The organism is Halonotius sp. F2-221B, from assembly GCF_046719765.1.
Lineage (GTDB): Archaea > Halobacteriota > Halobacteria > Halobacteriales > Haloferacaceae > Halonotius.
Genome location: NZ_JABEBY010000001.1, coordinates 1 through 219,288, shown reverse-complemented (window position 1 = coordinate 219,288; position 219,288 = coordinate 1). Strand labels below are relative to the sequence as shown.

233 protein-coding genes, 3 tRNA genes and 3 pseudogenes are annotated in these 219,288 nt (G+C 63.4%); 111 read left to right on the top strand and 128 right to left on the bottom strand.

Annotated elements, in window-relative coordinates; all coding sequences use genetic code 11:
* Positions 1-154 precede the first annotated feature (154 nt).
* Entirely contained in the window at positions 155-1,738 is a 1,584-nt protein-coding gene (gene purH / locus HKK80_RS01195; protein WP_411797780.1) for a bifunctional phosphoribosylaminoimidazolecarboxamide formyltransferase/IMP cyclohydrolase, read from the top strand.
* A 147-nt stretch (positions 1,739-1,885) separates the two neighbouring features.
* Here purH and HKK80_RS01190 read toward each other — a convergent pair whose 3' ends face one another.
* The 3 genes from HKK80_RS01190 to HKK80_RS01180 are packed head-to-tail and all read right to left on the bottom strand — an operon-like array spanning position 1,886 to position 4,207.
* Entirely contained in the window at positions 1,886-2,512 is a 627-nt protein-coding gene (locus HKK80_RS01190) for an RNA 2'-phosphotransferase (RefSeq protein WP_411797779.1), read from the bottom strand.
* Between the two features lie 23 nt (positions 2,513-2,535).
* A complete protein-coding gene (locus HKK80_RS01185) occupies positions 2,536-3,147 on the bottom strand; it encodes a hypothetical protein (protein WP_411797778.1) in 612 nt (203 codons plus the stop codon).
* Positions 3,140-4,207, bottom strand: coding sequence for a DUF3179 domain-containing protein (locus tag HKK80_RS01180; protein WP_411797777.1), 1,068 nt, complete (start codon positions 4,205-4,207; stop codon positions 3,140-3,142). Before HKK80_RS01180 ends, HKK80_RS01185 begins: the two co-directional genes overlap by 8 nt.
* Positions 4,208-4,348: 141 nt before the next feature.
* Between HKK80_RS01180 and HKK80_RS01175 the strand changes: the two genes are divergently transcribed.
* The 20 genes from HKK80_RS01175 to HKK80_RS01080 all read left to right on the top strand — a co-directional run bounded on the left by HKK80_RS01175 (position 4,349) and on the right by HKK80_RS01080 (position 20,819).
* Positions 4,349-4,564, top strand: coding sequence for a PLDc N-terminal domain-containing protein (locus HKK80_RS01175; protein WP_411797776.1), 216 nt, complete (start codon positions 4,349-4,351; stop codon positions 4,562-4,564).
* A 43-nt stretch (positions 4,565-4,607) separates the two neighbouring features.
* Entirely contained in the window at positions 4,608-5,285 is a 678-nt protein-coding gene (locus HKK80_RS01170; protein WP_411797775.1) for a thermonuclease family protein, read from the top strand.
* A 22-nt stretch (positions 5,286-5,307) separates the two neighbouring features.
* Positions 5,308-5,835, top strand: coding sequence for a TlpA family protein disulfide reductase (locus HKK80_RS01165; RefSeq protein WP_411797774.1), 528 nt, complete (start codon positions 5,308-5,310; stop codon positions 5,833-5,835).
* Positions 5,832-6,491 (top strand): cytochrome c biogenesis CcdA family protein, encoded by a 660-nt coding sequence (locus HKK80_RS01160; protein WP_411797773.1) that lies wholly within the window; start codon positions 5,832-5,834, stop codon positions 6,489-6,491. Before HKK80_RS01165 ends, HKK80_RS01160 begins: the two co-directional genes overlap by 4 nt.
* A gap of 80 nt (positions 6,492-6,571) precedes the next feature.
* Positions 6,572-7,978, top strand: a complete 1,407-nt coding sequence (locus HKK80_RS01155) for a carotenoid oxygenase family protein (RefSeq protein ID WP_411797772.1) — start codon at positions 6,572-6,574, stop codon at positions 7,976-7,978.
* A 72-nt stretch (positions 7,979-8,050) separates the two neighbouring features.
* Positions 8,051-8,788, top strand: a complete 738-nt coding sequence (locus HKK80_RS01150) for a class I SAM-dependent methyltransferase (protein WP_411797771.1) — start codon at positions 8,051-8,053, stop codon at positions 8,786-8,788.
* A 55-nt stretch (positions 8,789-8,843) separates the two neighbouring features.
* Positions 8,844-9,878: an NAD(P)/FAD-dependent oxidoreductase gene (locus HKK80_RS01145; RefSeq protein ID WP_411797770.1), complete on the top strand. Its 1,035-nt coding sequence runs from the start codon at positions 8,844-8,846 to the stop codon at positions 9,876-9,878.
* A gap of 50 nt (positions 9,879-9,928) precedes the next feature.
* Positions 9,929-9,999, top strand: a tRNA-Gly gene (locus tag HKK80_RS01140).
* Positions 10,000-11,018: 1,019 nt separating this feature from the next.
* Positions 11,019-11,303, top strand: coding sequence for a 50S ribosomal protein L44e (locus HKK80_RS01135; protein WP_411797788.1), 285 nt, complete (start codon positions 11,019-11,021; stop codon positions 11,301-11,303).
* A 2-nt stretch (positions 11,304-11,305) separates the two neighbouring features.
* Positions 11,306-11,479, top strand: a complete 174-nt coding sequence (locus HKK80_RS01130; protein ID WP_120082595.1) for a 30S ribosomal protein S27e — start codon at positions 11,306-11,308, stop codon at positions 11,477-11,479.
* A gap of 12 nt (positions 11,480-11,491) precedes the next feature.
* The gene (locus tag HKK80_RS01125; protein ID WP_411797769.1) at positions 11,492-12,292 is read left to right on the top strand and encodes a translation initiation factor IF-2 subunit alpha; all 801 of its coding nucleotides are present in this window, start codon (positions 11,492-11,494) and stop codon (positions 12,290-12,292) included.
* Positions 12,293-12,311: 19 nt separating this feature from the next.
* Entirely contained in the window at positions 12,312-12,494 is a 183-nt protein-coding gene (locus HKK80_RS01120; protein ID WP_411797768.1) for an RNA-protein complex protein Nop10, read from the top strand.
* A 4-nt stretch (positions 12,495-12,498) separates the two neighbouring features.
* Positions 12,499-13,260, top strand: a complete 762-nt coding sequence (locus HKK80_RS01115; RefSeq protein WP_411797767.1) for a proteasome assembly chaperone family protein — start codon at positions 12,499-12,501, stop codon at positions 13,258-13,260.
* A gap of 85 nt (positions 13,261-13,345) precedes the next feature.
* Entirely contained in the window at positions 13,346-14,512 is a 1,167-nt protein-coding gene (locus HKK80_RS01110) for a thiolase C-terminal domain-containing protein (RefSeq protein WP_411797766.1), read from the top strand.
* A complete protein-coding gene (locus HKK80_RS01105) occupies positions 14,509-14,934 on the top strand; it encodes a Zn-ribbon domain-containing OB-fold protein (RefSeq protein ID WP_411797765.1) in 426 nt (141 codons plus the stop codon). Before HKK80_RS01110 ends, HKK80_RS01105 begins: the two co-directional genes overlap by 4 nt.
* Positions 14,935-14,998: 64 nt before the next feature.
* Positions 14,999-15,739 (top strand): NAD(P)H-hydrate epimerase, encoded by a 741-nt coding sequence (locus HKK80_RS01100; protein WP_411797764.1) that lies wholly within the window; start codon positions 14,999-15,001, stop codon positions 15,737-15,739.
* Positions 15,740-15,809: 70 nt separating this feature from the next.
* Complete coding sequence (locus tag HKK80_RS01095; RefSeq protein WP_411797763.1) at positions 15,810-17,999, top strand: AAA family ATPase; 2,190 nt, start codon at positions 15,810-15,812, stop codon at positions 17,997-17,999.
* 94 nt (positions 18,000-18,093) lie between these two features.
* Positions 18,094-18,495 (top strand): hypothetical protein, encoded by a 402-nt coding sequence (locus HKK80_RS01090; protein WP_411797762.1) that lies wholly within the window; start codon positions 18,094-18,096, stop codon positions 18,493-18,495.
* Positions 18,496-18,498: 3 nt separating this feature from the next.
* Positions 18,499-19,383, top strand: coding sequence for a hypothetical protein (locus HKK80_RS01085; protein ID WP_411797761.1), 885 nt, complete (start codon positions 18,499-18,501; stop codon positions 19,381-19,383).
* A 155-nt stretch (positions 19,384-19,538) separates the two neighbouring features.
* Complete coding sequence (locus tag HKK80_RS01080) at positions 19,539-20,819, top strand: putative manganese transporter (protein ID WP_411797760.1); 1,281 nt, start codon at positions 19,539-19,541, stop codon at positions 20,817-20,819.
* A gap of 9 nt (positions 20,820-20,828) precedes the next feature.
* On the opposite strand, the gene HKK80_RS01075 is transcribed toward HKK80_RS01080, so the two are convergent.
* The 3 genes from HKK80_RS01075 to HKK80_RS01065 form a co-directional block, all read right to left on the bottom strand.
* Entirely contained in the window at positions 20,829-22,112 is a 1,284-nt protein-coding gene (locus HKK80_RS01075; protein WP_411797759.1) for an amidohydrolase, read from the bottom strand.
* Positions 22,113-22,163: 51 nt separating this feature from the next.
* Positions 22,164-22,460: a hypothetical protein gene (locus HKK80_RS01070; protein WP_411797758.1), complete on the bottom strand. Its 297-nt coding sequence runs from the start codon at positions 22,458-22,460 to the stop codon at positions 22,164-22,166.
* 75 nt (positions 22,461-22,535) lie between these two features.
* Positions 22,536-22,862, bottom strand: coding sequence for a 30S ribosomal protein S10 (locus HKK80_RS01065; RefSeq protein ID WP_411797757.1), 327 nt, complete (start codon positions 22,860-22,862; stop codon positions 22,536-22,538).
* Between the two features lie 166 nt (positions 22,863-23,028).
* Here HKK80_RS01065 and HKK80_RS01060 point away from each other — a divergent pair, with 166 nt between their 5' ends.
* Complete coding sequence (locus tag HKK80_RS01060) at positions 23,029-23,472, top strand: NUDIX domain-containing protein (protein WP_142442032.1); 444 nt, start codon at positions 23,029-23,031, stop codon at positions 23,470-23,472.
* An 8-nt stretch (positions 23,473-23,480) separates the two neighbouring features.
* Positions 23,481-24,461, top strand: a complete 981-nt coding sequence (locus tag HKK80_RS01055; RefSeq protein WP_411797756.1) for a DUF5787 family protein — start codon at positions 23,481-23,483, stop codon at positions 24,459-24,461.
* A gap of 1 nt (position 24,462) precedes the next feature.
* On the opposite strand, the gene HKK80_RS01050 is transcribed toward HKK80_RS01055, so the two are convergent.
* Positions 24,463-24,978: a DUF5797 family protein gene (locus HKK80_RS01050; RefSeq protein ID WP_411797755.1), complete on the bottom strand. Its 516-nt coding sequence runs from the start codon at positions 24,976-24,978 to the stop codon at positions 24,463-24,465.
* A gap of 108 nt (positions 24,979-25,086) precedes the next feature.
* Between HKK80_RS01050 and HKK80_RS01045 the strand changes: the two genes are divergently transcribed.
* The 3 genes from HKK80_RS01045 to HKK80_RS01035 all read left to right on the top strand — a co-directional run bounded on the left by HKK80_RS01045 (position 25,087) and on the right by HKK80_RS01035 (position 26,455).
* Complete coding sequence (locus HKK80_RS01045; RefSeq protein ID WP_411797754.1) at positions 25,087-25,341, top strand: hypothetical protein; 255 nt, start codon at positions 25,087-25,089, stop codon at positions 25,339-25,341.
* 61 nt (positions 25,342-25,402) lie between these two features.
* The gene (locus HKK80_RS01040) at positions 25,403-25,723 is read left to right on the top strand and encodes a transcription factor S (protein WP_411797753.1); all 321 of its coding nucleotides are present in this window, start codon (positions 25,403-25,405) and stop codon (positions 25,721-25,723) included.
* Positions 25,724-26,455, top strand: coding sequence for a hypothetical protein (locus HKK80_RS01035; protein WP_411797752.1), 732 nt, complete (start codon positions 25,724-25,726; stop codon positions 26,453-26,455). It begins immediately after the preceding gene.
* Between the two features lies 1 nt (position 26,456).
* Here the strand turns inward: HKK80_RS01035 and HKK80_RS01030 are convergent, their stop codons facing one another.
* Positions 26,457-26,759, bottom strand: a complete 303-nt coding sequence (locus HKK80_RS01030; RefSeq protein ID WP_411797751.1) for a hypothetical protein — start codon at positions 26,757-26,759, stop codon at positions 26,457-26,459.
* A 119-nt stretch (positions 26,760-26,878) separates the two neighbouring features.
* Here HKK80_RS01030 and HKK80_RS01025 point away from each other — a divergent pair, with 119 nt between their 5' ends.
* The 4 genes from HKK80_RS01025 (at position 26,879) to HKK80_RS01010 (ending at position 32,974) form a co-directional block, all read left to right on the top strand.
* Complete coding sequence (locus HKK80_RS01025) at positions 26,879-27,364, top strand: hypothetical protein (RefSeq protein ID WP_411797750.1); 486 nt, start codon at positions 26,879-26,881, stop codon at positions 27,362-27,364.
* A gap of 69 nt (positions 27,365-27,433) precedes the next feature.
* Positions 27,434-29,545, top strand: coding sequence for a thioredoxin domain-containing protein (locus HKK80_RS01020; protein WP_411797749.1), 2,112 nt, complete (start codon positions 27,434-27,436; stop codon positions 29,543-29,545).
* A gap of 180 nt (positions 29,546-29,725) precedes the next feature.
* Positions 29,726-31,612, top strand: a complete 1,887-nt coding sequence (locus HKK80_RS01015) for a cation:proton antiporter (protein WP_411797748.1) — start codon at positions 29,726-29,728, stop codon at positions 31,610-31,612.
* 147 nt (positions 31,613-31,759) lie between these two features.
* Complete coding sequence (locus HKK80_RS01010) at positions 31,760-32,974, top strand: ABC transporter substrate-binding protein (RefSeq protein ID WP_411797747.1); 1,215 nt, start codon at positions 31,760-31,762, stop codon at positions 32,972-32,974.
* A 23-nt stretch (positions 32,975-32,997) separates the two neighbouring features.
* On the opposite strand, the gene HKK80_RS01005 is transcribed toward HKK80_RS01010, so the two are convergent.
* The 4 genes from HKK80_RS01005 to HKK80_RS00990 are packed head-to-tail and all read right to left on the bottom strand — an operon-like array spanning position 32,998 to position 37,028.
* Positions 32,998-33,744 carry an ABC transporter ATP-binding protein gene (locus HKK80_RS01005; protein WP_411797746.1) on the bottom strand — a complete coding sequence of 249 codons (747 nt, stop codon included), beginning with the start codon at positions 33,742-33,744 and terminating at the stop codon, positions 32,998-33,000.
* Positions 33,741-34,565, bottom strand: coding sequence for an ABC transporter ATP-binding protein (locus HKK80_RS01000; RefSeq protein WP_411797745.1), 825 nt, complete (start codon positions 34,563-34,565; stop codon positions 33,741-33,743). Before HKK80_RS01000 ends, HKK80_RS01005 begins: the two co-directional genes overlap by 4 nt.
* Positions 34,558-35,931 carry a branched-chain amino acid ABC transporter permease gene (locus tag HKK80_RS00995; protein WP_411797744.1) on the bottom strand — a complete coding sequence of 458 codons (1,374 nt, stop codon included), beginning with the start codon at positions 35,929-35,931 and terminating at the stop codon, positions 34,558-34,560. Before HKK80_RS00995 ends, HKK80_RS01000 begins: the two co-directional genes overlap by 8 nt.
* Positions 35,928-37,028, bottom strand: coding sequence for a branched-chain amino acid ABC transporter permease (locus HKK80_RS00990; RefSeq protein ID WP_411797743.1), 1,101 nt, complete (start codon positions 37,026-37,028; stop codon positions 35,928-35,930). The genes HKK80_RS00995 and HKK80_RS00990 overlap by 4 nt, the downstream gene beginning before the upstream one ends.
* Positions 37,029-37,161: 133 nt before the next feature.
* On the opposite strand from HKK80_RS00990, the gene HKK80_RS00985 reads away from it, so the two are divergent.
* The 3 genes from HKK80_RS00985 to idsA3 all read left to right on the top strand — a co-directional run bounded on the left by HKK80_RS00985 (position 37,162) and on the right by idsA3 (position 39,735).
* Positions 37,162-38,241, top strand: a complete 1,080-nt coding sequence (locus HKK80_RS00985) for a phytoene/squalene synthase family protein (RefSeq protein WP_411797742.1) — start codon at positions 37,162-37,164, stop codon at positions 38,239-38,241.
* 40 nt (positions 38,242-38,281) lie between these two features.
* Complete coding sequence (locus tag HKK80_RS00980) at positions 38,282-38,464, top strand: DUF1918 domain-containing protein (protein ID WP_411797741.1); 183 nt, start codon at positions 38,282-38,284, stop codon at positions 38,462-38,464.
* A 224-nt stretch (positions 38,465-38,688) separates the two neighbouring features.
* On the top strand, positions 38,689-39,735 hold the full coding sequence (gene idsA3 / locus HKK80_RS00975) for a geranylfarnesyl diphosphate synthase (RefSeq protein ID WP_411797740.1): 1,047 nt from the start codon (positions 38,689-38,691) through the stop codon (positions 39,733-39,735).
* A 168-nt stretch (positions 39,736-39,903) separates the two neighbouring features.
* Here idsA3 and HKK80_RS00970 read toward each other — a convergent pair whose 3' ends face one another.
* Both HKK80_RS00970 and priS read right to left on the bottom strand, forming a co-directional pair.
* Complete coding sequence (locus tag HKK80_RS00970; RefSeq protein ID WP_411797739.1) at positions 39,904-41,259, bottom strand: hypothetical protein; 1,356 nt, start codon at positions 41,257-41,259, stop codon at positions 39,904-39,906.
* Positions 41,256-42,416 carry a DNA primase small subunit PriS gene (priS, locus tag HKK80_RS00965; RefSeq protein ID WP_411797738.1) on the bottom strand — a complete coding sequence of 387 codons (1,161 nt, stop codon included), beginning with the start codon at positions 42,414-42,416 and terminating at the stop codon, positions 41,256-41,258. The genes HKK80_RS00970 and priS overlap by 4 nt, the downstream gene beginning before the upstream one ends.
* 152 nt (positions 42,417-42,568) lie before the next feature.
* Here priS and HKK80_RS00960 point away from each other — a divergent pair, with 152 nt between their 5' ends.
* The 4 genes from HKK80_RS00960 (at position 42,569) to HKK80_RS00945 (ending at position 46,199) form a co-directional block, all read left to right on the top strand.
* Entirely contained in the window at positions 42,569-45,061 is a 2,493-nt protein-coding gene (locus tag HKK80_RS00960; RefSeq protein WP_411797737.1) for an efflux RND transporter permease subunit, read from the top strand.
* A 51-nt stretch (positions 45,062-45,112) separates the two neighbouring features.
* Positions 45,113-45,427 carry a DUF5785 family protein gene (locus HKK80_RS00955; RefSeq protein WP_411797736.1) on the top strand — a complete coding sequence of 105 codons (315 nt, stop codon included), beginning with the start codon at positions 45,113-45,115 and terminating at the stop codon, positions 45,425-45,427.
* A 189-nt stretch (positions 45,428-45,616) separates the two neighbouring features.
* Positions 45,617-46,114, top strand: coding sequence for a GNAT family N-acetyltransferase (locus tag HKK80_RS00950; protein ID WP_411797735.1), 498 nt, complete (start codon positions 45,617-45,619; stop codon positions 46,112-46,114).
* A gap of 11 nt (positions 46,115-46,125) precedes the next feature.
* Positions 46,126-46,199 (top strand) — tRNA-Thr (locus HKK80_RS00945).
* Positions 46,200-46,285: 86 nt separating this feature from the next.
* Here the strand turns inward: HKK80_RS00945 and HKK80_RS00940 are convergent.
* A complete protein-coding gene (locus HKK80_RS00940; protein WP_411797734.1) occupies positions 46,286-46,642 on the bottom strand; it encodes a hypothetical protein in 357 nt (118 codons plus the stop codon).
* A 223-nt stretch (positions 46,643-46,865) separates the two neighbouring features.
* On the opposite strand from HKK80_RS00940, the gene HKK80_RS00935 reads away from it, so the two are divergent.
* Both HKK80_RS00935 and HKK80_RS00930 read left to right on the top strand, forming a co-directional pair.
* A complete protein-coding gene (locus tag HKK80_RS00935; protein WP_411797733.1) occupies positions 46,866-47,264 on the top strand; it encodes a hypothetical protein in 399 nt (132 codons plus the stop codon).
* Between the two features lie 64 nt (positions 47,265-47,328).
* On the top strand, positions 47,329-48,312 hold the full coding sequence (locus HKK80_RS00930) for a hypothetical protein (protein ID WP_411797732.1): 984 nt from the start codon (positions 47,329-47,331) through the stop codon (positions 48,310-48,312).
* A 61-nt stretch (positions 48,313-48,373) separates the two neighbouring features.
* On the opposite strand, the gene HKK80_RS00925 is transcribed toward HKK80_RS00930, so the two are convergent.
* The 5 genes from HKK80_RS00925 to HKK80_RS00905 form a co-directional block, all read right to left on the bottom strand.
* Positions 48,374-49,468: a hypothetical protein gene (locus tag HKK80_RS00925; RefSeq protein WP_411797731.1), complete on the bottom strand. Its 1,095-nt coding sequence runs from the start codon at positions 49,466-49,468 to the stop codon at positions 48,374-48,376.
* A gap of 251 nt (positions 49,469-49,719) precedes the next feature.
* Complete coding sequence (locus HKK80_RS00920) at positions 49,720-50,349, bottom strand: ArsR/SmtB family transcription factor (RefSeq protein WP_411797730.1); 630 nt, start codon at positions 50,347-50,349, stop codon at positions 49,720-49,722.
* An 82-nt stretch (positions 50,350-50,431) separates the two neighbouring features.
* A complete protein-coding gene (locus HKK80_RS00915) occupies positions 50,432-50,719 on the bottom strand; it encodes an amphi-Trp domain-containing protein (RefSeq protein WP_411797729.1) in 288 nt (95 codons plus the stop codon).
* Between the two features lie 40 nt (positions 50,720-50,759).
* Positions 50,760-51,623, bottom strand: coding sequence for a CheF family chemotaxis protein (locus HKK80_RS00910; RefSeq protein ID WP_411797728.1), 864 nt, complete (start codon positions 51,621-51,623; stop codon positions 50,760-50,762).
* A gap of 166 nt (positions 51,624-51,789) precedes the next feature.
* Positions 51,790-51,954, bottom strand: a complete 165-nt coding sequence (locus HKK80_RS00905) for a hypothetical protein (RefSeq protein WP_411797727.1) — start codon at positions 51,952-51,954, stop codon at positions 51,790-51,792.
* A gap of 148 nt (positions 51,955-52,102) precedes the next feature.
* Here HKK80_RS00905 and HKK80_RS00900 point away from each other — a divergent pair, with 148 nt between their 5' ends.
* Entirely contained in the window at positions 52,103-53,149 is a 1,047-nt protein-coding gene (locus tag HKK80_RS00900; protein ID WP_411797726.1) for a glycosyltransferase family 4 protein, read from the top strand.
* 56 nt (positions 53,150-53,205) lie between these two features.
* Here the strand turns inward: HKK80_RS00900 and HKK80_RS00895 are convergent, their stop codons facing one another.
* On the bottom strand, positions 53,206-53,601 hold the full coding sequence (locus tag HKK80_RS00895; RefSeq protein WP_411797725.1) for a hypothetical protein: 396 nt from the start codon (positions 53,599-53,601) through the stop codon (positions 53,206-53,208).
* A gap of 110 nt (positions 53,602-53,711) precedes the next feature.
* Here HKK80_RS00895 and HKK80_RS00890 point away from each other — a divergent pair, with 110 nt between their 5' ends.
* The 5 genes from HKK80_RS00890 (at position 53,712) to HKK80_RS00870 (ending at position 62,423) form a co-directional block, all read left to right on the top strand.
* A complete protein-coding gene (locus tag HKK80_RS00890) occupies positions 53,712-54,989 on the top strand; it encodes a Single-stranded DNA binding protein (protein ID WP_411797724.1) in 1,278 nt (425 codons plus the stop codon).
* The gene (locus tag HKK80_RS00885) at positions 54,986-56,785 is read left to right on the top strand and encodes a hypothetical protein (protein WP_411797723.1); all 1,800 of its coding nucleotides are present in this window, start codon (positions 54,986-54,988) and stop codon (positions 56,783-56,785) included. Before HKK80_RS00890 ends, HKK80_RS00885 begins: the two co-directional genes overlap by 4 nt.
* Entirely contained in the window at positions 56,785-57,570 is a 786-nt protein-coding gene (locus tag HKK80_RS00880; protein WP_411797722.1) for a metallophosphoesterase, read from the top strand. Before HKK80_RS00885 ends, HKK80_RS00880 begins: the two co-directional genes overlap by 1 nt.
* A gap of 66 nt (positions 57,571-57,636) precedes the next feature.
* Positions 57,637-60,588, top strand: coding sequence for a DEAD/DEAH box helicase (locus HKK80_RS00875; RefSeq protein ID WP_411797721.1), 2,952 nt, complete (start codon positions 57,637-57,639; stop codon positions 60,586-60,588).
* 263 nt (positions 60,589-60,851) lie between these two features.
* Positions 60,852-62,423 carry a TrkH family potassium uptake protein gene (locus tag HKK80_RS00870; protein ID WP_411797720.1) on the top strand — a complete coding sequence of 524 codons (1,572 nt, stop codon included), beginning with the start codon at positions 60,852-60,854 and terminating at the stop codon, positions 62,421-62,423.
* Positions 62,424-62,429: 6 nt separating this feature from the next.
* Here the strand turns inward: HKK80_RS00870 and HKK80_RS00865 are convergent, their stop codons facing one another.
* A complete protein-coding gene (locus HKK80_RS00865) occupies positions 62,430-64,664 on the bottom strand; it encodes an amino acid permease (RefSeq protein ID WP_411797719.1) in 2,235 nt (744 codons plus the stop codon).
* Positions 64,665-64,856: 192 nt separating this feature from the next.
* Between HKK80_RS00865 and HKK80_RS00860 the strand changes: the two genes are divergently transcribed.
* Positions 64,857-65,291 carry a universal stress protein gene (locus tag HKK80_RS00860; RefSeq protein WP_411797718.1) on the top strand — a complete coding sequence of 145 codons (435 nt, stop codon included), beginning with the start codon at positions 64,857-64,859 and terminating at the stop codon, positions 65,289-65,291.
* Between the two features lie 7 nt (positions 65,292-65,298).
* Here the strand turns inward: HKK80_RS00860 and HKK80_RS00855 are convergent, their stop codons facing one another.
* Both HKK80_RS00855 and deoC read right to left on the bottom strand, forming a co-directional pair.
* Complete coding sequence (locus HKK80_RS00855) at positions 65,299-67,194, bottom strand: formate/nitrite transporter family protein (RefSeq protein ID WP_411797717.1); 1,896 nt, start codon at positions 67,192-67,194, stop codon at positions 65,299-65,301.
* A 56-nt stretch (positions 67,195-67,250) separates the two neighbouring features.
* Positions 67,251-67,898, bottom strand: a complete 648-nt coding sequence (gene deoC, locus HKK80_RS00850; protein ID WP_411797716.1) for a deoxyribose-phosphate aldolase — start codon at positions 67,896-67,898, stop codon at positions 67,251-67,253.
* A gap of 101 nt (positions 67,899-67,999) precedes the next feature.
* Between deoC and HKK80_RS00845 the strand changes: the two genes are divergently transcribed.
* The gene (locus tag HKK80_RS00845) at positions 68,000-68,818 is read left to right on the top strand and encodes a DUF63 family protein (RefSeq protein WP_411797715.1); all 819 of its coding nucleotides are present in this window, start codon (positions 68,000-68,002) and stop codon (positions 68,816-68,818) included.
* Positions 68,819-69,060: 242 nt separating this feature from the next.
* A complete protein-coding gene (locus tag HKK80_RS00840; protein ID WP_411797714.1) occupies positions 69,061-69,573 on the top strand; it encodes a hypothetical protein in 513 nt (170 codons plus the stop codon).
* Positions 69,574-69,579: 6 nt separating this feature from the next.
* Here the strand turns inward: HKK80_RS00840 and HKK80_RS00835 are convergent, their stop codons facing one another.
* Positions 69,580-70,530 carry a D-2-hydroxyacid dehydrogenase gene (locus tag HKK80_RS00835; protein ID WP_411797713.1) on the bottom strand — a complete coding sequence of 317 codons (951 nt, stop codon included), beginning with the start codon at positions 70,528-70,530 and terminating at the stop codon, positions 69,580-69,582.
* 100 nt (positions 70,531-70,630) lie between these two features.
* Between HKK80_RS00835 and HKK80_RS00830 the strand changes: the two genes are divergently transcribed.
* On the top strand, positions 70,631-70,957 hold the full coding sequence (locus HKK80_RS00830) for a hypothetical protein (protein WP_411797712.1): 327 nt from the start codon (positions 70,631-70,633) through the stop codon (positions 70,955-70,957).
* A gap of 26 nt (positions 70,958-70,983) precedes the next feature.
* On the opposite strand, the gene HKK80_RS00825 is transcribed toward HKK80_RS00830, so the two are convergent.
* Positions 70,984-71,505, bottom strand: coding sequence for a PAS domain-containing protein (locus HKK80_RS00825; protein WP_411797711.1), 522 nt, complete (start codon positions 71,503-71,505; stop codon positions 70,984-70,986).
* A gap of 87 nt (positions 71,506-71,592) precedes the next feature.
* On the opposite strand from HKK80_RS00825, the gene HKK80_RS00820 reads away from it, so the two are divergent.
* Positions 71,593-72,978: an NAD(P)/FAD-dependent oxidoreductase gene (locus tag HKK80_RS00820; RefSeq protein ID WP_411797710.1), complete on the top strand. Its 1,386-nt coding sequence runs from the start codon at positions 71,593-71,595 to the stop codon at positions 72,976-72,978.
* 34 nt (positions 72,979-73,012) lie between these two features.
* Here the strand turns inward: HKK80_RS00820 and HKK80_RS00815 are convergent, their stop codons facing one another.
* The 5 genes from HKK80_RS00815 to cofD are packed head-to-tail and all read right to left on the bottom strand — an operon-like array spanning position 73,013 to position 76,485.
* Positions 73,013-73,198 carry a 30S ribosomal protein S17e gene (locus tag HKK80_RS00815; RefSeq protein ID WP_411797709.1) on the bottom strand — a complete coding sequence of 62 codons (186 nt, stop codon included), beginning with the start codon at positions 73,196-73,198 and terminating at the stop codon, positions 73,013-73,015.
* Between the two features lie 51 nt (positions 73,199-73,249).
* Complete coding sequence (locus HKK80_RS00810) at positions 73,250-73,858, bottom strand: DUF447 domain-containing protein (protein ID WP_411797708.1); 609 nt, start codon at positions 73,856-73,858, stop codon at positions 73,250-73,252.
* Positions 73,855-74,751: a triphosphoribosyl-dephospho-CoA synthase gene (locus tag HKK80_RS00805; RefSeq protein WP_411797707.1), complete on the bottom strand. Its 897-nt coding sequence runs from the start codon at positions 74,749-74,751 to the stop codon at positions 73,855-73,857. Before HKK80_RS00805 ends, HKK80_RS00810 begins: the two co-directional genes overlap by 4 nt.
* Positions 74,748-75,503 (bottom strand): tRNA-dihydrouridine synthase, encoded by a 756-nt coding sequence (locus HKK80_RS00800; RefSeq protein ID WP_411797706.1) that lies wholly within the window; start codon positions 75,501-75,503, stop codon positions 74,748-74,750. The genes HKK80_RS00805 and HKK80_RS00800 overlap by 4 nt, the downstream gene beginning before the upstream one ends.
* Positions 75,496-76,485, bottom strand: a complete 990-nt coding sequence (cofD, locus tag HKK80_RS00795; RefSeq protein ID WP_411797705.1) for a 2-phospho-L-lactate transferase — start codon at positions 76,483-76,485, stop codon at positions 75,496-75,498. The genes HKK80_RS00800 and cofD overlap by 8 nt, the downstream gene beginning before the upstream one ends.
* Before the next feature lie 67 nt (positions 76,486-76,552).
* On the opposite strand from cofD, the gene HKK80_RS00790 reads away from it, so the two are divergent.
* Positions 76,553-77,536: a biotin--[acetyl-CoA-carboxylase] ligase gene (locus HKK80_RS00790; RefSeq protein ID WP_411797704.1), complete on the top strand. Its 984-nt coding sequence runs from the start codon at positions 76,553-76,555 to the stop codon at positions 77,534-77,536.
* Here HKK80_RS00790 and HKK80_RS00785 read toward each other — a convergent pair whose 3' ends face one another.
* The 5 genes and pseudogenes from HKK80_RS00785 to HKK80_RS00765 all read right to left on the bottom strand — a co-directional run bounded on the left by HKK80_RS00785 (position 77,537) and on the right by HKK80_RS00765 (position 81,550).
* Positions 77,537-77,737, bottom strand: a complete 201-nt coding sequence (locus tag HKK80_RS00785) for a hypothetical protein (protein WP_411797703.1) — start codon at positions 77,735-77,737, stop codon at positions 77,537-77,539.
* A 139-nt stretch (positions 77,738-77,876) separates the two neighbouring features.
* On the bottom strand, positions 77,877-78,455 hold the full coding sequence (locus tag HKK80_RS00780) for an NADPH-dependent FMN reductase (protein WP_411797702.1): 579 nt from the start codon (positions 78,453-78,455) through the stop codon (positions 77,877-77,879).
* An 11-nt stretch (positions 78,456-78,466) separates the two neighbouring features.
* Positions 78,467-78,877 (bottom strand): transcriptional regulator, encoded by a 411-nt coding sequence (locus HKK80_RS00775; protein WP_411797701.1) that lies wholly within the window; start codon positions 78,875-78,877, stop codon positions 78,467-78,469.
* 86 nt (positions 78,878-78,963) lie between these two features.
* Positions 78,964-80,328: pseudogene (locus tag HKK80_RS00770) on the bottom strand (YihY/virulence factor BrkB family protein).
* A gap of 91 nt (positions 80,329-80,419) precedes the next feature.
* Positions 80,420-81,550 (bottom strand): tRNA (guanine(26)-N(2))-dimethyltransferase, encoded by a 1,131-nt coding sequence (locus HKK80_RS00765; protein WP_411797700.1) that lies wholly within the window; start codon positions 81,548-81,550, stop codon positions 80,420-80,422.
* 71 nt (positions 81,551-81,621) lie between these two features.
* On the opposite strand from HKK80_RS00765, the gene HKK80_RS00760 reads away from it, so the two are divergent.
* A complete protein-coding gene (locus tag HKK80_RS00760; protein ID WP_411797699.1) occupies positions 81,622-81,960 on the top strand; it encodes an SWIM zinc finger family protein in 339 nt (112 codons plus the stop codon).
* Between the two features lie 15 nt (positions 81,961-81,975).
* On the opposite strand, the gene HKK80_RS00755 is transcribed toward HKK80_RS00760, so the two are convergent.
* Complete coding sequence (locus HKK80_RS00755) at positions 81,976-82,647, bottom strand: hypothetical protein (protein ID WP_411797698.1); 672 nt, start codon at positions 82,645-82,647, stop codon at positions 81,976-81,978.
* Between the two features lie 90 nt (positions 82,648-82,737).
* On the opposite strand from HKK80_RS00755, the gene HKK80_RS00750 reads away from it, so the two are divergent.
* Positions 82,738-83,259 carry a TRAM domain-containing protein gene (locus tag HKK80_RS00750; protein WP_411797697.1) on the top strand — a complete coding sequence of 174 codons (522 nt, stop codon included), beginning with the start codon at positions 82,738-82,740 and terminating at the stop codon, positions 83,257-83,259.
* 75 nt (positions 83,260-83,334) lie between these two features.
* A complete protein-coding gene (locus HKK80_RS00745; RefSeq protein ID WP_411797696.1) occupies positions 83,335-83,847 on the top strand; it encodes a Tfx family DNA-binding protein in 513 nt (170 codons plus the stop codon).
* Between the two features lie 21 nt (positions 83,848-83,868).
* Here the strand turns inward: HKK80_RS00745 and HKK80_RS00740 are convergent, their stop codons facing one another.
* Positions 83,869-84,153, bottom strand: coding sequence for a hypothetical protein (locus tag HKK80_RS00740; RefSeq protein ID WP_411797695.1), 285 nt, complete (start codon positions 84,151-84,153; stop codon positions 83,869-83,871).
* A 275-nt stretch (positions 84,154-84,428) separates the two neighbouring features.
* Here HKK80_RS00740 and HKK80_RS00735 point away from each other — a divergent pair, with 275 nt between their 5' ends.
* The 3 genes from HKK80_RS00735 to HKK80_RS00725 all read left to right on the top strand — a co-directional run bounded on the left by HKK80_RS00735 (position 84,429) and on the right by HKK80_RS00725 (position 86,581).
* Entirely contained in the window at positions 84,429-85,358 is a 930-nt protein-coding gene (locus HKK80_RS00735) for a replication factor A (protein ID WP_411797787.1), read from the top strand.
* Between the two features lies 1 nt (position 85,359).
* Positions 85,360-86,028, top strand: coding sequence for an RPA family protein (locus HKK80_RS00730; RefSeq protein WP_411797694.1), 669 nt, complete (start codon positions 85,360-85,362; stop codon positions 86,026-86,028).
* Positions 86,029-86,155: 127 nt separating this feature from the next.
* The gene (locus HKK80_RS00725) at positions 86,156-86,581 is read left to right on the top strand and encodes a ribbon-helix-helix protein, CopG family (RefSeq protein ID WP_411797693.1); all 426 of its coding nucleotides are present in this window, start codon (positions 86,156-86,158) and stop codon (positions 86,579-86,581) included.
* Positions 86,582-86,595: 14 nt separating this feature from the next.
* On the opposite strand, the gene HKK80_RS00720 is transcribed toward HKK80_RS00725, so the two are convergent.
* Positions 86,596-87,048: a DUF5814 domain-containing protein gene (locus tag HKK80_RS00720; RefSeq protein ID WP_411797692.1), complete on the bottom strand. Its 453-nt coding sequence runs from the start codon at positions 87,046-87,048 to the stop codon at positions 86,596-86,598.
* Positions 87,049-87,180: 132 nt separating this feature from the next.
* On the opposite strand from HKK80_RS00720, the gene HKK80_RS00715 reads away from it, so the two are divergent.
* From HKK80_RS00715 to HKK80_RS00695, 5 genes are all read left to right on the top strand, one after another.
* Positions 87,181-87,253, top strand: a tRNA-His gene (locus tag HKK80_RS00715).
* A 426-nt stretch (positions 87,254-87,679) separates the two neighbouring features.
* Positions 87,680-88,516, top strand: coding sequence for a type IV toxin-antitoxin system AbiEi family antitoxin domain-containing protein (locus HKK80_RS00710; protein ID WP_411797691.1), 837 nt, complete (start codon positions 87,680-87,682; stop codon positions 88,514-88,516).
* Entirely contained in the window at positions 88,513-89,295 is a 783-nt protein-coding gene (locus HKK80_RS00705) for a nucleotidyl transferase AbiEii/AbiGii toxin family protein (protein WP_411797690.1), read from the top strand. The genes HKK80_RS00710 and HKK80_RS00705 overlap by 4 nt, the downstream gene beginning before the upstream one ends.
* Positions 89,296-89,426: 131 nt before the next feature.
* On the top strand, positions 89,427-89,897 hold the full coding sequence (locus HKK80_RS00700) for a hypothetical protein (RefSeq protein WP_411797689.1): 471 nt from the start codon (positions 89,427-89,429) through the stop codon (positions 89,895-89,897).
* Between the two features lie 91 nt (positions 89,898-89,988).
* Positions 89,989-90,363 carry a response regulator transcription factor gene (locus tag HKK80_RS00695; RefSeq protein ID WP_411797688.1) on the top strand — a complete coding sequence of 125 codons (375 nt, stop codon included), beginning with the start codon at positions 89,989-89,991 and terminating at the stop codon, positions 90,361-90,363.
* Positions 90,364-90,374: 11 nt separating this feature from the next.
* Here HKK80_RS00695 and HKK80_RS00690 read toward each other — a convergent pair whose 3' ends face one another.
* From HKK80_RS00690 to HKK80_RS00675, 4 genes are read right to left on the bottom strand one after another with little or no spacing between them, the layout of a single operon-like run.
* A complete protein-coding gene (locus HKK80_RS00690) occupies positions 90,375-91,184 on the bottom strand; it encodes a CehA/McbA family metallohydrolase (protein WP_411797786.1) in 810 nt (269 codons plus the stop codon).
* A 36-nt stretch (positions 91,185-91,220) separates the two neighbouring features.
* Entirely contained in the window at positions 91,221-92,276 is a 1,056-nt protein-coding gene (locus HKK80_RS00685) for an NAD(P)/FAD-dependent oxidoreductase (protein WP_411797687.1), read from the bottom strand.
* A 47-nt stretch (positions 92,277-92,323) separates the two neighbouring features.
* Positions 92,324-93,031, bottom strand: a complete 708-nt coding sequence (locus tag HKK80_RS00680; RefSeq protein ID WP_411797686.1) for a DUF1405 domain-containing protein — start codon at positions 93,029-93,031, stop codon at positions 92,324-92,326.
* A gap of 44 nt (positions 93,032-93,075) precedes the next feature.
* Positions 93,076-94,350 (bottom strand): glycosyltransferase, encoded by a 1,275-nt coding sequence (locus HKK80_RS00675; protein WP_411797685.1) that lies wholly within the window; start codon positions 94,348-94,350, stop codon positions 93,076-93,078.
* Positions 94,351-94,610: 260 nt separating this feature from the next.
* Here HKK80_RS00675 and HKK80_RS00670 point away from each other — a divergent pair, with 260 nt between their 5' ends.
* A complete protein-coding gene (locus HKK80_RS00670) occupies positions 94,611-95,585 on the top strand; it encodes an alpha/beta hydrolase (protein WP_411797684.1) in 975 nt (324 codons plus the stop codon).
* A 75-nt stretch (positions 95,586-95,660) separates the two neighbouring features.
* Positions 95,661-96,884 (top strand): hydroxymethylglutaryl-CoA reductase (NADPH), encoded by a 1,224-nt coding sequence (gene hmgA, locus HKK80_RS00665; RefSeq protein ID WP_411797683.1) that lies wholly within the window; start codon positions 95,661-95,663, stop codon positions 96,882-96,884.
* A 30-nt stretch (positions 96,885-96,914) separates the two neighbouring features.
* Here hmgA and HKK80_RS00660 read toward each other — a convergent pair whose 3' ends face one another.
* The 7 genes from HKK80_RS00660 to HKK80_RS00630 all read right to left on the bottom strand — a co-directional run bounded on the left by HKK80_RS00660 (position 96,915) and on the right by HKK80_RS00630 (position 104,895).
* Positions 96,915-97,445: a DUF5817 domain-containing protein gene (locus tag HKK80_RS00660; RefSeq protein WP_411797682.1), complete on the bottom strand. Its 531-nt coding sequence runs from the start codon at positions 97,443-97,445 to the stop codon at positions 96,915-96,917.
* Positions 97,446-97,504: 59 nt separating this feature from the next.
* Positions 97,505-97,780, bottom strand: coding sequence for a ubiquitin-like small modifier protein 1 (locus HKK80_RS00655; RefSeq protein ID WP_411797681.1), 276 nt, complete (start codon positions 97,778-97,780; stop codon positions 97,505-97,507).
* A gap of 74 nt (positions 97,781-97,854) precedes the next feature.
* Positions 97,855-99,384, bottom strand: a complete 1,530-nt coding sequence (gene glpK / locus HKK80_RS00650) for a glycerol kinase GlpK (RefSeq protein WP_411797680.1) — start codon at positions 99,382-99,384, stop codon at positions 97,855-97,857.
* 289 nt (positions 99,385-99,673) lie between these two features.
* A complete protein-coding gene (locus HKK80_RS00645) occupies positions 99,674-101,251 on the bottom strand; it encodes a cryptochrome/photolyase family protein (protein ID WP_411797679.1) in 1,578 nt (525 codons plus the stop codon).
* Positions 101,252-101,335: 84 nt separating this feature from the next.
* Positions 101,336-103,726 (bottom strand): GAF domain-containing protein, encoded by a 2,391-nt coding sequence (locus HKK80_RS00640; protein ID WP_411797678.1) that lies wholly within the window; start codon positions 103,724-103,726, stop codon positions 101,336-101,338.
* 7 nt (positions 103,727-103,733) lie between these two features.
* Positions 103,734-104,639 carry a response regulator gene (locus tag HKK80_RS00635; protein WP_411797677.1) on the bottom strand — a complete coding sequence of 302 codons (906 nt, stop codon included), beginning with the start codon at positions 104,637-104,639 and terminating at the stop codon, positions 103,734-103,736.
* 58 nt (positions 104,640-104,697) lie between these two features.
* On the bottom strand, positions 104,698-104,895 hold the full coding sequence (locus tag HKK80_RS00630) for a dodecin (RefSeq protein WP_021039911.1): 198 nt from the start codon (positions 104,893-104,895) through the stop codon (positions 104,698-104,700).
* A gap of 308 nt (positions 104,896-105,203) precedes the next feature.
* Between HKK80_RS00630 and HKK80_RS00625 the strand changes: the two genes are divergently transcribed.
* From HKK80_RS00625 to HKK80_RS00615, 3 genes are all read left to right on the top strand, one after another.
* Positions 105,204-106,337: a DUF5305 domain-containing protein gene (locus HKK80_RS00625; protein ID WP_411797676.1), complete on the top strand. Its 1,134-nt coding sequence runs from the start codon at positions 105,204-105,206 to the stop codon at positions 106,335-106,337.
* Between the two features lie 18 nt (positions 106,338-106,355).
* A complete protein-coding gene (locus tag HKK80_RS00620; protein WP_411797675.1) occupies positions 106,356-108,488 on the top strand; it encodes a signal peptidase I in 2,133 nt (710 codons plus the stop codon).
* An 86-nt stretch (positions 108,489-108,574) separates the two neighbouring features.
* A complete protein-coding gene (locus HKK80_RS00615) occupies positions 108,575-109,141 on the top strand; it encodes a hypothetical protein (RefSeq protein WP_411797674.1) in 567 nt (188 codons plus the stop codon).
* A gap of 118 nt (positions 109,142-109,259) precedes the next feature.
* On the opposite strand, the gene trmB is transcribed toward HKK80_RS00615, so the two are convergent.
* On the bottom strand, positions 109,260-110,309 hold the full coding sequence (gene trmB, locus HKK80_RS00610; RefSeq protein ID WP_411797673.1) for an HTH-type sugar sensing transcriptional regulator TrmB: 1,050 nt from the start codon (positions 110,307-110,309) through the stop codon (positions 109,260-109,262).
* Between the two features lie 148 nt (positions 110,310-110,457).
* Between trmB and HKK80_RS00605 the strand changes: the two genes are divergently transcribed.
* Positions 110,458-111,492, top strand: a complete 1,035-nt coding sequence (locus HKK80_RS00605) for a mechanosensitive ion channel family protein (protein ID WP_411797672.1) — start codon at positions 110,458-110,460, stop codon at positions 111,490-111,492.
* Positions 111,493-111,500: 8 nt separating this feature from the next.
* On the opposite strand, the gene HKK80_RS00600 is transcribed toward HKK80_RS00605, so the two are convergent.
* Together HKK80_RS00600 and tbsP are read right to left on the bottom strand one after the other, a co-directional pair.
* On the bottom strand, positions 111,501-113,219 hold the full coding sequence (locus HKK80_RS00600; protein ID WP_411797671.1) for a YcaO-like family protein: 1,719 nt from the start codon (positions 113,217-113,219) through the stop codon (positions 111,501-111,503).
* A gap of 51 nt (positions 113,220-113,270) precedes the next feature.
* On the bottom strand, positions 113,271-114,083 hold the full coding sequence (gene tbsP, locus HKK80_RS00595) for a transcriptional regulator TbsP (RefSeq protein WP_411797670.1): 813 nt from the start codon (positions 114,081-114,083) through the stop codon (positions 113,271-113,273).
* Between the two features lie 194 nt (positions 114,084-114,277).
* Here tbsP and glyA point away from each other — a divergent pair, with 194 nt between their 5' ends.
* From glyA to HKK80_RS00580, 3 genes are all read left to right on the top strand, one after another.
* Positions 114,278-115,525 (top strand): serine hydroxymethyltransferase, encoded by a 1,248-nt coding sequence (glyA, locus tag HKK80_RS00590; protein ID WP_411797669.1) that lies wholly within the window; start codon positions 114,278-114,280, stop codon positions 115,523-115,525.
* Positions 115,526-115,633: 108 nt separating this feature from the next.
* Complete coding sequence (dinB, locus tag HKK80_RS00585; protein ID WP_411797668.1) at positions 115,634-117,007, top strand: DNA polymerase IV; 1,374 nt, start codon at positions 115,634-115,636, stop codon at positions 117,005-117,007.
* Positions 117,008-117,082: 75 nt separating this feature from the next.
* Positions 117,083-119,005 carry a helicase HerA domain-containing protein gene (locus tag HKK80_RS00580; protein WP_411797667.1) on the top strand — a complete coding sequence of 641 codons (1,923 nt, stop codon included), beginning with the start codon at positions 117,083-117,085 and terminating at the stop codon, positions 119,003-119,005.
* Positions 119,006-119,017: 12 nt separating this feature from the next.
* Here the strand turns inward: HKK80_RS00580 and tpiA are convergent, their stop codons facing one another.
* Complete coding sequence (gene tpiA / locus HKK80_RS00575; RefSeq protein WP_411797666.1) at positions 119,018-119,662, bottom strand: triose-phosphate isomerase; 645 nt, start codon at positions 119,660-119,662, stop codon at positions 119,018-119,020.
* Positions 119,663-119,784: 122 nt separating this feature from the next.
* Between tpiA and HKK80_RS00570 the strand changes: the two genes are divergently transcribed.
* Positions 119,785-120,546, top strand: coding sequence for a DICT sensory domain-containing protein (locus HKK80_RS00570; protein WP_411797665.1), 762 nt, complete (start codon positions 119,785-119,787; stop codon positions 120,544-120,546).
* A 3-nt stretch (positions 120,547-120,549) separates the two neighbouring features.
* On the opposite strand, the gene HKK80_RS00565 is transcribed toward HKK80_RS00570, so the two are convergent.
* The 6 genes from HKK80_RS00565 to HKK80_RS00540 form a co-directional block, all read right to left on the bottom strand.
* Complete coding sequence (locus tag HKK80_RS00565) at positions 120,550-121,092, bottom strand: multiprotein bridging factor aMBF1 (protein WP_411797664.1); 543 nt, start codon at positions 121,090-121,092, stop codon at positions 120,550-120,552.
* 48 nt (positions 121,093-121,140) lie between these two features.
* Entirely contained in the window at positions 121,141-121,743 is a 603-nt protein-coding gene (locus tag HKK80_RS00560) for a CDP-alcohol phosphatidyltransferase family protein (protein ID WP_411797663.1), read from the bottom strand.
* Positions 121,740-122,327 (bottom strand): adenylate kinase family protein, encoded by a 588-nt coding sequence (locus HKK80_RS00555; protein WP_411797785.1) that lies wholly within the window; start codon positions 122,325-122,327, stop codon positions 121,740-121,742. The genes HKK80_RS00560 and HKK80_RS00555 overlap by 4 nt, the downstream gene beginning before the upstream one ends.
* 29 nt (positions 122,328-122,356) lie before the next feature.
* Positions 122,357-123,445 (bottom strand): histidinol-phosphate transaminase, encoded by a 1,089-nt coding sequence (hisC, locus tag HKK80_RS00550; protein WP_411797662.1) that lies wholly within the window; start codon positions 123,443-123,445, stop codon positions 122,357-122,359.
* Positions 123,446-123,535: 90 nt separating this feature from the next.
* Positions 123,536-123,799 carry a type II toxin-antitoxin system HicB family antitoxin gene (locus tag HKK80_RS00545; RefSeq protein ID WP_411797661.1) on the bottom strand — a complete coding sequence of 88 codons (264 nt, stop codon included), beginning with the start codon at positions 123,797-123,799 and terminating at the stop codon, positions 123,536-123,538.
* A 43-nt stretch (positions 123,800-123,842) separates the two neighbouring features.
* Positions 123,843-124,583, bottom strand: a complete 741-nt coding sequence (locus HKK80_RS00540; protein ID WP_411797660.1) for a fumarylacetoacetate hydrolase family protein — start codon at positions 124,581-124,583, stop codon at positions 123,843-123,845.
* Positions 124,584-124,669: 86 nt separating this feature from the next.
* Between HKK80_RS00540 and HKK80_RS00535 the strand changes: the two genes are divergently transcribed.
* Complete coding sequence (locus HKK80_RS00535; RefSeq protein WP_411797659.1) at positions 124,670-125,401, top strand: metal-dependent hydrolase; 732 nt, start codon at positions 124,670-124,672, stop codon at positions 125,399-125,401.
* A gap of 39 nt (positions 125,402-125,440) precedes the next feature.
* On the opposite strand, the gene HKK80_RS00530 is transcribed toward HKK80_RS00535, so the two are convergent.
* Both HKK80_RS00530 and HKK80_RS00525 read right to left on the bottom strand, forming a co-directional pair.
* Positions 125,441-125,581 (bottom strand): hypothetical protein, encoded by a 141-nt coding sequence (locus HKK80_RS00530; protein WP_411797658.1) that lies wholly within the window; start codon positions 125,579-125,581, stop codon positions 125,441-125,443.
* Positions 125,582-125,639: 58 nt separating this feature from the next.
* Entirely contained in the window at positions 125,640-126,443 is an 804-nt protein-coding gene (locus tag HKK80_RS00525) for an HAD-IIA family hydrolase (protein ID WP_411797657.1), read from the bottom strand.
* Between the two features lie 92 nt (positions 126,444-126,535).
* Here HKK80_RS00525 and HKK80_RS00520 point away from each other — a divergent pair, with 92 nt between their 5' ends.
* Together HKK80_RS00520 and HKK80_RS00515 are read left to right on the top strand one after the other, a co-directional pair.
* Positions 126,536-127,312 carry a GTP cyclohydrolase III gene (locus tag HKK80_RS00520; protein ID WP_411797656.1) on the top strand — a complete coding sequence of 259 codons (777 nt, stop codon included), beginning with the start codon at positions 126,536-126,538 and terminating at the stop codon, positions 127,310-127,312.
* A gap of 33 nt (positions 127,313-127,345) precedes the next feature.
* Positions 127,346-128,332 carry a zinc-dependent alcohol dehydrogenase gene (locus tag HKK80_RS00515; RefSeq protein WP_411797655.1) on the top strand — a complete coding sequence of 329 codons (987 nt, stop codon included), beginning with the start codon at positions 127,346-127,348 and terminating at the stop codon, positions 128,330-128,332.
* A gap of 6 nt (positions 128,333-128,338) precedes the next feature.
* Here the strand turns inward: HKK80_RS00515 and HKK80_RS00510 are convergent, their stop codons facing one another.
* The 5 genes from HKK80_RS00510 to HKK80_RS00490 are packed head-to-tail and all read right to left on the bottom strand — an operon-like array spanning position 128,339 to position 132,718.
* Positions 128,339-128,896 carry a phosphatase PAP2 family protein gene (locus HKK80_RS00510; protein WP_411797654.1) on the bottom strand — a complete coding sequence of 186 codons (558 nt, stop codon included), beginning with the start codon at positions 128,894-128,896 and terminating at the stop codon, positions 128,339-128,341.
* Positions 128,897-128,946: 50 nt separating this feature from the next.
* A complete protein-coding gene (locus tag HKK80_RS00505) occupies positions 128,947-129,480 on the bottom strand; it encodes a metal-dependent hydrolase (RefSeq protein WP_411797653.1) in 534 nt (177 codons plus the stop codon).
* A gap of 24 nt (positions 129,481-129,504) precedes the next feature.
* Positions 129,505-130,329, bottom strand: coding sequence for a CDP-alcohol phosphatidyltransferase family protein (locus tag HKK80_RS00500; protein ID WP_411797652.1), 825 nt, complete (start codon positions 130,327-130,329; stop codon positions 129,505-129,507).
* Entirely contained in the window at positions 130,322-130,705 is a 384-nt protein-coding gene (locus tag HKK80_RS00495) for a hypothetical protein (RefSeq protein WP_411797651.1), read from the bottom strand. Before HKK80_RS00495 ends, HKK80_RS00500 begins: the two co-directional genes overlap by 8 nt.
* A gap of 48 nt (positions 130,706-130,753) precedes the next feature.
* Entirely contained in the window at positions 130,754-132,718 is a 1,965-nt protein-coding gene (locus HKK80_RS00490) for an aldo/keto reductase (RefSeq protein WP_411797650.1), read from the bottom strand.
* Positions 132,719-132,829: 111 nt separating this feature from the next.
* Between HKK80_RS00490 and HKK80_RS00485 the strand changes: the two genes are divergently transcribed.
* Complete coding sequence (locus HKK80_RS00485) at positions 132,830-133,702, top strand: hypothetical protein (RefSeq protein ID WP_411797784.1); 873 nt, start codon at positions 132,830-132,832, stop codon at positions 133,700-133,702.
* Positions 133,699-134,760, top strand: a complete 1,062-nt coding sequence (locus HKK80_RS00480) for a glycosyltransferase family 4 protein (RefSeq protein ID WP_411797649.1) — start codon at positions 133,699-133,701, stop codon at positions 134,758-134,760. Before HKK80_RS00485 ends, HKK80_RS00480 begins: the two co-directional genes overlap by 4 nt.
* Before the next feature lie 139 nt (positions 134,761-134,899).
* On the opposite strand, the gene HKK80_RS00475 is transcribed toward HKK80_RS00480, so the two are convergent.
* The 5 genes from HKK80_RS00475 to HKK80_RS00455 all read right to left on the bottom strand — a co-directional run bounded on the left by HKK80_RS00475 (position 134,900) and on the right by HKK80_RS00455 (position 137,210).
* Complete coding sequence (locus tag HKK80_RS00475) at positions 134,900-135,205, bottom strand: DUF5615 family PIN-like protein (RefSeq protein ID WP_411797648.1); 306 nt, start codon at positions 135,203-135,205, stop codon at positions 134,900-134,902.
* A gap of 26 nt (positions 135,206-135,231) precedes the next feature.
* Positions 135,232-135,516, bottom strand: a complete 285-nt coding sequence (locus tag HKK80_RS00470; protein WP_411797647.1) for a DUF433 domain-containing protein — start codon at positions 135,514-135,516, stop codon at positions 135,232-135,234.
* A 177-nt stretch (positions 135,517-135,693) separates the two neighbouring features.
* Positions 135,694-136,482, bottom strand: coding sequence for a hypothetical protein (locus HKK80_RS00465; RefSeq protein ID WP_411797646.1), 789 nt, complete (start codon positions 136,480-136,482; stop codon positions 135,694-135,696).
* A 206-nt stretch (positions 136,483-136,688) separates the two neighbouring features.
* A complete protein-coding gene (locus HKK80_RS00460) occupies positions 136,689-136,814 on the bottom strand; it encodes a hypothetical protein (protein WP_411797645.1) in 126 nt (41 codons plus the stop codon).
* Positions 136,815-136,862: 48 nt separating this feature from the next.
* A complete protein-coding gene (locus HKK80_RS00455) occupies positions 136,863-137,210 on the bottom strand; it encodes a MarR family transcriptional regulator (RefSeq protein WP_411797644.1) in 348 nt (115 codons plus the stop codon).
* A gap of 111 nt (positions 137,211-137,321) precedes the next feature.
* On the opposite strand from HKK80_RS00455, the gene HKK80_RS00450 reads away from it, so the two are divergent.
* The 3 genes from HKK80_RS00450 to HKK80_RS00440 all read left to right on the top strand — a co-directional run bounded on the left by HKK80_RS00450 (position 137,322) and on the right by HKK80_RS00440 (position 138,337).
* Positions 137,322-137,624, top strand: coding sequence for a hypothetical protein (locus tag HKK80_RS00450; protein WP_411797643.1), 303 nt, complete (start codon positions 137,322-137,324; stop codon positions 137,622-137,624).
* A gap of 136 nt (positions 137,625-137,760) precedes the next feature.
* On the top strand, positions 137,761-138,033 hold the full coding sequence (locus HKK80_RS00445; protein ID WP_411797642.1) for a type II toxin-antitoxin system HicB family antitoxin: 273 nt from the start codon (positions 137,761-137,763) through the stop codon (positions 138,031-138,033).
* 55 nt (positions 138,034-138,088) lie between these two features.
* A complete protein-coding gene (locus HKK80_RS00440) occupies positions 138,089-138,337 on the top strand; it encodes a hypothetical protein (RefSeq protein WP_411797641.1) in 249 nt (82 codons plus the stop codon).
* A gap of 102 nt (positions 138,338-138,439) precedes the next feature.
* On the opposite strand, the gene HKK80_RS00435 is transcribed toward HKK80_RS00440, so the two are convergent.
* Both HKK80_RS00435 and HKK80_RS00430 read right to left on the bottom strand, forming a co-directional pair.
* Complete coding sequence (locus tag HKK80_RS00435) at positions 138,440-139,681, bottom strand: Fic family protein (RefSeq protein WP_411797640.1); 1,242 nt, start codon at positions 139,679-139,681, stop codon at positions 138,440-138,442.
* Between the two features lie 226 nt (positions 139,682-139,907).
* Positions 139,908-140,264, bottom strand: a pseudogene (locus HKK80_RS00430) (restriction endonuclease); the annotation flags it as partial.
* Positions 140,265-140,688: 424 nt separating this feature from the next.
* Between HKK80_RS00430 and HKK80_RS00425 the strand changes: the two are divergent.
* Entirely contained in the window at positions 140,689-142,266 is a 1,578-nt protein-coding gene (locus HKK80_RS00425; RefSeq protein ID WP_411797639.1) for an AAA family ATPase, read from the top strand.
* Complete coding sequence (locus tag HKK80_RS00420) at positions 142,259-143,602, top strand: hypothetical protein (RefSeq protein WP_411797638.1); 1,344 nt, start codon at positions 142,259-142,261, stop codon at positions 143,600-143,602. Before HKK80_RS00425 ends, HKK80_RS00420 begins: the two co-directional genes overlap by 8 nt.
* A gap of 149 nt (positions 143,603-143,751) precedes the next feature.
* Here the strand turns inward: HKK80_RS00420 and HKK80_RS00415 are convergent, their stop codons facing one another.
* From HKK80_RS00415 to HKK80_RS00405, 3 genes are all read right to left on the bottom strand, one after another.
* Positions 143,752-144,195 carry a hypothetical protein gene (locus HKK80_RS00415; RefSeq protein WP_411797637.1) on the bottom strand — a complete coding sequence of 148 codons (444 nt, stop codon included), beginning with the start codon at positions 144,193-144,195 and terminating at the stop codon, positions 143,752-143,754.
* Positions 144,196-144,548: 353 nt separating this feature from the next.
* A complete protein-coding gene (menD, locus tag HKK80_RS00410) occupies positions 144,549-146,306 on the bottom strand; it encodes a 2-succinyl-5-enolpyruvyl-6-hydroxy-3-cyclohexene-1-carboxylic-acid synthase (protein WP_411797636.1) in 1,758 nt (585 codons plus the stop codon).
* Between the two features lie 48 nt (positions 146,307-146,354).
* The gene (locus HKK80_RS00405) at positions 146,355-148,040 is read right to left on the bottom strand and encodes a histidine kinase N-terminal 7TM domain-containing protein (RefSeq protein ID WP_411797635.1); all 1,686 of its coding nucleotides are present in this window, start codon (positions 148,038-148,040) and stop codon (positions 146,355-146,357) included.
* Between the two features lie 265 nt (positions 148,041-148,305).
* Between HKK80_RS00405 and HKK80_RS00400 the strand changes: the two genes are divergently transcribed.
* Together HKK80_RS00400 and HKK80_RS00395 are read left to right on the top strand one after the other, a co-directional pair.
* Complete coding sequence (locus tag HKK80_RS00400; protein ID WP_411797634.1) at positions 148,306-149,946, top strand: helix-turn-helix domain-containing protein; 1,641 nt, start codon at positions 148,306-148,308, stop codon at positions 149,944-149,946.
* On the top strand, positions 149,943-150,242 hold the full coding sequence (locus HKK80_RS00395; RefSeq protein ID WP_411797633.1) for a helix-turn-helix transcriptional regulator: 300 nt from the start codon (positions 149,943-149,945) through the stop codon (positions 150,240-150,242). Before HKK80_RS00400 ends, HKK80_RS00395 begins: the two co-directional genes overlap by 4 nt.
* Before the next feature lie 67 nt (positions 150,243-150,309).
* Here HKK80_RS00395 and HKK80_RS00390 read toward each other — a convergent pair whose 3' ends face one another.
* Together HKK80_RS00390 and HKK80_RS00385 are read right to left on the bottom strand one after the other, a co-directional pair.
* A complete protein-coding gene (locus HKK80_RS00390; RefSeq protein WP_411797632.1) occupies positions 150,310-150,591 on the bottom strand; it encodes a hypothetical protein in 282 nt (93 codons plus the stop codon).
* Positions 150,592-150,813: 222 nt separating this feature from the next.
* Positions 150,814-152,214, bottom strand: coding sequence for an isochorismate synthase MenF (locus HKK80_RS00385; protein ID WP_411797631.1), 1,401 nt, complete (start codon positions 152,212-152,214; stop codon positions 150,814-150,816).
* 147 nt (positions 152,215-152,361) lie between these two features.
* On the opposite strand from HKK80_RS00385, the gene HKK80_RS00380 reads away from it, so the two are divergent.
* The 3 genes from HKK80_RS00380 (at position 152,362) to HKK80_RS00370 (ending at position 154,699) form a co-directional block, all read left to right on the top strand.
* Positions 152,362-152,589, top strand: a complete 228-nt coding sequence (locus HKK80_RS00380; RefSeq protein ID WP_021039956.1) for a hypothetical protein — start codon at positions 152,362-152,364, stop codon at positions 152,587-152,589.
* A 94-nt stretch (positions 152,590-152,683) separates the two neighbouring features.
* Positions 152,684-152,962 carry a UPF0058 family protein gene (locus HKK80_RS00375; protein ID WP_411797630.1) on the top strand — a complete coding sequence of 93 codons (279 nt, stop codon included), beginning with the start codon at positions 152,684-152,686 and terminating at the stop codon, positions 152,960-152,962.
* Positions 152,963-153,013: 51 nt separating this feature from the next.
* A complete protein-coding gene (locus HKK80_RS00370) occupies positions 153,014-154,699 on the top strand; it encodes a rhomboid family intramembrane serine protease (protein WP_411797629.1) in 1,686 nt (561 codons plus the stop codon).
* 53 nt (positions 154,700-154,752) lie between these two features.
* On the opposite strand, the gene HKK80_RS00365 is transcribed toward HKK80_RS00370, so the two are convergent.
* The 3 genes from HKK80_RS00365 to HKK80_RS00355 all read right to left on the bottom strand — a co-directional run bounded on the left by HKK80_RS00365 (position 154,753) and on the right by HKK80_RS00355 (position 156,846).
* A complete protein-coding gene (locus HKK80_RS00365; RefSeq protein WP_411797783.1) occupies positions 154,753-155,379 on the bottom strand; it encodes an METTL5 family protein in 627 nt (208 codons plus the stop codon).
* Positions 155,380-155,517: 138 nt separating this feature from the next.
* Positions 155,518-155,688: a hypothetical protein gene (locus HKK80_RS00360; protein ID WP_411797628.1), complete on the bottom strand. Its 171-nt coding sequence runs from the start codon at positions 155,686-155,688 to the stop codon at positions 155,518-155,520.
* A gap of 144 nt (positions 155,689-155,832) precedes the next feature.
* A complete protein-coding gene (locus HKK80_RS00355; protein ID WP_411797627.1) occupies positions 155,833-156,846 on the bottom strand; it encodes a glutathione S-transferase family protein in 1,014 nt (337 codons plus the stop codon).
* A gap of 150 nt (positions 156,847-156,996) precedes the next feature.
* Between HKK80_RS00355 and HKK80_RS00350 the strand changes: the two genes are divergently transcribed.
* Entirely contained in the window at positions 156,997-157,932 is a 936-nt protein-coding gene (locus HKK80_RS00350) for a sulfide-dependent adenosine diphosphate thiazole synthase (RefSeq protein ID WP_142444529.1), read from the top strand.
* 60 nt (positions 157,933-157,992) lie between these two features.
* On the opposite strand, the gene HKK80_RS00345 is transcribed toward HKK80_RS00350, so the two are convergent.
* The 3 genes and pseudogenes from HKK80_RS00345 to dcd all read right to left on the bottom strand — a co-directional run.
* Complete coding sequence (locus HKK80_RS00345) at positions 157,993-158,901, bottom strand: thiamine-phosphate synthase family protein (protein ID WP_411797626.1); 909 nt, start codon at positions 158,899-158,901, stop codon at positions 157,993-157,995.
* Positions 158,902-158,959: 58 nt separating this feature from the next.
* The gene (locus HKK80_RS00340; protein WP_411797782.1) at positions 158,960-160,639 is read right to left on the bottom strand and encodes a dCTP deaminase domain-containing protein; all 1,680 of its coding nucleotides are present in this window, start codon (positions 160,637-160,639) and stop codon (positions 158,960-158,962) included.
* Positions 160,628-160,981 (bottom strand): annotated as a pseudogene (gene dcd / locus HKK80_RS00335) (dCTP deaminase); the annotation flags it as partial. The pseudogene dcd and the gene HKK80_RS00340, both read right to left, overlap by 12 nt.
* A gap of 106 nt (positions 160,982-161,087) precedes the next feature.
* On the opposite strand from dcd, the gene pth2 reads away from it, so the two are divergent.
* Positions 161,088-161,426 carry a peptidyl-tRNA hydrolase Pth2 gene (gene pth2, locus HKK80_RS00330; RefSeq protein WP_142444526.1) on the top strand — a complete coding sequence of 113 codons (339 nt, stop codon included), beginning with the start codon at positions 161,088-161,090 and terminating at the stop codon, positions 161,424-161,426.
* A 187-nt stretch (positions 161,427-161,613) separates the two neighbouring features.
* Positions 161,614-163,503, top strand: a complete 1,890-nt coding sequence (locus tag HKK80_RS00325; protein WP_411797625.1) for a carbon starvation protein A — start codon at positions 161,614-161,616, stop codon at positions 163,501-163,503.
* A gap of 75 nt (positions 163,504-163,578) precedes the next feature.
* Here HKK80_RS00325 and HKK80_RS00320 read toward each other — a convergent pair whose 3' ends face one another.
* Positions 163,579-164,181, bottom strand: a complete 603-nt coding sequence (locus HKK80_RS00320; RefSeq protein WP_411797624.1) for a hypothetical protein — start codon at positions 164,179-164,181, stop codon at positions 163,579-163,581.
* Between the two features lie 75 nt (positions 164,182-164,256).
* Here HKK80_RS00320 and HKK80_RS00315 point away from each other — a divergent pair, with 75 nt between their 5' ends.
* Positions 164,257-164,475: a hypothetical protein gene (locus HKK80_RS00315; protein WP_411797623.1), complete on the top strand. Its 219-nt coding sequence runs from the start codon at positions 164,257-164,259 to the stop codon at positions 164,473-164,475.
* Positions 164,476-164,485: 10 nt separating this feature from the next.
* Here HKK80_RS00315 and HKK80_RS00310 read toward each other — a convergent pair whose 3' ends face one another.
* Positions 164,486-164,701 (bottom strand): hypothetical protein, encoded by a 216-nt coding sequence (locus tag HKK80_RS00310; protein WP_411797622.1) that lies wholly within the window; start codon positions 164,699-164,701, stop codon positions 164,486-164,488.
* A gap of 57 nt (positions 164,702-164,758) precedes the next feature.
* Here HKK80_RS00310 and HKK80_RS00305 point away from each other — a divergent pair, with 57 nt between their 5' ends.
* Together HKK80_RS00305 and HKK80_RS00300 are read left to right on the top strand one after the other, a co-directional pair.
* Positions 164,759-165,076 carry a hypothetical protein gene (locus HKK80_RS00305; protein WP_411797621.1) on the top strand — a complete coding sequence of 106 codons (318 nt, stop codon included), beginning with the start codon at positions 164,759-164,761 and terminating at the stop codon, positions 165,074-165,076.
* 87 nt (positions 165,077-165,163) lie between these two features.
* Positions 165,164-165,367 (top strand): hypothetical protein, encoded by a 204-nt coding sequence (locus HKK80_RS00300; protein WP_411797620.1) that lies wholly within the window; start codon positions 165,164-165,166, stop codon positions 165,365-165,367.
* Here HKK80_RS00300 and HKK80_RS00295 read toward each other — a convergent pair whose 3' ends face one another.
* Positions 165,368-166,573, bottom strand: coding sequence for a CobW family GTP-binding protein (locus HKK80_RS00295; protein WP_411797619.1), 1,206 nt, complete (start codon positions 166,571-166,573; stop codon positions 165,368-165,370).
* Between the two features lie 124 nt (positions 166,574-166,697).
* On the opposite strand from HKK80_RS00295, the gene HKK80_RS00290 reads away from it, so the two are divergent.
* The 5 genes from HKK80_RS00290 (at position 166,698) to HKK80_RS00270 (ending at position 170,175) form a co-directional block, all read left to right on the top strand.
* A complete protein-coding gene (locus HKK80_RS00290; RefSeq protein WP_411797618.1) occupies positions 166,698-166,994 on the top strand; it encodes a hypothetical protein in 297 nt (98 codons plus the stop codon).
* Positions 166,994-167,977 (top strand): ArsA family ATPase, encoded by a 984-nt coding sequence (locus tag HKK80_RS00285; RefSeq protein WP_411797617.1) that lies wholly within the window; start codon positions 166,994-166,996, stop codon positions 167,975-167,977. The genes HKK80_RS00290 and HKK80_RS00285 overlap by 1 nt, the downstream gene beginning before the upstream one ends.
* Before the next feature lie 73 nt (positions 167,978-168,050).
* Complete coding sequence (locus HKK80_RS00280) at positions 168,051-168,374, top strand: hypothetical protein (protein WP_411797616.1); 324 nt, start codon at positions 168,051-168,053, stop codon at positions 168,372-168,374.
* Between the two features lie 56 nt (positions 168,375-168,430).
* Positions 168,431-169,183: a response regulator gene (locus HKK80_RS00275; RefSeq protein WP_411797615.1), complete on the top strand. Its 753-nt coding sequence runs from the start codon at positions 168,431-168,433 to the stop codon at positions 169,181-169,183.
* 80 nt (positions 169,184-169,263) lie between these two features.
* Positions 169,264-170,175: a 1,4-dihydroxy-2-naphthoyl-CoA synthase gene (locus HKK80_RS00270; RefSeq protein WP_411797614.1), complete on the top strand. Its 912-nt coding sequence runs from the start codon at positions 169,264-169,266 to the stop codon at positions 170,173-170,175.
* Positions 170,176-170,259: 84 nt separating this feature from the next.
* On the opposite strand, the gene HKK80_RS00265 is transcribed toward HKK80_RS00270, so the two are convergent.
* The 5 genes from HKK80_RS00265 to HKK80_RS00245 form a co-directional block, all read right to left on the bottom strand.
* Positions 170,260-170,658 (bottom strand): PIN domain-containing protein, encoded by a 399-nt coding sequence (locus HKK80_RS00265; protein ID WP_411797613.1) that lies wholly within the window; start codon positions 170,656-170,658, stop codon positions 170,260-170,262.
* Between the two features lie 3 nt (positions 170,659-170,661).
* On the bottom strand, positions 170,662-170,928 hold the full coding sequence (locus HKK80_RS00260) for an AbrB/MazE/SpoVT family DNA-binding domain-containing protein (protein WP_411797612.1): 267 nt from the start codon (positions 170,926-170,928) through the stop codon (positions 170,662-170,664).
* A 127-nt stretch (positions 170,929-171,055) separates the two neighbouring features.
* Positions 171,056-171,832 carry an alpha/beta fold hydrolase gene (locus tag HKK80_RS00255; protein WP_411797611.1) on the bottom strand — a complete coding sequence of 259 codons (777 nt, stop codon included), beginning with the start codon at positions 171,830-171,832 and terminating at the stop codon, positions 171,056-171,058.
* Positions 171,833-171,895: 63 nt separating this feature from the next.
* Positions 171,896-173,920 carry a MutS-related protein gene (locus HKK80_RS00250; protein ID WP_411797610.1) on the bottom strand — a complete coding sequence of 675 codons (2,025 nt, stop codon included), beginning with the start codon at positions 173,918-173,920 and terminating at the stop codon, positions 171,896-171,898.
* An 86-nt stretch (positions 173,921-174,006) separates the two neighbouring features.
* The gene (locus HKK80_RS00245; RefSeq protein WP_411797609.1) at positions 174,007-174,831 is read right to left on the bottom strand and encodes a DUF5794 domain-containing protein; all 825 of its coding nucleotides are present in this window, start codon (positions 174,829-174,831) and stop codon (positions 174,007-174,009) included.
* Between the two features lie 352 nt (positions 174,832-175,183).
* Between HKK80_RS00245 and guaB the strand changes: the two genes are divergently transcribed.
* Positions 175,184-176,668 carry an IMP dehydrogenase gene (gene guaB / locus HKK80_RS00240; RefSeq protein ID WP_411797608.1) on the top strand — a complete coding sequence of 495 codons (1,485 nt, stop codon included), beginning with the start codon at positions 175,184-175,186 and terminating at the stop codon, positions 176,666-176,668.
* Positions 176,669-176,692: 24 nt separating this feature from the next.
* Here the strand turns inward: guaB and HKK80_RS00235 are convergent, their stop codons facing one another.
* Genes HKK80_RS00235 through HKK80_RS00225 form a run of 3 tightly spaced genes read right to left on the bottom strand, consistent with a single transcriptional unit; the run spans position 176,693 to position 178,097 of the window.
* A complete protein-coding gene (locus HKK80_RS00235) occupies positions 176,693-177,247 on the bottom strand; it encodes a hypothetical protein (RefSeq protein WP_411797607.1) in 555 nt (184 codons plus the stop codon).
* A 41-nt stretch (positions 177,248-177,288) separates the two neighbouring features.
* Positions 177,289-177,828, bottom strand: a complete 540-nt coding sequence (locus HKK80_RS00230; RefSeq protein WP_411797606.1) for a redoxin domain-containing protein — start codon at positions 177,826-177,828, stop codon at positions 177,289-177,291.
* The gene (locus tag HKK80_RS00225) at positions 177,828-178,097 is read right to left on the bottom strand and encodes a glutathione S-transferase N-terminal domain-containing protein (protein ID WP_411797605.1); all 270 of its coding nucleotides are present in this window, start codon (positions 178,095-178,097) and stop codon (positions 177,828-177,830) included. The genes HKK80_RS00230 and HKK80_RS00225 overlap by 1 nt, the downstream gene beginning before the upstream one ends.
* A 218-nt stretch (positions 178,098-178,315) precedes the next feature.
* Between HKK80_RS00225 and HKK80_RS00220 the strand changes: the two genes are divergently transcribed.
* Positions 178,316-178,744, top strand: coding sequence for a CopG family ribbon-helix-helix protein (locus tag HKK80_RS00220; RefSeq protein ID WP_411797604.1), 429 nt, complete (start codon positions 178,316-178,318; stop codon positions 178,742-178,744).
* A gap of 28 nt (positions 178,745-178,772) precedes the next feature.
* Here the strand turns inward: HKK80_RS00220 and HKK80_RS00215 are convergent, their stop codons facing one another.
* The 15 genes from HKK80_RS00215 to HKK80_RS00145 form a co-directional block, all read right to left on the bottom strand.
* On the bottom strand, positions 178,773-179,675 hold the full coding sequence (locus HKK80_RS00215) for a ZIP family metal transporter (RefSeq protein WP_411797603.1): 903 nt from the start codon (positions 179,673-179,675) through the stop codon (positions 178,773-178,775).
* Positions 179,676-179,752: 77 nt separating this feature from the next.
* Positions 179,753-179,965, bottom strand: coding sequence for a hypothetical protein (locus HKK80_RS00210; RefSeq protein ID WP_411797602.1), 213 nt, complete (start codon positions 179,963-179,965; stop codon positions 179,753-179,755).
* Positions 179,966-180,041: 76 nt separating this feature from the next.
* Complete coding sequence (locus HKK80_RS00205; RefSeq protein WP_411797601.1) at positions 180,042-180,809, bottom strand: SagB/ThcOx family dehydrogenase; 768 nt, start codon at positions 180,807-180,809, stop codon at positions 180,042-180,044.
* A gap of 2 nt (positions 180,810-180,811) precedes the next feature.
* Positions 180,812-182,158 carry a YcaO-like family protein gene (locus HKK80_RS00200; protein WP_411797600.1) on the bottom strand — a complete coding sequence of 449 codons (1,347 nt, stop codon included), beginning with the start codon at positions 182,156-182,158 and terminating at the stop codon, positions 180,812-180,814.
* Positions 182,151-183,008 (bottom strand): hypothetical protein, encoded by an 858-nt coding sequence (locus HKK80_RS00195; protein ID WP_411797599.1) that lies wholly within the window; start codon positions 183,006-183,008, stop codon positions 182,151-182,153. The genes HKK80_RS00200 and HKK80_RS00195 overlap by 8 nt, the downstream gene beginning before the upstream one ends.
* A gap of 232 nt (positions 183,009-183,240) precedes the next feature.
* Complete coding sequence (locus HKK80_RS00190; protein WP_411797598.1) at positions 183,241-184,299, bottom strand: tyrosine-type recombinase/integrase; 1,059 nt, start codon at positions 184,297-184,299, stop codon at positions 183,241-183,243.
* Positions 184,296-184,688, bottom strand: coding sequence for a DUF5805 domain-containing protein (locus HKK80_RS00185; RefSeq protein ID WP_411797597.1), 393 nt, complete (start codon positions 184,686-184,688; stop codon positions 184,296-184,298). Before HKK80_RS00185 ends, HKK80_RS00190 begins: the two co-directional genes overlap by 4 nt.
* 1,043 nt (positions 184,689-185,731) lie before the next feature.
* Positions 185,732-186,160 (bottom strand): HTH-type transcriptional regulator LrpA1, encoded by a 429-nt coding sequence (gene lrpA1 / locus HKK80_RS00180; protein ID WP_411797596.1) that lies wholly within the window; start codon positions 186,158-186,160, stop codon positions 185,732-185,734.
* An 80-nt stretch (positions 186,161-186,240) separates the two neighbouring features.
* On the bottom strand, positions 186,241-187,179 hold the full coding sequence (locus tag HKK80_RS00175; RefSeq protein WP_411797595.1) for a thiamine pyrophosphate-dependent enzyme: 939 nt from the start codon (positions 187,177-187,179) through the stop codon (positions 186,241-186,243).
* 2 nt (positions 187,180-187,181) lie between these two features.
* Positions 187,182-189,080 (bottom strand): 2-oxoacid:acceptor oxidoreductase subunit alpha, encoded by a 1,899-nt coding sequence (locus tag HKK80_RS00170; protein WP_411797594.1) that lies wholly within the window; start codon positions 189,078-189,080, stop codon positions 187,182-187,184.
* Positions 189,081-189,455: 375 nt separating this feature from the next.
* The gene (gene aroC / locus HKK80_RS00165; RefSeq protein WP_411797593.1) at positions 189,456-190,643 is read right to left on the bottom strand and encodes a chorismate synthase; all 1,188 of its coding nucleotides are present in this window, start codon (positions 190,641-190,643) and stop codon (positions 189,456-189,458) included.
* A gap of 54 nt (positions 190,644-190,697) precedes the next feature.
* Positions 190,698-191,312, bottom strand: a complete 615-nt coding sequence (locus HKK80_RS00160; RefSeq protein WP_411797592.1) for a hypothetical protein — start codon at positions 191,310-191,312, stop codon at positions 190,698-190,700.
* Positions 191,313-191,354: 42 nt separating this feature from the next.
* Positions 191,355-192,692 (bottom strand): 3-phosphoshikimate 1-carboxyvinyltransferase, encoded by a 1,338-nt coding sequence (aroA, locus tag HKK80_RS00155; protein WP_411797591.1) that lies wholly within the window; start codon positions 192,690-192,692, stop codon positions 191,355-191,357.
* 131 nt (positions 192,693-192,823) lie between these two features.
* A complete protein-coding gene (locus HKK80_RS00150) occupies positions 192,824-194,446 on the bottom strand; it encodes a cell division protein FtsZ (protein WP_411797590.1) in 1,623 nt (540 codons plus the stop codon).
* 36 nt (positions 194,447-194,482) lie between these two features.
* Positions 194,483-195,655 carry a tubulin/FtsZ family protein gene (locus HKK80_RS00145; protein ID WP_411797589.1) on the bottom strand — a complete coding sequence of 391 codons (1,173 nt, stop codon included), beginning with the start codon at positions 195,653-195,655 and terminating at the stop codon, positions 194,483-194,485.
* Between the two features lie 227 nt (positions 195,656-195,882).
* Here HKK80_RS00145 and HKK80_RS00140 point away from each other — a divergent pair, with 227 nt between their 5' ends.
* Positions 195,883-196,128: a YhbY family RNA-binding protein gene (locus HKK80_RS00140; protein ID WP_411797588.1), complete on the top strand. Its 246-nt coding sequence runs from the start codon at positions 195,883-195,885 to the stop codon at positions 196,126-196,128.
* Between the two features lie 11 nt (positions 196,129-196,139).
* On the opposite strand, the gene HKK80_RS00135 is transcribed toward HKK80_RS00140, so the two are convergent.
* Entirely contained in the window at positions 196,140-196,319 is a 180-nt protein-coding gene (locus HKK80_RS00135) for a hypothetical protein (protein WP_411797587.1), read from the bottom strand.
* 225 nt (positions 196,320-196,544) lie between these two features.
* Here HKK80_RS00135 and HKK80_RS00130 point away from each other — a divergent pair, with 225 nt between their 5' ends.
* The 3 genes from HKK80_RS00130 to HKK80_RS00120 are packed head-to-tail and all read left to right on the top strand — an operon-like array spanning position 196,545 to position 199,189.
* Entirely contained in the window at positions 196,545-197,981 is a 1,437-nt protein-coding gene (locus HKK80_RS00130) for a cytochrome ubiquinol oxidase subunit I (protein ID WP_411797781.1), read from the top strand.
* On the top strand, positions 197,974-198,975 hold the full coding sequence (locus HKK80_RS00125) for a cytochrome d ubiquinol oxidase subunit II (protein ID WP_411797586.1): 1,002 nt from the start codon (positions 197,974-197,976) through the stop codon (positions 198,973-198,975). Before HKK80_RS00130 ends, HKK80_RS00125 begins: the two co-directional genes overlap by 8 nt.
* Position 198,976: 1 nt before the next feature.
* On the top strand, positions 198,977-199,189 hold the full coding sequence (locus tag HKK80_RS00120; RefSeq protein WP_411797585.1) for a hypothetical protein: 213 nt from the start codon (positions 198,977-198,979) through the stop codon (positions 199,187-199,189).
* Between the two features lie 18 nt (positions 199,190-199,207).
* Here HKK80_RS00120 and HKK80_RS00115 read toward each other — a convergent pair whose 3' ends face one another.
* The 5 genes from HKK80_RS00115 to HKK80_RS00095 form a co-directional block, all read right to left on the bottom strand.
* On the bottom strand, positions 199,208-199,468 hold the full coding sequence (locus HKK80_RS00115; RefSeq protein ID WP_411797584.1) for an MTH865 family protein: 261 nt from the start codon (positions 199,466-199,468) through the stop codon (positions 199,208-199,210).
* Positions 199,469-199,490: 22 nt separating this feature from the next.
* Entirely contained in the window at positions 199,491-199,727 is a 237-nt protein-coding gene (locus HKK80_RS00110) for a hypothetical protein (protein WP_411797583.1), read from the bottom strand.
* A gap of 83 nt (positions 199,728-199,810) precedes the next feature.
* Positions 199,811-200,908 (bottom strand): ABC transporter permease, encoded by a 1,098-nt coding sequence (locus tag HKK80_RS00105; RefSeq protein ID WP_411797582.1) that lies wholly within the window; start codon positions 200,906-200,908, stop codon positions 199,811-199,813.
* The gene (locus HKK80_RS00100; RefSeq protein WP_411797581.1) at positions 200,901-202,868 is read right to left on the bottom strand and encodes a PrsW family intramembrane metalloprotease; all 1,968 of its coding nucleotides are present in this window, start codon (positions 202,866-202,868) and stop codon (positions 200,901-200,903) included. Before HKK80_RS00100 ends, HKK80_RS00105 begins: the two co-directional genes overlap by 8 nt.
* Positions 202,865-203,815 carry an ATP-binding cassette domain-containing protein gene (locus HKK80_RS00095; protein ID WP_411797580.1) on the bottom strand — a complete coding sequence of 317 codons (951 nt, stop codon included), beginning with the start codon at positions 203,813-203,815 and terminating at the stop codon, positions 202,865-202,867. Before HKK80_RS00095 ends, HKK80_RS00100 begins: the two co-directional genes overlap by 4 nt.
* A 261-nt stretch (positions 203,816-204,076) precedes the next feature.
* On the opposite strand from HKK80_RS00095, the gene HKK80_RS00090 reads away from it, so the two are divergent.
* Positions 204,077-204,208, top strand: coding sequence for a hypothetical protein (locus tag HKK80_RS00090; protein WP_411797579.1), 132 nt, complete (start codon positions 204,077-204,079; stop codon positions 204,206-204,208).
* 117 nt (positions 204,209-204,325) lie between these two features.
* Here the strand turns inward: HKK80_RS00090 and tnpC are convergent, their stop codons facing one another.
* The gene (gene tnpC, locus HKK80_RS00085; RefSeq protein ID WP_411797578.1) at positions 204,326-205,786 is read right to left on the bottom strand and encodes an IS66 family transposase; all 1,461 of its coding nucleotides are present in this window, start codon (positions 205,784-205,786) and stop codon (positions 204,326-204,328) included.
* A 14-nt stretch (positions 205,787-205,800) separates the two neighbouring features.
* Here tnpC and HKK80_RS00080 point away from each other — a divergent pair, with 14 nt between their 5' ends.
* The gene (locus HKK80_RS00080; RefSeq protein ID WP_411797577.1) at positions 205,801-206,265 is read left to right on the top strand and encodes a hypothetical protein; all 465 of its coding nucleotides are present in this window, start codon (positions 205,801-205,803) and stop codon (positions 206,263-206,265) included.
* A gap of 36 nt (positions 206,266-206,301) precedes the next feature.
* Here HKK80_RS00080 and HKK80_RS00075 read toward each other — a convergent pair whose 3' ends face one another.
* A complete protein-coding gene (locus HKK80_RS00075) occupies positions 206,302-206,892 on the bottom strand; it encodes a flavin reductase family protein (RefSeq protein WP_411797576.1) in 591 nt (196 codons plus the stop codon).
* Complete coding sequence (locus tag HKK80_RS00070) at positions 206,893-207,213, bottom strand: cupin domain-containing protein (RefSeq protein WP_411797575.1); 321 nt, start codon at positions 207,211-207,213, stop codon at positions 206,893-206,895.
* 101 nt (positions 207,214-207,314) lie between these two features.
* Here HKK80_RS00070 and HKK80_RS00065 point away from each other — a divergent pair, with 101 nt between their 5' ends.
* Together HKK80_RS00065 and HKK80_RS00060 are read left to right on the top strand one after the other, a co-directional pair.
* Positions 207,315-208,082: a DUF429 domain-containing protein gene (locus tag HKK80_RS00065; protein ID WP_411797574.1), complete on the top strand. Its 768-nt coding sequence runs from the start codon at positions 207,315-207,317 to the stop codon at positions 208,080-208,082.
* A 44-nt stretch (positions 208,083-208,126) separates the two neighbouring features.
* Positions 208,127-208,576: a hypothetical protein gene (locus tag HKK80_RS00060; RefSeq protein WP_411797573.1), complete on the top strand. Its 450-nt coding sequence runs from the start codon at positions 208,127-208,129 to the stop codon at positions 208,574-208,576.
* 71 nt (positions 208,577-208,647) lie between these two features.
* On the opposite strand, the gene HKK80_RS00055 is transcribed toward HKK80_RS00060, so the two are convergent.
* Positions 208,648-209,451, bottom strand: a complete 804-nt coding sequence (locus HKK80_RS00055; protein ID WP_411797572.1) for an RIO1 family regulatory kinase/ATPase — start codon at positions 209,449-209,451, stop codon at positions 208,648-208,650.
* Positions 209,452-209,724: 273 nt separating this feature from the next.
* Here HKK80_RS00055 and HKK80_RS00050 point away from each other — a divergent pair, with 273 nt between their 5' ends.
* Positions 209,725-211,275, top strand: a complete 1,551-nt coding sequence (locus tag HKK80_RS00050) for an ATP-binding protein (protein WP_411797571.1) — start codon at positions 209,725-209,727, stop codon at positions 211,273-211,275.
* Between the two features lie 40 nt (positions 211,276-211,315).
* Here the strand turns inward: HKK80_RS00050 and HKK80_RS00045 are convergent, their stop codons facing one another.
* From HKK80_RS00045 to HKK80_RS00020, 6 genes are all read right to left on the bottom strand, one after another.
* Complete coding sequence (locus HKK80_RS00045) at positions 211,316-211,861, bottom strand: dihydrofolate reductase (RefSeq protein ID WP_411797570.1); 546 nt, start codon at positions 211,859-211,861, stop codon at positions 211,316-211,318.
* Positions 211,862-211,863: 2 nt separating this feature from the next.
* On the bottom strand, positions 211,864-212,862 hold the full coding sequence (gene thyA, locus HKK80_RS00040) for a thymidylate synthase (protein WP_411797569.1): 999 nt from the start codon (positions 212,860-212,862) through the stop codon (positions 211,864-211,866).
* Positions 212,863-212,906: 44 nt separating this feature from the next.
* The gene (locus HKK80_RS00035; RefSeq protein WP_411797568.1) at positions 212,907-213,758 is read right to left on the bottom strand and encodes an ATPase; all 852 of its coding nucleotides are present in this window, start codon (positions 213,756-213,758) and stop codon (positions 212,907-212,909) included.
* A 3-nt stretch (positions 213,759-213,761) separates the two neighbouring features.
* Positions 213,762-214,070: a DUF5827 family protein gene (locus HKK80_RS00030; protein ID WP_411797567.1), complete on the bottom strand. Its 309-nt coding sequence runs from the start codon at positions 214,068-214,070 to the stop codon at positions 213,762-213,764.
* Between the two features lie 130 nt (positions 214,071-214,200).
* Positions 214,201-214,800: a superoxide dismutase gene (sod, locus tag HKK80_RS00025; RefSeq protein ID WP_411797566.1), complete on the bottom strand. Its 600-nt coding sequence runs from the start codon at positions 214,798-214,800 to the stop codon at positions 214,201-214,203.
* Positions 214,801-215,005: 205 nt separating this feature from the next.
* Positions 215,006-215,203 carry a heavy-metal-associated domain-containing protein gene (locus HKK80_RS00020; RefSeq protein WP_411797565.1) on the bottom strand — a complete coding sequence of 66 codons (198 nt, stop codon included), beginning with the start codon at positions 215,201-215,203 and terminating at the stop codon, positions 215,006-215,008.
* Positions 215,204-215,335: 132 nt separating this feature from the next.
* Between HKK80_RS00020 and HKK80_RS00015 the strand changes: the two genes are divergently transcribed.
* Positions 215,336-215,926, top strand: coding sequence for an AsnC family transcriptional regulator (locus tag HKK80_RS00015; RefSeq protein WP_411797564.1), 591 nt, complete (start codon positions 215,336-215,338; stop codon positions 215,924-215,926).
* A gap of 90 nt (positions 215,927-216,016) precedes the next feature.
* Positions 216,017-218,596: a heavy metal translocating P-type ATPase gene (locus tag HKK80_RS00010; RefSeq protein ID WP_411797563.1), complete on the top strand. Its 2,580-nt coding sequence runs from the start codon at positions 216,017-216,019 to the stop codon at positions 218,594-218,596.
* A 23-nt stretch (positions 218,597-218,619) separates the two neighbouring features.
* Here the strand turns inward: HKK80_RS00010 and HKK80_RS00005 are convergent, their stop codons facing one another.
* Positions 218,620-219,162: a hypothetical protein gene (locus tag HKK80_RS00005; protein WP_411797562.1), complete on the bottom strand. Its 543-nt coding sequence runs from the start codon at positions 219,160-219,162 to the stop codon at positions 218,620-218,622.
* Between the last annotated feature and the right edge of the window lie 126 nt (positions 219,163-219,288).

The window sequence follows — 219,288 nt, the reverse complement described above, 5'->3', positions numbered from 1 at the left end:
TGAACTTCCTCAGCCTCACACTCAACACTGATCGCTGGTTCGAGAAAATCTTGAGTACCGACTTCTACAGATGAGCGTACCGTGTGAATCCCTTGCAGAGTCAGCGACTACGACCGACCGCAACTGTTTTTCGGTCGCCCGGGCACCCACCGGTATGGTGAAAATCGCCGGTGTAGCGAGCAATCGCGGCCGAAATCTGCTGCATATCGCCGACCGCGCGCCGGGCGGCGCGGAGCTGGCTATCGTCCTGACGAACGAAGACGGCGCGCCAGTCGTCGAGGGAGCCGCCGAACGCGGGGTTCCGACCGAGGTCGTCACCCGCGAGGACGACGAATCCCGTGAATCACACGAGCAACGCATCCTTGAGACACTGGAGGGGTACGACTTTGATCTCGTCTGTCTCGACGGCTACATGCGGGTGCTCACCGACGAGTTCATCGACAACGCGCCGACGACGCTCAACGTCCACCCCTCGTTGCTGCCGGCGTTCCCCGGCATGGACGCTCACGAGCAGGTGCTTGACGCCGGCGTGCGAATGACCGGCTGTACCGTTCACGTCGTCACCAAGGAAGTCGACGCCGGGCCAATCGTCACCCAGGAGGCTGTCCCAGTCTACGAGGGCGACGATGTCGATGATCTCAAAGACCGCGTCCTCTACGACGGCGAGTTCACGGCCTATCCGCGAGCTATCCGGTGGTTCGCGGAGGATCGCGTCACCGTCGACCACGCCGCCGAGACGGTCGAAATCGAGGGCGACACCGGCGGCGACTTCCCACAGCGCCGACTCGTCGCCGACGACCTCGCCGACACCTTGCGGTACGGCGAAAACCCACATCAGGACGGCGCGGTCTACGCAGACGGCACCTGCGAGGAGGCCAACGTCGTCTCCGCCCCACAGCTCAACGAGGGCGCGAAGGAGCTCTCGTACAACAACTACAACGACGCCGACGGCGCGCTCAACCTCATCAAGGAGTTCGACGAGCCCGCCGCCGCCGTGATCAAACACACCAACCCCGCCGGCTGTGCCGTTGCGGACTCGCTGGCCGACGCCTACGACAAAGCCCTGCGAACCGATCCCAAGAGCGCGTTCGGCGGCGTCGTCGCGCTCAACCGCGAGTGTGACGCCGAAACCGCCGAGCAGGTCGTCGACTCCTTCAAAGAGGTCGTCATCGCGCCCGGCTACACCGAGGCCGCCCTCGACGTGCTGACCGAGAAAGACAACCTCCGAATCCTCGACGTGGGCGAACTCGGCGAGATCACGGAGACGATGACCGAGAAGCCGATCGTCGGTGGGCGGCTCGTCCAAGAGCGCGACCTTGCGTCGCCCGACCCCGAGGAGTTCGAGGTCGTCACCGAACGCGAACCGACTGACGACGAACTCGAAACGATGTCGTTCGCGTGGCAAACGCTCAAACACGTCAAATCAAACGGGATCGCCTTCGCCACCGGCACCGAAACAGTTGGCCTCGGTGTCGGCCAGGTCTCCCGCGTTGACGCTGTCGAACTCGCCGCGAAGAAGGCCGAGCGCGACGCGGAAGGGAAAACGGCTGAGGGGGCTGTCATGGCCTCCGACGCGTTCTTCCCGTTCCCGGACGGGATCGACGCCGCCGCCGAGGCCGGGATCGAGGCGGTGATCCAGCCCGGTGGCTCCGTCAACGACGAGGATGTGATCGACGCCGCCGACGACCACGGGATGGCGATGGTCTTCACCGGGATGCGGTGCTTCCGCCACGACTGAGCGAAGCGAAGGCGTTGCGGAAGTCAGTGAACGAGTGAAACGAGTTCACGCTATTTTAGACACGACTGAGTGGAACGAAGGAATATCTAAAGTCAGCGAACGAACGGCGTGAGTTCGCGCGAGTTCCGACGCGGCTGAACGGAAAGATCAGCCGGCTTCGGTCAGATACGCCGGCGGCACGCGATCGGTCGTATACACGCTTTTGCCGCGCTTCGTAATCGTGTGGCCGTCGTCGCCCATTGCCGCCGCATCGACCCGCAGAATCACCGGCTCGGCCGCGTGACGGCTGCCGACCTGCTTCGCGTCGTCGACCGACTCGCTGAGGTGGACGGACTGCCGGCTCATCGGTTTGAGGCCCTCCTCACGGATCGACGGCAACGCGTCCGGCGAGGTGCCGTGATACAGCGTGTCGGGCACCGGCGTCCCACCTGAGTCGAGATCGACCGCGACCGAGTGGCCGTAGGCGGCCCGTACCCGGTCGTCGTCGACCTCGAAGCGGCCTTTCGGATCGGTTCGGATGATCCCGATGACCGCCTCGCGGTCGATGCCGTACTTCTCGCTTGTGCGATCGACGACACTATCGAGGGTAGTCCAGCCGCCGTCGTCGAGGTCGAGCCCGGCATCCTCGGGGAAGTGCCGCAACGCGCCGCTGAGGAATTTTGACACCTGTCGCCGGGTCGAGCCATCGAGGATGTGGGTTCCGGCCGCGCCGCAGGTGGGGCACGTCGCGGTATCAAAATAGCCGTGATCATCGCAGTAGGAGATGTCGCTCATTGTCGCTTCGGGTGTTGGTACGGCTACTCCCCACCGGCTGATGGATGTTTCGCCGACCCAACAGTGATCCGTCGGCCGACCAGTAGCAGACTTCCGAAAAGCATGAGCACGGCCGCCGGAAGCAGGAACTGAAACGCGGTCAACAGCGCACTGGATGCCTGTATCCCGACGGCGATCAACACGACCGGGCCACAGCAGGCCGTCCCCGAGAGCAACGCCGGAATCCCGGCAACCAACCCGGAGGAGGACTGGCCGATCCCGCAGGTGGCGGGCTGTCGCCATGCCAAATAACTGAGTGCGAGATTTAGTCCGACAAGTGCGGCGACCGCGCCACCAAGCAGCGTGTTCAGCGAGGCCAGATAGGTGACCGGGCCGAGTACGACGCTGGCGACCGGCCGAAAGGAGACCGTGCCGTCGGACTGCAGCAGTGTCGACAGCGGGTCGTCGACGATGGTGACGCCGAACCCGCCCAACCCGGCGGCGAGATGGCCGATGGCCCACAGATACACGAGGAGATACGCGGCACTCACGGCGGCGAAGACGAGTTGTCCATCCCGGCGGCGAAGCACCATCGCCGTGGCTGTGCGCGTCCGGGCGAGCGCGTCGCCGACCGCGGCGAGCTGTAGGTTAGTCATAGACGTTCGTCTCGGGATAGTAACCGACCCACGCGAGCCACATCGCGTCGAAGGTGTGAATCCGTGACAGCGGAAGGTCGTCGGGCGCATACGTCGAGCCGTCGATGGCGATCTCGCCGTCATCGTCTTTGACCGCCTGCTCGTCGGGGTTCCAATAAAGGTAGCCGGTGTCGTAGCGGTCGTCGTAGACCGCCACAACCGGCGTTTCGCCGAGGTCGCCCGTCATCACGCGGTTCTCGCGGAGCGCGTCCTTCAGGAAGGCGACCGCGCCGTCGGCCGTTCGGGCTCCCATCACGACGCGTTTGGGATGGTAGCGGTCGTCGTCGACACGACCGGGAAACAGCAGGTGCTCGCTGTCGTAGTAGCCGCCGCGAGGGTTGTAGGAGCCGTATGGATCGCGGCCGTAGTTCTGCGCGTAGCCGGTGTCCGTCGAGAGGACGTGGGTCTCCGGGTGTTGCTCGCGCCACTGTTCCCACGTCGTCCAGATGAGGCGGAACTCCCGCAGCGAGCGGATTTCCGGATTTTCGTTCCACGGCCCGGGGATCGCCGTCGCAAGGAGCTGTGGCCACCACGCCTCTGTCGTCCGGTCGTACATCACGAGATTGGCGTTGATGAGCCGGCCCGAAACGCCGAACTCGGTGTTGCCACGGTAGAACCCCTGGACGGTGCCGGTCAGCGGGCAGTAGGTGACGCTAACCGGCGTGCCGTCGAGGTCGTCGTTGACGATCTCGTGGGAGACGAGGATCTTCTGCGGATAGGCTTTCGTCACCCCGTCACGGGCGACGCCAAAGACCGGGTCACCCGGATCAAGGAAGTCGACCGCGTCGGCATCGATGAAGGCGGGGTCGTCGATGGAGGGGATCCCGTCTTTCGCGGGCCCGCCGGAGCGGGCTTCCTCCCGGAGTGCGGCCGGCTCGGCCGGCAGCGGCAACCGCCCGTCGGCAGTTGGGAGGTCGAGCGGGCCGGAGAGCGTCGTGCCGCCGTCGTCGCCGCTGCTACAGCCGGCGAGGGCGGCGATCCCGGTTGTCGCGAGGAGGTGGCGTCTGGTAAGGCGGGTCACAGGGAACCTCCGTCGGAACGCCACATAACCGTTGAGCGGGTGTGCAGCGGCCGCACAAACCCCCACTGGTTGAATCTACCGCTGTGGCTGCACGGGAGTCAAATCACAACCGATTTGAGACTCCCGCCGACAGGTGTGCGTATGTTGCCCGCCATCGTCCTGGCTGTCCCCGGGCCAGCAACCTTCTTTATCATGGTGTTTGCAGTCCTGACGCTGGTCGTCCAGTTCGCCTTGATCGTCTGGACGTACGCCGATGCCACCGACAACAGCGAGCAGCCGGCGTTCCTGTGGGCGATCGTCGTCTTCCTCGCCCCGCTGCTTGGGATCGTGCTGTACTTTCTGCTTGGTCGGGAGTAACGCAACCCAACCGTTTCTTGACGCCCCTGTCCAAGAGATCGGCATGCAGCGTCGTGGACAAACTGCAGTGCTCGCCGTTCTTGCTGTCGTCGCCGTCGCCGGCTGTAGCGGGGTCGCCCCGCTGCCGACGCCGGATGCCGAGCCGACGACCGAGCCTGTTGTGACCGCCGAGGGGCCGTCGTGGAACGTTACGGTCACCCGCGTCATCGACGGCGACACCGTTGAGATCCGGTACGCAAACGGCACCGCTGAAACCGTTCGACTCCTCGGTGTCGACACGCCGGAGACGCCACCAAACACGGTCTCGCCGGGGGAGTTCGAGGGGATTCCTGATACTGAGGCTGGGCGAGACCATCTCATGTCGTGGGGGACGAACGCAACCGAGTTCGCCGAGCGAAAACTCGCAGGCAAGCAGGTTCGACTCGTTGTCGACCCCGAGTCGGATCGGCGTGGCGGCTACGGCCGGCTGTTGGCCTACATCTACGTTGACGGCGAAAATTTCAACTCGCTGTTGCTGTCAGACGGCTACGCGCGGCTCTATGCGAGTGAGTTTCGGCTTCGAGACGCCTTTGCGACGACCGAAGCCACCGCACAGCAAGAGCGGGTCGGGCTCTGGAACTTCGAGTACGTTGCCGGCGACCCCTTCGAGAACTCTACCAGATCGCTCTTTGCGTCGCTGTTCATACGAAACAGTGGTACGGTAAGGCGTCCCCGTCGCTGACTCGTCTCTGACAACAGGACACATGAATCGACGACAGGTGTTGACCGGGCTTGCTGGCATCGGACTCACCGGCGGGAGCCTCTGGGTTGTTCGCGGCACCGACACCGGTCGTGAAGACGCGTTTCCGATCACCGTCGAGACAATCGACGCCACGGGGTCGACAGCCGGCGAAACCACACTGCCGGTCGCCGACGCGCCGACCCTGATCGACTGTTTTGCGACCTGGTGTGATCCCTGCAAGGAGCAGTTCCCAAAGCTGTCAGAGCTCCACGCCGAGTTTGGCGAGTCTGTCGCGTTTGCCTCCGTCACAAACGAACTCATCGGGCGCGGCACTACACAGGACGAACTGCGACGCTGGTGGAACACCCACGGCGGGGCGTGGCCGGTCGGGATCGATCGCGATGGCGCGGTGCTTGAGGCGATCGGTGCCAGCAGCATCCCATCGCTCGCTATCGTTGATGCGACGGGAGCGATCCAGTGGACGGACAGCGGGCAGTTCGATGTGGCATCGGTGCGGACACAGCTCGCTGCGGTTGCGGAGTCGCCATGACACAGTCGGCGTTTCTCGGCACGCTGGCCTTCGCCGGCGGGGCTGGTGTGACGACCTTCTTTTCGCCGTGTGCGTTTCCGCTGTTGCCGGGCTATGTGGGCTACTACGTCCACAACAGCGACGAGTCGACACCGGCGGTCGTGTCGGCGACCGCGGCCGCTGTCGGCGCGCTGCTTGCGGTCGGCGTGATCGGTGGCCTCGCCTTGCGTGTCGGCCAACAGTTGACGACCATTTTGCCGTTGTTTGAACCGCTGGCCGGGGTCGCGTTGGTCGTTTTTGGTGTTGCGATCCTGTTTGGTGTCACACCGAGCCAGCCGATCGAGTTGCCGGCTCGCCCCGACTCGCTGCTCGGGTTCGCGGGGTTTGGGGCGGTCTATGCGGTTGCGGCCGCCGGCTGTGTCGTGCCGGTGTTTTTCGGCGTCATCTCTCAGGCACTCACGCTGCCAGACCTCCAGGCAGGGGTCGTCCTCGGTGGGTATGCTGTCGGGCTTGCTGCCCCGCTTGTCGGGGTGACACTGCTCACCAGCGCGGGCATCGAGTCGTGGCGGGCGGCCGGCCGGTACACCGGCTGGCTCAAACGCGGGGCGGCTGTGGTGATGATCGCTGCCGGGATCGGGCAACTGTATCTGTCGATCGTTGTGCTTGAGGTGGTGTAAGGCGGCGGTGGGCCCGTTGTCGCCGCGTGGCGCAACGGCCTCGCCAAGGGTTGATATCGCTGGCCCGCCGAGCTATCTGTGTGGCCGAATCGACTCCACTCGGCTTTCAGTCAGCCACGACCGAGTACGACGACTACCGCCCGCCCGTTGAGGGGACGATCCCGGCGTGGCTCTCAGGGACGCTCATCCGCAACGGCCCCGGGCGGTTTACCGTCGGCGATCGGCGCGTCAACCACTGGTTTGACGGGTTGGCGATGCTGCGCCGCTATGCCTTCGACGATGGCGCGGTGCGATACGCGAATCGGTTCCTCCGCAGCGACGCGTACGCCGACGCCGAGGCCGGCCAACTAACCGGGCAGTTCGGCACCGACACCCGCGGCTGGCGGCGCGTGCTCGATACCCTCCGCTCGTTCGGCCTGCCGGAGCCGACCGACAACGCCAACGTCCATGTCGCCCGGATCGACGGCGAGTATGTCGCGCTCACCGAGGCCCCGCGCCGGGTTGCCTTCGATCCGGAGACACTCGCTACCCGCGGCGAGTTCACCTTCGACGACGACCTGACCGAGCACATCACCGCGGCTCATCTTGTCGACGACCCTCACCACGAGGAACTGATCGGTTTTGCGACCCAGTTTGGCATCCAACCGCAGTACCACGTCTACCGGGTTCCACGCGACAGCCGCCGCCGGGAGTTGATCACCTCAATCGACGCCCGCGGGCCGGCGTACATCCACGACTGCAGTGTGACCGATCGCCACGTTCTGCTGGTTGAGTCGCCGCTGACGCTGTCGGTGTGGCGCGCCCTCAATCCCTTTTCCGAGGGGGCGATCGATATGCTGGGGTGGGAGCCCGAACAACCAACCCGGCTGCTCGTCGTTGACCGCGAAAGTGGGGAGCTGGTCGCCGAGCCGACCTTCGCGGCGACATTCTGTTTCCACCACGTCAACGCCTTTCGGGACGGGGGTGAGATCGTCCTTGATCTCATTGAGTTCCCCGACAGCGACATCGTCGGCGCGCTCTCGATGGCCGAACTTGACAGCGAGGGGTTCCCCGACGTGCCGGATGGCCGGCTTATGCGATATCGGATCGATCCGGCGACCGCCGCCCTCGACCGCACACGGCTGTACGCCGGCGGGATGGAACTGCCGCGTGTCCCGCGATCAGCAGTTGGTCGTCGCCACCGCTACGCCTACGGGCAGGCCACCGACCGCGATGGGGCCACCGGGCTGGTGAAAGTCGACTGCCAAGCGGGGACGGCACAGGAGTGGTGGGAGGAGTCGGTGTATCTTGAGGAGCCGATCCCGATCCAGCGACCTGACGGCGACGCCCCCGACGACGGTGTCGTGGTGGCGACCGCACTCGATGCGACACAGGAGCAGACCAGCCTGCTTGTGTTTGATGCCGAGACGCTGACGCTGCAGGCGCGAGTTGCCCTGCCGCACGTCGAACCATTCGGGTTTCACGGCCGCTTTTTCCCGGACGAATAGCCGTCTGTTCCCGACAGCCGATATCGCTCGCGGATGCAGGACGGTTTTATTTGCGCTCGTCGAACCCACCATATGAGCGAGGAGCCGGAGTCGTCGTCGACGCCGACCGCCGACCCCGAACATCGCGCGGCCGGGGACGTTCAGGCCGTCTACGACCGCATCGCCGACCACTTCGCGTCGACGCGGGCCTACGCCTGGCCCGAGGTCGAGTCGTTCGTGACAGCGATCGCCGACCACGAGGGGCTTGGTCGCGCACTCGACCTCGGCTGTGGCAACGGTCGGCACACCGAACTGCTGGCCGAGCACGGGGCCGACGCCATCGGCGTCGACGTGAGCCGCGGGCTGCTGTCGGCGGCGGCGAGCCGCCAACGCGATCACGGGTTTGCTGCCGATCTTGTGCAGGGTGATGCAGCCACGCTCCCGTTTGCCGACGACACCTTCGGGCAGATCGTCTACGTTGCCACGCTGCATCATCTCCGGCCGGAGGCGACCCGCCGACGGAGCCTCGCCGAACTCGGCCGCCTGTTGGAGCCGGGTGGCCTCGCGCTTGTCTCAGCATGGAGCACCGCCCACGACCGGTTTGACGCCGAGGCGAGCGTTGACACGACAGTTGAGTGGACGCTGCCCGGCGGTGAGACGGTCGATCGCTACTACCATATCTACGATCCCGACGCCTTTTGGGCGGCCCTGAACGCCGTCGAGGGGATCGATCCCCTCACAGTGACCGTCTCCAGTGGGAACTGTTATGCGGTCGTGACGACCGCCGACAGCGACACGGCGACAGCGTGGGCCGTCGAATCGGTATTGTAGTTGTCGCGCACAACTGGTGCGGAGTTATATGACTGGGGCCGTTATGTGGGTACACATGAGTACAACGGATGGCGCCGATCCTGATGTCGAGGCCGACGAGTATGAGGTTGCGGTGATCGGGGGTGGGCCGGCTGGGCTGTCGGCCGCACTGTATACGACGCGACTGAGCCACGATACAGTCCTTATCGACCGCGGCGGTGGCCGCGCGGCGATGATGTTAGATACGCACAACGTCATCGGTGTCCCCGAAGAGATTTCCGGCAACGAGTTTCTCCAGACGGCGACCGAACAGGTGCAAAACTACGGCGGCGATGTGGTTCGGGACCTGGTCACGGAGATCGAACGCGACGGTGACGGCCGGTTCCACCTCAGCGGCAACAACACCGAGGTCATTGCCGACCGTGTCGTGCTTGGGATGGGCTTTTCGGATGAGCGACCTGAGCCGCCGCTGCCGCGCACCGGGAAGGGGCTGCACTACTGTCTGCACTGTGACGCCTACATGTTCATCGACGAATCGGTGTACGTGATGGGTACCGGTGAGGCGACCGCCCACGTCGCCATGATCATGCTCAACTTCACCGACGAGGTTGATATCCTGACGCGCGGCGACGAGATCGAGTGGAGCGAGGAGACCCAGCAGCTCGTTGAGGGGCACCCGATTGATCTGATCCATGAGGATATCGAGAGCCTGACCCGTGGTGACGACGGCTGGCTCGAAAGCTTCACCTTCGAGGATGGCACCACCCGGGAGTACCGCGGCGGCTTTGCGATGTATGGCTCGGATTACAACACCGGGCTGGCGACCGATCTTGGCTGTGAGCTTAACGACGACGGGACAGTCATCACTGACGACCACGGGGCGACGACCGTCGACGGCGTCTACGCGGTCGGTGACATCACGCAGGGCCACAACCAGGTGCCGGTTGCGATGGGCAAGGGTGCTCGCGCCGGATTGGCGATCCACAAGGAGCTGCGAACGTTCCCCAAGTCGCTGGACGAACTCGAGGCCGAGGGGCCGGTTGGCGAGACCGAGGTACCGGGGGTGTCCCCGGAGATTCGGGACGCCGCCGAGGCGTTTGGCGACGACTGACGACGCTGAATCGGTAAGGTATTAATGGCCCATCGGAAAGTGGGTGGTGCGTGCCGGTGGTCTAGTGGTAGGACCTGAGCCTTCCAAGCTCATGGCCCGGGTTCAAATCCCGGCCGGCACATACTGCCGAAGACAACACTGCGAGCGACCGGCGTGTCGCTCGCACCCCGTCTGAGGCTGTTTGTACTACGCCGGATTTGAAGCCTCCCAGTCGCGCACAGCGAACGAAGTGAGCGAGCACGTCTGAGTTCGGTTCAAATCCCGGCCGGCACAGTACGAGCGCGGCGCACTCTCGCACCGCGCGGTTCTTGGCTCGTCGATTTGAACCAGCGAGCGATGCGAACGAAGTGAGCAAACGAGTGAGGTTCAGATTCCGGTCGGCCGATTCCGATTCGCAATCGGATAGCACAATCCTGATAGCGATCGATTTTGTTGAGAATTTCATTGAATATATCAAATACCTACTGAAGAACGGCAGAAACGTTTGTTATAGTTTCGATTTGTCCGTCTTTACTCGGTCGGTGCGGCGTTTCGCCTAGAATATTTACTCTAAACCGAGTTGTTCATTATTTTGTTTGCGGAAATTTTGGTGATAGCTCAGAGTTTGCCGCTTTAGACAAACAAATGTATGTATATACCGTGGCTACAACTGCGATGATGGCAAGAAAAGCAGAAGAAACAAAACGATCACGTATCGAAACCGGTCGGTACAAGCGATTCCGGGAAACCACCGACAGCGGCTCGCGGTACAGCCGCCTGCGGGCGACGAGCGGCAGCATTTACCGGCGTCGCTCTCAGCGGCGTCGCCGCTGACGCGGTCGACTGTCCTGTCGTCCCACTGTGCCACCGTTCGGTGGCCACCCACTCCACCTGGTGTCGACCCACGCGCTACTCATCCCGTGGGTTTTCATACCACGATTGTATGATGCAAGTAGCCACGGTGTCACCGCTACGTTGACAGCCATGAGTGCGACCGGGCAGATCCGTGTGTCGTCGGCAGCGAAGGCGGCACTCGAAGCACAAAAAGAGCCGGGCGAAAGCTACACCGAGACGGGAGAGCGAATTGGTCGAGAATCTACCGTCCACGAACCAAACGCGTTTTATATACTCACGGCAAAGCGACGCCAAGGAGAGTACACCATGGAAATGCCACGCCGGATGAATACATACTGTCCGCATTGTGACGCTCACCACGAACACGAGGTCGAGAAGGTTCGCTCCGGTCGCTCCACCGGAATGAAGAAGGTTCAAGACCGCCAGCGCGACCGCCAGACCTCCACCATCGGCAACGCCGGGAAGTTCTCGAAGGTGCCCGGTGGCGACAAGCCAACGAAGAAAACCAACCTCACCTACCGCTGCAGCGACTGTGGCACCGCCCACGTCCGCGAGGGATGGCGCGCCGGTCGACTCACCTTCCAGGAGTAAGCATGGCAGGCAACTTCGTCACCGTCGAATGCAGCGACTGCGGCAACGAACAGATCGTCTTCGAAAAGACCGCCACGGTCGTCAACTGTGCGGTCTGCGGCACCACGCTGGCAACGCCGACAGGCGGCAAGGCCGACATCGACCACGAGGTCGGCGAGACCGTCGAGGCACGGTAGGCCCCCCGATCAATGAAGTACAGTGGCTACCCCGAGGTCGGCGACCTCGTCGTCGGTGAGGTCGATGAGATCGCCGACTTCGGCGTGTTCGTCGATCTGGATGAGTACGAGGACAAACGCGGGCTGGCCCACATCAGCGAGGTCGCCAGCGGCTGGATCAAAAACGTCCGCGATCACGTCCAGGAAGGCCAGACCGTCGTCGCCAAGGTGCTGGATGTCGATGAAGGCTCCCAACAAATCGATCTCTCGATCAAGGATGTCAACGAACACCAGCGCAAGGACACCATCCAGGCCTGGAAAAACCAACAGAAGGCCGACAACTGGATGGAGCTCGCCCTCGGCGAGGATGTCGACGACGACACCTACACCACAGTCGTCAACGGCCTGCTGGCCGAGTACGACACGCTGTATGCGGCCTTCGAGCAGGCGGCGATCCACGGCACCGAGGCCCTCGACGACACCGATCTCGGCGAGGAACACGTCCAAGCGATCGTCCAGACCGCCCGCAACAACGTCTCGGTGCCGTACGTCACCGTCACGGGCTACGTCGACCTGCGCTGTCCAAGCCCCGACGGCGTTGACGATGTGAAAGAGGCCCTCCAAGCCGCAGAGGGTAACGGTGAGGTACCGCCGGAGGTCGAACTCGAAGTCACCTACGTCGGCGCGCCGGAGTACCGGATCAAGGTGCAGGCACCGGATTACAAAACCGCTGAATCCGAGCTTGAGGCGAGTGCCGACCGCGCCACCGAGGCCATCGAGGCTGTTGGCGGCGAGGGCGAGTACCACCGCGAACGACGCGAAGACGACGAATAATCCGCACTCTCTTCGTTTCATGAAATCCGACATCCGCGTTTGCAGCGCGTGGGAGACCGAACACGACCGGCCGGTCTACAGCCTCAGCGACACCTGTCCCGAGTGTGGCAGCCCCACCGCAAACAGCGCGCCCGCGCCGTTCAGTCCCGAGGATCCCTACGGCGAGTACCGACGGGCTCTTAAGCGACGCGACCGCGAGTAGGGCCATGGACGAAATCGAGATCAACTCGCTTGCGGAGCCGGAGCTCCGCGATCCGGTGTTGATCGAAGGACTGCCGGGCGTCGGTCATGTCGGCAAGCTCGCGGCCGAACACCTCGTCGAGGAGCTCGACAGCGAGCTGGTGCGACAGGTGTACGCCGACGAGTTCCCACCGCAGGTCACCGTCGACGACGAGGGGGTCGCCGATCTCACCTGCGCCGAATTCCACGCCGTCACAACCGAGGGCGACGGCCCTGATCTCGTTGTGTTGACCGGCGACCACCAGGCGGCCACCAACGACGGCCACTACTCGCTGACGACGGCGTTTCTCGATGCGGCCGAATCGCTCGGTGTCGAGACCGCCTACGCGCTTGGCGGCGTGCCGACCGGCGAACTCATCGAGGAGTACACCGTGCTTGGGGCTGTCAGCACCAGCGACCAGAAGGGCGTGCTCGAAGACGCCGGCGTCGAGTTCCGCGCCGACGAGCCGGAAGGTGGGATCGTCGGCGTCAGCGGCTTGATCCTCGGGCTGGGAAAGCGACGCGGCCTCGATGCGGCCTGTCTGATGGGCGAAACGAGCGGCTACCTTGTCGACCCCAAAAGTGCCCAGGCGGTGCTCGAAGTGCTGGAGATGGTGCTCGACTTCGAGGTTGATTTCAGTTCCCTGGAGGATCGCGCCGAGGAGATGGAGGAGGTCGTCGGCAAGATCCAGGAGATGCAGTCTCAACAGCAGGCGATCCCCGACGAAGAACTCCGGTATATCGGCTGACAATCCGACCGCCTGCGGCCCGCGATGTCGCGGTTCGGTCGCTGACTGAGTCACCATTTTACCGACGGCCATCGAACCCACAGCTATGTCTACTGTTCGCGTCGCCGGCGTCGGCCTGACGCCGTTCGGCGACCACGGGGATCGCGCCGGCCGTGATCTCTTTGCCGAAGCTGCCGCCGCGGCCATCGACGACGCCGGGATCGATCGCGGGGCGGTCGACCGCCTCACTTACGGCAACTTCATGGGGAGTCTTGCCGAGCAACAGGGCCACCAGGCCCCGTTGATGGCCGAGGCCGCCGGCCTCGACTGCCCGGCGACGCGCTACGAGGAGGCCTGCGCCTCCGCTGGCGTCGCGGTCAAAGCCGCCGTTGAGGCGATCCGCGCCGGCACCGCCGACCTCGTCGTCGCCGGCGGGATGGAACGGATGACCTGCCTCGATACCGGCGAAGTGACCGAGGCTCTCGCCATCGCGGCCGACGAACTCTACGAGGTACGGGCGGGCATAACGTTCCCCAGCGCGTACGCGCTGATGGCACAGGCCTACTTCGACCGATTCGGCGGCGGCCGCAAGGAGCTCGCCCATATCGCGGTCAAAAACCACGCAAACGCCGTTCCCAACGAGTACGCTCAGTACCAACGCGAGATCACCGTTGAGGACGCCCTCGACGCGCCGCCGGTCGCCGAGCCGCTCCATCTCTACGACGCCTGCCCGATTACTGACGGCGCGAGCGCGGTCGTCTTGGCCTCGGACTCATTCGCCGAAGTCAACGACCTCGACGCGCCGATCGAAATCACGGGTGTCGGACAGGGCGGCGATCGCCTTGCCTTGCAGGATCGAGACGCGATCGCTCAGACACCGGCCGCGACGGCAGCCGCCGAGACCGCCTACGCCGACAGCGGGATCACCGCCAGCGACATTGACGTGGCTGAGGTACACGACTGTTTCACGATCGCCGAAGCGATGGCACTCGAATCGCTTGGCATCGCCGACACAGGCAAGGGGATTGTCGCTGCCCGCGACGGCATAACAACCCCAGAGGGCGACTGCCCGGTCAATCTCTCGGGCGGGCTGAAAGCCAAGGGCCATCCGGTCGGCGCGACCGGCGGGAGCCAGATCGCCGAACTCACCCGGTTGCTGCGCGGCGATCACCCAAACAGCGAGTACGTTGACGACGCGACAACGGGCGTCGCCCACAACGCGGGTGGCACCGTCGCCAGCGCGGTTGTTCATGTCTTGGAGGTGGCCGAATGACTGCCGACGACAGCGACGACTCGGCGACGGTGGACGGCGATCCAGCCAGCTACGATGAGTGGCTCGACGCCATCGCCGCCGGTGAGGGGTTTTATTTTGAATCGCCGGCCGGCGTCGGATCGTTGCCGCCGCGGCGGGTCTGTCCCGAAACCGGATCGACCGACCTCACACGTGAGCCGCTACCCGAAATCGGCACCATCGAGACCTACAGCGTCGTCCACGTTGCCACGCCGGGCTTCACCGACGACACGCCGTATATCAGTGCGATCGCGGACTTCGGCCCGGTTCGGATCACGGGCGTCGTTCGCGGCGTCGATCCCGAAACCGTCGATGGTCTCGTTGGCGACCCCGTTACTGTGAGCGTCGGAACGCGGTCAACGACCGATGACCGCGTCGTCGTCCTGTCTCCCACCGAGTTGTAACGCCAGCGTCGCCACTGGTGCCCCTCGGCGACGAGGATTTGTGGCTGTCTCCCAAAGTGGTTGCATGGATCAGGATCTGTTTCGGACAGCCGCTGGCGACCCGGTGACGGCGGTCACCGCCGCGGAGATGACCGAGGTCGATCGCGTTGCCGTCGAGGAGTTTGGGCTCGGCATTGTCCAGATGATGGAACACGCCGGGCGGACGCTGAGCCGGATTGCCAGCGAGAGCGACCCCGACAGAATCACCGTTGTCGCCGGTGGCGGTGGCAACGGCGGTGGCGGGCTGGCGTGTGCCCGCCATCTTGCCGCCCGCGACCGCCTGCACAGGGTCGTTCTCGACCGCTCGCCCGCGACATACCAGGGCGCGCCGGCAACGCAGCTCCGGCTGCTTGAGCGAATGGATATCGAGCTTGTTGACGCGGCAGCAACACCAGATGGTTCGGAAACAGACGCGATCACCGACGCCGACCGTATCATCGACGCGCTCATCGGCTATGGGCTGACTGGCGCGCCGGGTGGGATCGCCGCCGAGCTGATCGCGGCGATGGAGTCGGCGTCGGCCCCGGTCACCGCGTTAGATATACCGTCCGGCGTCGATGCGACCACCGGTGAAGCTGCCGGGGCGGTCGTCACACCCGAGACGACGGTCACGCTCGCGGTACCGAAAACCGGGTTACTCCCGCTCGATCACCGACTCGTCTGTGCCGATCTGGGAATCCCCGCCAGCGTCTACGAGGCCGTCGGCATCGAGTACACACACCCGTTCGGTGATCAGTTCAGCGTCGATCTCAGCCGAGCCGAATGATCCGGGTGGGTGCCACGACCCGACCGTTTGTGTCGAGATGCCTAAACCACAGGCAGCCCAAAGCGGAGTCATGACCGACGACGAGGGCTTGGGGCTCACCGTCAAGAGCGCGGAAAAACGCGACGCCGGCCGGGGGATCGCCCGGCTGCCGGAGGCTGCGATCCGCAAACTCGGCGTGCTGAGCGGCGATACGGTCGTCATCGAGGGCGAACAGGCAACAGTCGCCAAGGTCTGGCCCGGCGGGCACGATGTTGACGCTGATACAGTGCTCATCGATGCCGACACCCGCGCCAACGCCGACGTGAAGATCGGCGAGCAAGTACGAGTGAAAAAAGAATCCGTCGCCGAGGCGGAGTCGGTGACGCTGCAAGCCCCCGACGAGTTGGGCAGCGTCGATATCGCCCACGACACCATCGAAACGGCGGTCAAACGCGGGCTTCGTGATCGCCCGATCAGAGTCGGTGAGGGTGTCCGAATCGAACGCCTCGCTGGCAGCCGGTTCGTCATCACCGACACCGATCCAGCGGGCACCGTCCGTGTCGCGGGGTCGACAGACGTGACCGTCTCACCAGTCACCGGCAGCGATGCGAAATCGGCGGACTCAGCGGGCGACAAACTCCGAAAAACCGTTGACCGCGCAACGGGTGGCGACGCTGGCGACGCCCCACAGCGACCCGCGACGGGGGTCACCTACGAGGACATCGGCGGCCTCGACGACGAGCTCGAACTCGTTCGGGAGATGATCGAACTCCCGCTGTCGGAGCCGGAGGTCTTTACGCGTCTTGGCGTCGACCCACCAAAAGGCGTCCTCCTGCATGGCCCGCCGGGCACCGGCAAGACGCTCATCGCCAAAGCGGTCGCCAACGAGGTTGATGCGACCTTTCTGACCGTCTCCGGCCCGGAGATCATGTCGAAGTATAAGGGCGAATCGGAGGAAAAACTCCGCGAGAAGTTCGAAGAGGCCGCCGACAACACGCCGGCGATCATCTTCTTCGATGAGATCGACTCCATCGCGGGCAAACGCGACGACGGCGGCGACGTGGAGAGCCGCGTTGTCGGCCAACTCCTCTCGCTGATGGACGGCCTCGACGCCCGCGGCGACGTGATCGTCATCGGCGCGACCAACCGCGTCGACTCGCTGGATCCCGCCCTGCGGCGCGGCGGCCGCTTCGATCGGGAGATCGAGATCGGTGTCCCCGGCGTCGCCGGCCGCCACGAGATCCTGGAGGTACACACCCGCCGGATGCCGCTGGCCGACGACGTTGACATCGAGGGGCTCGCCGACCGCACCCACGGCTTTGTCGGCGCGGATCTCGAATCGCTGGCCACGGAGGCCGCGATGACCGCCCTCCGGCGGACGCGACAGGCCGGCGAGGATCTCCGGACGGTCGAGGTCACCCGCGAGGATTTCGAATCGGCGATGACCGCGGTCGAACCCTCCGCGATGCGGGAGTACGTCGCCGAGCAGCCGACGACGACATTCGACGATGTTGGCGGGCTCACCGAGGCGAAACAGCAGCTAACCCAGGCGGTGACCTGGCCGCTGCAGTACGGGCCGTTGTTCGATGCCGCCAACACGACCCCACCGACCGGGGTGTTGCTGCATGGGCCACCCGGCACCGGGAAAACCCTGCTTGCGCGGGCGATCGCCGGCGAAAGCGAGGTCAACTTTATTCAGGTGCGCGGCCCGGAGCTGCTGGATCGGTACGTCGGCGAGAGCGAGAAGGCGGTTCGAGAGGTCTTCGAGCGCGCCCGCCAATCCGCGCCGGCGATCATCTTCTTCGATGAGATCGACGCCATCGCCGGCGACCGCGACGGGGTGGGCGGCGATTCCGGCGTCGGCGACCGCGTTGTGAGCCAACTGCTGACCGAACTCGATCGGCTCAGCGATGTGCCGAATCTGGTTGTGTTGGCCGCGACAAACCGCCGAGAGAGCCTTGATGGGGCACTGCTCCGCTCGGGCCGACTCGAACGATCGATCGAGGTGCCGACCCCGGATGCCGACACCCGCCGGGCGATCCTTGACGTTCATACCCGCGGCATGCAGCTGACCGACGATGTCGATCTCGATTCGATCGCTGCGGCGACCGAGGGAGCCTCCGGGGCCGATCTCACATCGATCTGTCGGGAGGCGTCGCTGTTGGCGATCACGGAGCTGACCGAGCAGTACGAGGGGCTCACAGCCAACGATCATGCCGACGAGCTGGCGGTGACCGCAGCCCACTTCGAGGCGGCCAAAGCCTCGGTACTTGCATCGTAATCTCGATCCCGGTGTTGACTCCCACCGTCCGGGGGTGGCGGCGACATCTCGGATCGACCCGTGGTTTGAAGCCGACGCCGCTCAAACGGCGGGTATGAGCGACGAAGAACCGCTGTCCGAGCAGCCACTCACCGAGGGCCGCGCTGACAAACTCACAACCGTCTGCCGGAGCGCGGTCGGCGACAGCTGTCGGTCGGTCACCTACTTCGATGCGACCAACTACATGCAGGTGTATCTCCGCGATGATCTCGAACAGGATGCCGATCTGATGTCGTTTATCGGCCACGAGTGGCACGACTACAAAACGACGACCGATGCGTATGCGGGCTCGGAGCTCGGCAAATACCGCTACTCGATCCGGGTGTTCGAAAACGGGTTTCTGGTTCGGGTTGGCCGCGGCGACCGCGGGGTGTTCGTGACAACCGACGGCCTGAAGCTCAAGGACTTTGACTCCCTTGTCGCGGCCATCTCCGAACTGTTCGAAAGCTGGGAGTAAGCCGTGGCAGCCGGCCGCCTTCGAACGCTGCTCGGCGTCCCGGTGACGGCGCTCCGCTGGTGGCGACGAACCACGACCGCCCCGCTCGCCGAGCAGTATCTTGTGTTGCTCGCGTTGCCGGCAACGCTGAGTCTGAGTTGGCTGCTTGGGATCGGTGATGGCTTGGGGTTCAGTCTCGCCGCCGACTCGGTGACCGCTGACGGGCGAACCCTGCTTACCGCCTTTACCGCGAACTATATCCACGTCAGCGGGCGACATCTGTTCGATAACCTGCTCAACTTCTGGTTGACGCTGTTTGGGCTGTACCCGCTGGTGGCGATCGCCGGCTGGGAGCGACGGTTCCGACGCCTGACGGTCAGCTACCTCCTTGTCGTGCCGTTTGTCGTCGCGTGGGTGACGCTGGCGACGCTGGGGCAGGTGACCGATCAGCCGTCGGTCGGTTTCTCGGGGATCGTCGCCGCCTTTCTCGGGCTGTTGCCGGTCGTCCTCGCCGCCGCCGGGGGCGAGCTCACCGACGGCAGGTTCGATCCAGCCTGGAGTGTGGTGCCGTTTTTCGCGTCGCTGGCTGTCGTGTTCGCGGTGCCGTCGGTGTGGTATTTTCCGGTACAGCCGCTGGTCGCGGTCGGCTGTGGCGGGGCGGGGCTGCTCGCGGCCGGGCTGCTCTGGTGGGTTGAGCCACCACGGGAGATCAGTGCCGCCGCACAACCGCTATCGGCCGACCACCGGCTGGCGTTGCTGATCGGTACCACTGTCTTCGTTTTCGGCGTTGTCGGCGCGCTGGTGATCGTTCCACCTGGCACCAACGTCTGGGGGCATCTGACGGGGTATGTTGTCGGCTTCCTGCTGCCGTATCTCGGCTACGTCATCGCCCCAGCCGTGCGCCGATAGCGTCACCAGCCGTCGATACCGGCCTCGGTGTCGACGATTTCACGACCGTGCAGTTCCGAGCCGCCGTCGAAACGGTTAGGTTACTCAAATCGAAACCAAAATTTAGATGAATCTAATTCAAGTTGCGGTCATCGACGCACCCTGGAGGTGGATCGATGGCGGGTGAGCTGTCGGCGCTCGTGCTGACAGCCGATGGGCTGCTGTCGGGCGCGCTGGTCGAGATCTTTGTCGCCTCGGTGCGGGACGGCTACGTCCAGGTCAGCGCGTTCGTCGCCGTTACCGTCCTCGCGTTCAGCTACGTCCAGTACAAGACGAGGGGCGCGCTCGTTGAGCGACTGGAGGCCAACCGGCGGTACCAGCCCCTCGTCGGCGCGCTGATGGGGTTGACGCCGGGCTGTGGCGGTGCGATCGTGATGATGCCGCTGTACATCCGCGGGACGGTGAGCTTTGGCACCGTTGTGGCAACGCTGATCGCAACCGCCGGCGACTCGGCGTTTGTCATCCTCGCACTCGCTCCCGAGGCCGCCCTCTACGCCTACGCGATGGCCTTCGGCGCGGCGATCCTGTCGGGGTACGCCATCGACCGCTTCGGGATGGGTGTCGGCCGTGTTGACCGCGCGGTGAGCCGCATCCAGCCGGCGGCGACCGACGGCGGCACCGCCGCCAGCGTCGTCGGCCGAAGCTCGAACCCGGCCCACGAGTACGACGGCGAGACGCCGGCCCACACCCACGAGTCCGGCCCCGACCGCGAATCAGCGATCCTCACGCCGCTGAGCCACGCTGTCCACGTCGCGTGGTGGTTTGCCGCGGTGATGGCACTCGGGTTGGGGATCACCTATCTCGCCCGCGGCGCGCCGGAGGTGCCGCTGACGATCGGCGTCGACTTCGCCGGGCTGTTCACGATCGTCGGTATCACGGGTACGACGCTGTCGTTTTACCTCTATCTCGTCGGGCGACACTACATAGGCGAGGGACAGGTCGGCCGCGCGCGGGAGTCGTTTGCGAGCCTCTACGGCACGTTCCAGCATGCCGCAATGGAGACCAGTTTCGTCACCGTCTGGGTGCTTGTCGCCTATCTCGCCTACGAGTACCCGGTCGCGCTGTTTGAACTCGATATCGCCGCCATCGCGGCCGCCGCGGGCGTTCTCGCGCCGGTCGGGGGCGCGCTGCTGGGGTTGATTCCGGGCTGTGGCCCCCAGATCGTGTTGGCGGGGGCCTACGCACAGGGCGGGATCCCGTTTTCGGCGCTGGTCGCCAACGCCATCAGCCAGGACGGCGACGCGCTGTTCCCGCTGATCGCCATCGACAAGAAGGCCGCCATCATCGCCAGCATCTACACGACGATCCCCGCGCTCATCATCGGCGTCGCGCTCCACTTCCTGTGGGGGCCGGTGTTCGGGCTGGAATCGTTCGGCTTCGGCGTCCTCGGCGGGTAGCGGGCGTAGCTATTCGGTCTCGTCAGCGGCGAGATCGACGACAACGCCGGCCAGCAGGTCGATCCCGACGGCGATATCACGCTCGTCGACATCGAACGTTGGCGTGTGGTGGCCGCCCGGATGATCGGTGCCGACGCCGACGTAGGCCGCCAGTCCGCCCTGTTGTTGGACACGCTGCATCAGGTAGGTTGCGTCCTCGCTGCCGCCGAGGCTGTCGTGGTCGACGACGTGGTCGACGCCGGCGGTGCGCCGGGCAACGCGGTCGACGACATCGACGAGCGCGGCGTCGCTGTGGGCACTCGGTGCGTCGCCCAGTCGCTCGATGTCGACCGCGCAGTTGTGCATCGTTGCCGCGCCGCTGAAGACGTTCTCGGCGCGATCCCACATGTACTCCATCAGGGCGGTCGTCTCGCCGCGAACCTCGCCGTCGATAAACGCCTCCTCGGGGACGATGTTGCTCGCGGTGCCGCCACCGACGCGGCCGGCGTTGACGCGGGTGCCGCCCGCCGAGTTGCGCGGAATCCCGTAGAGATTTTGCACCGCGGCGGCCATCGCCTGCACCGCGTTGTCGCCGTCCTCGGGTCGCGCGCCGGCGTGGGCCGAGTCGCCCTCGAAGGTCGCCTCAAACTGCCGGACAGCGAGAAACTCGTCGATGCCGGCGACGACCTCGCCGGAGGGGTGATCGAGGCCGATGTGGAGCGCGAGGAAGGAGTCAACATCGTCGAGAACGCCCGATTCGGCGATGGATTGCCCGCCCGCGATCGTCTCCTCTGCGGGCTGGAAGATGAGCTTGAACGCCCCCGCGAAATCGCTGTCGAGCACCCGATCAAGGACGCCGAGGCCGATAGTTGCGTGGGCGTCGTGGCCGCAGGCGTGCATGTAGCCCTCGTTTGTCGAGCGAAAGCCCGCGGCCGCGGGGTGGTGGTCGTCGCTCTCGGCTTCGGTGATCGGCAACGCGTCGATGTCGACGCGGAGCGCGACGGTTGGGCCGTCGCCGCGGTCGACGATGGCGACCGCGCCGGTGTAGCCCTCGCCGATATGGTCGAGGACGGCGTCGGGTGTGCCCGCCTCGCGGGCCCGCTCGCGCCACTCGGTCAGCGTCGCGTCGTCGGGAACATTGCGTCGGGCGTCGCCGTGGATCTCGGCTCCGTAGTGGAGCTCGTCGATCGCTCGCTGTTCGAGTTCGTCGATCAGGCGGGCTGTCGTGTAGAACTCACACCACGCCGGCTCGGGATGGCGGTGGAGCTCGCGGCGAAGATCGCGGTCGGTGTCGGCGAGATCGGGTTCGGGCATACCGACGAGATGGTGACGGGAGGGATAAAATGCCGCGACCGTGGTGTAGCGTTACTGTGAGTACGGGATCCGCGACGGTCGACCCATATTCCGGGTTTCGGCGGCCTCTATCCGGCCGGCGATCATCGCGGCCACCTGGATCGCCGCGGCCAACACCGGCTCCGGAACATCCATCTGGAGGTTCTCCGGCGATTGCTGTGCCAACAGCTCAAGATACTCCTGTTCCAGGCTATCCAGCAGTGCCGGATCGACCTCTTCGAGGATGAACGCCTCGGCTAGCTCATCGGCCACGTCGACGACCTCAGGATCGAACTCGAAGGGGCCTTCATCGGACGGCGGCTCCATCATACAACGCTCTACCAGGCTCCGCAAAGTGAATCTTTTTGCAGTCAATCAACACCTCCGTGTCCGCTCCGAGCCGAGCTAGTTGCCGCCGAGAGGCTGTTGCTGTTCGACCTCGATCTCGACGTGGATCGAGTCAGGAAACTCCATGTGGCCGATCTCGTTGGCGATGTGTTCCGCGCCGTGGATGTCGAGCCGGCGTTCGTAGACGCTGTAGCTCCAGGGATCGAAGCTGTCGCCGGGCTGGAGCGTCTGATACTGTGGGACGCTGAGCCGATTTTCCGGCGAGGTATGCGGCCCCTTACACTGCCCGCCTTTGCGTTCAACGAGTGCCTTCAGCTCATCAACCGTCTCGGTCAGGACGGCCCGATCCCCGGATTGGAAGGTGAGCTTGGTGACGAAGGTCATACCCCTCGCTGGGGCGGCAAGCACCAAAAGCCCGTCTACCGGCTCCCGGCGTGGGATCACCTCTCACCGGGTGTCACAGCGGTCGCCGTCGACCCCCTGCGGTGGATCGATCGCGGCACCACGGCCTCCGATACCCTCTTACGGTGGGCCATCATTAGAGTCGCCAATGACGGTTGAGGCAACCAGTGCTGGGGCGATCCTCTTCCGCGACACCCGTGGCTGCCGGGAGTATTTGCTCCTCAAAAGCCGACCGGGGGACTGGGAGTTCCCCAAAGGCGGGGTCGAAGGAGACGAGGAGCTTCAGCAAACCGCGATCCGAGAGGTAGAGGAGGAGGCCGGCATCGAGGAGTTTCGACTCATCAACGGCTTCCGCGAGGATTACGACTACGTGTTTCAGGCCAGCGGCGACACGATCCACAAGACGGTGCATCTGTTTATCGCTCACTCATTCGAGGCGAGCGCGGAGATCTCGACGGAGCACCGCGACCTCCAGTGGCGCGATTACGAGCAGGCGCTCAACACGATCACCCAGGATGGGCCACGAGAGATCCTTGAACAGGCCGACGCCTTCCTCGATGAACGCCTCGAAGAGGAGGGCGACTACATCTAAGCCGGGCCGTGTCCCATCCCGCCGCCGACTCGGAGTTTCGCTACGAGCTGTGTGTCTGTCGGTGGGCGGAACTCGCCTGGCCGCCCGGCGGCGACACCGACCAAACAGCCCATATCGTCGCCCGCCAACTCGGCACCCAGCAGCGACGCTGGGATACCGTCGTCGTCGAGTGCGACCCGGCGGGGCTTCGCGCCCGCGCTGCCTTCGGTGACGACGAACTCGATTCCGACCTCTTGCATGTCGTCCGCAACGCGCCTGCCGAATGGGCGTGGTACCGCGACGCGCTGCCCGAACCCGACTACCCGTGGCGATACGTCCGCGAGGCCGTCCACCGCGCCGCCGACCGCGGAATCGTTGAGACGCGCCGTGAGGGTAACCACATCGAGATCAAGCGGATCGCCGCCTATCCCGACTGGGTGCAGCGGCTGATCGCCATCGAGAACAAGCCGGATCTCGACGCCTCGGCGGCCGATCGGCTCGCTGACCAGCTCAGCCACGATGTCGATGTCGGCCTCGCCGACGAGGTGTGGGTTGCCACCGCCGAAACCGGTGAGACAGTCGAGCCAGCCTTGCTCGAAACGCTCCCGGTGGAGGCAGGTATACTCACAACGGATTTCACCGGCGGTGTCGACGGCGACGGGGCGAGTGTCGCGTGGCATCCAACCGGGCTGACACCGACACACAGCAGCGAGTACCGGGCGTCACGCCAACTCGAACTCGCTGAGCGGGCCTACGGCCGCGGCTGGCGGAACTATCAGGCAACGATGCGACCCGACTGTCGACACTTTCAGCTTCGACGCGATGGGCGACTCATGGGGCCGTGGTGTGCCGCCAAGGACTGTCGGCAGTCGACTGCGGAGTGCAGCGCGTCATGTTCGGCGTTCGAGCCTGAGCCACCGGCCTGGCGCACGAAGGGATGGCCGATTGAGGGCGGCCCCGGTGCCGGGATCCGACAGCTGTTGGCGCGCCGCGCCGACCGCAATCGGTAGCTCACGCCTCGGTTATCGTGACGCGAACCTCGTCGCGGTCGACACAGGCGCGAAACGTCGGCACCGCCCGGTAGCGAACCTCGACGACGCCGATCCGTTTCAGTCGCTGGAGGGCCGCCCGCACGTCGTCGACATCCGGGTCGATATCGAACGCCTCCCGTAGCCCGTTGAGCACGCTGACAACGCTTTCGGATCGCTCCTCGGGGCCGGCAACGGTCTCGAAGACCTTCGCCTCCAGCGGCGAGAGCCGGATCGATCCCGGCGTCGCGTCGGCATCTGCATCTTCGCCCGGCGGTTCGACCCCCGGCTCGACGCCGGTGAGCTCGACGGCCTCCGGCGTCGATCGGATCAGGCTGTCGTCGTCACGGTAGTAGTAGTCCTTGAGGTGGCCTTCGAGATACTGGTGTACCTCGCTGCCGCTGTCGACCCCCCAGCGTTCCTGGAGTTCGCTGTTTTTCGTCGGCTGGAGCTCGACGACATCCTCCAGTCGGGCCAGTTCCTCATCGGTGAGGCTCATACTCCCACTTTCGAGTCGGCCCCTTTCTGGGTTCCGGGTTTCGGCTGTCGTGTTCCGAACGCAGAACGGAGGGGAGCGACTAAGCCTACTGAGACCGAACCACATGCTATGGCAGATGTAAAAATCGCCCGCGTCACGTCCGTCCTCAGCGAGATCGAATACCCGGTCGACCGGGAGGCAGCCGCCGCGGCGTTCGACGATACCACGCTCATACTGGCCGACGGCGAGGCGGATCTCGGCGAGCTTATCGGCGAGACCGGCCCTGACAGCTTCGCCTCAGCGGACGACCTCACGACCGAGTTGCACAACGTCGTTCCCATCGAAGCGGTCGGCGAACCCGGCCAGTCCGACGGCGACGCCTGAACTCCTTCCCAACCCAGCTGAACCCAGTTATTTAAATACGACAACGGACTTCGACCCGCTAATGGAGTTCTGTGACGACTGCGGTTCGATGATGAAAACGGAGGGCGACGAATGGGTCTGTGATGCCTGCGGCTTCACGAAACTGCGCGATGAGGCCGCGGAGGCCGCGATGACGACCACACAGGGCCAAGAGGAAACCGAGATCGTCGACGTCAGCGACGCCGAGGACAAGGGGCTGCCGACGACGACGGCGGCCTGCCCGGAGTGTGACAACGACCGCGCCTACTGGTATATGCAGCAGATCCGGGCGGCCGACGAGAGCGAGACCCGGTTTTTCGTCTGTACCGAGTGTGAACACAAGTGGCGCGAGGACGACCACTAGATGGACGTTCCCCGGCCGGCCGTTCCGAGCGAGCGACTGGCCGGCTGGCGGGAGACCGACGCAACCATCGAGAAAGCGTTTTCGACCCCGATTGTCACCGTCTACACCCATACCGTCGTCTTCGAGGAGACCGAGGCCAGAGCGCGGATTCGTGCCGAAACCGGCTGCGATCACCCCTGGCAGTTCTTTTTTGTGAGTCGCATCCGGCTGGAGCCGCGGCGTGAGCCGAACGCGATGTTGACACAGCTGGTGCGACGGAAGGCCGCTGACGGCTTCACCGATCGGCTCGCCGATCGCGGCATCGAGCAGGTCGCCGAACGTGATCGACGCGAGCGAGCGATCGGCGAGGCGACGGGACAGATCGTCACCTACGGCGGGTTGGTTCGGCGGTCGATACAGGTTGCCGATGACGGCGATACCCCGGCTGCTGCCGACGCCGACAGCGATGCGATCACTGACAACGCCGACAGCGATGCAACCACTGCCGACGCCGACAGCGACGCTGCCACTGACGACGACCGATCGACCGCACTGCTTGCGGTGCCGATCACCGCGATGGTCGGTATCTGGGCGGCTGCCGGCGACTACCACGTTGCCGGCGGCGGTGTCCCCGCGGGGCCACCCGACAGCGGGCCACCCGCCGTTGTCGACGCCGTTGCCGAGACGATCGACCCGACAGCGGCTCGTGAGACGCTTCTCGATCTGCTCGACGCCTGCGGTCAGGCCGACTAACTCACCCGGGCGACCCGTCAAGAACCACCTGACAGCAGGATCGAGCACTGGCGATATGCTCGTCTGCGGTCTCGTCGCCGGTCGATTCGGCCTCGGCCAACAGCGCGGCGACCTGCTGGACTCGCTGTCGTCTGGTCGCCGGATCGATGTCGTCGCTGGCGGCATCCCGCGCGACCGCTTCGGCCTCCCCGAGCCAGCGGTTGGTTGCCGGCGGGATCGGCCGCTCGGCGGTGGCGGTGAGGTGGGCGGCCAACGCGTCGCTGGCGGCGGCCGGATCCTCGGGCGGTGGTTCGGCTGGTTCCATACCGTGCCCTCAGGCGGGCGCAGTAATCAAAGGGGGTGCTGTGGGATGCTCTCATCCCGATTCGGCGTGCGCAGTCGATCAGTGTGGTTTTATGTATGGTGTTGGTAGCCGACAGGTGTATGACTGAAACCCCCTCGGTTAGCAGACGACGACTGCTTGCGGCCGGCGGTGTCGGCCTCGGGTTGGCCGCCGCCGGCTGTATGGCCCCCGGCTCGGAGCGACGCGCCACCGCCTTTCTCCAGCTCTCGGAGGACGCACAGGCCGAACTACAGGCGGAAAACCAACAGCTCAGCCAGGAGCTCCAGAACGGCAGCATCTCCCGACAGGCGGCGAGCCAACAGATCTCCGAGCTCCAAACCGAGCTCAACGACGAGCTGGTCGAGAGTGCGACCACGGAGGCCGAATCACTCGGGCTGACCGTTGAGGATTCGATCACACCGCCAGGCGGCTCGCCGCTGCTGCTCGTCTCGGGGTCGGAAAGCGCGCTCCTGGATTACATGAACGTCGATATGGTCGCTGGCATCACCAGTCCCGACCAGTTCGAAGAGCTGCAAGAACAGCAGGCCCAGGCAGCAAACCAGACGACTACCCAACCCACCGGCTAACCGAGGACGGTTTCACGTTGCTGGCGATGACACCGATCTTTTTTGCGTCCGCCGCGCCGACGGAGAGCCATGACCGATCCACTGCGTCGTAACCGACTGGCCGCGGAGGGTAGCCCCTATCTCAGCCAACACGAGGACAACCCCGTCAACTGGCAGCCGTGGGACGAGACTGCCTTGGCGGCAGCCACGGAACAAAACAAGCCGATCTTTCTGTCGATCGGCTACTCCGCCTGCCATTGGTGTCACGTCATGGAGGAGGAGAGCTTCGAGGACGAGGCTGTCGCCCAGCGGCTCAACGAGAACTTTGTGCCGATCAAAGTTGACCGCGAGGAACGCCCCGACATCGACAGCATCTATATGACGATCTGTCAGCGGGTCACCGGCCGCGGTGGCTGGCCGCTGTCGGCGTGGCTCACCCCCGACGGCAAACCGTTCTACATTGGCACCTACTTCCCGAAGGAACCGCAGGGGGGGATGCCAGGGTTTCTGGATTTGCTCGACAAGATCAGCGACTCCTGGAGTGATCCCGACGACCGCGCGGAGATGCAACAGCGCGCCGAGCAGTGGACCGACACCGCACGCGACAAGTACGAGACCCCGACCCACGACGGTGACGGCGACGTGCCCGGCGACGACGCCCTCGATAGTGCGGTGCGCACCGCGCTGCGCTCGGTCGACGACGAGTACGGCGGTTTCGGATCGGATGGCCCAAAATTCCCCCAGCCGGGCCGGATCGACCTCCTGTTGCGCGCGGCGAGCCGCAGCGGCAGCAGCGACGCCCTCACCGCGGCGACGACGACCCTTGATGCGATGGCGGCGGGCGGGCTGTACGACCACCTCGGTGGCGGCTTCCACCGGTATGCAACCGATCGGGAGTGGACGGTACCCCACTTCGAAAAGATGCTGTACGACAACGCCGGGTTACCGCCGCTGTATCTGGCCGGCGAGCAGGTGACCGACAACGCGCGGTATGCTGAGGTCGTCGACGAGACGCTCGCCTTTGTCGACCGCGAACTCACCCACCCCGACGGCGGCTTCTTCAGCACGCTCGATGCCCGCAGCGGCGACGAGGAAGGAACGTTCTACGTCTGGACGCCCGAGGAGGTTCACGACCTGCTTGACGACCCGGCGGCGACGCTGTTTTGCGAGCGGTACGGTGTCACCGACTCGGGCAACTTCGAGCGCGGAACGACCGTGTTGAACGTCTCGGCGACCGTCGACGAACTGGCCGACGAGCACGACCTCGAAGCCGCGGAGGTCGAAGCCGAACTCGACGCTGCCCGCGAGACGCTGTTTGCGGCCCGCGAGGAGCGAACCCGGCCACCCCGCGACGAGAAGGTGTTGGCCGGCTGGAACGGGATGATGATCTCGGCGTACGCACAGGCTGCGCGGGTTCTCGACCCCGACTACGCCGAACCGGCACGCGAGGCACTCGATTTCGTCACCGACCATCTGTTCGACGCCGACGCCGGCCGCCTCCAGCGGCGGTTTATCGACGGCGAGGCCGCCGGCGAGGGGTATCTGGCGGATTACGCCTTCCTCGCCCGTGGGGCGTTTGACCTCTATCAGGCGACCGGTGATCCCGACCCGCTCGGCATCGCCCTCGAACTCGCCGACACCATCGTTGCGGAGTTCTACGACGCCGACGACGGTACGATCTACTTCACGCCCGAAAGCGGCGAGGAACTCGTCACCCGCCCACAGGAACTCACCGATAGCTCGACGCCGTCGAGTCTCGGGGCGACCGTCGATCTGCTGTGTGTGCTCGATGGCTTCGTCGCCGACGCCGACTATCGGGAGATCGCCGGCGACGTACTGGCGACACACGCCGACCGGATCACCGGCAACCCCCTCCAACACGTCTCGCTGACGCTGGCGGCCGACCGCTACACCAACGGTGGCGCGGAACTTACCATCGCCGCTGACGCACTGCCCGACGACTGGCGGGCGACGCTGGCGGATCGGTATCTGCCGGGCGTCGTGCTCGCCCGCCGGCCACCAACCGAAGATGGTCTGCAAGGCTGGCTCGACGAACTCGGACTGGAGGGCGCGCCGCCGGTTTGGGCTGACCGCGACGCCGCCGACGGCGAGCCGACGGTGTATGCCTGCGAGTCGTTCACCTGCTCGCCGCCGCAGACGGAGCTTGCGCCTGCCCTGGAGTGGCTCGAAGAGAATCGGTAGTCCCCCGTCGCAGCCGACGCCGAGGCGACGGTCGTCACCCGCAACACGACCGATTTCGAGCTACGGGGTGTCGATACCGCGAGCGACTGACGGCGGGCAACGAAGCGATTTATACGGGTTGATACAGGCAACATAGATGTAGATGGCTACTTGTTTGCATCGACAGACAGGAGGAAACCGATGATTCCGCTGCTCGGCGAGGGTGACACAAACCTGCTGTTGATCGTCGCGGTTATCCTCGGCTTGGGGGTCACATCACAGGTACTTGCAGACCGGTTTCGTGTCCCCAGCGTCCTCTTTTTGATTCTCTCCGGGGTTGCTGTCGGCCCAAAGGGGCTCTCGATTGTCACCCAGGAGGTGTTCGGGAGCGCCCTTACAACGATCGTCGGGCTGAGCGTTGCGATCATCGTCTTCGAGGGCTCGTTTCACCTTAAGATCGAGAAACTACGAGAATCACCCTCCGCAGCGCTCCGGCTGATCACGATCGGGGCCGCGATCTCATTTCTCGGGACGACGCTTGCTGTCCGGTTCTTTCTCGACACCACCTGGGGGATCGCCGCCCTTGTCGGTGCGCTGCTCATTGCCACCGGGCCGACCGTGATCACCCCGATCTTGGCGGTTGTGCCGGTTCGAGACCGCGTTGCCGCGGCGCTGGAAACTGAGGGGATCGTCAACGACGTGACCGCGGCGATTCTGGCGGTTGTCATCTTCAAACTCCTCGCCGCCCAGGGGGCGACGCCGGCAGCGTATCTCACCGATTTCGTTGAGCGGCTGAGCGTGGGTGTGTTCATCGGCCTCGTCATCTCTGCTGTGCTGTGGTTCCTGCTGACGCGTGTGCAGACGCCGACCGGCTGGACACCACAGAACGCCCGCCTGTTGACGCTTGTCGGTGCGATTGTGGCTTACAGTACGGCTGACACGCTGGTCACCGAATCCGGCGTTGCTGCGGTGGCGACCGCCGGCATCGTGCTCGGCAACGTTGGCCTGCCGTATGAGGCCGAGATCGAGGAGTTCAAAGGCGATATCACGATCATCGTGCTTTCGTTCGTCTTTATTGCCCTCGCCGCGCTGATCGAGTTTGAGACGCTGCTTGATCTCGGCCTCGCTGGGCTGGCTGTTGTCGCGGCTGTCGCCCTCGTTCTTCGACCGCTGTTGGTGTTTTTATCGACGACCGGCGATCGGTTCACCCGCGGTGAGAAACTGTTCATGAGCTTTGTCGGCCCGCGGGGGATCATCCCCGCCAGCGTCGCCACGCTGTTTGCGATCCAGCTTGGGACGCCGGAAGCACCCTCGAACCCGGAGGGTGCGAGCATCCTTGCGGGCACGGTCTTTCTGGTAATCTTGCTCACGGTCGTCTTCGAAGGCGGCTTTGCGCGGCAGCTTGCGGAATGGTTCAAGGTGATTCCAATGCGTGTACTCATCATCGGCGGCGGACGTGTCGGCACAGAACTGGCTGAACGACTCGAAGAACGCGGCGAGAACGTCGTGCTCATCGAGGAACGAAAGTCGGCGGCCGAAGACCTCCGCAATCAAGGGTTCGCTGTCCGGGAGGGTGACGGCACAAACGTTGAACAGCTTCGCAAAGCAGGCGGTGAACGGTCGAAAACGATTGTCGCGGCCACCGGCGACGATGACACCAACCTCCTCGTGGCACAGCTTGCGGAATCAACGTTTGACACCGAGACGATCATCACCCGTGTCAACGAGCCCGAGAACGTCGATGCCTTCGAGGAACTCGGCGTGAAGACGATCTCGTCGTCGGCCTCGACGGCGTGGGGGATCGACAACCTCATCGAGCGGCCGGCGATGTCACGGTGGATGACAGAACTCGGCCGCAGCGGCGATGTCCAGGAGGTCGAGGTCACCGACGAGTCGTTGGTCGGCAAGACCATCGGCGAACTCAACGAGACACTCCCGGAAAGCTGTATGATCGCCCTAGTCAGCCGCGATGAGGAAAACACCGTTCCCGACGCCAGTCTCGCCGTCGAGTACGGCGATCACCTGACGGTTCTCGGCCAGACCGAGGCCGTCCACGATGCGATCGACCGCTTGCACCCACACGACTAACGAGCCGCTTTGGACTGGGCGTCGACCGCAAACCGATCTGATCGCTGTGACTGTGGACGCCGTATCATACACCCTCCTGCTTATACCGGTTATCCCCACAGCTATCCCTGGGATTTATTATGAGCTGTTAGGTATGTGTGGGTAAATATGTCATACAACATAGACAGACGGGATGTGCTGAAAGGAATCGGCGTCAGCGGAACGGTCGCTCTCGCCGGCTGTGCCGGTGGGGGCGGCGGTGCTCGCACGCTCAGCCAGGGGATCTTGATGCCGCTGTCGGGCGGCCTTGGCAATCTCGGCCAACCGATCCGTGACGGCGCGGTGCTCCCGATCCGACTTCTTGAAGGCGAGACGGAGTTTACGATCGACAGCCAGGTTGAGGACACCCAAACCGACCCCAACGCCGGCCAGACCGCGGCGAGTTCGCTCGTCGACGCCGGCTATCCGGCGGTGACGGGCGCGGCGGGCTCGGAGGTCACGATCCAGGTCGCCGAAAACGTCTTTATCCCGAACAACGTGGTCGCCTGCTCGCCGGCGTCGACATCGCCGGCAATCACCGATCTCGACGACAACAACCTCATCTGGCGAACGCCGCCGTCGGACGCCTTACAGGGACAGGTGCTGGCACAGGTCGCCACCGACAACGAGGGTGCCGAGACGGCCGCGACGATGTACGTCAACAACTCCTACGGCCAAGCGCTCTCCGACAGCTTCGTGTCGGCGTTCGACGGCACCGTCCAAAACGAGGTGTCGTTCCCGAAGGGTGCAAGCTCCTACAGCTCACAGCTGAGCCAAGCCCTGAGCGATGATCCGGATATCGTCGTCGTCGTCGGCTACCCCGAAAGCGGTGTCCAGCTGTTCCGGGACTACTACTCGGAGTACGACGGCGAGACACCGTTCCTCGTCACCGACGGGCTGCAGGACAGCGATCTGCCGAGCGATGTCGGCAACGCGATGACGAACGTGCAAGGCAGCGCGCCGAGTGCGGCCGGCCCCGGTCGGGACTTCTTCACGACCGAGTATCAAAACGAGTTCGACGCCGAACCCGGCGTCTTCACCTCACAGGCCTTCGATGCGACCGCGGTCTGTCTGCTCGCCAACGCCGCGGCGGGTGAAAGCAGCGGCCCGGCGATCGCCGAGCAGATGCAGGCCGTCGCCAACCCCGGCGGCGAAGAGGTAACGCCATCGACGCTGGCTGACGGGCTGGCGATGGCCGCCGAAGGCACCGAGATCCAGTATCAGGGTGCCTCCAGCCCGGTCGACTTCGACGAGAACGGCGACCTGCGGGCGGCCACCTACGAGGTCTTCCAGTTCAACGAGGACGGCTACGAGGCCACCGACACCATCGAGTTCTCGGCCTAACGGCCGCCGGAGTTCGGCTCGAATCAGCCGCCGAGGAACTGTTTTCTGACCTCGGGATCGTTCAGCAACGCGTCGCCGTCTTCCTCGTAGCGGTTCTGTCCCTGGACGAGGACGTAGCTCCGATCACACCGCCTGAGCGCCTGTTTTGCGTTCTGTTCGACCATGAGAACCGCCGTCCCGTCGTCGTTGATGCGGTCGATCCGGTCGAACATGTCCTCGACGAGGTCGGGTGCGAGGCCGGCACTCGGCTCGTCCAGCAGCAGGAGGTCGGGATCGAGCATCAACGCCCGCCCCATCGCCAGCATCTGCTGTTGGCCGCCGGACAGCGTCCCCGCCTTCTGGCCGCGTCGCTCTTCGAGGATCGGGAAGCGGTCAAAGACTGCTTGCAGCGCGTCGTCAGGGAACGCATCGAGGATATACGCGCCCATTTCGAGGTTCTCCTCGACCGACAGCGACGGGAAGACGTTGTCCGACTGCGGGACGTAGCCGATCCCGTGGTGGATGATCTCCTCGGGGCGGCGCCCTTCGATCGCCGCGCCGTCGAACTCGATGTCCCCGCCCATGTAGGTCGTCAGCCCGAAGACGGATTTCATCACCGTCGATTTTCCGGCTCCATTGGGTCCGACAATCGTCACGTACTCGCCGTCAGCAACGTCGAGATCGACGTTTTCGAGGATCTGGAGATCGCCGTAGCCGGCGTCCAGCGACCGGACGCACAGCAGGCTGTCCTCGTAGGTCGTGACCTCGGTGGTCGCAGTCACGTCCGTCATTGTTGCTCACCGAAGTAGGCATCGACAACGCGCTCGTCGTTTCGGATCGCCTCGGGTGCTCCCTCGGCCAACACGCGGCCCTGATGCATCACGATAACCGGATCACAGTGCTCCATGATGATGTCCATGTCGTGTTCGACCAGCAGGAACGTCAACCCCTCCTCGGCTCGCAGTTGATTGATGCGATCGAGCAGCTTCGTTTCCAGCGTCGGGTTGACGCCGGCGAACGGTTCGTCCAACAGCAACACGTCGGGGTCGGTCATCAGCGCGCGGGCCAACTCCAGCAGCTTCCGCTGGCCGCCCGAGAGGTTGCCCGCCTGCTCCTCGGCGAGGTGGTCGATCTCAAAGAATTCGAGGGACTCCCAGACCGCCTCGCGCAGCTCGGTTTCCTCCGCGATCACGCCATCCCTGAATTTCGGCAACACCGACCGATAGAGAGATTCGCCCTGCTGTCGCTTCGGCGCGAGCATCAGGTTTTCGAGGACGGTCATCTCGGCGAGCTCGCGGGCGATCTGGAACGTCCGGACGAGCCCGCGGTCGGCGACAACGTTGGGCGCGAGGCCGGCGATATCCTCGCCGTTGAAATACACCCCGCCGGCGGTCGGCTCGTGAATCCCGGTGATGCAGTTGAACGTCGTCGATTTCCCCGCGCCGTTCGGCCCGATCAACCCCGTTAGCGACTCGTCGGCAACTTCGAACGACGCGCCGTCAACGGCGGTGATGCCGCCGAACTCCTTGCGGAGGTTCTCGACGCGGAGCGGCGGTTCGTCACCATCCGCGTCAGTTGTGTCACTACCGGCAGTTGTCGTCTCGCTACTCATCGTCAGAACCTCCCGGCTCGTCAGGGGCGGTCGGATCCGGCTGCGTTGCGGCACCCGGCGTGTGGCCCTCGCTTAGGTCGACAGCTGCCGCCGTCTCGGTGCGGTGGCCGAGCAGTCCTTCGGGGCGGTTCTGCATCAGATAGACCAGCAGCACCCCGACGAAAACAAACCGGAGAGCCGGCAGCCGTTGGTTCAGTATGTACCCCAACAGCGGCGCGATCTCGCCGGCGGCGATCGGCGCGATGGCGGCGATGAAGTTGTTCGGGCTCGCTTGGATCGCAAACGTCTGCTCGATGATGTTTGGGAGGTACTGCGGCAGGAGAAACAGCAGGTTGGCGAACACCGCACCGCCGAGGACGCTGCCGGTGTTGGAGCCCGCTCCGCCGATGATGACCGCTATGAAGATGTAGAAGGTCAACTCGGGGCGGAACGCCTGCGGGTAGACCGCGCCGGTACCGAACCCCTGCCAGACGACGCCGGCCAGCCCCATCAGCGCACACCCCAGCATGAACGTCTTGATCTTGAATCGATTCGTGTCCTTCCCGAGTGATTTGGCGACGATCTCATCCTCCCGGATCGCCTTGAGGACGCGGCCAAACGGCGAGTTGCCGACCCGGGACAACAGGATGTAGACGAGGAAGACGACCACAACGAGCACCAGCCCGTAGGTGAGATCGACGATGACAGCACTCCGGAAGACGCCGACCGCCTCGAAGACCCCGAAGACGGCCGCCCCGATCGGCGTTGTCCCCGAGGCCGCGCTGCTCGGATCGGCGTAGTAGATCGCCCGGACAGGGTTGCTCGGGAAGTTGCCGATGCCGCTTGCGCCGCCGGTTCCGAGATCGATCCCACCCGGCAGCGTGAATGTGCTGAACGCCGGGGAGTTGTAGGTCAGCCGGATGATCTCCGAGATGGCGACCGTCACGATAGCGAGGTAGTCCGCGCGCAGCCGGAGAGCGGGCAGGGCAGTGACAAAGCCGATGAGCGCCGCGGCGACCATGCCGCCGACAACCCCAACCGCGAGCGGGAGCCCAAGCCCGGGCGGCGACCCGGTCGGCGGCGCGGTCAACATCGCCATCGTGTAGACGCCGACGGCCATGAAGCCCGCGATGCCGATGTTGAACAGCCCGGCGTACCCCCACTGGAGGTTCAACGCGAGGACGACCAGGGCGTACACCGCGGTGAAAAACGTGACCTGGCCGAGAATCGAGATGAGGCCCGCAAGGTTGTAGTTCAGGATCGCGCCGATCCCGAGAAAGAACAGATAGAACCCGGCCATCGCTGTGAGGACGAGCGCGGCATCGGAGCGTTCGAGCAGGTCGCGGAGTTGCTTGAGACGACCGGTCTGGAACTGATCGGTGCTCATGCGGTACTCACCCCCCCGAAGATGCCCTCTGGGCGGAACAACAGCACAAAGATCATCAGCCCGAAGGCGACCGGTTCGGCGAAACTAGAGAGATCGCCGGTCAGCCAGATCAGCGAGAGCCGACTGGCAAGTCCGATAACGAGGCCGCCGACGATCGCCCCATAGACCGAGCCGATCCCGCCCATGATGACCGCGGCGAAGATCAACAAGAGGAGCAGCCAGCCGAGGTCGTAGGAAATCGTCCCCTGTGTGAGGACGACGAGATAGCCGGCCGCGCCGGCCAGCCCGCCGCCGAGGATCCATGTCGTTCGGATGACGCCCTCGACCGGGATGCCCGTGACCTGTGCGAGATCGCGGTTGTCGGCCATCGCCCGCATCGCCTTGCCGAGTTTGGTTCGCTGCAACAGGAGATGGACGCCGATCATCAACAGGAGGCCGACGACGACGATGGTGAGCTCGTGGGCGTCGATCACGACGCCGCCGAGACTGTAGGAGGGCACCCGGCTGAGATCGGTGACGCCCTCCCGGCTGCTGTAGAAGAAGAAGACGATGAGATACCGGAGCGCGAAGGCAACACCGATACTCGCAATGAGCAGCGTGATCCCATCGGCCTCCCGGATCGGCCGATAGACCAGGCGATCGACGAGCAGCGAGACGGCGATCGTAAAACCGACGGCGACGACGAGGCCGGCGACGATGCTGAGCGGGGTGTTCGTGATACTGACGCCGACATCGCCAGGTGCGGGGCCATCGCCGGCCCCGATGAGCAGCAGGCCGCCGGCCGCATAGCGGTCAATGCCAGCCAGAAGGTAGGCGACCGCCCAGCCGGAGAACGCGCCCCACGAGATGTAATCGCCATGAGCGAAGTTGGCGAAACCAAGGATGCTGTAGGTCAGCGAGAGGCCGATGCCGGCCAGCCCGATCACCAGCCCGATCACCAGCCCGTCCCAGACGAAGCCGCCGAACCGCGCCGGCGTCAGCCCGCCGCCGAGAAGTTTGGCGAGGAGATCGCCACCCAGCAGGGAGGCGACGACTGCGACCACGACGAGCCCGGGTTGTTCGCGCAGTAATCGTCGGCCGCGTGCGTATGGCTCCATTCGTTCGCCCGGAGAACAGGAGTGCTGATAAAAGAATCTTCCCACGACCTGTGTGTCGACAATCAGCTCTCGGTGGTGGCCGGTCGACCCCAAGAGACTTTTTATGCCCCGCGCCCTACGGACTGGTAGTTGAATGACGGATCACGAATCCCGTCCCCCTGGCGTCGATCCCGAAGCCGACCTCGCGTGGTGCCACGACGCGGTGCAGGGCGTCTCTCGAACGTTCGCGCTGACGATCGACGTGTTGGACGAGCCGATGTCGACACATATCTGTCTGGGCTATCTCCTCTGTCGGGTCGCCGATACGATCGAGGATGCCAACCATATCCCGCCGGAGCCACAGGCAGCACTGCTTCGCACCTACGATGCGGCGATCGATCCCGACGCCGACACCGATATCGACGCGTTTCGGACGGCCGTCGACGACTGGCTGCCGGCCGACGAGGCCGACACCGACGACTGGATCGTCGTTGCGGAGGCCCCACGGATCGTCGCCGCCTTCGAGGAGCTGCCGGCGGACGTACAGGAGGCGATCATCCCACCCGTTCGGGAGCTGATCGACGGGATGGCGATGTTCGTCGAGCGACACGCCGACAGCGGTGGGCTCCGGATCGACGACGCCGAGGAGCTAGAGGAGTACTGCTACTACGCCGCCGGCACCGTTGGGACGCTGATCACGAACCTGTTGACCCGCGGCGACATCGCCGCCGACCGCCGCCAGCGGCTCTACGATACGGCCGTCGAGTTTGGCCTCCTGCTGCAGTTGGTCAACATCTCGAAGGATGTCTACGACGATTACACCGAGGAGAACAACGTCTACCTCCCGGCGGAGTGGCTCGACGAGGAGGGTGTCGACCAGGAGGCCGTTGTCGACCCGGAGAACCGCGACGGGGCGGCGTCGGTCGTCAGCCGGACGGTGGGTCACGCCCGGTCGTTCCTTGATGACGCCGAACGCTATCTGCAGGCGATGCCGCTGCGACACGGCAACACGATGGCGGCGTGGGGGGTGCCGTTCCTGCTTGCGGTCGGTACCCTCCGCGAACTCCGGAACCGCCCGGAGGACGCGCTCACCGACCGCGGCGTCAAGATCTCCCGTCAGGAGGTCGGCGCGGTGATGTCCGCGATGCACGGGGAGGGCGGCGACTCCCTGCGTGAGCTCCGCGAGCTGATCGCCGCCCAACCCTACCATACAGCCGTCTCGAACGCCGACTAAATCCACGCGCTTTTGTCGGTGCTCGCGGTACATCTCGGATATGAGCTTCGAGAAAGACGACGAGGCCGTGTTGCACGACAAACACAGCGACTACGACGGTGAGACCGGCACGATCACGCAGGTCGTCGACAACATGTTCGGCGATGCGACCTACACGATCAGCTTCGAGGACGGCCAGGAGACGGGCGTCCCCGAGGACTCCCTGGAAGCGGTCGACGAGTAATCGGCACCGGCGGCCGCGCCGAAACCGCCCAACCCATGTGGTTTTTATCACCACACGCACAACGCTCGGATACCAACGACCCGCGGCCGCTGTGGCCGGCCGGCGGTGCGATCGGCGGCTGCGGAATCGACAACGAAGGTTGCTACCTATGGAACGTGTTATCGTACCCATCGGCGGATATGTGGGGGTCGACGGATGAGCCGTCGGCTCAGGGTGATGAGCGCATGACGGCCGATACGACCGAATCGCGGGTGTTGGCAGCCATCGACGAGCGGCGCAGCCGGATCAACGACGCCATCGACGAGGAGCTCCCGCTGAAAAAGCCCGAACGCCTGTATGAGGCCTCCCGGTACCTTCTGAATGCCGGCGGCAAGCGGCTCCGGCCGACGGTGACACTGCTGGCCGGCGAGGCGCTCGCGGATGTCGACCCCACCAGTCCGGACTACCGAGCGTTTCCGACGCTGTCGGGTGCTGAGATCGATCTGCTGCGGGCGGCGGTCTCCCTGGAGGTCATCCAGTCGTTTACTCTTATTCACGACGACATCATGGACGACGACGACCTCCGGCGGGGTGTTCCCGCGGTTCACAACGAGTACGACACCTCGACGGCAATCCTTGCCGGCGACACGCTCTACTCGTCGGCCTTCGAGATCATGGCCGAAACCGGTGGTGAGCCGGCCAACGCGCTGGCGGCGATGCGGCGGCTCTCCTCGACCTGTACGAAGATCTGTGAGGGCCAAGCGCTCGATATCGCCTTCGAAAGCCGCGACGATCTGCTCCCCGACGAGTATCTGGAGATGGTTGAGCTCAAAACGGCCGTCCTCTACGGCGCGTCGGCGGCTATCCCCGCCGAACTGCTTGGAGCCGACGAGGAAGTCGTCGAGGCGATGTATCAGTACGGCATCGAGACCGGACAGGCCTTCCAGATCCAAGACGACGTGTTGGATCTCACCGTCCCAAGCGAGGAGCTTGGCAAACAGCGCGGCTCCGATCTCGTCGAGAACAAGGAAACGCTTATCACGCTCCACGCCCGCCAGCAGGGCGTCGATGTCGACGGGCTGCTCGATACCGACAGCGTCGAGGCGGTCACGGAAGCTGAGATCGACGACGCTGTCGCCGAACTCGAAGCCGCCGGCAGCATCGAACACGCTCGCGAGACGGCCGAGCAACTGACCGAACGCGGGAAGGAACGCCTGTCGGTACTGCCCGACAATGAGGCCCGCAGGCTGTTAGAAGATATCGCCGACTACCTGATCGACCGCGGCTACTGAGTTTTTTGCGACCGATCGGTAAGATCGGTGACGCCGACAGCGATCGACGCACCGCCCGTAGCGACCGGTAGATCGTCGTCGGCAGCGCGTCGTCACTCTCCGGGAGCCCGACGTGATCGTAGACCCCGGGAGCCCGACGTGATCGTAGACCCCGGGAGCCGCGAGCCGTTATTCGATCTCTGTCGCAGCGTCCTGCTGGAGGAGCACCTCGGCGTTGGTGGTGGGCAGCGTCACGATATCCTCAGGTTGAAGGGTGTACTCGCGTTCGTCGACGGCGAAGATTGTGCCGACATCGTCGGTGATCCGAACCATCGTCCGGGGTGTCGAATCGGCAGCCGACTCCCGCGTCGGGTCGGAACCCTGTTGGGTCGACGGCTGCGTTGCGGCTTCGGTGGCTGTTGGCTCGGTGGCCGGCGTTCGCTCGTCTGTTTCTGCCGGGGCTGCTGTCTCGGATGTCGGCTGGTGGGCCGATTCCGACTCTGTGCCAGTCGGTTCGGGGGACGATACCGTCCCGGCCGCCTGCGACCCGGTCTGCGGTGGCGACTCGGGGGTGCGGGCCGGTTCCGCGTCCGGCGTAGTGGTGGCCGCTTTCGAGTCGGGCGTCGTTGCGGAGTCGGTCGCCGCGGTTGTCGGCTCCGCCCCTGCTCGGTTCGAGTGCGACGCATCCGACCCGGCACCCGAGTTCGGGGTCGACTGTGTGTCGGTCGACTGTGGCGGATGCGTCGTGCTCCCGCCGTCCGGCGTCGGCACGCCGTCCTCATCGGTGGTGTTCGTGCCGGTACCGTCGAGGGCTCGATCGGTGCTGGTGTCGGTTCCGTTGGCGTTGGAGCCGCTGTCGGGGGTCTCAGCCGGCGGGAGCTCGTCGGCACTCGACTCGGCGTCGGCCGCGCCGCCCATCGCGGTGGCCAGCACATCGTCTGTTTCGGTCTCCGCTTCCGGTGGTGTCGGGTGGGCGTCTTCTGTGGTCGCGTTCCCGATGGTTGGTGGTTCCGCCGCGGTCGACGACGCCTCGGTCGGGTTGGGTTGGCCGGTCGATTCCGTTCTTTCGGTTGGGGTCGATTCCGTTCTTTCGGTTGCGGTCGATCCCGTCGTCTTCGGAGTCGATCCCGCAGTATCAGTCGGCGACGACACGTCTGATTCCCCGGCCAGCACGTCGAGCACGGAGGCCTTGTTCTGTTTGATTCGGTCGACAAGATCATCAAACAGTGCCTGTTCCTCGACGGTCATCCCCTCCTCGCTGGCGGACATATCCGCGGCGGCAAAGGAGGCGAGCTTGACGACCTTGCCGACGCGTCGCTCATAGAGGGCTTCAGCGACCTCCTCGGCGGTATCAAGCTCATCCGAGAGCCGCTGTACCTCGTCATCACTGAAGGGGTTGTCGACACGTTCGGCCCGGCGGTCGCGCTCGGCGCGCAGATCCGTGATGTAGCTCGCAACATCCTGATAAAACGATTCGCGCAGCTGCTGGAGGCTATCCTTCTGGCGTTCTTTGGACTGTACGGAGCGGAGCTCGTCGAGATTCATGCTGGGGCTTTGGCTGCGTCGCCGCGCGTCATCAGGAAGACGCCGACGTGTTCCGGTACCGAATGCACACCGGCATCTAACTTAATCGTGTCGCCGCCGAGGGCCACCGTTTGGGCTGTCTCGATCTCGATGGGGATCTCTTGGTTGGTGAATCGCTCGGGTACCGCATCGACCAGCGGCTCAAAGCTGTCGAGTGCCGCGCGGTCGATCGGCGTGACGACCAGCCCGCTGCCGCCGTGTAATGAGCCCGGCAGCCGGATCAGGCGGTGGGTGTCGGTCGTCACCGGCTCGTCGATCGGCGCGGCATGTTCCTCGACAACGCGGTCGGCTAAGGCGTCGGCCAACAGCCGGATCCCCGGGCCGCCGGCCTCCATGTTCCCGCGTTCGATCGCTTGTGGGTTGGCCTCTAGCGCGCCGAGGATCGTTTCCGCCCGCCCCTCGCCGATCCCCTCAAAGCTGGTGAGTCGGTCGAGCGCGTCGGCCGCCGGCAGCTCTCGCAGCTCGTCGGCCATCGACCGAAGCGCGTCGTGGACGCGCCGCCCCCAGCCACCCTCGGTGCGAAGCAGCCGCTGGGTCGCACCGCCCTCAGCGGCGACACGAATGAGCCCATCGGTGTCGAGCCCCCGGCCGCGCACGTAGTCGACGATCTCGCCGCGGGCGTCGCTGTCCAGCGACTGGATCGAGTCGGCACGGGCGTGGACGTGGTAGCCGCGACCACCCGAGAAGACGATTTCCAGGTCGGTGAACCCGAAGTCAGCTTCGAGAAACGACAGCAGCCGACGAAGGGCGTCCTTACAGGCCGCCAACATTTCTTTGTAGCTCGTTTCAGCCGGGTCGACGCCGGGGAGATGGTCGGCGTCGAGATCAAAGATGAGATCCGCGCCACGCCACCCTTTTGCGCCCATCGTGCTCGCCCCCGGATCGTCGTAGCGGGCCGCCGAGAAGTAGACGTGGCGGGGCGCGGTGCGGGTCAGAAACCCACCGATGTCGCCGAGATCAAGCTGTGATTGGTGGCGCACCATCGTCGTCCCCGACCCCGGTGTCCACGGGATATGCCCCCACTCGCGTTCGTTGGCCGCCGGTGGGGGTGAGATCTCCACAGCCCGGTAGTAGTCGGCGAACCGACCGCGGAGATATTCCCGTGTGCGCTCGTCCATGCTGTCCAGCGGTAGTCAGGGCCGCCCCATAGACGTTGTCGTTTCCGGGGCTGAAACACGGCCAGCGGGCTTATGTGGTTTCAGGCGAGACCGAGGCCCCAAGAAGACATGCTTATCCGGTCGCCGCCGGAAGAAACAGTAAACAGATTTAGATGGAGTACCAGTGGCTGATCGATCGGGTTGATTCGGTCATCGTCAACCGATCAAAGACGGTTATTCTCGCCTTTCTGCTGGTGACGGTGGTGATGATCGGCGGTCTCGGCTCGATCACGACCGAGAGCGGCCAAGAGCAGTTCATCGAGGATCTGCCCTCCTTCCAGGCCGTCGAGGATATCAACGAGGATTTCAGCCCGACGTTCAGCGAGGTGACGACGAGTACGACACTCGTCCAGGAGTCCGGAAACGTCCTCTCGAAGCCCGCCTTAACCGATATGTTGGCGACCCGCGAGCGGATTATCACTACGAACGCCTTGCGTGTCGACTCTGTGTCGACACCGGCGGTAACCGTCGCCACGACGCTGAACCCGGATGCGACGACGGCGGAACAACAGCTGCGAGCCGTCGAGCGCGCAACGCCGACACAGATCGATGCCGCAGTTCGGGAGGCTGCCGCCGAGGAAGCCGGCTTTACCGGCAGTTTGAGCGACGATTTCAATCGTCAGTCGGCATCGGCAACGTCGAGTCGCGGCAGCGTCACCCACCTCGCCGGCCCCGGTGAGGGCTCCGGTGGCGGGCCCGGTGGCGGCTCGTCGTACCCACCGAACAAGGTCGATCGGATCAAAAGCATCGTCACCGACGACGCCTCGAATATCTGGGTGCAGGGAACGGCACCGAACACGACCGGCACAACCACGAGCGTCGTGTTGCCGGCCGCGCTGTTGCTCATCATTATCTTCCTCGCGGTCGCCTACCGCGATCCGGTCGACATCGGCATCGGGCTGTTGGCGATCATCATGACGCTGCTGTGGACGTTCGGCTTTATCGGCTATGTCGGCATCCCCTTTGCCGTCCTGTTGATCGCCGTCCCGCCGATCCTCATCGCCATCGGGATCGACTTCGGCATTCACTCGATCAACCGCTACCGCGAGGAGCGGGTAACCGGGTTGGGGATCTCGGAGTCGATGATGCGGACAACCGATCAGATGTCGGTCGCCTTCGCCATCGTCGTCGGCACCTCCGCGATCGGCTTTCTCTCAAACGTCGTCAGCGCGTTCCCGCCGACCCAGGATTTCGGCCTTGTCGCTGCGATCGGGATCATCTTCACCTTCCTGATCTTCGGGGTGTTCGTCCCCGCGCTGAAGGTGACCGTCGACCGCGCCCGCCAGCGGTATCCGATCCCGACGTTTGCGGATACACCGCTTGGCTCCGAGCGGTCGCTGCTGGGCCGGCTGCTGTCGGTTGGTGTCACCGTCTCAAAGCGCGCGCCGCTGGTCTTTTTGCTGCTGATTCTCGTGTCGACAGCCGGCGCGGGCGTCTACGCGACCGGCGTCGACACCGGGTTCAGCCCCGATGACTTCCAGCCTGCCGAGGAAACACCCGACTATCTCCAATACCTCCCAGAATCGATCCGGCCGCCCGAGGCGTTCGAGTACGTCCGGATCAACAACTATCTCGACCGGAACTACCAGCAGGACGGTCAGGTGTTGATGTACGTCGAGGGGTCGATGACCGATGATTCGGCCTTAGAGGAGTTACACCGCGCCGCCGAATCCCCGCCCGAGACGTTCCGCTCGGAGCGGCGACAGGCCGACACCCAAAGCATCGTCACGCTGATCGAATCCCGCGCCGAGCGCGACCCCGAGTTCCGCGAACTCGTCAACCGCAACGACCGCAACGACAACGGGATCCCTGACGACAACCTCCCACAGATCTACGACGCACTGGAAGAGCCCGCCGATAGCGATCTCAGCGGCTTCCTCGGCGAGGATCGACGGAGCGCGCAGGTGATCTTCACCGTCGACGGCGAGGCCGAAGACGACGTGGTGACCGCCGACGCCTACGACGTGGCCGACCGCTTCCGGAGCAGTGCCCAGCCGACGGGGAGTGTTGTCATCTTCGACGAGGCGCTCTCCTTGGTTCTCGAATCGGTGATCCAGAGCCTGATCCTCACGCTGATCGGCGCGTCGGCGTTTCTCCTGTTTGCCTACTGGGTGATCGAGGGGCGGCCCTCGCTGGGGCTGGTGAACATCGTTCCGATCGTCGTCACCGTCGTCGCACTCGTCGCCTCGATGCGGGCGGTCGGGCTGGCGTTCAACGCGATCAACGGGACGATCCTCGCGATCGCCGTCGGGATCGGGATCGACTACGCGGTACACGTCGTCCACCGCTTTGCCGACGAGTACCACGAGCGACGGCTGTATCCCGCCCTCCAGCGTACCGTCGTCGGCACCGGCGGCGCGCTGACCGGCAGCATGCTGACGACCGTCTTTGGGATCGGCGTGCTCGTCCTCGCGCTCAACCCCGCGTTGGGTGCGTTCGGTATCCTGATCTCGCTGAGCGTGCTGTACGCATTTCTCGCGTCGATCCTCGTGTTGCCGTCAACGATCGTCGTCTGGGCGCGGCTCACCGATGAGGAAGGGGTCGACCTGCCGGTGGTCGGCGCGGTCAAAACGGCTCTCAGCGGCGAGTCGGCACCGGTGGAGTAAGCGCGTCCAGCGGAGCGTAAGACTAACTTTCCCCGCTTGCTATCTCAGTGTATGGACTGGCCGCACGATCCCGACGGTGAGCAGGGTAGCGAGGGCCGCCGCGTTTACGGGCATGCTGTGATCGCCAAGAAGGTCGACGAAGAGGCAGATTTCCCGCTGGACGTGTCGGCGTTCGTCGATGAGTTTGGCGACGACCCGATCCGGATCGACCACGAGACGGTCGTCCCGCTGCGGGAGATCTTCGAGCACGTCGAGGCAAGCGAGTTTGAAGACATCGTAACGATGCACAAGAAGGTCGGCACCGCGATGCGCGAAAACGGGCTCTGGTTTTACGAAGGAGCCGACCAGTTCACCCGGACGCGGTAGACCACCGGGGTTCCGACACACCCGCCGCCGAGCCACGCTTCGTTGCGATCGGTCATTCCACTGCCCACCGCACAGTGTTGAGCAGCCGAATGACCGCGCTCGCAGTTGCGCGCCGATAGCCGCACCGATCACCCCACCGGCGTGGCCAACACTCTTGCTGCCGGTCTCCCTACCGGCAGAGAACCACCCATGCGCACCGACGACCGGATCACCATCGAGCCGGCGACGATCGATGACGTGGCGGCTGTCGCCGACTGTTGGGTTTCCTTAGCGGCTGAGCAACGTCAGCATGGCTCGCGGCTGGCGGCCGACGCCAACCGAACCGCGGCCACCGAAACGATCGCCCACCATGTGGTTACCGATGGCCTTCTGGTGGCACGGGCTGAACCAATCCAGGGGTTTGTGATGTTTCATCCCGATGACGGGGCTTACACCCAAACGGAGTCGACAGGGACGATCACCCATCTTTACGTGCGACCGGCCGCCAGAGGTGAGGGGATCGGCAGCCGCCTACTGGCGGCGGCTGAGTCCGAACTGGCGGCAGCCGGCGTTTCGACGGTCGCAATCGAGGTGTTAGCCGACAACGATGCTGCCAAGCGGTTGTACGATCGCCGCGGCTACGACCCCCATCGGATCGAGCTCCGGAAACGACTCGAAAACGATAGACACTCAAAGGATGACGGCTAACTATCGGCTGCGCTAGGAGAGCATGGGCGGTTCATGCACTCGACTTGTAATCGAGACTTCCGGGGTTCAAATCCCCGTCCTAGCTGTGTTCTCGTTGTTTTCGAACCGAGACGCGGGATTGCGCGACTTCAACACAAAAAATTCCGCAGGTAGACCGATCTTATCGAGGGCTTAGCTGTCGTCGGTCGTTTCGTTGGTCGCCGTCTCGTTTGTGTTGGTCTCGTTGGTTGTCGTTTCGTTGGTCGCCGTCTCGTTGGTCGCCGTCTCGTTGGTCGCCGTCTCGTTGGTCGCCGTCTCGTTTGTGTTGGTCTCGTTTGTCGCCGTCTCGTTGGTCATCGAGTCGTCGGTACTCGACTCGTTTTCGGCTGCTCCGTTGTCGGCCGTCTCATTTTCGGAGGCATCATCGGTAGACTCCTCTTCTGACCCATCGTCACCGCTGTCTTCGGTTCCTGTACAGCCAGCTAAGGCAGCAACGCTTGTGATTCCTGCCGCTTTCAGCACGCGCCGTCGTGTCTGCTTCGTTGGCATACATAGTCATAACAAAACTACGGATATATAACCTGTTTGAATTCCACTATAGTCTGAATTTCATCACATTACCAAAGATTGCGCTGCCTGCAGTTACCCGATAAGCAGAGCTACCGTCGGAGTATCTGCATCTTGATTAGTCGTGTCAACTGACACCGCGAAGAGAGCAACGACGGAAAACCGATATCTTTGAGCCCGTTGTCACCCAGCAGTACGCATGGTGATGGCCGACACAACGCCACCCTGCCCCGATGGCTGGGTCGTCAGCACTCACCTGGCGACACATCTCAGCCTCCGCTACCGCGGTGACGGTCGCTCACTCCTTGTGCGGCCGACCGAGCCAGCGACTACTGCCGACGACCCCGATGCCGTCGACGCCTGGACGGTCAAGGGGTTGGCCGGCTACGGCCCGGTGTATCCGATCTTTGCCGAGGGCGTCTCCCGCACGGAAGCGATCACTATCGCCGAGACGGTGATGGAAACGATCACGCGCGGCGACACCCCGTCGCCGGTTCGGCACAGCAACCAGCCGACACCTGCCGAGGCGTCGACATCTGCCCCCGTCGACAACCCGGATCAGGCCTCTCTGGCGGCGTTCGGTGTCGACGACGCCGACGAGTGAACGGCGAGTTTCACGGCTGGAAACACGGCCGTACACCTATACCGACGGCGACGCCTTCGACGGTATGCCCTCGCTCTCCAGACGCAAGCTCCTCGCCGGCTGTGCGGTCGGGCTGACCGCCGGACTGGCCGGCTGTGCCGATCCCGACGCCGCGATGTTTGTCGAACCGGTATCCGCCGCGACCGATATCGCAACCAAGGCGACGACCACACCGGACAGCCGCGACACCGAGACGACCGAACTGGTCGCCGAAACCGTCGCCGGCGGGACAAACCGCACGAGTCCGGACGGCCGTGGGAACCCGCCGTATCAGCCCGATCGACCCGTCCGGTACAACGGCTCGGTCTACGATATCGAGTGGCAGGAGACCGACCGGCAGCGCGACCGCACCGAGTATCTCATCTCGCTGACGGTCTATGGGGACGACGCCGACCGAACCCCCGAGATCAGCTTCGACGAGCTGCCGGCGGTCGACCGGGAGCGGCTTCACTTTCTCCCGCGACTGATCGGTCAGATCCAGGAGGCAAACGAGTCCGAGGGGGTCGATGCCGCGTTTCCGGCGTCGCCCGAGCGACAGGCGTGGTATCCGCCGGCCGACCGCGAGGCGTCGGTGCTCGTCCCTGAACCCGACTACGAGACGATCGGTGTCGACGGCCATCCGGTGACGGTGGCGGTCGAACCAACGACTGTCTCACTCGATGTGTTTGCCTATACGGCAACCGAGCGCGCGGCTTCCCTGGCGGCGTTCGGACGGGATATCCGCGCAACCCATCGGTTCGAACTGACCGGCCTCAGCGACGCCGAACGCGACTTTTTTGCGATGGTGATCGATGACGGCTCCTTCTACAAGGGTAGCTTCGACGACGTGGAAGACGGGGTCTTCGAGGGTGTCGCCGACCGGTTTGTCAGCCAGCCGGCGTTGTTCATGCCGTATGCGTCGGAGGGCGAATGGCTCACCCGCTACGATGGCACCGACTACTGGGTGCGGATCGATTTCGTCCGGATGTCGGAGTACGCCGATCAGCTCCGTTCCGTCGAGGAGCTGTAGGTCGAGCCGATCTATCGGTGCGTCGCCGATTTATCCGTGCGTCGATCTTGGCTCTCTGAAGCTACTCGTTGCTGGGTGTGTCATCCGCATCGATGCCGGCGTCATCACTGGAATCACGTTCAGTGGCGGCGTCAGCACCGTGGTCTGATTTCTCACTCGTCTTGTCCGTCTCGGTGCCATCGCTGTCGGTTCCAGCGGGCGTGTCGGTGCCAGCCCCATCGTCGCCATCGCTCCCGCCGGTGAGTTCGTCGGTGATCATCGCCAACGCGGGCTCGGCGTCACCAAGCAACAACAGCGCGTAGTATCGTAGATAGCTCCGGACGGGGGCTCGGAGCACAGCAACAGCGTACCGGTAGCCAAGATAGGCGGCGACGAGCACTGCCGCCACGAGCGGTTCGAGCGCGGGGGCGTTTTCGACGACGAGGACGCCACCGCCAACGAGCAGCAAGCCGCCAACAAACCAGATAACGAAGCTGAGGATGAACAGCCCGATCCCGACCACCGTGCTGATCACGACGGCGATAAGCAGGAAGACGGCGACGGCGGCCCACTGGCCGGTGATCGCACGAGTGAACCGCCGCCAGGCCGACAGCGGGCCGCGATGCTCGTACTGCATGATCGGCACCACGAAAGCGTTGGTCAGCGTCCCAACGGTGAGCCAGCCGATGGCCGCAACGGCCGCGGCCAGCCCGATGAGAAGGCTCTCACCGTGGCTCGGATCGGTTGTCGGAGACGGCGGGAGCCCGATCGTTGCAGCGACCACCCCGGCGACGATGGCTATCGCGCCAAGGGCGATGGCCGCCCGAAACGCCAGCAGCCATCCGGCGCGCCGAAGGTTCGCTTTGGCGTACGACCGCACCGGGAGCCGCCCGGAGCGCAGCGAGGCGACAAAGACAAAGTCGGCGACGGCGGCGATATAGCCGAGGACGGCGACGACCGCCAGCGCGAGGGCTGTCGCCCCGGCGACCCCCTGCCAGTTGATCGTTCCGGCCGACGGGTTCGAGCCGAACACACCGAGAAGGTTCATCCCGCTGCCGGCACCGATCGAAAACAGCAGGACAACCGCACCGAGCTTCAGCCAGCCGCCGGCGCCGAGGGCGGCGAGATACCGCTTTGTGGTACCGCCGGCCGCCCGAAGCCGCTCAGTCGTCGCCATCGCTGGCCCCCAGCCGTTCGCTGCTGCGGTCAGTCGTCCACTGTCGTCTTCGTCGGCTGATCACGGTCAGTCGATCTGTTATCGTGTCGGTGCTGCTGGCGACTCGCGTGTCATATCCAACGTATCGTGGAGGGCAACGTCGTTGCACAGATACCCCTGTGTCCACAACCCCGATAAACCGCGGCGGGGGATTTCACAGCGCGAAGCCGCCTGTACCTCACAGCGCGAAGCCGCCTGTAACCGGCGCTCGCTCACGGGCGACGCAGCCACATGACGAAGGCGGCGACGACAAGGGCCCCAACAAAAAACACCAGCCCGGGTTCGAGCACCTCGATGATGAGCCACTCGATGCTCGGTTCGGCGGCCGCCTCGCCTGTCTCCATCGCAACATCCTCGGTGGCCGTCATCGTCGTGGCGTCGCGGGGCTGGGGGCGGACAGCGAACTCGCGGGCAACAACCCATTGGACAAGCAAACTCGCCACGCCCAACACAGCCAACCCGCCGACAACGTTGCGCAACGACTCTCGGATCGCCGGCAGCCGATCGCTGTCGCCGACGAGGATCAGCGGATCGCTGGCGGGCGCGAACACGGTCATCTCGTTGCCTTTCCCGGAGTAGACGGTGTCGATGGGTTCGACGAGCCCGGCGTCTTCGAGCGTTTCAAGATGGTATTGGACGTTTTGGATCGAGCTGTCGACCGTCTCGGCAAGCTCGGAGGTTGTCTGGGGCTCCACGAACAGCGCGCGGTAGAGCTGCCGGCGTGTGGCCGGCGACAGCGCTGACAATGTCTCCTCGGCAGCGTCGTCGTCCATCTTGATGATCCGCGGCTGTGGGGTCGCCTCACCCGATCGCTGTTGGAGTCGCTCGATGAGATCCGCCATCCTCTCGTCGTTTGCGGTGGAACTATTTGCGTGCGTCCTTGGCTCAAAACGCGATTTGAGTGACCGCCTTCCGTCGATCGAGCTACTCGATGGTCAGCTCGCCGCCGCCGTTCTCGCTGCCGCTGTCGGCTTCATCCCACTCAAGTTCAAACTCGATGCTCAACTCCTTTGGGCCGCCGGTCGGCCCCTCTCGTTCGGCTTTGACCTCAAACGTCGGTCGCGCCGGCGGTTCCATGGTCACCGTCTCCGAGCCGGAACGAAGGGTAACCGCTTCCCCGGCCTCAAGCTTGTCGGCGACGTTGCGGAGGTATGTGGCGATCTCGTCGCGGGTGTGTCGCTGTTCGGTGTTGAATAACACATCTTCAGGCATATTACACGATAGGCTGGCAGCCAGCATAAACACACCGCCGTTACTGGTCGTCGATCGCGTCGCTGGCGATCGCCCGGCCACGGGAGTTGAGCGTGACCTCCCGTCGCTGTCGCACCTCATCGACGATATCTAGCTCGATGAACTTCTCGAAGGTTTCCTCAACGGCCGCAACCTCGTGGTCGATGAACTCCGGGATGCTGAACGGCGAGACCCCCGAGTAGAGAGCCATCAGCACCTCCTCCTCGGAGGGATCAAGCTCGAGATCCGTCTGGCTGCGTCGTTCACCCTCTCGCAGAAACGCCTGGATGAAGAGACAGGTCTGTGAGCGTCCCGTCAGATGTGTTTCCACATTTGTTGTCCCCTCGGCGTGAGATACCTCGATGACGGTTCGCTTGTCGTCGGTGACGGTTCGTTCTTCGGTGTCGATCCCGCTGATCTCATCGAGCTCCAACTCGACGAGCCCCCCGCTTTTCAGCGTCACGACCAGCGATTCGGGCTCGACAGCCAGCCTGGCTGTTTCCCAGGTTGTATCCTGCACCACCCCGCCCTCGACAGCCGGATGTTTGGCCTTGACCACCGTCTCGCCGAGTATCGCCTCAAAAAAGTCGGTTTTGAACGCCTCGTGGTCGTTGGGTGCGACGACGATCACGTCCTCACCGATATTGATGCTTAGGTAGTTCGACAGCGCGCCGATCGACTGGGTGGCGTCATCCCGGCCGGACAGCCCTGTGACCTCCGACAGCCGGATCGTTCGCTTCCCGTCGTTGCCGACAAGGATGAGCCGTTTGTTCGACAGCAGGAGACGCCCCGACTCCCAGGAGATGTCGTTGAGCTTGCGGCCGTCCTTGACCGCGATCGTAAACCGCCCTGTTGTATCGGCTATCTGATACTCACCGTCAGCCATGGCCCGCGCTCACTCCCGGTTTGCGTGACGCCCTGCCCATGTCGACCTGTATGAACGGAAGCATCTTAGCCGTATCGCCGCCGCGGGCTGTGAGGCTGTGCGCGCCCGCGGGGCCGGTGAGACAAACTGATCGGGAAGTCGCCGGTGACACGAGCTGATCGGGAAGTCAGGCCGGCAGCGTCGTGATATCGCCGATCTTGGCGAACGCGTAGTCGCACTCGGCACACGCCCATTTTGTTTTCTCGCCGAGATGCAGGGTGGTGCTTGCGGTGCGGTAAAACGTCTGCTCGGTTCCGCAGTGCGGACACTGATATGTGGCTTCGAGACTCATACGTCCGTGTTTGTGCGCGTCTCGGTTAAGATATCGCTTCCGCGAGCGTTCGGCGGTCGCTGTCTCGTAACGGATCGCCGATCTCGCTGCGTCGGCACAGAACGTCGGAGGGCCAACCCCTAAGTGGTGGTGGGTGGACTGCACTGATATGGCTCCGAGCGTACTTACCTTAGGGTGGGGGTTCCCACCGAACGTGACCGGCGGGCTCGACACCTATGTCGCCGAGGTGTTCCACGCCTTCGAACGGAAGGACATCGAGCAGAAACTGTTGCTCCCCGCGGAGTACGCCCCTGACGACTACGACAACATCTACAGCGTCGACACGGGCGACGGCGATATCATCTCCCGGGTCGGCCGCATGGGCGACACATTTGTCGAACTCGCCGAAACGGTCGATATCGCCCACACCAACGACTGGTTCGGCTACGGACCAGGGCTGCGGGCGAAACGCGAAACCGACGCGACATGGGTGTCGTCGTTTCACTCGCTGTCGACAGATCGCAACATCAACCCGCCGGAGCGGGAGGTCGAAACCGAACAGCGCGTCGCCGACCAAGCCGATGTGTTGATCTCGGTCAGCGATATCGTCCGCCAGGACGTGCTGGAGCTCTACGGCGCGGACTCAACTGTCGTCCACAACGGCTTTACCTCCGTCGAGGCCGGCGGCGTCGACATCAAAAGCGAACTCGGGATCGACGGCCCGATGCTATTCTTCGTCGGCCGTCACACCGACCAGAAGGGGATCACCCATCTGCTGTATGCGATGCGGAAGCTCGGTGAGACGGATGCGACGCTCGTACTCGGCGGCTCGGGCCACCAGACCGACCACCTCAAGATGTTCGCCGAGCTGCTCGGGATCGACGACCGCGTGCAGTTTGCGGGCTACATCCCCGAGGAGGAGCTCGGCGACTACTACGAGGCCGCCGACGTGTTCATCTCTCCCTCGCGGGCCGAGCCATTCGGGCTGACGATCACCGAGGCGCTGGCCGCCGGTTGTCAGGTTGTCGCCACACCCAGCGGTGTCCGGGAGACGCTGCCGGATGACTGTCTGATCGAGGTGACTACCCACTCGGATTCGATCGCCGAGGGAATCAAAGAGGCACTGGCACGCGAGGGGCCACCGGAGTACGAGCCCCGAACGTGGGACGAGGTCGCCGACGATCTGCTTGCGGTCTACAACGACGGCCTCGCCTAACCGATCACAGTACCGATTCTGCTGACCCTTTTGCGGAAAACGTCGAGGGTGAGGAGCTAGGCTTCAGCTTCAGCCCGACGGACGACGGTGATCTCGGCGGCCGGTTCGGGATGGGTGATCTTGAACCCGGTTCGGGTTTCGGTCACGCCGCGCGTACTCACATCCTCCTCGTCTTCGCTCGGCTGATACGGGCTGTCGGCGTCGGCCGGCTGGTAGGGACTGTCGGCTTCGTAGGGGCTATCGTAGGGGTCATCGCTTCCCTGATAGGGGCTGTCGGGGTCGGCGGCCGGTTTTTCGTCCATCTCCTCCGGTGGGAAGTAGATGCGTTCGCCGCCTGCCGACTGGATGATAAACGCGACCTCGCTCTCTCCGGTCACGTCGATGATCGTTTGTCCGTCCTCGATGCGGGTCTCATACTCCACGGTCGGCAGCTCGGCTGCGGCTTCGCTCATATCTTCCTGTGGTGCGGGAAGCCACTTAGCAGTTCCCCGGGGTGGAAAGTCAGACCAATGCGTGTCGGCGCGGCAATAGTTTTTATCCCGGGCCGTCGAAGCTCCGTGTGATGGACGTAGACACCCATGCCGAGGAGCTCGCCTCCGCTCTCGGCGTTGACAAACAGGAGGTCAAAGCGGATCTGGAATCGCTGCTGCAGTACAGTGTTCCACTGGATGAGGCCAAACAGAGCATTCGCCGGAAACACGGCGACGGCGATGGTGGTGGCGACGCCGCCAAGCCGGAGTCGGTCGCGCTCTCGGAGATCACGACCGGTCTGAACAACGTGACCGTCACCGTCCGCGTGCTGACCGTCGGCACCCGGACGATCCAGTACCAAGGTGAAGAACAGACGATCCGGGAGGGTCGCTTTGGCGACGAAACCGGTACCATCTCCTACACCGCCTGGCAGGATTTCGGCTTCGAGGCCGGCGACTCACTGGTCGTCGGCAACGCCGGTGTCCGCGAATGGGAGGGCAACCCCGAGCTCAATCTCGGCTCCTCAACGTCGGTGGCGATGGCCGACGAGCCCGTTGAGACGGACGCCCAGATCGGCGGCGACAGCGACCTGATCGATCTCTCACCCGGTGATCGCGGCCGGAATATCGAGGTACAGATCCAGGAGGTCGACAGCCGAACAATCGACGGCCGCAACGGTGAAACCGAGATCCTCTCGGGCGTCGTCGCCGACGAAACCGCCCGACTCCCGTTTACCGACTGGAATCCCCACCCGGATGTTGAACCGGGCGCGAGCGTCCGGATCGAAGACGTGTACGTCCGGGAGTATCGTGGCTCGCCGTCGATCAACCTCTCGGAGTTTTCCACTGTTACGCCGCTTGCGGAGCCGGTCGCGGTCACAGACTCCGCGCCACGGCTCACGCTCGGCGAGGCCGTCGACAGCGGTGGGCTGTTCGATGTTGAGGTCGTCGGCAACGTGCTCGAAGTCCGCGACGGCTCCGGACTGATCGAACGCTGTCCGGAGTGCGGACGGGCGATCCAAAACGACCAGTGCCGCGTTCACGGCGCGGTCGACGGCGAGGACGACCTCCGGATCAAAGCGATCCTCGATGACGGCACCGCGACCGTCACAGCGATCATCGGCGCGGAGCTGACCGAGGCGATCTACGGCGGCGACGTGGCCGACGCCAAGGAGGCCGCCCGCGACGCGATGGATAAGGAGGTCGTCGCCGACACGATCCGCGAAGAACTCGTCGGCGGGAGCTACCGCGTTCGGGGGAGCCTTTCGATCGACGAGTACGGCGCGAACCTCACCGTCGAAGCCTTCGAGCCGGCCGACGATGATCCGGCCGAGCGTGCGGCGGCCGTGCTCCGGGAGGTGCGCGGATGAGCGCCAACGAGGAGACCGACAGCGAGACGACCGAATCTACGAGCGACGCTACCGACGACGCAGGCCCCGGCACGCGGGAGGTCGCCTACCGGCTGTTTGCGACCGAGTTCGAGGACAGCGAGCTCTCCTACTCCGAGAGCGACGAGGAGCGCGCGCCGAACTACGTCGTCACGCCGACCGGCCTGCGGCTCAACCGCCTGTTTGCGGTCGGCGTGCTCACCGAGGTCGAACGGATCAACACCGACACCTTGCGCGGCCGGATCGTCGATCCGACGGGCGCGTTTGTCACCTACGCCGGCCAGTACCAACCCGAGGCTCAGGCGTTCCTTGACGGCGCGGACTCACCGTCGTTCGTGGCGATCACGGGCAAAGCGCGAACCTTCGAGCCTGAGGACTCCGACCGGATCTTCACCTCGGTGCGCCCGGAGAGTCTGAGCGAAGTCGACGCCGACACCCGGGATCGGTGGACGGTCTCGGCGGCCGAAGCGACCCTGGAGCGGATCGCTGTTGTCGCTGCGGCCATCGAGTCCGACCTGCGGGGCGACGAGCTACGGGCTGCCCTCGAAACCACCGGCGTCGACGCGCCGCTGGCGGCCGGGATCCCGCGCGCGCTCGACTACTACGGGACGACGACGGCCTACCTCGAAGCGATCCAGCAGTGTGCGGTCGACGCCCTCGAAGTCGTTGCCGGCGAGCGCGAGGAGGTACGTCCGGTTGATGTCGCACCCGACGACGGCGGAACCGCGACGCTTGGCCCGCTGCCGGATGTTGATATCGAGCTTTCAGCGGACGCCAGCGATTCGGTAGCGACACCTGAGGAGACGGGAGCAGCGTCGACGACACCTGAGGAGACAGGATCAGCGTCGACGACACCTGATGAGCCGGAATCGTCGTCGACGACGCCTGACACGTCGACAGCGGTCGATGAGACGGCGGGCGATGAGACAGCCGACGAGCCAGCGGAACCGGCCGAAACAACGACGAGTGCGACGACTGAATCGACCGACGCACCGGCGACCCCGGATGCTGACGCCGACACAACCACGTCACCGGAGTCAACAACCGAGTCGCCAGCGACCGAGACCGCTGACGACCCGCAACCAACCGCCGGGAGCGACGAGTCGTCGACAACCGATCCAGCCACCGAGGCGACGCCGGAATCGACGGAGACAGAGACGACCGAGGGTAGTGAGCCAGCCGCGACCGACGATGTCGACGACGCGGAGATGTACCAGCTCGACGACGAGGAACGCGAGGAGATCGAATCGGAGTTCGGCGCGGACTTTTCGAGCGGCAACGAGGTCGATCCGGCAGGCGAGGCCGACATCGATGTGCCCGACGCCGACGAACTCGCGGCTGAAGTCGAGGACGACAACGCGCCGGCCAACAGGGGTGGGGTCGAATCGACAAGCGACGCAGCTGAACCGGCAACGAGCGAACCGACCGAGACAACCGAATCGGACGACAGCACCGAATCGCTCGGTTCCTTCGAAGATACCATCGACGACACCGACGAGTCGGCGACCGAAGCCGACGCTGAGCCAGCCGGGACGACAAGCGAGTCAACCGCGAGCACCGACGCCGCAAGCGACGCCGACGCTGTCGACCTCGAAGACGCGGCCGTCGAGCTGATGGCCGACCTCGACGACGGAGACGGAGCCGACCGCGAGGCGGTTGTCGACGCCGTGGTCGACGCGCACGGAGCCGAGCGCGCGGCCGTCGAGGACGCCATCGACGACGCGCTGATGGGCGGTCGGTGTTACGAACCCGACGACGGCACGCTGAAACCGATCTGATGGCGCGGCCCGCGCCGACCATCGAACCGGTTCCCGGCGACCCCGCGGCGACGGTCGATCTCGGCACCGAACGCGCCCTCCTCGTCGCCGACTACCACGCCGGCATCGAGGCGGGGCTCCGCTATGAGCGCGGGGTCGAACTCCCGAACAACGCCGCCGAGCGTCGCCGGCGACTGCTCTCGCTGCTCGACTCGACGAACGCCGACCGGCTGGTCGTCCTCGGCGATCTCGGCCACGAGATCGGCGAACCCGAAGGTGTCGAGCGCGAGGAACTCGCCGCGTTGGCCGAGGCGGTCGTCGACGACCGCGGGATCGAGATCACGGTCGCGCCCGGTAACCACGACGGCGACCTTGACGCGCTGTTCGGCGACCGCGAGGGCGTGAGGATCCTGTCCCCGTCGGGGGGTCTGCTCGGCGAGTCAGGAGCCGTTGGCGTCGTTCACGGGCATACCTGGCCCGATCCGGAACTGCTGTCGGCGTCGACGATCTGCGTGGGCCACGAACACCCGCAGGTCAAACTCGAAGATAGCGTCGGTGGCTACCGCGTCGAACAGGCGTGGATGCGGGGCCGTGTCGATCCAGCAACGCTCATCGACGGCGACCCACCAGCAACTGTCGAGCCCCCGGAACTGGTCGTGTTTCCGGCGTTCAACGATCGCTCGGGCGGGACGTGGGTCAACGTTGCGGGCCAGGAATTCCTCGCGCCGTTCCTCCCTGACGCGTTCGTCGACGCCGACTGTTACCTGCTTGATGGGACGCGACTGGGCCCCTATCGCGGGGTCTGAGTCGCTGCCAGCGCGGCCACAGCCACAAGCAGTGGGCTTAATCCCGTTGCGGCACTGAACCCGTCAATGAGTTCCGGGTCGCAGGCAGGGGCCGATGCCTTCACCCACCTCGGCGAGACCGTTCGGGCAGCCCTCTCCGAGCGCGGTTTTTCGACGCCTACCGAGCCACAGCGGCGGGCGATCCCACCGCTGGCCGCCGGCGACAACGCCCTTGTCCTCGCGCCGACCGGCACCGGCAAAACCGAGACCGCGATGCTCCCGGTCTTCGATTCGCTCGTCGCTCACCGCGAGCAACACGGGCCAACCGCGGGGTTCGCAACGCTCTACATCACGCCGCTGCGCGCGCTGAACCGCGATATGCGGGAGCGACTCGACTGGTGGGGCGACACCCTCGATCTGGAGATCGACGTGCGACACGGCGATACGACCGACTACCAGCGACAGCAGCAGGCCGACGACCCGCCAGACGTGTTGGTGACAACCCCCGAAACCCTGCAGGCGATGCTGACAGGCTCAAAGCTTCGGGACGCACTGACCGACGTGCGGCACGTCATCATCGACGAGGTACACGAACTCGCCGCGTCGAAACGTGGCGCGCAGTTGACTGTCGGTCTCGAACGCCTGCAGTTGCTCTCGGGGGAGTTCCAGCGGATCGGCCTCTCGGCGACCGTCGGCGATCCAGAGGCTGTTGGTCGGTTTTTGACCGGCAAGCGCGACGGGAGCGATAGCGACGACAGCAACAGCGGCGGCGACACCGACGCCCCGCCGGCCGTCAAAACAAGTCTCGACAGCCAGTCGCCAGCCAGCGTCGACCGGGATTTCGAGATCGTCTCGGTCGATGTCGGTAGCCGCGTCGCGTTCACCGTGACGCGGCCCGAGATCACGCCGGAAGACGAGCGACTGGCCGGCGAGTTGGCGACGACCGAGGAGATGGCGAGTCACGTCCGAGTGATCCGCGATGCTGTCGCCGCCAACGAGTCGACGCTCGTCTTTGTCAACACACGTCAGACCGCCGAAGCCCTCGGCTCGCGGCTCAAGAAGCTGGACGTGTCGCTCGAAGTTCACCACGGCTCGCTGGCTCGTGACGTGCGAATCGATGTCGAGGATCAGTTCAAAAGCGGCGAGCTCTCGGGACTGGTCTGTACGTCATCGATGGAACTCGGCATCGACGTTGGCCGGGTCGATCACGTCGTCCAGTACGGCAGCCCACGGGAGGTCGCCCGGCTGCTCCAGCGGGTCGGCCGCGCCGGCCACCGCCACGATCAGGTCTCGCGGGGGACGATCATCGCCACCGACGCCGACGACACGGTCGAATCGCTCGCTATCGCCCGCCGCGCAAGCGAGGGGTTGGTCGAGGCGACCGACATCCACGACGGCAGTCTCGACGTGCTCGCCAACCAACTGGTGGGGCTGTTGATGGATGTCGGCGAGGTGAGTGCGCGCGAGGCCTACGAGGTGTGTCGTCGCGCCGCGCCGTTTCACGACCTTTCGGAGTCGCGGTTCCGCGCGGTCGTCCGCGAGCTTGACACCACCCGACTCTGCTGGCTCGATGAGGAGCGCGACACCATCGACACCGCCGGCGGGACGTGGCAGTATTTTTACCAAAATCTCTCGATGATCCCCGACGAGGAGCATTACGAAGTCCACGACATGTCCTCTCGAACCCAGATCGGGACGCTCGACGAGCGGTTCGTCGTCAACTTCGCCGCGCCCGGCGAGACGTTCATCCAGCGCGGCGAGATGTGGCGGATCAACGACATCGACGAGGAGGAAACCCGCGTCAACGTCTCGCCGATCGCCGATCCCGGCGGCGAAGTACCATCGTGGGTCGGCAACGAGATCCCGGTGCCGCGGGCGGTCGCCGCCGAGGCCGGCGAGATACGTGGTGTTGCCGGCGAGCAGTTCGCGCGCGGAGCCGACGCGGCCGGCGTCGCCCGCGATCTGGCCGCGCGGTATCCCGCCGAGCGCGCGACGATCGAACCCGCGCTCGATCCGATCGAGCAACACGTCGACAGCGACCACCCACTTCCGACAGCCGACCGTCTTGTACTCGAACAACAGGCCAATACGGTACGGCTCAACAGCACCTTCGGCCACGAGATCAACGAGACGCTGGGGCGGCTGCTGGCGGCGTTGGTCGGCCAGCGCACCGGATCGTCGGTCGGCATGAGCGTCGACCCCTACAGGGTCGAGTTCGAAGTTCCATCGGGCGTTGGGCTCGCGGCGTTCCGGGAGGTGTTGCTGTCGACCGATCCAGACCATCTGGAAAGCTATCTGGAACTCGCGCTGAAGGGGTCGGAAACGCTCAAATTCATGTTGGCGCAGGTCGCCGCGAAGTTCGGCGCGCTCAAGCGGTACCAGGGCCGCAGTCGCTTCGGCGGTGATCGCCTGTTAGACGCGCTCGAAGACACGCCCATCTACGAGGAAGCCCTGCGGGAGGTGTTTCATCGTGATCTCGCGGTCGACGCCGCGAGCGACGTGCTCCGGCAGTTGCAGCAGGGTGAGATCGATCTCGCACTCGTCGGCGAGGCGACGCCGCTCGGGAGCGCGGGCACAACGCACGGCCAGGAGCTCCTGGTGCCGGAAAACGCCGACGCCAGCGTCATCGAGACGCTGAAAAAGCGACTGCGAAACGATCGGATCCTGCTGTGTTGTTGTCATTGCAAGGACTGGGATCACACCACCAAGGTGCGGCGCGTCCGCGAACAGCCCGAATGTCCGGACTGTGGCTCGACGCGGATCGCCGCGCTGAATCCGTGGGCCGAGGCGGTCGTCACTGCGGTGCGAGCCGACGAAAAGGACAGCGAACAGGAGCGACAGACAAAGCGCGCCTACCGAGCGGCCAACCTCGTCCAAAGTCACGGCAAACAGGCCGTCATCGCCTTGGCCGCCCGCGGCGTCGGCCCGGATACGGCGGCTCGAATTATCAACAACTTCCGTGAGGACGAGGCGGACTTTTATCGGGATATTCTGGCCGAGGAGCGGCAGTATGCCCGTACACAGTCGTTTTGGGACTAACGCTGGTGGCGCGAGCTCGGTGATGGCGACCACGGCGGCGGCCCGTACACAGCGTCGAGAGCCGGCGATCAGCGGTGTCTCCGGCGGGTTAGCTATTCGAAGCGCGGTCGGACGCAAACCACTTCGTGTCAGCTGCCAGCTGTTGCAGTGTGGGGTAGCTGAAAGCGAGGATGCAGTCGGTGAGTGCCGGACAGCGCGGAGCGAGCCCAGAAGTCTTATTGAGTCACCGCTCAGTCCATCGACAACGTGATGGTGGCCACCCGATGACGTTTTATCTCGACTGGCGGGCGAGCGTGAGTTTGCTCGGCACGGTCGTGAAATATCTCGCGTTGACGATGGTGGTGCCGCTGGTTGTTGCGGTCAGCTACGGCGAAGACATCTGGGTGTTTGCGGCCTCGCTGGTGATCGCGCTCGTGGTCGGCGTCGCGCTTGAACAGCTTGCGGCCGATCCCGACCTTGGCCCGACTGAGGCACTACTGTTGGTATCGCTCTCATGGCTTGCGGTCGCCGTTGTCGGTGCGGTGCCGTATCTGCTTGCCGGCTACGGGACGGGATCAACGATCGGCCTCGATCCCTCATCGACCGGCGCGCTCATCGGATCGATCATCAACGCGCTCTTTGAGTCGATGAGTGGGTTTACGACGACCGGGGCAACCGTTCTCGGCAGTATCAGCGTCGACAACCACTCACATGCGATCATGCTGTGGCGACAGCTCACCCAGTGGCTCGGCGGGATGGGGATCATCGTGCTGATGATCGCCATTCTCCCGGAGCTCGCGGTCAACGGCGCGGAGCTGATGAAATCCGAGGCACCGGGGCCGGATCTCCAGAAGCTCACGCCGCGGATCGCCGAAACCGCTCGCGCGCTGTGGCTGCTCTACTTCGGGTTCACGCTGCTGTTGATGGTCGTCCTCTACGGGCTCCACCTCGGCGGGCTGGCCCCCGAGATGAACCTGTATAACGCCGTCGCCCACGGCTTTTCGACGCTGCCGACCGGCGGCTTCTCGACGAAAGCCGACAGCATCGCGGCGTTCAGCGCGGTCGTCCAGTGGGTGATCATCCCGTTCATGGTCGTCGCCGGCGTCAACTTCGCGCTGTTTTGGCAGGTGCTCCACGGCGAGTGGCGCGCGCTCACAGACAACGTTGAGTTCCGCGTCTACGCCGGTGCCATCGCCGCCCTGATCGCCGTGCTGGCGGTCGTCCTTGTCGGCGGCGCGGTCCCGCCGCTCGACCGCGGCGGTGTGACGGGCGGCCTCACGGAAAACACGATCCGGCAGGCAGCCTTCCAGATCGGCTCGCTGCTGAACTCGACGGGCTACGCCACCAGCAACTTCGCGCAGTGGGCTCCCCACGCCCAGATCGTCCTCCTGTTTGCGATGTTTATCGGCGGCTCGGCCGGCTCGACCGGCGGCGGGATCAAGGTGGTGCGCTGGCTGGTCGTCATCAAATCGCTCCGGCGGGAGCTGTACACGACGTTGCATCCGAGCGCGGTCGAACCGGTGCGCCTCGGTGGCCGCGTCGTCGACGAGGACGCCATCCGCGGGATCGTCGTCTTCACCGTGCTCTACATCCTGTTGTTCTTTCTCGCAGCCGTCTTCCTGAGCCTGGATTCCGCCCGGATCGGCTACGAACTCTCGGTGCTTGAAGCCCTGAGCGCGTCGCTGGCGACCCTCGGCAACATCGGGCCAGGCTTCGGCTCGTTGGGCCCGTTCGGCAGCTATCTGGAGTTCTCGCCGGTCTCGAAGCTAGTGATGATCTGCCTGATGTGGATCGGCCGCCTGGAGATCGTTCCTGTCCTCGCACTGTTTGTCGGCGGGCTGGAAGACCGGGGCTGAGGCGGCTTACCGGCCGAAGAGCCGCTCGGTCAGCGACCGTTTCTGTGGCCGCTCGGCCAGCAGCACCGAACAGTCCACATCGTTGAGCACCTCGAAGGCCAGCGAGCCACGCACGAGCCGTGAGAGCAGCCCCTCGCGTGTCGCGCCGATGATGACCATCGAGCGATCCTCGGCGTGGCGCGCGATGGAATCCTCGACATCGCCGGAGGTGTCGACGATCCGCTCGGCGTCGTCAAGCCCACGTTCCTCGGCCCACTCGCTGAGGAACTCTTCGCCGTCAGCCTGCTCGGACTCGTCGTCGACGACGTACAGCAGCGACACGTCGTTGCCGTTTGCCAGCAGCACCTCGGCGACCTCCGCGCTGAGATCGGAGCTGTAACCACCGGCGGTCGGCACCAACACGTCGGAGGGATCGAAGCCGCGATCCTTCATCACGAGGAAGTCACACGGCAGATTGCTCGTCAACTCGTCCAGCGGGCTCTCGACGCGGCCGGCGGTCATCGGCGAGTCGCCGCCCCAGCCCATCACAACCAGATCCGCGTTGTCGGTTCGAGCAGCATCAAAGACCTCCTCGAAGGAGCGATGGGAGACGATCGTTTTTGTTTCCACATCAGCGCCAAAGGTTTCGGCGTCGTCGCGGGCCGCCCGGAGCAGCTTCTCGGATTCGGCATCGATCCGGTTGAGCTGCTCGCTGTCGGCGTACAGCGGCGTCTGGTCGGGCACCTGCACGATGTGGGTGGCGACGACGGTGCCGCCGTTGGCCTTCGCCAACAGGCTCGCCAGCTCGATCAGATCGCGTTCGGTGCGGGGGTTCGACAGCGGCACCATCACCCGATACTCGCCGCCGTCGGGGGCGACCGATTCGGCCGCCGACACCGCGGCGTCAGGCATCTCTTCGGGCCGCGAGAGGACGTACTCCGAGAGGACGCCCTCCTGTGTGGTTCGGGAGCGCGCATAGAGCAGATACCACGCCACAGCGAGGGCGACGAACAGCCCACAGAGCGCGATGACGAACGGCTCGATGAAGACGATCAGCGCGAACGACAACACCGCCCCGAGGATCGGCGTGAACGGGTAGAATGGAACCGTGAACTCGGGGTCGTACTCGGCTGGGTCGCCCTCCCGGAAGACGATCAACGCGATGTTGAGCAGCCCGTAGACGACCAGATGGAGGACGCTGCCCGCGGTCGCCAGCAGTTCGAGGTTGCCGACAACGATGAACAGCAAGATTAGCGCGCCGGTGAGGGCGATCGATTTGTACGGCGTGCCGAACCGCTCGTGAACCTCGTTGAGCGACGGCGAGACGATCTTATCGCGGCCCATCGCGAAGTTGATCCGCGAGGACGCCAGAATCGACGCGTTCGCAGAGGAGGCGGTCGCCAGCAACCCCCCAAAGAGTAGGGCGGCCGCGCCGATCGGGCCGATCAGTATCCGGGCAACCTCGACGACAGCGGTGTCGTTGCCGGCGACGACCTCGTTGGGCACGGCCGCAAGCACCGCCAACAGGACGAGCGCGTAGATCGCGGTGACGATGACGACGCTGCCGATGATCGCAATCGGGAGATTCCGGCCCGGATCTTGGATCTCCTCGGCGACGGAGGTGATCTGAACGAAGCCGAGATAGGAGACGAAGATGATCCCTGTCAGCGGCAGCAACGGATCCACGCCCTCGGGTGCGAACGGCCGGAGCGTCTGGATGTCGGCGTTCAGCAGGCCAAACAGCGTAAAGACGGTCAGAATCCCGAGCAGAATGAAAACGATCGCGTTCTGCAGTTTGCCGGTCTCCTTCGCGCCGACGTAGTTGACCGAGACGAAAAACGCGCCGCCGAGCAGCGCAACGATCTTCGCGCCCGACAGCGACAGCGGGCCGAGTGCGAGCCCCGGCACGGTGACGAAGGCGTTGACGTACTCGCCGAGGCCGAACATGTAGAACGCCGAGGCGAAGGTGAGCCCGATCCAGTTGCCCCAGCCGGCGATCGAGCCGAACAGCGGCCCCAGCCCGCGGTTGACGTAGAAGTACGCGCCGCCGGATTTCGGCATCGCCGTTCCGAGTTCGCTGGCCGAGAGTGCGGTGAAGATGGCGATAGTGCCGCCGAGGATGAACGCGCCGGCCGACAGCGGTCCTGCCATCTCGACGGCGGTGCCCGGTAGGACGAAGATGCCCGCGCCGATCATCGTCCCGATACCGATGGTCAACGCCGAGGTGAGCGTCAGATCCTTAGCAAGTTCTTCCTCGCTCATCCGTGATCCTCCGGTACGGAGGAGTTATTTCGGCATACGGTATGGTGCTGCCGACAGCCCGGTGGCGAAACGGTTGTGATGAGACAGCAGCGACCGAACATACCGGGTGGTTGCGGTCGTCGCTCTTAATGGGTTCGGCTGCGAGCCATCGCTCGACACAACCCTTATGCGACCGCTCTCGGTGAACCCAGTATGGACGATTCGGTCGATCACGACGCAGACGACATGCTTGCCCACGTCCTCCTCCCGGTCGCCACCGAGACCGACGCTCGCAAGACGGCGCGCGCGCTCGCACCCTATGATCCGAGGCGGGTGACCGTCCTCCACGTCATCGAGAAAGGCGGCGGCTCGCCCGACAAAACGCCGGTCGAACAGTCCGAAGAAATCGCCAAAAACGCCGCCGAGGCCGTCAGAGCGGAGTTCCCCGATGCAGAGCTACAGAAAGCCTACAGCCGGAACGTCGTCGACGCGATCTTCGACGTTGCCAGCGCGATCGACGCCAGCGCGATCGCCTACCGCTCCCGGGGCGGCAACCGACTCGTGCAGTTTCTCTCCGGTGATCTCTCGGTCAAACTCGTCACCCACGCTGACCGACCCGTCATCGCCCTGCCCCGAGGCGACGACTGACGGTCGCTCACTCCTCTGGATCTGCCACCGTGTCGTCGCCACCGGTTTTGGCGTTGTGGCTGCCCGGGGTGATATCTGACCGATCTTTATCGCGCTGCCCGCTGCCGAACAGCCGCTTCAGGAGCGACCGCGAGGAGGGGCGTTCGGCCAACAGCACCGAGCACTCAACCTCGTTGACAACGTCGAGATGGAGGGAGTCGCTTGCGAGCCGGGAGATCAGGCCGCGCTCGGTCGCGCCGATGGCGACGAGTGTCGCGTTGTCGGCCGCCCGCTTGATCGCCGCCTCGATATCGCCGCCGGTGTCGACGATCTGCTCGGCATCCGCAAGATCGTGTTCGGCGGCCCAGCTGTCGAGGAACGCCTCGCCAGCAGCCGTTTCGCTTGGATCGTCGACAACGTGGAGCAGCGTCACCGATGCCCCGACCGCCGACTGCAGCGCGGCGGCGATCTCCGCACTCAGCCCCGAGTCGGGGCCGCCGGCTGTCGGGATCAGGATATCTGAGGGGTCAAGGCCGCGATCCTTGAAGATCGCAAAGTCACAGGGGAGCTGATTGGTGATCTCATCCAACGGGCGTTCAGCACGGGCCGCATGCCACAGCTGATGGTCGCCCCACTCCATGGCGACCAGTTCCGGTTGGGTTCGGCGCGCCATATCGAAGATCTCCTCGAAGGCGTGATGACTCGCCAGCGAGGTGACGGTGATGTCGACATCGCATTTCTCGCCGAGCGCGTAGATGTCCTGCATCCGCTTGCTGGATTCGGCCTCGATCCGTTCGATGTTGCCACCGCTGACCAAGGAGAGCTGTTCGGGGGCCTGAATGATGTGGACAACGTGGACGGTGGCGTTCTCCTGCTGGCCGGCGATCCGGGCGGCAAGTTCGACGAGCTCCGTATCGGTTCGCGGGTTCGTGATCGGTACCATCACCCGGTAGCGATCCTCGCCGACCAGCGTCGCCTCAACCGAATCAAGAATCGGCACGTACGACCGGCCGGCGAACCGACCGAACACCCACTCAGGAAGTGTGAGCCGTCGACTCAGCCCCTCGAACCGGGCGTTTTCCAGCCGCCGTTCGCTCGTCTGGAAGTAGTTGACGACGGTGACTAACACGACGCCGCCAAGCGTGTTCCCGAGTAAGACTGGGAGCACGAAGCCGGTGAGTCCCGGCAGGAGGGCCAGTCGGTCGAGCAAGACGAGATAGATGACCTCGGTAAAGGAGACGACGACGTGGAACAGATTCCCCAGTGGGATCGCCAGAAAGGCGATGTAGACGACGAGCAGCCGGGAGACCGTATCGGTTGCCGAAAAGACAACCCAGACGACGCCGGCGACGATCAGCCCGGCGAACACCGCTTTGAAAAACAGCGACCACCAGCCGGTTTCGAACGCACCCTTTTCGGCCAGCTCGATGGCTTTGGTCGACGTTTTCGCATCGAAGACACCGCCGTAGGCCAAGGCGACCGCACCGATCGCGCCGCCGGTGAAATTTCCTGTCAGGACGATTAGCCAGTGGCGCAGCAGCGTCGGAAGACTGGCCAGTCGCTCGATGGTCAGCGCGACCGGTGGCAGCGTGTTTTCGGTGTACAGCTGGTAGCCACCGATGATAATGTAGATGAAACCAAGCGGGTACAGCATGACGCCGATAACGGGGTTGTCGCTGGCCGCCGACAGCGAGGCATACAGCAGAAACGTGATCGTGATCGCAAAGCCGGCGGCGACCGCACTGAAAAACAGCTCCCGAACACCGGAGGTGATCTCCTCGTCGGCGGCGGCCACCACCCGCTGAAACACTTCGTCGGCGGAAAACCGATCGCGGAGGACTTCGCCGACCGCCGGCGCGCCGCTGCGGGATCGCTCAACCGCCTCCCGGACGGAGTCCTCGGGATCGGAGGGGGAGTCGCTCATTGCCGAAGGCAATTCGGGCGGCACCCTAAGAGGTTGCTGTTTCGACCCCCTCGCCGCTATTCGGGCGCGCCATCGAGGATCGCAGGCCCGCTGGAGGCCCCGATCCGCGCGGCTCCCGCCTCGATCATTGCCATCGCCGTCTCGTAGTCAGCGATCCCACCGCTGGCCTTGACCGGCAGGTAGTCGGCCATCAGTTCGACATCGGCCACGGTCGTCCCGCTCGGCTCGCTGTCGGCAAAGCCGGTTGAGGTTTTCACCATATCGGCGTCGGCGTCGACGGCGGCCTCGCAGGCACGATGTTTCTCCTCGTCGGTAAGCAGCCCGGCTTCGATGATGACCTTCACCGGGATCGGCACCGAGGCGACGACCGCGCCGAGTTCGTCGGCGACGGCGTCATCCGCGCCGGCTTTCAGGCGACCGACATTGAGCACCACGTCGAGTTCGTCCGCGCCGGCTTTCCAGGCGACCGAGCCAGCCTCGCGTTTGATCTCGGGATCGGCTTGGCCCTGTGGGAAGCCGATGACGGTGGCGACGGTGAGAGCATCCGGGGCGTCGCTGGCGACACTATCGACGTAGCAGGGTGGGATGCAGACGTTCATGCCAGCCGCGGTGGCCTCGCTCACTACACCCGAAACGTCGTCAGCCGTCGTCGTTGGCCCCAGAACGGTGTGGTCGATCATCGCCGCAAGGTCGGCGCGCTTCATACGCTCCGGAGACCACCTAGCGGCAAAAAGCTCCCCACCAGTGAGCAACACACGACGCCGGCGACCACAACCCTTTCTACCGACTCACCAAAACCGAGGGTATGGTGTTGCTTCCGGCTGGCTTTAGCCTCCCGCCGCTGCCCTACGCGTTCGTGTTGCTTGCTGGTGTTGCCGTCGTCGGCGTCGGCTTCGCCCGGCGACGGCCGCCGGTTGCGGCCCGCCACATCCTCTCGCTGACGCCGTGGATGGCCCTCGGCTCGACGCTGCACGTTCTCTACGGGATCGATGGCCTGCCGGCGACCGTCGCCCCGTTCGGCGGGACGGCGGCGGTGTATCTCACAACCGCGATCCTGGCGGGGGCGGGCTGGCTCGTCGTCGACGCCGTTCGCCCGACACGGGTTCCCTCGCTGCTTGCTGGCGGGGGGGTCGTCGCGGTTCTTCTGACGGTCGTCGTCGCGCTACGCGTCGGAGCGGCTCGGGGGACGCTCGCGCCGGCGTGGCCGGCCGCCGGGCTGCTGGTGACGGTCGCGCTGACCGCCGTCGGCTGGCTAGGGCTCCGGCGGCTCCGACCGGCGGCGACGGCGACAACCGGCGCGGTCGGGCTGCTTGCCCTCTTCGGCCACACGCTGGATGGCGTCTCGACGGCGATCGGCGTCGATGTGTTGGGGTTCGGCGAGCGCACGCCGCTCTCCCAACTGATCCTTGACGCGGCAGCAGCCCTGCCGACCGCTGAGACCATCGGTGTCGGCTGGCTGTTCGTTCTCGTCAAGATCGGCGTTGCCGCCGGGGTCGTCGTGCTCTTTCGGGAGTATGTCGACGCCGAGCCAACTGAGGGGTACGCGCTGTTGGGGTTTGTTGCCGCCGTCGGGCTCGGCCCAGGCGCCCACAATCTGCTGTTGTTTACGGTTGTTGGCGGTTGAGCGGATCGTATTTGTCGACGCAGCCGCGAACAGATGAGAGAACCCCCGCTCCCGCCGCGAACGACTCGCTGTGCATACGCCGAGTGCTGGTGGTGTCGTCAGCACAACCCGATCCGATCTGACCTCCTGCGAGGAACTATCGGTCGGTATTCTCCAGTCGGACAGCTACTCGCCCGGAACGCTATCGCGTCGCACGCCGCGTCTGACGAGCTTATTTACGGATCGCCCCGGTGACCTCGGGTATGGGATCGCTGATGGGTGGACTACTGCCGGGAGCGGTACCGGAGCCGCTGTTTCTCGCTGTGGGTGTTGTCGCCGGCGTGGTCGCCGCCCTCGTGATGGATTGGCCGATGAGCCGCCAGCCCGAGGGGTTCACGCCGGCCTACATCGCTGCCGGGGTTCTGACGCGCTCGCCGCCGGCGGACGTTCGGTTTCGGACGGCGATGATCGCCCACCATCTCGCCGGCGGGCTGGCCGGGCTGTTGTACGGGCTTGTCGCCATCGGCGTCGACCGGGCGATGCCGACCCTGGGGGCGGCGTTCGGTGTCTCACTCCCGGCGCATCTGCTCGGCGTTGGCGTCGTCGTGGGGTTCATCTACGCCTTTTTCGCGCATCTGGTACTTCCGCGGGCCGGCGGTCGCCCCTACGAGGAGCAGGCGACAGCGGTTCGCGGCCAGTGGCTTCGCTCGGCGCTCGTCTATGGGGCGACGGTGTTGGTGGTCGCGCCGGCGATCGTGGTGTCGGTGGCCGGCTGAGCCGGGTTACACCACCCGATTCTCGAAGTCGGTCTCGCCGTTGCGGTATCGCTCGACGTTGTCGGCGAGGATCTCGGCGGTGCGCTCGTAGTACCGCGGCGTGTGGCCGGCGTTGTGTGGCGTGATCGAAACAGTGTCGAATCCCCACAGCGGGTGGTCGGCCGGCAGCGGCTCGGGATCGGTCACATCAAGGGCCGCGCCGGCGATCCGGTTGGCCTGCAGCGCGCTCACGAGATCGTCGGTGTCGACGACGCCGCCGCGGGCGATGTTGACGAGAAACGCCTCGGTCGGCAGCGTCAACAGCGCGTCGCTGTCGATCAGCCCGCGGGTCGCATCCGTCAGCGGACAGGCCAACACAAGATAGTCTGTGCGGGCGAGGGCTGTATGTATCTCATCGAAGCCAAACACCTCGTCGGTCGGGCCACCCTTCTCGGGGGTGTAGCGAACGCCAAGCGTCTCGACGCCGAAGGGGTCGAGCCGGTCGATGACCGCCGAGCCGATCGCCCCAAGGCCGACGACGGTCACCGTGCTTCCCTGGAGTTCGCGGGCGGGATACGACTGCCAGACGCGGTTGTCCTGCTGGCGGCGTGCCCGCGGAAAGCCCCGGACGTGGCTCAGGATTGCACCGATCACGTACTCCGCGATGTTTGGCCCGTGGACGCCGGAGGCGTTGGTCACCGCCACGTCGTTTTCCTCGAAGGTCTCCAACGGAAGATGGTCGACGCCCGCGTAGACGCCGGCGAAGAGATCAAGATCGTCGGCGGTTTCGATCAGCTCCGCATCCAGATCGTAGCCGGTGACGATCGGTGCCGATCCCACAAGCTCGCGTTCCTCGCGTGGGGTCGCCGCGACGGCGATCTCGGCGTCAGGAAGTGCGTCTCGCAACGCCGCCGCGTAGTCATCGGCTGAAAGCCCGTGGATCTTCTGTCGCAGGACAGCGATCTGTGGCGTGGACATATTCCTCCTGTTTGCTGCCAGCGGCTTGAGTCTACGGGCATCGATGTCGAACCCTCTCGTTGACCGAACCGATTTGTTACTGTATCTGAACAGCTCTGATATGGCCTCCGCCCGTGGGCTCTCCTCGCTCGCCAAAGGGATGGTAACGGTGCTTGCTGCCCTCCTGCTGCTCGCGCCGGTGATCGCCGCGCCGGCGTCGCTGTTGCCGCCGCCCGCGGCCGGGCTTGTCGTGGGTGGGCTCTCGATTCTCCTCTACATTCGTGTCGCCGGCAGCGACGACGAGCGCGACGGATCGGTGTGGAACGCGATCCCCCGCCGGCAGTACGACGGCCGGCATGTCGAATCCGGCGGGCTGGCCCGCGGTGAACAGGAAGCCGCCATCGAGGAGATCCAACAGGATGCCGACAACCGTGATCGAAACGGGTAGTCAAGGCTCCGTGACGACAGCCAACCCTACGCGTTGTCGACGGCTTCCTGCAGCCCGACCCAGTTGCTGATCGTCCCCGTTTCGTCAGGGATCGGCGCGATCGCAACCCGGTTCCGAAACCGGCTCCCGTCGGCCCGATAGTTATCAAGTTCGACGACCGCCGCTTCCCAGATGTCGACCGCCTCTCGAAGATCAGCGACCGCGTCGGCGTCTGTTGTCTCGCCCTGCAATAGCCGCAGATTCTCGCCAAGTACGTCGCGCTCGTCGTAGCCGGTCAGCGTCTCGAAGGCGTCATTGACATACCAGATCGGGTTGTCGGCGTAGGCTGGCCCGGAGATCACCATGCTGACCGGTGTCTCATCCATCGCTTCGGTTGCCCAGTCGATGGCTGGCTCGTCGCCACCGCCGTGGGTGGCTGGTGGTGCGGCCGCCCGAATCTCGCCAACGTGAGCCGCAACCGACTCGGCGACCGCCGGCGAGGGGATCGTCGGCTCGGCGGCCGCATGCCGAGCGTCGAGCAGTTCGGCCAACTCCGTGCTCGCGGTCATACCGGCGTTCGGCACCGAAACCAGTTATCGGTTGAGTTTCCGTTCGCGTTCCGTGGGTTTAATACTCGAACCGGCCGGGTGAACGGTATGGAACGCGTAGACGTTGCCATCGTCGGCGGCGGCCCCGCCGGGATGGCTGCCGCCCACGCCGCCGCCAGCGACGGTGCCGAGGCCCTCGTGTTGGAGAAGGGCGTCCCGCGGGCCGACCGCGAGACACTCGGTCCCGACTCCACGGACGCGGCGGGCATCCTCGACTACTGGGTGGAGATCATGGATATCCACCCCGACGAGTTTCCCGACGGCGTTCTCGTCCAGCATCTCGACCGCGCCGAATTCATCGGCCCGACTGAATCCTGCACGCTGACAAGCACCGGCATCGACTCCGACTACGAGCATTTCGGCTACACGTTCAATCGCGCACGCTTCGACGACTGGCTGCGGGAGCGCGCCGAAGCCGCCGGAGCCGAGTACCGCGTCGGCGTCCGCGTCCGCGGCGTCGACAGCGACCCGGCCGCCAGCGACGAGCCACGACATACGATCCACACCGCCGACGGCGACGACATCGGTGCCGACTTCCTCGTGCTCGCCGACGGCCCCCAGCGAACGGTCACGAACGCCGTCCTCGACGACTATCTACCTGACGAGACGGCGGCCTCCGAGCGACTCGCCGCACCAACAGCCAACCATATCGCCTATCAGGAGTACCGCCGCTTCCCCGAAGAGGTCTTCGCGGAGCTCAACACGGCGATCAAATTCTGGTGGGGCCATATGCCCGGCCACACCGCCTATCCGTGGGTATTCCCAAACGACAACAATGTCTGCCGGGTCGGCCTCACGATGCCGATCGGCCTCGATCTCGACGCCATCGACGACCGCGAGGAGTACCCGCTGATCCATCCTGACGACGAGTCGATCCCCGACGGCGCGACCTACATCCGCCGACTGCTCGAACGCGTCTGGGGAGACGAGTACGACATCGAGACCGACTTCCCGCTCGTCGAGGATCGCGGCAAGCGCGGCGGCACCGAAACCTACAGCATCTCCTCGACGCGGCCGATCGAATCGCCTGTCGATGCCGGCATTGCTGTCGCCGGCGGCGCGATGGGGACGACCTCGGCGTTCCACGAGGGCGGCGATCACGTCGCCGTCCGCACGGGCGCGATCGCCGGCGAGTTGGCAGCCGCGGGCGACCTTTCGGCGTACAACGACCGCTGGCAGGACGCCATCGGCGACGAGCTACTGCGAAACGTCACCTTTGCCGACCTCTGTCGGGAGTACGGCCCCGACGATTGGGATCGGACGTTTGCAACCGTCCGGGAGATGCTGACCGCGAAGGGGCCGACGCTGTTCACGCCGAGCGCGCTGAAATCCGGGTTCGCTGGCGCAAAGGTGTACTACCGTTACAAAAAGCGGAAACGACAGTTCAAGCGAGATGGCTACGTCCAACTGACCGCCGACGAATACGTCTACTGACTCGGCGGGCTGCTGAGAGGAGTAAAAACAGCGATCAGACTTTGGCGGCCTTTTTCCGGGTGATGTAGCCGGCGACGCGGTTGCGGACGCCCTTCGATTCGACGGTGGTGAGCTTGGCGACATGATCCTTGTTGGTCTCGAAATCCGTGTTGAACGCTTCCGGATAATCCTCAAGCAGCGTCCGACCGAGCTGCTTGACGTACTTCGGTTTGATTGCCATACCCGCGATTGTCCGGAGCGACACTAAAACGATTCGTTCCGCGATGGCTCCTCAGCCGTCGTCAGCGACGCGTGACCGCCACTCGGTCGCCTCGCTGAGCGTCTCGAAGGCCGCCCGCTCCCGCGGCCCGCCGCATTTCTCGACCGTTTCCGCGAAGTACGACAACCGATCAAGCAACGTTGCTGTCTCGTAGGCCGGCACGTCCAACCGTGAGGCGGCGACCGTGGCGTCGATCACGGCCCCGAACCCGCGGTTGATCGTCAGCGGCCGCTCGTCGGCGACGGTGCCGGGTTCAGTCGGCCGAAGCTCCCATCGCTCCCACTCGGTGTCGCCCTCGGTTCCCGTTTCGACTGACTCGGCGGCAACCTCGACCCAGGCGTCGGCGTTCGGCAGCACGGGATGATCCGCCTCACGGATCGTCACCGCGGCGTCGACGAACTCGCGGGGATCGGCGGTGAACTGGACGACGCCGCCGCCCTGCCGGTGGAAGTTGCGCTTGGTGCGGGTGTTGCCCCACGTTGTCGCTTCGACCGGCTCGCCGGGTTCGTCGGGCGCGTGTAGGCCGAGGGCGGCCATGTTCCAGCGGTCGTTCGGGCCGAGCGTGGCGACGATCGACTCGGTAACACCCCGGAGCGCGACCGGCCAGTCGTCGCTGGTCATACCGACAGCCCACGCTCAAGCGCAATAAACAGCGCGGCGGCGGTCAGATCGGCCGTCGTCCCGGGGTTGTAGCCGACGTCGACGAACTCCTCGGCCAGCTCCTCGGCGGCCGAAAGATCGTCGCTGCCAGCGATGTCAGCGGCGACTGCGGCGGCGCGATCGGAGACGTTGCGGGCTGTCGCCTCGTCGTGGGTGATCGCCACGAGCGTGTCCGGCTCCTCAGCCAACAGGGTAAGAAAGACGCGGGCCGTGCGATCGCCGATCGGCCCCTCGGCGGCCAGCAGCCGGTCGGCGGCATCGAAGGCGCGCTTGAAGCCGGTCACCCACTCGCGGGCGTTGCCGTCGGGAATCCCCTTGTCGGGATCGGCCGAGAGTGCCATGATGTCGTAGAGCGTCAGCTCCCGCTCGCGGAGCGTTTCGGCGGCGTCGCTTCCGCGGCGCACGTCGAGTTCGTCGGCGTCCTCGGGTGGATCGTCGACGGCGACATCGACGTGTTCGAACGCGCGGTAGAAATTGATCGCATCCTCGACGGTCGTCGCCTCGACGAGTTCGGTGACGCCGTCGGGTGTGAGTGCGTCGTTTGCGGCGGCCCGAACAAGCGGCACGAGCAACAGCAGACAGCCGAACTGCGTGTTCTCGCCGGCCAGCTCGGCCATGCCGGCGACCGCGCGCTCGAAGGCGGGGCCGATCTCGTCGCCGTCGGCCACCCGCCGCAACCCCGCGCCCGCGCCGACCGCACCGGCCATGAACTGCTCAAACCGGAGCTCGTTGAGATCACGGTGGCGGTCGACGTTGCCTGGTTTCGGCGTTGCGCTCACCTCAAGCAGGAGGGCAAGCTGGGCGTTGTCGGCGGCTGTGCGGTTCGGTGCGGAGCCGTTGAGGTAGTCGCTCACGGCGGCACCTCCGGCTCGCACTCGGCGACGGCGGCCGCAACGCGGCCGAAGACCGCTCCATCGGGATCGCGGCTCGGTCGCCCGATGCTGACAGCGTCGGCCCCGTAGCCGAGATACTCGCGGACGCTTGCGGCGTCCCTGACCTCGTTGTTGGCGATGACAAACAGATCGGTCGCGGCGGCAATGTCGCCGACGACCGATTCGGAATCCATCGCATCGATGTGAATCGCATCGGCTCCGGCCGCCTCGATCTGCTCGGCGACCCCGACAAGGTCGACGCCGTCGACTTCGGCTCTGACCTTGACGCTGACGGCCGCACCGGTCTCGGCGGCGACAGCGACGTACTCGGCCAGTCGATCGCTGTCGGCCAGCAGTGACTCGCCGCAGCCAACCGCACAAAGCTCGTCCTGTCGACAGTGAGCGTTGATTTCTATGATTGCGTCGTACTCGGCACAGATCGACGCCGCCTCGCGGATCGGCGCGGCCGTGGTGCTTCGCACGTTCATTCCGGGTCGGATCGTCGCGTCGGCGTTGGCAACCGCCGCAAGCTGTGCGTCGATAAACGCCAGCGGATCGGGAGGCAGAAACTCCTCGCGGTCGCGGGCAACGAGTTTGCGAGCGGCCTCACGGGCGGGCTCGTCGAGAGCGATCCCGCCGAGAAACGCCGCGCCGGCGTAGTCAGCCGCGGCCAGTGCCCACGCGGCGTCGGCCTCGCCGCTCAGGCTGGCGAGTGCGAGCCGCGGCTCAAACACGGTTCAACGCCTCCATGACGGCCCCGAAGACGCGTTCGCTGTCGGCGGCGGTATTGATCTCTGTATCGGTGCGGACGACCGGGCGATCGAGGTCGGTGCTGTCGTCCCTGTCGAGGACGAAGGCGTCGACAAAGGGGTAGGCATCGGCGACGCCCTGCGTGCTTGGTTCCCGGCCGGTTGCAGCCATCAGGTCGGCCGCGGGCCCCGAGAAGACCTGGTATTCTACGAACGGCGAGACGGCGACAACGTCTGTCGCATCGAGTGCGGCTTCGACGCCGTCGAGTGCGAGCATCGGCCCGATACTCGTTACGGGGTTTGAGGGGCCGATCACGACCGGATCGTCGAATGCGTCCAGCACTTCGTCGCTCGGTTCGGCGTCGTCGGCACCGCGAAATTCCACATCGTCGACGGCAACGTCGCCACGGTGGCCGACCCAGTACTCCTGAAAGTGCATGATCCCGTCGGGCGTGTGGATCAACGACGCGACGGGATCGTCGCTCATCGGGAGCAACGTCAGGTCGACATCGAAGGCGTCGGCGAGGATCGCGGTCGTCTCGGTAAGTGAGCGACCCTCGTCGATGAGGCTCGTTCGGGTGATGTGAACGGCTCGGTCGCGGTCGCCGATGGTCAGAAACTCCGCAACCGCCGAGAAACGTCGCCAGCGAGCGAGCTCGCGGCCGGCCGTCTGCTGATCGTCGGGAAGGTATCGCGGGCCACCGTCGAGACCGGCGGCGTCGGCCAGCCGGTGGAGTTCGCTGTTTGTTTCGTGGGTGTCGCCGTCGATCCCCCACCAGCGGTCGGTGTCGAGAACGCCACCCTCGTGGAACAACACGGTATCGAGATCCGGACAGACAAGCAGGCCGCCAATCTCGATGTCGTCGCCGGTGTTGCCGACGACGGTCAGCGTGGCGGAACCAACCCGCGCTTTCGCGCCGGCCAGCAGCTTCGGCGTCCCCGTCCCGCCGGCGAGCAGCGTGAGCATACCTCCGGTTCGGCCCGGCCCTGCTTGTATCCGACGGCTCTTTGTCGTCGGCGTCGAAGCCGGTCGTATGAACGAGACGCGCCGGGAACTGCTCGCGGCCTTCGCAGAGGGGCCGATATCGGGGCCGGCACTCGCCGAGAGACTGGGTGTCTCGCGGGCCGCCGTCTGGAAACAGGTCGAAGCCCTGCGGGACGACGGCTTTGCGATCGAAAGCACCGACGACGGCTACGCGATCACAGCGGTACCCGACTACGGCGCGGCCGCGATCGAATACGAGTTGGACGCCCCCTACACTGTCGAGTACCACGACTCGATCGGGAGCACGAACGATCGCGCCCGCGAGCGGGCGGCCGACAGCGACCGCGATGTCGTCGTCGTTGCCGACGAACAGACCGGCGGACGGGGGCGACTTGAGCGATCGTGGGACTCCCCACCCGGCGGGATCTGGGCCTCAACAGTGCTCGATCCGTCGCTGCCGGCAGCCCATGTCCCGCTGGTGACGCTGGCTGCCGGTGTCGCCGTTGTCGACGCCTGTCGCGCTGTCGGCGTCGACGCGACGCTCAAATGGCCCAACGACGTGCTCGTCGGCGACGACGACAGCGAGCACGGCGACGCGGACGCAACTGCCGATAGCGACGCCGCCGACCGCGGCGGCCGAAAGCTCTCGGGAATTCTCACCGAGATGGAAGGCGAGGCCGATCGGGTCTCGTGGCTGCTCGTCGGCATCGGGCTCAACGCCAACATCGCTGGCGACGCGCTGCCGGACGGTGCAACCAGTCTACAGGAACAAGTCGGCCCGGTCGATCGCCGGGCGGTGCTTCAGACGATCCTCGAATCGCTGTCGACGCTGGTGGCTGACCCCGACACAGTCCTCGATCGGTGGCGGGCCTACAGCAGCACGCTTGGTCGAACAGTCTGTGTTGACACGGGCCGAGAACAGATCAAGGGCGAGGCCGTCGACGTACAATTCCCTGGCGCGCTCGTCGTCGACACCGACAGCGGCGAACAGATCGTCCACGCCGGCGACTGTGAGCACCTCCGGCCGGCGTAACTACAGGTAGCCGAGATCGCTGAGCCGGTCTTCGAGCTCGGGATGATCCGCGACGGCTTCCTTCAGCGTCGAGACCTCCTCCTTGCTGGCTTCCAGGATCTGGAGTGCCGAGCGCAGCTTGTAGTGTACCTCGGCGTCGTCGGTTTCCTCGATCACCGATTCAAGCAGCGTCTGTACCGTCTCCAGTGGATCTTCGCTCATGGTTGCTCCCAACGGCTGGATAACTATAATCGGTCTGCTTCAGGTTATTTGGGGAACACAGCGGGTCGACCGGGGCTGTCGAATGCTCGACAACATGTCGACCGGGGCTGTCGAACGCTGAGTGAGGTGTGCGACCCTGTCAATCGTCGGCTCCCTGATTCTGATCGCTTTCGAATGTCGGCGGTTCACGCTCGATATCCGCATACCGAACGACACGCTCGCCGAGTGTCGCCACCCGATCGGCGGTGTCGCTGTCGACGAACTCGCCGTTTTCGAACGCGCTGTGGGCCTTTGGAACAGCGGCCTGATGCGGGAGCACCCACGCGTTGAGCGCGCGACAGACCGACCGGAGATGCTCCAGCGTCGTCACCGGGAACGCGCCGCCGGAAACGGCCAGCAGGCCAACAGTTTTTCCTTCGAACTCGTCGAACCCGCAGTAGTCGAGTGCGTTTTTCAGCACGCCGGAGTACGAACCGTGATACATCGGACTGCCGAGGATCACGGCATCGGCATTGTCGACACGATTGATGACGGTCGCGCTGTCGCCCTGTTCGTCCGCGTCGGGGTTCAACGGCGGCAGGTCATACTCGCGGAGATCGAGCAGTTCGGTCGTCGCGCCGGCGGCCTCCGCGCCGCGAAGCGCGTGGGCGGTCGCCAGTCGGGTGTAGCTGTGCTCGCGGAGACTCCCGACAAGCGCGAGGACGTGTGGATCACTCATTGGCCGGTCGATCACTCGGTGACAACGCGGTTTCCGACCGATTCGCCGGTGCGGTAGGTTTCGATGATGTCGTCGAGCACCATCGCTCGCGGGTCGGTCGCGGGGTACTGCGTGTCGATCAGCTCGCGGGCTGTGTCGATCTCCCCGCGGAGGGCGAACTGTCGGACGCGGGCGGCGACCTGATAGAACTCGCCGTCGCCTTCGCCGTCGGGGTCTTCGCGGCCCAGCGCACGTTCCGGAAACACCTCATCGCGGACATCATCGAAATCAAGCATCTCTGGCTCGTAATCGTCGATTTCAGACAGGACGTACTCGACAGCAAACCGCTGGAACTCCGATTTGCTGGAGAACTGATCGCCGGAGACGAGCTCCTCGACACGATCCATCACCGTCTCGGAGAACCGAACCGTGGATTTGACCATTTGATCGTTGTATCGGGCGGCAGCCACCTAAGCCTATCCCAGCGTCTGACGCCTGTCAGCCGCCGCTGTCGGCAAGAACGCCGAGATCAGTCTCGTCGATCGCGGACGAGATCGAGTGCTTTGCCGGGCGCGCCAAGGACGTTGAATCCGACGCCGACGATAACGAACAGCGTGTAGAGGCCGAGCGTCGACAGAAAGATGATCAGCATGGCGAGGATCGCCAGCCAGTCGTTGCTGAGCCAGTAGAACGCGCCGAGGGTCATCACGGTGCCGTACAGCAAGACGAGATACGGCCCCCAGCCGCGGGCGTGGCCGCGGCGCAGCTTCCGGCGGACGTACCGTTTGAGGTCGGATTCGACGGCCGATTTGTCGACGGTTCGCTCCTCGATATCATCCTCGAAGTCGTCGAACTCAGCACGGAGTTCCGCAAGCCGGTCTTCAAGCTCGCCGATATCCGCGGCTCCGCGCGGCTCGACGCGGTCGCCGTCGTCGGGCGCTGTCGCATCCGCGCCGGCATCGCCGCCGCTCGACCCATCGTCAGCACTCGATCCCTCGCCGGTTCGCTCAGGCGACATGTATCCGACACCTCGGCTGCCGGGGTGTTGTAACTGCCGATCCGAAATCGAGACTGGCGTCGATGATCTCCCTCATTGTGGTGACTCCACGTTGTTGACGCCAGCCAACACTGCGTTGATGATCGCACCCAGGATCACGATGTTCGCCGCGAGATACAGCCACGTCACCAACAGCAGGACACCGCCGACGACGCCGTAGGCGGCGTACTGGGATGCGCTTGCGGCATAGATCTGAAAGCCGGCCTGTAGCAGTGTCCAACCGACTGCCGCGAACACCGTGCCCGGCAGCGCCTGCCGGACGGAGATCGGTGGGTTCGGAAACTGCCGGTAGACGGGCAGTAAGGCAAGCGCCAACACGCCCGGCAGCCCAAGAACCCCGACAAGCCAGCCGAGCGGCCCAAGCGGCAGCGCGGCCAACACGACCCCGAGGACAACCATGATGAGGATTCCGACACCGATTCCGACGAGGACGAGCACCGCGTCCCGAAGCTGATCACCGAAGCCCACGGTGTCGGTCTGCCCGTAGACGGTGAGAAAGGCGGTATCAAGCGCGCGAAAGACCTTCAGCGTACTCCACGTAAGCAGGACGATCCCGATAACGGTCGCGCCGCCGGCTCCGGGGGCGTCGGCGATCGCACCCGTGATGGCCTCCTGGCCGGCCGGCGTCAGAAACCCGCTGGTCTGGGTGACGAGTCGCTCGGCAAAGCTCGCGCCGCCGACCGTTGTCGCCACGACGAGCAACAACAGCAACGCCGGCAGCAACGAGGCGAAGGCATAGTAGGCGACGGCGGCGGCCAGAAAGGTGATCTCCTTGTCTCTGGCCGTCGCCACGACCGCCTTCGTCGTCGAGACGGCCGCCCGGATTCGAGCGTTCACGACTCTCTGTTGTGGGGAGTCGCCGAAAAGTAGTCGGTGGAGGTCGGGCCTCGCTGTCGGTAATCAACGCTTACTGATTCGCCCTATTAACTCAGCTGTCGGCGGCTGGAGCGGCCGCCTCACGGATCTCGGTCACATCCGCGTCGGTTTTGAACGCCGTCCCGCTGTACTGGGAGGGGGTCGCCTCGTAGCCCGCGGCTCGCAGATCGTCGAGAAAGTCGTCCATCGCGTTGGCCGGGACGCCCCACTGCTTGCAGAGACGATGTTGGTCGTAGTGTGTCGGCGTGTCGAGTTCAGCGGCGACCGTCGCCAGCAGCTTGTCAGCCTGTTTTCGTTCGCCCAACTCGGGGCTGAGTTGTTGGCGAACCAGTTCGGTAAACTCGCTGTCGGCGACCGTGCCGAGCCAGATCGGCCCCGCGGTCACAACGCGGTTGCTTCCGCAGTTTGGACAGGTCTCCGGCGACGATGCGGGATACCACCCAAACTCATGCTCGCGGGCGAGGCAGTCCTCGCAGTGGTGGACAAACCCCAGCGAGTCAAGCAGGTCGTCGGCGCGGCTCGCGCTGTGGTCGCATTCGAGATACGTTCGGGCGTAGTGGCGGCTGACGTGCGAGCAGATCGGGACGGCGGCGACATCGTAGCGTGCGGCCGTCCGAACCAGCGCGGAGATGAGCGTTCGCAACCCCATCTCGGGATGGTAGTCGGTGTTGCGCGGTACGGCGCTGTACTTTCGCTTGCCGCTGTTGAGATGTGCCCCACAGAGCGGTGCGGTGTCGGTGGCGGTCACACAGACCATATTGCGAGTTTGGGCGAAGGCAGCGTCGGCGAAGGGGATCGGCGTGCCGAAGGGGTCGAGATCCACGATATCGAACATCTCCTCGTGCAGCAGGGCGTTGACGTTGCGTTCGACGGTCTCTCCGTCGAGATCGTTGCGCGCGAGGTTCTCGCTGGCGAGGTCGACAGCCTCGCTGTCGGTGTCACAGCAGGTCACGTCGTACCCCTCGTTGGCCGCGCGAACGCCGCGAATCCCCGACGCTGCCATCGCGTCGAGATAGGTTGCGACGCGGGGTTCCCGCTCCTGATAGGCGCGCAACACGGCGACCGTGATATCCCGATTCAGCTCCATCGTCGGGTTGAAGAAGACGCCGTCGCCGCTGCCCTCCCGTGTTCCGTCCCGAGGCTGGTCGACGGCGATCTCGACGCCGCCCTCGCTGAGTTCCATAGCGACGGTCGGCGGCGGGACGACAAAAAGAACACCGAACCTGATTAGGGTGGCGTCCGCATACCCCGGCTGTGACCGAGGTCGACGACTGGCGGGCGGCACTCGCGGAGGCCGGTGAGCTCCGGCCGGCGATCGTGACAGCGATCCTGTCGGCCCACGGCGACCGCGGAGGCCGGGCGATCGATGCGGTCGCCGAACAACGGGTCAAGCGGTACCGCGATTTCACCGTCGTCGTCGGTTACGAATCCGAGTATGTGATCGAAGACGGCGGCTGCACCTGCAAGGACAGCCAGTACAACCTCGATGCGGACGAACAGTGTTGGCACGCGTTGGCCGTTGAGATCGCCGAGCGAATCGATGCGGTCGACCACCACGACATGTGGTACTCCGACGTACACGACTTCATGTGAGCACTCAGCGACCGCTCAGTGACGGTCGGTTGTCAACACGTAGCCGAACAGCGGGCCGAAGGCGGCGACCAGTGCCGCCGCGACAAGCGGTTCCGATGGCCCCGCGGTGAGGCCAGCCACGACAACCAACCCGGCGGCCAGCCCCATCCCACCGAGGAGTGTGTGTCGGCGTCGTTGCTGTGTCGGGTTGCCGTAGGCAGCATAGAACAGCCAGCCGGCCAGATAGACTAACAGCGCGCTGACGGCCGCAGCCCCGGTCGCGGCGAGACCACCGACAGCGAGTAATCCAGCCGCGACGAGGGTTGTTGCGACAAAGATGGCTCCCGACCGCTGGCGTGCTGGTGGGGTTCCGTAGCGACAGGCGTAGCCGGCCACCGGAAGAAAGACACAGAGCCCCAACAGCAACCCACCCACACCCGCCTCGATCGTTGCCGACCGCTGTGTCACGATCCCACCCCAGACGATGAGCGCCGCAGCGCCGGCAACGACCGTGACGAGCCGCGGGGGTAACACCGCTGTCGGCGACTCGCTTGTGGCCACCGCATAGGCGGCGAACGGATACCAGCAGACGGCTGTTGCGACGATCGCTGAGGCCGGCTCACCGAGCGAAAACAGGACGAACCCCCCAGCCGCGACCCCGAGGATCGCGCCGGCGATCAGCGCCAACTCCGGGGCATACCGGTTCATACAGGCGACTCACACCGGATGCCAAAGAGTCACCCGTTTGCTGATAGCGGCAGCGGAAGCGTTTAGACGGGGGCTTTGCTACGACGGTGTATGGCGAACTGTCCACTGGCGGATGACTGCCCCAGCTTCTCCGAGCGGGTGCAGGGCATGGGATGTCAACACTACGAGGAGAACCGCGGCGGCGCGGAGTGGTGTCAGCACTACGGGATGCCGATCAGCGAGCTCAAACAGCAGCCGGTCACCCCCGGCGAGGAGGTCATCGTCGATATCGACGACATCCACGAAAGCGGGGCCGGCGTCGGCAGCACCCAGGATGGATTTATCGTGTTCGTCGATGGGCTGCTGCCGCCGGCCCGCGCGAAGGTTCGGATCGATCGTGTCAAGGGAAGCCACGCTCGTGCGAAAAAGATCGTCGAACGCCTGCCGCTCGAAGACGACGAGGGCGATGACGCGGAGGAGTCGGACGGCGACGAGGCTGGTGTCGACGACGAGTCCGACGACGACGCCGAGGAATCAGCCGAAGAGGACGGTGGTGACTCCGATGAGGGCGATGGGCAGGATCGCCCCGACCGCGATCGCCTCGGCAGCCGTGAGAACTTCTGGGGCGGCTGACCCTCGATGTTGGTTGCGCCTGCCATGGACAGTCAAATCTGTAGCTTTTTGCGACGCGCTGACAATCTCTGAGTAATGACCGACAGTGATCGCACGCCACCCGCGACGATCCCCGAGGCGGACGGTGAGACGCTCGATGTCGCCGCGCTCCTCGACCGGATCGGCTTTGATTCCGAGACAAACGTGCTCACGCGTCGGCAAGCCGAGGTGCTCGCGCTTCGGGAACACGGCCTCCGCCAGCGGGATATCGCCGACCGGCTCGGCACCTCACGGGCCAACGTCTCGAATATCGAGAGCAGTGCCCGCGAAAACGTCGCCAAGGCGACCGAGACAGTCGGGTTTGCCGAGGCGCTTTCGGCCCCTGTTCGCGTCGAGATCCCGCCGGAGACCGATCTCTACGACGTGCCAAATCTGATCTTCGATGCCGCCGACGAGGCGGGGATCAAGGTCTCCTACACCGCCCCGGATCTGATGAAACGAATCAGTGACGGGGCCTCCACGGCGGTCGAGGGGCGGAACGTCAAACGGCGGCTCCTCGTCAGCCTGACAACCGAGGGTGCGATCCGTGTCCGACAGGCAACGCAGTAGTCAACCGCGGCTGTTTGCGGCCTACCAGGTTTCGATCCGCCCGGCCTCGATGTCCTCGATACAGCCGACGCAGTCGGTGTGGTCGGCGTCGAAACAGACGGGCCGGCCCTCCGCGTCGAGTGCGACCGCCCGCTTCGTTGCGTGGCGACGACAGACAAGCTTTGCACGACCCTCCGCGTCGGTTGGCAACGCCTCGCTGTCGTTGACGGCGGCTTGGCCCTCCTGGATGGCGGCGCGTGTGCGCTCGTAGGTTCGGCCGGCTGCCCGGAGTCGCTCCCGCAGGAAGCCTTCAACGCTCTCGTCCATAGCCTCCTTTCGGCGAGCGGTGGCTTAGGTTCGTTGCCAGTGAGTCAGTTTGGGTTCGTTGCCGAGAGCCGTCCATCCGGGTGAGCAGCTTGGTGTGACCGATCGAGCGACGCTACCCATCGTCGAGATCACCCCATTATCGATCCCGACCCGCTACCGATCCACCCGATCGCTTGCTGTCGAATTTCACATTCACTCCCCTCCCAATACCTTTTATACGATCCGGAACCAACCACCGTATGTCTCCCATTGAAAACACCGCGGAGGCAACCACCATGACCGAACTGCGAACACACGCAGCCGAGATTGCAGCACAGTTCTCAGACCACGTCGATGTCACCGAAGACGAGGTCGAAACGAAGCTCCAACAGCTTGTCGAGGAGTACCAAGTTCCCCTTGATGAGGCCACACGGAGCGTCAGAAACAGCTACCTCGAAGAAGCCGGCCTCGAACGCGATGAGATCAGCCAGGGCGGCAGCGATCAGGTGCTGGTCAACGATATCGACCAAGACGAGCAGTGGGTCGACCTGCGCGTGAAGCTGGTCGATCTCTGGGATCCCCGCAGCGACTCCATCTCTCAGGTCGGCCTGCTTGGCGATGAGTCGGGAACGATCAAGTTCGTCGCCTTCGAGACGAGCGAGCTCGAAAAAATCGAGGAAGGCCAGTGCTACGAGCTCTCAAACGTCGTCACCGACGAGTACCAGGGCACCTACTCCGTCAAACTCAACCGCACCACGACGATCACCGAGATCGACGAGGAGATCGAGGTCGGCGACAACAGCGAGACGGTCGAGGGCGCGCTGGTCGACGTCCAGTCGGGCAGCGGGCTGATCAAACGCTGTCCGGCGGACGGCTGTACGCGCGTCCTCCAGAACGGCCGGTGTGCCGAACACGGCGAGGTCGACGGCGAGTTCGACCTCCGGATCAAGGCCGTGCTCGACGACGGCCACGCGGTACAGGACGTGATCTTCAACCGCGAGGCGACCGAGAAACTGACCGGTATTGAGCTGGAGGAGGCCAAACAGCTCGCCAAGGATGCCCTCGACACCACAGTCGTTGCCGACGAGATGCGTGCCGATATCCTCGGCCGGTATTACACCGTCACCGGGCCGACACTCGGTCGCTACGTGCTCGCAAACGAGTTCGAACAACACGACGGGCCAGCAGATGCCGAGAGCGTGCTGATCAAAGCGAGGTCGATCTAAGATGAGCGAATCCGAATCCGACTCTGAGTCTGTCAGCCGCGAGGTCGCACAGCGTGTGTTCGCCGGTGAGTTCAACGACGCCAGCTACACATTCAAGGAGAGCGACGACGACCGCGCGCCGGTCTACCTGCTGTTGCCGACCGGTGAGCGCGCCAACCGCGTGTTCATCGTCGGCACGCTCACCGAAACCGAGGATGTCGGCGAGGACAACGAGTACTGGCGCGGCCGGATCGTCGATCCGACGGGGACGTTTTTCGTCTACGCCGGTCAGTACCAGCCTGACGCCGCCAGCGCGCTGCGTGAGGCCGAACCGCCGGCCTACGTCGCGGTTGTTGGCAAACCACGCACCTACGAAACCGACGACGGCGAGATCAACGTCTCCGTCCGTCCCGAATCGATCACCGAGGTCGACGCCGCCACCCGCGACCGATGGGTCGTCGAAACGGCCGACCGGACGCTCGACCGGATCGATGCCTTCGATGAGGCGGGCAACGAGTACGCCCGGATGGCCAGCGAGGAGTACGGCGACGACGTGTCGGGATACACCGACACCGTCATCGATGGGCTCGAAAGTCTCGAAACCACCGATGAACTCGACGACGCGGACACTGGCACCGATGCCGACGGCACCGAAACAGCCGACGCCGCCGATCCGAGCCCACAGGCGTAATCGGGGTCGGGAGCGATATACCCACTCGCCTTTCGGTTTTCGACGTACGCACTGTAAGCGGCCTCGTCGCGTCTGACGAATCATTAAGTATTCACACCGCTCACTAGAAACTAACTGAGGAATCACCATGGGAAACAAAAACAAGACGATCTCGTTTCGCGTCAACGAGGATTCCTTCGAGAAACTGCGGGAGATCGCCGAACAGCGCGACATCTCGCTGTCGGCGGTGTTTCGTGAGTACGTCGAAACCCTCGTTGCCCACGACGGACAGGTCGAGGTCGTCCCCGAGTCACGCATCGACGAGGCCGACGACACCGACGCCTTCCCGCCGAAGGTTGAGGTGCCGAAAAGCTTCGTCCGCGAGCACGAACGGCTCGAACTCGAAGCCGACCACCTCCGCGAACAGTTGGAGGAGCACAAGCAGTACGTGACGTATCTCCACGACCGGCTTGACGAGCAGACCGAAGATGAAGAGGATATCGTCCGGCTTGAGGATCTCGATTCGGAGGTCGGGGCCGACGAGGAAGAGGAACCGACCTTCCGACTCGGCTGAATCGGCCGGCTCGCTTAGCCCGTGAGGTCTCGTTTTGCGGTGCGGATCTCTTTGCTCCGACCCGTGTCTTCGATATCAGCCAGTGCTTCGGCGGCCTCCAGCGTTCGGACTGACTGATCGAGAAATGAGAGGATATCGCCGGAGTAGGCATACAGCATGTAGTCGTCGCCCATCACGTCGACGATGGCGTCGGGGCCGAACCCCTCTGCGCGGAGCTCCAGCAGGTAGTTGATAAATTTCCGTTCGGCACAGCCACAGTAGGGATGGGACTCACAGCTACAGTCGAGGAAATCCTCCGAGAAATCGAGGACGCGATCACGGGTCGTGCTATCGAGTTTGGCGAGGCTATCGCCGGTAAACAATAGATCAAGCGTTGCTCCCGCGAACGCGCTTTTCGGGAAGCTCGTATCCAACTGCGAGGCGAGTTGGCGATGGTTTTTGACGTAGATCTTGTCCGTGATGGCCACAGCTACCCCACGATAGCGGCGGCGATGACAAAAACGTCGCGCTCGGCGGTCGATCGTCGGATGCCAGCGGTTCCCGCGGAGTCCCCGAGTCGTAACGTATATCTTCCCGAGTGGAATACGATGGGATGCGTGTCCGGGGTAGGGTAGTGGACTATCCTTCAGCCTTGTGGAGGCTGAGACGCGGGTTCGATTCTCGCCCCTGGACCTTCTCCGAACTTCTCTCCTTGTGAGCGTGTGCTCCGCAGGGAGCACCGCGAATAGACTTCTGTGAGGAGAAGGTCAAGCAAAAGAGAATCGAAGCAGGGAGTGAAGCGAACGCAGTGAGCGAAACGACTGAGGTTCGATTCTCGCCCCTGGACCTTTTTGCTCCGAGCACTTACGCGAGGAGCTACAAGTCCATCTGAAGAGATCGAACCCTGCCAGTCGCGCGCAGCGTCAGCGAGCACGTCTGGCTTCGGTTCGATTCTCGCCCCTGAACCTTCTCCGAACTTCTCTCCTTGTGAGCGTGTGCTCCGTTAGAGCACCGCGAATAGAACACTGTGAGGAGAAGTTCAAACAAAAGAGAATCAGGAATTCGGAGATAGGTTTTTAAACAGCCAATATTATATTCTATGTTGTTGAAGTACTTGATATGAGTACTAATAGTGAAGAAAGTATAAAGAGTGGTTTGTCGAAGCGAGAGGCGTTGGCGTTGACTCGGTTAGCTGCGAAGAATAAGACCGTTATCACGATAGCAGATATTGAGGAGGTGTTGGATGTATCCAGTGAGAAGGCTAAGAAGATCGCCTACAATTTGGCGAACAAGAAGTGGCTGGACAGATTGAAACGCGGTGTCTACCTCATTGTTCCTTTAGAAGCCGGTGAGAAAGCTAAGTACACCGAGCATGAGTATATTATTTCTTCTCACCTTGCTGACGAGATGTATATCGGTTACTGGACGGCACTCAACCACCACAATCTAACAGAACAGGTTCCGTTGACAGTGTATGCAGCCACGACGAGTCGGGTTCCAACTCAGGAAATCCACAATGTTGAATACAAGTTCGTTACTCTGCCGGAAGACAAGTTCTTCGGGTATGGAACAAAATTGATCAACACCCAGAAACCGGTAAACGTGGCTACAGTAGAGAAGACGTTGGTTGACTGTGCTGACCATCCTGAATACTGCGGTGGGATTACTGAGCTTGCTAAGGCGGTGTCCAGAGCCGAACAGAGAAGTATCGACTGGGAAGTGGTATCTGCCCACTTGCTTGAAATAGGGAATGGAGCGGCGATCAAACGCCTCGTTTACCTCACAGACCGCTTCGATATTAATCTACCTCGTAGAGATGAGCTGGAGGAAGGGTTTACCAAGGGTTACTCTAAGCTTGATTCTACAAGAGGGGACGAAGGAAGTTATTCCAGCAAGTACCGACTTCTCCTGAATATCCCTGAGGACGAAGTGCTGGAGGCGGGTGAACGACGATGATTTCAGATGCACGGGTTCGAACCTTGGCACGTCAAGACAGTGTTACCGCAGGCCTTGCGGAGAAAAACTACGTCAACTCATGGATTCTCTACGCAATCTACCAATCAAGTCTCAGTGAAGAACTGGTGTTCAAAGGCGGTACTGCACTCAGCAAACTGTATTTTCCCGAGGTCTGGCGGTTTTCCGAAGACTTAGATTTCACTGCCACACAACCAGTTTCAAGTGTAAAGCCAACGCTTAGGGAAGCACTGGACAAGGCTGAGTCCGAATCCGGGATCGAGTTTGAGATCACGAACTTCTACACTGCTGGCGACCCACCCGAGTACATCCAAGTGGACATCCAGTACGAAGCGGTTCTCGGGCACAAAAACACGACACAGTTAGATCTCACCTTGGACGAATCCATGTTTTTCACTTCGACTACTCATACGCATGACTTCGAAGATGTTCCCGAGTTCAAGCTTCAAGCATACTCGGTTGAGGAAATACTGGTAGAGAAGCTTCGAAGCTTATACCAACGTGCCCGTGCACGAGACTACTACGATATCTACCGGTTGCTGAATCAGCGAGAATTCGCTGAAGAAGAGATAGCAGCTGCCCTCAAAACCAAAGCCGAGCAACAAAACGTTCAACTCGACCTTGGAAACGGAGTACCGCCTGAAGACATCGAAGACGTACGACAGTACTGGAACAAAGCACTCGACAGGCTTGTCACTGACAAACCAGACTTTGACACAGTTATCAACCAGATCACCGACTACCTTCAGAAGCTCCGATGAAGAACTCGGGCGTCATTTGGTTACAGGTGTTTTCGTACTTGTTCTCGGAAGGTTCGATTCTCGCCTCTGACTCTCTCTGTGCCATCCCGTGATCCCAATAGCTTTCAGCCTACTATCGACATACTGATCCAATGACGCCCCGCGGCCGCCGACTGCTCGCTGTTGCACTCCTTGTTGGGCTGTTGGCCGGCCTCTCAGTGTGGCATGGCACACTCGCGCCAAATGCGGCAGACGGGCGATATCCCGGCCCTGAAGCCATCGCCATCGACGGTGATGTAGCCGCCGGCGACGCCGTAACGGTGTGGGGAACCGTGGTTGCAACCGACCCGGTCATCATCGAAACCGAACCCCGTGGCGAGCCGGTTCGGTTCACGCTCACCGGCAAACAGGTTGCTGACGCAACCATCGGAACCGCGGTTGGTGCCCACGGGACGTTGCGGTCAGCTGATCGGATCGCCGTCGAGCGTACCCTTCTGCAAGCCGCCTGGGAGCTGTGGTATCTGTACCTCATCTCGTTTGGTGCTGGACTGTGGGTGCTGGGGCGGTTTCTCCGCGGCTGGCGTGTCGACCTCACGACACTCTCAGTGTCTCCGCGGGAGTGACCTGCACCATCTCGGCGGCTGCAGACCGTTACTGATCGCACCCGGTACCATGATGAGCAACCATTATATACTCACCTGGTAACGTGTTGCTATGACCCAGCGGGCGATCGTCGTCGACGACTCCTCGTTCCAGCGGAACATCGTTTCGAACACGATCGGCAACTGGTTCGATGTCGTGGGCACGGCTGAAAACGGGAAGGAGGCCATCGAGGTGTTCGAAGCCAAGCGACCGGATGTCATCACGATGGATATCATGATGCCGAAGCTCAACGGGATCGAATCGCTCCGGCGGATCAAATCTCGTTCTCCGGAGACAACCATCGTGATGGTCACCAGCGTCTCACAGAATGAAAAGATGCGGGAGGCCGCCCGTGCCGGTGCCGACGGCTACGTGACAAAACCGGTCGACACCGAAGCGCTCCGCGAGGAGTTCGACGATGTGCTTGATTTCCCGGTAACACGGTAGCTTCCCGCCAGTTACCGGAGTGCTGCGACGAGGTTTTTAAGGCCGATCGTTCCCTTTTCAAGCCCCGTTTTGAGCAGCGACCCGCTTTTGAGCGTCCCGAATCTGGCATAGGAGGCCGTCTGTAGCGTCCCAACCTTCGCGTAGTAGCCGCTTTTTCGCGCCGCGCCGATCGCGTAGTGTCTGGCCGCCATCGGCACGGGCGCACGTCGTCCCTGTACCGCCGTCGAACCCTCGCGGATCGCCGTCAGCACGTCCTCGCTTCTGACCGCCTGGCGGTCGACCCCCGGGATCGTGATCTCGGTGTATGCGCGGCCGACGTACGGCAGCGTGTGAGCGTCGCTGGCGGCGACCGTCGGATAGCCGTAGGCCTCGGCGTACCGCCGGGCGCGCTGATTTTTGTAGCCCGTAAACAGCCAGGCGTTGAACGTCTCGATCGCATCGACATCGGGGATGTTCTTCTTGCGGACGCCGTGGCGGGTGCGCTGGAATGGGTGGGGGACGATGGCGACGCCGCCGTGGTCGCGGATCCAGGCGACCGTCTCCTCGTAAGGGGCACGGCGTGGTGGCATCTCGTCGACACCGATCGCAAGCAGGTGGCCGTGGGCGGTCGAAACCTCAACGCCGGGAATCCCAATGAGGCCGTAGTCGGCAGCGAGATCGGCTGCACGCTTGGATTCGTGGATCACGTCGTGGTCGGTGATGACGACGGCGTCGAGATCGATATCGGCGGCGTGTTCGAGGATAAGCTCGACCGGCTCGTGGCCATCGTAGGAGCCCTCCGAGTGAACATGGAAATCGATCTGGAGGGTTGCCATACAAATCACGATGCCCTACACGGACAAAAAGCTCTGTACTCGCTAGTCGAATAACGCCGCCGCGAGTCGTTCGCCAACGTCGACCCCACACCACAGGGCTTCGTGGGCCCGTGGCTCGCCGACAACCCAGTCGCCGGCGACGTAGAGGCCGTGTGCTTCCAGCGGCTCGATGGCCTCGCCGTCGACGCCAGCATCCGGGAGTGCGTACCGCCACCCCTGATCGTCGACCCAGTCCGGCTCCGTGAGGCGGTCATCATCGAGCAGCTGAGCGGCCTTCGCAGCAATCTCAGTTGCGGCGTCGTCGAGCGGCATATCGTAGTTTGCTGTCGACCAGTCGGGAGCCATCTGGACGACCAGTAGTTCCTCACCAGTCGGTATGTGGCCGGGCTTGCAGGATTCCCGTGCCAGCCAGCCGATGTCGTGGTCGCGGTCGTTGTTGACCAGCGCATAGTAGGGGCGGTCGATCTCGAAGGGGTAGTGCAACAGGAGCGACCGAATTGTCCGATACGGTACCTGATCGACGGCGTCGGTGGCCGCAGCGAGATCGCCGTCGCCGTCGATAAGTTCCGTCGCCCGGAGGAGATCGGCCGTCTGGGGGGCTGGCGGTGTCAACACGACCGCGTCAAAGGGGCCGTGTGTTGTCCCGTCTGTATCACTGAGTGTCCAGCCTGCTGGTTCTTCTCGAAGCGCGTCGACACGGGTTTCCTTTCGGATCTCAGCGTCAGTCCGCCCGAACAACCGCTTTGCGAGTTGGGTGATGCCGGCCTCCCACGTCCATTTGTGGGCCTCCGGCCGCTCGCTTTCGGAGATCGTGCCGTCGGAATCGAAGGGCCACACCGGCGCGTCGATATCGACGAGACCGTCTGTGCCGAGCGACTCCAACAGCTCGCGGGTTCGCTCGTCGCTGTCTTTGATGTAGTTCGCGCCATGGTCGTACCGACAGCCGTTGCGGCGGCGGGTGGCCGCGCGGCCGCCGACGCCGCGGCTCTTTTCGAGCACCGTGACCGACACCGGCTTGTCGCTGAGCGCGTCGGCCATCCCCGCTGCGGCGAGTCCGGCACCCACGATACAGAGTCGATTCTCGTCGTCTGTGGACATACTGATCGGTGGCGTGCCAGCCGGTAAAACCTCTCGTCGCCGCTCGGTTAGCTATCGCGTGGCCGCTCGCTGTTGTGCTTCCGCACCCGCGTTGCCAACGCCCAAAACAGCGGGATAATGGTCAGGACAACTGCCCCCCACGCCGCCAGCTGGAACGCTGTCGCTTCCAGCGCGACCGGCGTCTCGCGGGCCAGCGGGATCACTGTGTGATGCGGCTCGCCGATAATCGGAATAAAGTAATCAACCGTGAGATCGACCGTATACCACAACACCGCAAGGCCGACCGCCCGAACCGGGAAGTCGGTTATTCGGTGGAGCACAAACGCTTGGACGACCATGGCAAGATGGCTCACAAGGAGAAACGCATACAGCGGCAGTGGAGTGAACGCAAGGAACTCCTCGGCGAAGACAACGAGCACCCACGGCGTCCAGAGCCCGAGTTTGATATTCCCAAAGAAGGCCAACGCGGTCAGCGTATCGTGTTGCCGTCCGAGTGCCCACAGCGCGAACGCGCCGGCGATAAACAGCGTCGCCATCGGGCTGTCGGGGACGAACAGCCACATCTCGGCTGGCGTCGCGGCGAACTGCGCCCGGTAGTACCAAAATCCGAAGGCGGTGCCCGCGAGGTTGATGGCGACGACGAGCCAGACGAGCCGGAAGCCGAGGTTCTCCAGCGTCGTTGGCACCGGCGACAGCCACCACGGCAGGTCATCACGGGCGGGGAGGGACTGCCGGTCACGCAGCAGTCGGGACATACCTGCGGTGGGTCGGCGAGTTCAATAAGTGACGCGGATACCGGTCAGGCACCCGTCTTCTCGACGTGGTACCACGTGCCATCCCAGCTGAGGGCGTACTCCAGAACCGACCGGAGCATCAACACGCCGAAGACCGGGTAGACCAGCGGTGCGACGAGCGCGATCGGGACAACAGAGCCGATATCGCCGGCCCGTGAGTCGGCCCAGCCGACACCGGCGGCGACAAGCGCGGTGGCGACGATCGGCAGCAGGTAGTACAGTGTGGCGTTGAGCAACACTAGGACGAACAGCTTCGAGAGCAACACCAACAGGAAGATGCTCCCGCCGATGCTCGTGATCATCCGCGACATCGAAATCCAGCGGCGGTGTCGGATCCCGTCGGTGAGCCGTCCGGTCAGCGTCGCGTGCAGCACCTCGACCTGTCCGATCCGCCACCGCTTGCGCTGGCCCCAGAAATCCGCGAGCGTATGCGGGGCTTCCATCAGACTGGTGTAGTTTCGGGCCTGTCGAACCGACAGATCGTGGCGATAGCATTTGTGGGCAAAGGCCAAATCCTCGGTCAGCAGGTCGTCGTAGCCGCCGACCGTCTCGTAGGCGTCTCTGGTGAAAACGGTCGAGGAGCTCCGGCAGTTGCGGAATCCGGTGAGTTCGACCAGCTTGTAGCTGGCGTGGAACGTGACCCGCTCGCAGTACGCCAGCGTCTCGACGAGCCCGGTCGGCTCGGGGATACGGCGACCCTGAAACACGTCGTAGCCCTCGACGTGGAGCGCGCCCATCCCGCTGGCGAGGAACGACTCGTCAACGATCTCGTCGGCGTCGAAGACGGCGAATGCGTCGCTTGCGGATCGCTCGACGACCGTCTGAATCGCGCCGGCTTTCGAGCCCGGATACTCGTTGATCATGACTGACACGACATCGTCGGTCATGGATTCGGCGGTCGTGATCGTCGCCTCGTCGTCAGGTTCGCAGGCGACAACGATCTCGAGGTTCTCGTAGCTCGACTCCCGGAGGCTCTCGACGCTGCGGCCGAGGACGCTGCCGTCGCGGTACACCGGGATGATGGCCGTCAGCGTGGGGCCGTCAGTGATCTCAGTCACGTTACTCGCGGGTGTCGCAACTTCGTGAATCAATAGGAGTCCGGTAAAGAGCAGGAAGCCAGTAAACACGAGGCTGGCCGAGATGGCATCGAGCCAGACGACTTCAAGCGAGAGCCACAGCAGCTCGACGGTAAGCACTGTCTGTTGGATCCCCTGATAGAGGCCGACACCCACCAACAGGAGGGCGGTGCCGGCCCATCCGAGGGTTTCGAACGCACGCATGAGCTGTGCTTTCAGGGCGGCTTTCATAACGGGATGCTATCCAACCACGTTGTTCCTATCCAGTATAAAAGCCCCGAAACACGGGTGAGCGTCAGCCACGCTGAAATCAGCCGGCTTATGAGCTTATGGGTGGTTTTCTCCGATCACTCACAAACGACTGTCTCGAATCGCTCCCACCCGAACCGGCAGGTCAACGGTTTAGTTCCCAGCCGACAGAGGAACTGTATGATCAACGCAGCGACACCCACTTCGGAGGCCCCATGAGCGAATCAGCTCGCCCTCGTGGCCGTCGCCGCCCGAACGCACGAGCCCAGCAGACGCTTCGCCGCCCGACGCCGGAGACCTACTCGACCCGCACCATCGAGTTCGACAGCGACGGTGAGACCTGCGTGGGGACGCTGTATCTCCCTGCCGACATCGACACGCCACCGGTCGTGGTGATGGCACCCGGCCTCGGCATGTGGCGATCCTTCGTCCTCCCGGCGGTTGCCGAGCGATTCGCGACCGGCGGCTTCGCCGCGTTCGTTTTCGACTTCCGACATCACGGCGACAGCGAGGGTGAGCCTCGGCAACTCGCCGAGCCAGAGAAACAGATCGCTGATTACGAGGCCGCAATTGAGGCGATGATCGACACCGACGCCGTCGACAGCAACCGGCTCGTCCTCTGGGGGTACTCGTTTTCAGGCGGCCATGTCCTCTCGGTCGCTGCCGACGAGTTCCGGATCGCTGGCGTGATCGCAACAGCTCCATTCGTTGACGGCCGACAGGAACTCCGGCGGTCGCTCCGACAGCCAAAGCGGTTTCTCAAATCAACGCTTGCTGGCCTGCGGGACGCCGTTGGCTCGAAGATCGGCCGGGGCCACGACGTACAACTTGTCGACGAGCCCGGCGAGTTCGCGGTGTTGACCGCTCCCGGCGCGCGGCGAGCGATCCTCGATGCGGTCGACCGCGATTCCGACTGGGTCAATCGACTGCCGGCACGGATCTTTCTCACACTACCCGGCTATCGACCGATCACGACCGCCGACGAAATCCGCTGTCCCGCACTCGTTATCGGTGGCAGTCAGGATCAGATCGTTCCCGCCGAGGGGCCGGCAGCCGCCGCCGACCGGATTCCGGAATCGACGTACATCGAACTCCCGGCAGACCACATGAGCGTCTTCGATGCGGATTTCGAGACGGTCGTCGGTCACCAGCTCACGTTCCTTCAGTCGACAGTCGACCATCGGCAGTGATCGCGCGGCGACTGGCTGCTGCCGTCGACAGCGACAACCGACAACCCTTAGCAACCGCCGCCCGCAGGCCCTGCTATGACCGCAGACGCCGACCGCGTGGCCGATCTCGTCGAGCACGTCGAGGCCGGCGAGCTCCGCCTCCACGAACTGGCCGACCACACTGATTCCGACACAGCCGCCGCCGTCCGCCGGCAGGTCGTCGCAACCGCCAGCGACGCCGACTGCGAGGCGATCGGCGACTACGGCTTCCCGGCGGAGGTCGCTGAACCAAACATCGAAAATATGATCGGCACCGTGCAGGTGCCGCTGGGCGTTGTCGGCCCGGTCGATATCAATGGGGGCGCACTGGACGACAAACGCTACCTCCCGTTGGCGACGACCGAGGGCGCGCTGCTGGCCTCCGTGAATCGGGGCTGTTCGGTCATCAACAAGGCCGGCGGCGCGACCGCTCGCGTGACGAAGGCCGGGATGACGCGCGCACCGGTGTTCAGCGTCACCGACGTGGCCGAAGCCCTCGCGCTCGTCGAGTGGGTGCGGGACAACGAAACCGCGTTGCGGGAGGCTGCCGAGGAGACGACCAGTCACGGCGAGCTACAGGACGTGACGCCCTACGTCGTCGGCAACAACGTCTATCTTCGATTCCAGTACGATACAAAAGACGCGATGGGGATGAACATGGTCACCATCGCCACGAAAGCGGCCTGCGAGGTCGTCGAATCGGAAACGGCCGCCTCCTTGGTCGCGCTGTCGGGGAACCTCTGTACCGACAAGAAACCCGCCGCGATCAACGCTGTCGAGGGTCGCGGCCGCTCGGTGACCGCGGATGTCGTCGTCCCGAGCGAAGTCGTCGACACGCTCGATACCACGCCCGAAGCCATCGCCGAAATCAATACTCGAAAGAATCTGCTCGGCTCGGCGAAAGCCGGCGCGCTCGGATTTAACGCGCACGTCGCTAATCCGGTCGCGGCGATGTTCCTAGCGACCGGCCAGGATGAAGCCCAGGTCGTCGAGGGCGCGAACGCAATCACGACTGCCGAGGAAACCGACGACGGCGATCTCTACATGTCGGTGTCGCTGGCGAGTCTCGAAGTCGGCACCGTCGGCGGTGGGACGAAGCTGCCGACCCAGTCGGAAGCCCTCGAGATTCTCGGCGTCGCTGGCGGCGGCGAGCCGGCCGGCAGCAACGCCGACGCGCTCGCGGAGGCGATCGCTGTCGGCGCGTTGGCGGGCGAACTCTCACTGCTCGCCGCACTCGGCTCGCGGCATCTGTCGAGTGCGCACGAATCGCTGGGTCGCTGACGGCAAGGTGGTGCCAGTCGCTGCCGCGAGTTACAGCAGTCGATACCGACCGCGACTTTCGGAGGCGTCACCCGCCCGACAGAGTTTTTCGAGAAGTTTGCTCGTTTTTTCTTCCGGCACGCCACGATCGGTAGCATAGTCGACGATCTCGCCTTCTGTCGGGCGGCCATCGTCGCCGGCCTCGCGGACGGCTTCCCGAACGATTTCATCGTGTGACCCAGCCGTCTCGCGCGTCGTCTCGCTCGCGGCAGCGACACTGTCGGCGTCGATTCCAGATTCCTCCAGATACTCGCGGTCGTCGATGCCGGCCTCGTCGGCCTGCTGTTCAAGTTCGGAGACATGCGCGACATCCGCGAAGGTTTCGGAGTCGCCCTGTTTTTTCGCCAGCAACGCCGATCGGGCTTCTCTGGCTGCCGATCGATCTTCGGATTCGAACAAGCGTTTTAGCTTGCTCGTTTGGTGAGTTCGTTCACATCGCGGGCACGTCGCGGAGTCCGCACTGTCGGGATCAGAGAGGAGCCACAGCATGCTGCAGTTGGTGCAGCCGACAACCGCGTACATGTTTTCGTTGTCTCGGTGTCCCGTGTTGAGTCTGTGGGTCGTGGTGCGGCAGCGTTCGGTTACCCACCGCTGACCGGGGGGAATAGCGCGAGTTCGTCGTCATCGCTGACGGGCGTGGCGAGGCCGGTGTCGCTGACGTTCTCGCCGTTCCGCAGCAGATTGAGATGTGATTCGAGCTCGCCGTCGGCTGTAAACACCCGCTCTTCTAACTCGGGGTAGTCGGCCACCAGCGCGTCGAGGGCGTCGCCGGCGGTCGGTTCGCTGTCGTCGACAAAGACATCGATCTCGTCGTCGCCGACACGCTCGGCAAGATCCGCAAACAGCTTCCAGCGCATACGCGATGGTCGGCGCGCTGCTGTATGAGCGTTTCGTCGACACCGCGGCAAAAAATACCAAAGCTTGGGACGGCTTACTCGTCCTGTGCCCAGTCTTCGGAGCGCTCGACGGCGTCCTTCCAGCGGTCGTAGTTGACTTCGATGTCGGCGTCTTCGTCGACGGGGAAGCGTCGGTCGACCTGCCAGTTGTCGCGGAGTTCGTCAACCGTGTCCCAGTAGCCGACGGCGAGGCCGGCGGCGTAGGCGGCACCGAGGGCGGTCGTCTCGTCGACGACCGGCCGAACGATCTCCGTGCCGATGATGTTCGACTGAAGCTGACAGAGGAAGTTGTTTTTGACCGCTCCGCCGTCGACACGCAGACTGGAGAGGTCGATGTCGGCGTCGGAGACCATCGCTTCAGCCACGTCTTTGGTCTGGTAGGCGATGGATTCCAGCGTCGCGCGAACGATGTGTTCGCGTCGCGTCCCTCGCGTCATGCCGACGATGGTACCACGTGCGCGCTGATCCCAGTGCGGGGCACCGAGGCCAGTGAACGCAGGGACAACATAGACGCCGTCAGTCGAGTCGATGCTGCGGGCGAGTTCTTCGGACTCCGCAGCGTCCTCGATGAGCGTCATGTCTTCGAGCCACTCGATCGCGGCACCGGTGATAAAGATCGACCCCTCAAGGGCGTACTGCACGTCGCCACCGGATTTCTGGAAGCCGATGGTGGTGAGGAGGCCGTGATCGGAGCTGACGGCCTCGTTGCCGGTGTTCATCAGCATGAACGAGCCGGTACCGTAGGTGTTCTTGGCGTCGCCAGCGTCGAAGCAGGTCTGGCCGAACAGCGCGGCCTGCTGGTCGCCGAGCGCGCCTGCAACGGGCACCTCGGCACCGAGGAAGCCATCGGCGTCCGTGGAACCGTAGGTCTCGTCGTCGGAGGACGGACGAACCTCGGGCAGGATTTCCTCGGGGACGTTGAACTCATCGAGGAGTTCGTCGTCCCATTCGAGCTCGTTGATGTCGTAGAGCATCGTCCGGGATGCGTTGGACACGTCGGTGATGTGATTCCCAGTAAGGTTGTAGATGACCCACGTGTCCGGGGTACCCATCATGAGCTCGCCGTCTTCGGCGCGGTCGCGGACATCCTCTGGCCGCGATCGCTGGAGCTTGATCGGATCGGCGTTGTCGAGAATCCATTCAGCTTTCGTCGCCGAGAAGTACGCATCACATTCGAGACCCGTTTTCTCGCGGATCTCCTCTACTTTGCCGGCTTCCTGGATTTCTTCGACGCGGTCGGTGGTACGTCGATCCTGCCAGACGAGAGCGTTGTGTACTGGTTTGCCGGTTTCGGCGTCCCAGATAATTGTAGTCTCGCGCTGGTTGGTAATCCCGATCGATTCAAGCTGGTCAGCGTCAAGGCCTTGCTTGTCGAGGGCCTCGTTGATGACGAGCTTCGTGTTCTCCCAGATTTCCATCGGGTCGTGTTCGACCCAGCCGGGCTCCGGATAGATCTGCTCGTGTTTTTCGTAGGCTTGCGATACGACGTTCCCGTCATGGTCGAAGACCATAAAGCGGGTACCGGTCGTCCCTTGGTCGATTGACCCAACGTATGTGTCTGTCATAGATATCACCTGGTAGTATGGCGGGCGTCGTGGCGACAGTGCTGGCACTCCTGGTCGAATCGCGCTCTCGCCAGTAGCACCCGAGCCATACTGAGTATACAGAAACCACCAGTATAAACATGATCCTTTAGGATATATCATGTTTATTTTTGTATGTTAGTTTCTGCTGAAACTGAGAAAAGGTCGATTATAATCATATATACATCCATTTCACGCTCGAAACGGATGTAAATAAATGTGTGTCTGATATGTTAGCTACATCATATATCGCTTATTTCGGGTACGCCGGTCAGAGCCGCCCCTCAGCAGCCTTCGTTCGAAGCTCGGCAACACGCTCGCGGATCGCCGCCAGCTCGTCGGTTTCCTGTTTGTCGTCGACGTGGCTATACATCAGCCCCATGCGGTGGTTGCTCCGCAGTTTGTCCTCGTTTCGGTCGAGAAAGTCCCAGTACAAGGCGTTGAACGGACAGGCCTGCTCGCCGGTCGTCTTTGTCTTGTAGTACTGACAGTCGCCACAGTAATCGGACATCTTGTCGATGTAGTTCGCCGAGGAGACGTACGGTTTTGTGGCGAAGACGCCGTGACCGTACTGGCCCATCTCGATGACATTCGGGGTTGTCACCCAGTGGTAGGCGTCAACGTAGGTTGCGTGAAACCAGTCGTTGAGTTCGCTCGGTTCGACACCCCACAGCGTCGCAAAGTTGGCCAACACCATCAGCCGCTGGATGTGATGGGAATACCCGCGGTCGTGGACAGCACCGATCGTCTCTGAGAGACACTCCATCTCGGTGTCGCCATCCCAGTAGAACGCCGGCAGCGACGCGGTCGCATCAAGCTGGTTGGCCTCCGCGAGGGCCGGCATCGCGTGCCGATAGACGTGTCGCATAAACTCTCGCCAGCCGAGGATCTGGCGAATACAGCCTTCAACCGCATTGAGCGGAAGGTCACGAGACTCGTAAGCGTCAGTAATCGCGTCGATGACCTCTACCGGATGCAACAGTCCGAGATTGATCGACGATCCCAACAGCGAGTGGGCCATCGCCCAGTCGTCGGCCCGCATCGCATCCTGATACTGACCGAACTCCTCAAGCCGCTCATCGAGAAACCGATCGAGGGCCTCAATCGCCTGCGTGCGGGTCACGGGCCACGGGAAGCTGTCAACCGACGTGTCGCCCCATGTCTCGAAGGTATCTTCGACCCAGGCGGCCGTCTCGGCCGTTAGCTCGTCGGGTTCGTACGACGGTGCCGGCGGGGCTGTCCACGTCTCGTCGGGAACCTCACGGTTCTCGTCGTCGTAGTTCCACTCCCCGCCGGTCGGTTCGTCGCCGTTCATCAACACGCCGGTTTCACGGCGCAGCCACCGATACATCGACTCGTGTTTGAACGTCGGCGTCTCGTCGTCGGGGTCGGCGTTAGCCCACTCGTCGAAGGCCTGCCGGGTGCTCACAAACAGCTCGTTGTCAACGAACCGCACGTCGCCGCCGCCGGCCGCGATTAACTCCCGAAACCGGCGTTCTGAGCCGTAGCTTGGCGACCGCATCGCCACCAGCCGTGCGTCGGGGTGGTCGTCGAAAAACGCCGCAAAGCCGTCGGCGAAGCTGTCGGCCGTGATGTAGATGACCTCGTAGCCGGCGTTGCGCAGGTGATCCCGAAACTGTCGCATCGCAGCAAAGACCAGCGTCAGCTTGTGGTGATGGTACGGTTTTCGGGCTGCAAAGTCGTGGGCCTCGATCATCAGCACCGTCGACCCCTCGGGGGCTCGCGCAATCGGTCCGGATCGTGTGGTGAGCTGTGTTCCGAGCACCCATGGTACGTCGGTGTCGTTGAGGGCGTAGTCTGGCGGGTCGCCGACGATCGGCTGTTGCATACACCCGGTAGCAGGCCCGCACACTTAGCCGTGTAGCTGCGTTCAACCACGAAGATGATCGCCGGCAACAGCCTGCATCGCGGGTTACGACGACGACTCAGCTTTCTGGAGGGTGAGTGTGAATACACTTCCCTCAGGGTCGTTGTCCCTGATCTCGATGTCGCCGTCGTAGATGTCGATGAGGGTGTCGACGAGGTACAACCCGATCCCCGAGCCGGGGCTCTCCAGGCCCTGTTCCCCGCGGCCAAAGATCTCATCGCGGCGATCCTCGGGGATGCCGGGGCCGTTGTCGGCGACGTGGACGACGACGCTGTCGCCGCGCTCCTCGCCGCTGATCGTCACCTCGGGGGTCGGTTTGTCGTTGTGGGTGACGGCGTTGGTGAGCAGGTTTCGGAACACCGACGAGAGCAGTTCCGTCGCCGCAACCTCGACTCTGGTCGGAAACCCGTCATCGATCCGGATGTCGGCGTGGTCGTAGGTATCGCGTGCTTTCCGGCATTCGTCGGTCACCACCGCGGTGAGATCGATCGGCTCCAGTGTCGGTTCGGCGTCGCCACCGAGCACATCAAGAAACTCACCGACCGTCTCGGTGATGTCGGTGATATGGCTCGCCGCTCGCAACATCGGCTGGAGGGCGTCCGCGCTGTCGTCATCGAGGCGGTCGGCGAGGCTTTTGCCGTGGCCTAGGATCACCGCCACATCGTTTTTGATGTCATGGCGGACGACCTGATTCAACAGCGCGAGCTCCTCGTTTGCGGCTTCGAGTTCGGTCTGGGTCTCCCGTAGCACCGCCTCGCGTTCGGTCTGATCGAGGGCGGCGGTGACCGTCGCTGCCAACACGTCGATCAGCGTGCGATCGGTCTCCGAGAAGGCATGTTGTGTCGTCGCGCCGGTAACGAGCACGCCGTGATCGCCGAGCGGCACCAACACCTCCGAGCCGAAGACCGTCTCCTCGTTGTGTAGCTCCTCGGCGGCGGTGAGGTCGCCGTACACACGGGTCTCGCCGTCGGTGAATACCTCCCAGGCAACGGAATCGCCGTGGTGGAATGTCGGCTGGTCGTCGATCAGTTCGGCTGCTGCTGCCGTCTGGGTCGCCGGCACGAGGGCCTCACGGTCGGCGTCGTACCACCAGATCCCGGTGAGCGGCAGGTCGAGCACCGCCGCCGCCCGCTCGGCTGTGATCTCGGCGATGGCATCCCGGGATTCCGCCGCGATGAGCTGTCTGGCGGTTTCGTTGAGCGCGGTGAGTTTGGCCTCGAAGGCGTTGCTCGAAAGCTCCGAGCCCAGCCACTGGGCGGCGATCTGAGCGAAGGCGGTGTCGCCGTCAGTGAACCCCTCGCGTCGGCTGTCTTGGGCGGCAAAACAGAGCGTCCCGTACGGCGCGTCGTCGACGACAACCGGCACGCCGAGATACGTCTGGAGGCCGTCGGTTCCATACGCCGCCGTGTCGGTGGCTTCGTCGTCCGGGCCGCCGGTGAATGTGACCGGCTCGCCGGCAGCGACTACCTGTTTGCAGTAGGTCGCCGCCAGATCGAAGCTTTCGCCGGCGTCGATCGGCGCGCTGTCCGGCTCGACGGCTTCGACCGTATACTGATCGCCGTCGATGCTGGCAAAGAACCCGATATCGACATCGAGGTAGTCGACACCCAGCCCCAACATCGACTCGACTGTCGCCTCGAAGGATCGCTCTTCGTCGGTCGTAATCGCGTGAAACCGTCGGAGGGCATCGTTTCTGGCCTCGATCTGTCGCTCGTAGGCCATCCGGCTGCTCACGTCACGGATCGACGCCAGCGTTGCCAACGCCGCCCCGTTTGGCCCGGTCAGCGTCGTGGTGAGCGTCTCACCCTCAAAGGTTGTGCCGTCGGCCCGCTCGTAGGTGAGGACGTATGGCTGGTCGCCGGATGGGGGAGGGTCGTCGTCCGCACCGATTGGCTCGCCGTACAGCGTTGACACCGGCTGGCCGGCTACCTCCTCGGTTGTATAGCCGAACAGCGATTCCGCGGTTGGGTTGAGATCCGTGATCTGCCGGTCGCCGTCGGCGACGATCAGAGCGTCTGCGGTCTGCTCGAACACCGCCTCGAAGAGCCGTTGTTTGCGCTGTAAATCGAGGTCGTGGCCGTCTTCGTCGGCGAGATCACGAAAGAGCACGGTCAGCCCGGTGTCGCTTGGGTGGGCGCGCACCGCAAACCACCGCGACAGCGGCTCGTAGTAGATGTCAAAGCGGGTCGCCTCGCCGGTCTCCATCGCGGTGTGAAGTTCCTCGCCGACGACCCCCTCGGCGGCTTCCGGAAACGCCTCCCACAGCGGTTGGCCGAGCAGCTCGTCCGGATCGGAATCAAGCAGTTCGGCGGCGTGCTCATTACAGAAGGTGAACCGCCAGTCGGTGTCAAGCGCGTAGACGGCATCGTCGATGCGACCGAGCACCGCCGCGACCGACGCGTCATCGTCCAGCGCGACGCTATCATCGGCGACCATTGGAGTATCAGTTCCCCTCCTCTGACCGCACGAACCTGCCGGGATCGGTCTCCTCGGAACCACCGTCTGGTTGTTCTTGGGTTTCGTCGGTGGGGTGGCGGGCTGTGTCATCGCCGACCGCCTCGTTGCTGTCGCTTCCACCGGCCTCATCGGCGTCGTCGTCACCGTCGGCCGTCTGGAGAGCGTCGACCGTCGACTGCCGGGCGAGATACGCCTGGAGTTGGCTGTCGTACTCGCTTCGTTCGATCAGTTCGGCGACGACGGATTTGAACTCGGCTTCCGAGACCGGCTTGGTGAGATACTCATCGAAATCGAGATCGAAGAGCTCCTCGGTCGGTTCCTCGGCGGTGATCATCACCACACGGGTGTCGTACCCCTGTTCGCGGAGCCACGCCAACACCTCGTCACCGGATCGCCCTGGCATCCGACGATCAAGGACGAGCACGTCGACCTCGGGGCCAAGCTCCTCGATCGTCTCATCGCCGTCGTGGGCGGTGCGTACCGCATACTCCCCGGAGAGCCAGGCGGTGTGCATGGTGGCGACACGCCGGTCGTCGTCGGCGACGACGATGATCCGCTCCTCCGCAGGGGCGGTGTCAACCCAGTCTGCGAGCCGCCGACAGATCGCCTCCAACTCCGCGCCGCGATCCGTTAGCACGTAGGCAAACTCCGGCGGATGGTTGCTGATCTTGACCTGTTCGAGCCCACCGGTGGCTTCCAGCGTTGACAGCGTTTCGGCCAGTAGATCCTCGGTGATCTCCGGCAACGCCTCGTCGAGTTCCCCGAACGTCAGCCCGTCGCTGTCGGCTAACAGTCGGAGAACGACCGGTGGCCACGGCTCCGCAAGGAGAGCCGCGGCGTCGCGGAAGGCTGTGGACGCACCGGTGGTGCCGAGTGGCCCGCTGTCGTTCATGGGTGTACCACGAGCAGCAGGTGTAAAATCACTTTGGGGCGGATAGTTGCTGTAGCGACTATTCGAGCTCGAAGGCGACCTCGACCTCCGCCTGATACTCCTTGTCGTCGGCGGTGGCGAGTTCGACGCCCAACTCCTCGACTTCGACCCAATGGAGGTTCTCTAAGGTGTCGCGGGCGCGGGCGATGGCGTCGTCGACGGCCGCATCGAAGCTATCCGTGCTGGTGCCGATCAGTGTGACCTTCTTGTGTACCATTGCACCTCAGGCTTCCACGCCAGCAGATAAAAAGCCCCCTGCCGAGTCGGCACCGGTGGCGGCTGTCGGGAAACCCCTGATACTTTTGCCCGATCGATCCGGAGCCTCGGTAGCCTCCCCGTGGCGAGCAATCACCGAGCGTATCGACGACGACCGGCTGTAGGGCCACCTCCGTAGGCACTGCACTTATCCCGGTTGGCGTGCTCTGTGGCGGTATGCAGCGATGTCAGCGATCAGGATGCCCCTACCGGCCGGAGCGGGTGCTCGATCGCTGTCGAACGATAGCGGTCGGCCGCCGGGGTCGATAGATGGCGGAGATCGACCGCTCGCTCAAGCTTCGCTCGTTTCTCAACGAGTGGGCACTCGTCCTCATCGTCGTGTTGCTCCTTGCGGCCGCCGGCGTCGGCTGGTGGGCCTACCAGATCAATCTCGAACCCAGCGTCGAGACCGAACAGCGGCTGACCGAACAGTGGTCGGAGTCGACGGCGTTCAGCCACAGCGCGCCGATCACCAACGATAGCCTGCCGTTTGCCGCCGGTGAACGCGCACGCAATCGGCCGCTGTACTACACCGCGCTCTCAGATCGGCTAGAGGGCAGCTACCGGTATGCGTACACCGCCGACAGCGGCAGCGTCGAGGTAACCACCGACACCTATCTGCTGATCCGCGGCGGCCGGATCGAAAACGGCAATATGACCGAAACCTACTGGGAGCTTTCCGAGCCGCTGGCCGCCGACAGCGAGACGATCGATCCGGGTGAGTCCCACCGGGTTGAGTTCACCGTCGACATCCGTGAGGTGTTGCGGACGATCGGCACCGTCGAACAGCAGCTTGATTCAACGGAAGGGATCGTTGACGTTCGGGTCGTCTCGGTCTCGGAGCTTGCCGGCGAGGTCGAAAGCGACAGCGTCGAGACGACCTATCGCAGCGAGCTTCCGATCGTTGTCTCGCCGTCGACGTTCCGCGTCAACGATCCCGTGACCGTCGATGAGACACACGAATCCTTCGAGACCGTCGAGGTGTTGGCCGAGCCGTCGCCGCTGTCGGCCTACGGCTCGATCATCGCCTTCGGCGTCGTCGTCATGCTGTTGGTCGTCGTGCTCGGGCTCCGGTACTCCGGCTACACCGAGCTCACCGACGAGGAACAGGAGCTCATCGAGATCGAGCAGGCCCGCGAGCGGTTCTCCGAGTGGATCACCACCGGCGAGTTCCCCTCCGAGCGGGAGTACGAACAGACCGTCCTCGTCGACAGCTTAGAGGGGTTGGTCGACGTGGCGATCGACACCAACAAACGCGTGATCGAAGACGAGCAGCTGGGTGTCAGCACCGTGTTGGACGACACCTACATCTACATCTACATCCAGCCGGACTCGCCGGCCCGCGACTGGCTGATCAGCTACGCGGATACGACCATCGATGAGTTCGATGAGTATGAGTTCTGATCTGGAGGGAGACGACCGATGAAACCCTCGGAATTCCTGCAGTACGTCGTCGGCGGGCTGGTGGTCGGAGCGATCATCCTGTTGTTGGTCAGCCAACTGGTCGGCCAGCCGGCGATCGTGTTTGTCGAAACAGGGAGCATGGCCCCGACGCTGGATCCCAACGACGGCTATCTCGCGGTGCCGGCGGCCATCGCGGATGACCCCGAAGTCGGCGACGTGATCCTGTTTCAATCCCAGAATCTCGGCGGGGGTGAGCTGACGACCCACCGGGTCGTCGATATCACCGACGAGGGGTATATCACGCAGGGTGACGCCAACCCGTTTACCGATCAGGACGGCGATGAACCCCCCGTTTCGGAGGGCCAGATCCGGGCGGTCGCGTTGACGATCGGTGATGGGATCGTTACCATCCCGGGGCTTGGAGCCTCCGTTAGTGCGGTGCGGTCGGTCGGTACCGGGATACAGGAGTTTGTGCTCGTGCCACTCGGCTTCGATATCGAGGTGACGACGCTGTCGACGGCCGCGATGGTCGCCGGTCTCGTGCTGTTTGTGTACGGGACGATCACCGGCGCGACCGACAAACGCCAGCGGAGCCGCTCCCGTGGTGGAACCTTCGACAATGCGATCATCGTGATCGCGGTGCTGGCGTTGGTTGTCATCATCCCGCTGAACATCTCGATGCTGTTGCCCTCCGGTGTCTACCAGTATGAGATCCTCAGCTCGGAGTCGCCAACCGACAACGAACAGATCATTCCCGTCGGCGGCGAAAGCGAGGTGACATACGCGATGCAGAACAGCGGCTACCTGCCGGTGGTGGTGTTTTTGGAGGCCGCAAGCGACGGCGTCGCGGTCAGTGACTCACAGATGTACGTCCCGAGACGCAGCACCGTAGAGACATCTATCACGATGCAGGCCCCCGATCAGACGGGGAGTTACCTGCGGTTTGTCCGCGAATATCGGTATCTGGTCGTGTTACCGCCGTCGCTGATCGCCAGCCTGCATGCGATCCACCCGGTTGTCGCCATCGCGGCGATCAACCTCTTTGTTGGGGGGATCGTCGTCGGAGTGTCGGTGGCGACGATCGGCACCGATCGGCTGCGGCTGCGCTCCCGGAAACGAGAACTGGAACTCGGCGAGGAGCTCCGCCGGATCATGCCGGCGTTCCTCCTGCGTGGTTTGGGATCGAGTCCGCCACCCCCGCCTGGTGGCGGTTCCGCCCGTCGCCGAAACTGGTTTGGCTCCGATGACAGCCCTGAGGCGTTCGGGCCCACGCCGACGCCGGACGCCGCGAGCGACGCGTCGACACCGGCGTCGCAGCCAACCGACGACGACCCACGCCGAACGCTCACCGATTCGGAACTCGTCGAGGTTCACAATGCCCTTGAGGCACCGCCCGCCGACGCCGGGATTGATGCCGACGCGTGGTCGCTGCCGCTGTTACAGCGGCACCTCTTCGAAGCGTATGGGGTCGACTACCCACGAGAGGACTGTAAGCGACTCCTCCGACGGGCTGGTCACCTATCCGACGATGCGGCAGGGTCAGAGCCACCGAGCGGCGACGCCGGCACTGACAGGGCCGCCGATCCCCCCCTTGACGCCGATGCCCCGGTCGTCGATCCGGAGCTGCGGGCGGCATTTGAATCCGCTTTCGAGCCCGAACCGGGGGCCGCAAGCGACGATGCTCACGGGAGCGACCCTGACGATGGTGGCGACGACACAGCTGATGACAACGGTCACAAGCCTGCCACCGCAGCGGAGGGGACAGCCACCGATGCCGACGACGCGGATTTCACCGCGGAGTCGGGCGGTGAAGACACCCTGTGGGATCCGCCGGCTGCCGGCGATACATCCCCGCCGTCACCGCCCGATTCACCCGATGAGGTGCCCGACAGCGACACCGACGAGCCCGATACCGCAACGGCTGCCGACGACTTCGCGTCGCTGGGCGGCGGTGACGGCCTCAGCGACGAACAGTATATGGCGGTGATCACCGCGCTCAACGACCCACCGTCGGCCGCCGACTACGACGCCGAGGCGTGGACGCCGGCGACGCTGCAGGCGTATTTGGCCGACACCTACGATGTCGACTATCCCCGAGAGCAATGCGTCGAGCTGCTGCGGTCGGCCGGCCACGATGTCGACGACGGATAGCGATCCGCTCGGTGGGACGGATATCCTACGGTTAAGTAGCTCCAGTTTGTGCTCTCCCACAGAGCCGACGTATCGGCACCCAACTGATGAGTTCGATCATCTCCCCGGAGGCCCGGGAAACGAAGAATACGCTGTTTAGTGTGTTGAGCAGCCACCGCCGTCGGTACGTGTTGTACGCCTGCAATCAGGCCGACGGCGAGACGACGCTGTCGGATGTCGCCGAACAGGTCGCCGCCTGGGAGTACGACAAGCCGATCGCCGAGATCACCTCAGCCGAGCGAAAGCGTGTCTACACGTCGATCCAACAGCACCATCTTTCGAAGCTGGAAGATGCCGGGCTGATCACCGTCGACGGCGACCGGTTGTCCTCAACAGCGAAAGCCCGAAACCTCGATGTCTATCTTGAGGTCGTCCCCGAGGAGACGGTGCCGTGGTCGGTGTACTATCTCGGGTTGACTGTGCTGGGCGGCGTCGTGCTTGGGTTTAGTTATCTCGGCTGGCTGCCCGAGGCGGTCTCGATGGGGGTCGTTGCGGCGGTGTTGCTGGTGGCGTATCTGATCTCCTCGCTTGTTCATCTGCAACAGTCGGAGCGCGTCAGCCTTGGCGATCCGAGCGAGGAGAGCGATTCTGTGAGCGGCGACGACACACCGTGACCGGGTACGATGTCGCCGCAACGTGAGGGTAGGAATCGAGTCAGCACTGGTCTGTGCCTGCTGTTGCTGAGGTACTCCTGTTCGCTGGCCGCCCGGCCCGGCTCACCGCCGTCGTTGACTACACCTCAGGTGGCGACTCCCGACCGATATGGATCGCCTGTCCCTCGATCGCCTCGTAGGCGGCGACAAGGCCGCCGACCCGGATCTGCTCGTCGCCGGTGTCGACAAGCAGGGCGGCGACCGATTCGTTTTCGCGGAACTCGATCTCTTCGACGGCCCCGCTGATCACGACCGGTTCGCCGGTTTCGGTCGCCCGGCCTTCGACGGTCGCATAGAAGTCGCCGCCGAGAGCCCGGATATCCTTGACCGCCCGGCGGATCGAGGCATACCGCCGCGGAAACGCCCGCTCGGTCGGCGTCGTCGACAGCGTCTCGGCGGTCGTCCACAACACCGTCTCGAAAAAGCCCGAGACAAGAAAGCCCAGCGCGGAGCGGCTGAAGATGACGCCGTAGCGATCCCGATCATCCCGCAGGGCATCCTGGGTCGCATAGATCGAATCCGTTCCATCGGCGACCGCGAGTACCGGCGTCGTGATCCCCCGGCGGGCCCGCACGGTCGTCGCCACCGCCTGGTAGTCGAAGGCGTCGGGATCGGGCGCCTCACGAGCAGGGGTGAGGAGGAGTTCGATGCTGACCCCGGCGTCGATCTGGCTCCGCAATGTGTCCTCAAACTCCGCCAGTAAGGTCGGCGTCAGCGACAGCGTGAGCTCGTATGCCGCGCCCTCGATGATCTCGGTGAGATACCGGATGATCGTCGCCTGGGATTTGACCAGCGACACCGCCTCGGTGTCCCGTGCCGGCGCGGTGTACCGCGCGGTTAGCTCGTCGACCAACTCGGTAAACGACGACTGGAGATCGCCAAACGCCGTCTCGGGGTCGATGGCGACGACCTGCATCGGGCGGGACTCCCGCAACTCAACGAGTGAGCGATCCGAGAGGCTGCGCACCGTATCGTAGACGCGTGGCTGGGGGATATCGGTGCGGTCGGCGATCTCGCTGGCGGTGAGCTCGCCGTGTTCGAGGACGGCGAGGTAGGCGTCGATCTCGTACTCGCCGAGGTTGAACCGCTCGCCGACGCCTTCGAGCGTCGTCCGGAGGTCGTCTGCCATACCACCCTCTTCGAGCCCGTCTGTATGTAATTTACTCTCCGCCGAGTTGCACCCTGTTTCGGAAGATTGTATGTTTCGACCGAGCCACCGATCGCCCCCGGCAGCCCGGAGGACAAGCCTTTTTCGCGCTGGCGAAGAGGTGCAGCCAATGACCTCCACCCAGCCGGCTGGAACGACGGAGGCCGCAGCCGCCGAGGTGGTTCGCAGCCTGCTACCAGCGTGGCTACAGTTCCCTGGCTACCGGATCGGTGCCGCCCTGCTCGTTGTCGCTCTCGGTGTCTCGCTGTCGAAGCTGCTTGTCAGCCTGTTGGGTCGGCCGATCGCCCGCCGGTTCGAACGCCAAAGCGTCGCCCAGATCGTGTTGGGCGGCGTTCGCGGTGGCACCATCGCTATCGCACTCATCATCGCGGGCTCGCTTGTCGGCCTCCAGCTCGGCAACATCGTCCTCTCGGTGACCGTCTTCTCGGCGGTCGTCGGGATCATCCTCGCGCCGATCGTCGGCAACGTCCTCAACGGGATCTTCGTGTTGGCCGACCAACCCTTCGAGATCGGCGATATGATCGAACTTGATGAGGGTACCCGCGGGTTCGTCGACGATATCACGATCCGCTACACCAAGATCTTCACCCTCGACAACACCTTCTTGGTGATTCCAAACGGCAACGTCCGCGATCGGGATGTGACCAACTACTCCGCGGAGGACGAACGCACCCGGCTCTCGCTGGACGTGTTGGTGACCTACGACTCCGAGATTCCGGAGGCCCGCCGCCAGATGGAGTTGGCCGCCCGGGATACCGACGACGTGATCAACGGCGGGCCGGATATCCGCGTTGGGAGCGCGCGATACCCTGCCAGCCCCGGCTGTTTCATCGCCGATTTCGCCGACAGCGGCGTGTTGCTCCGGCTGCGCTACTGGGTGACAAAACCCTACAAGATCGCCACCGTCGAATCAGCGGTTCGCACCGCGATCCGCCAGCGGTTCATCGACGCCGACGCCGAGCTTGAGATGGCCTACCCGCACCGACAGCTGGTGGCTGATGACTCCCTTGGGGAGGCGATCCGTTCCGGCGGCTCGCCGGCAGATGAGGCCCCCCAGTCGGCCGCTGACCCGACAGCCGCCGCCGACACGACGGGATCCGCTGACCCATCCGGCGACGACCTATCGACCGACAGCGGCGAGTGAGTCCACCGCTACGGATAGGGATGATACGACCGATCTAGCCGCGGCTCGAACCCCATCGATTCCGGCACCGATCGGGCGCGCTCGCCGAAATACGGCTCGCCGGTAAACAGCGGCTGGGCTTCCGGCACCACGGCTCGAACCGCCTCAAACCCAAGGGCGTCGACATCCCGGGGCGTCAGCCGGGCGGCGTAGGCATCGAGATCGACCGCCGCCAGCCGCTCACAGACGGCCCGCAGCTCCGCCTCGCCCGTCAAATCGGGGTCGCCGAGCCCATCGATTGGAATCCGACTGTCGAGGTCGACAAACGCTTCGGCGGCCGCCGGCAGGTCGGCGTACTCGGCGATCGCTCCCCCCTGCTCGGCGGCCGTCTCGGGGCCCATCGACCGTAGCTCCATCCAGTTTTGGAGCGCCTCGGCGATCGCCGACCGAGCGGCCGCGACCGGATCAAGGTTTGCCCCCGAGCCGACGGCAAACCGCGGCCACTCACCCTCGCGGTGGACGGCCGCGGCAACAACGGGCACGTCGATATCCTGCGTGATAAGCAGCGGCGTGACCGTCAGCGACTCGGCCCGCGCTCGCTTCCGCAACTCCGCGACAACCTCATCATCTTCGATCGCCAGCCCCAGTGGCTCGAACGTCGAGTACCACGCCAGCATCGTCGCGTCGCGCTCGATCACCTCATACAGCCCGGCGAGAACCGCCGCAATCGGCGCGTTCCCGAGCCCGAGGCCGGTCGTGATCGCCGGCCGATACCGTTGGTTCGGCGGCGGAAACCAGACGAACTCCGCCGGCAGCGACACCGCCTCACCGTCCGGCAGCGATCGCCCCTCGATCCAGTCGATCCGCTGTTCGGGATCGGGCTGTTCGAACCCATCGGGGCGAACAAATGCCGCCGGCGACACCGGGGCCGACAGCGTTCGCTCCGACCCGCGGGTCGCCTGCTGTGTCCGATAAACGCCGGCACTGTACCGTTCTAACGCTTCGCCGATCGCCTTCATGTAGGCGCGATCCCAGTCGACATCGACGCCAGCGGCGAAGTCAGCGGCTGCTGTGTCGCTGAACCCGGTCGTATCGGCGATCTCGGCGATGTAGTACGGAACCGGAAACGACTCGCGTTCGCCGACGTTCGCCACGAGGCCAACCCGGTCGTCGACAGCCTGCTCAGCCCGCGTCAACGCGTCGTCGACGCCGACGGTGCGGTGGGTCAGTGGCAGTTGTCGGGCGGGATCTGTGTCGGTCTCACAGGAACAGTTCGGCACTGCGAAGAGCCGCCGCTCTGGGCCCGGCAGTTCGGTGATCTCTCCGCCACCGCTTGCGCCGGTCAACAACGCTACGAGCCGGTTGCCGGCGACCGCGCCGGCCAGCCGCACCCTGCTGCGATCGCCGTGGGGGTCGTCCCCGGTGGCGGTCTCGTGGGTGCCAACCCGTTGGTTGAGACACCGATAACAGGCGGTGTCGGGGCCGAATGTCGTCACCGCCGCATCCAGCGTCTCGATCGGGTAGCCGCCGATCCCACCGATCTCGACGGCAACCCACCGATCGAACTGCTCGGTTGCGGCCCGGAACACAGCCGCGCCCGTCGGAGCGACAACCGCACCGGTTGTGGGTGGTGTCGCGCCGTCGGTGAGGGCGTCGGGCGCAATACGGCGCACAGTCGCGTCGATATCCTCGGTGGCGGCGATGACCGCCTCGGCAGCGGGGCCGCCGCCACAGACCGCGAGTTCCATACGTCGCCCACAACGGCCCGCCGCAAAAACGGGTCGGCTTCGGGTCGCCTGTTATCGGAGTCGCTCGTCGGCAACAGCCGCAAGATCGGTCGTCGCGGCCGCCTTGAGCTGGTCGTCGCCGAGTTGGAGCCGGAGCCGCGGGCGACCCACATCGATCGGCACCTTCTCGGTCGTGATGACGTTGGCATCCTCAAGCCGGCTTTTCGTTCGTGAGAAGGTGGCCTTGCTGGCGATCCCGACATCCTCGCCCCACTTCGAGATATCGTACAACAGCACCTCGTTTTTCGCGGCGATCACCAGCGAGATCGCCACCTCGTCGAGAGCGATGTCGTCGCCGGCTGTCTCAATCGACCGCAGGACGGTATCGAAATCCTCGCGGACAGCCGGGCCGATATCGTCGCGCAGTGTGGCCCGGATCTCTGAGATCGCGGGTGTGCGCAGCCGGAACGGCTCGGCGTCGGCCCAGTGGTCGGCGATCTCCTCACGTGTCGTCGCGACGAACTCGGGGTCGTCGGTACGCAGCCCAGCGACCTGCTCGCCGGCGGCAACAACCGCCGTCACCGCGTCCTCAGTGATCACCAGCGAGTTTGTGTTTGTCGCCGCACCCGTCCGCACGGCGATCTCGTTGTCGGCGACCAGATCCGCGGTGCGGCTGGCAACCAGAAACCCCTCAAAGGCAGTTTTGAGGGTGTCCTCGGCGGCCACCAGCCGGAGCTGGCCGGTCGTGTCGCCGTCGCTGGCAACATCGACGACCGCCTCGATCATCTCCGGGGTTGGATCGACGATCCAACAGGGCTCGGTCGCCCCGGCCAGTGTCGTCGTCAGCAGCTCGTGGCGGTCGGCCGCCAGTGTATTTGTCGCCATCTCACTTGCTGAATAAGCGTCGAACACACACTTAATATTATCGACGCACACCGCGTGCATTAGTTAACTTTGCGCTAAATTAACGTCACAATAGCCGTAATAAAATACCGTCGTCGCCGATGGGCGTCCCCGCAGAAGCCGGGTCGGTGACCGCGGACAGACACACTTATTGGCCTGAGCAGCCGGCTTTTGGTATGGACTACGAGCAGGTTCGTGCGGTCGATCCCGCGGTCGCAGATGCCCTTGCCGGCGAGGACGACAGACAGGAGGAGACGCTGGCGATGATCGCCAGCGAAAACCACGTCAGCAAAGCCGTCCTCGAAGCCCAGGGCAGCGCGCTGACCAACAAGTACGCCGAAGGGTATCCGGGCAAACGCTACTACGCCGGCTGTGAGTACGCCGACGAGATCGAACAGCTGGCGATCGACCGCGCGAAGGAGCTCTGGGGAGCCGAACACGTCAACGTCCAGCCCCACTCAGGCACCCAAGCGAATCAGGCCGTCTACTTTGCGACGCTCGAACCGGGCGATAAGATCCTCTCGCTCGATTTGACTCACGGCGGCCACCTCAGCCACGGCCACCCCGCGAACTTTGTCGGGCAGTTCTACGAGGTTGAACAGTACGAGGTCGACCCTGAGACCGGCTATCTTGATTACGAGGGGCTCGCCGAGATGGCAGAGGAGTTCGAACCGGATATGATCGTCTCGGGGTACTCCGCCTATCCCCGGGAGGTCGAGTGGCAACGGATTCAGGATGTTGCCGACGAGGTGGGTGCCTACCATCTCGCCGACATCGCTCACATCACCGGGCTCGTCGCCGCGGGCGTCCACCAGTCGCCGGTCGGCGTTACCGACTTTGTTACGGGGTCGACGCACAAAACGATCCGGGCCGGCCGGGGTGGGATCGTGATGACGAGTGAGGAACACGCCGACGACATCGACAACGCCGTCTTCCCCGGCGGCCAGGGTGGCCCCCTGATGCACAACATCGCCGGCAAAGCCGTCGGCTTCAAGGAAGCCCTCGAACCGGAGTTCGAAGAATACGCCCAACAGGTCGTCGACAACGCCGACGTGTTGGCCGAGACCTTCGCGGATCACGGCTTCGAACTCGTCTCCGGCGGCACCGACACCCACCTCGTCCTTGTCGACCTGCGGGAATCCCATCCCGACCTGCCAGGTGGCGAGGCGGAGGAGGCCCTCGCCGATGCGGGGATCGTGCTCAACGCAAACACCGTGCCCGGCGAGACGCGCTCGCCGTTCAACCCCAGCGGGATCCGCGCCGGTACCCCCGGCCTGACGACGCGTGGCTTCGATGAGGCTGCAACCGAGGAGGTCGGCGAGCTGATCTACCGTGTCGTCGACAACCACGACGATCAAAGCGTCATCGACGACGTGAGCGAACGCATCGAAGAGCTCTGTACGGCCCACCCACTGTACGAGTGAGTCGCTGTCCTGGCTGAGCTGTCGGGCGGCACTGTCTTATCGGTGGCACACAATACCCCAGACAGCGGTGACCAAGATGTGTCGATCCCGCTGCGGCGGTGATCGGGGATGACGTTTGCCGACTTTACCGAGGCGACGAGCGACGATGATCCACGGATCATCCTCCACGTGGATATGGACTGCTTCTACGCGTCGTGTGAACGCCTCCGTGAGCCCGCGCTCCGCGGCGAGCCCGTCGTCGTCGGCATGGGCTACGAGGCCGGCGAACCCCACGGCGCGGTCGCCACCGCGAGCTACGAGGCCCGCGAGTACGGGATCGACAGCGCCCAGCCGATCAGCCAGGCTCTCGATGCCCTCCCGCGGGCAGCCGAGACCGACGCCGAGCCCGCTGGCTACTACCGCCCTGTCGATCTCGATTTCTACGAGGAGGTCGCCAGCGATGTGAAGGCGATCCTCCACGACTGCGCCGATGTTGTCCGGGAGGTCAGCATCGACGAGGCGTATCTCGATGTCACCGATCGCACGAGTTGGGAGGTCATCGATGCCGACGGGAGCGAGGATCGAACGATCGCTGAGGGGTACGCCCGCTACATCAAACAGCGGATCGACCGCGAGGTCGGCGTGCCGGCCAGCGTCGGCGTCGCCCCGAACATGGCGACCGCGAAGGTCGCCAGCGATCACGACAAACCCGACGGGCTGACCGTCGTCCGTCCCAGCGAGGTCACCGACTTTCTCGCGCCGCTGCCGGTGGCGGCGATCCACGGTGTCGGGCCGGTGACCGAGCGAGAGCTCACCGAGCTTGGGATCGACACCGCCGGCGACCTCGCGGCGGCCGACCCAACCGATCTCGCCGACCGTTTCGGCGAGCGCGGCCGAGAACTGTACGCCCGCGCTCGCGGCGACGACGATCGGGAGGTGACGCCGACCGGTCGCCCGAAAAGCCTCTCGCGGGAGTCGGCGTTTACCGAAGCAACCGAGGAAACCAAGGCCAAACGCGAGCGGGTGAGTGCGCTCGCGGCCGATGTCGCCGCCCGGGCGCGGAGCCGCGACGCGATGTATCAGACCGTCGGGATCAAGGTCGTCACCCCGCCGTTCGATGTCAACACCCGCGCCACCTCGCTGTCGGGGCCGGTCGATGAGCCCGATCTCGTTGAATCGATCGCACTCGATCTCCTCGAAGAGTTCGACGACGATCCGGTTCGCAAGCTCGGCGTCCGGGTCTCAAAGCTCAGCTTTGGGGCCCAAGAGCAGGCCCGTCTCGATGGGTTCGATGCCGCGTCGGCGGCGGAGGCTGAGGGCGACGACGATGGCGGCGAGGGCGGCGACTGGAACGCCACGGCCGACATCGCCCGTGAGGCTGGCGACACCGACGCACAGCTCACCGACTGGGTTGATGACGACGGCGACCGCGCTGTCGACGACGATAGTGAGAGCGACACCCACACCACCGACGGCCAGTCATCGCTCGGCCGGTACGACTAACGTCTGACAGCCGGCTGACGACGGCGAGCGAACCGACACAGGAACTATGTGGGCACGCACAGTTGGCGAATGTGAATGAGTAGCGAGGAAACCATCACGGTCGCGGACGTGAGCGCCGGCCCCGGCGGCACCAACGAGATCAACGCCGGCACCCCTGTCGAGTTGCCGGTCGTCGATCTGCTCACCGGCCGCGGCTTCATCACGGGCAAAAGCGGCAGCGGGAAATCAAACACAGCATCGGTCATCCTCGAAAACCTCCTTGACAACAATTTTCCTGTTCTGATCGTCGACAGCGACGGGGAGTATTACGGGCTCAAGGAGGCCTACGAAATCCTCCACGTCGGTGCCGACGAGGAATGCGACATCCAGGTCACCGCCGACCACGCCGAGAAGATCGCGTCGCTCGCGCTCGAAGAAAACATCCCGATCATCCTCGACGTGTCGGGCTATCTCGACGACGAGGACGCCAACGAGCTGCTGCTTGAAACAGCCCGGCACCTCTTTGCCAAGGAAAAAAAGCTCAAAAAGCCCTTCCTCCTTGTTGTCGAGGAGTGCCACGAGTATATCCCCGAACAGGGCGGGATGGGCGAGGCCGGCAAGATGCTGATCAAGATCGGCAAGCGCGGCCGGAAACACGGGCTGGGCGTCGTCGGCATCAGCCAACGCCCGGCAGATGTAAAGAAGGATTTCATCACCCAGTGTGACTGGCTCGTCTGGCACCGGCTGACCTGGCGCAACGATACCAAGGTCGTCGGCCGCATCCTCGGCTCGGAGTACGCCGATGCCGTCGAGGAGTTAGGCGACGGCGAGGGCTTTCTCGTCGCTGACTGGTCGGACGACATTCGCCGAGTGCAGTTCCACCGCAAGGAAACCTTCGACGCCGGCGCAACCCCCGGGTTGGAGGATATCGAACAGCCGGAGCTCAAATCCGTCAGCGACGATCTGGTCTCCGAGCTCACCGAGATCTCCGACGAGAAAGCACGGCGGGAAAGCGAGCTGGCCGACCTCCGGCAGGAACTCGATAAAAAGGAGGCTCGGATCACACAGCTCGAACAGGAGCTTGCGGACGCCCGTGATCTGAGCCGGATGGCTGACCAGTTCGCCCAGGCGATGTTGCAGCGATCCGAGGCCGCCTACCGCCAGACAACACCACCAGCCGAGGACGAAGCGACCGCCGCCGATGCGACCGCCGAGACCACGGCCGGCGGTGCCGACAGCCCCACCACCGATCGCTCAGCCGCTGGTGCCAACGGCCACGCTGCCGACCGCTCAGCCGCCGCCGAGAGCCACGCTGCCGACCGCTCAGCCGCCGCCGAGAGCCACGCTGCCGACACGGGTGGTGCCGAAACAACAGCCGACGGCGTCTTCGGCGACGATCTCACCCCGGCTGACTTCGCCGATGCAGTCACCGGAACCGACGATATCCCGGCAGCGACACTCGGTGATGACACCGACGACGCCGAGGGCACTGATCCAACGGTCGCCGACGACGCGGCCCCGATCGATCCGGAGCCGGTCGACCCATCGGAGGTGACCGGCCCCGAGGACTCGTCGGAGTCGAGCGAACGGGCGACCAACGGCTCACAAGGGTTTGGCACCGTCGCCCGCACCGATATCGCCGAGGAGGCCATGGAGTTCGTCGAGGCGGTCGAACATGACACCCGCGAGGCGGTTGTCACGGAGCTCACCGATCGGATCGCTGACCTGCCGCTGCGGTCGGTGAAGATGTTGGAACACTATCGGGAGGTTGGCGACAGCGACCCGATGTCGGCGCATCTCGCGGCCGGCGGCGACGACGATCACCAACTCGCCTACAGCCGCAACCGGCCGCTCCGGCAGTCAGGGTTGATTCGCCACCTCGGCGAGGGTCGCTATCGGTATGCGATCCCGGAGCTGATCCAGGAGGCCTACGCCGATACACTCACCGACAGCGAAGTGTCGACGATGGTACAAGCAGTCGAAGCCAGCTTTCTGGACGACGTTGCCGAACCAAAATAGGGCGGGCGTCAGTTACAGTCCGGAGACGAGATCTTCGAGGGCGGCCCGCGGATCGTCGGCCTTGGCAACCCCGCTGGCCAGCAGGATCCCCGAGGCACCGAGCTCCTCGGCGGTCACCACATCGTCACCCGTCGAGATGCCCGCGCCACAGTAGACATCGACATCATCGTCAACGTCGCCGGCGGCGTCGACGGCGTCGGTGACGATATCCGGATCGGCCGTGGCGACCGACACATCGCCGCCGATGAGCTCCGGCGGCTCGACGGCGACGGAATCAGGTTGGAGCGCGGCGGCGGCGGCGATCTGATCCGGGTTGTTCGCACAGACACAGGTTTCCAGCCCGGCGCGTTCGGCAGCCCGTACCGCGGCGTCGATGTCGGCGAGCTTTCGGCGGTTCTCCGAGTGGTTGAGCAGCGTCCCCTCCGCGCCGGCCTCGGCGACGGCTTCGGCGAGCGTGCTGCCGGTGAAGCTGCCGTAGCCGTTCGGCGAGACGTGTTGGGCCCACGTTTCGACGCCGGTGTCGGCGACGGATTCGAGGTGGGCGGCCTGCGGCGAGACGGCGATGCGGACGCCGGCATCCTCGGCGACATCGCGGGCCGCGGTGGCGACTTCGATCGGATCACACGGGTACGCTTTCAGGTTCACCAAGATGAACATACCTCACTGTTTGTGGCCGGCATCATATAGCTTCATCTTTCGGTCGGCGGTGTGGCCCTTACCTGTCAGATATGTTTACAAACCATCAAATACCTCCCCCGAGAACGTGCGTGATAGTAGGGATGTCGTTGCGAGGTCTCATCGCGGATATCGAAGCCCGCACTATGACGCTAACAGCCGTCAACACGCCGGAGTCTATCGTCGAGGATCTCCGCGACCAATACGAGGATCGGCATCTCACGGTTGAGAGCCGATCGCTGCCGGAGGAACCCGAGCAGTTTGCGATCCTCAGCCGGGAGGATGCCTTCGTGACGGCGGTGTCGCTGGACGACATCTACCAGCCGCCGGATGCAGAGCCGGCCACCGAAACGGGGGTTGCGCGAAGTCCGATCCTCGACCATCTCGATGAGACGCTGTTTACCTCCTACTCGATCGAGGAGATGTTCATGGCCTCCCGGGAAATCGAGGATCGCGCCTGGCGGAACGGTAGTGGCGAACTGCATGCTGGCTTCCAGACCCTTGAGGTGTTGGGAGGCCAAACCGACGCCTACAATCAGCTTGGTGAACACACCTCACTGTCGGTTCACACCTACGCCGCCCCGGTCAGCGACAGCCCGGTCGTGCCGGATCACGACCACTTCACCCTCCATATCGAACATGACGAGGAGATCCAGAAGACCTGGTTTGTCGCCTACGACGGCGACGGCGTCGACGAAAACATGTGCGCGCTGTTGGCCGAGGAGCGCGGCGACCGCGAGTTCTACGGCTTCTGGACATACGATCCAAAAACTGTCGAGTATCTGATCGGCTACCTGAAAACCAACTACGGCAGCGTTGAGCCGGCAGCCGATATCGACGCCGACGGCGATTCTCACACCGTCTAACCCCTACTCCTTGCGCTCGACTACGTCACCGAGTGTCATCGAGCCGCTAGAACTCCCCGACCACTCGGTGTCTTCCACGTCGGCACCCTCGGTCAGCGAGATGTCAAATTTGGATTCGAGCTTCTTGCGGACATCGTCGCTGGGGAGCACGTCGCCGCGTTCGAGTTTGCGGATGAGGCTGGCCTTCTCGTTGAGATCGTTGGCCAGTTCCTCCTGGGTGAGGCTCTCGCCCTCGCGTGCCTCCCGGATACGGTCGTCGTAATCGCCGGCGATCTCGTCCATATCGTCGAACATGTCCTTGCGGCGTTGGTTCGAAGAGCCACCCGAGCCGCCCGTTGATCCCGTTGTTGTGGAGCCGCTGCTCCCGCCCGACGAGCCGGAGCTACTGCTCGATGTCGAATACTTGCTCGACCCCGAGGACGACGACTCCGTCTGGACTTCCGTTCCGAACTCCGTACACTCATCACAGAGATCCAGTTTCGCCCCTTCGACTTTCGTGGTGGTGAGCGACGACTGCTCGGCACCACACATCTCACATTGGGCCATACGCATCGATACCAGACGGCCCGGTATAAAGCATGCGCCGCCGGCGACTCAGAGATCGTTCCACGCGCCCCAGAACCGCTGGCCGGCGGTGATATGGCCGATGACCGCAAAGAAGGCCAACAGCAGTTCGACGACCCCGTAGTCCGCGACGATCGGGCCGGAGACGACGGCTTCGGCGACGCCGGTGAGCCCGATCAACGCCAGCCGATCGGCCCGCCCGACGAGCCCGCCGTAGGCCCGCCCAAGGCCGACTGCCTGGATCTGCGTGCCAAGATAGGAGGTCATCAACACGCCGGTTACGGCGAGAAAGCCCAGCGCAAAGTTGCCGACGCCGGCCGCCAACCCGCCGATGATCGTCAGATCGGCATACCGGTCGATCACGTGATCCAAGAGGTCGCCGCCGGCAGAGGCCGTCTCCTGGCGGCGGGCGAGCGCGCCGTCGATCAGATCCAGCCAGCCGTTGGCGAAGACGAAGACAGCCCCAGCGACGTAGAACAGCGGCTCGGCGACGACAAAGGCGGCGGCCGCGGCGACGGCGACGCCAAGCGAGATGACGCTGACGCTGTTCGGTGTCAACCCAACTTTGTCGGCCCCGGTGACAAACGGCGTCAGCAGCCGATCGGCGACCGGGCGGAGGCGATCAAGCGTCATCCGACGAGATACCCCGTGAAATCGACCGCGCCGACACCGGGCTCGCGGTCGCCGTTGCGAACGGCGGCGATCTCGCTGGCCACTTCGCTCGGTTCGCGGTCGGTGGTATCGATCTCATAGACGGCATCCTCGCCCTGTTGGTCGACCGACTCCGAGAGCACGACATCAAGGGCCTCGCTTTCGGCGTTTTCGCGGGCCTTCGCGTCGCTGTCACCCCGATCACGCAGTCGGTCTTCCAACACGCTCGGCTCACACCGAAGGACGACAACGCGGTCGGCCTCAACATGGTGAGCAAGATGTGATTCGAGGATTCCACGCCACTCACCGAGGTGTTTCCTGACGGCGTCGAGATCGGTCACCAGCGACTCACGCTCGGCGTCGCGCTCGCTGTAAAGACCGAACTCCCGTATTGCGTCGTTGAGATGGATGATCTCCGCGTCGGTATCGTCGGCAAGCTGTTCGGTTGCGGTCGTCTTGCCGGTGCCGGGTGTGCCGGTGACGACCAGTTTTTGGGCTACGTCGTCGCTGACTGTCGATTCACTTGTCGTTGCGTCGTCGGTCGTCGTCGCGTCGTCGGTCATCATCGGGTTGTCGGTCGTCGCCGGCTCCTCTGTCACGTCGGCGTCACCTCAGCGACGATCTCGTTGAGCGTTTCGACAGCAGTTTTGGTCTGCTCGCGGGTGCCACAGGAGATCCGGACACAGCCCGGCAACCCGAAGCTGCTGCAGTCTCTGATGATGACGCCAGCGCGCTGGCTGGCCGCGGCGACACGGCTGGCATCGCCCACGTCAGCCAACACGAAGTTGGCCGCGCTGTCGAAGGTCGATACATCGAGATTCTCCTGCATGTACTCGCGGGCCCACTGGGCGGAGTCGACCGACTGCTCGACGTGGTCGTCGTCATCGAGCGCGGCCAGCGCGGCTCGACAGGCGACCTCGTTGGCCGCAAAGGGTGTGTTGACACGGGCGTAGGCGTCAGCCCATGACTCGGGGACGGCCGCGTAGCCGATCCGCAGCCCGGCGAGACCGTAAGCCTTCGAGAAGGTTCGCAGGACGGCGAGGTTCTCGAACTCCGACAGGAGGTCGATACTGCTCGGCTCCTCGGAGTATTCGCCGTAGGCCTCATCGACAACGACGAGCGTCTGGTCGTCGACCTCGTCGAGGAGCGCCCGGATCTCTTCGCGCGTCCACTCGCTGCCGGTCGGGTTGTGTGGCGAGGTGATGTGGATGATGCGCTCGCCGTCGTAGACATCGAGGACGAGCTCGGCCGTCTGTTCGAAGCTGTCGGCCTTCGAGAGCTCGTACTCGCTGATCTCACCGTGGTGGTGTCGTGTGCTCATCCGGTAGTACGAGAAGCCTGGATCGGGGACGAGCACCGACTGGCCCGGTTCCAGCATCGCCCGGGAGAGGTAATCGATCGCGCCGTCCGCGCCGGGAGAGACCCAGATCTGCTCGTCGGCGACGCCCCACTTCGCGGCGAGTTTCTCGGTCAGATCGGTGTGGGACGCCTTCGGGTAGACGTGGAGGCCGTCGTCGGCCTGCTGGTGGACTGCCTCGACGGCCTTCGGACTGGAGCCGTGTGGGTTCTCGTTGGAGGAGAGTTTGATGAGGTCGGTCGGATCGAGCCCGAGATCGCGGGCGACTTCCTCGATCCCCCGCCCTGGGACGTACGGGCTGGTCGCGGAGAGATCCCGTGGTTGCATACTCAGTGGGAGCAGTCCGCGGGCCTTAAGCGTGCTTACACGGGGTCGGTTGGGTGGTTGTCGGTTGGTCAGTGCGGTGACTGTGCTTGCCTATCGGTGCGCGTTGCGTTGCGAACGAGCAACCGCAGGATCAACACCCAGAGCACGAATTTCTTCGTCGGTTGGCGGCTCCCCACCGTCGCCGTCGACCGCCGCGACGACAGCGTCGAGATTGTCGAGCACGTCTTGCCGGCTCTCGCCTTGTGCGGTCACCCCGACACGGAGATCACGAGCGGTCCACCGACCGTCCGGATTTTTCAGTAGGCGGATTTCCCGGGTTGGAGCGTCCGCATCGGTCGAATCGGCTCGTGCCATACAACTCCGTAGCTCGGCATGACTCAAAACGCTTCGGGGCCGATCAGTCGCTATTCGGGATCACCACGTCATGCTCCAGCGTGCCGATCCCTTCGATCTCGACTTCGACGTGATCGCAATCGGCAAGCGCGCCGACACCCGCGGGTGTCCCCGTTGAGATCACGTCGCCCGGCTCCAATGTCATGTACTCGGTGATTTCGGCGATCAGCTCCGAGACTGAGAAGTAAAACTGGTCGATTGTGGCGTCCTGCTTGGTCTCGCCGTTGACTCGAAGTTCGATGCTGGCGTCGTCGGGCACCTCCTCGGGCGTCGCTATCACCGGGCCGAGCGGCGCGGCGTTGTCGAAGGCCTTCCCGCGCACCCAGTTCTGTTCGCGGTCTTGATCGTCGCGGTTGGAGAGATCGTTGAGACAGGTGTAGCCCCTGACGACATCGAGAGCATCAGCTTCGTCAACGTTTCGACACTGCTCGTCGATGACGACCGCAAACTCGGCCTCCCAGTCGATCCGCTCCTTGCCCGCTGGTAGCGTCACCGTCGACCCCGGGGCGGCGACGGCGTTCGGTGGTTTGAGGAACAACAGCGGGCGATCCGGTACATCCGAATCGCGCTCGGCGGCGTGGTCGGCGTAGTTGCGGCCGACACAGATGATCTTCGTCGGCTCACAGGGCGGGAGGATGTCGACGCTGTCGCGGGCGTACTCTTGGTCGCCGAAGGCGACGGTGTTGTCGGTGGCGGTGCCCTGTCGAACGGTGCCGGCGGGATCGCGGAAGCGGACGAGATGCATACCACGCGTCGTCGTGGTGGATAAAAACGTGTTGTGGTCACCGCGGCCGACTTTTATATGGCTGCTGGCGGTAATGTACACTGACTATGACGTTTGAACTCACCTATCACGGGCACTCCGCATGGCACCTCACGGTCGACGACACAACGCTGCTGATCGACCCCTTCTTCGACAACGCCCACACCACGTTGGAACCCGAGGATGTCGAGACGCCTGATTACCTCCTGCTCACCCACGGCCACGCCGACCACATCGGCCACGCCGAACACTTCGCGGACGCGACGCTGGTGGCGACCCCCGAGATCGTCAGCTACGCCACAAGCGAACTCGGCTTTGAGGACGCCGTCGGCGGCATCGGGATGAACCTCGGCGGCACCGTCGAATGCGGCGATGCCGTCGTGTCGATGGTGCGGGCCGACCACACCAACGGGATCAACACCGACCACGAGTATGAGGGCGGGATGCCCGCCGGCTTCGTCGTCAGCGACACCAAACCAAGCCAGCTCGAAGACAGCGAGTCGACGACGTTCTACCACGCCGGCGACACCAGCCTGATGAGCGAGATGAAAGACGTGATCGGGCCGTATCTCGACCCCGACGCCGCGGCCGTTCCGATCGGCGATCACTTCACGATGGGGCCCATGCAGGCGGCTGTCGCCGTCGACTGGCTTGACGTGGAGCACGCCTTCCCGATGCATTACGACACCTTCCCGCCGATCGAAGTCGATACCGACGAGTGGGAACGGGAGGTGCGGGCGACCGGCAGCGGCGCGGAGACACACATCCTCGACGGTGAGGAATCGGTCGCTCTCGACTAACGACGGTGCTGCGGCCACGAGAGCCCCGTTCGGAGCGACCTACGCTTGCTGTCGAACGCGGTGGTGTCGGTAGGTCATCGCCGTCCCATCGATAATCACAAGATCACGACCTTCGGGATCGTGACGGGCCGGTGTCGGCGGTGCAGCACCGAAGACGTACGGTGAATCGCTCTGTACCATAGCCGATACCATGCGACCGACTAATATAAACCTTTGTCAGACAGTACCACACACGATCTCAGGCGGGATACGGCTCGGCCGTCCCGTCGATGACGGCAGCAAGATCAGCCAGCGAGTCGATAACGTAGTCCGGCGTGACTGCCGAGTCCGCCACAGCCGATCGGTTCATGATCCCGGTTGTCACCAACACCGTCGTCATTCCGGCGGCCGCGCCGAGTTGAATGTCGGTGTTGAGTCGGTCGCCGACGACGAGACACTTCTCGCCGGGGACACCAAGGTAGTCAACTACCGTTTTGCGGGCGTACGCCGACGGTTTCCCACAGATCACGTCGACCGAGCGGTCGGTGACGCCCTCCATCGCGTGAATGATCGCCCCTGACCCCGGGCGGTTGGGGCCATCCTGTGGGATGACTGTATCCGGGTCAGTGCCGACGAAGGTCGTGTCGTCGTCGAGCGCGATGATCGTCTCACAGAGCGTTTCGTAGCCGAACTCCCGGGAGAGTGAGCCGACGACGACATCCGCTGCTCGCGGATCGGTTGTCACCGAGAGCCCGGCGTCGACGAGTTGGTCACGGAGGCCAGCCTCGCCGACGAGAAACACCTGCTCGTCGGCGTGTTCGGCTTGGAGGTAGTCGGTGGTGATCGTCCCGGCGGTGAACACTTCCTCGGCCGAGATGGTAAATCCAGCCTCGGCGAACCGCGCCTCGTAGGCCGCCGATCGTTCGATCGGGTTGTTCGAACAAAATACCCGACGAAGCCCTGCATCCTCGACGGCCGCCAGCCCCTCGGCCGCGCCGTCGATCGGTGCTGACTCCCGGACAACCGTGCCGTCGACATCGAGGACGATCCCCTCGTAGCTCATGGAGGGTCTCGCCGCCGTACCGAATTGAAACGCTCGGTTCGCCACACCCGCTAACGGAAAGACACTAACTGTAGCGTCACGTATGAATCGGCGTGACGACCCAGCTGACTCTCATTCAGATCGACAACTACGGCCCCTGGACGGTTACCCCCGAGCCGCGCCGGGAGATGGATCTCCAAACCATGCAGTCCCGGCTGTTTGCCGACCTCGCGCAGTTCATCGGCAGCCGCGGCGGCTACGTCTTCTTCAGCCGGTTCGACAACATGATCGCCGTCACCAACGGCATCGGCCGCGCCGGCCACACCGCCCTCCAGGAAAGCGTCCGCAACCGGTATCCGGTCACCGTCAGCCTCGGGATCGGTACCGCCGAAACGCCGGCGGCCGCCCTCGATGCGGCGACCGAGCAGATTCAGGCCGCCGGCAGTGCCCAAGACGAGGGGCGCACCGAGGTACTGGCCGGCGAGCCGCTGGATGCCGACGCCGATGCCACGACACATATCGCCCACTTCGATGTCAACGACGCGACGGGCAAATACACCGACCAACTCAACGAGTTTGATTCCTTTATCCACATCGAGCGCAGCTACGCCTCGCTGATGGAGTATCTGCGGGAGGCCCACGGCGCGCTCTCATTCTTTGTCGGCGGCGACAACATCATCGCCGTCTGTCCGGATCTCTCGTCGGCCGACTACCGAGCGGCCATCGACCACGTCGAACGCGATGTCGGCGTTGAGCTGAAGGTCGGCGTCGGCCGCGGGACGACGGCCCACGACGCGGGCTACGCCGCCAAACACGCCCTCGAAGACTGCCGATACGAAGGAACGATCGTCGAATTCGACCACCCACAGGCAACGACCGGAGACGACTGAGATGCCCTGCTGCGATCGATCGCCGCCCACCCAATGAGCGACACCGCACTGTACTTCACTGCCCCGGAGACGGTCGATCATCGCCCGGTTAGCGTCGACCCCGCCGCCGACGAGGTCGTCGTCGCCACCGACGCCTCGGCGATCAGTGCCGGGACGGAACTGCTCGTCTACCGCGATGAGGCCCCCGACGACCTCCCGGTCGACGAGAACATCGAAGCGTTCGACGACACCTTCGAATACCCGCTACGGTACGGCTACGCCGCCGCCGGCACCGTCGTCGAGACCGGCAGCGACGTTGCCGACGAGTGGCTGGATCGCTCGGTCTTCGCCTTTCGACCTCACCAGACGCGGTTCGCGGCCGATCCTGACGACCTCGTGCCGCTGCCCGATGGCGTCTCGCCCGCCCACGGTAGCCTATTGCCGACGGTCGAAACCGCGACCAATCTTGTCCTCGACAGCGAGCCGCGGCTCGGCGAGTCGGTTGTCGTGTTCGGCGCGGGTGTCGTCGGCCTCTGTACGACCCGGCTGCTGTCGGCGTTTCCGCTTGGCGAGCTCGTTGTCGTCGAACCGATCGCCACCCGCCGGGAGGCGGCGACCGCGATGGGCGCGGATCGAACGCTGACGCCCGAGGCGGCTGCGGCCGAAGTCGGCGACTGCGATCTCGCGGTCGAACTCTCCGGGGAGCCGGCCGTCCTCAACGACGCCATCGACGCCGTCGGCTACGATGGCCGTGTCGTCGTCGGCTCATGGTACGGCGAGAAACGCGCCCCGATCGATCTCGGCGGGAGCTTCCACCGTGATCGGATCGAACTCGTCTCCAGTCAGGTAAGCACGATTGACCCCGCTCGTCGCGGCCGCTGGGATCGAAAACGGCGGTTCGACACCGCCGTCGAGTGGCTTGACCGGCTGGACTGCGAGCGACTCATCAGCCACCGCGTGCCGTTCAGTGAGGCGGCCGATGCCTACGAACTGCTCGACGCACGCGACGAATCGGTGCTGCAGGTCGTCCTCACCTACTAACCTCACCTATCGATTTTGCAGATACGTTACGATCGATTTCCGGCTGTCGGTTAGCCATCGCGTCGCAATGAAGAAGGCGGCCGCACCGATCCCGATGCCCACGATGGTATCCGAGAGATAGTGCGTCCCGAGATACATCCGCGAGACCGCAACCATCGCAGCAAGGGCGACCGTCGGCACGAGCGGCAGCCGCTCGGAGCGCGCGGCGAGCAGGGCAAAGACGGTGACACCGGCCGCGTGGCCGGACGGAAACGAGTGGGCGACCATCTCGCCGCTCGTGACACAGACCGGGTTCGGCGGGAACGGTCGCTGGACGAGCCCCATCAACGTCAGCACGACAGGCCCGGTGAGTCCGAGGGCGAGCACCGATGTCCCGACCTCCTCGTGCCAGTCAGCCAGATAGAACAGGCCGACGACGACCGCCGCCGCGGTCGCCGAGCCAAGGCCGGTGACCGAGTTCATCACCTTCGTGATCGCGGGGTCGCGGATCGAAACGAGCAGGTCGGCGACAAGCTGGTCGAGCCCGACGATTATGACACCGACCTCGGCAAGGAGTCCCGTCATGTGGTTGGCGAACCATCGCGTTGGAGCCTCAAAGCCCCGGCGTCATCGACTCAGGTCGGTGTGTCGCTGGCCCTGCGCCGCAGCGACCACACGACGAGCACGCCGACCGCGAGCCACAGCAGCAGTTCGAGGTAAAACGACGGACTACCGAGGTAGAACCAAACAAACTCGCCCGGCGGGATCGCAGGCGGATTCGGCGGCGACACGACCGGCCAGCCGAGAAACAGCGCGTCGCTCGGCCGGCCGTTGATGACGACGTGAACGGCGTCAAGGAACAGATGCGACCCCCAGCCGATGGCGAGCGAAAGCCCCCGCCTGCTTGCGAGGGCACCGCCACGCCGGTCGGCGAGGGCGACGACGAGCGCAACCGCCAGCAGGATCGCGCTGTGGCCGATCGAGTGGTAGAGTTCCGTCACGCCGGCCATCCCCAGCGGTTTGTCGATGAGATCAGGCAGGGCGGCACCGACAACGAGCCAGCCGAGAGACAGCGGCGGTCGGGTCGCACGACCCGTCGCCGACACGGCACGGAACCGACTCACGATACCGATGCCGGCGGCGACAACGAGGTGAGTCGGGAAGAGCACGGGAAAACTACGACGGCAGGCGGGTTAAGCTTCGTCGCTGGAGCTGGCGGCGTCAGCACCGCGACTCGGGGGATAGAACCCGCTGATCGCCAGGATATCCCGGCCGAAGACCGCCAGCGACGGCGCGAGGACGACCGGCGCGAGCCGCCAGCCGAGGGCGGTCGGCACCGCTGGCAGCAACACAGCCGTCAGAAAGCCCATCTGGACGCCCGCGAGGTATTTGCCGAGGTCGCTGTCGGGGCGATCAAAGACCGGCAGGCCGCGGGCGCGCCGCAGCCACCGCACGCCAAGAAAGACGTATCGCGCCGCCGACAGCGACAGATACCACCACGGCAGCAACCCCCAGCAGACGGCGACAAGCGGCGCGGCGACGAAGCCGGCGGTGTCGACGGTCATATCCAGCCGCTCGCCGAGGTCGGTCTCCCGGCCGACCGTCCGAGCGACCGTCCCGTCGAGTTTGTCGCAGACGACGCCGACGCCGTAACAGACGCCGGGCAGCCACGCGACAGCCGCTGTCGGCGCGGCGACAGCGAGGCCGGCGACGACGCCGTAGAGCCCGCTTCGCAGCCCGGTCACCGTGTTTGCAAGGCCGAAGAGGTAGCCGACCGGTTCGTCGCCGAGTTCTGCGGGAGCGGTATTGCGGGCGACGACCCACAGCTGTCCGGCGGCGAAGATGGCGGCGACGGCGGCGGGTGACAGCGGCGACCATGCCGCGGGCTCAGCCGGAAGCAGCCCCGCAACCGCGAGGCCAACCACGGCGGCCGCGAGCAGCGGGAGGCCGACCCGGCCGACGGCCACGTGGCTGGAACTGGACGCGGCGCGCGCCCACGGTCGCACGCGATCACTCACGGAGCAGGACGACCAACACGGCGATCAACACGACCTGTGCGAGCTTATCGATCGCGCCGAGCGTGCCGACATCGGCCGGGAACGCCTTGTCGCCGGCAGCGAAGTTGAACACGTACCAGAGGACGATCTGGATCGCGGTAAACGGAATCCCGACCGCATAGACCGTCCGGCGGCGGTAGTTGAGGAGGACGAGAACGACCGCCCCGAGAAAGCCGAGGCCAGCCAGAATGAAGCTGATTCCGAGCGGCGAGTCGATGAAGCCGACGCCGAGCCGGAGGTGAATGACCGCCGAGACGATGGCGGCGATGATGCCGACGTAGGCGAGCCCACTCAGCGATTCAACGTCGAGCGAGCGGCCGCCAGTATCTGTGCTCATACGTATACGCCGGCCGGAATCCACATAATCGTATCGCCGACATGACGATTAGCGGCTGAAGTCGGGGGCTTCGAGCGCGTCGATCCGCTCGCAGTCACGCTCGTCGAGTCGCGTCGCCACGGCGGCCGCGTTGTCGATGATGTGGTCGGTGGTCGTACTCGACGGGATCGGGACGACGCCGCGGGTGGCGTTCCACGCTAATACGACGCCGGCCGGCGAGCGGTCATATTTCTCCCCGATCTCAGCCAACACCGGCTCGTCCAACAGCCCCGGAGCCGACAGCGGCGAGTGGGCAACGACGGCGATATCGTGGTTGTGACAGAACTCGATAAGCTCAGATCGTGGCTGGTAGGGATGTCGCTCGATCTGGACGACGGCTGGCGGGATCGACGCCGCATCGAGAATCGTTGCCAGTTGCGACCGCGAGACGTTGCAGACGCCGAGGCTGTCGGCCCAGCCGCGGTCGACGACCTGCTCAAGATTTGCCCACGCCTCGGCCAGCGGAATCGACGCCGTCTCGATCTCGCCGTCGGCGTCAGTCGGAAACGTCAGTGCCTCCTGTGTTTCTACTGGCTTCTCGGCCAGCCGATCCAGCGATCCCTGATGGGCCCACGCTTCGGGCCAGTGGAGCATGTAGCAGTCGAAGGCGTCGATGCCGAGTTCGTCGAGGCTACCCTCACAGGCCGCAAGCAGGTGCTCCCGCTGGTGGTTCGTTCGCCAAACCTTCCCGAGGATCGTGAGGTGGTCTCGATCCGGCGATCCCGGCGCGTCGAGCAAGTCGCCGATACGGAACTCGTTGCCATATAGCTCCGCGCTGTCGAGTAGCCGATAGCCCGCATCGAGGGCGGTCGCAATCGACGCCTTGCGGTCGACATACTCGTCACCGCGGTAGCGCGAGCAGCCGAATCCAATCGGCGGCAACGACAGCGGGTGGTCATCGCTGGCTGTCGCTGCCGATGCCGGCGTCGACCCTGTCTCGTCCGGAACCGTCACGCCATGGCTCGATACGTCGACCGGGCCACCCTCCGCGGCCGCCGTCTCGATGGCGTTGCAGACGGCGACGACGTGGGCTCCGCGGCGTGCTGTTCGGCGATCCGGCTCGCCGGCAGCAACGCTCGCTGCGAGGTCGTCTACGGCGTCGATGTAGGCGCGTGCGTCAGCCGGCGACTGCGGCGGGACGGTCGTGTACGACCGACCGAGGCCGCCGTACTGGAGGGCGTCGTCGTCGGGTTCCATCCGACCGGTGTTGTCGAGATAGAGTGAGCCGTCGTCGCCGTGGAGTTCCAGCCCGTAGAACTCTCGGCTCCGGTGCGGCGCGTAGAAACTCGCCGTGAGCCGCACCGTCGGGCCGGCTCGAAACGCTAGCGTCGCCTCGACGTGGCTGTCGGCTTCGGGCTGTTTGGGTTCTCGCTCGGGCCACGGATCGAGGCTGTTAGCGACCCGGACGCGCTCGACGGGGCCGAACCACGCGACCAGCAGCGACAGGGGGTAGACACCACCGTCGTACAGCGGCCCGATGGAGAGAAAGGAGTCGGGGCGGTCGTGCCAGTCGGTGACGCGGCCGACGTGGGCGTGGGCGTAGGCCAACTGGACGGGGCCGAGTCGGCCCTCCCCGAGCAAGCGACGGGCGCGCTGTTGGGTTGGCCCCGCGACCGATGCCGGTGCGCAGCCAAGCGCGAGATTCCGCTTGCGGGCCATCTCGACTAATTCGCCGGCCGTCTCGCTGTCGAGAGCAAGGGGCTTTTCGGAGTAGACGTGGCGGTCGGCTGCGAGGGCGGTTCGCGTCACCTCGGCGTGGGCCGCGTGGCTCGTCAGATTGACGACCAGCGGCGCGTCGACGGCGTCAAGCGCGGCATCGAGGTCGTCGAAAGCGGGGCAGTCGTGGCTCGCAGCGAGCGTTTCGGCGCGGTCACTGTCGAGATCACAGACGCCGGCGAGCGTGAGTTCTGACTCGGCGAGGTCAGCGGCATACGACGAGGCAATCGAGCCCGCACCGACGAACAGACAGTGCACACTCTCACCGTGCGGGCGAGGGGTAAAATTCCCTCGGCGAATGAAGCTCGACGATCCCGCCGATGGGGTTTTGCCAGTCTCGGTCGAAGGCTACCCGTGGTAGAACCGGGAATGAGTCGGCTCGGGACGGCCTATCTGCGAGCGATCCAAGCCGTCGGCCGTCGCCTGCCGTACGGCACAACCGTCTACGACCGGTCGTGGGACGTGTTGGTCGTCCTCGACGGCTGTCGGGCCGATCTGCTGGCGGCGGTCGCCGACGACTACGGGTTCCTCACCGACGTGGGATCGATCCGCTCGGTCGGCAGTTCCTCCTCGGAGTGGCTGGAAAACACCTTCGGCGGCCACCCCGAAACCGCACGGACGGTCATGGTGACAGCCAACACGTGGACGGATCGCTATCTCGACGCCGACGCTTTCGCCGCACTCGATGAAGTCTGGAAATACGCGTGGGACGACGATCACGGCACCATTCCACCGGCGGCGGTGACCGATCGCGCGATCAGCCACGCCCGCGAGCACGACCCCGATCGGCTGGTCGTCCACTATATGCAACCCCACCATCCCTTTGTCCCGAATCCGCTCGATGGCGACGAGGGGCTGGTACGAGGTGGCAGCCACAGCAATACGGGAAATCCGTGGGTCGCGCTCCGACAAAACGAGGTCAGCGTCGACCGCGTGTGGGCGGCCTACAAAGCGAATCTCGACTACGTACTCAGCGAGGTTGGATCGCTGTGCGAGAACGTCGACGGTCGGGTTGCCATCACGGCCGACCACGGCAACCTCTTCGGCGAGTGGGGGCTGTACGGCCACCCGATGGAAACGCCCGTGCCCGCGCTGATTACGGTTCCGTGGGCGGAAACGACAGCAACGGATAGCCGAACGCGAACGCCGACGCTGGAGCCGCCGGAGTCGCTACCGGTCTCACGGGTCTACGGCGATGACACTGAGAGTGAACAGTTGGCGGCGTTGGGGTATCGAACATGAGGATCGGCCTCATCGTCTACGGCACCTTCGACTCACAGTCGGGCGGCTTCCACTACGACCGGCAACTCGTCTCCGAACTTCGGGCGGCCGGCGACACAGTAGACGTGATCGAACTCCCATGGCGATCCTACCCGCGTGGACTCCTCGACAACGTCTCGCCCCGATTCCCGCGGCGACTCGTCGGCGAGTATGACGTGTTACTGCAGGACGAACTCGCCCATCCCTCCTTAGCGTGGACGAACCGCCGGCTTGCGACGCCGATCGTGAGCATCGTCCACCACCTCCGGGCGAGCGAGCAGCGACGACTGACGCCGCTGTATCGGGCCGTCGAACGTCGCTATCTCCGGGGCGTCGACGGCGTCGTCTGCAACAGCAGCGTTACGCGCGACGTTGTCACCGGCTTCGGCGTCGACGCCGACCGGACGGTGGTCGCACCGCCGGCCGGCGACCGGTTCGACCCGCAGATCGAAAGCGACGCCATCGCCGACCGTGCCCGCGAATCCCCACTCAGCCTGCTGTTCGTCGGCAATATCACCCCGCGAAAGGGCGTCGACACGCTACTCGACGGACTGGCGGCCGCCGACGGCGACGCCGAACTCACAGTCGTCGGCAAGCCGGTCGACGAGGGGTATGTCGCACGGTGCCGTGACCGCGTCGCTGACCACGGGCTGGACGACTGCGTCGAGTTCGCCGGTGGCATCGACGACGCGTCCCTCGCCGCCGTGTTCCGCGACCACCACGTACTGGCTGTTCCGTCCCGCTATGAGGGGTACGGGATCGTTTATCTCGAAGGGATGGGCTTCGGGCTGCCGGCGATTGCCGCACGGGCCGGCGGCGCGACTGATATCGTCACCGACGGCGAGAATGGGTTTCTCGTCGACCCCGACGATTCGGACGCGGTCGCCGACGCGATCACCACGCTGGCGACCGACCGCGAGCGGCTGTCGACGATGGGGCAAGCAGCCCGAAGGCGGTACGAGGCCCAGCCAGACTGGGCGGAGACGGCCGACAGGGTTCGGGTGCTGCTGGAATCGGTTGTCGACAATGACCTCGGATGAAAACAGATCGCTACCGATGAGGCCGCGTTGCAGTTGCTGGATCTTTCGGCTGCATTCGGCGAGATCGACAGTGAGTGAGCACGGTCACTCCCAAAACAACGCTGGACTGTCATCTGCTGAGACGCGATATCTCTCGTACTCATACCCACCCGTCAGGAACCCACGCAGTGACGGCAGCGGGGTCGTCGTAGGCCGCATCAATGGCGTCGATCGCCTCAACCAGAATTTGCGGCGGGGGCGGGTCACTGTCTGAATAATAACAGAGCCCGTGCGGAACTGTCTCGTCGAAAAAGTCATCGTCGGCAGTCAGAACGACCCAGTCGGTAGCTGCTGCGTAAGCGGCGATCGCAGCATCGGTCGCAGTGGGTTCGAGAACATCCCGAACGCGGGCAACTGTGTGGCTGGACTCAGATTCGAGGGCGGCAACGTACGACGCTTTCACCATCTGTCACACAGTACCCGCATCGACACTTACTCCTCGGTGTCGGGGGTGTGGGCCTCGGCCGTGATCGCGTGCTCAGTGGCTGCCTTCTGCATCCGGATGTAGTCCATCAATTCGGGGTGGGACTCGTAGTATTCGATGGCAGCCTCGACCTGCGGGCGGTCGAGCGTCGGATACTCAGCGAGTAACTCATCGACGGTTGCACCCGATTCGACGGCGGCCCCGAGTGTGTAGACACCGATCCGCGTGCCGTCGATTCGTGGCTTGCCGTGGAGAATATCAGGCGTTCGCACGATCTCGACGCCGGTGCTCATACATCTGTATACGGGTTGTAGCGATAAAATACTCGGGGAACTGCAACCGGATCACACTGCTGGCTCGTGTGATGTGACAGCAGCAGCACGATTCAGCCACAGTTGCGACAGCCGATCGACGCGACCGGACGTTCTGCATACTGGCTGCTGTCTGGCAGTAGACGGAGGGGCATCCCGTCACTCCGGGAGGTCGATGTCGGCGTCGGCGTCGTACTCCCAGCCCTGCTCGTCGATGAACGAAACCACGTCGTCGAGGCCTTCGGTGACGCGGATTTCGGTGTCGTCAGCGCCCTCGGTATCCTCGCCACTTTCGGTGTCGAGAGCGGCACCGAGTGTGCTGATCGGATGGGTTTCGCTCTGGACGTTTGGGCCATCGTGGCCTTCGATCGTCACGGTCTGGGCTGTGTTCTCGTGAATGTAGACATCGATATCCGTTCGGAACGGGCGTTCTTTTAGCGTAACCCGCACGGTGCCGTCGCCGTCTCGCTTCGTCGCCGTCGCCGTGTATCGCACGTCGTCGATCACCGGGCGGAGCGCGATCGCGTCCTCGTGGTCGTAGGCGCGCTCAGCGATCACCGTTCCGTCGTGGCTGTAGATCGCCTTCCAGGTGCGAAACGAGGGGAGACTGCCGGTTCGGTACCGGGAGGCGGTATCGACGAAATCGAAGCCGATCTTCAGCGGCATGTTTGGGTGTGGCGTGCCGTGGGCCTCGCGGTAGGCTTGGGCGTCTTGTTGGGTTGGGCTGTGGGCTGTGAGTTCGGTGTGGGCTGTTTCGACATCGGTGGCCGTGATGGATTCCGGGTCGACCTTGAAGGACTCGCCGTCGTAATACGCCCAGACGCGGGCGATCGCCGCCGAGAGTAGGTCGTTGTGGCCTGTCGCTGTGTCGGTGTTTTTGAGCTGTGTCAGTACCGCGATGAGCGATCGGACTGTCTCGCGGTCGAACGCTGGGATGTCGGCGTGCATACGATTTGGTATGTGATTGTGGCTGTGGGATTCGCTTCAATCCCACCTTTTTTTGTGTCGGGTCGCCGTCGGCGACCACTCCTTGAAACAGCTGGATCAAAAACTGCTGCCTCGCTGACGCTCGGCAGTGAACCGCTCGCTCCCGTTGGTCGCTCGCGGATGCTACTTCTAGACTACCCTCTCAACAAAATTGATTTCGTCGTTGATTAGGCTTCGTCGTCTTCGGCTTCGTTTTTACCGCGCTGTCGGCCTTTTGCGACACGTTCGCCGCCGCTGAGAAGGCTTTCACGCGCCTCTTCGCGGGCAGACTGATCGTCGCTATCTTCGCTCATACTGGTACGTTGGTCGGTACGATGTTGGAATCGACACCTGTCTGGTGGTTACTCATCAAGCACGCGGCTGTGGAAAACGACGGGAGTCACGAAGACATTCTCGTGTGCCAGTTTCGGCCGTTTTGCGTTTCCGTCGCGTTCGAACTCGATTACGTCGGCCTCGAAGAGCAGATCGAGATCACGGCTCACGATACTCACATCGCGGCCGACCTGCCGTGCGAGATCGCGGATCGACGACACGTCCTGTCGTTCGATTGTGCGCAGTAACTCGACTCGTTTCTCGGTGAGTACGTTCTCGGCGGTGTCGCGCCGCAGTGTGAGCACATCCGAGAGGTCAGCCTCGGACAACTGCTTCAGGTACTGAATCTCCGGATCGATCTGTTCGTGCGTAGCCATTGTGATTCCTGTTAGACGGACGTACATTGACATAGAACGTCAACATATAAATAGCCACGGGAAAAACTCAGATCCGACGCCATAGCAGCATTCGTGGCGGGATAGCCACCGATGACGAAAACCTACACAGTCGATCTCGGGTCGTATCATGGGCGGGAATATTTGCTCCGCGTCCGAGCGACACCGAACTTCGATACACCTGATGATTTTGCGGTGGTGCTCTTCTACAAAGATCCAGAGGTAGAGGCCAACGTGCAGATCGTCCGCGTAGATCAGGCACACGGATTTACGCACATTGATCGGCTCTACCGCGACGGCGACCCGAAGGAACGCGTTGACTGGGGGCTGTGGGACGCCGTCGAACAGTTGAAATCAAACTGGCGAACGTATGCTGAGAGTTATGAGAGCGGCTAAAGCTGGATCAAAAAGAGCCGCGCTCGCTCCCGTTGGTCGCTCGCGGATGCTACTCCCCGACAGCTCCCTCGACAATCTCGATTTTCTCGTCGGATACTGGGCAACGATTATTGCGGTAGCCACTCAATCAAGAGCCATGAGTACCGAATCCGGCACTACGAATAACCCTCCTATCGGGACGACTATCACACTCACCTACGAGGGTGACTGGTGGGTCGCAAGCGATGACGAAACCGGTGTCACGAGCCAAGGGAAGACCCGGCATGAAGCACTCGACAATCTCGATGAGGCATTACAGGGGTATCATGGCGAGGGGGAACCGCCGAGCGAAGCCGAACTCCGCGAGGCTGGAATCGATCCCGAACAGAATACATCCGGATCGATTGAAGACTCGGACATATTCGAGTAGTCAGTACCGAAAAATCGGAGAAACGGTTTTGTGAATTCACATCTGAATATCTAATATGGGAACGAAGTCGATTCAGGTCTCGGAGGCGTTTCACTCGTATGTGGAAGCCCACAAGAAAGAGGATGAAACGCTGGGTGAGACATTAGTTCGACTGACCGGCGGCCCACGACCCGAGATCGTCGCTGGCCTCGTCTCCGAGGAGACGGCCGACGCGATGGAGGAGGCGATTGAGACCCGAAGTCAGAATCAGACCACCAGCCGCGAACAGATCGTCGAGCAGTTTGAGGCTACTGATGATTCTTGACACTCACTTTTTTGCGTCAAATCGCCGTCGGCGACCGATCTTTGCTCATGCGACGCCTATTCGGTAGACACTCTGTTAGCGGATATTCACCTACCCTCACCATCAATTGAAGTCTTCGATGGATGCCTGTCCGTTAGCGGCTGACCCGGATTGATACTTTTCGAATTCCTCATCGACATCAGCGACGAGGTCTTCAATCGGCTTCTCTATCACGTCAATTATGTCTGTTGCGTGATATACTTTGTACCGTTCTTTCCCGGTTACTTCCACTAGTACACCCTCTTTTTCGAGTTCGTAGATCGCGTTTCGAGCCGCCTGATACCCGACATCCGCCCGTTGTTCCGCCTGTTTAATCGTGATGACGGGGTTTTTGAACAGCTCATAGAGGATCGACAGCAGCGTTTCTGATTGCCGCCCCTGATATGTCTCTCGGTACTCCTCACGCAGCTCCAGCAACTCTTTCGAACGGATGAATACCTCTTTGCTCTGATCGATGACGCCATCGAGGAAAAACGAGATCCATTCCTCCCACTCGCCTTTCGAGTTCACATTGAACAGCGTATCAACGTACTCATCCCGATACTGATTGAAATACGAACTCAGATAGAGGAAGGGGTCCGGAAGCAGTCCGTATTTGTCCATCAACAGCGTGATCAATAACCGACCCATCCGTCCATTACCGTCGGTAAACGGGTGAATCGTTTCGAACTGATAGTGGATGAACGCGATATCAATAAGTGGATCGAAGGTTGGCCCGTCCTGGATATACTCGATCAGTTCATCCATTTTGTAGGACACGTGATGTGGTGCCGGTGGGACAAACCGGGCGTCCCGCGTATCTCGACTCCCGATTGCGCGTTGATCCGGTCGGTACTGGCCCGGATTCTTTTCGCCGCCGCGTACATCTGTCATCAGGATTTCGTGTAGCTCTTTCAACAGATCAGCCGTGATTGCAGCGTCGGGTAAGACATCGAGCCCTCGCTGCGTCGCGTGCACGTAGTTGAGTACCTCAGCTGCTTCATGCCGGGTCGTTCCTTCGATTGCGTCTTCTTCCCCGGCTTCGTGGGCATAGACAGCCGAAACCGTAGCATAGGTGCCTTCGATCCGTGATGAAAAGACCGCCTCGCGTCGGATGAACGGCCCCAGTAAGAGCATTCGAGAGCCCTGCACCATCTGCCCGATGCCGGCCAATTGCCCGACAGTACCGCGTGCTTCAGCGAGCTTTTCGATGAGTTCCGGTGTGTATTCGAACTCCGGAGGAAGGGGATCAGGGTTGTACGTTGGATACCCCTGATCCGTGTTGATCGTTCCCGGATACTCCGCCGCAAAATCCGTATGATCCATCACTAAGCGAATATGACGCTCTCTAACTTAATTTTTTGCCAGAAATACAAACTTAGAGAGTGCTGGTTCAGGCTAAGTATATGCCGCACTCACTTAGCCCCACCTTTTTCTGCGTTGGGTGGCCTCGCTTCGCTCGGCCACCGCTCCTTGAAAAAGCTGGACCAAAAAGTGCTGCCTCGCTTCGCTCGGCAGTGAACCGCTCGCTCCCATTGGTCGCTCGCGGATGCTACTCCCCAACAGCCTCCTCGACGATCTCGATTTCCTCGTCGGTCAGCCCGTATAGCTCATAGACGATCTCATCAATCAAATCATCAGTCTCCTCGATTTTCGCCTCTAACTCCTCGGCGCGTTCCTTGGTCTGCGTGTAGCTCTCCAACCCACTTTCGACATCGGCCACAGCGGGCAACGTCAGTTTCCGCAGTCGATCCACCAACGAGTTCGTCTTCGTCGCCGTCTCCCGAAAGCCGGCAAACCCGCCGGCTTCCTCAATCGCCACCGGAACAAACGCCTCAATCAAATCCGCCTCAACGTCGCTCAGATCCGTAATCCGCAATGCAACCTCAGCGTCGGTTTCAACGTAGCCACCCCCACCTTTTTCTGCGTCGGGTCGCCGTCGGCGACCGCTCCTTGAAAAAGCTGGATCAAAAACTGCTGCCTCCCTGCGGTCGGCAGTGAACCGCTCGCTACGCTCGCGGATGCTATTTCTCAATGGCCGCTGCTTTGACTAACTTCTCAGCGCGTTCGTTCATTTCATCGGTATGGCTCACAGAGCTACGAGAGATCGTTCCAATTCTCTCGGTTCCGCAGTCACTCTTCTCACTTAGGCAAACAGAATACACTTTCCAGCTACTCGGCTCCTCTTTGACCCCAGTTCCCACTTTTCCAACGCAGTGTCGACATCGATACCCTGTGAGTTCAGTCACGAACACATGGAAGGGTGGCACCGTCTTCAGTTTTGAATCCTCGCAGCAAATATTATTTAACGGTGATTGACGAATCGAAGGCTAATGGGATACGATGGGCCGAAGGTCTTTCTAGCACCGTATGGCAATGATGCCGCGCTAGAAAACGTCGAAAACAGCGTTTTGGAGGGTATCGATGCCGATCGTGTCCGCCAGTATACTGAGCGGCCACCGGACGCATTTGATGATGTCATTCGGCTATGGGGAACAAAACCGTCAGTAGCTGGCACGTGGAAAAATATTGAACAGGGTGATTACCTGTTTTTCTACCGAAATGGAACGTATACGTACTCTGCGAAAGTTCTCGGTACAGAACAGAATGAGGCACTCGGTAGAGATGTCTGGTCGAACTTTGAAGATGATCCGTGGGATAGAATAATCTATCTTGCACCACCGACCGAAATGAACGTCTCCTCCGAAGAGATTCACAACCTTGCAGGATACGACCGTTCCTATCCACTCGGATTCAGTCCGCTCAACGAGATGGGTGTTGGTGGTATTCGCGGGAAGTATGGTTCTGTAGAAGCGTTAGCCTCCGGAGAAACTGGTTCGACCCAGACCGAAATCACGGAGACGATAACAGATATCGAGATTCACAGTACGCCGGATTTCGATCTCTTAGACGAGGGACTTCTCGATGGGTTGTATTTTCAGGACAACCGCGGAAACGAGATTCTTGAACAAATCGAATCAGCGTTCAAAGCTGGTAAGCATGTCATCTTCACCGGACCGCCCGGAACAGGGAAAACTGAAATCGCTAGACGAGTCTGTCATTCCCTCGTAGAATCTCACAGCGATACCTATTCCGGCTACGAAATGACGACAGCCACAGCCGATTGGTCGACCTTCGAGACCGTTGGTGGCTACATGCCAACAGAGACAGACGGTGAGAATCTCTCGTTCGAGACTGGGCAGGTGCTACGGCGGTTCAAACAAGATGGTTCTCAAGAGAACGAACTCTTGGTGATTGATGAGATCAATCGCGCCGATATCGACAAAGCATTCGGGCAGTTATTCACACTTCTTTCCGGACAAGAAGTACAGTTACCCTATCGCCGAGATGGCAACGAAATCGTTGTCAAACAAGCTGACGACAATGCCGGAACTCCAGCACCCCATGAGTATATCATGCCCAATTCGTGGCGATTGCTGGCGACGATGAACACCTACGATAAGACTTCATTATACGAACTGTCGTACGCATTCATGCGGCGGTTTTCGTTCATTCATGTCGATGCCCCACAGGTGCCTGACGCCCGAGCAGAACGAATCGACCTACTCGAACAGTACGCAGACGCTTGGGGGATGGATCTGTCCAGGCCGGCGAATGAAGATGTGCTCGATGCTGTGTCTGAAATATGGCTCAGACTCAATGACGGCCGGAGCGACCGCAAAATCGGTCCTGCCATCGTTCGAGACATGCTGGATGGCATCATGAACTCACCCTCTCGAACCACCGAACGCGCTGTCACCGATGCAGTCGGTAACTACGTCCTGCCTCAACTCGAAGGATCACCTCGCCGGGAAGCTACCGTCAAACAACTCTCTCAGATCGATGCTGTTGATTCCAGTCGACTCAGCGAACTCGGCCGTGATATGCTACAGATAGAAATCGATGGATAGAGCCGAACTTATCGATGCTGTCTCGGAGGATTTGTTCGCCTATGTGATGCACGGAGAGATTTCTGAACAACACGTCACGACACAACTCAAACCGACAGGACTGGATGAACGTTTCGAGAGCTTCGACGCGCTTGTTGACCTCCATTTTCTTCTTCGACCAGCAGTCGTCGATTTCGTAGACCAACTCCCGTCTCGACTCCGGAGTATCAAGACACAGACGAAGAACGTCCAACAGACGACGCGAGGACAGATATCCGGGCGAATCGATTGGACTTCGACGATGAAACAACGCTCCTCGCAGGCACCGGGCGATACGTCGTTATTTGTCTGTGACAACCGTCACGAAAGCTACGATATTGACGAGAATATCGTTCTCAAACGTCTCCTGTCGATTATTTACACGACTCTGGAGGAGTGTGAGACATACCTCAAACAGGAATACGAATGGGTAACTGATCGCTGGCAGGAGAATCTTGAACTCGTCGAGCAGATGCGAGAGTTGTTTGAACGGAACGTCCACATCAAGCGTATTCGTGACCCCGAGACCTACGAGCCGACAGACCGAATGATTCAGACAGCAGCCATGTCGCGTAGCGATGTCTACCGAGAGGCTGCTTCGTTGTTACAGGATCATAGACGAGCCAGAGAGAGCAATCCGGACGCTCTCAGAGAATTGTTGGAAGAGACGTTGATCACACCTGATGACGAAGAAACACTCTTCGAACTCTACGTCCTGTTCCAGTATGTTGAATCAATTGAGGAGTACCAGCAAAGCGAAACCTCCGTCAAAACGATTGAATCTGGAAAACAAGAGGTCGCTCGAATAAAGAGCGAGGATGGTACCGATGTCGTGTTGTACCACGATAGCTCTGCCAATGACCGAAATCTCTCGTTTGTCCCCGAACCAATAGAAAAACAGGATGCCGAACTGACCCGGTCAGAACAGATAGACCGCCAGGCTCGAGAAATCGTTGAGAACTACTTCACTGACAAAGGGTTCCAACTGCAAACCAACCGACCTGATATTATCATACTCGAAGTACAACATGAGGAAGGATACGAATACTTGATCACTGAGGTCAAAAACTCCACCAGCGAGCAAACAGTGAAAAAAGGCGTAACCGAGACACTCGAATATCTCGCATTCCTCCGCCAAGAAAACGAATTAGTGTTTGACCCTGATACCCCATTTGGATCGGGTTGGAACGGCGTGCTCGTAGTCCAAGATTTCGAAAGCCGATCCACGGCACCAATTGAAGATCAAGACACGATTAGAATTCTACAAGCTTCTGAACTGGCTGATTCTCTGCCAGTAATCTTAGACAGATTGTTGTAGTTTGTTTTTGTAGCCGCTCGGTAGCTTTGACCAACATCTCGCTCTAATAGAACGGTCGGCCCTGATACTGCTCCTCTGACCGCGCTGTTGTCGATTCGTCTCACGCTGATTGACGGGCTCCGTCAGTCGATCGCAACATTACAGTACGATTACTTCGCTTGTTCGTGAATCTCGTCGATCGCGGACGCCACCGTCGACTCATCGAGGCCCATCACCTCCGCGATCTGGGCGTCGCTAAACCCCTGGACGGCGAGATAGCAGGCCAGCGGCCGATCGCCGGCGGCGGCGACCTGTACCGGCACCCGCGCGGTCTCAGGGCTGTTCGCCGAGGCATCCGAGTGCCGAAACCGAAACGCCGGCAGCCGCTCGAACAGCACCGCCAACAGCGTCGCCCGAATCGGATGCGACCGGGCGGCCTCGGGCTCGGTCGCCAGCCGCACCGCGCCCTCGGGGGTCTCCAAGCTCCGACTGACTGCCTGCGGGAGTGCCTTCGGTACCGGCATCGACAGCGACTCCGGGAGGTACACCGACACCTCCGCCGAGCTGTGTACCGAGCCCGCCTCGCCCTCGTAGATCGTCTCCGTCGCGTCCATACACTCGCTTGTGGCTGATCGATCATAAGCTGTTGTCTGCGATGTTTAATCTGGATAAGAGTTCACAGGGGTTTCACTGGCGAATGGTGTGTCTACGTAGAAAGCCCTCGACGCTATCGACTCCCGGGACTCTCACGGCTCCCTCCGGTCGCCGTTCGAGCGAATCGCGGTCTCCCTGCGGTCGACCGCGCGCTCGCTGCGCTCCTCGTCGTTCGCGTTGCTCACTCCTGCGGTGCTTGCGTCGTCCGGGTTCGTCGATAGCGTCTCGCCCTTTCAGTCCGCCAGGATGTGGTCTGATCAGCCAGCTGACCCACCTGCTTGCCTGATGTTTCCGAACCGGATATCTGATCAGCTTACTCAGCCTGATATCGGTCGACCGTTTCGGCCTGTAGCTCATCTCGAATCACGTGGCTGTCCTCAGCGTCGACAACGACCTCGATGATCTCGCTGCCCTCGCGGTCGGCCGCGGCGGCGTAGGCCTCCCGGAACCCCTCGCGGCTCTCGACGCGCGAAAAGCCCAGCCCGTAGAGCTCGCCCGCCGGCTCGAAGTCGATTCCGTGCGGCGTCTTGAACTGCCGCGTAAACGGCGGCTCGAAGTTCTCGATCGGCAGCTTGTGGAAGATGCCGCCGCCGTCGTTGTTGATCACCACAACGGTCGCGTCGACCTCGGCGCGCCCGACAGCCAACAGCCCATTCAGGTCGTGATAGAACGCCAGATCACCGATCACCAGCGTCACGTCGTCGGTCGTCCCGTGGGCCGCACCCAATGCCGTCGAGACGATCCCGTCGATCCCCGACGCGCCGCGGTTGCCAAGCGCGGTAATCGATTTCGTCGTGGCCGCGCCAAACCGATCGAGATCACGCACCGGCATGCTGTTGGAAACGACGAGTGTCGCCGGATCGGGCAGCCCGGCGACCACGTCGGCGACGATCCCACCCTCGTAGAGGCGGTCGGCGGCCGCCTCAGTGACCGCCTGTTGGGCCGCCTCGGCGGTCTCCCAGCGACCGCGCCACTCGGCCGACCCACCACCACGGATCACCTGCGCAAGCTGGCCACAGAGCCGGTCGGGATCAGCCACCACGAGATCACTTGCGGTGAACGCCGCCTCGCGCCACGCGCCCGCGGGATCGACAACCACCTGCCGCGCATCGACACCAGCGAGATACTTCCGCAGCGGTTTCGAGGTCGGCGACGCGCCCAGCCGCACCACAACCTCGGGATCGGGCCAGTCGTCGGTCACCGCCGTATTCACAAACCCATCGTAGCCGCCGATCACCGGCGCGACGCGGGTGTGGCCGCCAAAGCGCAGCCCCGAGAGCGGGTCGGCGAGGATCGGAAACCCACTGGCATGCGCAAACGCCGTCACGGCCTCGGGATCGAGCCCCGGCGGATCGGCCGGGCCAGCGACGAGCAGCCCCCGATCGACCGACAGCGTCTCGCCCAACTTCCGGAGATCGCGGTCGTCGAGCTGTGGCTCCCCGCTCGTTCGCCGCACAAACGGCGTCTCCTCATCGCGGCCGAGAGCCGCCAACGCGTCGAGATCCGCGGGCACGTCGCCCTCGACCGGCGTCGGCTCCAAGGGTTTCCGGAACGGGACGTTCAGATGCACCGGCCCGGCGGGCGTCCCCTCAGCCGTCCCAACCGCCCGACAGATATCGGTTCGCAGCGACCGCAGCGCGCGCTCCCGGGCGGCGGGCTCGGGGAGCTCCTTGTACCACCGCACGGCGTCGCCGTAGAGCTTCTGTTGATCGACGGTCTGATTGGCCCCCGATTCCCTGAGCTCCGGCGGCCGATCGGCCGTCAGTAAGAGGAGCGGCACCCGCGCCTGGTTCGCCTCGACAACGGCGGGATGGTAGTTCGCGGCGGCCGTCCCGGACGTACAGATCAGCGGCGTCACCTCGCCGGTTCGGCGAGCCCGACCGAGGGCAAAGTAGGCCGCCGACCGCTCGTCGAGCGCGGAGATCGCCGTCAACTCCTCGTGTTCGTCGACAGCGACCGTCAGCGGCGTCGAGCGGCTCCCCGGCGAGACACAGACCGTACGAACGCCACTACGGGCGAGTTCGGCGGCGATCGCCCGCCCCCACAGCGTGTTCCGGTTCGGTGCAGTCATGGCCGACATGTCGGGGTCGACGCTCATATGTCCGGCGTGTTCGGACGCTCACTCCGCAGGCTGGCCGCGGTCGTCGGTCGTCGACGGGGGCTCCTCGAAGGCAACACCGTTGATATCAAACCGTGCTCCGCCGGATTCGCTGTCGGTGACCGTGATCGACCACTCGTGGGCCGCAACGATATCGCGGACGATCGCCAGCCCGTAGCCGGTGCCGTCGGCATCGTGGGCCACCCCTTCGTCGAAGATCGTCGCCTGTTCGCTTGCTGGGATCCCGACGCCGTCGTCGGCGACAGCGAAGCCGTCGGCGGTCGCGGCGACCCGGACGGTCACCCCCTCGCCGCCGTGTTCAACACAGTTGCGAAACAGGTTTTCGAGGAGCCGCGACAACTGCTGTGGATCCGCGCTGAGCGTGCCATCGGCCGCAACGACCAGCGATGCGTCACCGGTTGCCACCATCGCCCACGCCTTGTGTGCAGCCGTGTCGAGCGCGACCGGTTCACGGGTTGGCTCCTGCCCGCTCCGTGCCATGGCGAGGATATCTTCGATAAGCGTCTCGGCACGTGTGAGCGCCGTGTCGATCTCATCGAGCGCGTCGCCCGGATCGTCGGCCCGGCGGGCGAGTTTGACGTAGCTTGTTGCCACCGTGATCGGCCCCTGGAGGTCGTGGCTGACGCGGCTGGCAAACGCGTCCAGGCGATCGGTTTTCTGCTGGAGGGCCTCGGCGGTGGCGGCCTGCTCGGTGATATCGCTGAAATAGAGGATGCGGCCCGTCGTGCCATACCCCTGTGGCACGGGCTGCTCGTCGTAATCAAACACCAGCGTGGTTCCATCGGCTGCAACTTCGAGTTGACTCTCGGTGCCATCCACCACCGAGTTGAGTGCCGGATTTGCCTCCTGCAGCTCCGAGACGGTCATCCCCAGCGTGAGTGTAAACACATCGGTCGCCGCCTCGTTGGCATCCGAGACGATCCCCTCGGCGTTGACGACAACAACCGGATCGGTCAGCGCGTCGACGACCCGCCGCAACGAGTTCGGCGAAAGCCGAAACAGATTGAACCGCTTGATCGTCGCCGCCACCAGCAGGCCCGCAATCGACCAGCCGAACGGTGTCGGATCGAAGTATGGTGGGACGAGTTCGAACAGCTTGATCAGCCCGGGAACCATCGCCGCGGTGATCAGCAGTAGGACAGTTCCGGCTTGCAGCCGCCGAATCGTCGTCGTCGCCCGAATCAACTCTCCGATCGCCAAGCCGGCTGCCATCACCACCAAGAGCGGACTCCCGATCACATTGAGCGGCAGCCGAAGCGAACCCGGCTCGGCCGGCACCATGATCTCACCCGTCTGATAGGGGTTCGCAACGGTGTAGATCAGCTCCGCGGGATTGAACCACGACAACACGAACAGCAGCCCGACCGGGACGAACAACAGCAGATACGCCCTCGGGATCGGTTCCCGAAACGTAAACTCGTAGGCAAACGCAAACGTCGCAATCGATGCCGACGGGACGGCGATGATGAACACGTTCGTGATCGCCAGCCGCAGAGCCGGCGCGTCGACCAGCGCGATCAGTCCAAACGACACCGACCACACCATGCCACACAACATGGCGAACCGAAACCACCGGACGACGATCCCCTGTGGCTCGGTTCGGAGCCAATAGACCACGAACCCCGGGATGATCCCACCGGCGAGCATCACCAGCCCAGCCGTCGTCGGCGACAGTACTCCATCCATCCTTGTGTGTTGTATCCAATACGGGTCGGAGACACTAGATAAAAAACATTGTGCGAAAGCGGGGTAGAATACAGTGTCTCAGCACCCCCCGGCGGTCGTGACAGGATATCTCCCCACCCATCGCTGTCGGTAGTACAATCCAAGCGATACCTTCGTATGCCGGTATAAGTTTGATAAGGTGTTATCCCATTGACCGGATTGCAGACTGAAAGAAGCGGTGACCGGGCAACGAAATCGCGGCAGACGGCGAGACTGACCACCAACTATGGGCACAAACGCGACACAGCAGGCCGGCCAAGACAGCTTGTCGACGCCGGCGAAGCTCCTGTTGATCGATGACGACGAGCAGTGGCTGACACTGGCGAGTGACCTGCTGACGGAGACCGCACCGGACTTCGATGTGATCACGGCGACAAGTCTCTCGACCGGCCGCCAACAGTTTACCGAGGCGGCCTTCGACTGTGTCGTCTGTGACTACCGGCTGGGTGATGGGACGGGTCTCGAACTCCTCTCGGAGCTACGAGACGACCATCCCGAGCTCCCCTTCGTGCTCGTGACGAGCCGCGGTGATGAGTCGGTCGCCGCCGACGCGATCAGCCAAGGGGTGACCGATTACATCCCCAAGGAGCTGATCCGCGAGGATTTCGATCACCCCGCGGAGTCGATCTTCGGCACCCAGCTCCGGAAGGTCGTTCGCTCCTATCGCCACCAGCGTTCGCTGCAACAGGAGCGGGAGCTCAAGACGACGGCTGTCGATCTGTTGACGACGATGTCGAACCAACAGGAGCTCTACCGGCAGTTCTGCGCGCTGTTGGCCGACGACTACGGCTACGACGGCGTCTGGATCGGCACCGTTGGTGCCGGTGGCCGGATCATCCCGCGGGCGATCAGCGGCTGTGAGACCTACGTTCAGGCCTTGGATCTCTCCGGCGACGGGCGCGACCGGTTCGATCCGGCGATCCGCGCCCTGGAGACCGACAGCGTCGCTGTCGCCGCCGTCGACGACGAAACCGAACCGTGGGCCGAGCAGTGGGCAGCCGCAACGACCGGCTTCGAGTTCGAAGCCGGGGTCGGCGTCCCCATCGGCGACGACCGCGTGCAGTTCGGCGTGCTCGGTGCCTACACAACCCACCCATCGGTTACCGACGACCAGCGTGACTTGCTCCGGGAGTTCGCCCGGCTCATCAGCTACACCATCCGCACCGACGAGTGGACGGAGTCGCTGATCGCCGACGAGCCGGTGACCCTGGAGATCGAGATCGACGCCCCGACCGAACCGCTGCTTGCGTTTGCCAGCCAGCTTCCTGCTGACGCCGAGCTAACGGTTCGCTCGGTCGCCGAACACAAAGACGGCCAACTGCTGTACTCCGTCGGGATTAGCGGTGCGGTGCCGGATGACTGCCGGGAGCACGTCGCCGCCAGCGACTACATCGAGCTGTACGACACCACAGCAACGGCCGACGGCCACGAGTGCCGGTTTCTGGTCACCCCACCAACGCCGGAAAGCATCGCCCGCGAGTACGGAACCCAGTTCGAGACGATCACGATCAAGGATGGGCTCCGGACGATCACCGGCTACCTCTCGACGGACGCCGCCGTCCCGAATTTGCTGGCCGACCTCAGATCGACGTTCGAACACACGACCCTTACACACGTAACCACAGCTATGACAACACCCCGGGCAACCACCACGACGACCGCACAGCTACTCGACCCACTCACCACCCGCCAGCGGGAGATCCTCTCGCAGGCGTACTACGACGGCTACTTCGAGGAGCCACGGGCAATCAACGCGACCGAGCTCGCCGAGCGGTTCGGCATCGCTCGCGCAACGTTCACCCAACACCTCCGGAGTGCCCAACGAAAGCTCTTTGCGACCATCTTCAGCCAGGAGGGCCACCAATGAGCGCGACGGTCAAACACCTCTCGGCGTTCCAGCGCGACATCCTCTATGTCGTCTCGGATCTCGAGACCTCCTACGGGCTCGGCATCAAGGAGGCCCTTGAGGAGTATTACGGCGAGGATGTCAACACGGGCCGGGTCTACCAGAACCTCAGCACGCTCGTCGAGGAGGGCTACCTCGAAAAGTCCGCCATCGACAAGCGAACCAACTCCTACACACTCACCGAGAAGTCACTGCAGGCGATCGAACAGCGACACCGCTGGCAACAGACACGGGCCGACGGACAGCTGGCCGGCTGAACAGTACCAACAGCCAAACCGCAATCGCTGTCGCAGTACCACGCGGGGAAGCGATAGTTGCGGGCGGTCAGCACCCGTCCGACGCGCCGTCCTCGTAGCCGGCCGCTGCCGCCCACTTCGCCTCCGGCGGGGTCGTCGCGGGCTCGCTGGCGGCCGTCGGCGTCTCGGCAAGCACAGTTTCGATGACAGCTACCGCCGCCGAGAGGCCATCGATCGCTTCGGTCTCGCGCTCGTTGTTCTCGTACGCGCCGGCGTTGGCGCGCCGAACAAAGGCTTTGAGATGCGTTTCATCAACATCCGGCGGGAGGTCGGGTGTACCGCCGGATCGCGTAGGTGTCTTGTTGTCCATGGGGATCAGTAGGGTGAACTATCGGTGTGTTTGGTGTTGACACTGGTTGCACTGGTGATAACACGCTGGAGCCTCAAAAAATTTGACAAATGTTGCACCGTACTACAATGTGTTGTCTGGTATACTTTCAGCTTTGGTGATAGATGTTGCCGGAGCGCGGCCATGCGTGTGTCCACCCCAGCAGCACCGGATGACAGCCGAAAATACCCTCGCCGCGGTCAGTTAGGCTTCCAGCTCATCGAGGATCGGCCGGAACTTGAGTTCGACCTCATCCCACTCGGCGTCAGGGTCGCTGTCGCCGACGATCCCGACGCCGGCAAACAGCGTCGCCTGCCGCCGGCTCGCCACCGCTGACCGCAACCCTACGGCAAACGTCCCGTTGCCGGCGGCATCGATCCAGCCGACCGGGGCGGCATACCAGCCGCGATCAAATGGTTCGGTCTCCCGGATTGTTTCGAGGGCGCGATCCGGCGGCAGCCCGCCGACGGCGGGCGTCGGGTGCAACGCCTCGACGACATCGAGGACGTGGGTGTCGTCGGCCAGCTCGGCGGTGATCGGCGTATAGAGGTGTTGGACGGTTGCCAGCCGCTTGATCGCGCGCTCACCGACCGAGACTGATGCCGCAAACGGGGACAGCTGCTCGCGGATCGTCTCGGCGACCAGCTCGTGTTCGTGGACGTTTTTTTCATCGGTCAACAGCTCCTCGGCCAGCCACTCGTCCTCGGCGGGGGTCTCCCCCCGGCCGGTTGTCCCGGCTAACGCGCCGGTTTCGACGGTACGGCCCCGCAGCGACACCAGCCGCTCGGGGGTCGCACCGAAAAACGCCGCCGGGGGGTCGCTGTCGGGTTCGACGAGAAACCGCGTACAGTCGGGATACTTGTCGCTCAGCCGAGCGAGGATATCGGCCACCGCAAGGTCGTCACCGAGATCAACTTCGAGTGCCTGGGCGAGGACGACCTTCTGTAGCGTCCCGGCATCGATCCGTTCGACCGCGTTGCGGACGGCCTGCCGCCAGCCGGTCGGGGTCGTCGTCCGGCGGCGGTCGGTGATCCCCGGCCGTGGGGCGGCAGCCGTCTTCTCCCCATGCGACAACAGCCGCTCGCGCTCCTCGTCGAGTTTCGTCTCGACGGCGGCCGGTGTCGCTGATGGGCCGACGGCGTTGACCGTCAGCCAGGGGCCGCCCTCGGTCTGTGTGACCTGCACGCGCGGGAAGACAAACCGGGCGTCGGGAAAGCCGGCCCACGGCGAGGTGTGGTCGTCGCTGGGGGTGTCCCCGTCGGCGGCGTCGGTTCTACCGGCACCTGTTTCCTCTGTGGTCTCCTCGGCATGGAAGGCAAAGCCGCCGAACAGGCGCGGACAGGCGGCTTCCGTACCGGCGTGAACATCGCCGGTTTCGAACAGCCGCTCGGCGGCCGTCCGAATCCCCTCGAATCGATCCGCGCCGTCGGCGGTCAACGTGGCTGCCGCACCGCCGGCGACCACACGCGCCTCATCGGCCGCGTTCCAAACCGTTCGCGGCGGCTCCATGGCGTCCAACAGCGTTCGAAACGACGGCACGGAGCCCGCGAGTGGAACCGACCGACTCACCAGCCGCGGGTGGTCGGTGGTGTGCGGCGATTCCATGCACCGATGAATGGTCGCGTCGCCCTTGAGGGTGACTATCTCACCGACCTCTCGTCGGGGGACACCAGCCGCTGTGGCCCGTGTTCTCACCGGGTGGCCGTCGGCGGCAGTTTTAAATAGGCACCCCCGCAACCACCGGGTGTTCAAATGCCGAAAGTCGAGATCAACATCCCGGAACACCTTGAGATGCAGATCACCCAACTGATCGACGAAGGGGAGTTTATCAACCGCGAGGAGGCGATCGAAAACCTGCTGTCGACGGGGCTGAAAGCCTACAAGACCAGCGGCCCGATGGACGACGACGCTGATCTTGAGGACGACGGGATGATGGGCGACGACGGAATGATGGGCCACGACGACGAGTACGTCTTTTAGCCACCCGCCGCGATGGGTCGTCTTGCCCGTTGACCACGCCCATAGCCACGGCGTTCCCAACAACGCTTAAATCCGAACCGTCCATAGGCCGGGTATGCACAAAGACGAGCTACTCGAACTACACGAGCAGATGGTGCTGATCATGGAGTATTTCCGCTCCCAGGAGTCGGTTGACGCCTCCCTGTTCGACCCCTACGACGAACTCGATGTGGAGCCGGATCACGTCCACAAATCGAAAAGCGAGCACAAACACGCGGTGTTCGTTCTCGGCAACGCCCTCGCGACGGCGATGAGCGAAGACGAGTTCTCCAACGCCGGCCGGGTCGGCAAACGCATGAAGGAGCTCGCCGACGACGCCGAGGGCAAGATCTGATCGCGGTCGACAGACACACCCAAGTATCAACCGCCGGTAGCGAGGGGTAGGATGGCTCTGTCGGCCTCGCTTCCGGTCGCCTCGGGGTTGCTGGATGGCCCCCTGTTGCACCGTCTGGCGGTGACACTCGCTGTCGCCCTCGCGGCTGCCGGACTCGCCGCGATGGGTCGGCCGCGTGTGTGGTACCGCCACCTCACCGACCGCCTGCTGGGTGGGGTGCCGTGGGGGTCGCTGATCGTGGCGGCGATCCTGCTTGCGGTGTACGGTGGTCTACAGGATGGATTTGGTTCAGCCGAGCCGATCGTCCTTCCGTTTCGGGCCTGGAGCTATCTTGATCCGGTCGGGATGCTGATCGCCGGGCTCGCCCACTCGAATACGAGCCACCTGCTTGGGAATCTGTTGGGCACGTTGCTGTTTGGGTCGCTGGTCGAATATCTGTGGGGCCATCACACGACGCGCCACACCGACACGCGACTGCTGGCGGCGTGGACACACCCTGTCGTTCGCGCTGTCGTGATCTTCCCGGCGGCGGCGATCCTCGGCTCGATCGTCGGCTCGCTTGTCGCCCTCGGCCCGATCATCGGGTTTTCGATGGTGGTGTTTGCGTTTGTCGGCTTTGCGCTTGTGCAGGCACCGGTGCTCACTGTCGTGGTGAGCGTGAGCCAAGGTGTCGTCCGCCGGCTGGTCGACGCCGTCCAGACCCCAGAGCAGATCGCCACCAGCGGAACCACGTACTCGACGCCGTGGTTTGCCTCGATCGCCATTCAGGGCCATGCTGTGGGGTTGTTGGCCGGCGTCCTGATCGGGCTTGGCTACCAGCAACTAACACGACGAACCCGGCCCTCGGCTGGTCGGCTGTGGGTTGGTGTCCTGTTGTTTGCCGTCGAGCGATCGCTGTGGGCGGTTTACTGGTATCGCGGCAACAACAGCTATGTCCTCTATCGGGCGATCGGCCTGGGGTTGGTGTTTCTGTTGGCGACGCTTGTCACCTACGCGGTCGTCGCCGACGACACCCCGTTTCTCGCCGAGTTCGCGGTTGACAACCCCACGACGTTTCTGACCGATCTCACGACGATCTCGAACCGGCAAGTCGGGCTGTTGCTGGTGGTGGTCGCCGGTGCGATCCTCGTCGGCCCGGCGGTGGCGACCAACGCGACGACAGCCGCCGACGGTGAGCTGCCGGGTGAACCGATCGAGGTGCGCGGCTATGAGGTGACCTACGGCGAGAACGTCACCAACGGTCAACTCAACGTGATCGACATCGAGGGGGCCGGCGAGTCGACCCGGCTCAACACCTCGGGGGTGATCGTCCGCAACACCAACCGCCATATCTGGTCGACAGCGGTCAGCAGATCCGCGTTGGCAAACGACGGCACGGCGGAGATCCGCCTCGGCGGGCTCACCTGGGAGGAAACAGTCACGGCGAGTCGCACCGGCTGGCAGACTGTCGGTGGCGACACCACGTACCGTGTGACGCTCAGCCACGACAACCGGACGCGACCGCTGTACACCGCCGGCGTTGTCGAGGCTGAGCCGATCGTCGCCGGCCAACGTGTCAGCCTCAACGCGACCCCGACCGGGTTCAGCGTCGGCGTCAACGGTTCGGTCGCCGCGCTGCCGGCCCACAACGAGTCGACAACCCTCGGCCGACTCACCCTCCGCCGGCAGGACAGCCGACTTGTCGCCGTCAACAACCGCACCCAGACGGCGGTGCGGGTCGCAAACAAGGTGAACTGAGTCGATTCACGTTGGCCACTCAGCCACCCATCGTGTACACCGCCCCCTCTCACTCAGTTCTCCCACTCGATCCGGTAGACCTCGGTGTCGATCTCGCCGCGCTCCGCGTCGTGGTGCTCGAACTGCTTGTCGACCGGGAAGGCCGCACTAAAGGCGTGGGTCACCTCGCCGCCGTTGTCGGCAGCGAAGGCCTCGATAAACTCCTTGCTGCCGGCGTTGTGCACCGAGTACGACACCGAGGCGACCGCGGCGACCGTCGACAGAAAGCCGCGATCGGCACCCGCCTGGCCGTTCTGGGCTCCAAACGGCGGGTTCATGACGACTGTGACAGGTTCTGGGATCGACAGCGGGAGCTGTGTGGCGTCGGCCTGCAGCCAGTGGATCGGCGTGCGCGTGCCGACCCGGCGGCGGTTCTCGACGGCCGTCGCCAGCGGGCCGCCGTCAAGTTCGACGGCGATGACACGGGCCGGCCCGCGGAGGGCCGCGCCAAGCGTGAACATGCCGGTGCCAGCCCCCAGATCGAGCACGGTGCGGCCCTCGATGTCGTCGTGGAGATCGGCCAGATGGACGACGTGGGCGGCCAACGCCGGCGGCGTCGGATACTGTTCGAGGGCGGCCTGTGGATCCTCAAAGCCGGCGACAACGGCGAGTTGGCCCTCAAGTTCGCGTTTGGTCGCCATCACGACCACCCTGCTGTCGCGGCTCGCCGGTCGGCTGTGCGCTGTCGCCATCGCCGGCCGGCGCGGCTGTCGGTGTGCATGCCTGACCGTATTCGATACCGCGTGAAAAGTCTACGGCGCGCCCTGGTCGGCGGTCGGTCAGTAGGCGGCAACCCACTCCGAGTCGGTGCCGCCGAGAACGGCATCACAGTCCGGACAGGTGATCAGACAGATGGTGCGGCCGCGATGGCGTTTCTCGTCGTCGAGAATCTCGGTCAGCCACGCGCCGGATGGTTCCTCGCTGTGGTCGCACTCGGGGCAGGTCGGCATGCTGCTATTTTCGACTGGTGTGATAATAATACTATCTATGGGCTCATATCGGATACATATTGTCCTACTTGCGCTACAAAAGTCCGAATAAAGTCCCCAATCGTTCAAAAATAATCCAAAATATAAGATGGTAGGGCAGTCCCGCTACTGTGGTGTCGTCGTCGCGGTGCTGAGTCGCTCGCGGTCGTGCGGGGCTGCGAAGTTGAGATCCGGGCCACGGGCGATGATCCCATGCGGTGTTACGTCCGGGTGAGTCGTGTAGTAGTGTTCCTTGATGTGGTCGATATCGACCGTCTCGGCGACGCCTGGCTGTTGGTACACATCACGGAGGTACGGCCAGAGATTGTCGTACTGGTGGATGTACTGCACGTTGCACATGAAGTGGGTGTGGTAGACGTGATCGAAGCGAACGAGGGTTGTGAACATGCAGATATCGGCCTCGGTGAGTTGATCGCCGGCGAGGAATCGCTGATCGGCCAGCAACTCGTTGTAGTGATCGAGCGCATCAAACAGTTCGTCGATGGCCGCGTCGTAGGGGCCCTGTTTGGTCGCAAAGCCGGCCTTGTAGACGCCGTTGTTGATCGGCTCGTAGATGTCGGTGATGAGCTCGTCGATCCGCTCGCGGTTCGATTCGGGCGCGAGATCGATATCCCGCTCGGCGACATCGCGGAACCCGGTCGTCAACATGCGAATGATCTCGCGGGACTCGTTGTTGACGATGGTTTCCTCCTTGGTGTCCCACAGCACCGGCACCGTCACGCGGCAGGTCGCATCCGGGTCGGCTTCGACGTAGAGTTCCCGCAGGTAGTCGCTGCCGTGGAGTTTGTCCTCAGTGCAGCCTTCTTTTTCAGGGCTGAACTGCCAGCCGTCATCGCCGCGGTAGGGATCGACGACCGACACGTCGATGGCGTCTTCCAGTCCCATCAGCGCGCGGACGAGCAGCGTCCGGTGGGCCCACGGGCAGGCATACGAGACATAGAGGTGATACCGGCCGGCTTCGGCCGCAAAGCGGTCGTCGGGTTCGGCGTCGATGTGGTCGGGCACGTCGCTGCCGGCGATCCAATCGCGGAACGGGGTCGTCTGTCGCTCGAAGGCTCCCTCCTCGTTGGTCGCCTGAAAGGTATCGGTTCGCCACTCGCCGTCGACAAGCATGTTCATGAGTGGGTCTCTCTCGGGTGCCGACAGGCAAAAGCGTTCGCTGCGGTTACATCCACGTAACCGGCCCGAAAACGGCCAGCATCCACGGTTGCGATGTGGCGATAGGCGACCGCAACCGACTTGTACCACCAACAAATATTACGAGGTGGTATGTCCGAATCCGAATTCAGTGGTTTCAGCAGCGCAGGCGAGGCGGAAGTGACCCGCGCAATAACCGAAGAGTTCAGCGACGAGTTCATGGATTTCACCGAGAGCGACGTGATCATCGTCGGCGGCGGCCCCTCCGGCCTGATGGCCGCAAAGGAACTGGCCGAACAAGATGTCAAAGTGATGGTCGTCGAGAAGAACAACTATCTCGGCGGCGGGTTCTGGCTCGGCGGCTTTCTGATGAATACGCTCACCGTCCGCGAGCCGGCCGATGAGGTGCTTGATGAACTCGACGTACCCCATCAGGAAAGCGAGGAAGTCGACGGCCTCCACACCGCCAAAGGCCCGCATGCCTGTTCCTCACTGATCAAAGCCGCCTGTGACGCAGGCGCGAAAATCCAGAATATGACCGAGTTCACGGATATCGTCGTCCGCGAGAACCACCGCGTCGCCGGCATCGTGATGAACTGGACGCCGGTGCACGCGCTGCCGCGAGAGCTCACCTGCGTCGACCCCATCGCCGTCGAGAGCGACCTCGTCATCGACGCGACGGGCCACGAGGCGGTCGTCGTCTCGAAACTCGAAGAGCGCGGCGTCCTCGACGCGCCGGGGATCGAACACGCCAAGGAAAACAACACCGGCATGGATCAATCGGAGGACGGCGAGTACGGCGCGCCCGGCCACGACTCACCCGGCCACGACTCGATGTGGGTCACCGAAAGCGAGGATGTCGTCGTCGAGGAGACGGGCAAAGTCCACGATGGCGTGATCGCTACCGGCCTCGCCACGGCAACGACACACGGTCTCCCGCGGATGGGGCCGACATTCGGCGCAATGTTGCTGTCCGGCAAACGCGCCGCCTCGGTCGCGCTTGACGAACTCGGGAAGGATGGTGCCGCCGTCGACTTCTCGGCGTCACCGACGCCGGCTGACGACTAGCGACGACCGACAGCCGATAGCGGCTGGTTCCCGCTGACACACCGTCCATCCATCGCTACCTTACACGACATCGCGGACGACCGCGGCGACCGTCGGCGCGTCGGGGCCGAGCACGTACGAGATCGGTTCGATCCCGTAGTCGCCGGTCTGATAGAGCACGAATGTCTCGGTCAGGTCGGCGTCGGCGACAGCCTCGCCGATGGTCGCCGCCAACTCCTCGCTGGCCTCCGAATCGAATTCGATGGTGCTGTAGCCGGCCGCTGCGAAGTCGGCGATCAGCTCTTCGTCGTAGGCGATGTTGAGGCCAGCACGTACGTCGACGCCGTGCTCGCGGGTCGCAAGCAACACCGAGGCGGCGTGTTCGCTGACGCCGAACTCCGGCTCGGCGGGGACGGTTGCGCGGCCCTTGATATCGAAGATCCGGCCCGGCACGCCGGCTACGTCGTCGACGGTAGTTCCTTCCGGGAGGCACTCGACGAGATTCGAGCCGACATTCGGAATGAGGGTTGCAAACCCGCTCATGCTCGTCAGCGTGCGCAGCCCGCGGCGCACCGAGGAGCGCACCTGCTCTGTCTGTCGAATGCGGCTGTCAGGGTCGTGCACGGAGAAGTCGATATCAGCCTCCGCAAGCTCCGGCATCGCGTTTTCGTGGAGGTCAGCCAGCAGGTCGCCATCTTCGAGCTGGCGGATCAACACCTCGATTTCGACAAGGGCCTGCACGCGACTCATATCGCCGGTCGCCAACCTGTCGGCGACGCGTTCGACCAACTCGACGACGCGATCGTCGGCCGCGATGGTCTCGTTGTGGGCGACCTCGCCGTGGGCGTATTTTGAGACGGCCGACTGACTGATGCCGAGGGCGTCGGCGACCTCGCGTTGGGTGAGCCCGCGGTCGCGGAGGGATTCGGCCAGCAGCGACCGGATCGTCGGCAGGAACTCCTCGACGACCAGTTCCTCGATGAATTTCATACTCTGTGTCTTGCCGGGCAACCGATATCAGTGTCGTGGTTTGTCGTTCGTCCGGCGTTCAGCGTTCGAACTCGGGGTCATCCTGAATCTTCGAGGCTTTTGGGCCGTCCTGATCCTGATACTTCGAGCCGCGCTCGGCCCCATACGGACGCGTCGATTCAGATTTCAGTTCAGTAAAGACGAGTTGGGAGACTCTCATCCCCGGCGAGAGCGCGACCGGCGCGGCGCCGAGATTCGAGAGTTCCAGCGTGATCTGCCCCCGGTACCCCGGATCGACGAAGCCGGCGGTATTCGAGAGGAAGACGCCGCCGCGGCCGCCGAGGAAGTTCTCGATAACCCGGCCGCGCGGTTGGACTTCGAGATCGTAGGTCGGTTCAACGCGGTCGGTTTTCTCGACCGCGGCTACCCGGTCGAAGACGATGTCGCCGTCGAGCAGATCATCAAGGCGGGCCGTATCGACACCGGCGTCGGCGTAGATCGCGCGGAAGCGTTCGAGCGTGTCGCGCTTTACCGACTCGTACTCGCGGTTCTCGACGTTCGAGATGCTCGATTTCGAGCTGTAGCCCATCGCGTCGGCTGCGTCGGCCATCGTGAGCCCGGCCTCGGTGCGATACTCCCGGAGTAGCGCGCTCGGCGTCGGGACGTACTGGCCGCGTTTGTGGGCGTCCATCGAGAAATCAACACACCACTCGGTCATCTCGTTGTAACAGTCGCTCGGTTCGATGTACATCTCGCGGTCGCGGCTGTACAGCGAGGTGGTGTAGCCGAGCCGCGTGCCAAGATACGCGGCGCGGTTGGCCAACTCCGAATTGGCCGTATAGAGGGTATCTCGGTTCTCGCGCCGGCTGCCGTCGCCGTCGATCAGCCCCTCGTAGAGGGATTCAAGCACGGGCGTCGGCCAGTCCCACGCCGCGTCCGGGATCGTCTTTTCGCCCCCGCTGCCACAGAGGTCGCGCACGATTGCTGACCAGAGGGCCGAACAGACGGTGACGGCAGTCACACCACTGTCGTGTTCGTCCCACGACAGCGATGCGTCCCACGACGCAAAGAAGTCGGCGAACCGCTCGACGTAGGCCTCGGTTTGGTTGTTAACGACGACCTGTTTCCGGCGGGCGTACCCCTCGGCGATATAGAAGCCGAGACACCAGCCGAATTCCTCGGTGACGGGGAGATTACGAGGAAGCCGAAGCGTGCTCTGTTTGAACGCAACATCGAGGTCGGCGGGTGCAGCCGTCGGCGTGACCGCGGTTGCCGGCGCGCTCGACTGCTGTTGGTAGTGGTCTTTCGATCCCTGTGGAACCGACTCCCAATCGACCGCGCCGAGCCCATCTGACGCGTAGACAGTGAGGTCGTCGTTGTCGAGGCGGTCAAGGAGGTCGATGGTCGGCGTTTCGGTCTCGGCTTCGGGGAGTTCGCCGGGCGTCATCACGAGTTCGCCCTCGGCCGCTTCGCTTTCGATCCGTGTGACGCCGCCGTGTTCGTCGAGGGTAAACAGGTTGTGGTCGCGTGTCACCAACACCTCGCGTCCGGATTCGAGTTCGACGCGGTAGATGCGTTTCGTCGGGTTTTCGATGTAGTCGGAGACCCGATGGGTGCTGACGCGCAGGGTTTTCGGGTCGAACGACACGGCATGCGCGGGCTGTTCGTTCTCGACGATCTCGCCGATCTCGTAGAACCCGAACCCGTCGGCCGGCGTCCAGAGGAAGACCTCCTCGTCGTACGGCAGCGACGCATGCACCACAACCGCAAGACGGCCCAGCGATGAGCGGCCCTCAACAGTGGCAACAAGATCGGATGGGATCTCAACACGTTCCTTCGTTGTCCCGAGCACGAAATCACCAGGATGGAGAATGAACTCCTCGCCTTCTTCGACGTAGGTTTCTCGGACGTACTCATCGACCTCGTCGGCGCGGTCGGGGTGAATACAGGGGATGTTGGTGCGCTGGAATTCAAGGAATTCGGAGCCGAGCCGCATGTCGATGCTCGCCGGCTGGACTTGGGTGTCGAGATCGTCGATGGGGTCGACGACGAGGTCACCCTCCTCCAAGCGTTCGAGCAGATCGGTATCCGAGAGGATCATGCCTCTCAGAGTGCGGCCAGCCGGCTAAAAACCAACGTAATCCGCCAGCGATCTCGCTCGGCGTGCCGATCCATAGCCTCTTGGCGACGCCATCGCAACACTGGGTATGAAACAGGTCATCGCCGCTCGCACCGATCTCGGGATGGGCCAGGGCAAACTTGCCGCCCAGGTCGCCCACGCGTCGCTGTCGGCCTACGAGGACACCGACCCAAAAACACGGAAGGCATGGAAAGGCGGCGGCCAAAAGAAAGTCGTTGTCAAGGTCGACGGCGAGTCCGCGCTGTTTGAGCTGGCCGAGGCAGCACGCGTCAAGGGACTGCCGAACGCGGTCATCCGTGATGCCGGCCACACGCAACTTGATTCGGGGACGGCGACGACGGTTGCGGTCGGTCCTGGTGACGAGGAACAGGTTGACGGCGTCACCGGCCACCTTTCGTTGTACTGACGGCGACGCCGAGTCGGGCACGCGATAGCAGTTGCGGGAGTTGTTTCGGGGTGTTGAGCGGCCATACCGAGGCACGCTGGAATATGTATAAAAATCGGGCTGCAAATCCGGATCTAAGCGTATTATTTCATTAAAGTTGGGCAAGGACTAAGTAATGATAAATAGTTCACAGTAATGGTGTTACCGAATGACACAGGTGATCTGGATCATCGTTGCAGCATTGGTAACGTTCACCGTGGGATATCTCGGGTACTCACGGTACCTGTCACAGTTCGTTGAACTGGACGAGGACGCGGAAACACCGGCACACAAGTATGAGGATGGACAGGAGTATGTCCCCTCAAAGAAACCGGTATTGCTTGGCCACCACTTCTCAAGTATCGCTGGTGGAGCTCCCATCGTTGGCCCGATCACGGCCGGTGCGGTGTGGGGTTGGGTACCCGCGCTGCTGTGGATTGCGATCGGGAATCCGTTGATGGGGGCTGTTCATGACTTCATCTCGTTGTCAGGGTCGCTCCGCCACGAGGGGAAGTCGATCGGATACATTATCGGTGAGTACGTTGGCGAGCGTGGCAAACAGATGCTGCTGTGGTTCGCCTTCCTGACGATCATTCTCGTCGTGGCGGTGTTTGCGCTTGTCGTTGGCATCGTGTTCAACGCGTATCCCGAGGTGTCGACAGCTTCGACCGTGTATATCGGCTTAGCACTGCTGTTCGGCCTCTACTTGTACCAGTTTGATGGTCCATTTATCCCTGGAACAGTCGTCTTCGTTGCGGGTGTGTTCGGTGCTGTCTGGGTTGGGATGGAGTACCCAGTTGCCTTGTTCGAGCCGACCGCCGAACGGACGGCAGAACTCGGTGTGATCGTCCTACTCGGCGGTGCCGGCCAGTGGGTGCCCGGAGCAGCAGCACTCGGTGCCAACACGGCAGCATGGATCCCAGTTGTGATGGTGTACGCCGCTATCGCCAGCGCGCTCCCGGTTTGGACGTTGCTTCAGCCTCGGGATTATCTCTCATCGTTCCTGCTGTACGCGGGTGTTGGCGGTGCGATCGTTGCGATCATCGTTGGAACGTTGTTGGGCACGTCAACCGAGCCGCTCGTGATCGACTCCTCGCTCGGGGCGTTCAACGGCTTCTGGGGCGTTGAAGGCGTGTTCTTACCGCTGTTCCCACTGCTGTTTATCACGATCGCCTGTGGGACGATCAGTGGCTTCCACTCGCTGGTCTCCTCAGGGACGACAGCCAAGCAACTGGACAAGGAGACCGACGCCCGACTGATCGGCTACGGCGGGATGCTCGGTGAGGGACTGCTGGCATCGGTCGCTCTGTCGGCACTCGCCGTGTGGGGCTTCGCGGATCCTGCTGGCGGGATCGGTGCCGCACTCCCGAACTTCGCCTCCGGTGGTGGGGTGATCCTCACGAGCCTTGGCATCCCAGAAACGGTCGGAGCCGTCTTTATGGCACTCGTCCTGGTTAGCTTCCTGCTAACCTCAACCGACACCGCGGTTCGCCTTGGCCGCTACATGATGGAAGAGATCGTCGGGCTCCCGGCCGGTCAAACCGACACGGGGCTCAATCCGACGCAGGAAGACACCCTGCTCGACAAGATCGGCTCGATTGCCCGTGGCCGCTACACCAATCCGCTGGTGCAGACCATTCCAGCCTACCTGCTCGTTGTCTCCGGCCAGTGGGTGACGCTGTGGGCACTGTTCGGTGGTGCCAACCAGCTGTTGGCCGCTCTCGCCTTGCTCACGGGAACCGTTTGGATCGCCAACTGGGATGCGACGAAACAGCTCGCCACTACCGGTGTCCCGATGGCGTTGATGGTAACTATCACCGTGCTTGGACTCGCATGGTTGGTGTTCTACGAGAATCTGTACAGCAACCTCTATCTCCATTTCACCGGCGCGCTAGAGGAGCCCCTTGCGGCGGAAGCACTCGCCTCCTCGGCGGTGCAAGCCATCCTCGGGCTGGTGTTGATTACGCTCGCGTTGTCGTTGGTGCGCATCGGCTACCGGAACATCCAAGAGGTGCGATCCGGAACCGACCGCGCCGCGGTGAATCCAAGCGACGACTAAGCTGTCGCTCCGCTATTTTTCGTGGAATGGCATGACTCCTGCAGTCACAGGTGAAGATTCGTGTGGGTTGCGGTGCTATCGCCAGAACCGCTTTGCAACCTGTGAGAGCAATCCTTCATCCGATTCGGGCACATCATCCCAGAGCCGGAAGGCTGCCGCGGCATCGGCTGTCTGGCTGGCAACGCAGTTCTCGGCATCGGGAGCCACGACAATGAGATTCACCTCGTAGTGACCGTAGTAGCCAAACTTCAGCAGCGTCCGATCCCGGAAGTCAGACACGTAGTCGGCGACTGCATCCGGGATGGCCTCGGCGATGACAACGAACGTGATGTCGGTACCGTAATGTTCCTCACTTGGCTCGATCCACGCATCAGCAAGGTCGTGGCCTTCATCGACGAACGTCTGCAACGTCTCGACAGTCGGGCGATCGATCCGTTGGACAAACAGGTGCTCTTCGGTTTCATGATCGGCATAGCTCAATGCTGGGTGGAAGAACTGCTTTTGCGTTTTGGCGCGAAACTCCCCGTACAGTCGCCATTCCCGGCCGGCTGCCGCATAGTCTTTTTCGAGGTCGTAGTTGTACAACAGCCGTCCGGCAACCGCTGATAGATACTCATCGTTCCACTCGGGAACGGCCTCACGGATCGCCGCTGGTACCTCTTCGGCCTCTCTGCTCACAGCCACCTACACAGAAAGTAGATACAAAAACCCGGCGGGGAGATTTAAGTTTCCAGAAATTCTACACGATCATCAATGAGTGATACACAAACTGAAGCCTGTGGTCGGTGTTCGATGTCGACCGTTGTCGACGCCGTTGCCGACGACGAGTCGAACGCGGATCGAGACCCCCTTACCGGTGATCAGATTGAGGTTTCCGAGACCACTCTCAGTCGCGTCGCTCCCGGGGCGTGGCTTGGTCGAGTGACGACTCGGCTCAATGAGGTCGCCCAACAGTTGACCTACAATCGGTAACGACGACCACTCACGTCATCGTCACCGCATAGGTCAGCGTAAATATGAGGATCGCTGCCGTAGCGACGTTGATGGCCGAAAACGCCACCACGTCAAGAAACGAGAGGCCGCCGATGAGCGTCCAGCCGAGCAGCGTCGACAACACGGCGTTCAGTCCAAGGAGCACACGCGGATCGCCATCCGATGTCGCGATCCCTTCGCCAAAACCACCGTCATCGGCACTCATACCACATCATCTTTCGTTTGACACTTAGTTTTTGATGCCGCCGCCCCTACAGCGGGTATGCACCCCTCCAATCGTGACGGCGTCGCCGTTGATCCGGTTCCGTTCGTTGTTGTCTCCGGGCTTGCGGCTCTCATGTTGCTCTCGTTTGGCCCGCTGTACGGGCAGGCCCTCGGTGTCTCGTTGTCGGTCGCACTGTCAGCCTCGGTCGGGCTGACCGCTGTGGCCGCCGGCGTCGCTTACTACCGACACATCTGGACGGCTCAGCCGGCCGTCGACCGCGCGCTGTCGGTCGGATTGCGCGCCGAGCGACTCTTTCAGTTGATGGTTATCCTTGCGGTCGTGTTCGTCGGGCTTGCGATCCCCCTGATCGTCTGATCACGACGGGCTGTGCCGCTCACTGGTTGTGCAGTGCGTCTACACAGCACCAGTATTATTGTATGTACGGCTGACACCAACGGGGATATGGGACTCCTTGACTCACTAACCGACGCGCTTTCCTCGCCGTCGCCCGCGGAGCGTCCCGATGACGGCTCCAATGGGGCCTACTGGTGTGATGACTGTGCCAACCGCATCCGTGATGTCGACGTAGACGGCGAGCCGGTGTGTCCGGACTGTGGCGCGGAGATGCGGTTTGAGCGAGCCACCGGGCGCGACTGTGCCTGCTGATCAGGGTTCTCTGAGAACAGTCTCCTCGCCTTCCTCGGTCGGAAACGGGTGCGACTCCGGCGACACAGTTGTCTCTGTATCAACGAACGTGTTGGTCATCCCCGTCTCAATGGCTGTTTCGTCGTAGTCGGTACCGATGAAAACGAGTTCCGTGCGGCGGTCGCCGTGCTCCTCGTGCCACGGTAGGTCGGGACGGTTTGATCGGTACATCTCACGGTCAACGGCTGGGAGGCTGGCGATCCACGGCCCCTGTGCGGTCGCTGTGATCGATGGCCCTGCTTGGCTGATCGTGATCCGGGTGTCACTGCCGGCTATCCAGATGGTTCCTTTCGCCCGAATCACGCCTGTCGGCAACTCACGGAGAAATGTCGCAAACTGATCCGGGGACACCGGCTGGTGGCGACAGATGGTTGTCGACGAAACGCCGTACACCTCGTCGGGATGGGTGTGACCGTCGTGCTGTTCGTCGCTGTGATCGTGGGCATGTTCGGCTTCCTCCTCGTCCAGTGCTCGCTGCCACCCTGGTAGTGAATCGATGGCGGTGGCAGCAAAGCGATCGATCCCGAGCAGTCGATCTGGCTCAACGGCGGAAAACGTGGTTTCGATCTGTGTGGCGGTGGGCTGGAGGCCTCCAACCAGCGACCGGGCTTTGGTCAACTCGTCGTCGGTGCACTGATCGGCCTTATTCAGCAGGACGACATTTGAGAGCTCCACCTGCTCGACCAGCAGATCCGACAGGGGTCGATCGGCGTCGGTGCCCCGGCGTTCCGGCACCGCGGTGTCACTGAACTGGTCGAGAAACAGTGGAGTGTCGAGGACGGTGACAACGGCGTCAACATCGTACAGGGCGGCGACGCGTGATTCGGTCGTGAACAACTGCGCGATCGGGGCTGGCTCGGAGATGCCCGACGGTTCCACCACGAGATGATCAAACGACCGATCGCGGGCCAGCCTGACGACTGCAGTTTCAAGATCATCCTGTAGCTCACAGCAGATACAGCCGTTCGATAGCTCCGCGACGCCGTCGTCAATATCGAGCTCCGAGCCGTCGGCGACGAGTTCGGCATCAACGTTGACGCTTCCCATATCGTTGACCAACACCGCAAGCTCAGTTTCGTCGGCTGTCGACAGCAGATGATTCACCAGTGTTGTCTTCCCTGCACCAAGACTTCCAGAGAGGAGTGTCACCGGAATCACATCACTCATGCCGCACCGTAGCAGGCGAACCCCGTTAACTCTCACCCAAGACTGCGTGTTCCGTGCACGGCGGTGTGTCCAAGGAGAGGGGAGCCGCATCAGATTTTAATTGTTGTTTGTCATGATAGTTGGTATGCGACTCGCTGAACGGATCGATCGATTTCGGACGACGCTGAAGCAGTGGCTTCGCGGGCTCTATCACGGGATGATCACCCATCCAGCGTATGAGAAGGTCGAAAAAGAGGCCGAAGACACGGAGGATGCGTTCATGCTTGCGTGTTTCCCCGATGCCTTTGGCATCCCATCGCCGGTGTCGTACTACACCGCCGAGTTGCTTCCATATCTCGAATCCGAATTTGAGGGGTGGGAGCGGCGACTGTGGGATCGTGACTCGTATGTCGAACGGAAGGGACAGCAGTATCACTTCTGATGGAACCGTTTGTCTTCTTTGGCGGCAAGGGCGGGGTCGGCAAAACGACGGTCTCCAGCAGCTACGCGCTCAAATGCGCTCGTGACGGCCACGACACGCTGGTGGTTTCAACCGACCCAGCACACTCGGTCGGCGATGTGTTCGACCAATCGTTCGGCGATGAGGCCACCCCGGTCGACGGCGTCGAGAACCTCTGGGCGATGCAGATCGATCCGGACGACGAGGTCACTCGCCATCTCAACGAGCTGCGACAACAGCTGTCCGAACAGGTATCAACGGCGATGGTCTCGGAGATCAACCGCCAACTGGAGATGGCTCATGGGACACCAGGAGCCTACGAGGCAGCACTGTTCGATCGGTTCGTCGAGGTGATGCGGAATGCCGAGCCGTATGACCGCGTTGTCTTCGATACGTCCCCAACTGGGAGCACACTTCGGCTGCTCGGGTTGCCGGAGTTGCTGGAAGACTGGATCGACCGGCTGATGCAGAAACGGAAGGTTAGTATCGATCTCTTCGAGAAAGCAGCCGTCGGAAACAACGAGCCGCGACGCGTCATGGAGGGTGATCCGGTGTTAGCGCAGCTACAGGATCGGAAATCCTTCTTCGAGTTCGCCGGCGAGACCCTCCAGTCAGATGCAGCGTTCTTCCTCGTCTTCAACCCTGATGAACTCTCACTCAACGAAACAGCCCGGGCGATCGATGACCTCGAAGCAAGCGATCTGTCGGTTCGTGGCCTCATCGCCAACAAGCTGACGCCCGCCCCGGATGACGATGAAACCGGCCGCGGCGCGCGGTATCTCCGAGACCGAATCGAGACTGAATCTAAGCGACTCACTCGCGTCCGCGAGGAATTTGGCCCGGAGCTTGTTGCGACAATCGAAACCCGAACCGCCGAGGTGAAAGGTGACCTGTTGGCAGCTGTCGCCGATGAGATCCAGATCGATACCACCGTTGACCCGCCATCAGAGGTGGAGCATCAGTAGTACCCATCAGTCAGCCACAGGTAACCGATAGCATCCACAGGATTTGAGTTCTACCCATCAAAACAGTGCAACTATGCTCGATGAGGGAGCGGTACTCGATACCTTCCCCGACAGCCCGGTGCCAACCACCGCGTTGGCGGATTTGGAGGGTCATGAGGCGATCCTGACGGCGATACCGATCACAGCAGAAGCCCACGGCGGCCGAGAGGTCTCCGAACGGGTGTTGGTGCAGACGGAAGCCGCCGCCATCGTTGCCGTCTACGAGGATGACGGCTGGACGGTCGACCACCGTATCACCGCGGCCAACCGCGACAGCGGCGAGGTATTTCAGGAGGCGATGCTCCGCGCTCAAGGCGACAGCAGCCTCGTTGAGTCGCCGGATGACACCGAGCCATAACCCAGGGGTATCCTGCCTGTTTTATTATCCTCGACCGTGAAGACACCTCCCAGAGAATGCCGGCTCCGATCGCTGTACTCCACGTTGAGGACGACAGCCAGTTTGCGGAGCTGACACGGCGGGGTATCGAACGCGAACTCCCCGCTGTCACCGTCGAGACCGTTGGCAACGCCAACCAAGCCTTCGATCGGATCGCTGCCTCCCGCCCGGACTGTGTTGTCTCGGACTACCAGATGCCGGGCCGCAACGGGATCGAGTTTCTCACCGAGCTTCGGGAGGAGTACCCGAAGCTGCCGTTTATTCTCTACACCAGCAAGGGGAGCGAAGCCGTCGCCAGCGACGCGATCTCCGCCGGTGTCACCGACTACATCCAGAAGGATGCCACGACCGAGCAGTACGAGCTGCTTGCCCGCCGGATCGAACAGGCCGTCGCCCGGCGGCGCGCCGAACGCGATTACCGGGAGATCTTCGAGAAGGTACCCGCCGGGCTCGTCGTTCACGACCCCGACACCGGTGAGATCGTCGACGCCAACCGCCGGTTTTGCGAGCTGCTGGGCCATGACCACGAGGACGTAATCGGGATGACTGTCGGCGATTTCTCCGCCGATGAGCCCGCCTACGCGGCGGGGAAAGGCCACAGCAAGATCCGGGAGGCCGCCGCCGGCGAGCCCCAACGGTTCACCTGGCGCGATCAGACCAGCGACGGCGAGACGTTTCCGGTCGAGGTAGTGCTTGAGCGCACGGCGATCGGCGGCCAGGAACGCGTCCTCGCGTTCGTTCGTGATCTCAGCGACGACGATCCGGAGTGATCTCAGCGACGACGATCCCGATAGGGTCGACGGCCTGACTGATCGGCTGGCTTTTTGTCCTCGCCGCCCCACCTCCCGGTATGGTTTCGGCTCTCTTCGATCCCGACCGCTGGGAGGCGGTCGGCGACTTCGCGTTCGACGATATCACCTACCACCGCGCTATCGACGTGTCAGCGGTGCGGATCGCCTTCGACCGCCCCGAGGTGCGCAACGCCTTCCGACCCGGCACGGTCGACGAACTCTACACCGCCCTGGATCACGCCCGCAAACAGGCTGATATCGGCTGTATCCTGCTGACCGGCAACGGCCCAGCGGAGGACGGCGGCTGGGCCTTTTGCTCGGGTGGCGACCAGTCGGTGCGGGGTGGCTCGGGCTACGAGTACCGCGACGACGACGCGGCGAGCGAGGACGACGACCCCGCAGTCCAGCAGGCCAAAGCCGGCCGGCTCCACATTCTCGAAGTCCAGCGACTCATCCGCACCATGCCGAAACCCGTCGTCGCCGTGGTGCCGGGGTGGGCCGTCGGCGGCGGCCACTCGCTGCACGTGATCTGTGATCTCACCCTCGCCAGCGACGACCACGCCAAGTTCCTCCAGACCGACCCCGACGTGGCCTCCTTCGACGGCGGCTTCGGCTCGGCGTATCTCGCCAAGCAGATCGGCCAGAAGAAGGCCCGCGAGGTGTTTTTCCGCGGCAAAACCTACTCCGCCGAGGCGGCCGCCGACATGGGGATGGTCAACGAGGCGATTCCGCACGAGGAACTGGAGGAGGTAGCCCTCGAATGGGCCGCGGAGATGACAGCGAAGAGCCCGACGGCGATGCGCATGCTGAAGTTCGCGTTCAACGCGACCGACGATGGGATGATGGGCCAGCAGGTCTTCGCCGGCGAGGCGACGCGGCTGGCGTATATGACCGACGAGGCGAAAGAGGGTCGGGATGCGTTCTTAGAGGATCGGGAGCCGGATTTCGACGAGTTCCCGTGGCATTACTGACGTACGTAAAACAACCGTTCGGCAGTCGGCTGAATCGAGGAGAGACGTTGCTGCGTCGGCATTATCCCGGATTCTGTCACCCGATTACGAACCGAGTTCATCGAGGGGAATTCGATCGAGTTCGATGGTATCGTAATCCTGCTCAGTAGATAGCACTGATTCGTCGGTGACAATCGCAATCCCGGCATGGATCGCGTCGAACGGGGTGAACCCCTGCTCGGCAGCGAGCACCGCAGCCGTGAGCACCGCTTCCTCGTGTTCGGGCGGTTGCACGGGAACTAGCTCGACGAGGTCAGCGACGACACGCCCGATGTCGACGGTGTAGTCGGCGGCCTCGGGATCGTACGCAACCACGAAGAATTCGGTGTAGGCGGTTATCGACGTGTGAATATCGTCGTACTTCTCCAGTGCGTCGAGTGCGGCGTCCTGGAGCCAGTCGTCCTGTTTCGCTAGGCCCATCAGAAAATCAGTTTCGACGTACATCCGCTATTCGGACGTCTGCCGTTCACGGTCGTCTATCTCGGCGTCTATCTCAGCCTTCGCAGTCGCAATCGATTCGCCCTCGATATCATCGTGGTCGATGTCCGCGAACGCATCGCCGACGGCATCTCGAAGCCCTTCGATCGGGTCGTCATCGACCGGTAACAACACGACGTGGGTCGGGAGTTCGACGATCCGGTAGCGATCCCCGTAGCGATCCCGCACATCTTTTGGGAGGTAGATCCGTCCCCGCTCGTCGGCTGTTGTTCCCATGAATAGTAGTACGACCGTGTCTCACGTAATATTTTCCCGTATAATTGGGGGTGTCGACGTAGAGCTGACCACTACAGAACAGTCAATAGCTGTCGAGGACGGCCACCTGGAAAAAGTCACGCGACCGCTATTGCCCGACAGCAGCAGGATCGTCAACGAACGTCGTCACTAACTCCGCCACATGCTCCGGTTCCGACAGCAGGCCAAGATGACCGACATCCTCGATATCGATGAGGCGACTCTCCTGGTGGGCATCGACGACGGCGCGGGCTCCCTCCGCGAGATGTCGTGGGCCATGCTCGCCGGTCAGCAGCAGCGTCGGCGTCTCGAAATCAAGTGCCGGTAGCTCGAAGGTCTCCACAGCCTCCAGTTCCCGAATCACCGTCTCGACCCAGTCCATGTTGATCTGCTCGGGCCACCATGGCATCGCCGTCACGTCAGGTATTCCGCTGCCGGCTTCGAAAAACAGCCGCATCGCCTCGGTGTCACTGCCCTCGTCGGCAAGCGATCGCACCTGTGCGCTCAGCGGTGGGTCGGCCGATTCGCCTACCGTGACCGCTGGTTCATAGAGGATGAGCCGGCTGATATCCACCGTCGGCGCGGCCGCAAGCGCGACCAACCCGCCGAAGGAGTGGGCCAATACCACCGGCTCGCCATCGACAGCGTCAACGAGAGCCTGTAGATCTGCAACCTCTCGATTGAGGCTGTAGTCGTCGCCGTCGCCGCTGGCCCCGCGACCGCGGCGATCCGGCACGGTGACGGTGTAGTCGGCAGCGAGTTGGGAGACGATCGGCTGGAGGCTCTCGCCGGTGGCGGCACTGCCGTGGAGAGCGATCAGCGGTGGGCCGTCACCGTCGTGTTCGACGGCGATCTCGGTACCATCTGCCGCGGTGACCGTTTCCATGCGAGCGAATGGCGGCTCCAGCGGCAAGGATCACTCGATCGAGGGCGACATGCTTGCTGTCGCTCAAAACTTCTCTAACAGCGATTCATAGAACTCGCCGTCATCATCGGCGGCCAGCTTCTCGACGATCAGCTCCGGCGTCGACCGCGCCAGATGCTCTTTCACCGGCGACCGATTCACCTCCAACTCGCCGTCAACGAGCCCAACGGCTTCGATCCCATCGACGGCAACGTCGATGGCGGCGGCCTCGCGGATCTCCCGTGCCAGATGGGAGACGAAGACCGCGGCGGTCTGCTGTCGATAGAGGGATTCGAGGATGCCGGCGATGAGCTTCGCGCTCGCGCCCGGTTCGGTGATGCTTTCCAACTCGTCGACGAGGACAAGCCGACCGTCCGCCCCGTCGACGAGGTCGCCGAAATCCTGGAGCGTGCTCTCGAAGGCCCCGGCGTCGAGTGTGCCCTGTGATTTGGCGTAGTAGTGCAGCTCGGAGAATCGGGACAGCCGGGCGTGGTCGGCCGGCACCGGCAACCCCATCTGGGCGGCGATAACGATCAGTCCAACCAGATCAAGGAGGGAAGTTTTCCCGCCGGAGTTGACACCCGATAGCAGTGTCACCCCTTCGACGCTGTAGTCGACCGGCTCGACGGCCGCGAAGTCGACATCGAGGATCGGTGATCGACCGCCCTCGATGGTGAACCCCGGCGTGGGTGCGTCGTCATCGTCGGCGTCATCGTTGCCGTCTGCGCCAGCAGCGTCGCCGACGAACTCCGGCATCGTACAGTCGAAGTCGCGGGCGAAGGCGGCGATCGCCAACTCGACATCGAGTTCGAGCGCGTTCCGAACCAGCTCCTCGGCAGGCGTTTTGAGTGCCGCTAGCTCGTCGGCGAGGTCGGCTTTCAGCTCGGCTGATCGGCGGTCGCGGGCGGTCGTCAGCTCGGTGTTAAGCCGCGAGACGGCATCGTCGCGCCGGGAGACCGGAAAGGTCGGCTCGCCGCCGAAGATGTGGTCGGCCAACTCGGCCTCGTGACCGGTGAGGTCGAGGCTGTCGACGAGGTGGTCGTGGGCCTTCTGGAGCGCGGCGTCAAAGGCATCATCAAGCTCCCGAGCGAGCAGCGAGTCGACGCGGGCCCCCTGTTCGACCAACGAAAGGAAATCTTGCCCTTCGATGGTGACATCCCGCTCTTTGATCGCGTCTCGAAGATGGTCGTTGGCGACGGATTCGGCGGTTCCAACGGCGGCATCAAGATCATCGACGGCGGTGGCCAACCGCTCCAGCTCCTCGTCGCCGACGATGGTGCCGTCCTCGTCAACCCGCGAGAGACCATCGGTGAGCGCGTCGAGTTCGAGCGGTGGCTCCAACTCACTAGCCTCGTGGACGCGAGCAGCCGCCAGCAGCCGCTGGCGGTTCTCGGCAAAAAAGGCAAGCAGTCGTTCGGGAACGACAGCCGCGGGCGACTCTAGCGCGTCAGGCAGCACCCGCACGTCGCCGCTGAAATCACCGCCGGCGAAGGCCTCGTCCAGCACGATCACCGTCGAATACGATCGAGCGAGTTCCTCGATGTCGTGGCCGTCGTCGACGACCTCCGCGGAGAGTTCGGGGATCGCCTCCCGGGCAGCGGCGTAGCGTTCGGCGTCGGTCGTCGCCAGACAGCGTTCGCGGACGCGAAGGCCGGATGGTGAATCGAGGGGAGCAACATCGGCCAGTGCCGTCCGGAGTTCGGGTGTCGGCTCTCGCGTGAGCGCGTCGTCGACCGTGGCTCTCACCTCCTCGATGCGGGACTCCCTCGTTGCGGGATACAGCGTTTCCAGCCGCTTTTTTGCGTAGGTGGTGACCGCACGCTCCTGGAGGAGTTCGAGAACCGAGTCGTACAACTCGCGGGCCTGGTCGGTCGCCAACAGCCCGCCGGGGTCGTCATGTCGCTGCCGGATCGCCCCGCGGGCGATGGCGGCCGCCCGCCCTTCGCTGACGCCCGGCGCGTCCATCAGCGTTAGCACGTCACCCTGCTGTAACGCGGTTTCGGGATCGTCAAGCTCGGCTAAGGCGTCGGCGGTCTTCTCGCCGACACCGGGGATCGATTCGAACGCCATTCGCCTGCGAGTCTCGGGGGCGACGACTAAAGAATACGGGTCATGCTGCCGAACCCCCGATCGCGCTCACAGCACGGTGCTTGCGCTTACAGCCAGGGTGCACGGGCGGTATCCTCCGGTGCGTAGTCGGTCTCGGTCGCCGACTCCGGGGGCTCCTCGGCGTCCTGCTCGGGCTCATCGCCGCCGTCGGGCGAGTAGGCCAACAGCCCTGAGACGACCAACACCGCCAACGCGATCGGTGCGTCGGTGTTGAGCACCCCGACAACTGGCAGCGCAAACACGCCGAGGGCGACGGCACTCCCGAATCGGAACCGATCGAGGTCGACGACGCCACGGAGCGCGGGTGCGGCAAGAGCCACTGCGAGCGCAAAGCCGACGCCGATGGCGGCAGTGATCGCGGCCCGCGCCAGTAGCTCGCCGTCGACAACGAGTTCCACGGTCAGCGCCGACGGGCGAACGCTGGCCAGCAGCCCAAGCAGGATGATCACCCCCGGGGACGGAAGGTAGTCGCTCACCTTCGCGCTGACCGTTCTGGCGGCGATCGCCAGGATGACGACCCCAGCGAACCGCTGGAAGATCGCCAGCTCAAGGGCACTCTCGATAGTCGGGGCAATCACGGCCTGGAGTGCGGCCAACGGGATCAGCCCCGCGCCGATCAACAGCACCGACCGCACCATCGATCGCCGGCTCTCGTCTAACTCCGCGAGGATGACCGCGACGGTCGCCGACCCACCGAAGACCAACAGGCCGGTCTCAAGCATCCCGACCGGCGTCGCAAGCGTGCCGGCCAGCAGCAGCGCGACGAACAGCCCATCGAGCAGTGGGAGTGCCATCACCGTCGCCAACAGCATCGTCGCACCGCCGACGCGCTGCTCGATGGTGAGGGCGACCGGGTGTTCCGAGACACTCATCGCGGGTTAGGGGCCGTCACCATCGGCCGAACGGTGTTCCCGTCGTAATCGGTCGCTGCGTCGACCGCCGACAGCGAACGCGACTCCCAGTACCGCCGCAAACAGCGTCCACGTCTTTGTCGGATTTGTTCCAGCAGATGAGCCGCGCTGCTGTGCAACCCGAAGCGACGTGGAATTCAGCTGGGAGTACATACACCCACAGATAGGGCCGGATCGCTGTTAAACGTTCCGTGGGACACAGCTACATACCCATGGATCAACAGCTACCCCGGCGTGTGGCCGACGAGTGTGGCGAGGCCACAGGGAGCGGGCGACTCGCAACGTTTTTCCACCGGCCACGGCGACGATTTATATGGAATCAGACCGTCCCTTCTCGCAGAAACTTGAGGTACCGGAGGCGTTGACGTTTGACGACGTGTTGCTCCGCCCCAAAGAGAGCCGTGTCGAACCCGACGACGCCGATGTGTCGACGCGTGTCTCGAAGCACGTCGAACTCAACATCCCGGTGCTCTCGGCGGCGATGGACACCGTCACCGAAAGCGATACCGCCATCGGGATGGCCCGTGAGGGGGGTCTCGGCGTGCTCCACCGCAACATGGAGATCGAGGAGACCGTCGCCGAGATCGAGCGCGTCAAACGCGCCGACGAGCTGGTGATCAGCCGCGAAAACGTTGTTACCGCCAACCCCGACCAGACCGTCGCTGAGGTCGACCAGATGATGAGCCGAGAGGGAGTCTCCGGCGCGCCCGTCGTCGACGACGACGATACCGTTCTCGGGATTATCTCGGGCACCGACATCCGCCCCTTCCTTGAGGTCGGCGAGACCGATCATGTCCGGGAGGCGATGACCGACGAGGTCATCACCGCCCACGAGGATGTCGACGCCCGCGACGCCCTAGAGCTGATGTACGAGTACAAGATCGAACGGGTTCCGATCGTCGACGACAACGACACCCTCGTCGGCCTCGTGACGATGCAGGGGATCCTCCAGCGACGGGAGCACCAAACCGCCGCCCGCGACGAGGACGGCCGCCTCCGCTGTGGTGTCGCCGTCGGCCCCTTCGAGACCGATCGCGCAACCGCGGCCGACGAGGCCGGCGCGGACGTCCTCTTTATCGACTGTGCCCACGCCCACAACCTGAACGTCATCGAGGCCGCCCGCGAGATCAAACAGGCGGTCGACGCCGACGTGGTCGTCGGCAACGTCGGCACCCGCGAGGCCGCCGCGGAGATCGTCGATTTCGCCGACGGAATGAAGGTTGGTATCGGGCCGGGCTCGATCTGTACCACACGCGTCGTCACCGGTGCAGGGATGCCACAGATCACCGCGGTCGCCGAGGTCGCCGACGTGGCAGCCCAGGAAGATGTTCCCGTCATCGCCGACGGCGGAATCCGCTACTCCGGTGATGCGATCAAGGCGATCGCCGCCGGCGCGGACGCGGTGATGCTTGGCTCGTACTTTGCGGGCACCGAGGAAGCCCCCGGCCGCGTCATCACGATGAACGGCAAAAAGTACAAGCAATATCGGGGAATGGGCAGCGTCGGCGCGATGAAATCCGGCGGCGGCGACCGCTATCTCAAAGACGATGAGGACGGCGAGGAGTTCGTCCCTGAGGGCGTTGAGGCCGCAACGCCGTACAAGGGAACACTGGCCTCAGAGCTCCACCAGCTTGTCGGTGGGATGCGCTCAGGGATGGGCTACGTTGGCGCGGAGACGATTCCCGGGTTCAAGGAGCGATCCGAGTTCGTCCGCGTCTCGGCGGCCGGCCAAACCGAGGGCCATCCACACGACGTGATGATCACCGACGAGGCCCCGAACTACAGCCCCGACGAGTAGCTGTTGGGCGGCTGTGGGGAGCTGTTAGTGGAACCCACGGCCAACGTCGTCGTCCTCAATGAGCTCATCGAGCTCCGCGTTCAGCAGTTCTTCGGCCTCATCAAATGTTTCGGAGAGATTCTCCAAGCGATCGGGTCGTTCGCTGAGCTCGTACTCCATCGGGCCGAACGCCGGGCTGTCAACCGCATCCATAACATCCGAAAAGAACTGCTCGGCGGACGCTTCGCTGTCGGCGTGGTGCCGAAGGGTCGATTCAAGCTGGGAGGCCATCGCTTCGGCGTCGGACTCATCTTCGGGTGGCTGTTGCATCGCAAACCGACCAGGGTCGTCGCCGCGGCGCGGCAGCAGTGGATCGATCTCGTCGTCGATCTTGCGGGCGATCTGCGTGCCGACGCCGCGGAGCTCGGTTGGATTTTTCGCGTAGGTTTTGAGGTGGTAGACTCCGCCGTCGGGGTGGCCGAGATAGAAATCCTCGCCGACGCCCGTGGCTCGCTGGCCGGCGATCGCCCGCCACCCCTCCGGGTCGTGGTTGCTATCGACAACCGTCGAGAGGATGTCCTGCCAATCGCGGATCTGCATAGCCGCGTGTATGGGTGCCTCCAGAAAGACAGTTATGGACGCTATTGACCTAGTGGTTTCATCTCACAGTGGGTCGCCAACGCGTCTTCAAGCTCGTCGTACGGCGGGAACGCCGGCCACTCGTCGGCAACCCAGGCGTACCGCACCGTTTGGTCGGTGTCGAGAAGGAAGACCGCGGGTCGTGGCTCGGCAACCCCGGCCATCCCGTCGAGATCGTTGACGATGTCGTACTGTTCGGCCACGTCGTTGGCCGGATCGCTGAACAGCGGGACATCGATCCCGCGTTCCTCGATGAACGTCGTGTGTTCGTACGGCGTCGAGATCGACAACCCCGCGATCGTGAGCTGGAACGTGTCAGCAAAGTCCCGATCCCGAAGCTCGTTCCAGATGTAGGTCGCCGGGAACGCGCCGTCCATCGGATAACAGACGAGTAACAGCGGATCGTCATCAAGCAACGAGGACAGCGACACGTCCGCCCAGTATTCGTCGGTCACCAGCGGGCGGGTGAACTCCGGTGCCGTCTCGCCGGCTGTCGGGTGGTCGGTCGCCGGCAGCTCGACGATATCGAACTCAAGCTCCATCAGTCGGCCCCTCCGTACGTTTTGTCAAGATACTCGACGATGTTGCCGCTCTCAGACATTGTCACGCCGGTGTTTTCATCAACGATCGCGGGGACGGTACGCGCACCACTGATCCGCTTGACGACGTTGCGATCGGAGTGCATCGGTTCGACAAACCGGGAGGTATAGGGGAGGTCATACCCCGAGAGCTTGCGGACAACCCGCTCACAGAACGGACAGGCCTGCAGCCGATACAGCGTGATCGGTGTCATCTCGTCGGTATCGCTCATTATCGTTACCATGGCCGAGTGTCGGGTAAAGATGTCGCTGTTGGTCGGCGGACCCACAATGGTGTGGGGCATCCTCGGTGGTGGCGATGCCAATGGCGGCGGTGAGAGGGCTCCCTGAGACGCTGTTCGTCTCTCATCTGTCCGGTAATAGCAACTCACCACGGCGTGTGCCGCCAGGAATGCTAATAGTTATTAATTTTCTCCGCGTTGGTTGCTATATGAGCGTTGTCAGCGTCTCGATGCCCGAAGAGCTGCTCGAACGAATCGATGAGTTTGCGGACGATCACGGGTACACCGGCCGCAGTGAGGTTGTCCGCGAAGCCAGCCGCACACTGTTGGGGGAGTTCGAAGACAAACAGCTCGAAGGCCGCGATCTAATGGGTGTCGTTACCGTCCTGTTTGATTACGAGACGACCAGTGTCGAGGAGAAAATGATGCATCTTCGACACGAACACGAGGATATCGTTACCTCAAACTTCCACAGCCACGTTGGTGGCCACCACTGTATGGAACTGTTCGTCCTTGAGGGCTCACTGGAGGAGATCTCGACGTTTGTCGGCAAGATTCGGGCGACGAAGGATACCCTGACGGTCGATTACTCCGTCCTCCCGGTCGATGAGTTCGGCCCGCTGGCGGATATGAGCTGAGCGGCGCGTCGCCACCAGTCCGACGCACTCAGCCGACAGCGAGCCAGGCGGCGACAACAACGAGGCTGCCCATCAGCGTGCTGGCGAGGGCATGCGTCCGCAGCCGATCGAGGAGTTCGTGGGAGTTCTCCTCCAGCGAGACCACCTGGTCGATCTCGCTGCCGGTCTCACAGTTCGGCAGGAAATCCATGGCGACATGGAGGAAGATACCGGCCGCAAAGCCGAAGATGACGGCGTTGAGGATCGGCTGTTCGGGCACCGGCAGCATGGCCGTCGGGATCGCCGTCAGCCCGACGCCGGCCGCCGGAAGGAGAAGGACGGCTGCGGGGCGACCGTCGCGGCCAAGTCGGCGGGCGGCGGCGTAGCCGGCCGGCCCCTTATGAGAGACGATAGCGAGTCCGAGCAACAGCCCGAGGGAGGGCATCGACCCATAGACGATGCCGATGATCGCACCCGCCGACAGCGCGTGGATCGTGATCTGTGCGGCGGTGACATCCATCGCACCATTGAGGTGGGTCAGCCGATGACCGATGGTGTGGGCACTGTAGCCGATGATCACGCCGAATGCAAGGCCGATCCCGCCGAACTGTGGCGTCCCAACCGAGCCCGCGATGCCGATGGCCTGTGGGACGAGGAACATCGCCGCGCTGGTGATCATCGCGCCGCTGGCCAGCCCGTACCCCCAGACGAGGCCGAAGGGATCGGTTTCGGTCGCCCGCCCACCCAGCCACGCGCCGCCGACCATCGCGCCGAAGGCGACCCAGCCGATGGCGACGACTTTCAGCACGGAGTCGTCGATGCCGGCGATCCCGTACCGAACCGCGCCGGCTGCGGCTGCCGAGAGCGCAAGGAGGCCGACGACCGAAACAAATCCCAGTCGTGAGCGACCGAGCACCCCAGTATTAACTATCTCTTTCGAGTTAGCAGTCACTGGTATCGAAAACAGCGTTGTTGCGAATAAATCCGGCGGATTGCTGACCGCATCCGGGAGTGGTTGCCGGGCGGTCGTTAGGCGTCGAACACCGTCACGTCGGTGTTGCCCGATGCCGAACAGCAGGCCGGGGAGTCGCGGTCGCTCGATTCTTCCTCGTCGTCCGACCCAGGAGCGGTTCCCGACTCGCCGCTGTCGGGCTGCTCATCGGGTCGGTTTTCGGCGTCCGGGCCGATCCGCTCGCGGATCCACTCGGAGATGCCGTCGAGGATGCGGAGATCGTTTGTCATCAGTCTAAGGGTCGGTGCATCCGGGCAAAAGGATTGGGCTGTGATCGCCGTCGAGTCAGCACCGCTGACCGAACGATCACCCGCTGTCGCCGGGTGGCCTCCCGGCAAAGACGACGGTTGACAGCAGGTACTCCTCGCTGCGGAGCCGCAACTGCTCTCTGAGCGCGCGGTAGCGTAGGCCGTTGTGCGGTCGACTCCCGATGCCGAGATCCGTCGCTACGAGTTGGAGGTTTTGGATAACCGCACCGGCTTCGATGGCGGCGAGGAGATACCCCATCTCGCCGTAGCGGTCGGCCGAGCGCGCCGGCAGGGCCGTGATCACGACGACCGCAGCAACCTGTTCCTCGGCTGTGATCCACGTCCAGTTGTCCCGCAGCCAGTCGCTGTACTCGCCCGCTGTGAGCTGTTCGAGCGCGTCATCGCGGATACTGTAGTGGTAGATGCCGGCCTCGATATCGGGTGAGTCGAGGACGATCGGATACAGTTCAAGCGGATAACACGCCCCGCCTGAGGCGACGGGTCGGCGAGGTGGCCCGTCGGTGTCGCGACTCTCGCCGTATGAGTACGCCAGCAGGGTCGCCAGTTCGGTCGCAGTTACCGGTCGTCGCTCGGTTCCGTCCGTATACGACGCCCGCTGGCCGAGACTCGATAACAACGCTGCGGAGTCGGGGGTCGGCAGCGACATGCGTTCGGCCCGCTGGTAGGATTTGTATTGCGGTTTCGACGACTCTTCAGGGGTTGTGTCCGGTGCCAGTGTCGCTTCCGACACCAGCGGTGGGAGATTTTTGTGATAGCGTTCGTAGAGATACTCGAAGTCGTCGTCGAGTGGGGGTTGGTTGGTCATCGTTAGGGGAAGGGGTGTGGAACCGTGTTGAGCGCGTCCTCGCCGACTGGCGTGTTGTGATACCCCATTTCGACCGGGATTGTTGAACGCCTGTCACCGCCGAAATACCGCAACCGCTCCAGCAGGTACAGCGGCTGTAGCCGCGGGACAATCACCCGCTGGACGGTGACAGCAAGTGACTCGATGTCGCGTGTGGTGACATCGACAGCGTAGGCGTCGTAGCCTGCTGCCGTGACGGCCTCCACGGGATCCAGATCGGTTGGCTCGTCGGGCGCGAAGGCGTCGAAGGTGGTCGTTCGGTCGCTGTCGATCCAAAAGCCCAGATCGGCGATACGGTCGTGGGCGGCCCACAACAGCGCGCGGTCGGCAAAGGAGTCGATCTCGCTGGCGACGACCTCATCCGGCGAGCGGGTCGCCGATGACAGCCGGTGTACCGTCGAGAGTCGCGTTTGCACGACTTCAGCCAGCGCGTCTTCGAGCACGGCTGTCGCGTCCGTGCCGGCCGCTGCGGCGACGGTTACTGCCGGTCGATGCGCCCGATCGACCAACACCGCGATGGCGACCGGCACCCCGAGATCCGTCGTTGCGTCCAACATTGTCAGCGCAAGCCCGTGGCGGGTCACCCGGTCGCTCAACCGCCGAACCCGTGGCGGTGCCGTATCGAGATCGATCACCGGCAGCTCGGTTTCCGTGAGATAGTAGCAGATGAACGCGTCGCGCTCGATACACTCCGCGAGGCCGTTGTGGATCGCCATCGCCCGCGAGGAGCCGGCCGCGAGCCCCGTCGAGATCGGATTCCGAATAAAGGGCTCGGCAGCCGGTGGATACGACAGGTAGACCAACTGCGCGGGGATGTGGGTTGTCACTCCCGACTGAAGGTCAACGCCGGCAACCCACGAGAGGTCGTCAGCAGTGCCACAGAGGTCGGTTCCATCAGCCATCCCGGCCCGCTGTTTGGGCGAAAAGTTCACCACAGCTGTCGGATCAAGGGCTGGCTCGGTGAGGTCGTCGAAGGCTGCCGTCCGAAACGAATCCGCTTGATAGACGCAGCCACAGTAGCGTTCGATGGCCTCGCCGTAGGTGGCGACGAGTGCGTCGTCCTCGCTGAACGCGGCACCTCCTTCGTCGTGAGGCATCGAATGTCCGTCGGTAAACGGGGTGAAATCCTCGCGGTCGACGACGTAGCTCTCGATCGGTGGCTCGCCTGGGGGAACTGGCACGCGTCGAACACCGGTGATGATGCCCGTCGTCGGGTGTGCGATCGCTTGGTGTCGCTCGCGGTCGCTTGGCTTCTCGGCGGCATCGCGGCCGCCAGCATTTGTTACTGTGATCCCGTTTCCCTCAGGCATCGTCACAGACCTCACAGTTCGGGCTGGCGAAGACCCGCGGCGTCTCGATGCTGCCTTCGTAGTGGTCATAGACGACGAACTGTTCGTCCAGATATCGCGGGAGTGCGCCGAGCAGCGTCCGAAACAGGAGTTCGGTGACAGTATCGGTGTAGGCAGCCATGTATGGCGGGTCGCCGGTGACCACGTCGGTGAAGAGCTGGCCGCCAGCTTTGTTCGCATCTACGCGCTGATAGACACAGTTCAGACACGCTCGTGCGTCCGCGGTGAGGACTGGGCCGAGCCGCCAGCCCGTTTCGGTCAGCCGCGTCGTGAGGAGCGTTGCCGACGACGCGGCCCACTCCTCGTTGGCATCGATCCACGACTCACCGCGCTCCAGTTGTTCACTCAACAGGATCACGTCCGGGTCGTCAGCGGGGCCGTCAGCCACGGAGACGCCCGCTGCTTGCAGCCGAGAACACACGCCCGACACTGGCTTTCGGTCGCCGAAGACAGCGACTGCGGACGCTTCGAGCCGTGCCGGAATCTCGTGGTGATTCGTGTGGCCCAGCGCTGGGAGGGCTGGCTCAAGCAGTCGCCCCCAGCCCTCAGCGTGAAGCCCGTCCGGAATCGCCCGCGCGTCGTAGGCCACCCCGGCCGCATACAGCCGGTCGATGTACTCGGCATCGCTGCCGGGAACCTGGTCGATGAGATCGCTCGCCGCCGTGGTGCCATCCATCGCCGCCAGCAACGCACAGGTCGGTTCGACGCCGTCGCCCTGCAGCGTTTTGACCGTATGGGGCGTCCGAACCACCGCCTCGCCGTCGTGGATGCCGTAGCCTGTCGGACTGTACGTCGCCGGATACGAGTCCATGCGGATGGCGTTCTCGTGTCGACCCTATAACACCTCGGGGCGTCGATGATGGCTCTCGATGCGACGAGATATCGAAGCTACCGGAGCGTGAGCCCCTCGCACCCCGTTGCTGTGTGTGCTCAGCGGCTCACATCAGGGATCGCGGTCGGCGGGCGACCGCAGAAATTTTCTATAGCGACATGTAGTTTATTAGTTCCCTCTCAGACAGCGCGACCACTCGATCGTCGTTGTGTTATGAGACGATGCGATAGATATTCGCCTCATAGGTCGCTCTGACCTGCCCGCCCCAGTTGTGTGTGTAGGTATCGATGATATCGTCGGCCACGTCGCCACGGAGGTATTTGACCACACCGCGATCACCGGTACGATCCCGGAGGTGGGTCGTGAAGAAGTGCCGGAAGTAGTGCGGTGTCACGTTGTCAGCGGCGTTCCCGCCGGATTCATACCAGCCAGCCTCCTGTGCGTGCTCGGTGACAACATTGCGAACGGCTCGCGGGGTGAGTCGCTGGCCCCACTCGCCCGATGTGTAGACGAACAACGGTTCGGCCGGTGAGGGGCTGTCGGGCCGGATCGCCAGCCAGCGTTTGAGAGTGGCTTTGAGCTCGTCGTCCACGGGAATTACCGTCGCCCGCTTGCGTTTGTTCGAGGCTGCGCGCGCCTCGCCGTTGTGAACGCTCCCGTACGTCGGTTCGCTGTCAACGTACAGCGAATCCGGTCGTGTCTCCAACTGTGGCCGCGGCTCGGCGTCGACGGCGGCCTGGATCTCGCTGTCGTCGAGTGCAAGGTCTCGCAGATCAAGGTTACAGAGCTCACCGACCCGCATCCCGGTTTTCAGCAGCGTGACGATCAGCGCGCGATCCAGCGGGTGGTGAATGTCGGCGACGAACTGTCGCATGCGCGTGAGACCGATCTCCCGACGGTCGGGATCCTTGTCGATGGTTTCGTCCATCTCCTCGACGACAAGCGTCATCGGGTTCGACTCGAAGACCCCGACCTGTGTCATATAGGCGTAAAACCGGTGGAGATAGGCGGCGTAGCTGGCGATTGTGCTGTCGGTGACCGTCTTACGAAGGCTGTGGATCCACGCCATGCAGTCGCGGTGGGTTGCCTCCGAAGGGGTCAGCGGGCGTCCGGTCGCGTTGCGATCCGGATCTGTCAGAAACGCCTCGAACTGCCGGAGTACGCGGCCGTAGGCGTCGCGTGTGCGTTCGGTTTTCCCGTGGTAGGTGAGATCTTCAAGGAAGTACGCGATCGGGTCATCCGGATCGTCGGTGGTTGCGGTGGTACTCATGGATCGACCCTCGTGTAGCCGTCGTTGCGGCCGCTGTAGCGGATTCGGTCGTCAGCTTGCAGCGAATCGAGACAGGATTCGAGGCGGTCTTCGAAGTCGCCTGAAAGCGTCTCGACCAGCTGCTCCCAGGACAGCGACCCGTTCGATTCGAGAGCCTCCAGCACCCGTGTTTCGAGGTCGTCACCCCAGGGGTCTGTGGGGTCAGAAGCGGGCTCCACAGCCCCGGTTGATTCAACTGTGAAATCCTTCCGGCCGGCTTGCACCATCGTCCGGACGAACTCCGCCTGACTCATGCCCAGCTTGTCGGCGTGTTCTGTCCACTCGGTTTTTTGTCGTGTCGGGACGTAGGTGACGACACGCGCTCGGTCACTTTGGTCGTCAGCAGCCATGGAACAGGGTATGCAAAACAGCTACTTGAATCTACCCACACTGGCGCTGATAAGGGATTTTATGCGCTATTCTATACACACTATAGACCGTAAGCTGTGTGTGATGCGGCAGAATAACCTTACTATACACACAACCTAACCGAAAAGAATTGTCGAGTGATAGAGCCAGTTCAGTGGTATCCACCTGTCCCGCTGTGAGATAGCTGGTGGTACCGCTGAGTTATTGAACCGATCTCGATCCTGGTTCCTGCCGTTTGCTTCAAGCAGCAGCCGCATCAACTGTGGCCGCTGGTTGGCAAGCGTTGAGTGGTGGCCCGCGTGTATCGGCTCCGCTTGACTCAGGCTTCTGAACGCGTTGCTACTGTTGGCTCGCCGCAGTCACTGTGGGCTTGTTCTCGTCGTGGTCGTCGACTACGATCGCCCACGACAGGGTAGTATCAATCACCACCGACCCGCGATCACACCGCCAGCAGCATCGAGGCCATAATGTCACACTCTCGCTGATCGGGTCGGAGTCACGCCAACTGCACGATCACGATGAGGAGGAACTGCACAGCAGGTTGTCGACAATCGCGCTACGGTCTGTGCCTGAGGATCGCTTTCCTTGGTGGATTTTCCTCCGGGAGGCAGTTTGGCCGTCGCCCAACTGCACAGCCTGGCAACGATGATCCCACCGTTCGCGTGGGAACCGAATCACCCACCTGTCGTCCGTCGCTCGCCCCCTTCGTCTCTTGTGAGGAACGACATCGCTGTTGTTCTCTCTCTTATGGCTGAGCTTACCCGATATGCTCGCGTGGGGTACCACTTCGGTATTCATCCGCATAACACCGGTATCAATGGCCCACAAGCGACATTGGTGATGTCAAGCCGGTCGATGTCGTACGTTCTCTGTTCCGATCGGTAGTCCGTGCGTACTGAGAGCACGAGCGTGTGTGGATCTGGATCGTCCGGCGACCAACATATAAATTCTATACTGCTATACAGAATCTGTGCCGAGTCGCGCCGCCAAGTTTGAAGTAAGCGAAACAAACAGCCCCGGGTGGTTATTTGAGTCGTTCCTGCAAAAACGAGGGATGGGCGGCGGTAACGCCCTCAATAGAGAGGATCTCTTCGCTGATCACGTCGCCAAGGGAGTCACCGTCTTGAGCCCGAACCTCCGCCATCAACATGTGGTCGCCCGAGGAGCTGTACAACGCCTCGATCGACTCCAACCCTTTGAGCGCCCGTGTCGCCTCAACGTAGAGATCACTGGCAACGTCGACACCGACCATGGCGATGCTCTGTGAGGAGAGCTTCTTTGGGTCGACCTCGGCGGAGTAGCCGACGATCACACCCTCCTCTTCGAGCTGTTGGATATACTTTCGCACCGTGGGCTTCGACACCTCGGCCCGCTCGGCGATCTCGGCGTAGGAGGCCTGAGCGTCATCCTCCAACACGGAGAGAATACGATCTTCCGTCGCTGTCGTGCTCATACGTATTGTTTCGTTTCGATGAAAAAATACCTTGCGAACCGAAAAAGCGATTTGGACTGCGTAAACGCCGCCGTGACAGTTTACTTGTGTTTGTCGAGGAATAGGTCGGCGGAACGCTCCCACTCGTAGGAGTCATCGAAGTACCGCTCGGCCAGCGGCTCCTCGGGCATCTCGCCGATCGCCTGTTTCTCTTCGGTGTAGGAGATCCGATCGTTGTCGACGTAGTACCGACCGGTGAGCACCTTCCCCTCGTGGAGGGCGTTCTCGGTTTCGGCCATCATGTCGGCGGCCTCACGCCGATCGGTTTTGTCGAACTCGTAGTCGTCGGAGTCGTTGACATCGATGTAGGGGACGTACTGCTTGGCGTCCTTGTTCCATGTCGGACACTGCGTGAGGAAATCGACGTGGGCGAACCCATCGTGTTCCATCGCTTCGACGAGGATCTCCTTGGCCTGGTTGGGGTTGACCGCGGCGGTGCGGGCAACGTAGGACGCGCCGGCGTTCAGCGCAAGGCTGAGCGGGCGAAGCGGCTCCTTCGCGCTGCCGGAGGGCTGGGTTTTCGATTTGTGACCCTTCGGGCTCGTCGGCGAGGTCTGGCCCTTCGTGAGGCCGAAGATCTCGTTGTTGAACACGATGTAGGTCATATCGTGGTTCTCGCGGGCGGTGTGCATGAAGTGGTTCCCGCCGATCCCGTAGCCGTCACCGTCGCCGCCGGCGGCGATCACTTCGACGCCAGGGTTTGCGAGTTTGGCCGCCCGCGCAACCGGCAGCGAGCGACCGTGGATGGTGTGGAATCCGTAGCTGTCGAAGTAGCTGTTGAGCTTCCCCGAGCAGCCGATTCCGGTACACAGCAGCATCTCCTCGGGGGATTTGCCAAGCTCCTCGGCGGCACCCTTCAGTGCCTTGAGGACACCGAAGTCACCGCAGCCGGGACACCACGTGGCCTGCGGTTCGAGTTCCGGCGTGTAGTCGTCTTGATCAGTTGGCTGTCCGTCACCGATGGCTGAGAATGCACTCATGGTTAATCACCTGCTGCTGGAACGAATTTGGTCTCGGGGGCGGAGAGTTCGCCACCCTCGATGATCGTTGTCTCGAACCCGTCAACGATGTCGAGGGGCTCGAAGGGGTTGCCGTTGTACTTGAGGAGACTCGACAGTTTCTCGCCGTACTTGCCGAGTTCCTTCTGGGTGAGGCCGCGGAACTGCGCGGAGGCGTTCATCTCGACGACGAGCACCTCGTCGACGCTCTCGATGAACTCGCTGACCTCTTCGACCGGGTAGGGGGCCATATCGGAGACGCCGAGGGCCTTCACCGAATACCCCTGGTCGTTGAGCATATCGACGGCCTCCTCGACGGTGCCCTGCTGGCTGCCGAAGGTCATCAGGCCGTAGGTGGCCTCCTCGGGCCCGTAGTGGGTCTGGTGGCTCTCGTCTTGGGCGACCAGATCGGCCGCGATGGCTTCGAGCTTCTCGGTTCGCCGATCCATCTGGGCGACACGGTTCGACGGCGTTTCGGCGATATGCCCCTCAGGGGTGTGTTCGTTGCCTGTCGCAAGGAAGCGACCACCCTTCTGACCGGGGATCGACCGCGGGCTGACGCCGTCTTCGACATCATGCTGGAAGCGGCTGTACTTCCCGCTGTCGTCGTGGGGTGCCTCTTCGAGCTCGGCCTCGGTCAGCGTCGAGCCAAGCGAGGGGTTGGGCTCCTCATCGAAGTGGGAGGCCGGGAGGCTGACGAGCTCGCCGCCGAGCTTCTGATCGTAGAGGACGATCGCCGGGATCTGGTACTCGTAGGCGATCTGGAAGGCCCGCCGCGTCTGCGTGTAGGCCTCTTCGACAGTTCCGGGTGCGAAGACAACGCGCTGGGAGTCACCCTGTGAGGTGTACAGCACGTGTTCGAGATCCGCCTGTTCGGGTTTCGTCGGCATCCCGGTCGATGGACCGGCCCGCATCGCCTCGATGAGGACGACCGGCGTTTCGGTCATCTCGGCAAGGCCAAGCGGTTCGCTCATCAGCGCGAAGCCGCCGCCGGAGGAGCCGGACATCGCCTTCGCGCCGGCGTGGCTCGCCCCGACCGCGAGGGCGGCCGCCGCGATCTCATCTTCGACCTGCTCGGAGATCCCGCCGACCTCCGGGAGGTTTTGGCACATGATGGTGAAGACCTCGGTCCACGGCGTCATCGGGTAGCCCGCGATGAACCGACAGCCCTCATCGAGGGAGCCGTAGGCGATGGCGTCGGAGCCCGACATGAGCACCTGCTCCTCGTCGTGGCTGCCCTCCGGCACCGTCACATCGTTGGCGTCGACATCGTACTCCTCGATGACCATGTCGTGGGCCTTGTTGAGGATCTCGAGGTTTGGTTCGAGGATCTTGTCGGGCATCGCATCCGACATGAGCTCCTCGATCCAGTGGAGGTCGATGCCGGCCAGCGCGCAGGTCACGCCGACGCCGGCGGTGTTGCGCATGACCTCACGGCCGACATCCCGAGCCATGTTCCGGAGATCGATGTCGTAGACGTGCCAGTTGTTTTCCTCGACACGGGCGTCGAAGTCGTCGATCTCGCTCGCATCGAGCAGCCCCGAGTCGTAGACGATGACGCCGCCCTCTCGAAGCTCATCAAGATTCTCCGTGAGCGGTTTGATCTCCTCGTTGCCGTAGTAGGCATCCTCCTGTGGGTTGCGAGCGAACGAATCGCCCAGCGCCAGCAGGAAATTATAGCCGTCGCCACGGGATTTGACCGGTTCCGCTGCGGCACGTACCTCGGTGTAGGTGTGGCCACCACGGATCCGCGAGGGATAGTGTCGGTGTGTGAATACGTCCAAGCCCGAACGCATCAACGCTTTGGCAAAGTTCTGACTCGTTGAGGCGATCCCGTCTCCGGAGCCGCCGGCAATTCGCCAGATGAATTCGTTATCAGTCATAGGTTGCTGTCACGGCCCCACTGGGCCACTAGTATGAAGAGAATGCTAGCCCCGGGTAAAAGAGTTTGCTATGCATTAGCAAGGAAAGATCATTAAGAACCTATAATTGTGGATATTCGTTCATGAGCGAGCTGTTTTCGGCGTATTCCACAATCTCCAACCAGGGTTGTGTTCGGAAGCAAAAACCGGTTGTCCGGCGATCACAATCACGCGCGTCTCGCCGGTCGGCACTCACAGCTGTCCCTCGCTGAACCAATGGGGTGCGAGGAGGCGGTGTGCCGCTCACGCCTGGATGGCTCAACGGCGATCGAAATGTAGTCAACAGTATGATATATTTTCCCGACAACAACGAAAAAGAGGTGTGGTCGCCGTCAACTACTCTATGTTGTCCGGGCTACGTGGATGGTAGTCGGTGTCGTACTCGCCCGGTTGATCATCAAGCCGATCGGGGTTGAGCCGGCCATCCAAAAGCATGAAGTCCAGAATCGTCAGGTTCAGCATCGCCTCGACAACCGGCACGGCCCGCGGCATCAACACCGGGTCGTGGCGGCCGACGACCTGGACATCCTTGCGCTCGCCGGTCTCCCAGTCGGCCGTGGTCTGTTCTTTCGGGATACTCGTCGGCGCGTGCCAGGTCGCCTCGCCGTAGATGGGTTCACCGGTCGTGATCCCACCCTGAAGGCCGCCGTGATCGTTGCCGACGGGAACGGGATCGCCCTCCTCGCTGACGGTTTCGGGGTGGTCGCCGTCATCAAATTCCCAGTCCTCGTTGCGCTCGCTGCCGCGCATCGTTCGGGCGTCACGCCCCTTGCCGAACTGGAAGGCCGTCGTCGCCGGGATCGCAAACATCGCCCGCCCGAGCCGCGACGGGAAGGAGTCAAATCGTGGCGCGCCGAGTCCACGCGGAACGCCGCGACACTCGAAGTACACCGAGCCGCCGATCGAGTCGCCTTCCTGCTGGTATTCGTCGATCGCATCCCGCATCTCCTCGGCCGTCTCGGGGTGGGCACACCGCACCTCGTTGTTCTCGGTGTGTTCGAGCATCTCCTCGAAGCTGACCGGGGGTGCCTCGATGTCGCCGACCTGGTTGACGTGCGCTTTGACCTGTACGTCGTACTCACTCTGCTCAAGTACCTGTTTGGCGACCGCGCCGGCGGCAACCCAGTTGACCGTTTCGCGGGCCGAGGAGCGCCCGCCGCCACCCCAGTTCCGCGTCCCGAATTTTGCGGAGTAGGTGTAGTCGCCGTGTGAGGGTCGCGGTGCGGTAATAAAGGGTTCGTACTTCCCCGAGCGGGCGTCCTTGTTCTCGATGACCATCCCGATCGGTGTGCCGGTTGTGTAGCCGTCCTGCAGCCCGGAGTTGATCGTCACGTCGTCGGGCTCACCGCGGGAGGTCGTGATCATCGACTGGCCGGGCTTGCGGCGGTCGAGCTCCGCCTGCACCGCCTCAGTGTCGAGGTCAACCCCGGCCGGACAGCCGCTGATCGTCACGCCCATCGCCGTCCCGTGGCTCTCGCCGTAGGTCGTCACCTGAAAGAGCCGACCGAACCGATTGCCGTTCATTATCGGCCTCTAGGCCCCGGCGCATTTGAACCTTGCAGTACGTCGGCAGCGTGCTCACTCCAACAGCCGCTCCCGGAGGGTCGAACGGCGGCCGCGGGTGGCGCGCCATGCTGGACGGGCGACGCCACCGATCGCCAGCACGGTTGCGGCGACCCCAACCAGGTTGCCGGCCGGGAGGATCGCCGCTACCCCCACGACAGCCGTCCCAACGATGAGTGCCCCCCAGAGATTCGGTCGGCCGTCCTCGCTGAACCGAGCCAAGAGGATAATGCCGACGACGAGCTGTCCAAGCGCGGTCGCAATGACAAGGCCGATCACGCCGACAACCAGCGGGAGCAACACGAGGATCCCGACCTGGGCGGGCGCGCCAAGCTCGGCGAGCCCCGCAGCAGTAACACCCACGAGGAGATAGCCGGCCACGCAGATGATGACCGTTCCAACACCGAACCCCCCGGTTTCGATCGGCTGCTGTCGAACCGCCTCGCCGACCGCGCGGGTTCGCTCGCCGGCGTTGGAGACCAGCATTGCGCCGACGAACAGCGTTACCGACAGATAACTGATGGCAGCAATGACGCGTACCACAAGATCACCAACAGCAACAAGCTCCGCGGGCTCCGGAAGCCCCGCACCCCCTGCGGTCAGCAGCGTCAGTCCACCGGCCGGATCCATATCGGCTACAGCGCGAGCGATGACAAAAGCGTGCTGGGGCGACTACTCGGAGCGATCGATGGCGGCACCCAGCTCCGACAACACATCGAAAAAGTTGGGGAACGAGACGGCAACGTGGTCGGCACCGGTCACCGTTGTGTCGCCGTCGGCAACAAGGCCGGCAACCGCCAGCGACATGATCACACGGTGATCGTGATACCCTTGGACGGTCGCGCCGGCGAGTTCGGAGTCGTCGCCGTGAATCGTCAGCGTCGCCTGCTCCTCGGTGACTGACGCGCCGAGCGTTTCGAGCTCCGTCGCCATCGCGCTCACGCGATCGGTCTCCTTGTAGCGAACGTGTTCGCAGTTTTCGATAACGGTGTCGCCGTCGGCAACCGCCCCAAGCACGGCGATCGTCGGCAACAAATCCGGCGTGTTGCCAACGTCGACGGTCGTCCCCGACAACGACGACCGCGAGACGGTGATCTCGCCTGCGGCTTTGTCCCACGAGATGTCGGCACCCATCCGATCAAGCACCTCGACGATCGCGCTGTCGCCCTGCGCGCTCGGCCGAGCCCCCTCGACGACGACCGACCGGCCGTCGGCTGCGGCGACTGCCCCCGCAGCCAGCAGGTAGGACATCGAGGAGAAGTCGCCGGGAACGTGGTATTCGCCGCCGGCCGGCGCGTACTCCTGGCCGCCCTCGACGACGAACCCGTCCGCCCCAGCCGAGCGGACACCGTCCTCGCCGTTGGTGCCGACCGGTTCGGCCGTGACGCCGAAGTCGTCGAGCACCTCTAGGGTGATATCGACGTACGGCGCGGATTTGAGATCTGTCGTGAGCTCAAGTTCGATCCCCTCGTCGGTGACCGCCCCGGCCATGAGCAACGCCGAGATATACTGCGAGGAGATGTCGCCCGGGATGGCGACCGTCCCGCCGTCAAGCGAGTCGCCGACGACAAGCGGGGCCTGCCCGTTGTTGCGGGTGCTCTCGGCGCAGGCATCCAAATCTGAGAGGGCGGCCAACAGCGGCCCCTGTGGCCGCGAGCGAAGGGAGTCATCGCCCGTCAACACGGTGAGCCCATCGGCGAGGGCGGCGGTCGCGGTGACCAGCCGCATCGTCGTTCCGCTGTTGCCGCAGTCGATGACATCGTCCGGGACATAGGGCGTCCCGTCAAAGCCCGTGATCCGCAAGGCACCGTCGTCGCCGACCGTTGTGACATCGCCGCCGAAGGCGGTGACTGCCCGTTGGGTCGCCCGCGGATCGGCACTGTCGAGGGCGTCGTAGATGGTCGCCTCATCACTGTAGCCGGCCGCCAGGATCGCCCGGTGGGTGTAGCTCTTCGAAGGTGGGGCACGCGCCGTCCCCGAAACGGTCGACGGCGAGAGGTGAACTTCCATACCGGCCCATACGACCACGGGGGTATCAGCCTACCGGAGCCGCTCTCGAAAGGTGGGCCGTTGCCCGGTGTGGCTCTACTCTCCGTCTTTCGTGGCGCGGCGAGCGGTCGCTGCGTCGACTGGCCGCGCTGTCAGGCCGAGCCGTCGGATGTCTCAGCATCAGGAATCAGTGGCTCGTCGTCTGCATCCGTGTCGTCTGCCTCCGAGTTGTCTTCAGCCTGTGTTTCTGGGTCGCCATCACTCGTGTGGTCAGTGTCCGCCACATCGTCGCCAACGCCGTCGCCGTTGGTTGCGGTGTCGCTGGTGGATGCGGCATCGTCGTCGACGGCGGTGTCCGTTTCGGCTGTCGTGGCATCGTCGGTCACATCGTCAGCTGTCGCACCATCAGCTGTCGTCGCACCAGTTGCTTCGTCACCCTCTGTCGCCTCGCCCGTTGTGTCATCGGCCGTCTCGTCATCGTTATCGGCCGTCTCGTCATCGCTATCGGCGGCGTGAGCGGTCGTCTCGGTGCTGTCATCCGTCTCAGCATCGAACTCGAAGCCGGTCTCGCCGGTCGACGTAGCCGGGGATTCATCATCAAAGGCCGACAGCGCGTCGACGGCCCGCTGTTGAATCGTCGACAGCCGCGGCACGTCGGTCACATTCGAGAGCAACACGGTCGCGGTGATCGTGTCGGCGTCGGGCACCGGCTCGTCGCCGGCAAGCACCTCGACCGTCCCGGTTTCATCCTCAAGGAGATACCGCCCGGTTTCAAACCCTTTCCGGGAGATGGCCGACGGCGGCCCCGAAAGAATCAACAACACGCGATCGGCGGAGGTGATCTCACAGGGAAGCGTCAGCTTCGAGCCGAGCGCGCGACCGACAAGCTGCTTGATTGTCGCCGCATCCGTCGGCCCCGATGGCTCCTCGTCAACGAGCCCGAGAAGCCGCTTCAACCGATAGAGGAACCCCCGGTTTTCCGTATCAAGGTCGACCGTTGCATAGCCGATTGTGGCCAGCCCGCCGACGCCAAGCGTGCGCCGCACGTCGGCCGGATCGATCCGCATCTCCGAGACCGACGCTGGATCGGCCTCACCGGCCGCAAACAGCGACACAAACCGGGTTGCAATATCCTCGTTGATCGTTTCGTACTGGTCGTCAAGTGGGTCGATGTTCCGCCGCCAGGCCTCGTTGTCGACCGGAAGCACCGCATCAGCCAACGGGACAAGCGTTCGGACGGCACGGGCGGCGGTGAGCGCCCGCCGATCGGACTCCGAGGCGGCCGGTAACACACCCAGCACGTAGATCGGGATCTCATAGACCGACTGAAGCTCCTCAAGCAGGACGCTACTGGCACCCGCGCCGGTGCCGCCGCCGAGGCCAGCGATGACGACCGCCGCGTCAACCTCGGTGTCGTCGACGAGATCTAGCGATCGCCGAATCTCCGGGAGTTCGTCGCTGGCGACGGTGGCGCCGAGATTCGGATCACCGTCGACACCGGCGGAGTCCGCATCGGTCGGTGTGTCGGGCTCGGCGGTGGTGTCATCGTCCGGATCGAAGGAAACGAGCTCATGGGTGACCTCGGGGTGTGTGTCACCGATCAACACCTGTCGATCCTCGGGGATCGCCGTGGCCGCCTCGAAGGCCGCCGGGGCCGTGTTGAACGCCAACACATGGCCGTCGGTGAAGTTGCGACCCGTTGTGTCCTCCGCGAGAATCAGCTGATCGAGGAGCCGCGTGCCGGCGTTGCCGACGCCGAACAGCGCGAGCTTCATCGGATGCCCTCCGTCACCCCGGCGTGGCGAGTGTGATTATACGATCGGATCCAGGTCATTGTTGTCGTCGGTGATCAGCGACTCGATCTCCTCCTCGCGGACGGCCTCCTGCTGTTCGATCGTGTTCTGTGCGTCGACAGCTTGATCCTGAATCTCCTTGATCCGAGGGGTTTCTGTCACGTTCGACAACAGCACAGCCGCCGCCAGCGTCTCCGAGTTCGGTCGTGGATCATCGCCGGCGAGCACGTCGACCGTTTCGGTCTCCTGTTCGAGCCAATCGCGGGCGGATTCGACACCCTTGCGAGAGATCTCCGACGAGGGGCCGGCGAAAATGATCAGCGCGCGGTCGGCGCTGGCGACATCACAAGGCACCGTCAGCCGGGAGTTGACCGCCCGCCGGACAAGTCCCTTGATCTTCGCGGCGTCGGTTGACTCCATCTCGGAGACCTCCGCCTCGCTGAACCGTGAGAGCAGGCCGTCATCGGGGGTATCAACGCCGGTCGAGGCGTAGCCGATCGAGGAAACGCCGCCGACCTCCAGCGTGCGCATGATATCACTGGAGTCCATCGCGTTCTCGCCGACCTCGCTTTCGTCGACCTCGCCGGCCGCAAGCAGCGTCACGATTCGGGTCGCCAGCTCCCGGTTCATCTCCTCGTAGCCCTCTTCGATGGTTTGCCCGCGAGACCGCCAGGCGTCGTTGTCGAAGGCGATGAAGTTGTCTACCTTGTTGACAAACGACTGCAGCGACCGCGCCGCGTTGAGCGCGGGCCGGCCACCCTCGTATTTGCCCGGTAGCATCCCGAGGCCGTACACCGGCTCGTCGTACATCTTCTGGAGTTCCTCGATGACGACCGGCGCGGCTCCGCTGCCCGTCCCGCCGCCGAGCCCGGCGGCGACGAGGATCGCATCCACCTCGTGGATCTCCACATCGTCGAAGATGCGGCGGATCTCATCGATCTCTGTCTGAGCGACCTCCGCGCCGACCGCGGCGTCGCCGCCGACGCCGTGGCCTTTGGCCTTCTTGTGTGTCTCGCCGATCAGCAGCCGCCGATCCTCGGGGACGTGTTTCGGCTTGGCCAGATCGGTCCGTGCCGTGTTGATAACGAGTGTGTGCCGGCAGAGATCCCGGCCGGTCGCCTGCTCGAACTCAACCATCCGGTCGATAACCTTGCTGCCCGCGTTGCCAACACCGATCGTTGCGAGTTTCATTGGTGACTCCTCTGGGGCCGACGACGTGGTAGTGAGACCATACGTTGGGAGGACGAATGGACTCTGGGTTTATTAACCTATGTCAGACTCGGCGATATGTACGGGGGAGGCTGTGGAGATCACACACGCCCCTCGTTCGGTTGTGGAGCTCACGGCCGTCACCCGCCGCGCCGAGGGATACCGGCGATCTAAACCTTGAAACCTGCTGGGCCGGTAGGTGGCGTAGAATGGTTTCAGACGAGTTACGGAAGCAAGCTCACGATCTCGATGTGACGGTCTGGGTCGGCAAACACGGGATCGAATCCGTTACGGATGAGCTGGCCGACCAGCTACAGGAGCGACGACTGGTGAAGGTGAAGTTTCTTCGCGCGGCCCGCGGGAGCGACGACACCGACACGCTGGCCGCCGAGTTGGCCGACGCCGTCGGTGCCGACCTGATCGAAACCCGTGGCAACACGGCCGTCTTGCACTGAGCCGGGATCGATCAGCCGACCTCGTCCCAGCGTGAGACGAGGGCGATACCAAAGGTGAACACGATAACCCCGATCGCCGCCTGTCGGATCACGGTGCCGATATCCCCGTTGAGCAGCCCAACCACACCGCGAACGAGGAGCACGCCGGTAACGAGCACCACAATCGAGAGCACGAGGTGACGGGTCTCCATACAAGCGACGAGGAGTTCCGCGGATATAGTCGTGTCTTTTTTGAACAATGATGGTGCGGCTGTCGAACCGAGACTGTGTTTCGTGAAACGATAACCGCCACAAACGGACGTTTTAGGCGATTAAACCAGTATTTTGCTGATAGAATCGGTGGAAAGAGGGACACGCTTAACTAATCGAGTGTTAAAGATGCAATCGTACATCGGAGTTCGACTCCGGGGTCAGACATCATGGATCCAGTCATCGCCAGTCGGGCCCAGTTCGCCCTTACCACGATGGTGCATATCATCTTCCCCGTGATGAGCATGGGGTTAGCCCCATTCCTCATCTACTTCACGTGGAAGGATATCCGAACTGGTAAGCCCGTCTACGAACAGTTGCGTCGTTTTTGGACCAAGATCTTCGCCATCTCCTTTGTCGTCGGGACGGTCACCGGCATCGTCCTCGAATTCGAGTTCGGGACGAACTTCGCGGCCTTCTCGACGGCCGCCGGTGAGCTGTTCGGTGGCCCACTCGCCGTCGAAGGGATGATGGCGTTCATGCTGGAGGCAACGTTCCTCGGTATCTTTGTCTTCGGCCGCGACCGCGTCGGCGACAAACTCTACTTCATCTCCAGTGTCGCCGTCGGCCTCGGAACGTGGCTGTCGGCGGTCTGGATTCTAATCGCCAACTCCTGGATGCAGACACCGCGTGGCTACGAACTCGCTTCTGAGGGTGGCCAAACGGTCGTCCACCTGGTCGATCCGATCGCGGCGTACTTCACGCCCCGGTTCACCTACATGTACGTCCACATGCAGAATGCGGCCATCGAGTCGGTCGCGCTGTTTATGGCCGGCGTCGCCGCCTACTACGTGATGCGCCACCACGTCTGGGGGTTCGAACACGAGAACATCAACTTCTGGGAGACAACGCTGAAGATCGCGCTGATCGCGTTGCTGATCACCGCACCGCTGCAGGCGTTCCACGGCGATATGTACGGCCGCCACGTCGCCGAAACCCAGCCCCAGAAGTTCGCCGCCATGGAGGCCGTCTGGGAGACTGACTCCTACGTCCCCGAATACATCGTCGCCTTCCCGACCAGCCTCGATTCGATCACCGATCCGCGCGCCAAGGAGTTGTTCGGCATCGGGATACCGGGCGGCGCGTCGTGGCTCGCCAGCGGGGGTGATCCGACAGCCGAAATAACCGGCCTCAACGAGTTCGACACCGAGTCGCCACCCGTCGCCATCGTCTTCTGGGCCTTCCGGGCGATGGTCGGGATGGGCTTTTGGTTCATCCTGCTGTCCTTCTGGGGTGGCTACCGGTGGTACAAAGACGAGTTATTCGAGGACGCCCTGCTGCATAAGGCGTTGATGGGGTCGTCCTTACTCGGGATCGTCGCCGTCGAACTCGGCTGGGTCGTCACCGAGGTGGGCCGCCAGCCGTGGGTGATCCAAGGGATCATGAAGACAAGCGAGGGCGTCTCACCCGGCCTCACCGGCGCGGAGGCGACGCTCACCTTCGCCGGCTTTGTCGGCCTCTATGCCGCCTTGCTTGGTCTCTACGCCTACGTGATCGCTCGGATCATCCGCAACGGCCCGCCAGGCGGCGATGATCTGCGGACGAACCGTGAGCCAACGCCGACGCCGGGCTCACCTGCCGCGGGGGTTGCCGACGATGATTAGCGTCGAGGGGCTGTCGGCAGGGCCGCTGTTTGGCCTGCCGCTGCCGGAGGTCTGGTTCGGCCTCATGTTCGCCCTGTTAGCGACGTTTCTGTTCCTCGATGGCTTCGATTTCGGGGCCGGCGCGATCTACGGGCTCGTCGATACCGATCGCCAGCGGGAGGCGGTTCTCGCCGCTGTCGGCCCGTTTTGGGACGGCAACGAGGTCTGGCTCGTCGTCTTCGGTGGCGCGCTGTTTGCGGCGTTTCCGGCGGCCTACGCCGGGCTGTTCAGCCGCCATTACCTGCTGATGTTCGCCATCCTGGGCGCGCTCATCATCCGTGGACTCGCCCCCGAAATGTACGAACAGCGACACGACGATCTCTGGCAACGCGCCTGGAGTGTCGCCTTCGTCGCCGGCAGCGTCCTCGCGCCGTTTTTCCTCGGTGTCTTCGCGGGCAACTGGCTTGTCGGCAATGAGGGCTCGATCTCGCTGATCGGTCTCGTTGTTGGGGTGACGCTAACGCTGCTGACGGTTGTTTCGGGCGCGGCATTCCTCCGGCTGAAGGCTCAACACGACCTGCCGCCAGAAGTGTCGACCTACGGACAGATCGCCGTTGTCGGCTACCTGCTGGCCGTGGTTGCCACGCTTGCCGTGTTGGCAATCCGGCTCCCCGAGGGAATCACGACGCTGTTGGATCCGCTGATCGTCGCCCTGGTCGTTGCCTCCATCGTGTTGGCGGCGGGCTACATCCTCGCACTGCGGCGGAACCAGAACCTCATCGCCCTCGCCATCGCGGGCGTGATGACCTACGGGCTGATCACCGTCGTCGCCCGGATCATGTATCCGGCGATCGATCCGGCGACCGGCGCGACCGTCAGCGATACCATCGTCTCGACGCTCCCGCTGAATCTGATGACGATCGGAGCGGGGCTGTTGTTGCCGCTGGTCGTCGTCTACTTTGTCGTGTTGTACACGGCGTTCAGTGGGCCGATCACCCCGGAGGAGGCCTACTGACGTGGGTGAGGCGAACTCGTCGACACTGCTGGCCTCCCGGATCTTTGTGACCTGGGTCGAACTGGTCATTGTTGGGTTTGGCGGCACCGCACTCGGCGGGGCTGTTTCCGGACCCCCGGAGCTGATCATCTATTTTGCGACGACGCTGGTGACCGTTGCCGTGCTGCTGTATAATGTGGATCAGCTGATCCAGCAGCGACTCAACGCGGAGTAAGGTCGCCGGCGACATTCCTCACGCAAACACATCCTCGGCACGAAGGCCGGCCATGAGATCATCGACCAGCGCTTCAACGCTCTCGTAGGGATACTCCTGATAGTCGGCGTACTCCATCCCGAGTTCCATCGCGCCGATCGTCACATCGCCGGCCTCGAAGGTCGTTGCCGCACCATCCGGTAACACCGGAATCAGCTCGAAGGGATCGGTTACCGGATACTCGGCGGCTCCAAAGACCTCGGTGAGTTGCCGGCGAATCTCCGCCTCAGGGGGTGTCATGGGGACACGGGTGGTACTGATCTTATTCCGGGGTGATAGATGAGGACTCGTCGAACCAGCCCCGTTCGCGGAGGCCAACTCCCAACAGGACGAGCGCGTTCGGCAGGAACAGCAGCGCGCCGAGGGCCATCACCGTATCCTCCGTTCGCAGCCCGTAGGTCACGGCCGCACCGGCGATGAGAAAGCCACTTACCGCAAGCAGGTACATCCGGTACTCCATCAACAACGCGAATGGGCGAAGCAGTGCGTCAGCGTCCATATCGGGGGCTACAACCCGCATCCACTAATAGAATCGGTTGTCGAAACCCGCCCGTGACACCGGGAGTCACGCCTCCACCCCGCTCACAGACGGTTCGGATCGATTCGGGTCGCCAGCCGACGGACAGCACCGACGGCCGCGACGCCGACACCCCCGTAGATGAGGACGACAAGCCGCGTCGACAGCGTCGCGCTATCGATCGCCAGTCGCGCCGCGGTGTTGGCCGGGCCACCGGGCAACAGCGTCGCGCCGGCGAAAAACAGCAATATCCCGACCGAAAACAGCAGCTGTGCGGATCGCCGATCAGGAGCCAGCAGCGAGACGGCCACCGAAAGCGCGACAACGATCGCCGTCACCGCGGCCACAAGCGCGACCAGCCAGCCGATGTTGGCGACGGCCACGCCGTTCAGTGAGAGCAGTCCCATCCACGCCACCGCCTGTATCGGGGCGATAGCGATCATCGCCGCTGACTTGCCGTCGACGATATCCACCATCGTCACCGGGGCGACACGCAGCAGTTCGAGGGTGCCCTGCTCGCGTTCGGCGGTCAGCGAGTCGACGGTGATCGACCCGCTGATAAACACCGGCAGGAAGAGCAACAGCGGCAGCAGGATCGTGTAGGTGAAATCGTAGTACGGGTTGCCGCCGGTGTCAGGCGGCAGCGGTAGCGGTGGATTCGACAACGAGTCAGCCCGCTCGGCGCGAAGATTTCGCTCCAAGGCGCGTAAGGCCTCCTGGCCCTCCGAGACAACGAGTGTCGTCTCGATGCTTCCATCCGGGGCTGTCATCACCACCTGAATACGGTCGTCGACCCTGGTTGTCTGAAACACCGCATTTACCGTCCCATCCTGGAAGTCGGCGTAGGCGTCGCTGGTCGTTGCGTACCGCGTGCCGTCGATCGCCGGCCGGTCGTCGATCGCCGCCAGCATCTCGTTGGTCGCATCGCCGGTCACGGCGGCGTCGATCTGGTAGCCATCGACGCTGCCGGGATCGTACAACGAGACCAGCCCAACAACCAGAAACCCGGCGAATGCGGCGACAAACAGCTGGATGACCACCGCGAGGATGATCGTTTTCTCCCGGCCCAACACCCGGAGCTCCCGGCCGGCGATGGTGAGTCGTGGATCACTGAACCGGTCGGCGACGGCGTGCCAGCGATCCCACAGATCTCGATCAGCCATAGAGCGTCACCACCCCGAGATTGTACGCCGCGTGGATCGCCGTCGCGGCGACCAAGGAGACCAGATACCACCGGAGCCGCGTCCGCGCGCCGAGGGCACTCACCCCGGCGGTCACCGTGTGCAACACCAACGGCCCGGCCAACAGCAGCAGCGTTGTCGACGGCGCGATGCCGATGCCGGCCGGCTGGAGGGCTGCCTGCCCGAGCTGTAAGTCGGGCAGCCCGACCAGCTGGGCAACGGCGGTGAACTTCTCGGCGACAAAGAAGCCGACCCCGGAGGCCGCCCCGAGCAGGAGGGCGGTCGACACCGAGCGGTCGAACCGGTCGCTTTCGAAGCCAGCGAAGATGTGGATGCTTTTGGCAACCTCCTCGACGGCGGCGATCACCACGAGCAACAGCGGGATCGATACCTCGATCGGCAACACAAACAGCACAGCGATCGCCAACAACTCGGCAATAAACACGAAGGGCAAAAACAGCGCGGTCAACACGCCGACCGATCGAACCCCACTCAGTCGCGCATCAAGCGCGTCAAGGAACTTCAGCGGCACCGGCTTTTGGGAGAACATATCCTCCTCACGGTAGACGCCCGTTCCAAGCAGGAACAACACGGCAGCACTCGTATAGAACGGGCCGGTCGAAAACAGATAGCTCCCGAGGCTGACGGCCTCACCCTGGAGCTCCATGACGACGAGTGTCAGCGGCGAGATCAGCGCGATCGGCGTCACGTTCGTGAAGATCGAGGGGATAAACACATAGCTCGTGAGAAAGACGGTGATCGTGATCGTCACGAACGTCAACTCCTTGAACGATCGGGCGAACATCGCCCCGAGGAACGTCGCCGCCAGGAACGTCAGCGCGATCGGGACGACCGCAGCCACCGACAGCAGCCCCCCACCGACCGCCGCGGCGATGACCGCCGTGACGGCGACCGCGATGGCCGCATACGGCAGGGTTTTGCCGGCAACGATATCCAGCCGCTCGACGGGCGCGACCAACAGAAGCTCACCCCGGCGGCTGATCCGCTCGTTGAGGACGCTGCTCCCGTAGGATTGGATCACGAAGTTCATCGGCACGAGGAACAGAAACGCCAGCAGCAACGAGCCAAACGGGAAGGGTGGCTGGATCTCCGCCGGCGAGCCACTGGTTCCGCCGCCGAACAGCGCGCGGTCGAGCAGCGGGCCGCCGCCACCATCGGCAACCGGCGGCGCGTCTGTGTCACCCTCGTCGGTGTCACTCCCATCGGTGCCTATGATGTTGTCACCGCTGTCGTCGGTTCCGCCACTCTCGCCGTCACCTGTTGTTTCATTGGCGTCAATGTCGGTGGTACCAGTATCGTTGTCGTCACCGCCAGCATCGCCGTCGGCACCATCACCGTCGGTCAGGTTGCCGGCATCCGTTGGTGCAGCCGGGCCGAGCGTCGATTGGGGAAGATACTGTAGCTCGACGATCACCGGGTAGGCTGCGGTTTGATTGGGCTCCAACGCCATCGCCCGGTCGTTGTAGGATTGCACCGCCGAGCGAAACGCGGTCAGCGCGGCCGCACCCTTCTCGCCGTCGGCGGCTTCGACGAGGAGGGTCGGCGATCGCGGCCCCGGGCCAGCCGTCGGCTGTCGCACCCCGCCGACCAGCAGGTCGATCTCGCCGGTCGCCAACGCGCTCCGCGACGGTTGCCGCGCGGTCAGCGCGGCGTTGTCCTCGATGACCGCGTTGTACGAGCTGTCGGCAGCGACACCGACCCGGTAGATGTCGGTGTTCGGGGCCGGGGAGGCGACGCCGAGGGCGACAGCCGACGCCCCGACGCTGCCGACGACCACGACGAGCACAGCCACGACAGCGAGGGTGCGACGGTTGTAACTGCTCGTCGACTGGCCGATCTCCCAGCGGGCGATCCGTCCGATCCGGCGCAGGCGGCGACCGACGGTCGCCAGGCGGGCTCGAAGGCGGTCGATCCGCGTCACGGTGAGTCCTCCGCCGCAGAACGGTCGGCCACTGCCCGGTCGGTTGGATCGGTGTCGCCGGCCGTGCGGGGACTCGCCATCTGTTGGCCGGTAAGCTCCAGAAAGATCGACTCCAGACTCGCCTCGTTGGTGCGGATATCGGTCACGCTGCCGCCCGCCGCCGTCGCGGCCGCCTGTATCTCCTCGACCTCGGCCATTGTGTCGACGACAGCGCGATGCCGGCCGTCGGCGGTCGGCTCGGTTTCGGGGAGGCTGATATCGCTGTAGACGTGGTAGCTCGTCTCGCCGTACGTCTCGCGGATCTCGCTCACCGAACCGCGGGCGATGATCCGCCCCTCGTTCATGATGACGACCCGATCGCAGACGCTTTCGACGTGATAGAGGTTGTGCGCGCTGAAGACCACGGTTTTGTCCTCCTCGCGGAGTTCCTCAGTAAAATCGAGTACCGAGTTCGTCGTCAGCGGGTCGAGCCCGCTTGCGGGTTCGTCGTAGATGAGCACGTCGGGGTCGTTGACCAGCGAGCGGGCGATAGCGACCTTGCGTTTCATTCCCTTCGACACGTCACCGAGGCGGCGGTCGCGGTAGTCGAGCTCAAGCCGGTCGAGCGTTGATTTGATCCGGTCGCTCGCAACATCGCGCGGGACATCGTAGAGGTCGGCAAAAAATCGGAGATACGAGCGGGCGGTCATATCCTCGTAGAGCGGCGATTCCTCCGGGAGAAAGCCGAGTTGGTGTCGCATTTCGGGGTCGCCGGCGTCGTAGCCCGCGACGGTCGCGGTGCCCGCGGTTGGTTCGATGAGGCCAGCCAGCATCTTCAGCGTCGTCGTCTTGCCCGCGCCGTTGGGGCCAACGATGCCGAAGATCTCCCCGCGGTCGATCTCGAACTCGCTGCCGACGACGGCGGCGAAATCGCCGTACGTCTTCCGCAGCCCCGACACCTCGATCATACCCTCCGTGATACCGCGGCGCACAAAAACACACGGCCTTGAGTATCAGCCATAATACTACCGAGATCGTTGCGTCCGATCACTGCTTGTGAAGAGCTGCTGCACTGCGATTTTGCGGACATCTCCGATTTGATACTCCACCAATAGTTGTCGATATGATCGTATTCATTGGTAAGAAGATCACAGCTCAATGGCGAGAACCCGATCGAAACTCCCTGCGGTGCGAAACTGTAATGAGGTACAAACTCTTTATTAGAAGTAATGAGTGAAACGGCCCAGAACAATACCGACTCCGAAGAAGCGGTTCAAGAGAACATTGATCGGGCTGTGGAGGACGCAAAAAACCTCGATTTCGCCACGCTGGACGAAGTCAAAGCGGCGTTTCAGGAGTAATCTGTCGTTTGACGGATTTTATATGAAGTCATTGTGCAAATTAACGTAGCGTGCCTGTTCCATTAGACGAGGAGTAGTTGGATAGCGGAAATGAGAATCTGCCGGTAGAGATGTCTCTCACGCCGATTCCAGTTCTCGTCCACCAAGCATTGACTGCAGCTGCGATGGCGGATCGAGTCCACGTCTCTGCCATGTCGCTAACATTGTCGTAATTGTCTCATGAATTCGGACGCCGTCGGCTGATCGAAGGCTTCTGAATATCTTCCGTAGGACAACCTGTTCGCGCAGAGCGCGCTCTGCGCGATTATTCGTTGAATCAACGTCTGGCTCTGTCACGAATGTCAGCCAGTGACCAAGCCCATTTCTGATCTTTTCGATTAGCTTAGTGACCTCCTCGTTGGCGTATCCCTGCCGAGTGAGTCCCTCTAAGTGCAGCATTGCCTCCGCCCGCTTGTCCTGGCGGGCGGAGGCTGATGGATCTCCGTCGATAAACGTGGTCAGATCATCATGGAGTTCGTGTAACTCTTCACACAACTGCTGTGCCTCGTCGTACCGGTCAGCAACGAACTCCGCCTCCCGCAACAGATGCGCCCAGCATCGCTGAAGCTTCAGGTGATACGCTGGATAGGCCGACCAACCGTCACAGCTGAGCGTCGCGTCCTCGGCGAATTCCTCGCCGAGGACATCCTCTAACACTTGACTGCCTCGGCTCTGGTCAACCGTGTACAACACCTCATCTTCAGTAACGAACGTCCAGACCCAGTACTGCTCACCATTCACAGGAAATCCTGTTTCGTCAACGTAGACCACGTCGCTCTCCGCTACGCTATCTTTGACTTCCTTGTAAGCGGGTCGCAGCCGGTCTGCGACCCGCTCGGTCAGGTTGTAGATCGTCCGGTGGGAGATTGGCTGGTCAAGCTTCCAGTCGAAGAGTTCAGCTTGTTTGCGGTTGGGCAGTCGTTCGTGGAACCGGCCAAGAGCGGTTTGGGCCATGATATTTGGCCCAAACCGCCCGGTCTGCGGACAATCAGGATGCTCAGCGACTACTTCGTTTCCGCAGGAGCACTCGTGTTTGCCAAGCTTGTACTCAACAACAGTCGTTGGGATAGGAAGCGGCGTGTCAATGACGATTTGAGACGTGTAGTTGTCTGGATCAGTGAGAACATGCTCACAATCAGGACAAAATCCGTTGTCAACAATGCGTGTTTCTTCGGGCTCTGGCGGTGTTCTTGTTGTTCCCTCGTGACCTTCCTCACGTCCGGGCGAAGAGTCGCTGGCGGCATCATCGCCGCCAGCTGACTCTTCTTTTTCATCGTCAGTCTTGTCATTGTCAGAGTCATTGTGGCCACTTCCATCACCACCAGCACCACCCTTCTTACTGGACGGCGTATGCGCGTTTTTGTATCGTTTGAGCTCTGCCTGAAGCTCATCAATCTGCTCTTGCTGCGCGGTAAGTTGCTGACGAAGCCACTGATTCTCTGTGCGAAGTGCAATGACTTCCTGACGGAGGGCTGTCTTGCTATCAGTCAGGATCGCCGAATCTGCCGATTTCGGCGATCCATCCGTTCCGAGGGACACTCTTGGACTGATCGATGTGCGCCAGCAAGGAGTCAGCTACGAATTCGTCTGGGCTGCTATCCAACTACGACGAGGAGACGCGTGTTTCGATTCCCTCCTCGGTACTCGCAGAAATTGCTGCACTATCTCATTCCCAATCGGAGCACGTACAGACCGAGCTACGGAAGATCACCGCTGCTGGGCACACACCCTCGAAATTCGTCTACAAACAGTACGGTGATCTCAAAGTCTTTCGATGCGGGGAGACCGTTCGGCTGTTCGGTGTCATCCTCGAACACATCGATATCGTTGATAGCTTTGATCATCTCGTCATCTTGCTTGAAATCTCCGAACACGACTACCACCAAGCCGGTGTCTCGAAAACCCAAGCACAATCAATCCAACACACGTTTGCAGCTCTCGAATCGGAGGAAGCGTTCTGGAACGAACTTGCGGGGTCTGTGTTTGATACCGCCGACCTCGACAGTATTTTCGAATAGTCGAGGGGGTGTTCTACGAGAGTAGTACCGCTGTGCCTACCGCGGCCGATCCAGCGAGAACCGATCCCGTGTCGAGGCGTAGTAGCTCCCCGCGAGTCGACCGACCGTATCGAGGTCATCGATATCGATCTTGTCGTCAGTAAGGACAGCCTCGTCAACGTGAGCATGGACGACCTCGCCGAGGATCAGTACGCTGCCGCCGACCTCGATCCAGTCGTAGAGTTCACATTCGAGGGCGACCGTCGCGGCTGCGACACGCGGCGGGTCGACGACAACCGACTCGGCGCGGTCAATGCCGATGTGGTCGAACTCGCTTTCCTCGTGTGGCAGGGTCGCACTCGTGGCGTTCATCGCTTCGACAATGTCGTGAGTGACGGTGTTGAGAACGAACTCCTCGGTGTCGGCGACGTTCTGTGGGGTGTTCTTCAGGTCGTCGCGGCCAACCGGCGCGAACATCACGACCGGCGGGTCGACGGCGACGACGTTACAGAAGCTGTAGGGCGCGAGGTTGTCAACGCCGTCGGTGCTCGTCGTCGAAATCCAGCCGATCGGCCGCGGTGTGATCGCCGTCGAGAGCAGGCGGTAGGCCGAGCCGAACTCGTCGGGAGAGCCGTCGCGTGTCGCCATCTATGGCGCGCCGACGATGACGAACTGGCTCGGCGCGTCACCGTTGTGGATCTGCCGGTCGCTGTCGGCGGCAACGCGGATCGCCTCGCCGGCCGCCAGCGGCACGGCCTCGTCGTCGACTGTCATCGTCGCCGCGCCCTCGACGAGAACGTACACCTCTTCGTGGCCGTCCTCAGCATGGTCGTGTGGCTTGCCGCTCCAGCCGGGCTCGCAATCGAGGACGGAGACCCCGAGCTGGTCGCAGTCCAGTGGATCGCGCAGAAAGTGTAAGCCGCCGGCAACTGGCTCTACGTCCTCGTAGTCGACTCTCGTGTAGGACATCGATCAGAAATTCATCGGCAAGGGGAAAGTACTCTTCGGCGGGTGACGGCCGATTCTACCTGATCGGTACGACCTTGCCACCCGAGCCACAACTGCGCCATGTGAGCGAGTACGTAGTCGGCGTCGACGGCTGTGCCGTCGGCTGGTTCGGTGTCTGGCAGACCCAGGACGCGGCCGATCTGTACAGTGCGCGCTACCAATCGATCGCGGCTGTCGTCGATGCCCACCCAGATGCCGACCGCCTACTGGTCGATATCCCGATTGGCCTCCCAGAGAGCAACCCACGCGAGTGCGACAGCGCGGCCCGCCAGCGGCTCGGCGCGCGCAGTAGTTCGGTGTTTCCCGTTCCCTGTCGAGCCGTCGTCGAGTACGCTATCGAAGCGGGCGCGGACGCTGACTACGACCATGCAAACGCGCTCCAGCGCGAGCACCTCGGCTCAGGGCTCTCCAAGCAGGCGTGGAACATTACGCCGAAAATCGCCGAAGTGGATCGCGTGCTCCGCGAGGACACATCCGCTGTCGATATCGTCGAAAGCCATCCCGAATGCTGCTTTGCCGCACTCAACGACGGCTATCCGGTTGCCCAACCGAAGTCGTCGACGACTGGCCGGGCCGCGCGGTTCGGAGTTCTCGACAATGAACTCGGTGGCTGGCAGGCCTGTTACAACGACGCGCTCGACGAGCACTACCGCAAACAGCTCGCCCGCGACGACATCATCGACGCGCTGGTGTTGGTCGCTGCCGGCCAGCACCCACTCACGTCGCTGCCGGCCGACCCGCCGACCGACGGGGCCGGGTTACCGATGCAGATCGTTGTGCCCGATACCGACCCCTCGTGGCACCAGCATCTCTCGATCGCCAAGCAGTAACGTGCCGCCGGAAGTTCCATATTCATCGCCAGCCTACAGACAGTATGTTCACCGGGCGCACCGATACCCCCTGTTGTCTCTGCGGTAGCCCGACGACCGACCGGCGGATCGAAGTCCCGCCGCGAGCGGTGACGCTAATGGAAAACAGCGGGCCGATCGCTTGGCAGGATATCGTCACCCCGGTGACGCTCCAATTCTGTGCCGACGACTGGGAACTCGTCCGTGATCTCGCCATCGAAATGGATCACCATCCGCTGTCGCGCTGCAACGTCGCCTACGCCTCCTTCGACCTCCGGGAAGATTTCGAGGCCATGCTCAACGAGACGAAGGACGCCGTCGACCACGCCGAGATGGAACGCCGTCTGTTGGAGCGGAGCCGCGAGGTGTTGGCCGACGCCGACGATCCCATGACCGAACCCCGGGATCTCGTTGAGGCGGCGGTGATCGACGCCGCGTTGGCGGAGCTTGATCCGGTGCCGTCGACACCGGAGTAGGCGATGGTGAGAGCACGTGATCGCTTCCGTCCACCCTGTTATCGACAGGATGACACGACTGGTGACAGCATTCACTCCGCGGTAGCGCGATGCTCGATCTCGCTTCTGAGCCCGGCGGCCGCAAAGTCGTGATCCGGGCGGAGTTGGACGAAATGGAGAAAGTCGGCGGCCGACAGCAACTCACCCATCGAGTACGACGCCTCGGCGGCCGCAACCGCCGCCCGCGGGCCGAGAACCGGTTCGAGGGCGGCCAGCGCGCAGGCCAGATCGTACGACTGGATCCCCTCCTGGGCGTCGCTGTCGACACTGGTCGCATCAATGAAGTAGAGCGCGTCATCCAGCAGCAACACGTTTTCCGCCCGGAGGTCGCCGTGGGCCAAGCCGCCGTCGTGGAGGGTTCGAAGCGAGGCAAACAACCCTTCGGCGACCCACGATTCCGTTTCGGGGTCAAGGGCATCCAGCGAGCGGAACTCCGGCAGATACTCAAAGACAACGACCCCGTAGCCGTCAACGTCGAAGGCTTCGATCGGTTCCGGGGTGTTGAGCCCGAGTGCGCGCATCTCACGCGTTGCCTCCAGTTCGTGGCGGGCCATCTCGGCGGGCGACTGGAAGGACTCAAAGAAGCCGGCCGTCCCGCTGGAGACCGCCCCAAGGTTCCGGCCGGTCGTAAATAGCGCGTGGACGAGCGTGTTCTGCTGGCTGATCACCTTCACAAACAGCGCGTCGTCGATGACGACCGGTGTCGACAGCCAGTTGTCGGCCTCCAGAAACCGAACGTGGGCCGGCGATCGGTCGTATCGCTCAACGACCGCACGAACGACGGTCTCGATCGCCGACCAACTGGGTTGCCCGCGAACGAATCGACGGAGGGACACACTGTGAGGGAACGATGTGGGAGAATATAAACACCGGGCTGTTGCCATCACCAAACCACGCGATTGTTACCGGAGTTCCTACGTCGTGGCTATAACCGACAGCTACTCAGCGGGAACGTGTCAGTCCATAGGGTTTCAACCCGAGAATTCGACCGAGCGTATTATGTATGTTCATGTGGTATCCAGTTCCAACAGGATCTTTCGACGGATGTTTGCCACATCACACCCCATACTGTCGGCGCGCGCCCCGCAGTTCACAGCAGGTGGTGTGTTGTGAGCCAGCCGTCAACAGCATCCGGCGACGACGCGCTGGCCGACGCGGTGCTTTCAGCGATCGACGTTGGCGTGGTTATCGTTGATGAGGACGATCGGATCCAACAGACAAACGAGACCGTGCGCACCGAGCTTGGGCTCCCTGATGAGCTGGAGGATACCCCTGTCGCCGAGGGGTTGCCGCTCGGAGCGCACCTCCGAGAGCTGTCACCCGGCGACACGCTTGCGGAGGCAACACTGGCGGCAGCACCCGACCCAGATGCGGTTGACAACGAGCCGGGGCTGCGACCGCATACCTCCGGCGTGGAGCTTGTCGTCCCGCAGGGTTCGATTGAACGCTGCTTTGTCGTCTCGGCGGAGTCGCTGTCGACGGCCGCGGCCGACCGACTGCTGTTGTTCGAGGAGATCAGTGCCCAACGCCGGATCGAATCACAGTTTAAGACGGCGATGGGGTATACGTCGGATACGGTGGTGATTGTCCGCGCGGATGGCACCGTGCGGTATGTGAGCGATCCCCCGGAGACGACGACGAAATCGCCGAGTGAGGTCGACATTTCGACCGATCTGCTCGACTCCGTCCACCCCGACGACCGGGCGACGCTTGAAACCGCGCTCGAAGCGGCCGCCGACACCGGCGAGATGAGCATCCACCACTGTCGGCTGGAAACAGCGGGCGACGGCTGGCGGATGTTCGAGGTCGCGGTGCGGGAAAACGCGTCGCTGCCGGCCGTCAAGGGGCTGATCGTCACCGCCCGCGATGTGACCGACCGCCACCAGTTCGAGCAACGCCGGCAGGTGATGAACCGCATCCTCCGTCATGACCTGCGGAACGATATGAACGTCGTCGTCGGCCACGCCGATATGCTGCTGGAGTCCGACGACGAGCAGGTGACAGACCACGCCGAGACGATCCGCCAGAAGGCCCTCTCCTTGGTGAATCTCGGCGATAAGGTGCGGACGATCGACCAACAGCTTCACGGCGTCGACCGACAGCTCCGCCAGATCAACATCGCTCAGATCGTCCGCGAGGAGATCAGCACGATCCACGACGAGCATCCGAGCATCATCATCCGCTCGCGGATCGACGAGACAAGTATCATCGGCAACACGCTCGTCCGAACGGCGATCCGGAACGTCCTCGACAACTCGATCGTCCACAATGACAACAGCTGTCCGGAGATCGAAGTTGCGGTCGAACACCGCCACGAGACAAACCGCGTCCAAGTCGAGATCCGCGACAACGGGCCCGGGATCCCGAAAGGCGAGCGCCGGGCGATCACCAACGAGGCCGAAACACCGTTAGAACACATCAGCGGGCTCGGCCTCTGGTTGGTCAAATGGATCGTCGATGGGATGGATGGCTCGATGTCGATCGCACAAAACTCCCCGCGCGGGACGGTCGTGACGCTGTCGTTCCTAGCCGCCGACGCCGACGAGTGGGACACCCTCGACGATGGGCGGCCGGCCGGTGTCGCCGACGGGATCCCGTTTCCCAACAGCTCGATGGGCGATAGCGAGCCGATCGGGACGACCACCAGAACCAACGACTGAGGCGGCTTCAGCTACCGGCGACGGCAGACAGCAGAGCAGACTACCGGCGACGATAGGTGACAAACGCAAAGCCGTCGCGGTCGTCGCGGTCGACCTCGCGCCACGCGCCCTCGTCCCACCCGGGGAACTCGGTGTCGCCGTCGTAGGCGTCGTCGAGTTCCGTCAACACCAGTTCGTCAGCCCGGTCGAGAAACTGCTCGTAGACCGTCGCGCCGCCGATCACGAAGATTCGCTCGGCGTCGTCGTCAAGCGCACAGACAGCCTCGGCTTCGGCGACAGCGGCATCGATCGAGTCGACGACGACAACACCCTCATCGAGGGCGGGCTCACTGCGGCTCAGTACGATATTGTGCCGGCCCGGCAGGGGGCCGTCGATCCGGGCGGCGATGGAGTCGTAGGTGCGGCGACCCATGATGACGGGGTTGCCCATCGTCACCGATTTGAAATGCTGGAGATCCTCAGGGAGGTGCCACGGCATCTCGCCGTCGTCGCCGATGACGCGGTTGGCGGCGACCGCGGCGATCAGCGCGATCGGCGGGTCGTCGTTGTCGCCATCGTCGCTGTCGGCGGGGGTGTCCTCGGCCATCGTTACTCCGCGACCGCGAAGCTGATCCCCTCGGCCGGGTCGTAGTCGAGCAGTTCGATATCCTCGAAGTCGAGGTCATCCAGCGGTTTGTCGGCGATCGCAATGTGCGGCCGCGAGCGGGGTTCCCGCGACAGTTGGGTGAGCAGGCCGGGGACGTGATCGTAGCCGTCGGTCGCCTCGGTTTCGTCGGGGGCCTCGGTTTCCAGCCACTCGCGGACGGCGAGATACTCCTCGCGGTCGTCGACGGCGGCGAGTCGCTCCTGGAGGCGATCAAGATTGTCGGCGTACCAGTCGCCGCGGTCGTCGGTGCCACAGTAGATGTGCGCATCAACGACGGTGTGGCCGAACTCGCCGACCTCGAAGCCGGTTTCCTGGGCAACGGCGTGGGTGAGCAGCGCGTAGGCGGCGATGTTGAACGGGACGCCCAGCGCGATATCGCCGGATCGCTGCGTGAGATGGCAGTTCAGCCGGTCGCCCTGGACATTGAAGACGAAGGTATAGTGGCAGGGCGGCAGCGTGCTCACCGCGGCGTTGGCCGGGTGCCACGCCGAAACGACGAGCCGGCGGGAGTTCGGCGATTCGTTGAGGGTGTCGATAACGTACTGGATCTGATCGAAGGTGCCGTCGTCGTTGCGCCACCGATGGTCGTCGTCGGGCCACGCCTCACCGTCGAGACCTTCCTCGGGGACGGGAAACCGCCGCCAGAAGCGGCCGTAGGCGGTGTCGAGGCGGCCCTGGTCGTCGGCCCACGCATCCCAGATGCCGGTCTCCTCTCGGAGGTTACGGATGTGCTCCTCGCCGGAGAGATACCACTTGAACTCGTGGATCAGCGAGTTCCAGCGAAAGCCGGAGAGATCCTTCGTCGTCAGCAGCGGAAACCCTTCCTGGAGGTCGATTGTGTACTGCTGGCTGAAGGAGGCGATCGTGTCGACGCCGGTGCGGTTCGGTTTGTGCCCGCCGCCGGCGAGCGTGTCGGCGACGAGATCGAGATACTGCTGCATTGCGGCTTGGTGGTTCCACCGGGGCCGGCTACAAGTGTATTCCGCTACTGGCTTCCGGCAGGCGAGGCATCGCTGAGAGCCACGTCCAGCAGCGACTCATACACGTCGGCGTAGGCGTCGGCGACGCAGGCTGGATCACCGCGTTCATCGCTGCCGAGTGGCTGGAGGGTGTGTGTCGACACCGGCTCAATCATCTCGACGACCCGGCCGACGCGCTCCTCCAGTTGGCCCTCGCGGCCGCTCCCGCTGGCAACGTCGTGGGCCTTACCGTATCGGGCGCCGTCGTAGAGCCGCACGCGAGTCGGGCTGACGACGGCGACCGCGTCAAAGTCGATCCCGTCGACCGGGAGGGCGATGTCGGCGTAGGATTCGACGACCGCGGGCGTCGTCTCGGCGATCCATTCGGTCACGCGCTCGAAGGCCGGCAGATACCGCTCGGCCATCACGTCATTGAACCGATCGACGCCCTCGATTCGGGGGGCGTCGGCCAGCGGGAGCGCGTCGGCAACGCGGTCGGGCAGCAGGCCCTCGCGTTCGGCCACGCCGTTGACGACGAACAGCGAACCCTCGGGTGTCGTCACGCGGTCGACGAGAAACGTCCGCCCGGCTTCGCCGAGCATGCCGGTTCGATCCGGTGTCGGCCGCCAGAGCCGGTGAACAGGATTCAACTGTTCTTCCTGGAGGTCGCTGTCGCCGGCGGCCGCAAGGGTGGCGACATCCTTCCCGTAGAGGCGGCCATCGCTGAGGGCGGCCGCGGCATCGTCGTGGTCGTACCAGTAGTCGTTGCCGGCCCGTGGTTTGAAGCCGACCGCGCCGTCGAGAGCCGCGAGCAGGCCGGCAGCGAACGTCGTTTTGCCGGCGTCGACGCGGGTGTCGCCAGCGACAAGGAGTTTCATCGGTTAGTCGTCGGTAGTGGCGGTGTCATCGTCAGCAGCGACACGCTCGTCTTTCAGGCCGTAGTAGCCCGGCTCCTCCTCGGTCGGTGGTTCAGCGATGACTAACGTCTCGGAGTGGCGCATGATCCACGGGATCGCCCAATCGAGCAGCACGTCTTCGACGCCCTCGTCGATCTCGGCGTCAGCGTCGAGGCCCTGCAGCAGGCGGGCGATCTCGTAGACGGAGTACATCATCCCGTCGTCAAGCAGTTCCTCGGGTGTGTAGAAATCACAGGGATACAGCTCGTCGAAGGCGTCTTTCGGGCGTGGCATACCAGCCTGTAGCAGCGCGACCCCCGAAAACCGTACGGATTGGTCGTCGCTGGCGGCCGAGGGCGGTGGCTGGGCGAACGACTGCTGTCGCTACCCGGTCAGCAGCACAAAAAATTGCGTGAACGCCCGATTACTCGAAGAGCTCGACGGCCTGTTCGTAGCGCGCGCTGGGTTCCTCCCAGTCGACGACCTCGAAGAAGTTCTCGATGAAGTCGCCGCGGGCCGGCCCGTAATCGTAGTAGTAGGAGTGTTCCCAGACGTCGAGTGCGAGGATCGGGTGACCGCCCCAGATCGCGCCCTCGTCGTGGTTGTCGACCACGACGTTGCGAAGCTGGTTCGAGAACGTATCGTAGACGAGCAGTGCCCAGCCGGAGGCGTCGCCGGCTGCGGCTTCGAACTCGCCTTTCCACGCCTCATACGAACCGAAGTCCTCGGCGATCCGGTCGGCGAGGTCGCCGCTTGGCTCGTCGCCACCCTCCGGCGACATGTTCTGCCAGAAGAGGTCGTGCAGAATATGCCCCGAGGAGTTGTGGGTTACGCTTCGGATCGCGCCCGCGCTGGAACCGAACTCGTGGTTCTCGCGGTTCTCTTCGAGGGTTTCTTCGGCCGAATTCCAGCCGTTGACGTAGCCCTGATGGTGGGTGTCGTGATGCCACGTCAGGACTTGTTCGCTGATGTGCGGCTCAAGGGCGTCATAGTCGTACGGAAGGGGGTCGAGTTCGTAGCTCATAGGTAATTCCTCCATCCATCGGTACTGGTGGCACGCTGTTAAAGCTTGAGGAGTTGTATGGTAGCAATTCCCACGATTTGGCCGCTGAAACAAGCGGTTTCGACACCTCAGATGAGCGCGTGTAACCAAAATAGATTCCGTATTTTTGTTGGATCAGCTACGATTCGAGCCGGCAAGCAAGGTCAAAAGCGTCGGGCGTACGCAGTCAGGCCGACGCCTCGTAGCCGGCCGCTTCGACGGCTGCCAGGAGATCGTCGGTCGCGGCCGACCCCTCGATCCCGGCGGTACTCGCCGCGTGGTCTGCACTCGCTGCGGTCACGCCAGCACGGGATTCGAGGGGCTCCTCAACGGTTTTCTCACAGTGCTCACAGCGCGTTCCGTCGACGGTAATCGTCTCTCCCATCGCCGGTCGCATATGGGTGCCGAGGTGGCTTGTACGTTGTTGCTTCGCATCAAAGGCTGAGTGGTGTGTCCGCTACGGATTCCAAAGCAGATCCCGGACAACTGTATTGTATCCGGCGTGCCTACGACCACCATGCGCGATCTCGACGAAACCGACATGGAGATCCTCTCGATGCTGGCCGCTGATTCCCGCCGCCCGTTCAGCGAGATCGGCGAGGAGATTGGCCTCTCGGGGCCGGCTGTCTCCGACCGCGTCACCCGCCTGCAGGAGGCCGGCATCATCAACACGTTCACCATCGATGTCAACCGCGGCGCGCTGCGGGCGGGCGTCCCGGTGTTGATCGATCTCGACCTGCCGGCCGCCTCGCTGACGCCAGCACGGGAACAACTCCAAAACGCAGACGCGGTCGAACACATCTTCGTGACCGCCGAGGGCGACCTCCGGTTTTACGCCCGGGTCGAAGCCCAAAACGTCCGCGAGTGGGTCGCCGGACTCTTCGAGGAGGTCGCTGTCGACGACTACACTGTCACCCTCGTCGACGACGTCGAGTGGACGCCCACGATCGATGGCGTCGAGTTCGCCCTGACCTGTGCGGAGTGTGGCAACACCGTCGACAGCGAGGGTGAGACAACACGGATCGACGACGAAGTCTATCACTTCTGTTGTTCCTCCTGTCTGAGTCGTTTCGAGGATCGCTACCAGCGATTCGAAGCGGGCACGTAGCGACTTTTGATTCGAAAGTTTTCGATCCCTCCGAGACGTGGTCTCGAAGTAGAAAACGCAGTAAACATGGAACCCGTATAGTAACACACAATGACCACACAGACAATCACCCTCGATATCACGGGGATGTCCTGCGCCAACTGTTCGGCAACCATCGAGGACACCCTCAGCGATCTCGACGGCGTCGACGACGCGAGTGCCAACTATGCGACCGACGAGGCGACCGTCGAGTACGACGCCGGGGTGGTATCGCTCGCGGAGCTCTACGACGCGATCGACGACGCCGGTTACGGGGCGGTCTCGGAGTCGACGCGCATCGGGATCACAGATATGTCGTGTGCGAACTGCGCCGACGCCAACGCCGAGGCCCTCGAAGCCCTCCCCGGTGTCATTGAGGCGGACGTAAACTACGCGACCGATGAGGCACAGGTTCGATACAACCCCGCGGCCGCCACCATCGACGCGTTCTACGATGCCATCGAAAACGCAGGCTATGAACCGGTTCGAGAAGACGGCGACGACGGCGACGACACCGACGCCCGCGATGCGGCCCGCGAAGGCGAGATCCGCAAACAGCTCCGGCTCACGCTGTTCGGTGCTGCGTTGTCGGCTCCCATGCTCGTCTTCCTCGCCGACAAGTTCCTGCTTGGCGGCATACTTGTCCCCGAGACCGTCTTCGGCGTCCGGTTCGGTTGGGTCGAGTTCCTGCTGGCAACACCGGTTCAAATCGGCTTGGGGCGGCCGTTCTACAGCAACTCCTACGACGCGCTCGTAAAGAACCGGCGGGCGAACATGGACGTGCTGATCGCCCTTGGCTCGACGACGGCCTACGGCTACTCGGTGGCCGTGCTTGCGGGCCTGATCGCCGGCAGCCTCTATTTCGACACCGCCGCGCTGATCCTCGTGTTCATCACGCTCGGCAACTACCTCGAAGCCCGCTCGAAGGGCCAAGCCGGCGACGCGCTCCGCGAACTGCTTGAGATGGAGGCCGACACCGCGATGATTATCACCGACGACGGCGAGGAAGAAATCCCGCTGGAGGATGTCGAAGTCGGCGACCGGATGAAGGTGCGGCCGGGCGAGCAGATCCCGACCGACGGCGTCGTCGTTGACGGCCAGTCGGCGGTCGATGAGTCGATGGTGACCGGCGAATCCGTGCCGGTCGAAAAGATCGAGGGCGACGAGGTCGTCGGATCGACGATCAACGAAAACGGCGTGCTCACCGTCGAAGCCACCAAGGTCGGCTCGGACACCGCCCTCCAGCAGATCGTCCAGACGGTCAAAGAAGCCCAGTCCCGGCAGCCCGAGATCCAAAACGTCGCCGACCGCATCTCGGCGTACTTCGTTCCCATCGTCATCGCCAACGCGCTGGCGTGGGGGCTGCTGTGGTTTTTCCTGCCCCAGACACTGGCTGATGTCGTCGCGTGGCTGCCGCTGTGGGAGCCGGTCGCCGGCGGCTCGACGGTCGTCGGCGGAACGGTCTCGGTCTTCGAGTTTGCGGTCATCGTCTTCGCCTCCGCCGTCCTCATCGCCTGTCCCTGCGCACTCGGGTTGGCGACACCGGCGGCGACGATGGTCGGGACGACAATCGGTGCCCAAAACGGTGTCCTGTTCAAAGGCGGCGACATCCTCGAACGCGCCCGCGATGTCGATACCGTTGTCTTCGACAAAACGGGGACGCTCACCGAGGGCGAAATGGAGTTGACCGACGTGGTCAGTGTCGGCGACAACGACCCGACCATCGCTGACGGCGGCCAACTCGCCGAACGCGAGACGCACACCGAGGACGCGGTGCTTCGATTCGCCGCAAGTGCCGAACGCGGCAGCGAACACCCCCTAGCCCGCGCCATCGTCGAGGGAGCCGAGGAGCGCGGGATCGGCCTCGCCGACGCCGAGGACTTCGAGAACGTGCCCGGACAGGGGATTCAAGCAACTGTCGAAGGCCGGACAGTGCTGGTCGGTAACCGCACCCTCCTGTCGGAGAACGGCATCGACACCGCATCCGCCGCGGCGACGATGGAACGCCTCGAACGCGAGGGCAAAACCGCGATGCTCGTGGCTGTCGACGGCAAGCTCGCCGGCGTCGTCGCCGACGCGGATACGGTCAAACCGAGCGCGAAGGAGGCCGTGAGCGCGCTGCAGGCCCGCGGGGTCGACGTGATGATGATCACCGGCGACAACGAGCGCACGGCCCGCGCGGTCGCCGAGGAGGTCGGCATCGACCCTGACAACGTTCGCGCCGGCGTCCTCCCTGAGGACAAATCCGACGCGGTCGAGGAAATTCAGGCAGAGGGCCGCAAGGCGATGATGGTTGGCGACGGCGTCAACGACGCCCCCGCACTCGCTGTCGCCTCCGTCGGCACCGCCATCGGCTCCGGGACGGATGTCGCCATCGAGGCCGCCGACGTGACGCTCATGCGCGACGACCCGCTCGACGTGGTGAAGGCGATCCGCATCTCGGCGGCGACGCTGTCGAAGATCAAACAAAATCTCGTGTGGGCACTCGGCTACAACACGGCGATGATCCCGTTGGCGTCGCTGGGGCTGCTCCAGCCCGTTCTGGCAGCCGGTGCGATGGCGATCTCCAGCGTCTCGGTGCTGACCAACAGCCTGCTGTTCCGTCGGTACTCGCCCGATGTGGAGTACAAACTGCTGGGTCGGCTCCGGTGAGCGTTAGGGGTGTGTCGACTCTATCAGGCACACGGCCCGGTGAAACAGTCGAGGCAGTCCATCGCACGAAGATCCAGCAGGTACGACGCGTTCGCGTTTTCCTGATCGCCCTGTCGACGCTTGTACTGATGGAGGGGTGCCTGCTCCGCCTCGACGGTGGCTTCGATCTGTGCAACTGAGGTTCGCCAGACGCCCGCCATCTCCTCGACCTCGGCACCCCACCCAGACAGTTCCTCCCGCCACCGCACCCAAAAGAGGATATCGGGGTTTCCCTTCTGTTTGTACCGCTCGTAGTCGTTTGCGTTGAACGTGACAACGTACTGCGGCGGGAGCCCATAGTTCGTTTCGGCGGTGAAAAACGGCGTTTCCTGCGTTTTGAGGTCGGCTGGCTCCCCATCGACAAGCAGGTCGAGGGCTGTTGGATCGTCCGTCTTGGCTGGATTCTCGCAGGCGTCCACCCCAACTGCCGGGGCGACCGAGTCGAGAAAGGTGGCTTCACGCTGCTCACCGAACCGCAGCCACGGAGCCTTGTTTTCGGTGTCGGTCGGTTTGTTGTCGGTCGGCATAGCTCACCATCGCTCCGGCATCACATATGAACTCTTGTGGCCGACACTCATAGTGTTTAGTTCGAATCTTTACCGGTAAGATACGGCCAGATGTTTGGTTCGGTGATCGCGCTCAATCCTCGTGGA

Coding starts and splice junctions, on each gene's coding strand:
- HKK80_RS00970 (WP_411797739.1), bottom strand. CDS start 41,259: ATGAATCTCGACGAGCTCCGCTCCGTACAGTCCAAAGAACGCCAGAAG.
- HKK80_RS00170 (WP_411797594.1), bottom strand. CDS start 189,080: ATGACTGATAACGAATTCATCTGGCGAATTGCCGGCGGCTCCGGAGAC.
- HKK80_RS00835 (WP_411797713.1), bottom strand. CDS start 70,530: ATGTCCACGCCACAGATCGCTGTCCTGCGACAGAAGATCCACGGGCTT.
- HKK80_RS00150 (WP_411797590.1), bottom strand. CDS start 194,446: ATGAAGCTCGCGCTGTTCGGCGTCGGCAACGCCGGCACGCGGCTCCTC.
- HKK80_RS00745 (WP_411797696.1), top strand. CDS start 83,335: ATGACCGACAGTGATCGCACGCCACCCGCGACGATCCCCGAGGCGGAC.
- HKK80_RS01030 (WP_411797751.1), bottom strand. CDS start 26,759: ATGGAACCAGCCGAACCACCGCCCGAGGATCCGGCCGCCGCCAGCGAC.
- HKK80_RS00475 (WP_411797648.1), bottom strand. CDS start 135,205: ATGGTGAAAGCGTCGTACGTTGCCGCCCTCGAATCTGAGTCCAGCCAC.
- HKK80_RS00655 (WP_411797681.1), bottom strand. CDS start 97,780: ATGCGCTGGAAGCTGTTTGCGGATCTTGCCGAGCGTGTCGGCGACGAC.
- HKK80_RS00830 (WP_411797712.1), top strand. CDS start 70,631: ATGGCCTCCGCCCGTGGGCTCTCCTCGCTCGCCAAAGGGATGGTAACG.
- HKK80_RS00075 (WP_411797576.1), bottom strand. CDS start 206,892: ATGGCGACACGCGACGGCTCTCCCGACGAGTTCGGCTCGGCCTACCGC.
- HKK80_RS00460 (WP_411797645.1), bottom strand. CDS start 136,814: ATGAGCGAAGATAGCGACGATCAGTCTGCCCGCGAAGAGGCGCGTGAA.
- HKK80_RS00775 (WP_411797701.1), bottom strand. CDS start 78,877: ATGGTCAAATCCACGGTTCGGTTCTCCGAGACGGTGATGGATCGTGTC.
- menD (WP_411797636.1), bottom strand. CDS start 146,306: ATGACTGCACCGAACCGGAACACGCTGTGGGGGCGGGCGATCGCCGCC.
- HKK80_RS00730 (WP_411797694.1), top strand. CDS start 85,360: ATGAGCGAATCCGAATCCGACTCTGAGTCTGTCAGCCGCGAGGTCGCA.
- HKK80_RS00230 (WP_411797606.1), bottom strand. CDS start 177,828: ATGGAGCTTGAGTTCGATATCGTCGAGCTGCCGGCGACCGACCACCCG.
- HKK80_RS01145 (WP_411797770.1), top strand. CDS start 8,844: ATGAGTACAACGGATGGCGCCGATCCTGATGTCGAGGCCGACGAGTAT.
- HKK80_RS00005 (WP_411797562.1), bottom strand. CDS start 219,162: ATGCCGACCGACAACAAACCGACCGACACCGAAAACAAGGCTCCGTGG.
- HKK80_RS00905 (WP_411797727.1), bottom strand. CDS start 51,954: ATGAGTCTCGAAGCCACATATCAGTGTCCGCACTGCGGAACCGAGCAG.
- HKK80_RS00895 (WP_411797725.1), bottom strand. CDS start 53,601: ATGAGCGAAGCCGCAGCCGAGCTGCCGACCGTGGAGTATGAGACCCGC.
- HKK80_RS00425 (WP_411797639.1), top strand. CDS start 140,689: ATGGGATACGATGGGCCGAAGGTCTTTCTAGCACCGTATGGCAATGAT.
- HKK80_RS00260 (WP_411797612.1), bottom strand. CDS start 170,928: ATGGGAACAACAGCCGACGAGCGGGGACGGATCTACCTCCCAAAAGAT.
- HKK80_RS00725 (WP_411797693.1), top strand. CDS start 86,156: ATGGGAAACAAAAACAAGACGATCTCGTTTCGCGTCAACGAGGATTCC.
- HKK80_RS00955 (WP_411797736.1), top strand. CDS start 45,113: ATGGACTGGCCGCACGATCCCGACGGTGAGCAGGGTAGCGAGGGCCGC.
- HKK80_RS00925 (WP_411797731.1), bottom strand. CDS start 49,468: ATGGCGACGACTGAGCGGCTTCGGGCGGCCGGCGGTACCACAAAGCGG.
- HKK80_RS00245 (WP_411797609.1), bottom strand. CDS start 174,831: ATGAGTGTCTCGGAACACCCGGTCGCCCTCACCATCGAGCAGCGCGTC.
- HKK80_RS00840 (WP_411797714.1), top strand. CDS start 69,061: ATGGGATCGCTGATGGGTGGACTACTGCCGGGAGCGGTACCGGAGCCG.
- HKK80_RS00620 (WP_411797675.1), top strand. CDS start 106,356: ATGAAACCCTCGGAATTCCTGCAGTACGTCGTCGGCGGGCTGGTGGTC.
- HKK80_RS01060 (WP_142442032.1), top strand. CDS start 23,029: ATGACGGTTGAGGCAACCAGTGCTGGGGCGATCCTCTTCCGCGACACC.
- HKK80_RS00860 (WP_411797718.1), top strand. CDS start 64,857: ATGGACGATTCGGTCGATCACGACGCAGACGACATGCTTGCCCACGTC.
- HKK80_RS00035 (WP_411797568.1), bottom strand. CDS start 213,758: ATGAAACTCCTTGTCGCTGGCGACACCCGCGTCGACGCCGGCAAAACG.
- HKK80_RS01135 (WP_411797788.1), top strand. CDS start 11,019: ATGGAAATGCCACGCCGGATGAATACATACTGTCCGCATTGTGACGCT.
- HKK80_RS00360 (WP_411797628.1), bottom strand. CDS start 155,688: ATGCCGACCTGCCCCGAGTGCGACCACAGCGAGGAACCATCCGGCGCG.
- deoC (WP_411797716.1), bottom strand. CDS start 67,898: ATGAAGCGCGCCGACCTTGCGGCGATGATCGACCACACCGTTCTGGGG.
- HKK80_RS00735 (WP_411797787.1), top strand. CDS start 84,429: ATGACCGAACTGCGAACACACGCAGCCGAGATTGCAGCACAGTTCTCA.
- HKK80_RS00420 (WP_411797638.1), top strand. CDS start 142,259: ATGGATAGAGCCGAACTTATCGATGCTGTCTCGGAGGATTTGTTCGCC.
- HKK80_RS00710 (WP_411797691.1), top strand. CDS start 87,680: ATGAGTACTAATAGTGAAGAAAGTATAAAGAGTGGTTTGTCGAAGCGA.
- HKK80_RS01035 (WP_411797752.1), top strand. CDS start 25,724: ATGGACGTTCCCCGGCCGGCCGTTCCGAGCGAGCGACTGGCCGGCTGG.
- HKK80_RS00395 (WP_411797633.1), top strand. CDS start 149,943: ATGAGCGCGACGGTCAAACACCTCTCGGCGTTCCAGCGCGACATCCTC.
- HKK80_RS00080 (WP_411797577.1), top strand. CDS start 205,801: ATGTGCGCCAGCAAGGAGTCAGCTACGAATTCGTCTGGGCTGCTATCC.
- HKK80_RS00200 (WP_411797600.1), bottom strand. CDS start 182,158: ATGCCTGAGGGAAACGGGATCACAGTAACAAATGCTGGCGGCCGCGAT.
- HKK80_RS00865 (WP_411797719.1), bottom strand. CDS start 64,664: ATGAGCGAGGAAGAACTTGCTAAGGATCTGACGCTCACCTCGGCGTTG.
- HKK80_RS00380 (WP_021039956.1), top strand. CDS start 152,362: ATGCCGAAAGTCGAGATCAACATCCCGGAACACCTTGAGATGCAGATC.
- HKK80_RS00190 (WP_411797598.1), bottom strand. CDS start 184,299: ATGAGTACCACCGCAACCACCGACGATCCGGATGACCCGATCGCGTAC.
- HKK80_RS00510 (WP_411797654.1), bottom strand. CDS start 128,896: ATGACGGGACTCCTTGCCGAGGTCGGTGTCATAATCGTCGGGCTCGAC.
- HKK80_RS00280 (WP_411797616.1), top strand. CDS start 168,051: ATGCTCGATGAGGGAGCGGTACTCGATACCTTCCCCGACAGCCCGGTG.
- HKK80_RS00350 (WP_142444529.1), top strand. CDS start 156,997: ATGTCCGAATCCGAATTCAGTGGTTTCAGCAGCGCAGGCGAGGCGGAA.
- tpiA (WP_411797666.1), bottom strand. CDS start 119,662: ATGTTCATCTTGGTGAACCTGAAAGCGTACCCGTGTGATCCGATCGAA.
- HKK80_RS00940 (WP_411797734.1), bottom strand. CDS start 46,642: ATGCCAACGAAGCAGACACGACGGCGCGTGCTGAAAGCGGCAGGAATC.
- HKK80_RS00645 (WP_411797679.1), bottom strand. CDS start 101,251: ATGCAACAGCCGATCGTCGGCGACCCGCCAGACTACGCCCTCAACGAC.
- HKK80_RS01125 (WP_411797769.1), top strand. CDS start 11,492: ATGAAGTACAGTGGCTACCCCGAGGTCGGCGACCTCGTCGTCGGTGAG.
- HKK80_RS00625 (WP_411797676.1), top strand. CDS start 105,204: ATGGCGGAGATCGACCGCTCGCTCAAGCTTCGCTCGTTTCTCAACGAG.
- HKK80_RS00315 (WP_411797623.1), top strand. CDS start 164,257: ATGAGTGATACACAAACTGAAGCCTGTGGTCGGTGTTCGATGTCGACC.
- HKK80_RS00020 (WP_411797565.1), bottom strand. CDS start 215,203: ATGGGAGAGACGATTACCGTCGACGGAACGCGCTGTGAGCACTGTGAG.
- HKK80_RS00185 (WP_411797597.1), bottom strand. CDS start 184,688: ATGGCTGCTGACGACCAAAGTGACCGAGCGCGTGTCGTCACCTACGTC.
- HKK80_RS00870 (WP_411797720.1), top strand. CDS start 60,852: ATGACGTTTTATCTCGACTGGCGGGCGAGCGTGAGTTTGCTCGGCACG.
- HKK80_RS00605 (WP_411797672.1), top strand. CDS start 110,458: ATGACCTCCACCCAGCCGGCTGGAACGACGGAGGCCGCAGCCGCCGAG.
- HKK80_RS00685 (WP_411797687.1), bottom strand. CDS start 92,276: ATGTCCACAGACGACGAGAATCGACTCTGTATCGTGGGTGCCGGACTC.
- HKK80_RS00695 (WP_411797688.1), top strand. CDS start 89,989: ATGACCCAGCGGGCGATCGTCGTCGACGACTCCTCGTTCCAGCGGAAC.
- HKK80_RS01090 (WP_411797762.1), top strand. CDS start 18,094: ATGAGCGACGAAGAACCGCTGTCCGAGCAGCCACTCACCGAGGGCCGC.
- HKK80_RS00060 (WP_411797573.1), top strand. CDS start 208,127: ATGTTCACCGGGCGCACCGATACCCCCTGTTGTCTCTGCGGTAGCCCG.
- HKK80_RS00700 (WP_411797689.1), top strand. CDS start 89,427: ATGACGCCCCGCGGCCGCCGACTGCTCGCTGTTGCACTCCTTGTTGGG.
- HKK80_RS00565 (WP_411797664.1), bottom strand. CDS start 121,092: ATGGCCCAATGTGAGATGTGTGGTGCCGAGCAGTCGTCGCTCACCACC.
- aroC (WP_411797593.1), bottom strand. CDS start 190,643: ATGAACGGCAATCGGTTCGGTCGGCTCTTTCAGGTGACGACCTACGGC.
- HKK80_RS00820 (WP_411797710.1), top strand. CDS start 71,593: ATGGAACGCGTAGACGTTGCCATCGTCGGCGGCGGCCCCGCCGGGATG.
- HKK80_RS01075 (WP_411797759.1), bottom strand. CDS start 22,112: ATGCCCGAACCCGATCTCGCCGACACCGACCGCGATCTTCGCCGCGAG.
- HKK80_RS00015 (WP_411797564.1), top strand. CDS start 215,336: ATGCGCGATCTCGACGAAACCGACATGGAGATCCTCTCGATGCTGGCC.
- HKK80_RS01110 (WP_411797766.1), top strand. CDS start 13,346: ATGTCTACTGTTCGCGTCGCCGGCGTCGGCCTGACGCCGTTCGGCGAC.
- HKK80_RS01065 (WP_411797757.1), bottom strand. CDS start 22,862: ATGACCTTCGTCACCAAGCTCACCTTCCAATCCGGGGATCGGGCCGTC.
- HKK80_RS00110 (WP_411797583.1), bottom strand. CDS start 199,727: ATGGACGCTGACGCACTGCTTCGCCCATTCGCGTTGTTGATGGAGTAC.
- HKK80_RS00815 (WP_411797709.1), bottom strand. CDS start 73,198: ATGGCAATCAAACCGAAGTACGTCAAGCAGCTCGGTCGGACGCTGCTT.
- lrpA1 (WP_411797596.1), bottom strand. CDS start 186,160: ATGAGCACGACAGCGACGGAAGATCGTATTCTCTCCGTGTTGGAGGAT.
- HKK80_RS00285 (WP_411797617.1), top strand. CDS start 166,994: ATGGAACCGTTTGTCTTCTTTGGCGGCAAGGGCGGGGTCGGCAAAACG.
- HKK80_RS00465 (WP_411797646.1), bottom strand. CDS start 136,482: ATGCACGCCGACATCCCAGCGTTCGACCGCGAGACAGTCCGATCGCTC.
- HKK80_RS00560 (WP_411797663.1), bottom strand. CDS start 121,743: ATGACGCTTGATCGCCTCCGCCCGGTCGCCGATCGGCTGCTGACGCCG.
- HKK80_RS00810 (WP_411797708.1), bottom strand. CDS start 73,858: ATGACCAGCGACGACTGGCCGGTCGCGCTCCGGGGTGTTACCGAGTCG.
- HKK80_RS00045 (WP_411797570.1), bottom strand. CDS start 211,861: ATGGCCGAGGACACCCCCGCCGACAGCGACGATGGCGACAACGACGAC.
- HKK80_RS00295 (WP_411797619.1), bottom strand. CDS start 166,573: ATGAGTGATGTGATTCCGGTGACACTCCTCTCTGGAAGTCTTGGTGCA.
- guaB (WP_411797608.1), top strand. CDS start 175,184: ATGGAATCAGACCGTCCCTTCTCGCAGAAACTTGAGGTACCGGAGGCG.
- HKK80_RS00890 (WP_411797724.1), top strand. CDS start 53,712: ATGGACGTAGACACCCATGCCGAGGAGCTCGCCTCCGCTCTCGGCGTT.
- HKK80_RS00705 (WP_411797690.1), top strand. CDS start 88,513: ATGATTTCAGATGCACGGGTTCGAACCTTGGCACGTCAAGACAGTGTT.
- HKK80_RS00855 (WP_411797717.1), bottom strand. CDS start 67,194: ATGAGCGACTCCCCCTCCGATCCCGAGGACTCCGTCCGGGAGGCGGTT.
- HKK80_RS00145 (WP_411797589.1), bottom strand. CDS start 195,655: ATGAAACTCGCAACGATCGGTGTTGGCAACGCGGGCAGCAAGGTTATC.
- HKK80_RS00365 (WP_411797783.1), bottom strand. CDS start 155,379: ATGGCGACCAAACGCGAACTTGAGGGCCAACTCGCCGTTGTCGCCGGC.
- HKK80_RS00980 (WP_411797741.1), top strand. CDS start 38,282: ATGAGCTTCGAGAAAGACGACGAGGCCGTGTTGCACGACAAACACAGC.
- HKK80_RS00355 (WP_411797627.1), bottom strand. CDS start 156,846: ATGAACATGCTTGTCGACGGCGAGTGGCGAACCGATACCTTTCAGGCG.
- HKK80_RS00875 (WP_411797721.1), top strand. CDS start 57,637: ATGAGTTCCGGGTCGCAGGCAGGGGCCGATGCCTTCACCCACCTCGGC.
- glpK (WP_411797680.1), bottom strand. CDS start 99,384: ATGACAGACACATACGTTGGGTCAATCGACCAAGGGACGACCGGTACC.
- HKK80_RS00990 (WP_411797743.1), bottom strand. CDS start 37,028: ATGGAGCCATACGCACGCGGCCGACGATTACTGCGCGAACAACCCGGG.
- HKK80_RS00400 (WP_411797634.1), top strand. CDS start 148,306: ATGGGCACAAACGCGACACAGCAGGCCGGCCAAGACAGCTTGTCGACG.
- hmgA (WP_411797683.1), top strand. CDS start 95,661: ATGACCGCAGACGCCGACCGCGTGGCCGATCTCGTCGAGCACGTCGAG.
- HKK80_RS00930 (WP_411797732.1), top strand. CDS start 47,329: ATGCCCTCGCTCTCCAGACGCAAGCTCCTCGCCGGCTGTGCGGTCGGG.
- HKK80_RS01040 (WP_411797753.1), top strand. CDS start 25,403: ATGGAGTTCTGTGACGACTGCGGTTCGATGATGAAAACGGAGGGCGAC.
- HKK80_RS01160 (WP_411797773.1), top strand. CDS start 5,832: ATGACACAGTCGGCGTTTCTCGGCACGCTGGCCTTCGCCGGCGGGGCT.
- HKK80_RS00390 (WP_411797632.1), bottom strand. CDS start 150,591: ATGGACAACAAGACACCTACGCGATCCGGCGGTACACCCGACCTCCCG.
- HKK80_RS00660 (WP_411797682.1), bottom strand. CDS start 97,445: ATGTACGCGGTTGTCGGCTGCACCAACTGCAGCATGCTGTGGCTCCTC.
- glyA (WP_411797669.1), top strand. CDS start 114,278: ATGGACTACGAGCAGGTTCGTGCGGTCGATCCCGCGGTCGCAGATGCC.
- HKK80_RS01050 (WP_411797755.1), bottom strand. CDS start 24,978: ATGAGCCTCACCGATGAGGAACTGGCCCGACTGGAGGATGTCGTCGAG.
- HKK80_RS00375 (WP_411797630.1), top strand. CDS start 152,684: ATGCACAAAGACGAGCTACTCGAACTACACGAGCAGATGGTGCTGATC.
- HKK80_RS01005 (WP_411797746.1), bottom strand. CDS start 33,744: ATGACGGACGTGACTGCGACCACCGAGGTCACGACCTACGAGGACAGC.
- HKK80_RS00680 (WP_411797686.1), bottom strand. CDS start 93,031: ATGTCCCGACTGCTGCGTGACCGGCAGTCCCTCCCCGCCCGTGATGAC.
- HKK80_RS00675 (WP_411797685.1), bottom strand. CDS start 94,350: ATGCGTGCGTTCGAAACCCTCGGATGGGCCGGCACCGCCCTCCTGTTG.
- HKK80_RS00440 (WP_411797641.1), top strand. CDS start 138,089: ATGGGAACGAAGTCGATTCAGGTCTCGGAGGCGTTTCACTCGTATGTG.
- tbsP (WP_411797670.1), bottom strand. CDS start 114,083: ATGGCGACAAATACACTGGCGGCCGACCGCCACGAGCTGCTGACGACG.
- HKK80_RS01130 (WP_120082595.1), top strand. CDS start 11,306: ATGGCAGGCAACTTCGTCACCGTCGAATGCAGCGACTGCGGCAACGAA.
- HKK80_RS00195 (WP_411797599.1), bottom strand. CDS start 183,008: ATGGACTCGTATCCGGCGACGTACAGTCCGACAGGCTACGGCATCCAC.
- HKK80_RS00920 (WP_411797730.1), bottom strand. CDS start 50,349: ATGGCGGATCTCATCGAGCGACTCCAACAGCGATCGGGTGAGGCGACC.
- HKK80_RS00765 (WP_411797700.1), bottom strand. CDS start 81,550: ATGGAACTCAGCGAGGGCGGCGTCGAGATCGCCGTCGACCAGCCTCGG.
- HKK80_RS01150 (WP_411797771.1), top strand. CDS start 8,051: ATGAGCGAGGAGCCGGAGTCGTCGTCGACGCCGACCGCCGACCCCGAA.
- HKK80_RS00935 (WP_411797733.1), top strand. CDS start 46,866: ATGGCCGACACAACGCCACCCTGCCCCGATGGCTGGGTCGTCAGCACT.
- HKK80_RS00135 (WP_411797587.1), bottom strand. CDS start 196,319: ATGGAGACCCGTCACCTCGTGCTCTCGATTGTGGTGCTCGTTACCGGC.
- HKK80_RS01100 (WP_411797764.1), top strand. CDS start 14,999: ATGGATCAGGATCTGTTTCGGACAGCCGCTGGCGACCCGGTGACGGCG.
- HKK80_RS00250 (WP_411797610.1), bottom strand. CDS start 173,920: ATGGCGTTCGAATCGATCCCCGGTGTCGGCGAGAAGACCGCCGACGCC.
- cofD (WP_411797705.1), bottom strand. CDS start 76,485: ATGCTCACGCTGCTCGCCGGCGGGACGGGGACGCCGAAGCTGCTGGCC.
- HKK80_RS01120 (WP_411797768.1), top strand. CDS start 12,312: ATGAAATCCGACATCCGCGTTTGCAGCGCGTGGGAGACCGAACACGAC.
- HKK80_RS00570 (WP_411797665.1), top strand. CDS start 119,785: ATGTCGTTGCGAGGTCTCATCGCGGATATCGAAGCCCGCACTATGACG.
- HKK80_RS00555 (WP_411797785.1), bottom strand. CDS start 122,327: ATGATGACCGACGACGCGACGACGACCGACGACGCAACGACAAGTGAA.
- HKK80_RS01095 (WP_411797763.1), top strand. CDS start 15,810: ATGACCGACGACGAGGGCTTGGGGCTCACCGTCAAGAGCGCGGAAAAA.
- HKK80_RS00310 (WP_411797622.1), bottom strand. CDS start 164,701: ATGAGTGCCGATGACGGTGGTTTTGGCGAAGGGATCGCGACATCGGAT.
- HKK80_RS00385 (WP_411797631.1), bottom strand. CDS start 152,214: ATGGAATCGCCGCACACCACCGACCACCCGCGGCTGGTGAGTCGGTCG.
- HKK80_RS00435 (WP_411797640.1), bottom strand. CDS start 139,681: ATGGATCATACGGATTTTGCGGCGGAGTATCCGGGAACGATCAACACG.
- HKK80_RS00160 (WP_411797592.1), bottom strand. CDS start 191,312: ATGGATCCGGCCGGTGGACTGACGCTGCTGACCGCAGGGGGTGCGGGG.
- HKK80_RS00540 (WP_411797660.1), bottom strand. CDS start 124,583: ATGCATCTCGTCCGCTTCCGCGATCCCGCCGGCACCGTTCGACAGGGC.
- HKK80_RS00915 (WP_411797729.1), bottom strand. CDS start 50,719: ATGCCTGAAGATGTGTTATTCAACACCGAACAGCGACACACCCGCGAC.
- HKK80_RS00985 (WP_411797742.1), top strand. CDS start 37,162: ATGACGGATCACGAATCCCGTCCCCCTGGCGTCGATCCCGAAGCCGAC.
- HKK80_RS00880 (WP_411797722.1), top strand. CDS start 56,785: ATGGCGCGGCCCGCGCCGACCATCGAACCGGTTCCCGGCGACCCCGCG.
- HKK80_RS01080 (WP_411797760.1), top strand. CDS start 19,539: ATGGCGGGTGAGCTGTCGGCGCTCGTGCTGACAGCCGATGGGCTGCTG.
- HKK80_RS00405 (WP_411797635.1), bottom strand. CDS start 148,040: ATGGATGGAGTACTGTCGCCGACGACGGCTGGGCTGGTGATGCTCGCC.
- HKK80_RS00030 (WP_411797567.1), bottom strand. CDS start 214,070: ATGCCACGCCCGAAAGACGCCTTCGACGAGCTGTATCCCTGTGATTTC.
- HKK80_RS01000 (WP_411797745.1), bottom strand. CDS start 34,565: ATGAGTAGCGAGACGACAACTGCCGGTAGTGACACAACTGACGCGGAT.
- HKK80_RS00445 (WP_411797642.1), top strand. CDS start 137,761: ATGAGTACCGAATCCGGCACTACGAATAACCCTCCTATCGGGACGACT.
- HKK80_RS00345 (WP_411797626.1), bottom strand. CDS start 158,901: ATGAAATTCATCGAGGAACTGGTCGTCGAGGAGTTCCTGCCGACGATC.
- HKK80_RS00235 (WP_411797607.1), bottom strand. CDS start 177,247: ATGCAGATCCGCGATTGGCAGGACATCCTCTCGACGGTTGTCGATAGC.
- HKK80_RS01025 (WP_411797750.1), top strand. CDS start 26,879: ATGACTGAAACCCCCTCGGTTAGCAGACGACGACTGCTTGCGGCCGGC.
- HKK80_RS00090 (WP_411797579.1), top strand. CDS start 204,077: ATGAGTGAAACGGCCCAGAACAATACCGACTCCGAAGAAGCGGTTCAA.
- HKK80_RS00305 (WP_411797621.1), top strand. CDS start 164,759: ATGCACCCCTCCAATCGTGACGGCGTCGCCGTTGATCCGGTTCCGTTC.
- HKK80_RS00750 (WP_411797697.1), top strand. CDS start 82,738: ATGGCGAACTGTCCACTGGCGGATGACTGCCCCAGCTTCTCCGAGCGG.
- pth2 (WP_142444526.1), top strand. CDS start 161,088: ATGAAACAGGTCATCGCCGCTCGCACCGATCTCGGGATGGGCCAGGGC.
- HKK80_RS01015 (WP_411797748.1), top strand. CDS start 29,726: ATGATTCCGCTGCTCGGCGAGGGTGACACAAACCTGCTGTTGATCGTC.
- HKK80_RS00300 (WP_411797620.1), top strand. CDS start 165,164: ATGGGACTCCTTGACTCACTAACCGACGCGCTTTCCTCGCCGTCGCCC.
- idsA3 (WP_411797740.1), top strand. CDS start 38,689: ATGACGGCCGATACGACCGAATCGCGGGTGTTGGCAGCCATCGACGAG.
- HKK80_RS00635 (WP_411797677.1), bottom strand. CDS start 104,639: ATGAACGACAGCGGGCCACTCGGCACCACCGGTGCGTCCACAGCCTTC.
- HKK80_RS00785 (WP_411797703.1), bottom strand. CDS start 77,737: ATGAGCGAAGATCCACTGGAGACGGTACAGACGCTGCTTGAATCGGTG.
- HKK80_RS01170 (WP_411797775.1), top strand. CDS start 4,608: ATGCAGCGTCGTGGACAAACTGCAGTGCTCGCCGTTCTTGCTGTCGTC.
- HKK80_RS00070 (WP_411797575.1), bottom strand. CDS start 207,213: ATGTCCTACACGAGAGTCGACTACGAGGACGTAGAGCCAGTTGCCGGC.
- HKK80_RS00755 (WP_411797698.1), bottom strand. CDS start 82,647: ATGAACCGGTATGCCCCGGAGTTGGCGCTGATCGCCGGCGCGATCCTC.
- HKK80_RS00910 (WP_411797728.1), bottom strand. CDS start 51,623: ATGGCTGACGGTGAGTATCAGATAGCCGATACAACAGGGCGGTTTACG.
- HKK80_RS00470 (WP_411797647.1), bottom strand. CDS start 135,516: ATGAGCACCGGCGTCGAGATCGTGCGAACGCCTGATATTCTCCACGGC.
- HKK80_RS00225 (WP_411797605.1), bottom strand. CDS start 178,097: ATGAGCGATACCGACGAGATGACACCGATCACGCTGTATCGGCTGCAG.
- HKK80_RS00370 (WP_411797629.1), top strand. CDS start 153,014: ATGGCTCTGTCGGCCTCGCTTCCGGTCGCCTCGGGGTTGCTGGATGGC.
- HKK80_RS00265 (WP_411797613.1), bottom strand. CDS start 170,658: ATGTACGTCGAAACTGATTTTCTGATGGGCCTAGCGAAACAGGACGAC.
- HKK80_RS01010 (WP_411797747.1), top strand. CDS start 31,760: ATGTCATACAACATAGACAGACGGGATGTGCTGAAAGGAATCGGCGTC.
- HKK80_RS00960 (WP_411797737.1), top strand. CDS start 42,569: ATGGAGTACCAGTGGCTGATCGATCGGGTTGATTCGGTCATCGTCAAC.
- HKK80_RS00670 (WP_411797684.1), top strand. CDS start 94,611: ATGAGCGAATCAGCTCGCCCTCGTGGCCGTCGCCGCCCGAACGCACGA.
- HKK80_RS01165 (WP_411797774.1), top strand. CDS start 5,308: ATGAATCGACGACAGGTGTTGACCGGGCTTGCTGGCATCGGACTCACC.
- HKK80_RS01175 (WP_411797776.1), top strand. CDS start 4,349: ATGTTGCCCGCCATCGTCCTGGCTGTCCCCGGGCCAGCAACCTTCTTT.
- HKK80_RS00845 (WP_411797715.1), top strand. CDS start 68,000: ATGGTGTTGCTTCCGGCTGGCTTTAGCCTCCCGCCGCTGCCCTACGCG.
- HKK80_RS00415 (WP_411797637.1), bottom strand. CDS start 144,195: ATGGACGCGACGGAGACGATCTACGAGGGCGAGGCGGGCTCGGTACAC.
- HKK80_RS00515 (WP_411797655.1), top strand. CDS start 127,346: ATGAGCGACACCGCACTGTACTTCACTGCCCCGGAGACGGTCGATCAT.
- purH (WP_411797780.1), top strand. CDS start 155: ATGGTGAAAATCGCCGGTGTAGCGAGCAATCGCGGCCGAAATCTGCTG.
- HKK80_RS00255 (WP_411797611.1), bottom strand. CDS start 171,832: ATGGAAACGGTCACCGCGGCAGATGGTACCGAGATCGCCGTCGAACAC.
- HKK80_RS01105 (WP_411797765.1), top strand. CDS start 14,509: ATGACTGCCGACGACAGCGACGACTCGGCGACGGTGGACGGCGATCCA.
- HKK80_RS00950 (WP_411797735.1), top strand. CDS start 45,617: ATGCGCACCGACGACCGGATCACCATCGAGCCGGCGACGATCGATGAC.
- HKK80_RS00885 (WP_411797723.1), top strand. CDS start 54,986: ATGAGCGCCAACGAGGAGACCGACAGCGAGACGACCGAATCTACGAGC.
- HKK80_RS00125 (WP_411797586.1), top strand. CDS start 197,974: ATGATTAGCGTCGAGGGGCTGTCGGCAGGGCCGCTGTTTGGCCTGCCG.
- HKK80_RS00530 (WP_411797658.1), bottom strand. CDS start 125,581: ATGGTACAGAGCGATTCACCGTACGTCTTCGGTGCTGCACCGCCGACA.
- HKK80_RS00450 (WP_411797643.1), top strand. CDS start 137,322: ATGACGAAAACCTACACAGTCGATCTCGGGTCGTATCATGGGCGGGAA.
- sod (WP_411797566.1), bottom strand. CDS start 214,800: ATGAGCTACGAACTCGACCCCCTTCCGTACGACTATGACGCCCTTGAG.
- HKK80_RS00105 (WP_411797582.1), bottom strand. CDS start 200,908: ATGGCTGATCGAGATCTGTGGGATCGCTGGCACGCCGTCGCCGACCGG.
- thyA (WP_411797569.1), bottom strand. CDS start 212,862: ATGCAGCAGTATCTCGATCTCGTCGCCGACACGCTCGCCGGCGGCGGG.
- HKK80_RS00790 (WP_411797704.1), top strand. CDS start 76,553: ATGAACGAGACGCGCCGGGAACTGCTCGCGGCCTTCGCAGAGGGGCCG.
- HKK80_RS00455 (WP_411797644.1), bottom strand. CDS start 137,210: ATGGCTACGCACGAACAGATCGATCCGGAGATTCAGTACCTGAAGCAG.
- HKK80_RS00580 (WP_411797667.1), top strand. CDS start 117,083: ATGAGTAGCGAGGAAACCATCACGGTCGCGGACGTGAGCGCCGGCCCC.
- dinB (WP_411797668.1), top strand. CDS start 115,634: ATGACGTTTGCCGACTTTACCGAGGCGACGAGCGACGATGATCCACGG.
- HKK80_RS01045 (WP_411797754.1), top strand. CDS start 25,087: ATGGCAGATGTAAAAATCGCCCGCGTCACGTCCGTCCTCAGCGAGATC.
- HKK80_RS01070 (WP_411797758.1), bottom strand. CDS start 22,460: ATGATGGAGCCGCCGTCCGATGAAGGCCCCTTCGAGTTCGATCCTGAG.
- HKK80_RS01020 (WP_411797749.1), top strand. CDS start 27,434: ATGACCGATCCACTGCGTCGTAACCGACTGGCCGCGGAGGGTAGCCCC.
- HKK80_RS00140 (WP_411797588.1), top strand. CDS start 195,883: ATGGTTTCAGACGAGTTACGGAAGCAAGCTCACGATCTCGATGTGACG.
- HKK80_RS00900 (WP_411797726.1), top strand. CDS start 52,103: ATGGCTCCGAGCGTACTTACCTTAGGGTGGGGGTTCCCACCGAACGTG.
- HKK80_RS00600 (WP_411797671.1), bottom strand. CDS start 113,219: ATGGAACTCGCGGTCTGTGGCGGCGGCCCCGCTGCCGAGGCGGTCATC.
- HKK80_RS00740 (WP_411797695.1), bottom strand. CDS start 84,153: ATGGACGAGAGCGTTGAAGGCTTCCTGCGGGAGCGACTCCGGGCAGCC.
- HKK80_RS00220 (WP_411797604.1), top strand. CDS start 178,316: ATGAGCGTTGTCAGCGTCTCGATGCCCGAAGAGCTGCTCGAACGAATC.
- HKK80_RS00175 (WP_411797595.1), bottom strand. CDS start 187,179: ATGAGTGCATTCTCAGCCATCGGTGACGGACAGCCAACTGATCAAGAC.
- HKK80_RS00290 (WP_411797618.1), top strand. CDS start 166,698: ATGCGACTCGCTGAACGGATCGATCGATTTCGGACGACGCTGAAGCAG.
- priS (WP_411797738.1), bottom strand. CDS start 42,416: ATGGACGAGCGCACACGGGAATATCTCCGCGGTCGGTTCGCCGACTAC.
- HKK80_RS00485 (WP_411797784.1), top strand. CDS start 132,830: ATGAGTCGGCTCGGGACGGCCTATCTGCGAGCGATCCAAGCCGTCGGC.
- HKK80_RS00495 (WP_411797651.1), bottom strand. CDS start 130,705: ATGAGCACAGATACTGGCGGCCGCTCGCTCGACGTTGAATCGCTGAGT.
- hisC (WP_411797662.1), bottom strand. CDS start 123,445: ATGCAACCACGGGATCTCTCCGCGACCAGCCCGTACGTCCCAGGGCGG.
- HKK80_RS00010 (WP_411797563.1), top strand. CDS start 216,017: ATGACCACACAGACAATCACCCTCGATATCACGGGGATGTCCTGCGCC.
- HKK80_RS00325 (WP_411797625.1), top strand. CDS start 161,614: ATGACACAGGTGATCTGGATCATCGTTGCAGCATTGGTAACGTTCACC.
- HKK80_RS00545 (WP_411797661.1), bottom strand. CDS start 123,799: ATGGCACGAGCCGATTCGACCGATGCGGACGCTCCAACCCGGGAAATC.
- trmB (WP_411797673.1), bottom strand. CDS start 110,309: ATGGCAGACGACCTCCGGACGACGCTCGAAGGCGTCGGCGAGCGGTTC.
- HKK80_RS00825 (WP_411797711.1), bottom strand. CDS start 71,505: ATGACCGCGAGCACGGAGTTGGCCGAACTGCTCGACGCTCGGCATGCG.
- HKK80_RS00535 (WP_411797659.1), top strand. CDS start 124,670: ATGACGTTTGAACTCACCTATCACGGGCACTCCGCATGGCACCTCACG.
- HKK80_RS01185 (WP_411797778.1), bottom strand. CDS start 3,147: ATGACTAACCTACAGCTCGCCGCGGTCGGCGACGCGCTCGCCCGGACG.
- HKK80_RS01115 (WP_411797767.1), top strand. CDS start 12,499: ATGGACGAAATCGAGATCAACTCGCTTGCGGAGCCGGAGCTCCGCGAT.
- HKK80_RS01190 (WP_411797779.1), bottom strand. CDS start 2,512: ATGAGCGACATCTCCTACTGCGATGATCACGGCTATTTTGATACCGCG.
- HKK80_RS00480 (WP_411797649.1), top strand. CDS start 133,699: ATGAGGATCGGCCTCATCGTCTACGGCACCTTCGACTCACAGTCGGGC.
- HKK80_RS00205 (WP_411797601.1), bottom strand. CDS start 180,809: ATGACCAACCAACCCCCACTCGACGACGACTTCGAGTATCTCTACGAA.
- HKK80_RS00630 (WP_021039911.1), bottom strand. CDS start 104,895: ATGGTACACAAGAAGGTCACACTGATCGGCACCAGCACGGATAGCTTC.
- HKK80_RS00780 (WP_411797702.1), bottom strand. CDS start 78,455: ATGAGTGATCCACACGTCCTCGCGCTTGTCGGGAGTCTCCGCGAGCAC.
- HKK80_RS00270 (WP_411797614.1), top strand. CDS start 169,264: ATGGTTTCGGCTCTCTTCGATCCCGACCGCTGGGAGGCGGTCGGCGAC.
- HKK80_RS00525 (WP_411797657.1), bottom strand. CDS start 126,443: ATGAGCTACGAGGGGATCGTCCTCGATGTCGACGGCACGGTTGTCCGG.
- aroA (WP_411797591.1), bottom strand. CDS start 192,692: ATGGAAGTTCACCTCTCGCCGTCGACCGTTTCGGGGACGGCGCGTGCC.
- HKK80_RS00210 (WP_411797602.1), bottom strand. CDS start 179,965: ATGACAAACGATCTCCGCATCCTCGACGGCATCTCCGAGTGGATCCGC.
- HKK80_RS00640 (WP_411797678.1), bottom strand. CDS start 103,726: ATGGTCGCCGATGATAGCGTCGCGCTGGACGATGACGCGTCGGTCGCG.
- HKK80_RS00095 (WP_411797580.1), bottom strand. CDS start 203,815: ATGATCGAGGTGTCGGGGCTGCGGAAGACGTACGGCGATTTCGCCGCC.
- HKK80_RS00995 (WP_411797744.1), bottom strand. CDS start 35,931: ATGAGCACCGATCAGTTCCAGACCGGTCGTCTCAAGCAACTCCGCGAC.
- HKK80_RS00275 (WP_411797615.1), top strand. CDS start 168,431: ATGCCGGCTCCGATCGCTGTACTCCACGTTGAGGACGACAGCCAGTTT.
- HKK80_RS00615 (WP_411797674.1), top strand. CDS start 108,575: ATGAGTTCGATCATCTCCCCGGAGGCCCGGGAAACGAAGAATACGCTG.
- HKK80_RS00115 (WP_411797584.1), bottom strand. CDS start 199,468: ATGACACCCCCTGAGGCGGAGATTCGCCGGCAACTCACCGAGGTCTTT.